Here is a 230686-nt window from a genome sequence, read left to right on the forward strand (position 1 = left end):
GATCAGGCTTTCTAAGGTTTCACCTTTTTCCAGACGCGCGCGGAATTCCGCCGTTTTCGCTTTCAACTCGTCATCAGAGAGCTTCTCCATCGCCGGTTCCATACCGTTGATGACGGCAACAGCTTTACGCATACGGCGCAGGGTACGATCGTTACGACTACCAAAAACTTTAGTTAACAATTTGATTAGCATAATAAATTCTCAAACGCCCCAGTGTGGGCAGATAAATTAAGGTATTGAAAAAGTTAATTTAGCTGAGGCGTTGCGGCCCGGCGCGAATGCCGTGGGCCTGGCTAATCCAGGTTGAAACAGAGAATGAAATCGGTGAAACCAACGCACGCGGCGTTGTCTGACGAACCATGACCGGCGGCTGGCTGTCCTGCGTAAGCAGCGCGTTGAGCGTGTCCAGCAGGGCAAGATGCTGAGCCTGCACCGGCAGCGTCTCTTCCGCAACAGGCATGGCCTGCGGCGCCATCGCGAAGGACAGATGGCGGATAACCGTGCGGATAGCGTGCTGGTGCCAGTAATCGACGGAGAAGTTTGGGCGGCGGTTGGCTTCAAGCCACGCAAGGTTAGTGAAGTTAACCCGCGTGTTGAGATCGTGTTTGGTGGTGGAGGTTTTTGCGGGCGTCGCCGCTTCGGCACTGTTGCTGAGCGCAGGCAAGCCGAAACTCGCCGCGACCATCCCTAATAAGAGATGCGGCCAGAAGTAACGTCTGCCAAATTGTCGCCAGCGCGTCAGTATTCCGCTCACCTGCTCCACCCAATAAGCCAGCCTTGCAGAGGCTGAGTTCAGTTATTCTTTTTAGCGCCCAGATAGTACCACTAAAGCCAATATACATCAGCAGGAATGAGGTGCCGCCGCGGGTAAAAACGGTCAAGAATGCAGCTAACGCACACATTTTCTGCGTAAGACAGACGAGAGATAATGCTGGGGCAAACGAAGAGGGGTAAAAATAAAAACGACTGGTCTTCCTGGTCGGAGAGAGTACCAGGTTAACCAGTCGAGTTTTTTACGAAACGGTTTGAACCGTTACGCCAGAACCATGCTTGGTGCTTTGAAAGCCAGCGGCAGTTCAGCTTCGTCTTCGAAGGTCACATATTCCCAGGCTTCCTGTTTTGCCAGGACGGCCTGCAACAGTTTGTTGTTCAGCGCATGACCGGATTTGAACGCGGTAAATGCACCAATGATGTTGTGACCACACATGAACAGGTCGCCGATAGCATCCAGCATTTTGTGACGAACGAATTCATCTTCGAAACGCAAGCCGTCTTCGTTCAGTACGCGATAATCGTCAACAACGATGGCACAATCGAAGCTGCCGCCCAGGCACAGGCCGCGGGACTGCAGATATTCGATATCACGCATGAAGCCAAATGTACGGGCTCGGCTGATCTGGCGCATAAACGCATCAGCAGAGAAGTTCATCGCATAGCGTTGGGTGCTGGAATCAATCGCCGGATGGTTAAAGTCGATGGTAAAGTCCAACGAGAAACCATTGTACGGTTTGAATTCAGCCCACTTGTCGCCATCTTCGACGCGAACGGTCTCTTTGATGCGTACAAATTTCTTCGCGCAGTTCAGTTCTTCGATGCCGGCATCCAGCAACAGATAGACGAACGGTGCAGCACTGCCATCCATAATCGGGATTTCTGGCGCATCGACTTCAACAATAATGTTGTCGATACCCAGACCCGCCAGGGCGGCGTTCAGGTGCTCTACGGTAGAAATCCGCACGTCATGCTCGTTCACCAGACAAGTACAGAGCATAGTATCACGCACAGATTTGGCATCGGCCGGAAAATCTACCGGTGGATTCAAGTCGGTGCGACGATAGATGACCCCGGTATTGGCCGGCGCAGGGCGTAACGTCAGCGTGACTTTCTTGCCGGTATGTAAACCGACACCAGTCGCCTGAACGATACGTTTAAGTGTCCTTTGTTTGATCATCGTATAATCTCGCCAAATTAACTATCCAACCGAGAGTGTATATCACTAACGGTGGGCCAGTTTAGCACAAAGAGCGCAAATCCCCTAATTCCAGCCAATTCTTAGTCAGCTTGCTTACGCAGGAACGCCGGGATATCCAGATAATCTGGCTCTTTCGCCGTTTGCGGCGTTGGGTCGTTCACCACTTTTGCGGCCGGTTTCTGCTCCTGAGTCAGAGGAGACATACCGTGCTGCTGGTAACGATCCATTACCGGTTGCTGAGTCTGCTTGTTGGTCACCAGGGTGATCTCAGGACGCTTGTCCATACCGATACCGGTCGCAACTACCGTCACACGCAGCTCGTCGTTCATTTCAGGGTCAAGGGAAGTACCGATTACCACGGTAGCGTTGTCAGAGGCGAACGCACGGATAGTGTTACCCACGGTTTCGAACTCATCCAGACGCAGGTCAAAGCCAGCGGTAATGTTGACCAGCACGCCGCGCGCACCAGACAGATCGATATCTTCCAGCAGTGGAGAAGAGATAGCCATTTCAGCCGCTTCTTCTGCACGGTCTTCACCGCTGGCAACGCCAGAGCCCATCATCGCGTAGCCCATTTCGGACATCACGGTGCGAACGTCTGCAAAGTCAACGTTCATTAGGCCAGGACGGGTAATCAGTTCAGCGATACCCTGAACCGCGCCTTTCAGCACGTCGTTTGCTGCACCGAATGCGTCCAGCAGGGAGATACCGCGACCCAGAACTTTCAACAGCTTGTCGTTCGGGATGGTGATCAGCGAGTCCACATGCTTGGACAGCTCGGTGATACCCTGCTCCGCGAAGGCCATACGCTTCTTGCCTTCAAAGTTGAAAGGCTTGGTCACGACAGCAACGGTCAGGATACCTAAATCTTTTGCCACTTCAGCCACAACAGGTGCTGCGCCGGTACCGGTACCGCCACCCATACCTGCTGCGATGAAGACCATGTCCGCACCTTCCAGTGCAGCGCGCAGCGCTTCACGATCTTCTTCAGCCGCATTGCGACCGACTTCCGGGTTAGCCCCTGCACCCAGCCCTTTGGTGATACCACCGCCGATCTGGATAGTCTGGCCTACAGCCGTCTTACGCAGTGCCTGCGCATCGGTGTTAACTGCGAAAAATTCAACACCTTCAATGCGTTCACGCACCATATGCTCTACGGCGTTACCGCCGCCGCCACCGACGCCGATGACTTTAATCACCGCGTCGTTGGTCAGTTCCATAGGTTCAAACATAATTTCTCTCTCCGTTGTGCCTGTCGCCCGAGACCGCTAATTCTCTCCGGTCTCTTAAAAAAATTAAAACTCTTTTCGCAACCAGTTGTTCAGTCGTTTGACCCACGACCCCACTGAGACGCGTTTTTCCACTTCTGCTTCACCACTGAGATGAGATTCCTTCCCGTAGTGGAGCAGGCCCACAGCCGTTGAATAATACGGCTCCTGAGCATAATCCGTTAAACCGGTGATATTCAGCGGCGCACCAATACGCACCTGCGTATGGAATACGCGCTGAGCACAGGCCGCAAGACCTTCAATTTGCGCTGCACCGCCGGTTAATACAATCCCCGCCGCAAGATGATGTTTAACGCCCTGCTGACGAAGCTGTTCCTGTAGCTGTAAAATCTCTTCGTTGACCAGGTTGAGCAGCTCGGTATAGCGCGGCTCAATCACCTCTGCCAACGTCTGGCGCTGCAGGCTACGCGGTGGACGACCACCGACGCTCGGCACTTCAACGCTCTCATCTTTGCCAACGATAGATCCCAGCGCACAGCCGTGTCGCACTTTAATCGCTTCTGCATCGCTCGGCGGCGTACCAAAAGCGTAAGCAATATCGCTGGTCACAACGTTCCCGGCATAAGGGATCACTTTCGTGTGGCGCAACGCACCGCCGGTATACACGGCGATGTCCATTGTACCACCACCAATATCGACCACACAGACACCCAGTTCACGTTCATCTTCGGTCAGTACGGAATAACTTGCCGCCAGACCGGCGAAAATAAGTTGGTCAACTTTCAGGCCACAACGTTCAACGGCTTTTACAATGTTCTTCGCCATATCGTTGTGACATGTGATCAGGTGCACTTTTGCCTGCATACGCACGCCAGAAAGACCGACCGGGTTCTTGATCCCTTCCTGATAGTCAATCGCATATTCCTGCGGAATGACATGCAGCACGCGATGCTCGTCGCGGACACGCACGGATTTCGCCGTGTGCACGACGTTTTCAACGTCTTCCTGCGTCACTTCTTCTTCGGAAATCGGCACCATACCGATTTCGTTCTGGCAGCTAATGTGCTTGCCAGAAAGGGCCAGATAGACAGAAGAAATCTGGCAATCTGCCATCAATTCAGCCTGATCGATGGCGCGCTGAACGCATTTCACCACCGATTCAAGATCGTTTACCCCACCTTTATCCATACCACGGGACGGGCAACTGCCTACGCCAATGATATTGACCATACCGTCGGGCAGAACTTCCCCTACTAAAGCGGCAACCTTCGCGGTGCCAATCTCCAGTCCAACTACCAGTTTTCTGTCCGTCGCCTTGATCATTGTTGTTCTGCCTGTACCTGTGCCTGATTCTGTTGCTGATTAGGTTCCTCGACCGGAGCCGGTACCCAACCGACTGCTGCGCCTGAGTCATAGCGCAAATCAACGTAGCTTATCCGTTTGCCGTCAGTCTGTGCCTGCTGCTGTAAAACCGGGTAAAGTTCGACAAAACGCGCCAGACGCTTCATTGTGTCGCCGCGTCCCAGGTTGAGCTTAATGCCGTTCGTTAACGTCAGCTGCCAGGAACGGCGCGCCGTCATGGCTGCATCTTTTAACGTAAACCTGTCCTTCGCCAGCACCTGACCCATTTCACGAAAACCCTGTAATACTTCGTTTTCGCTACCTTCCGGGCCATACAACATCGGTAAATTTTGCTTGTTGACACGATCGGCCGGGACGCTGAAGGAATTTCCGTCTGCGTCAACCATGTGCTGATCATTCCAACGCGCAATGGGCACATATTCAACCAGATGAATCTTCAATTCATCAGGCCATTGCTTTCTTACGCTCGCCTGTTTTATCCATGGCAGACGTTCTATCTGGCTCTGGATAATATTGACGTCCTGCGTCATAAAGGTTCCAGGCGAGCCCAGCGCCAGTATTGACTGGCGAATATCGTCGTTACGCGTGTAGTGACGCTCACCGGTGACCACCAGCTTAGAAAGCGGCAACCGCTGCGCATCTTCCATCCAGCCCAGGACCATCCAGCCGCTGATAAACACGGTGCACAGCACCCCCAGCAGGAAAATGATGCCTGCAAGACGCGTTCCATTACTGCGGCGTGAAGAGGCGTATTCGTCCTCGTCATCGCGGTTGCGCGTGTTCAATGCAGCCTGAGACATATCAGCCCGCCTGGTCCAGAATGCGTACGACTAACTGCGAGAAACTCATCCCCGCCTGGCGCGCGGCCATCGGCACAAGGCTGTGGCTGGTCATTCCCGGAGAGGTATTCGCTTCCAGCAGATAAAACTGTCCGTCACTGTCCTGCATCACGTCGATGCGTCCCCAGCCCTGACAACCGAGAACATGCCAGGCTTTAAGCACCAGGGACTGTAAATCTGCTTCACGCTCAGCTTCAAGACCACAAGGGCAGAAATATTGCGTCTCATCAGAGAGATACTTCGCCTCATAATCATAGAAGGTTCCGGCCGGTTGGATACGGATTGACGGTAAAATTTCTTCGCCAAGCATCGCGACGGTAAATTCCGGCCCGCTGAGCCATTTTTCAATCAGAACTTCTTCATCATGTTGAAATGCCAGTGCTAAAGCGGACGAAAGATCTTCAGCTTTGTCGACTTTGGACATTCCCACGCTGGAACCTTCCCGGCTGGGCTTTACAATAACCGGTAAGCCCAGTTCAGCAATGCGTGTATTAACGCTATCCGGCAGGCCCAATTCAAATTCGCGACGCGTCAGTGCTACCCATGGCGCAACGGGCAACCCCGCGCCCTGCCACAGAAGCTTGCTGCGCAGTTTATCCATAGAGATAGCGGAGGCCATCACGCCGCTGCCGGTGTACGGCATGCCGATCAAATCCAGAAGCCCCTGCAGGGTGCCGTCTTCACCGCCGCGACCATGCAATGCGATAAAGACTTTATCGAAGCCCATGGCTTTTAATTGCGTCACGTCGACCTCTTTTGGGTCAACCAGGTGCGCATTGACGCCACCTTCGCGCAGGCCCGCCAGCACGGCCGCGCCGGAATTCAGGGAAACCTCGCGCTCGGCGGAGGTGCCGCCAGACAGGACAGCAATCTTATCAGCCATGATGCTCATCCTCCTGGGTTTGCGGCTTCAGTTTGATTTCAGCTAAGGTACGGGCGATTTTGCCGATATTTCCCGCGCCCTGAATCAGAATCAAATCATTACCTGTCAGGACCGGTGCCAGAATTTCCGCCACCTGTGCAGGGTCAGAAACCAGAATAGGGTCAACTTTACCGCGTCCACGGATGGTACGACACAGGGAACGGCTGTCAGCACCCGGAATCGGCGTCTCGCCTGCGGCGTACACGTCCAGCATTAACAGGGTGTCTACCTGTGACAGGACGCTGGCGAAATCGTCGTACAGATCGCGCGTACGCGTGAAGCGGTGCGGCTGGAAGATCATCACCAGATTTTTGTCAGGCCAGCCTGCACGCGCGGCTTTAATGGTGGCGTCCACTTCGGTCGGATGGTGGCCGTAGTCGTCCACCAGCATCGCTGTGCCGGCTTTACCGTTAACGGCGTCCAGCGTGAATTCGCCAAGGAAGTCGAAGCGACGACCGGTGCCCTGGAAGCTTTCCAGCGCGCGCAGAATCGCATCATCATCAATGCCTTCTTCCGTCGCGACGGCCACTGCCGCTGCGGCGTTGAGGGCATTATGGCGCCCTGGCGCATTCAGCGTGACGTGCAGCAGCTCTTTGTCCTGACGCGCCAGGGTGAAATGCCCCTGCGCACCAATCTGTTTGTACTCTTCCACGCGGACGTCAGCGTCTTCGCTGAAGCCGTAAGTGGTGATTTGACGACCCACGCGCGGCAGCAGCTCGCGGATCACCGGATCGTCTACGCACATCACCGCGCGTCCATAGAACGGCAGGTTGTGCAGGAAGTTGATGAAGGTCTGCTTTAAGTTCTCGAAGTCGCCCTGGTAGGTATCCATATGGTCAGCTTCGATGTTAGTGACAATCGCCACCATCGGCTGCAGGTGCAGGAACGACGCGTCGCTCTCATCCGCTTCGGCAATCAGATAACGACTGTGGCCCAGACGCGCATGTACGCCCGCTGCTTTGACCAGACCGCCGTTGACGAACGTCGGGTCGAGACCCGCTTCCGCATAAATACTGGAGACCATCGCCGTGGTCGTGGTTTTACCGTGGGTCCCGGCAATGGCGATGCCGTGACGGAAACGCATCAGTTCCGCCAGCATTTCTGCACGGCGGATCACCGGAATGCGCGCTTCATGCGCGGCAACGATTTCCGGGTTGTCAGAGGAGATAGCGCTCGAGACCACCACCACGCTCGCATCGCGCACGTTTTCCGGGCGATGGTTGAAATAGATAGTCGCCCCAAGCGACGCCAGCTGCTGCGTTACAGGGTTTGGCGCCAGGTCAGACCCGCTGATCTGATAGCCTTCGTTAGCTAACACTTCGGCAATACCGCCCATGCCAGCACCACCGATGCCAACAAAGTGAATGTGCCGGACGCGACGCATCTCGGGCACGATTGAACGCAGTTTTGCCAGTTGTTGTGTATTCATTCTCTAAACGCCATCGACTACTTAAAATTCGTGCAGCGCAACACGCGCTGCGAGGGTTAAGCCTGGGCTGCCAGGCTCACTTCTTTTGCCACCCGTACCGTCGCATCAGGGATAGCGGCCGCGCGCGCGCGTTGCGCCATCTCCAGCAGTGCGTCTCTGTTCCAGCCCGCCAGGGTGGTGGCGACCGCGTCGGCGGTAAATTGTGGCTGTTCAAATATCTTCGCGGCTCCGGCTTTCTCAAGCGGCAGCGCATTCCAGTACTGCTGTCTGTCTTTGTGCTGGAACGGCACAAACAGGGCCGGCAGACCCGCGGCGGCAATCTCGCTCACCGTCAGCGCGCCTGAACGACAAACCACGACATCGGCCCAGGCATACGCTGCCGCCATGTCGTCGATAAACTCTGTAACTTTATGCTGCGGCTGGCCTTCGTCTGCGTAAGCTTGCTCAACGGTCTGCTGAGCGCCTTTTCCGCTCTGGTGCCAGATCGTCACGGTACCCCCCAGCTTTGCGGCAACCTGCGGCATCGTCTGGTTTAAAATGCGTGCGCCCTGAGAGCCGCCGACGACCAGTACACGAACCGGCCCTTCACGGCCCGTCAGGCGAGCATCCGGCAGCGGCAGCGCCAGCACGTCCACACGCACCGGGTTACCCACCACGTCCGCTTTCGGGAACGCGCCGGGAAACGCCTGCATAACTTTGGTAGCGATTTTCGCCAGCCACTTGTTGGTCAGTCCGGCAATACCGTTCTGTTCATGCAGCACAACGGGAATGCCTAACGACCACGCCGCCAGCCCGCCAGGACCCGAGACATAGCCGCCCATGCCCAGCACCACATCGGGCTTAAAGCGCTTCATGATGGTGCGCGCCTGACGCCAGGCGTTAAAAATACGCACCGGTGCCAGCAGCATTGCCTTGAGGCCCTTGCCCCGAAGGCCGGAAATACGAATAAAGTCGATCTCGATACCGTGCTTCGGCACCAGGTCGGCCTCCATGCGGTCTGCGGTTCCCAGCCAGCGTACCTGCCAGCCCTGATCCATTAAATGGTGCGCAACCGCCAGTCCCGGGAACACGTGTCCACCGGTACCGCCTGCCATCACCATTAACCGCTTCGGTTGATTCATCGTGAACCTCGTGTAAACGCCTGGGCTTTTTCCAGACGCGTTTCATAATCTATGCGCAACAAAAACATGATGGCCGTCGACATAATCAACAGACTGGAACCACCATAACTGATCAACGGCAACGTCAGACCTTTGGTCGGCAGCATACCCGCTGCGGCCCCGACGTTAACCAATGCCTGGAAGCTAAACCAGATACCAATTGAGCAGGCTAAGAATCCTGAGAAGCGGTGATCGATCTCCAGCGCTTTCCGGCCGATGGACATGGCGCGGAAAGCGACGAAGAATACCATTAATAGCGCTAATACCACACCGATATAACCCAGTTCTTCCGCAATAATGGAGAAGATGAAGTCAGTATGCGCTTCCGGTAAATACTCCAGTTTCTGTACCGAGTTACCCAGCCCCTGCCCCCAGACTTCACCGCGACCAAAGGCCATCAGCGACTGCGTCAGCTGATAACCGCTGCCGAACGGATCTTCCCACGGGTTCCAGAACGAGGTCACACGTCGAATACGGTAAGGCTCGGCGAGGATAAGCAGCACAACCGCCGAAATACCCATCCCGATGATAGCGATGAACTGCCACAGCTTCGCGCCCGCCAGGAACAGCATGGCCAGAGTAGTAACGAACAGCACGACAACGGTACCGAGGTCAGGCTGCGCCAGCAGTAATACCGCCAGCACCAGAATCACGCCCATCGGTTTTAAGAAGCCGCGCAGGTTGTTACGCACTTCATCAACCTTACGCACCAGGTAGTTAGCCAGGTAGCAGAACAGGGAAAGCTTGGTAAATTCCGCAGGCTGAATGCGCAGAGGGCCAAAGGCGATCCAGCGCGATGCCCCGTTAACAGAGCTCCCCACCACCAGTACGATCAGCAGCATAATAATCGAGGCGATCAGCATCGCCGTACTGTGCCGCTGCCAGAACTCCATCGGCAGACGCAAGGTCACCAGCGCCAGGCAGAACGCCAGGATGATGTAAAGACCATCACGCTTGGCAAACAGGAAAGGATCGTTCGCCAGACGCTGCCCGACGGGCATTGAGGCTGACGTCACCATAATGAAGCCGACCGCCGCCAGCCCCATCGTGAGCCAGAACAGCGTGCGATCGTACATGACCAGGCTGTCGTTATCTTTTTGACGAGAGCCCATCACCCAGCCTTTGAGCGCCGCAAACACCCATGCCAGGATCCCAAATCCTGGCAGGCGCGGCATTTTCAGGCGAGGGAGAGATAAACGCATTAGCCTAACTCCTTCGCCAGGCGGGTAAAGACATCACCACGCTGTTCGAAATTCTTGAATTGATCGAGGCTGGCACAGGCCGGAGAGAGCAGCACCATATCGCCTGGCTTCACGCGAGGAGCAATCAGCCGCATAGCCTGTTCCATGGTTTCGGTTTGCTCGGCAACCTCAGGGCGCAGTTCAGCCAGCTCGCTGCCGTCACGGCCGAAGCAGTACAGGCGGATGTTATCTCCGGCGAGATACGGCTTCAGGGAGGAGAAATCAGCTGATTTACCGTCGCCGCCCAGCAGCAAATGCAGGGTGCCGTCAACGTGCAGACCGTTGAGCGCGGCCTCGGTGCTGCCCACGTTGGTGGCTTTGGAGTCGTTGATCCAGCGCACGCCGTTGTGCTCCAGCGCCAGCTGGAAACGGTGCGCGAGACCAGAAAACGTGGTTAACGCTTTCAGGCTGGAGGAGCGCGGCAGCCCTACTGCATCCGCCAGCGCCAGCGCCGCCAGGGCATTGGTATAGTTGTGCTGACCTGAGAGCTTCATCTCTTTCACGTTCAGCACTTTCTCACCTTTCACGCGCAGCCAGGTTTCGCCCAGCTGACGGTTCAGGTGGTAATCCCCCATCGTGATACCGAAGCTAATACAGCGATCGTCTGCACCGCGTACGGGCATGGTCAGCGCGTCATCGGCGTTTACAACGCATACTTTGGCATTTTCATAAACGCGGAGCTTGGCGGCACGGTACTGCTGTAGACCAAATGGATACCTGTCCATATGATCTTCAGTCACGTTGAGGATCGTCGCAGCCGCAGCATGCAGGCTGGAGGTGGTTTCCAGCTGGAAGCTGGAAAGCTCGAGAACATACAGCTCGCAGCCTTTGTCCAGCAGCATCAGAGCAGGTAAACCAATATTACCGCCAACGCCGACGTTCATTCCCGCCGCTTTCGCCATTTCACCCACCAGGGTGGTGACGGTGCTTTTACCGTTAGAACCGGTAATGGCGATAACGGGTGCCTGCGCTTCGCGGCAGAACAGCTCGATATCGCCGACAATCTCAACGCCCGCATCCGCGGCAGCGCTCAGCGAGGGGTGCGCCAGCGCCATACCCGGGCTGGCGACAATCAGATCGGCTGCCAGCAGCCAGTCATCATTCAGACCACCAAGGTGGCGTTCAACCTGTTCCGGCAGTTTGTCCAGACCCGGCGGAGAGACACGCGTATCCATCACGCGTGGCGTCACGCTGCGTGCGAGGAAAAAGTCCACGCAGGAGAGCCCCGTGAGGCCCAACCCGATGATAACGACTTTTTTGCCCTGGTAATCTGCCATGATTAACGTACCTTCAGCGTTGCCAGGCCAATCAGCACCAGCATCAGCGAAATAATCCAGAAGCGCACAATCACGCGCGGCTCCGGCCAGCCTTTCAGTTCATAGTGGTGGTGAATCGGCGCCATACGGAAGATGCGCTGACCGCGCAGCTTGAAGGAACCGACCTGCAAAATCACCGATAGGGTTTCAACCACAAACACGCCGCCCATGATCACCAGCAGGAACTCCTGACGCAGCAGTACGGCGATAATGCCGAGCGCACCGCCCAAAGCCAGAGAACCGACGTCCCCCATAAAGACCTGCGCCGGATAGGTGTTGAACCACAGGAAGCCCAGCCCCGCGCCGACAATCGCCGTACAGACGATCACCAGTTCACCCGCGTGGCGCAGATAAGGGATGTGCAGGTAATTTGCAAAGTTCATGTTACCGGTCGCCCACGCCACCAGCGCAAAACCGGCAGCCACAAAGACGGTTGGCATAATCGCCAGACCATCCAGACCGTCGGTCAGGTTAACGGCGTTGCCGGTACCGACAATCACAAAGTAGGCCAGCAGGATGTAGAACAGCCCCAGCTGTGGCATTACGTCCTTAAAGAACGGCACGACCAGCTCGGTGGCTGGCGTATCTTTCCCGGCCAGATACAGCGCGAAGGCCACGCCCAGCGCGATCACCGACATCCAGAAATATTTCCAGCGCGCGATCAGGCCCTTAGTATCTTTGCGGACGACTTTGCGGTAATCATCAACAAAACCGATGATCCCGTAACCCACCAGTACCGTCAGAACGCACCAGACGTACGGGTTGGAGGGATACGCCCACAGCAGCACGGAAACGACGATGGCGGTCAGGATCATGATCCCGCCCATCGTCGGCGTGCCGCGCTTGCTGAAGTGCGATTCCGGACCGTCGTTACGCACAACCTGGCCGAAAGAGAGTTTTTGCAGACGGGCAATCATGCGCGGGCCCATCCACAACGAGATGAACAGCGCAGTCAGCAGGCTGACGATGGCGCGAAACGTCAGATACGAAAAGACGTTAAAGCCTGAATAATATTTGACCAAATGTTCGGCCAGCCAAACTAACATGTCCCGTTCTCCTGTAATGCGTGCACAACCTCTTCCATGGCGGCACTACGTGAACCTTTCACTAACACAGTCACAATTTGTTTTTCTGTAATCAACGCCTTAAGGCGCGCTATCAACGCGGTTTTATCAGCAAAATGCTCGCCTACGCCGCTGGCATGGCTAATCGCCTGGCTCAGTTTTCCTGCGCTCAGCACGCAGTCCAGCCCCGCCGCTTTCGCCGCTTCACCGACCTGCGTATGGCAGGCTTCGCTTTCGTCGCCCAGCTCTGCCATATCGCCAACCACCATGATGCGGTAGCCCGGCATTTCAGATAAAACCTGCACCGCCGCCGTCATTGAGCCAACGTTCGCGTTGTAGGAATCATCCAGCAGCAGCTTGTTTTCCGAAAGCTGAATCGGGAAAAGACGTCCCGGCACGGCTTTTAGGTTCGCCAGCCCGGTTTTAATCGCTTCATGCGACGCGCCCACCGCCGTCGACAGCGCCGCCGCCGCAAGCGCATTGGCGATGTTATGGCGACCCGGCAGCGGCAGCAGCACATCAACGCCACCCGTTGGGGTGGTGAGGGTGAACTCCGTACCGTGCGACGTCACGTGGATATTGGTCGCGGTAAAATCACTGTTGGCCGCATTCGGCGAGAAGCGCCAGGTTTTACGTGAACCGATGATGCTTTGCCAGTTCAGCCAGTCGTTGTTATCGGCATTCAGAATGGCGATGCCGTCATCCGGCAGGCCGGTGTAAATCTCACCTTTGGCTTTCGCCACGCCTTCCAGCGAACCAAAACCTTCCAGATGCGCCGCCGCGAGGTTATTAACCAGCGCGGCTTCCGGGCGAGTCAGGCTCACGGTCCAGGCGATTTCGCCCTGGTGGTTTGCCCCTAACTCGATCACCGCAAATTCATGTTCTTTGGTCAGGCGGAGTAATGTCATCGGCACGCCGATGTCATTATTGAGGTTGCCCGCGGTATAAAGCGTATTCCCGCACTGGCTGAGGATCGCCGCCGTCATCTCTTTCACCGACGTCTTGCCTGATGATCCGGTCAAGGCGACAACGCGAGTAGGGACCTGCTGACGAACCCAGGCGGCCAGCTCACCGAACGCAAGACGCGTATCTTTCACCACAATTTGTGGCAGATTGATATCGAGCCTGCGGCTGACGAGCAGCGCACTGGCACCGTTCTCTTTGGCCTGTTCTGCGAAATCATGCGCGTCAAAACGCTCGCCTTTCAGCGCCACAAACAGACAGCCTGCGGTGATTTTGCGGGTGTCCGTCGTTACGGCATCAATGGTCAGGTCTTGCCCGTGCAGGTCGCCCTGCAGAATAGCAGCGGCCTGGCTTAACGTGATGCTAATCATGCCACGACTCCCAGCAGGCGTGCTGCCGTTACGCGGTCCGAGTAGTCCAGACGGCGATTGCCAACGATCTGATAATCTTCATGGCCTTTACCCGCCAGCAGGACAACATCATTCTCCCGCGCCTGCATGATGGTGTTGGTCACGGCTTCCGCACGGCCTTCCACCACGCGAGCACGGCCCGCGTCCAGCATGCCCGCCAGAATGTCATTGATGATGGCGCGCGGCTCTTCGGTACGCGGGTTGTCATCGGTCACAACTGGAATATCTGCGAACTGCTCGGCAATAGCCCCCATCAGCGGGCGTTTGCCTTTATCGCGATCGCCGCCGCAGCCAAACACGCACCAGAGCTTCCCTGTGCAGTGCAGGCGCGCCGCTTCCAGCGCTTTTTCCAGCGCATCCGGCGTGTGGGCATAATCAACCACAACGGTCGGCTTGCCCGGCGCGCTGAACACTTCCATACGGCCGCATACAGGCTGCAGACGCGCTGAGGTTTTCAGCAGTTCAGCCATCGGATAACCCAGCGCCAGCAGCGTTGCCAGGGCCAGCAGCAGGTTGCTGACGTTAAACGCGCCCATCAGGCGGCTTTCAATTTCACCTTCACCCCAGGAAGAGGCAAAGCGGATTGTCGCCCCGCTGTCGTGATAATTCACCTCAACCGCCTTCAGCCAGCGGCCGTGGCAGTTCGGATTGATATGGTCTTCCATCGACACCGCAACCGCATCCGGCAGCTTCGCCAGCCAGCGGCGGCCCACTTCGTCGTCGGCGTTGATGATGGCTTGTCCGTAATGGTGAGTAGAGAACAGCAGCCATTTCGCGGCTTCGTAATGCTCCATATCACCGTGATAATCAAGATGATCGCGGCTCAGGTTGGTAAACACGGAAGCAGCAAATTTCAGCGCCGCGACGCGGTGCTGAACCAGACCGTGCGAAGAGACTTCCATCGCAGCAAAGGTTGCCCCCTGCCCTGCCAGACCGGCAAGCACATGCTGTACGTCTACCGCCGAGCCGGTAGTGTTTTCCGTCGGGCTCACTTTGCCCAGCAGGCCGTTACCCACGGTACCCATCACCGCACCGGTTTCACCCAGCAGCTGGGCCCACTGCGCCATCAGTTGAGTGGTAGTGGTTTTACCGTTGGTACCCGTCACGCCAACCAGACGCAGCTGGTCGGAAGGTTCGTGATAAAAACGTCCCGCCAGCGCGGAAAGACGCTCGTTCAACTGGCTGAGATAGATAACCGGCACACCGTGCATTTCACGGATCTCACCGTCGGTTGCCTCATCTTTCGCCTCAGCAATAATGGCAGCCACACCTTGCGCAATCGCCTGCGGGATATAACGACGCCCGTCCGCCTGATGACCGACCACCGCCACAAAAAGATCGCCAGAAGCAGCCACGCGGCTGTCCAGTACCATCTCTCGCAGTGCTCGCTCCGGTGCATTTGGCACCCACGGAGCGAGAAGGTCGCGCAAATTACGATCTGCCACCTGTACCCTCGCCTTGATTAATTACAAATTCACTTTTTTCGCCCGTCGCCAGCGCATCCGGTTCAATGTTCATGGTGCGTAACACGCCGCCCATGATAGCCCCGAACACAGGCGCGGAGACGGCGCCGCCGTAGTATTTACCCGCCTGTGGATCGTTTATCACGACCACCAGCGCAAAACGCGGATTGCTTGCAGGCGCAACGCCTGCGGTATAGGCAATGTATTTGTTGATATAGCGGCCGTCCGGCCCTACTTTTTTCGCCGTACCGGTCTTGATGGCGATGCGATAACCTTTGATTGCCGCCTTCACGCCGCCGCCGCCTGGCAGCGCTACGCTTTCCATCATATGAACAACAGTACGGACGGTTGATTCCGGGAAGATACGCTCGCCGGGAACCGGTGGATCAACTTTGGTAATCGACAGCGGACGATAAACGCCATAGCTGCCGATCGTTGCGTAGACTCGCGCTAACTGTAACGGTGTCACCATTAGCCCGTAGCCGAAAGAGAAGGTGGCCCTCTCTATGTCAGACCACCGTTGTTTTTGAGGATATAAGCCACTGCGTTCTCCGACCAACCCCAAATTGGTCGCCTTTCCAAGCCCAAAACGTGAGTAAGTCTCTACTAACGCTGAGGACGGCATCGCTAACGCCAGCTTTGAAACACCGACGTTACTCGACTTCTGTAACACCCCGGTCAGGGTCAATTCGCTGTAGCGCGCCACGTCTTTGATTTCGTGGCCGTTAATTCGGTATGGAATGGTATTCAGTACGGTGTTTTCATTGACGATACCGCGCTGAAGTGCAGTCATGACCACCATCGGCTTAACGGTCGAACCCGGTTCGAACACGTCGGTGATGGTACGGTTACGCATAACATCCTTCTGCGTACCGGTGAGATTGTTAGGGTTGTAGGAAGGGCTATTGGCCATCGCCAACACTTCACCCGTGTTGACGTCGACTAACACGGCACTGCCCGATTCCGCTTTGTTGAAGGCCACGGCATTGTTCAGCTCGCGGTAAACCAGCGCCTGTAACCGCTCATCGATACTCAGTGCAAGGTTGTGCGCGGCCTGGCTGTCCGTTGAGGAAATATCCTCGATCACGCGACCATAGCGGTCTTTACGCACAATGCGCTCGCCGGGCTGGCCGGTGAGCCATTTATCAAAGCTTTTTTCAACGCCTTCAATCCCCTGGCTATCGACGTTAGTAAAGCCAATGAGGTGAGCGGTTACTTCGCCGGAAGGATAGTAACGACGAGATTCTTCACGCAGATGGATCCCCGGCAGCTTCAATTTTTTGATGTAGTCCGCCATATCAGGGTTCACCTGACGCGCCAGATAGATAAAACGCCCTCTCGGGTTCGTATTCACGCGTGAAGCTAACTGGTCCAGCGGCATCTTCAGCGCGTCCGCAAGCGCCTTCCAGCGGTTATCAAGCGTGATACCGCCAGCGTCGTGCAGCTCTTTAGGATCGGCCCAGATCGCCTTCACCGGCACGCTCACGGCCAGCGGACGACCCGAACGGTCGGTGATCATCCCGCGGGATGTCGACACTTCCTGGACGCGCAGGGAGCGCATGTCGCCCTGGCGCACCAGCATGTCAGGGGCGACGATTTGCAGCCAGGCCACGCGTCCCAGCAGAAAACCCAGAGCGAGTAAGATGCAGCCGCAAAGCAACGCAAAACGCCAACTGATAAAGTTGGCCTGTTCTTCCTGACGTTTTGGTTTTAGCGTTTTTGCCGCTGCTTTCATGCGTCGCGTTTTCCCTTATTTTTGTACTACGATATTTTCCTGCGAAGGATCAACATGCTGCAGTTGCAGCTTTTCCGTTGCGATCCGTTCAACCCGGCTGTGATCGCCGAGCGCGTTTTCTTCAAGGATCAGATTTCGCCATTCAATATCCAGCGCATCGCGTTCCAGTACCATCTGCTCGCGTTGCGCAGTCAATAAACGTGTATGGTGGGCGGTGGTCACCACCGTAACTGCCGTGACAATGATGCAAATGAACAGACAGAGTGGCAGTTTCCCAAACCGCAAAAGATCGTCGCCGATCACGCCAGGCAAGGCATGGCGCTCGTTGCTTCCTAACGAATCCTTAACTTTGCTTAGGGTCTCTGTCACTCTGCCGATCATGCGTTCGTCCTCTCTGCAACACGCAGCACTGAACTACGGGCGCGTGGATTCTCTGCCACTTCTTCTTCGCCCGGCATCAACTTGCCTAATGCTCGCAACTGACGGCCACCCAGCTTCCTGAGTTGTTCTTCCGTCATCGGCAGCCCCGCTGGCACCTGTGGACCGCGGCTTTGTTCACGCATAAAGCGTTTCACAATACGGTCTTCCAGCGAATGGAAGCTGATGATGGATAACCGCCCACCCGGGGCCAGCACGTCGAGCGAGCTTTTTAGCGCCAGCTCTATTTCCTCCAGTTCACTGTTTACCCAGATGCGAACCGCCTGGAAGGTACGGGTCGCGGGATGTTTGTGCTTATCCTTCACCGGTGTCGCCGCCGCGATCACCTCAGCCAACTCTTTGGTGCGGGTCATTGGCTCAATGCGATTGCGCTCAACGATGGCGCGCGCAATACGTTTGCCAAAGCGCTCTTCGCCGAACGTTTTGATGACCCATGCAATATCAGCTTCGTCAGCGGTCTGTAACCACTCAGCGGCAGACTGACCGCGCGTCGGGTCCATACGCATGTCCAGCGGACCATCACGCATAAAGGAGAAACCACGTTCAGCATCATCAAGTTGGGGTGAAGAGACGCCAAGATCGAGAAGAATCCCGTCGATCTTGCCCGTCAGGCCGCGCTCAGCTACATATTCCGCGAGCGCAGAGAAAGGTCCATGCACGATGGAAAAGCGTGGATCATTGATGGTCTGTGCAACGGCAATAGCCTGCGGATCGCGATCGATTGCCAGCAGACGTCCTTCCTCTCCAAGCTGGGAGAGAATCAAACGCGAGTGACCACCGCGACCAAACGTGCCATCAATGTAGATGCCATCCGGACGAATATTCAGACCGTTAACGGCCTCGTCCAGTAACACCGTTTTATGTTTATAATTTTCCATCATATTTATAGAGACAAGTCCTGCAGCCGTTCCGATAATGTCGCGGAATCAGACTGCTCAGCGTCGATATCTTCCTTGACCTGTTGATACCAGGTCGTTTCATCCCACAGTTCAAACTTGTTGAACTGCCCGACCAGCATCACTTCTTTGGTCAGACCGGCATGTTGCCGCAACACAGGCGCAATCAGTAATCGCCCTGCGTTATCCATCTGACATTCACTGGCATGTCCCAATAACAGCCGCTGCACGCGGCGTTCCTGCGGGTTCATGCTCGACAGTCGCGACAGCTTTTGCTCAATAATTTCCCATTCAGGCAAGGGGTAAAGCAGCAGGCAGGGGGAGTTAATGTCAATGGTGCAAACCATTTGACCCGCAGCGTTCTCAATCAGCTGGTCGCGGTATCGGGTTGGTACCGATAAACGCCCTTTGCTGTCGAGATTGACTAACGTAGCTCCACGGAACATGCCAGTCTCACCCCTCCTCACCACTTTAACCCACAAATTCCCACCTAAAGGAGTTTACGGAGCGAGGGAAAAGCTTGTCAAGCCAGGACTCTCCCTATAAGGACTCGAAAGCCCTCTATTTACAGAGATAAACAGTCCTGGTTAATAACTGCACAACTGGCGAGGCAAAATTAACGTTATGAATATTTGTAAGAAAAAAACCGAATATGCACACTAGCGTTTAAGCTCACTCAATATCATCGCAGATAAATATAAAGTGTCAGTTTGCGACGCGGGCAGCATTTTATGACAGATTCTCAGGGGATAACAGCGCCAGATTCACTCGGGCACCCGGTAAGCGCGGCGGTTGCCACGGAAGCTGACAAAGGAGGAGGAAAAACGTCTGAATATTCATCGGCCGAAGAGGGTTTGTAACAAATTAATACAAAGATAGCTGTTTAAAATCGCCCGGACGTTCTTTAAAGGGCCAATTTAAAAGCCAGAATGAATTAAGAAAATAGGCGATTAGGATCTCTCAAGAATTATCCTAATTTCTCTCCGGGAATTATGCGCACGAATTATCGCAACAAAATGGGGCAGATTTCGCCGCCCCAGTCATTTCATTTTTGGCGGCTTAAAATTCCGCGATGGTAGAGATTACGTTTGATCCGCGTCAGGCCCGGCTTCGGTTTGCGCGGCTCATCCAGGCTTGCCAGCACAATCTCCAGCACGCGTTCAGCCACATCGCGGTGACGCTGTGCTACCGCCAGCACCGGGCACTGGAGGAAGTCGAGCAGCTCGTTATCCCCGAACGTGGCAATCGCCAGATCGGAGGGCAGCTTACCTTCACGGCGTAAGGTCACATCCATGACGCCCTGCAGCAACGCGAACGAGGTGGTGAACAGCGCCTGAGGCATCGGGTGCGTTTCCAGCCATTTTTCGAACAGCTGTGCCGCGGCTTCACGCTCGTAGCTATTGGCATAGAGGTAGTGAACCTCGCGCGGATCGTCTTTCCAGGCGGTTCTGAATCCCTGCTCGCGCAGGAAGCTCACGGAAAGCTCGGGCAACGCGCCAAGATACAGCACTGTCTCAGCGGGAAATGTTCTCAGCTCTGCGGCCAGCATTTCTGCATCATCCTGATCCGCACCCACGACGCTGGTGAAATGCTCGCGATCGAGCGCGCGATCCAGCGCAACGATTGGGAACGGGTCGTTCGCCCAGCGCTGGTAGAACGGATGCTCTGGCGGCAAGGAGGTCGACACGATGATAGCATCCACCTGACGCTGGAGCAGATGCTCAATGCAGCGCATCTCGTTGTCGGGCTGGTCTTCCGAGCAGGCAATCAGCAGTTGATAGCCGCGCTGGCGCGCCTGACGTTCAAGATAGTTGGCGATACGGGTATAGCTGGTGTTTTCCAGGTCAGGGATCACCAGACCAATAGAGCGGGTACGCCCGGCACGCAGACCGGCTGCGACAGCATTCGGATGGTAGTTATGCTCACGAACCACCGCCATAACTTTTTCAACGGTCTTGTCGCTGACACGGTACTGCTTTGCTTTACCGTTAATCACATAGCTGGCCGTTGTTCGTGACACGCCGGCTAGCCGGGCGATTTCATCCAGTTTCACAATTGCCCCTTAAAAAAAGAAAAGAGTCCATGGCCCTGTCAAGGTTATGGTTAAATCTTTTAACATCTAAACGCAGAAAAGCCTTCGCGGCAACCGCTTTTATCTGCGTTGTCGGCTGATTACGCAAAAAAAAGCCCGGCTTTGGTGACCGGGCAGAAAGAGGCGAACCTTTTTGACAACTAACGCATGATTTTCTCGCCGCGTGAAAGACCCACAACACCCGATCTCGCGACCTCGACAATTTTTGCGACGTCCCGCACGGACGTCAGGAAAGCATCCAGCTTGTCGCTTGTCCCGACCAGCTGAACCGTATAAAGAGAAGGCGTGACGTCGATAATCTGTCCGCGGAAAATATCCGCATTGCGTTTGACTTCATCACGCCCGTAGCCACTGGCCTGGATTTTCACCAGCATGACCTCACGTTCAACGTAGGCCCCCTGCCCCAGCTCGCTCACGCGCAGTACATCGACCAGCTTATGCAGCTGTTTTTCAATTTGCTCAAGTACTTTGGCATCGCCGACGGTTTGGATCGTCATGCGCGACAGCGTCGGGTCTTCCGTCGGGGCAACGGTCAGGCTTTCAATGTTATAGCCGCGCTGCGCAAAAAGGCCAATGACGCGCGACAGTGCGCCAGACTCGTTTTCCAGTAAAACAGATAATATCCGGCGCATATCAGGTTCTCTCCGTTTTGCTTAACCACATTTCATCCATACCACCACCACGAATATGCATCGGATAAACGTGCTCGGTTCCATCAACAATCACATCCATAAAGACGAGGCGGTTGTTTTTAACGTGCTCAAGCGCCTGTGCGAGCTTCGTTTCCAGCTCAGCCGGATCGGTCACCCGCATGCCTACGTGGCCATAAGCTTCAGCAAGACGAACAAAATCTGGCAGCGATTTCATGTAGGACTGGGAGTGACGGCCAGAGTAGATCATATCCTGCCACTGCTTGACCATACCGAGATACCCGTTATTCAGGTTCAGCACCAGTACCGGCAGTTCATATTGCAGCGCGGTAGACAGCTCCTGAATATTCATCTGAATACTGCCGTCCCCCGTCACGCAGACGACGGTTTCATTCGGCAGCGCCAGCTTCACGCCCAGCGCGGCAGGCAGACCAAAGCCCATCGTTCCTAAACCACCGGAGTTGATCCAGTGTCGCGGTTTATCAAACGGGTAATACAGCGCGGCAAACATCTGATGCTGCCCCACGTCTGAGGTCACGTACGCCTCACCTTTCGTCAGACGCCACACCGCTTCAATGACCGCCTGCGGCTTAATGTTTTCACTTTGCGTGTCATATTTCAGGCACTGACGCGCGCGCCACTGTTCAATCTGCTGCCACCAGTCGCGGATCTCATCCAGCGGCTGGGTTGCACTCTCCTGGGTCAGCAGATCCAGCATTTGCTCCAGAACCTGACGGGCATCGCCGACGATCGGCACATCAGCCGACACCGTTTTTGAAATTGACGTTGGATCGATATCAATGTGCAGCACGGTGGCGTTCGGACAATACTTCGCCAGGTTGTTGGTGGTGCGATCGTCAAAGCGCACGCCGACGGCAAAGATCACATCGGAATGATGCATTGTCATGTTGGCTTCATAGGTACCGTGCATACCCAGCATCCCCAGCGCCTGACGATGGGTGGCAGGGAACGCCCCCAGCCCCATCAGCGACGACGCAACGGGAAGGTTAAGCTTTTCAATCAGTTCACGAAGCTGGGCTTCACAGGCAGAGTTGATCGCCCCGCCACCGACATAGACCACCGGTTTTTTGGCCGCCAGAAGCGTTTGCAACGCTCGCTTGATCTGACCTTTATGCCCCTGCGTTGTGGGGTTATAAGAGCGCATGCTGACCGATTCCGGCCAGACATAAGGCAGCTTGTTTGCCGGGTTGAGAATATCTTTAGGCAGATCGACCACCACCGGTCCCGGGCGTCCGCTCGCCGCCAGCCAGAAGGCTTTTTTCAGTATGCCGGGAATGTCTTCTGTTTGCTTGACCAGGAAGCTGTGCTTCACAACGGGACGCGAAATCCCGACCATGTCGCACTCCTGAAACGCATCGTAGCCAATCAGTGAGGTTGCCACCTGCCCGGAGAGGATCACCAGCGGAATGGAGTCCATATAGGCCGTCGCAATGCCGGTAATGGCGTTTGTCGCACCGGGGCCGGACGTGACTAATACCACGCCCACTTCACCCGTCGCACGTGCCAGGCCGTCAGCCATGTGTACCGCCGCCTGCTCGTGACGTACCAGAACATGGTCAATGCCCCCAACCGTATGCAGCGCATCATAAATATCGAGAACCGCACCGCCAGGGTAGCCGAACACTTGCTTTACGCCCTGATCGATCAGCGACCGAACGACCATTTCCGCGCCAGACAACATCTCCATGCTTTGCCTCCAGGCATTTTGTTATAGACGGACTGCCGAATTCATTTCCGCACCGTCTTACGATTGGGATAAACCAATCTTATATTTTGCAGAGTGTTCTTTACCTTAACCGCTCGTTATGAGGCAGGCAATTAGCAAACCCGGTGAGATAAACGGTGCGTAAAGCAGAAAAAGCAGCTGTTATCAGAAGATATGGTTAATTCCTCTGAGAATAGAGGATGGGGTGATAAATCATCGCTGAAAACCGCGACAATGCAGGAAATCATCTATTTTTGCGCGCCGGAGAGCAGCTCGAAAAAAAGACTCACAGAACAAAATAGCAATTATCTAAAAAAACTCAGGATAAACCACATAAACCGATGCGATTTATCCTGATGCATTTACCGGCGGCAGATGCCAACCAGCAACTCTTCCATCCACTGATGTCCTTTATCCCGGCCCGCGGCTTCATGCCAGGAAAGATAACAGGTACGGCTATTTAGCTTGAGCGGCAGAGGCAAAATTTGCAGATTTAAAGGGTCAGAAAACTCTTCTGCCAGCCAGCGCGGCGCAATTGCCACCAGCGGTGTCTGGGAAACCACGTTTAATACGCTGACCATGGCCATGCCCTGATAAGCCACGCTCGCCTGTTTATCCGCAGTGTCATACCACGGCAGGCTAAAGGATGCATATCTGTCGAGCGCAACAACGGCGTGCTGCTCGTTATAAACATCGTTTTCTCGCAGCGGGGAATTCAGGCGCGGGTGTTTTTTACTGGCGACCAGAACCATTTCATCTTTAAACAGCGGCACGCAGGAAAATTCCGGACGACGGAACTCTTCATATCCCAGAACGAATTCGATCTCCTGATAGCGTAACTGATGTTCCGTGTTTTGATTCAGAGATGATTTAAAAACAAGATGGATATTTGGTGCAATCTCTTCAACTTTATTATAGATAATTGACGTTAAATAATTATCTAAGGGGCTGCAGACACAAAGATGAAATACGCGCTCGCTGCTTAAAGGTTCAAAGCCCGATCCCGGCAGCTCATTTTGGACCAGTTGCAACGCCTGACGGATGGAGCCGAACAGCTGGAATGCGCGTGCGGTAGGCTGGATCCCCCTCCCGTAACGAACAAATAATTCGTCGTTAAACATGAGCTTAAGTCTGGCAACGGCATTACTCACCGCAGGTTGTGACATCCCCAACGCTTGAGCCGCGCGGGTGATATTCTGTTCCTGCATGACCGCATCAAACACCGTCAGAAGATTCAGATCCACCGTGCGTAACTGCGGTTTAATCCCATCAGTAGCTTGAGACTGTTTAATATTATTTTCTGGCACTTCTGACTCCACTGTCACGCTACACTCCTTTGCCAACGTACTGTAATAATCTCGAAAAATATGATTTATCATGCAAATACGATCAGCGAAAGAGAATTATTTAAAATTCGGAATATATAAAGACTCTATATTAACGAAAATTAATGAGCAAAAATGATATGTTTGACTTTAGGATCTGAATGAAACCATAAACCAAATAAATATACAATTGCCATCAGGTTAATGATGACTTAAGCATTATTAAACTGTTATTGTTATCTCCCTACATTTAGTTAACAACCTGTTATCTCCGTTCGTTTTTTAGCACTCAGAAATAGATTCACTGCATTTATAACTTAATGATATCCAAACTCTTTAAGCACAAAGCATCCTTTTCAAGACATTTCACTCATTTTTAAACAATTATTTTTATTTGTTTCTGCAACTCTTTTTTTAAGTCCAAAATTAGACAATTAGTTTGGTCAGTAAAGCTAAAACCAGCACAATTAGCTAAAGTGAATATCCTGTTGATTCCTTCTGTCGGGCCCGTTTTCATCCTCAGGGGTTGACATGAACAGCCGTATCCAGTACCACTAAAAGCATATTGAATTTAACGGAGCACGATTCATGACACGCACCATTCGTTTCACCGGTCTACTACTACTAAACGCATCCACTGTGCGCGGTAGACTGGCGGGCGAAATTCAGCGTTGAATCGTCACCAGTAAGACTAAAAACCCGCGCCACTGCGCGGGTTTTTTTATGCTCGTAGCAAGGCGCCCTAAGACTGACAAGGACCTAACCCATGAGCCAGCAAGTCATTATTTTCGATACTACTTTACGTGACGGTGAACAGGCATTACAGGCAAGCCTGAGTGTAAAAGAGAAACTGCAGATCGCGCTGGCTCTCGAACGTATGGGTGTCGACGTGATGGAGGTCGGTTTCCCTGTCTCTTCCCCGGGTGATTTCGAATCCGTACAGACCATTGCGCGCACCATTAAAAACAGCCGCGTCTGTGCCCTGGCACGCTGCGTAGAGAAAGACATCGACGTCGCCGCCGAGTCGCTGAAGGTCGCCGAAGCGTTCCGTATCCACACCTTTATTGCCACCTCGCCTATGCACATCGCAACCAAATTGCGCAGCACGCTGGATGAGGTGATTGAGCGCGCGGTCTACATGGTTAAGCGCGCACGCAACTATACCGATGACGTTGAATTCTCCTGTGAAGATGCGGGCCGTACGCCAATCGAAGACCTGGCGCGCGTTGTGGAAGCCGCCATCAACGCGGGCGCGAAAACCATCAACATCCCGGACACCGTCGGCTACACCATGCCGTTTGAGTTCTCCAACATCATCACCGGCCTGTATGACCGCGTGCCAAATATTGATAAAGCAATTATCTCCGTCCACACCCACGATGATTTGGGTCTGGCCGTGGGTAATGCTATCGCCGCCGTCCACGCTGGCGCACGTCAGGTAGAAGGCGCGATGAACGGTATAGGTGAACGCGCGGGTAACTGTTCGCTGGAAGAAGTGATCATGGCGATCAAAGTGCGCAAAGACATCATGGACGTGCACACCCGCATTAATCACAACGAAATCTGGCGCACCAGCCAGACCGTCAGCCAGATTTGCAACATGCCGATTCCGGCCAACAAAGCAATTGTCGGCACCGGTGCCTTCGCGCACTCCTCCGGTATTCACCAGGATGGCGTCCTGAAGAATCGTGAAAACTACGAAATCATGACCCCGGAATCCATCGGCCTGAATCAGGTGCAGTTGAACCTGACCTCCCGTTCCGGCCGCGCCGCGGTTAAACACCGTATGGAAGAGATGGGTTATAAGGACAGTGATTACAACATGGATCAGCTGTACGACGCCTTCCTGAAGCTGGCCGACAAAAAAGGTCAGGTGTTTGACTATGACCTGGAAGCGCTGGCCTTTATTAACAAGCAGCAGGAAGAGCCTGAGCACTTCCGTCTGGATTACTTCAACGTGCAGTCCGGCTCCAGCGACATCGCCACCGCCTCGGTCAAACTGGCCTGCGGTGATGAAATTAAAGCAGAGGCCGCTAACGGTAACGGCCCTGTCGATGCCATCTACCAGGCGATTAATCGCGTCACCGAGTACGACGTTGAGCTGGTGAAGTATGACCTGACGGCCAAGGGCCACGGCAAAGATGCACTGGGTCAGGTCGACATTGTTGTTACCCACAATGGCCGCCGCTTCCACGGCGTGGGCCTGGCGACCGATATCGTTGAATCCTCCGCGAAAGCGATGGTGCATGTTCTGAACAACATCTGGCGCGCCGCCGAAGTCGAAAAAGAGTTGCAACGCAAAGCTCAGAATAAAGAGAACAACAAGGAAACCGTGTAATGTCGAAGAATTACCATATTGCTGTGTTGCCGGGCGACGGTATTGGTCCGGAAGTGATGGCACAGGCGTTGAAAGTACTGGAAGCCGTTCGCGCGCGTTTTGCGATGAAAATCACCACCAGCCACTACGACGTGGGCGGTATTGCGATTGATAACCACGGTACGCCGCTGCCGAAAGCGACCGTGGAAGGCTGCGAAAATGCCGATGCCGTGCTGTTTGGTTCCGTCGGTGGCCCGAAATGGGAACACCTGCCGCCGGCAGAGCAGCCAGAGCGCGGCGCGCTGCTGCCGCTGCGTAAACATTTCAAGCTGTTCAGCAACCTGCGTCCGGCGAAGCTGTATCAGGGTCTGGAAGAGTTCTGCCCGCTGCGCGCGGATATCGCCGCCAACGGTTTCGACATTCTGTGCGTGCGTGAGCTGACCGGCGGGATCTACTTCGGTCAGCCAAAAGGCCGCGAAGGCAGCGGACAACACGAGAAAGCGTTTGACACCGAGGTGTATCACCGTTTCGAAATCGAACGTATCGCCCACATCGCGTTCGAGTCGGCGCGCAAACGCCGCCATAAAGTGACCTCCATTGATAAAGCGAACGTGCTGCAGTCTTCCATTTTGTGGCGCGAGATCGTCAGTGAAGTTGCTAAGCAGTATCCGGACGTCGCGCTGTCGCACATGTACATCGACAACGCGACCATGCAGCTGATTAAAGATCCGTCCCAGTTTGACGTGCTGCTGTGCTCCAACCTGTTCGGCGATATCCTCTCTGACGAGTGCGCGATGATCACCGGCTCGATGGGCATGCTGCCCTCCGCAAGCCTGAATGAAGAAGGCTTTGGACTGTACGAGCCTGCGGGCGGCTCCGCGCCGGATATCGCAGGCAAAAACATTGCCAACCCGATTGCGCAGATCCTCTCCCTGGCCCTGCTGCTGCGCTACAGCCTGGATGCAGGCGAGGCAGCAACCGCAATTGAAAACGCCATTAACCGGGCGTTAGAAGAAGGCGTCCGTACCGGCGATTTGGCACGCGGCACGGCAGCAGTCAGTACCGATGAAATGGGCGACATTATTGCCCGCTATGTCGCTGAAGGGGTGTAATCATGGCTAAGACGTTATATGAAAAGTTGTTTGATGCGCACGTTGTTTACGAGGCGCCAAACGAAACCCCGCTGCTGTACATTGACCGCCACCTGGTGCACGAAGTGACCTCTCCTCAGGCATTTGACGGCCTGCGCGCGCACAAGCGCCCGGTACGTCAGCCGGGTAAAACCTTCGCGACGATGGATCACAACGTATCCACCCAGACCAAAGACATCAATGCCTCGGGTGAGATGGCGCGTATCCAGATGCAGGAGCTGATTAAGAACTGCAATGAATTTGGCGTTGAGCTGTACGACCTCAACCATCCGTACCAGGGCATTGTCCACGTGATGGGGCCTGAGCAAGGGATCACCCTGCCGGGCATGACCATCGTCTGCGGTGACTCCCATACCGCGACCCACGGCGCGTTTGGCGCCCTGGCGTTCGGGATTGGCACTTCCGAAGTGGAACATGTGCTGGCAACGCAGACCCTGAAACAGGGCCGCGCCAAAACCATGAAGATCGAAGTGAAGGGTAAAGCCGCACCGGGTATTACCGCAAAAGACATCGTGCTGGCCATCATCGGTAAAACCGGCAGCGCAGGCGGCACCGGTCATGTTGTTGAGTTCTGCGGGGAGGCCATCCAGGCGCTGAGCATGGAGGGGCGCATGACCCTGTGCAATATGGCCATTGAGATGGGCGCAAAAGCCGGTCTGGTCGCGCCGGACGAAACCACTTTCAACTACGTGAAGGGTCGTCTGCACGCGCCGAAAGGTCAGGATTTTGACGACGCGGTCGCGTACTGGAAAACCCTGAAAACCGACGATGGGGCAACGTTTGATACCGTCGTCACGCTGCAGGCTGAAGAGATTGCCCCGCAGGTGACCTGGGGCACCAACCCGGGTCAGGTCATTTCCGTTAACGACAATATCCCGGACCCGGCATCCTTTACCGATCCGGTCGAGCGCGCCAGTGCCGAAAAAGCGCTGGCCTATATGGGGCTGAAGCCCGGCGTGCCGTTGACCGATGTCACCATTGATAAAGTCTTTATCGGTTCCTGCACCAACTCCCGTATCGAGGATTTGCGTGCCGCCGCCGAGATTGCCAAAGGCCGCAAAGTGGCACCAGGCGTGCAGGCGCTGGTGGTACCTGGCTCCGGTCCGGTGAAAGCCCAGGCGGAAGCCGAAGGTCTGGATAAGATCTTTATCGAAGCGGGCTTCGAGTGGCGCCTGCCCGGCTGCTCCATGTGTCTGGCCATGAACAACGATCGCCTGAATCCGGGCGAGCGCTGCGCCTCCACCAGCAACCGTAACTTTGAAGGCCGTCAGGGCCGCGGTGGGCGCACCCATCTGGTCAGCCCGGCAATGGCCGCCGCTGCGGCAGTCACCGGCCATTTCGCCGATATTCGCAGCCTGAAATAAGGAGACAATCATGGCAGAGAAATTTACCCAACATACGGGCCGTGTTGTCCCGCTGGACGCCGCTAACGTCGACACTGACGCTATTATTCCAAAACAGTTTCTGCAGAAGGTGACACGTACCGGTTTCGGCGCACATCTGTTTAACGACTGGCGTTTCCTGGACGATAAGGGAGAAGTGCCTAATCCGGAATTCGTTCTGAACTTCCCGGAATATAAAGGCGCCTCCATTTTGCTGGCACGCGAAAACTTTGGCTGCGGCTCATCCCGTGAGCACGCGCCGTGGGCGCTCACCGACTACGGCTTCAAAGTGGTCATTGCCCCAAGCTTCGCGGATATTTTTTACGGTAACAGCTTCAATAACCAGCTGCTGCCCGTCACGCTGAGCGATGAACAGGTCGATGAATTGTTCGCGCTGGTTAAGGCGAATCCGGGCATTTCGTTTGAAGTGGATCTGGAAGCGGAAGTGGTGAAAGCCGGTGATAAGACCTACAGCTTCAGCATTGATGCCTTCCGCCGTCACTGCATGCTGAACGGTCTGGACAGCATTGGTTTAACTCTTCAGCACGAAGCGGCGATTGCCACTTACGAAAACAAACAACCCGCATTTATGAAATAATCCTCCGGCCTGCAGTCCATTCTGCAGGCCGCGTTTTATCCCGATATCCGCCTCCTTCTGTAAATACTTCCCAAACCCAGCCAATAATGACGTTATATTTAATGTCAATTTAATGTTTCCTGCGCAGAATAACCGCTCAATCAGCTGGCAGCGGAAATAATCATGGAAAAGAAAAATGGCAATGAGTCTCATATCCGTTCTCGGGAAATACATAAATGCACATTAGTAAGCGTGATAATAAATAGTTTACTCACCGCCTTTCAGATAGTTGCAGGAATATTCTCCGGCTCACAGGGTTTAATTGCTGATGGGATTCATTCTCTTTCCGATTTATCCTCCGACTTTGTCGTTCTGGTTGCGAATAAAAAGAGTCAGAAAGCTTCTGATATCGATCATCATTACGGTCATCTGCGTTTCGAAAACGGTGCAAAGCTCATTATTGGCGCTATTCTGCTGCTTGTGGGGGTCGGGATGCTCTGGTCCGCAGGCAATAAACTGCTTCACCCCGAGACGCATCAGCTGGTGAAAGGGGCCGCGTTGTGGGTGGCGATTCTGGCGCTGGTGGTAAAGGAAAGCTTGTTCAGATACATGTTTGCCACGGGAAAACGTATTCAGTCCTCGCTGCTGATAGCCAATGCCTGGCATGCCCGTTCTGACGCAGCGTCGTCAGTGGTTGTCGCCATCGGCATTGCCGGGAATTTAGTGGGCTTTCACGCGATGGACCTCATTGCGGCCCTGATTGTCGGAGTATTCATCGCCCACATGGGTTACAAATTTTCTGCCGATGCCCTGCACGATCTGATGGACCGTTCGCTTGAGCCCGAGCTGGAGCACGACATCAAAACGTGTCTTCTCGCAACCGAGGGCGTCACCGGACTCCATGATTTAAAAACCCGCAAGATGGGTGATTTAGCTCTTGTCGATGTTCATCTGGAAGTAAACGGCGAATTAAGCGTAAAAGAAGGACATCAGATTGCCGTTAATGCCAGAAATAATGTGATGCAAAAATTCAATGTGCTGAACGTGATGACGCATATTGATCCATCCCACTAATCGAAACGCATAAATACAGTGTGACGCAACCGATCGTTAAGGTTTCGTTAATTAATCTGCGTCACACTGCATCGTATCAGCACTCTCATTATTGAGGTAAAAAGCGATGAACCCAACATTACGCGATACGCTTCCCCATAAAGAAACGCCTTTTCTTCGAATACTGCACATTCTCGTGGCCGTACTGGTCCTGGCCCAGATTATCAATTCTAATTTCACCGAAAGTGAAGCCCTCCACGAATCAGGGCTGAACGGAATCGTCACCTGGATCCATGTTATCTCCGGATTTGGTTTAATTTTTTGTGGGATTGCCATGATGGCATGGATGTTAACCCAGCGCGGATTTAAGTATTACTTCGCCTGGCTGGCGCTGGATTTTCGCGGAATTGTTGGCGATATTCGCACCCTCGCGCAGCGTCAGCTTCCTGACGCGCATGCCGGCGGTATGGCGGCAACGGTGCAAGGTCTGGGCGTGCTGGCGCTGCTGGGCGTTGCACTCTGCGGCGCGGCCTGGTTCGTGCTGAACGCCACGCTCGGGCCGGTTTCGTCCGTCACGGAATCCGTCTTAGATTTGCATAAATTCCTGACGGTCTTTATTGAGACATATTTCTGGGCACACGGCTTCATGGGCCTCGTTCATATGTACCTGACGCTACGCGCGCAGCGTAAATATCAGTATTCAGAATAAAACGGTTCGCAGGGCCCGGCGTTCCCGGGCTCCGTTTCGTTCATCCGATCACACGTCTTTTACGCGGCAGGTCAGCAGGAGCGTCACGACGGATAGCGCCGCAATCATCCAGTAGACAGACGCATGCCCATAGCTTTGCGCCAGCGCCCCCTGAATAACGCCCGCCAGAATCACCCCGGTTGAAATGCTGTTGGTAAAAAGCGTGGTCGCCGAGCCGGCACGACCGGGCATGAGATCCTGAAACCAGAGCATGCCGATCCCGGCAACAATCCCAATAAACACGGCGTTAAACAGCTGCAGCGCCAGCAACGCTTCCCGCGAATGGAAAAGGATCAGCCCCGCGTAGAACAGCACCCCGGCCGCCACGGCGACGATCATCATCCTGCGCTTTCCAAACCGCTTAACGTAGTAACCCGCCAGAATCATTGCCGGGATTTCCAGCCCGGCGGCAGTTCCCATCAAGATCCCCGCAAGCTTGTCCGGAAGGCCCAGATCGCTGCTGATCCACAGCGGCATATCGATGATGTACATGGTGTTGCAGGTCCACATCAGCGTGGAGGCAATAAACAGCATGCGGACGTTTTTGTCCTGCCAGCCGCTCACCTCGGTGACAGGTTTATCCGTCGTCTGTTCGACGCGCGCCACGGACGGCAGCGCGAAGGCAACCAGCACCAGGCTGATGACAAAAATCCCGGCGGCGATGGAAAACATGGTGGTAAAGCCGTAGTTCAAAGCCAGCATGAAGGCCAGCGGCGGGCCAATGACCCACGCAAGCGAAAGCTGGGCGCGCATCACCGAGCTGAACATCACCACTTCACGCGCCGAGTTATCCGCATATTCACGGGCCAGCGCGAACAGCTGCGGCATGGCGGTGTTCGCCAGCGACGCCAGCAGCACGCCGCAGGTAATGAGCGTCAGATAATGACGGTTGAAGGCAAAGAGCAGCGCGTTACCCACGGCCATGGCGCAGCAAAAGAGGATCAGCCTGCGGCGATCGCCCTGGCTGTCCGATCGTTTCGCCAGCGCGAGGCTGACCAGGATCCCGGCAATGGCGTTGACGGTATAAAACAGGCCGACCCAAAACGGCTGCGCCCCCACCTCGCGGCTGAGAAACAGGCTCAGCGTCGGCGCCTGCAGCGCCCCCGCCACGCCCATCATAAAGGCCACCAGCATAAAAGCGGCATACACGCCGTTCAGGCGTCGCCCCATCGTCATCAACCACAGCATGCGCAAGTCCTTGTGAAAGCGAATCGAAATTGGGTGAATAGTAAACGAAAAAAGCCAGCAAAAACATTTTGCTGGCGGGTGATAAGCACCAATACTCAGTCACACATGATCGAGGCGAGTTAGCGGGAAGAGGTCGGGGCTGTAACGTCCCACTGCATCAATTCTTCTAACGTTTTCAGCCGTTGCTCTGCACACCGGCGGGCCAGCCAGGACGATCCCTTTGTCGCTGAAAAGTACTGCTGATAAAACTGACGTGCGGTAGACCTCTTCATAATTTACCTCCTCGCTTCATCGAGGAGAATTATTGGCCTAATATAGGGATAAATAAATTGCTGGTTTTTTGTCAGGAGTTCCCCTTTTATGCCTTCCGGTCGTCTGCAACAACAGTTTATCCGCCTCTGGCAGTGCTGCGAGGGGCAATCGCAGGAGACCACGCTCAACGAGCTGGCTGACCTGCTTAGCTGCTCCCGCCGCCATATGCGCACGCTGCTCAACACCATGCAGCAGCAGGGTTGGTTAAGCTGGGAAGCGGAGGCGGGACGCGGCAAACGCTCGCGGCTGACTTTCCTCTATACCGGGCTGGCGCTGCAGCAGCAGCGTGCGGAAGACCTGCTGGAGCAGGACCGCATCGATCAGCTGGTACAGCTGGTGGGCGACAAAGCCGCCGTGCGCCAGATGCTGGTTTCCCATCTCGGGCGCAGCTTTCGTCAGGGCCGACACATTCTGCGGGTGCTCTACTACCGTCCGATGAAAAATCTTTTGCCCGGCACGGCTTTACGCCGCTCAGAAACTCATATGGCCCGGCAAATCTTCAGCGGCCTGACGCGCATAAATGAGGAAAACGGGGAACTGGAAGCGGATATCGCGCACCACTGGCAGCAGCTTTCCCCGCGCCACTGGCGCTTCTTCTTACGCCCCGGCATCCACTTTCACCACGGCCGCGAGCTGGAAATGCACGACGTCATCGCCTCTCTGGAACGTGCCCGCAAGCTCCCGCTCTACTCGCATATCTCCCGCGTCCACTCGCCCACGGCCTGGACCCTGGATATTGAGCTGTCGCAGCAGGATAAATGGCTTCCCTGGCTGCTGGGCTACGTGCCGTCGATGATTTTGCCCGGCGAGTGGGAATCAATGAACAACTTTGCCAGCCTGCCGATTGGCACCGGGCCCTATTCCGTGTCCCGCAATAACAGCCATCAGCTGAAAATCCGCGCGTTCGATGACTACTTTGGCTATCGGGCGCTGATCGACGAAGTGAACGTCTGGGTATTACCGGATCTCAATGAAGACCTGAGCTGCGGGCTAACGCTTGAAGGCCCCACCACGGGAGAAAAGGCCGTGGAGAGTCGCCTCGAGGAGGGATGTTACTATCTCCTGTTTGACCGCCGCACCCACCGTGGGGCAAACCAGGCCGTTCGCAAGTGGATCAGCCACGTTTTGTCCCCTTCCAATCTGATTTACCATGCGGAAGAGCAGTACCAGACATACTGGTTCCCGGCGTACGGCCTGCTGCCGCGCTGGCACCACGCCCGCCCGGTGCACTGCGACAAACCCGCAGGGCTGGAGTCCATCACCCTGACCTACTACCGCGAGCACGTGGAGCATCGTTTTATCGCCAGAATCATGACCCGGCTGCTGGCAGCCAAGGGGGTCAGGTTAGAGGTCAGGGAAGTGGACTATGACGAATGGCATCAGGGGGAGATCACCAGTGATATCTGGCTCAACAGCGCCAACTTTACCCTGCCGCTCGATTTTTCCCTTTTCTCGCATCTGTATGAAGTCCCGCTGATCCAGCACTGCATCGACCGTGACTGGCAGCAGGACGCCGCCCTGTGGCGCGCGGGCGAAATGAATCTTGCAGCGTGGTGCCAGCAGCTGATGGCCGAGCAGGCGATCGTACCGCTGATCCATCACTGGCTGATGATCCAGGGCCAGCGCAGCATGCGCGGCCTGCGGATGAATACCCTGGGCTGGTTTGATTTTAAATCCGCCTGGTTTGCGCCGCCGGAGCCATAACGCTTTCGTAATATTCACCAAATCATTACAATAGCGCCGTTCTCAACGGGGTGCTGCATCACAGATGTGCGCTGAGATAATACCCGTCGAACCTGATCCGGATAACGCCGGCGAAGGGATTTGAGGCTGTCGCTCAAAATCCTTTGCCACTCAACTTTGAGGTGCAAAGTGTTAAAAAAAGTTCTTCCCCTGCTGGCGCTGTTTGCGCTGCCTGCTTTTGCCAAGCCCGTCCTGACGGTCTACACCTATGACTCCTTCTCTGCCGACTGGGGCCCTGGCCCTGTGGTCAAAAAAGCCTTCGAAGCGGACTGTAACTGCGAGCTGAAGTTCGTGGCGCTGGAAGATGGCGTTTCTCTGCTCAACCGTCTGCGCATGGAAGGGAAAAACAGCAAGGCCGACGTGGTGCTCGGGCTGGATAACAACCTGCTGGAAGCCGCCTCGCAAACCAAACTGTTTGCCAAAAGCGGCGTAGCGGCAGATGCCGTTAACGTGCCGGGCGGCTGGAAAAACGACACCTTTGTGCCGTTCGACTACGGCTACTTTGCTTTTGTTTACGACAAAAATAAGCTGAAAAACCCGCCGAAGAGCCTGAAAGAGCTGGTCGAAAGTGACCAGAAATGGCGCGTGATTTATGAAGATCCGCGCACCAGCACGCCGGGCCTGGGCCTGCTGCTGTGGATGCAAAAGGTCTACGGGGATAAAGCGCCGGAAGCGTGGCAGAAACTAGCCGCCAAAACCGTCACCGTGACCAAGGGCTGGAGCGAAGCCTATGGCCTGTTCCTGAAAGGTGAAAGCGACCTGGTGCTGAGCTATACCACCTCTCCGGCCTACCACATTATCGCCGAGAAGAAAGATAACTATGCTGCGGCTAATTTTGCTGAAGGGCACTATCTGCAGGTGGAAGTCGCCGCGCGTACCGCCGCCAGCAAACAGCCGGAGCTGGCCGAGAAGTTCCTGAAGTTTATGGTTTCACCGGGGTTCCAGAATGCCATCCCGGCTGGTAACTGGATGTATCCGGTCACTAACGTTACCCTGCCCGCAGGTTTCGAGCAGTTGACCAAACCAAACACCTCGCTGGAGTTTTCGCCGCAGCAGGTCGCCGCGCAGCGTGCAGCATGGGTAAGTGAATGGCAACGCGCCGTCAGCCGTTGATTCCCGGCTGGTTACTTCCCGGGCTGCTCGCCGCCACAGTGATGGTGGTGGTCAGCCTGGGGGCTTTTCTTGCACTGTGGTTCAACGCGCCAGAGAGCGACCTGCTCGCCCTCTGGCACGACAGCTACCTCTGGCACGTTATCCGGTTCTCCTTCTGGCAGGCGTCTCTCTCAGCCCTGCTGTCGGTGCTCCCGGCTATTTTTCTTGCGCGCGCCCTGTATCGGCGGCGTTTTCCCGGCAGGCTGGCACTGCTGCGCCTGTGCGCCATGACGCTGATCCTGCCCGTGCTGGTGGCGGTATTTGGTATTCTGAGCGTTTACGGTCGCCAGGGCTGGCTGGCTTCGCTGTGCGGCCAGCTTGGTCTGGAATGGTCATTCTCTCCTTACGGCCTGCGGGGCATTCTGCTGGCGCACGTGTTTTTCAATATGCCGATGGCAACGCGCCTCTTTTTGCAGGCGCTGGAGAATATTCCCGGCGAACAGCGCCAGATTGCTGCCCAGCTCGGCATGCGCGGCGTGTCGTTCTTCCGCTTTGTCGAATGGCCGTGGCTGCGCCGCCAGATCCCGCCCGTCGCGGCGTTAATCTTCATGCTCTGCTTTGCCAGCTTTGCCACCGTGCTGTCGCTCGGCGGCGGGCCGCAGGCCACCACCATTGAGCTGGCGATTTACCAGGCGCTGAGTTACGACTACGATCCCGGTCGCGCCGCGCTGCTGGCGATGGTGCAGATGGCGTGCTGCCTTGTGCTGGTGCTGTTGAGCCAGCGGCTGAGTAAAGCCATTCCCCCTGGCAGCAATCAAATAACCGGCTGGCGCGATCCGCAGGACAGCCTGCACAGTCGCGTCACCGATTTTATCCTGATCGCGCTGGCGCTTCTGCTACTGCTGCCGCCGCTGATGGCCGTTATCGTTGACGGACTGAACCTCAATCTCATCTCCGTCCTGCAACAGCCCGTCCTCTGGCAGGCGACCTGGACCTCGCTGCGTATCGCGCTGGCGGCAGGGTTACTGTGCGTCATGCTGACCATGATGCTGCTGTGGAGCAGCCGCGAACTCTACGCGCGGCAGGCCCAAAAGGCCGGACAGGCGCTGGAGCTGACGGGCATGCTGATTCTGGCGATGCCGGGCATCGTGCTGGCGACGGGCTTCTTTTTACTGTTCAACAGCACCGTCGGCCTGCCGGAAAGGGCCGATGGCATCGTGATTTTCACCAACGCCCTGATGGCCATTCCCTACGCGCTCAAAGTGCTGGAAAATCCGATGCGCGACGTCAACAGCCGCTACGGTTTGCTGTGCCAGTCGCTGGGCATGCAGGGCTGGCAGCGGCTGAAGGTGGTCGAGCTCCGCGCGCTAAAACGCCCGCTGGCGCAGGCGCTGGCGTTTGCCTGCGTGTTGTCGATTGGGGATTTTGGCGTGGTGGCTCTCTTTGGCAATGACGATTTCCGCACGCTGCCATACTGGCTCTATCAGCAGATCGGCTCTTATCGCAGTCAGGACGGCGCGGTCACCGCGCTGTTACTGCTGCTGCTGTGCTTTGCCTTATTTACCGTTATCGAAAAACTTCCGGGGCGTGATGTTAAAACTGACTGATGTAACCTGGCTTTACCAGCATCTGCCGATGCGCTTCACGCTCTCCGTGCGTCAGGGGGAGACGATCGCCGTACTTGGCCCAAGCGGCGCGGGAAAAAGCACGCTGCTTAATCTGATTGCGGGTTTTCTGCAGCCGGCAAGCGGCGCGATCGTCATTAACAATCAAGACCATACCCACACGCCGCCCGCAAAACGTCCTGTCTCAATGCTGTTTCAGGAAAACAACCTGTTTACCCACCTGACGGTGCGGCAAAACATCGCGCTGGGAATGCATCCGGGACTCAGGCTGAACGATGCCCAGCGCCAGAAGCTGGAGATCATTGCCGCCCAGATGGGGATCAACGAGTTCATCGACAGGCTGCCGGGCGAGCTTTCCGGCGGTCAGCGTCAGCGCGTAGCGCTGGCGCGATGTCTGGTGCGCGAGCAGCCGATCCTGCTGCTGGATGAGCCGTTCTCGGCGCTCGATCCCGCACTGCGCCAGGAGATGCTGGCGCTGGTGCAGGACGTCTGCCAGCGCCAGCAGCTGACGATGCTGATGGTGTCGCACAGTATTGAGGATGCCGCACGGATTGCGCCGCGATCGGTGGTGATTGCCGAAGGGCGTATTTTGTGGGATGGAAAAACAGAAGAACTGTTGAGTGGTAAGGCGGGGGCGTCTTCACTGTTGGGAATTCGTGCCGTCAGATGCCCTCACCCTGGCCCTCTCCCACGGGGAGAGGGGAAAAGTCCTTAACGGCTCACCACTTTTAATAAAATCTCGCCGTACACCGGCATCAGCGGGTGACGAATCAGCGCGACCAGGGCGACCACGGCCACACCCAGCGTCAGCGGGGCCAGCCACAAAAGGCGAGAGCGCGGAAGATAGCGTGTCAGGCGATCGACGCTGGCTTTCCCGCTGCGCCACAGCCGCCAGCAGAGCCATGCCGCCAGCCACAACAGCACAGCCGTGCCCAGCAGCAGCCACTTAAACTCACCGCTTTGCATACCGTCAGGAATATCGATGGCAGCGCCCGCGAGGATCCCCGGCAGGAAGTAGAACGGCGGCCAGAAGACGCAGCCGATAATGTTCGGCACCACGAATTTCGCGACAGGCAGATCCAGCATCCCCGCCACCATCGGCACCAGCGGACGCGTTGGCCCGACAAAGCGGCCGACGAGGATGGTGAACATGCTGTGCTGATGCAGCGCATGCTCGGTTTTATCCAGCAGGGCTTTGTTCTTTTTCATGAACGACCAGCGGTGCAGCGGTTTCTTAAAGCGCCAGCCCAGCCAGAAGGAGATCCAGTCGCCGAGCAGGCAGCCGATAATCCCGGCCAGCCACGCCTGCCAGAAATTAACCTCGCCGCTGCCAATCAGCGCCCCAAGCCCTGCCATCATCACGGTGCCGGGCAGGATCAGCCCAACCAGCGCCAGCGATTCCAGAAACGCCACCAGCGCCACGGCGATGAGCGAGTACATAACGGACTGGGTAATAAAGTGTTCCAGCAATGCCTGCATAACTATTCCGGTCAGAAAACGAATCAGCGATTCTGCTTAGCGCCCCGCACCGCGTCAAGGCAACAATTGTCTGAATAGTTTACAGGTTGCTTTCTGCATTCACCTGTTTGTTTATCTTTTTTTACCGTTTATTCACATCCCGCACGGAATTCGCTCGGGCTGGCTCCGGTACATTTTTTAAATACCCGGGAGAAATAGAGCTGATCCTCAAAGCCCACGTTACGCCCCACGGTGGCGATCGGCATCCGGGTGGTGCTGAGCAGCAGCTTCGCCTGGCTGATGCGCTGATCCTCGCGCCAGCTCAATACGCTGACGCCCAGCTGCTGGCGGAACAGATGCGACAGCCGCGACGGCGACAGGCAGACGTGCTGAGCAACACTGGCGATATCAAACTGGCTATCGGCCAGGTGGTCGCTGATGTACTGGCAGGCGTCGCGAACGCGGTTGTCCAGCGGGGGGTTAAGCGACTCGTTAATCGCCTCCATCCGTCGCAGCAGCAGCTGTTCAAGCAGGTTAATCGCCAGCAGTTCAGCGTAGCGACCACCGGCCTGTCCCGCCTCGATAATTTGCGCAAAAAGCTCGCGAAACTGCGCCAGATGAACCTCATCCGGGCGATAAAAACCGGTGTGCGCAAAAATAGCTGGCCAGGAAAGCCACTCCTGCCAGTAGGCGCGCGGACGGAAATAGACCCACTGGTGATACCACTCTTTGGCATCGGGATGACGGCCATAGTGGTGGATCTCCCCCGGCGGGAACAGCAGGATATCGCCGGGGCGGCAGACAAACTGCTGGTCACCGTTCTTGATGATCCCTTCCCCCCGCACGGTCAGATTGAGGATATACCCTTTCATGCCGAGCGGTCGGTCGACGTAAAAGTCGAGGTATCCCTCAGCCTCGATAGGGGTCAGTCCCGCCACAAGGTGCGCGTTAAACGAGTATCCCGGCAGCAGGGGATCGTTTTGCGTTTCGGCCATAGATTCAGTTCTCCCAAGGGTCCTGAAGGAAACCAATTGTCCATATCATTAAAAGCAGCTTAAAAATGGCCCGCGAAAAGATCCAAAAAGCATCACGCCGCTTTTACGTCCGCCATGTTTCAGCCTTTCCCCCTGATTTCTCCGCCAGAGCAGGCAGATAACCAGTAACAAAAGTGTCTATAAGTGCGGCAGAAATGTCCACATTGAATATTTGCACGGCGTCACACTTTCCGTTGTAACAGCAATTTAGTCCATAAGATTAGCGGATCCTGCCTGACGACTTTTTTCCCCAGTCTCTAATGTTCTTCCATACCTGTTTTTTCGATGGAGCAACACCATGGCAATTGCGATTGGCCTCGATTTTGGCAGCGATTCGGTTCGCGCGCTGACAGTGGACTGTACGTCCGGCCAGGAGATAGCAACCAGCGTTGAGTGGTACCCGCGCTGGCAAGAGGGGCGCTACTGCGATGCGCCTAACAACCAGTTCCGTCACCACCCGCGTGACTATATCGAGTCGATGGAAGCGGCGATCAAAACCGTCCTGGCCGAACTGACCGACGCCCAGCGGGCTGAGATTGTCGGGATTGGCGTCGACAGCACCGGCTCCACGCCTGCCCCTGTGGATGCCGAAGGCCGCGTGCTGGCGCTGCGCCCGGAGTTCGCCGACAACCCGAACGCCATGTTCGTGCTGTGGAAAGACCACACCGCCGTGGAAGAGGCCGAAGCCATTACGCGCCTGTGCCACCAGCCGGGCAAAACAGACTACTCGCGCTACATCGGCGGGATTTATTCCAGCGAATGGTTCTGGGCCAAGATCCTCCACGTCACCCGTGCCGACGCCTCCGTCGCACAGGCTGCGGCGTCATGGGTTGAGCTGTGCGACTGGGTGCCTGCCCTGCTCTCCGGCACCACCCGCCCGCAGGATATCCGCCGCAGCCGCTGCAGCGCCGGGCATAAATCCCTGTGGCACGAAAGCTGGGGCGGCCTGCCTCCGGCCGCGTTCTTCGATGAGCTAGACCCGATCCTCAACAAGAGCCTGACGTACCCGCTGTTTACCGACACCTTCACCGCCGATATTCCCGTCGGCACCCTCTGCGAAGAGTGGGCGACGCGCCTCGGCCTGCCGCAGAACGTGGCCATCTCCGGCGGCGCCTTTGACTGCCATATGGGCGCCGTGGGTGCGGGCGCACAGCCAAACACGCTGGTCAAAGTCATCGGGACCTCCACCTGCGACATCCTGACGGCGGATAAAGCCACCGTCGGCGACCGCGCGGTGAAAGGCATCTGCGGTCAGGTTGACGGCAGCGTGGTGCCGGACTTTATCGGCCTCGAAGCCGGTCAGTCCGCGTTTGGCGATATCTACGCCTGGTTTGGTCGCGTGCTCGGCTGGCCGCTGGACCAGTTGGCGGCGGCGCATCCTGAACTGAAAACCCAGATAGCCGACAGCAAAAAGCAGCTTCTGCCACAGCTCACCGAAGCCTGGGCAAAAAATCCGTCTCTCGATCACCTCCCGGTGGTGCTGGACTGGTTTAACGGCCGCCGCACGCCGTTTGCCAACCAGCGTCTGAAAGGGGTGATTACCGATCTCAACCTGGCGACCGACGCCCCTGCGCTGTTCGGCGGTCTGATTGCCGCAACGGCCTTCGGTGCCCGCGCCATTATGGAGTGCTTCACCGGACAGGGCATCGACGTGAACAACGTGATGGCGCTGGGCGGCATCGCCCGTAAAAACCCGGTGATCATGCAGGCCTGCTGCGACGTGCTGAACCGTCCGCTGCAGATTGTGGCCTCCGATCAGTGCTGCGCGCTGGGCGCGGCGATTTTCGCTGCCGTGGCCGCAGGCGTCCATGCCGACATCCCGACCGCGCAGCAGCATATGGCGAGCGCCGTCGAAAACACGCTTCAGCCGCGTGCCCAGCAGGCGCAACGCTTTGAACAGCTTTATCAGCGCTACCAGCAATGGGCAAAAAGCGCCGAACTTCACTATCTCCCTGTCGCCGCCCCGGCCAAAAGCACCGCGGACACTACGGCAACCCTGACCCATTAAGGACACGATGATGACCATTTTTAATAACTATGAAGTGTGGTTTGTGATTGGCAGCCAGCATCTTTACGGACCGGAAGCGCTGCAGCAGGTGACGAAACACGCGGAGCACGTGGTTAACGCGCTGAACGCGGAAGCTAAACTGCCGTGCAAACTGGTGCTGAAACCGCTGGGCACAACGCCGGACGAAATCACCCACATCTGCCGCGACGCCAACTACGACGATAAATGCGCCGGCCTGGTGGTGTGGCTGCATACCTTCTCGCCGGCCAAAATGTGGATCAACGGTCTGTCTATCCTCAACAAACCGCTGCTGCAGTTCCATACCCAGTTCAACGCCTCCCTGCCGTGGGACAGCATCGATATGGACTTTATGAACCTGAACCAGACCGCGCACGGCGGCCGCGAGTTCGGCTTCATCGGCGCGCGTATGCGTCAGCAGCACGCGGTGGTCACCGGCCACTGGCAGGATGGCAAGGCTCAACAACGTATCGGCTCATGGATGCGTCAGGCGGTCTCTAAGCAGGACACCCGCCATCTGAAAGTGGTGCGTTTCGGTGACAACATGCGTGAAGTGGCGGTCACGGACGGCGATAAAGTGGCCGCGCAGATCAAGTTCGGCTTCTCCGTTAATACCTGGGCCGTGGGCGACCTGGTGCAGGTGGTGAATGAAATCAGCGACGGCGACGTGAGCGCGCTGGTGGACGAGTACGAAAGCAGCTACCGCCTGACGCCTGCGGCACAAATCAACGGCGACAAGCGCCAGAACGTGCTGGACGCGGCGCGCATCGAGTTGGGCATGAAGCGCTTCCTGGAACAGGGCGGCTTCCACGCCTTTACGACGACCTTTGAAGACCTCCACGGCCTGAAACAGCTGCCGGGTCTGGCGGTTCAACGTCTGATGCAGCAGGGCTACGGCTTTGCGGGCGAAGGCGACTGGAAAACTGCCGCTCTGCTTCGCATCATGAAGGTGATGTCAACCGGTCTGCAGGGCGGCACCTCCTTCATGGAGGACTACACCTACCACTTCGAAAACGGCAACGATCTGGTGCTCGGCTCGCACATGCTGGAAGTGTGCCCGACGATCGCCGTGGAAGAGAAACCGATCCTCGACGTGCAGTACCTCGGCATCGGCGGCAAAGCCGATCCGGCGCGTCTGATCTTCAACACCCGTACGGGCCCGGCGATCAACGCCAGCCTGATCGACCTCGGCGATCGTTTCCGTCTGCTGGTGAACTGCGTCGATGCGGTTGAAACGCCGCACTCCCTGCCGAAACTGCCGGTCGCCAACGCCCTGTGGAAAGCACAGCCTGACCTGCCAACCGCCTCAGAGGCCTGGATCCTGGCCGGCGGCGCGCACCACACGGTGTTCAGCCACGCGCTGGATCTAAACGACATGCGTCAGTTCGCCGAGCTGCACGACATCGAGCTGACCGTGATTGATAACGATACCCGCCTGCCCGCCTTCAAAGACGCGCTGCGCTGGAACGAAGTCTATTACGGTTCAAAACGCTAAGCCCTGAATGCCCGGTGGCGCTGCGTTTACCGGGTCTACGGTTCCGTAGGCCGGATATGCGAAGCGCCATCCGGCAGGAGATAACTATGTTAGACGATCTCAAACGTCAGGTGCTCGAAGCCAACCTGGCGCTGCCGAAACATAATCTGGTCACCCTGACCTGGGGCAACGTCAGCGCCGTTGACCGCGAAAAAGGCGTGTTCGTGATTAAGCCTTCCGGCGTGGATTACACGGTGATGACCGCGGACGATATGGTCGTTGTCAGCCTCGAGACCGGCGAAGTGGTCGAAGGTAAGAAAAAACCGTCCTCCGATACGCCGACTCACCGCCTGCTGTACCGGTCATTCCCGACCATCGGCGGCATCGTGCATACCCATTCGCGCCACGCCACCATCTGGGCGCAGGCGGGCCAGTCCATCCCGGCGACCGGCACCACCCACGCGGACTACTTTTACGGCACCATTCCCTGCACGCGTCTGATGACCGATGCGGAGATCGGCGGTGAGTACGAGTGGGAAACGGGGAACGTGATTGTCGAAACCTTTGAGAAACAGGGGATCGACGCGGCGCAAATGCCCGGCGTGCTGGTGCACTCCCACGGCCCGTTCGCCTGGGGTAAAAATGCGGAAGACGCGGTACATAATGCGATCGTGCTCGAAGAGGTCGCCTATATGGGGATCTTCTGTCGCCAGCTGGCGCCGCAGCTCCCGGACATGCAGCAAACCCTGCTGGATAAGCATTACCTGCGCAAGCACGGCGCGAAGGCCTATTACGGGCAGTAAACTGTATATATACCCAGCATAAAATATTCAACCAGGCTATAATCAAGCCTGGTTTTATTTTATGGGATAACGGCGTGGCGCAGGCGCAAGAAGGCTTTTTACTGACCCGACACTGGCGGGATACCCCTCAGGGCACCGAGGTTGCGTTCTGGCTGGCAACCGATAGCGGCCCGCTGCACGTTACGCTGCCCCCGCAGGAATCCGTGGCCTTTATTCCTGAAGCCCACGTCGAGAAGGTGAAACAGCTGCTGCGCGGCGAAAACGGCTGGCGCATTACCCCGCTTGAACTGAAGGATTTCCACCGCCAGCCGGTTTACGGCCTCTACTGTCGCGCCCATCGCCAGCTGATGCGCTATGAAAAGCTGCTCCGCGAGGCGGGCGTGACGCTCTACGAGGCCGATATTCGCCCACCGGAACGCTTTCTGATGGAGCGGTTCATTACCGCCCCCGTCTGGGTTGATGGCATCGAACAAAACGGCGGCGTCGTTAACGCGCGCCTGAAGCCTAACCCACACTATCGCCCACCGCTGAAGTGGGTATCGCTGGATATCGAAACCACCCGCCACGGCGAACTGTACTGCATCGGTCTGGAAGGCTGCGGCGATCGGGTTGTCTATATGCTCGGGCCGCCGAATGGCGATGCGTCCGCGCTGGATTTCCGGCTTGAGTACGTCAACAGCCGCCCGCAGCTGCTGGAGAAGCTTAACCAGTGGTTTGCCGACAACGACCCCGACGTTCTGATCGGCTGGAACGTGGTGCAGTTTGACCTGCGCGTCCTGCAAAAACACGCCGAGCGCTACCGCATCCCGCTGATGCTGGGGCGCGGAAACAGCGAGCTGGAATGGCGCGAACACGGTTTTAAGAACGGTGTTTTCTTCGCGCAGGCTAACGGTCGCCTGATTATCGACGGCATCGAGGCGCTTAAGTCCGCCTTCTGGAACTTCTCTTCATTCTCCCTGGAAGCGGTCGCGCAGGAGCTGCTTGGCGAGGGTAAAGCCATCGACAACCCCTGGGACAGAATGGACGAGATCGACCGGCGCTTTAATGAAGATAAACCGGCGCTTGCCACCTATAACCTGAAAGACTGCGAGCTGGTCACGCAGATTTTCCACAAAACCGAGATCATGCCGTTCCTGCTGGAGCGCGCGACGGTGAACGGCCTTGCCGCCGACAGGCACGGTGGCTCGGTTGCCGCCTTTAGCCACCTCTATTTTCCACGGATGCACCGGGCGGGATACGTCGCCCCTAACCTCGGAGACGTGCCGCCGCAGGCAAGCCCCGGCGGATACGTCATGGACTCCCGACCAGGATTGTATGACTCCGTTCTGGTCCTGGATTACAAAAGCCTGTACCCGTCGATTATCCGCACCTTCCTCATCGATCCCGTCGGGCTGGTTGAGGGCATGGCCCAGCCGGATGATGAGCACAGCACCGAAGGTTTCCTCGGCGCACGCTTCTCGCGGGAAAAACACTGTCTGCCTGAAATCGTGGGAAACATCTGGCACGGCCGCGATGAGGCCAAGCGCCACGGCAACAAGCCCCTTTCTCAGGCGCTAAAAATCATCATGAACGCCTTTTACGGCGTGCTGGGCACCAGCGCCTGCCGCTTCTTTGACCCGCGTCTGGCCTCCTCGATCACCATGCGCGGGCACGAGATTATGCGCCAGACCAAAGCGCTGATTGAGTCCAGGGGCTATGACGTCATCTACGGCGACACCGACTCCACCTTTGTGTGGCTTAAGGGCGCGCACTCTGAAAACGACGCCGCGCAAATCGGCAAAGCGCTCGTCGCCTTCGTGAACGACTGGTGGCAGGAACATTTGCAGAAAGAGCGGTTAACCAGCGCGCTGGAGCTGGAATTTGAAACCCATTTCGCCCGCTTTTTAATGCCGACCATTCGCGGTACCGATCAGGGCAGCAAGAAGCGTTACGCCGGGCTGATTCAGGAAGGCGACGCGCAGCGGATGGTTTTTAAAGGGCTGGAAACGGTGCGTACCGACTGGACGCCGCTGGCGCAGCAGTTCCAGCAGACGCTCTATCTGCGGGTGTTTCGCAATGAGCCGTATCAGGACTACGTGCGCGAGACGATAGCCAGCCTGATGGCGGGTGAACTTGACGCGCAGCTGGTGTACCGCAAGCGCCTGCGCCGCCCGCTGGCGGAGTACCAGCGTAACGTTCCTCCGCACGTACGCGCCGCGCGTCTGGCGGATGAAGAAAACGTACGCCGTGGCCGCGCGCCGCAGTATCAAAACCGGGGGACCATTAAATACGTCTGGACCATTAGCGGCCCGGAACCCGTGGATTATCAACATTCTCCTCTGGATTACGAACACTATCTGACGCGTCAGCTTCAGCCGGTTGCCGACGGAATTTTGCCCTTCATCGACGATGATTTTGCTACACTAGTGACAGGGCAACTTGGCCTATTTTGACGCGTGACGAAATGGCTGCCATCCAGTACCATAGCGCCCTTTCCATTCCCGGACCCATTTTTCGATGACCGTCTTTTTTGACGGTAGTCGAACTATTGCCTGCAATTAAAGATTAGAGCCGAACAACTATGCCTTTTACACTTGGTCAACGCTGGATCAGCGATACAGAAAGCGAACTTGGATTAGGAACCGTCGTAGCAATCGATACGCGTATGGTTACCCTCCTCTTCCCTGCCACCGGTGAAAACCGTCTGTACGCTCGCAATGACTCCCCTGTAACCCGCGTGATGTTTAATCCGGGTGACACCGTGACCAGCCATGACGGCTGGCAGCTCAAGATTGAAGACGTAAAAGAAGAGAATGGACTGCTCGCCTACATCGGGACTCGTCTGGACACCGACGAGACCAATGTCGTCCTGCGCGAAGTGCTGCTCGACAGCAAACTGGTGTTCAGTAAGCCGCAGGACCGCCTGTTTGCCGGGCAAATCGACCGTATGGATCGCTTCTCCCTGCGCTATCGCGCGCGTAAGTTCCAGAGTGAACAGTACCGCATGCCGTGGAGCGGCCTGCGCGGCCAGCGCACCAGCCTGATCCCCCACCAGCTGAACATCGCCCACGACGTGGGCCGTCGCCACGCGCCGCGCGTGCTGCTGGCAGATGAAGTGGGTCTGGGTAAAACCATCGAAGCGGGCATGATCCTGCATCAACAGCTGCTTTCCGGCGCTGCAGAGCGCGTGCTGATCGTGGTGCCAGAAACCCTGCAGCACCAGTGGCTGGTTGAAATGCTGCGCCGCTTTAACCTGCGTTTCTCTCTGTTCGATGACGAACGCTATGCCGAAGCGCAGCACGACGCCGACAACCCGTTTGAAACCGAACAGCTGGTCATTTGCTCCCTGGACTTCGTGCGCCGCAGCAAGCAGCGTCTTGAGCACCTGTGCGATGCCGAGTGGGACATTATGGTCGTTGACGAAGCGCACCATCTGGTCTGGAGCGAAGACGCGCCGAGCCGCGAATACATGGCTATTGAGCAGCTTGCCGAGCGCGTGCCTGGCGTCCTGCTGCTGACCGCAACGCCGGAGCAGCTGGGTCTGGAAAGCCACTTCGCCCGCTTGCGTCTGCTCGATCCAAACCGTTTCCACGACTTTGCGCAGTTCGTGGAAGAACAGAATAACTACCGTCCGGTCGCGGATGCCGTCGCCATGCTGCTGGCGGGCAAACGTCTTTCTGATGACGAACTCAACACCCTGAGCGATCTGATTGGCGAGCAGGACATCGAGCCGCTTTTGCAGGCTGCGAACAGCGAGAGCGACAACGCGGAATCCGCGCGTAAAGAGCTGATCGACATGCTGATGGACCGCCACGGCACCAGCCGCGTGCTGTTCCGAAATACCCGTAACGGCGTCAAAGGCTTCCCGAAACGCGAGCTGCATACGATTAAGCTGCCGCTGCCGACGCAGTATCAAACGGCGATTAAAGTCTCCGGCATTATGGGGGCGCGCAAAACCCAGGAAGAGCGCGCCCGCGACATGCTTTATCCGGAACAAATCTACCAGGAGTTTGAAGGCGATACCGGCACCTGGTGGAACTTCGATCCGCGCGTGGAGTGGCTGATGGGCTACCTGACCGCGCACCGCTCCCAGAAAGTGCTGGTGATCTGCGCCAAAGCGGCCACCGCGCTGCAGCTGGAGCAGGTCCTGCGCGAGCGCGAAGGTATTCGTGCCGCCGTGTTCCACGAAGGCATGTCCATCGTCGAGCGCGACCGCGCCGCGGCGTGGTTCGGGAAGAGGACAGCGGTGCACAGGTTCTGCTGTGCTCGGAAATCGGCTCTGAAGGCCGTAACTTCCAGTTCGCCAGCAACCTGGTGATGTTCGATCTGCCGTTTAACCCGGATCTGCTTGAGCAGCGTATCGGCCGTCTGGATCGTATCGGCCAAGCGCATGATATTCAGATCCACGTGCCGTATCTCGAAAAAACCGCGCAGTCCGTGCTGGTACGCTGGTTCCACGAAGGTCTGGACGCGTTTGAACATACCTGCCCAACGGGCCGCACCATTTACGATCAAGTGCATGGCGATCTGATCGGCTACCTGGCCGCGCCGGAAAACGCGGAAGGGTTTGATGAGCTGATCAAGTCATGCCGTGAGAAGCACGATGCGCTGAAAGCACAGCTGGAGCAGGGCCGCGACCGCCTGCTGGAGATCCACTCCAACGGCGGTGAAAAAGCGCAGGCGCTTGCCGAGAGCATTGAAGAGCAAGATGATGACACCAGCCTGATCAGCTTCTCCATGAACCTGTTCGACATCGTCGGCATCAACCAGGACGACCGCGGCGAGAACCTGATTGTCCTGACCCCGTCCGATCACATGCTGGTTCCGGATTTCCCGGGCCTGCCGGAAGATGGCTGTATCATCACCTTTGAGCGTGACGTGGCGCTGTCCCGCGAAGACGCCCAGTTTATCACCTGGGAACACCCGCTGATCCGCAACGGGCTGGACCTGATCCTCTCCGGCGATACCGGCAGCAGTACCATCTCCCTGTTGAAAAACAAGGCGCTGCCGGTGGGCACCCTGCTGGTGGAGCTGATCTACGTTGTGGAAGCGCAGGCGCCGAAACAGCTGCAGCTCACCCGCTTCCTGCCGCCAACGCCCGTCCGCCTGCTGCTGGACAAAAACGGCACTAACCTGGCGGGACAGGTTGAATTCGAGAGTTTCAACCGACAGCTGAGCGCGGTAAACCGCCATACGGGCAGCAAGCTGGTGAACGCGGTACAGCAGGATGTGCACGCTATTCTGCAACTGGGCGAAACCCAGATTGAAAAAGCGGCCAGAGCGCTGATTGACGCCGCGCGCAGCGAAGCAGACGAGAAACTGTCTGCGGAGCTGTCCCGTCTGGAAGCGTTAAAAGCCGTCAACCCGAACATCCGTGACGACGAGCTGGCGGCGATTGAAAGCAACCGTCAGCAGGTGCTGGAAAGCCTGAATCAGGCTGGCTGGCGTCTGGATGCCCTGCGTCTTATCGTTGTGTCGCATCAGTAAACGGAGCGCAAGATGGTGATGGAGCCTTACAATCCGCCGCAGGATCCCTGGCTGGTCATTCTGTATCAGGATGAACACATTATGGTGGTCAACAAGCCCAGCGGCCTGTTGTCCGTGCCGGGGCGTCTGGACGAGCACAAAGACAGCGTGATGACGCGCATTCAGCGCGATTATCCGCAGGCGGAGTCCGTCCATCGCCTGGATATGGCCACCAGCGGCGTGATTGTGGTGGCGCTGAATAAAGCGGCGGAACGCGAGTTAAAGCGCCAGTTCCGCGAGCGCGAGCCGAAAAAGCAGTATGTCGCCCGCGTCTGGGGCCACCCCGCGCAGGCGGAAGGGCTGGTGGATTTACCGCTGATCTGCGACTGGCCGAACCGGCCAAAGCAGAAGGTGTGTTATGAAACCGGCAAGGCCGCGCAGACCGAGTATGAAGTGCTGGAGTACGCGCCGGATAATACCGCGCGCGTCCTGCTTAAGCCGATTACCGGACGTTCACACCAGCTGCGCGTGCATATGCTCGCCCTGGGTCATCCGATTCTGGGCGACCGCTTCTACGCGCCGCCTGAAGCGCTGGCCTTAGCGCCACGTCTGCAGCTGCACGCCCAGACGCTCACCATCACCCATCCGGCCTTCGGTAACGCGATGACGTTTAAAGCCCCGGTGGACTTCTAAAAAAAAAGCCCGACACCGTCGGGCTTTTTCTTATTTGAAACCTTTCTTCTCTTTAATGAGCTCGTACGCCTTCTGGATTTCCTGCGCTTTTTGCTTCGCCATCTCCATCATTTCTGGCGGCAGGCCTTTCGCGACCAGCTTGTCCGGATGATGCTCGCTCATGAGCTTACGATAGGCACGTTTAATCGTGGTCTGATCGTCAGAGGGCTTAACGCCAAGCACGTTGCAGGCGTCTTCCAGCGTCGGACCACGCTGCGCCTGCTGCCAGGCACCGCCGGACGACTGCTGGTGATAGCCGCCGCCAAACTGCGCCCCGCCCTGCATCATGCGCAGGAACTGGTCGAACTGCATGCGGGAGATGCCCAGCTCTTCCGCAATGACGTACAGCACGTCACGTTCATTAGGGTGAAGCGAACCGTCGGCGAAGGCCGCCTGGATTTGAATTTCCAGAAACATCCGAATTAAATCAAAACGTCCGAAGCAGATGCTGCGGAACTGACGCATTTTTTCGCGAAGCGGATAATTATCCGATTTACCGATGCGAAACGCATTTTGCGCAGCCACACGAGATTCACCGTGCAGATTCATGCGATCCATAAAAACGCTGGCAATCTGAATATCGGCTTCTGTGACACGCCCTTTGGATTTGGTTAAGTGCCCCATCACCTCAAAGGTGGTGGAGAAAAAGAGTGACTGACGCTCGCGCTGATTGGCAAACCAGGCCATTTTGCGGCTGCGCGCCTTATCAAACATATGGCCGATAATAAGCCCAAGCACAATCCCCCAGAACCCGGCACCCATGATGATGGCGAACGCAACGCCGATTATTTTACCCCAATACTGCATATACTCCCCGGATAGTCATATTCCTGGCCGACGCAACGTCATCATCACTGTGTTCAAGTCACGGTCAATTGAAGGACATCGCCTATAATTTGCTTTATCATACTCGTCATTCGATAGCGAGCCTAACACTCTGGCACGCAAACGGGCAGGATTAACGCTGGTACTGCGCAGATGAGTAAGATAGTCTCTGAGCGTTTGTAAGCCGTAGCCACTGATGACGGAACAATAAAATACAACGTATGAAAAAACGTATCCCCACCCTCCTGGCCACAATGATTGGCTCCGCCCTGTACAGTCAACAGGGGCTGGCGGCCGATCTCGCCTCGCAGTGTATGCTTGGCGTCCCAAGTTATAATCGCCCACTGGTGAGTGGCGATACAAATAGCTTGCCGGTAACCATTACTGCCGACAGTTCGAAAGGGACTTACCCTGACAATGCCACGTTTACGGGCAATGTAGATATTAACCAGGGCAATAGCCGCCTGCAGGCAGACGAAGTGCAGCTGCACCAGAAGCAGCCGGAAGGTGCGGCTGAGCCGGTACGAACGGTGGATGCGCTGGGTAATGTGCACTATGACGACAATCAGGTCATCCTGAAAGGTCCGAAAGCCTGGTCAAACCTGAACACCAAAGATACTAACGTCTGGAAAGGTGATTACCAGATGGTGGGTCGCCAGGGGCGCGGTGACGCTGACCTGATGAAACAGCGCGGTGAAAACCGCTATACGATCCTGGAAAACGGTACGTTCACGTCATGTCTGCCGGGTTCAAATACCTGGAGCGTGGTCGGGAGCGAGGTTATCCATGACCGCGAAGAACAGGTCGCAGAGATCTGGAACGCTCGCTTTAAGCTGGGCCCTGTTCCCATATTCTACAGCCCTTATCTGCAGCTTCCCGTCGGTGACAAGCGTCGCTCCGGTTTCCTGATCCCGAATGCCAAATACAGCACGTCGAACTACTTTGAGTTCTACCTGCCGTATTACTGGAACATCGCGCCAAACATGGATGCGACGATCACGCCGCACTATATCCACAAGCGCGGCAACATCATGTGGGAGAACGAGTTCCGCTATCTGACCCACGCCGGTGCGGGTCTGATGGAGCTGGATTATCTGCCGTCGGATAAAGTCTTCCAGGACGAGCATCCGACCGAAGGCGACAAGCACCGCTGGTTATTCTACTGGCAGCATGCCGGGGTGATGGATCAGGTATGGCGTTTCAACGTCAACTACACCAAGGTCAGTGACCCGTACTACTTCAATGATTTCTCATCCAAATACGGTTCGAGTACCGACGGTTATGCCACGCAGATCTTCAGCGTTGGCTACGCGGTTCAAAACTTCGATGCGACGGTCACTAACAAGCAGTTCCAGGTGTTCTCCAACCAGACGGCGAGTACCTATGGCGCCGAGCCGCAGCTGGACGTTAACTGGTACCAGAATGACGTGGGTCCGTTCGACACCCGTATTTATGGTCAGGCCGTGCATTTTGTAAATACCAGTTCCAGTATGCCGGAAGCCACCCGAGTTCACCTGGAGCCCGTCATCAACTTGCCATGGTCGAATGACTGGGCAAGCCTGAACACGGAAGCCAAGCTGATGGCGACACACTATCAGCAAAAAAATATTGATGATTACAATACCAGCAACAACGCCCATCTTGAGGAATCCGTAAACCGTACGCTTCCGCAGTTCAAAATGGACGGTAAACTGATCTTCGAACGCGATATGGGGCTTCTGGCGGACGGCTATACCCAGACGCTGGAGCCACGTATGCAGTACCTGTACGTGCCTTATCGCGACCAGAGCAACATCAATAACTACGATTCTTCTTTACTGCAATCTGACTACAGCGGCCTGTTCCGCGACCGTACTTACGGCGGTCTTGACCGCATTGCGTCCGCTAACCAGTTAACGACCGGCGTCACAACACGTGTTTATGATGATGCTGCCGTTGAACGTTTTAACGTTTCTGTTGGTCAAATCTACTATTTCACCGAGTCTCGCACGGGCGATGACAATATTAAGTGGGAGAAAGATAACAAGACAGGTTCCCTGATTTGGGCTGGTGACACCTACTGGCGTATGACCGATCGTTGGGGTCTTCGCGGTGGCGTGCAATATGACACCCGTCTGGACAATATCGCCAACAGTACGGCGGCCATTGAGTATCGCCGGGATGAAGATCGTATGGTGCAGTTGACCTATCGTTATGCCAGCCCGGAATATATTCAGGCGACGTTACCAAACTATGGTACTGCGGAGCAGTATAAAGACGGTATTTCGCAAGTGGGTGGCGCAGCGAGTTGGCCAATCGCCGACCGCTGGTCAATCGTAGGCGCATACTACTTCGACACTAACGCCAATAAACCTGCTGACCAGATGGTGGGTCTGCAATATAACTCCTGCTGTTACGCGCTGCGTGTCGGCTACGAACGCAAGCTTAACGGCTGGAACAGTGAAAACAATCAGAGCAAATACGATAACGTGATTGGCTTTAACTTCGAGTTACGCGGCCTGAGTTCCAACTACGGTCTGGGTACGCAGAAAATGCTGCGCTCGAATATTCTGCCGTACAGTAGCGCCTTGTAATGTGCTTGATTTGCAACGTAATCCGCTTTGCGGTTAATTGAAATGGAAAAAGTATGAAGAACTGGAAAACGCTGCTGCTCGGTGTCGCTATGGTTGCGAATACCAGCTTCGCGGCCCCCCAGGTTGTTGATAAAGTCGCTGCTGTGGTTAACAACGGCGTCGTGCTTGAAAGTGACGTTGACGGTCTGATGAAATCGGTGAAGCTCAATTCGGGCGAAGCCGGTCAACAGCTTCCGGATGACGCCACGCTGCGCCACCAGATCCTGGAGCGTCTGATCATGGATCAGATCGTTCTGCAGATGGGGCAGAAAATGGGTGTGAAGGTCACTGACGAGCAGCTCGATCAGGCGATCGCTAACATCGCGAAGCAGAACAATATGTCTTTAGACCAGATGCGCAGCCGCCTGGCCTATGACGGCATCAGCTACGCCACCTACCGTAACCAGATCCGTAAAGAGATGCTGATTTCGGAAGTGCGTAACAACGAAGTGCGTCGCCGCGTTACCATCCTGCCTCAGGAAGTGGACGCGCTGGCAAAACAGGTGGGTAACCAGAACGATGCGAGCACAGAGCTGAACCTGAGCCACATTCTGATCCCACTGCCAGAGAACCCAACGTCCGATCAGGCTGCGGAAGCCGAAAGCCAGGCGCGTTCTATTGTTGAACAGGCGCGTAACGGCGGCGACTTTGGCAAGCTGGCAATTACCTACTCCGCTGACCAACAGGCGCTGAAAGGCGGCCAGATGGGCTGGGGACGTATTCAGGAGCTGCCATCGATCTTTGCCCAGGCGCTGAGCACGGCGAAGAAAGGGGATATCGTCGGTCCTATCCGTTCAGGCGTGGGCTTCCACATTCTGAAGGTGAACGATCTGCGCGGCCAGAGCCAAAATATCTCCGTCACCGAAGTTCACGCTCGCCACATTCTTCTGAAACCGTCACCGATCATGACTGACGATCAGGCGCGTGTGAAGCTGGAACAGATCGCAGCAGACATTAAGAGCGGTAAAACCTCATTTGCGAAGGCAGCAAAAGAGTTCTCTCAGGATCCAGGCTCTGCTAACCAGGGCGGCGATCTGGGCTGGGCGGCTGCGGATATTTACGATCCTGCATTCCGCGATGCGTTGATGAAGCTGAACAAAGGCCAGATCAGCGCGCCGGTCCACTCTTCATTCGGCTGGCATCTGATCGAGCTGATGGACACCCGTAACGTTGATAAAACGGATGCGGCACAGAAAGACAGAGCCTACCGTATGCTGTTTAACCGTAAGTTCTCTGAAGAAGCAGCAACCTGGATGCAGGAACAACGCGCCAGCGCTTACGTGAAAGTTCTGAGCAACTAATGAAACAGCATCGTGTTGTTATCACGCCCGGCGAACCCGCCGGGATTGGGCCTGACCTCGTTGTCCAGCTCGCCCAGCGCAGCTGGCCGGTAGAACTGGTTGTCTGCGCCGATGCAACACTGTTACAAGACCGGGCAACGCTGCTCGGTCTGCCTTTAACGCTCATTCCTTACGTTGAAGGCCAACAGCCTGCACCCCAGCAAGCCGGTACGCTCACTCTCCTTTCAGTTCCCCTTCGTACGCCGGTCATCCCGGGCCAGCTCAGCACGGAAAACGGTCACTATGTCGTTGAAACCCTGGCGCGCGCCTGCGACGGTTGTCTGAAGGGCGAATTTGCCGCCCTGATCACCGGCCCCGTCCACAAAGGCGTTATCAACGAAGCGGGTATACCGTTTACCGGGCATACGGAGTTCTTCGAAGAGCGCTCGCACAGCCCGAAAGTGGTGATGATGCTGGCGACGGAGGAAATGCGCGTTGCGCTGGTGACCACCCATCTGCCGATCAAGGCCATTCCTGATGCGATCACCCCTGAACTCCTGCGCGAGATCATCGGGATTTTGCACCACGATCTGCAGACAAAGTTTGGGATCCCGCAGCCGCACGTGCTGGTCTGCGGCCTGAATCCGCACGCCGGAGAAGGCGGGCATATGGGCACCGAAGAGATCGACACCATTATTCCGGTGCTCAACGAAATGCGGGCGAAGGGGATGAACCTCAGCGGGCCGCTGCCTGCGGATACCCTTTTCCAGCCTAAATACCTGGATAATGCCGACGCCGTGCTCGCGATGTACCACGATCAGGGTCTGCCCGTGCTAAAATACCAGGGCTTTGGCCGCGGGGTGAATATCACCCTCGGTTTACCCTTTATTCGAACGTCCGTTGACCACGGTACTGCGCTGGATCTGGCAGGCCAGGGGAAAGCGGATGTCGGCAGTTTTATTACGGCGCTTAATCTCGCCATCAAAATGATTGTTAATACTCAATGACTAATCGAGTCCACCAGGGCCACTTAGCCCGTAAACGTTTCGGGCAAAACTTCCTTAACGATCAGTTCGTGATCGAAAGCATTGTCTCGGCTATTAATCCGCAAAAAGGTCAGGCGATGGTCGAAATCGGCCCGGGCCTTGCCGCGCTGACCGAGCCGGTAGGCGAACGCCTCGACGAGCTGACCGTCATCGAACTGGACCGCGATCTGGCCGCACGCCTGCAAACGCACCCGTTCCTCGGGCCGAAGCTGACCATCTATCAGCAGGACGCCATGACCATGAACTTTGGCGAACTGTCCGAAAAAATGGGTCAGCCGCTGCGCGTCTTCGGCAACCTGCCGTACAACATCTCCACGCCGCTCATGTTCCACCTCTTTAGCTATACTGATGCCATTGCCGACATGCACTTCATGTTGCAAAAAGAGGTTGTTAACCGTCTGGTTGCAGGCCCGAACAGTAAAGCGTATGGTCGTTTAAGCGTGATGGCACAGTATTACTGCAACGTGATCCCGGTACTCGAAGTACCGCCGTCAGCGTTCACACCACCACCGAAAGTGGATTCAGCGGTTGTGCGCCTCGTCCCGCACAAGACGAAACCGTATCCGGTTAAAGATCTGCGCGTACTGAGCCGCATTACCACAGAAGCCTTTAACCAGCGCCGTAAAACGATCCGTAACAGCCTGAGCAATTCGTTTACCGTTGAGGTGTTAGCCGAGCTGGGGATCGACCCGGCAATGCGTGCGGAGAACATTTCCGTAGAGCAGTACTGCAAGCTGGCTAATTACATCAGCGATAATGCGCCGCCGAAGGAGAGTTAAGCCATGATTGATTCGCCCCGCGTATGTGTCCATGTACAAAGCGTCTATGTTGAATCACAGTCCTCACCGGACGAAGAACGTTTTGTCTTCGCTTACACCGTGACCATTCGCAATCTGGGGCGGATGCCCGTGCAGCTGCGCGGGCGCTACTGGCTTATCACTAACGGCAATGGCCGCGAAATCGAAGTTCAGGGCGAAGGTGTGGTTGGTGAACAGCCCCACATCGCCCCTGGCGAAGAGTACCAGTACACCAGCGGCGCGGTGATTGAAACGCCGATGGGTACCATGCAAGGCCATTATGAAATGGTCGACGTCGATGGCAATGATTTCCGCGTTGCCATTCCTGTGTTCCGTCTCGCCGTAACCACACTCATTCATTAATCTAATGTCTACATATCTGATTGGCGACGTTCACGGTTGCTACGATGAACTGATCGCATTATTAAAACAGGTCGACTTTACGCCAGGACAGGACACGCTCTGGCTGACGGGCGATTTAGTCGCGCGTGGCCCCGGCTCCCTTGAAGTATTACGTTTCGTCAAATCGCTGGGAGATAGCGTGCGCATGGTGCTGGGTAATCACGACCTGCATCTGCTGGCGGTTTTCGCCGGGATCAGCCGCAACAAGCCTAAAGATCGCCTCACCCCACTGCTGGATGCACCGGACGCGGACGATCTGATTAACTGGCTGCGTCGTCAGCCCCTGCTGCAGATCGACGAAGAGAAAAAGCTGGTCATGGCGCATGCCGGGATCACGCCACAATGGGATCTTGAGACGGCGAAAACCTGCGCGCGTGACGTTGAGGCAGTGCTGGCGAGCGACTCGTATCCTTTCTTCCTCGATGCCATGTACGGCGATATGCCGAACCACTGGAGCGAGGAACTTAGCGGTCTGGCACGACTGCGCTTTATCACCAACGCGTTCACCCGCATGCGTTTCTGCTTCCCGAACGGACAGCTAGACATGTATTCCAAAGAGACGCCGGAAAGCGCGCCCGCCCCGCTGAAACCGTGGTTTGCCATTCCGGGACCGGTGACAAGCGAGTACAGCGTGGTCTTTGGTCACTGGGCTGCGCTGGAAGGAAAAGGAACACCGGAAGGGATTTACGGTCTGGATACCGGATGCTGCTGGGGCGGAGAGTTAACCTGCTTACGCTGGGAAGATAAAGCTTACTTTGTGCAGCCGTCCAACCGACAGCTGGACTTAGGAGAAAGTGAGGCCGTTGCCTCCTGATACGTTATTCCCTCTCCCGGCCGGGAGAGGGAAAATCACTTAACGACGTTCCAGAATCTCGAAGCAGTAGCTGTGGGAGTTCTGTGCATCCGCGTCGTGGAATTCGCTGAATACGGATTCCCACTCGTCAGGATCGTAGTCCGGGAAATGGGTATCCCCTTCCACTTCTGCATCAATGTGGGTCAGATACAGCTTCTGCGCTTTTGGCAGGAACTGTTCGTACACGCGCCCACCGCCAATCACCATGATCTCTTCGGCATTGCCGCATGCAGCAATCGCCTCGTCTACTGATTTTACCCATTCGACGCGATCGTCAGTGCCCGGCTGGCTGCTGATAACGATATTCTTACGGCCCGGCAATGGACGACCAATCGACTCCCAGGTCAGGCGGCCCATCACTACCGGCTTGTTTAACGTAGTACGTTTAAACCATGCGAGATCGGCAGGCAGGTTCCACGGCATGGCATTTTCCATACCGATAACGCGGTCCACCGCCAGCGCTGCAATCAGACTGATCATTGAAAATTTCCCGGATGCAAAAAATTGCCGCCACTATACGGAAAGCTTAATCTTTCGTCGACTGGCGGCAGGGTAAAGATAGAGAAATTTTTTAATATTGCTGGCAACTCCACTTCACGCGGAAGGTTTACTCTCGGGCTCGTCAGCCGGATCGCCGGTATGCTTGCCCTCTTCCGTGCCCTGCCAGCCATGGCGCTGGATCAGCGACAGGTGGTTACGGTCCTCGTTAATGATTTCCGTCAGCATCGCGCTGGTGCGTTTAAACACCGCCGCGCGCTCGGTGGCCGTACTGCCGGCCATCGCCGCCATCTCTTCAACCATCTCGGTATTAAAGCGGCGGAACAGGTCCGCGCGCTCGCGCGCTTCATAAGCGCCGAGCCCCAGGTTTTCCAGCGCCATGCGGCCAGACTTCAGCGCACCTTCGAAGGTTTCACGCTCTGGCGCCTCTACGCCCGTCTGCCGCAGCCGGATGTAGTGATCCACATCGCGCGCGCGGGAAATAATGGTCAGCGCCGGGAAATGTTCTTTTACCAGCTCCACCATCTGCATGCTGGTTTCCGGATCGTCAATGGCGTTAATCAATACCTCGGCTTTTGCCGCCCCGGCGGATTCCAGCAGATCGACGCGGGTCGCATCCCCGTAAAACACCTTCATATCGAATTTACGCAGGGTATCGACATGGTCGGGATCGTGATCGAGGATGACCATTTTCACTCCGCTCGACAGCAGTAAACGCCCCACGATCTGCCCGTAGCGGCCAAATCCGGCGATGATGACGCGCGGCTGCTCCTCGTCAATCTCATCGGCTTCGCGCTCCTGCTCGCTGTCCGATTTTTCCAGGCGCGTCAGCACCACCAGCAGCACAGGCGTCGCCGCCATCGACAGTGCTACCGCCAGCGTCAGCGCTTTCGCCCACTCGGGATCGAGCACGTTTGCCATCTGCGCGGCGCCAAAGACCACGAACGCAAATTCACTCCCCTGCCCCAGCAGCACGGCGAACCAGCGGCGCTGCCTGCCCGGCACGTTCAATGGGCGAGCAATCAGCCACAGCATCACCATTTTAATGACCAGGAAGCCGACGAGCAGGATGACGATCCGCAGCGGGTGCGTCACCAGCGTGCCAAAGTCGACGGACATCCCGACGCCGATGAAAAACAGCCCCAGCAGCAACCCTTTGAACGGCTCGATATCGCTTTCCAGCGCGTGACGGTATTCAGAGCTCGCCAGCAGAACGCCTGCGAGGAACGCCCCCATCGCCATCGACAGCCCGGCCTCTTCCAGCAGCAGACCAAAGCCGAACACCAGGAACAGCGCCACGGCGCTGAACACTTCGCGCAGGCCAGAGCGGGCAACAAACCTCAGCAGCGGGCGGGTCACGTAGCGGCCAAGCAGCACCACCAGCGCCAGCGCGCCCGCCACCTTCAGCGCCGACAGCGCGAAAGCGCCCAGCGTGGTAGAGGAACCGCTGGCCGCCAGCAGCGGGATCATCGCCACCAGCGGGATAGCGGCAATGTCCTGGAACAGCAGCACCGAGAACGCGCTGCGTCCCATCTGGGATACCGTCAGATTTCGCTCGTTCATCGCCTGCATGGCAATGGCCGTTGAGGAGAGCGCCAGCGTCATGCCGATGAGCTCTGCTACTTTCCAGTCCATGCCCAACAGGATACAGAACCCGCCCAGCAGCAGGCCGCAGGCCACCATCTGCAGCGCCCCACCGCCAAATACCGAGGCGCGAAGCTTCCACAGCCGCTGCGGATCGAGTTCCAGACCAATCACAAAGAGCATCAGCACCACGCCAATTTCAGCGAAATGCAGTATCGCTTCGGCATCGGTGACTAAACGAAAGCCCCACGGCCCAATGACGCAGCCCGCAATCAGGTAGCCGAGAACAGAGCCCAGCCCCAGGCGTACCGCCACGGGCACAATCAGCGCCGCCGCGCCGAGGTAAATCAGCGCCTGTATCAGCGTATGGCTATCCATGGTGCGCCTCCTGCCACTCAAGTAAGCGTTGTTTATAATGGCGAGCCTGCGCCTGCAGCGTTTCATCGTCGCAAACAAACGTGCAGTGCATCGCAAACGGCGGGAGCCAGTTCAAACCGCAATAGAGCGCAGTCGCCTGCAGCGGCTGCGCCAGAACGTCAAAACCCGGGAAGGAACCAATATCAAAATGGCTTTCCCCGCCGCCGGTGGTGACTGCCCACATCAGGCTTTTCCCTTTTAGCGCATTGCCGTTGTGGCCATACGCCCAGCCGTGGGAGAAGACTTTATCAATCCACAGCTTCAGGAGCGGGGGCGTGCTGTACCACTGCATGGGATGCTGCCAGATAATCAGATCGGCACGGGAAAGCGCCTCCTGTTCGGCGGCGATATCGATATTAAAATCGGGATAGAGTTGATAGAGGGAACGTATCTCTACGTTATCAAGCGTCCTTACCTGCTCAAGCATCCGCTTATTCGCATGCGAGTGCTGCGGATAAGGATGGGCATAAATTATCAGAATCATTGATTAGCCTGTTGTTACTGCTTTCTTTTAACAAAAGAGTGTAGTCAGTAATTCAACAGGCTAATAGTGAATATTATTGACGGGCTTACGTCAGAATTCTGAATTAGTTATCCAGCTCGCCCATGGATTTCACCTGGTCACGGTTGATCTGCTCGGTTTGACCGGTTTCGGCGTTTTTATACGACACCAGACCGGTATCGTCATCCACCTGCGGCTTGCCGTCGGTGACAATGGTTTTGCCATCGGTGGTTTTTACGGCCTGATTAGACGAACAGCCCGCAACGGTAAACATTGTCGTGGCAGCCAGAACGGAAGCGATCAGTAATTTATTTTGCATGGTGTTTTCCCCTGCTCTCAGTTGAATTTCGTTATCGACCTAACCATTTTAGGCTAACTGACTGAAAGCGGATGAAAAACCAGAAGGTTCTGAAGATGGGGATAATGCCCGGCAACCGAACGGCACCGGGCATTTTGACTTACTTGCTAATCTGCGCGTGCATTTCCTGCACTGAAATCACCTTCTCGGTGGCATCCGCGTTCAGCGCCATGGCCGTTGCGAAACCGCCGTTCAGGGTGGTGTCGTAGTGCACTTTGTACTGCAGCGCGCTGCGGCGAATCAGCTTGGAGTCTTCAATCGCCTGGCGGCCTGCGGTGGTGTTGATGATGTAGGTGTATTCGCCATTCTTGATACGATCCTGAATGTGCGGACGACCTTCGTGCACCTTGTTCACCAGACGCGGGTTGATGCCGGCTTCGCCCAGCACAATCGCAGTACCGTGGGTTGCGTCCAGCTCGAAGCCCTGTTTCAGCAGCTTGGCGGCCAGGTCAACTACGCGCTCTTTGTCGCCTTCGCGAACGGAGAGCAGCGCACGGCCTGATTTTCTCATGGTGGAGCTACTGCCCAGCTGCGCCTTCGCGAACGCTTCTGCGAAGGTGCGGCCCACGCCCATCACTTCCCCGGTAGAGCGCATTTCTGGCCCTAACAGCGGGTCAACGCCCGGGAATTTGTTGAACGGCAGCACCACTTCTTTCACCGAGTAGTACGGTGGAATGATCTCTTTGGTCACGCCCTGCTGCGCCAGCGTCTGGCCCGCCATCACGCGCGCCGCCACTTTCGCCAGCGGTACGCCGGTGGCTTTGGAGACGAACGGTACGGTACGTGCCGCACGCGGGTTCACTTCAATCAGGTAGACTTCGTTGTCTTTCACCGCGAACTGGACGTTCATCAGGCCGCGAACCTGCAGCTCGAAGGCCAGCTTCTGCACCTGCTGGCGCATCACGTCCTGAATCTCCTGGCTAAGCGTATAGGCAGGCAGAGAACAGGCGGAGTCGCCGGAGTGCACGCCTGCCTGCTCAATGTGCTCCATGATGCCGCCAATCAGCACCATTTCGCCGTCGCAGATGGCGTCCACGTCCACTTCCACCGCATCGTCGAGGAAGCGGTCGAGCAGCACTGGCGCATCGTTCGACACGCTTACCGCGGTCTGGAAGTAGCGGCGCAGGTCGGCTTCGTCATAAACGATTTCCATCGCGCGGCCGCCCAGCACGTAGGAAGGACGCACCACCAGCGGGTAGCCAATCTCTTTCGCCTTCTCAACGGCCATTTCGATGGCGGTGACGGTGGCGTTCGCCGGCTGTTTCAGCTTCAGACGGTCAACCGCCTGCTGGAAACGCTCGCGGTCTTCCGCACGGTCAATCGCATCCGGACTGGTGCCGATAACCGGCACGCCTGCTGCTTCCAGCGCGCGCGCCAGCTTCAGCGGGGTCTGGCCGCCGTACTGCACGATAACGCCTTTTGGCTTCTCGATGCGCACGATTTCCAGCACGTCTTCCAGCGTCACCGGCTCGAAGTAAAGGCGGTCAGAGGTGTCGTAGTCGGTAGAGACGGTTTCCGGGTTACAGTTGACCATGATGGTCTCGTAACCGTCTTCGCGCAGCGCCAGCGAGGCGTGTACGCAGCAGTAGTCGAACTCGATGCCCTGGCCGATACGGTTTGGACCGCCGCCCAGCACCATAATCTTGTCGCGGTCGACGGACGGGTTCGCTTCGCACTCGTCTTCATAGGTGGAGTACATGTAGGCGGTGTCGGTCGAGAATTCAGCCGCACAGGTGTCTACGCGCTTGTAGACCGGGTGCAGGTCGTACTGGTCGCGCAGCTTGCGGATTTCCGCTTCGCGCACGCCCGCCAGCTTAGCCAGACGCGCGTCGGCGAAGCCTTTACGCTTCAGCACGCGCAGGAAGTCAGCGTCCAGGCCGGTGATGCCCAGCTCAGCGACCTGTTCTTCCAGACGCACCAGCTCTTCAATCTGCACCAGGAACCAGCGGTCGATGTTGGTCAGGTTGAACACGCCGTCGACGGACAGGCCCGCACGGAAGGCATCGGCGATATACCAGATACGCTCTGCGCCAGCGTCTTTCAGCTCGCGGCGAATTTTGGTCAGCGCTTCCGGGTCGTCCAGGCTCACTTTCGGGTCGAAGCCGGTCGCGCCCACTTCGAGGCCGCGCAGCGCTTTCTGCAGGGATTCCTGCTGCGTGCGGCCAATCGCCATCACTTCACCGACAGATTTCATCTGGGTGGTCAGACGGTCGTTCGCGCCTGCGAATTTCTCGAAGTTGAAGCGTGGAATTTTGGTGACAACGTAGTCGATGGACGGCTCGAAGGACGCAGGCGTGCGGCCACCGGTGATGTCGTTCATCAGCTCGTCGAGGGTGTAACCCACCGCCAGCTTCGCCGCCACTTTCGCAATCGGGAAGCCGGTCGCTTTAGAGGCCAGCGCGGAGGAACGGGACACGCGCGGGTTCATTTCGATAACAATCAGACGGCCAGTTTTCGGGTTCACCGAGAACTGCACGTTAGAACCGCCGGTTTCCACGCCGATTTCACGCAGTACCGCCATCGAGGCGTTACGCATGATTTGATACTCTTTGTCGGTCAGGGTCTGGGCTGGCGCAACGGTGATGGAGTCGCCGGTGTGGATACCCATCGCATCGAAGTTTTCGATGGAGCAGACGATGATGCAGTTGTCGTTTTTATCACGCACCACCTCCATCTCGTACTCTTTCCAGCCAATCAGCGATTCATCAATCAGCAGCTCTTTGGTTGGGGAGAGATCCAGACCGCGCTCGCAAATCTCTTCGAACTCTTCGCGGTTGTAGGCGATGCCGCCGCCGGTGCCGCCCATAGTGAACGATGGACGGATGATGCACGGATAGCCCACGTCAGCCGCGACGGCCAGCGCTTCTTCCATATTGTGTGCGATACCGGAACGCGCGGTGTCGAGGCCGATTTTCTTCATCGCCACGTCGAAGCGGCGACGGTCTTCTGCTTTATCAATCGCGTCGGCGGTCGCACCAATCATGGTCACGCCGAACTCTTCCAGCACGCCCTGACGCTCCAGCTCCAGCGCACAGTTCAGCGCCGTCTGGCCGCCCATGGTTGGCAGCACCGCGTCCGGACGCTCTTTCTCGATGATTTTACGCACCACTTCCCAGTGAATCGGCTCGATGTAGGTTGCATCGGCCATTTCCGGGTCGGTCATGATGGTTGCCGGGTTAGAGTTTACCAGGATTACGCGGTAACCCTCTTCACGCAGGGCTTTACACGCCTGCGCGCCGGAGTAGTCGAATTCGCAGGCCTGGCCGATGACGATCGGGCCAGCGCCAAGGATCAGGATGCTTTTTATGTCTGTACGTTTTGGCATTGTCTTCTCGGCTCCTGATTATTTAGCGGTCTTACGGTATTGCTCGATAAGTTCGATGAAGTGATCGAACAGCGGCGCGGCGTCGTGTGGGCCCGGGCTGGCTTCCGGGTGACCCTGGAAGCTGAATGCTGGCTTATCGGTACGGTGGATACCCTGCAGGGTGCCATCGAACAGCGACTTATGGGTCACGCGCAGGTTAGCCGGCATCGAGGCTTCATCGACGGCAAAGCCGTGGTTCTGCGCGGTGATCATCACCGTGTTGTTATCGATGTCTTTCACCGGGTGGTTACCACCGTGGTGGCCGAACTTCATCTTAACGGTGTTCGCACCGCTCGCCAGCGCCAGCAGCTGATGGCCAAGGCAGATGCCGAATACCGGGATGTCGGTTTCCAGGAAGGACTTGATGGCGGCGATGGCGTAATCGCACGGCGCCGGGTCACCAGGGCCGTTGGACAGGAAAATACCGTCCGGATTCATCTTCAGCACGTCTTCGGCAGACGTTTGTGCCGGAACCACCGTCAGGCGGCAGCCGCGGTCAACCAGCATGCGCAGGATGTTGCGCTTGGCGCCGAAATCGTAGGCCACCACGTGGAACGGCAGCTCGCTCTCTTTTTTCGCTTCCGGCAGGTCGCCTTCCAGCGTCCAGCTACCCTGAGTCCAGCTGTAGGCTTCAGCAGTCGTCACTTCTTTCGCCAGGTCCATGCCGTTCAGGCCCGGGAAGGCTTTCGCTTTTTCCAGCGCCAGCGTCGCATCGAGGTTATCACCCGCGATGATGCAGCCGTTCTGTGCACCCTTCTCGCGCAGCAGACGCGTTAACTTACGGGTATCGATATCGGCAATCGCCACGATGTTATGGCGCTTCAGATAAGAAGAGAGGTCTTCGGTATTGCGGAAGTTGCTGGCAATCAGCGGCAGGTCGCGGATGACCAGGCCTTGCGCATGTACCTGAGAAGATTCTTCGTCAGCCGCATTGGTGCCGACATTGCCGATATGAGGATAAGTAAGAGTAACGATTTGGCGAGAATAGGAAGGATCAGTGAGGATTTCTTGATAACCGGTCATTGAAGTATTGAAAACGACTTCCCCAACCGCCGAACCCGTTGCCCCTATGGCCCGACCGATAAACTGGGTTCCGTCTTCCAGAACCAATAGCGCTGACTTAATCAAAACACCCTCCAGAGAATATTCACTCACTTTATTTGCATATTAATTCATAGCATGTCATGGATCAATGCAAATGTGTTGCCAGCGGATTTTTGGCAAACGGCGGCATTCTGGGGATTTGGTGGGTAAAAGTCAACTTAAAACGGATATTTTGTTTACTCTTTTGCAAGTCTGACGAGTGGAATGCGGCTTAAGCGACAAAAAGATCAGGTAAATCACTGCGGAAAACGCTTGCGCGCCTGGTTTAATGAAAAGTGAGCTAGCGCAGCACCATAAAGTAGACCAAATGGTCAAAATTTACATTTCAGTAACGTTAAAACGCTATAAGAGATAGATATTTAGAGCGTTAGGAAAAAATACACCATGAAACAGATAAAATAAAAGGGCAATAAAATATTGCCCTATGCAATCAAACAATTACGACTGCAATAACCACATCACGATGGGTAATAATGCTTACAAATTGTTGAGATCGAGCACGTCTCGCATATCAAAAAGGCCATCTTTCTTGTTTTTAAGCCACAAAGCGGAACGTACCGCACCGTTGGCGAACGTCATTCGGCTGGAGGCTTTATGCGTAATTTCGACGCGCTCACCAATATCGGCGAACATCGCCGTGTGTTCGCCGACGATGTCACCTGCTCGCACGGTTGCAAAACCAATGGTGCCCGGCACGCGTTCGCCGGTGTAACCTTCGCGGGTGTAAACCGCGCAGTCTTTTAAATCTTTATCAAGTGCATGAGCAATCGCTTCGCCCATCGCCAGCGCCGTACCTGATGGCGCATCAACTTTGTAACGGTGGTGAGCTTCTACGATCTCAATATCGGTATAGTTGCCCATCACCTTCGCGGCCTTCTCCAGCAGCTTCAGCATGACGTTAACGCCCACGCTGAAGTTTGCGGCGAAGACAATCGCAATCTCTTTTGATGCATCCTGGATAGCCTGCTTACCCGCATCGTCAAAACCGGTGGTGCCGATCACCATCCCCTTGCCGTGCTGGCGACAAAACGCCAGATGCGCGAGCGTCCCTTCCGGGCGGGTAAAATCGATGAATACATCGAAGTCCTCTTTTACCGCCTCCAGGCTGCTTTGTACGGTAACGCCCGTGTGGCCTGCGCCCGCCAGCTCACCGGCATCGGTCCCCAGAAGTGAAGAACCTTCACGCTCCAGAGCCGCGCCAAGCGCGACGCCATCCATCTGAAGTGCCGCCTGAATAAGCTGACGGCCCATACGTCCACCCGCGCCCGCAATGGCGACACGGATCTGTGCATCATGCATAGTTATTCTCTTACGTTAAAATGATGTAAACCGTTTTCAGATTAACCAGCCTTGAGAAGCACTGCCAACTGAAAACACCGATAATTAGAATTTAACGTGAAACCGACTTAAATATCAGTAAAAGACATGATTTTGTCGTCACGATAAAGTAACGGGTAAAAAAAAGGCCAGCACAGGAGGTGCTGGCCTTTCATCAGAAAAAGGTCTATTCGACTTCGCGGGCGTCGATGCGCAGTTCTTTCGGGACTTCAAAAACGATGTTCTCTTCACGTCCTTCCAGCGGCACCGCTTCGCCGCCACCCAGCTCCTGCAGACGGGAAATGACGTTCTGTACCAGAATATCTGGCGCAGACGCCCCGGCCGTCACGCCGACACAGGCCGCGTGCTTAACCCACGCTTCCTGAATATCCGACGCGTCATCAATCAGGAAAGCCATTTTCCCCATACGCTGCGCCAGTTCGGCCAGACGGTTGGAGTTAGACGAGTTTTTGGAGCCGACCACCAGCACCACATCCGCCTGTTCAGCCAGTGCGCGCACTGCTTCCTGACGGTTAGTGGTCGCGTAGCAGATATCATCCTTACGCGGACCGACGATTTTCGGGAAGCGCTGACGCAGGGCGTCAATCACGTCTGAGGTATCGTCTACGGAGAGCGTCGTCTGGGTCATAAACGACAGACGGGATTCATTTTTCACGTTCAGCGTAAAGACATCGTCCGGCGACTCAACCAGATACATCCCCCCTTCCGGGTTGCTGTACTGGCCCATGGTGCCTTCGACTTCCGGGTGACCGGCATGGCCAATCAGAATCGACTCTTCACCGCGGCGGCTGGCGCGCGCCACTTCCATATGCACTTTTGTCACCAGCGGACAGGTGGCATCGAAGACGGTCAGGTCGCGGCTTTTCGCTTCGTTACGTACCGCCTGAGAGACGCCGTGCGCGGAGAAGATCAGGATCGCACCGTCCGGCACTTCGCTGATCTGCTCAATGAAGATGGCGCCGCGCTCGCGCAGGCTGTCGACCACGTAGCGGTTGTGCACCACTTCGTGACGCACATAAATCGGCGCGCCGTAAATCTCCAGCGCGTTTTCAACAATGCTGATAGCGCGGTCTACACCGGCGCAGAAGCCGCGCGGGTTAGCCAACAGGATCTGCATTTCAGGCCTCCAGTGCAGGATCGATTTCCAGCACTTCAACATCAAAATGAACGGTACGCCCGGCAAGCGGATGGTTGAAGTCAACGGTAATAGAGTCGCCGTTGATTTCGCGGATCACGCCAGGCATTTCGCTGCCGTCCATAGCGGTAAAGAGCATAATCGCCCCGATTTCCGGTTCACCCGCGTCCATAAACTCGCGGCGCGAGAAATACTGGATCAGGTCCGGACTCGGCACGCCAAACGCGGCATCCGGCTCCAGCGAAAAGGCTTTTTTCTCACCCTCTTTCAGGCCCAGAAGCTGCTGCTCAAGACCTTCAGACAGGGAGGTATCGCCAAGACGAAACAGGGCCGGTTTGCCGTTATTGCGGGTGGATTCGGCCGTGGAGCCGTCATCCAGCTTCAGCGTGAAGTGAACGAGAACCGCGCTGTTGCTCTGTACGGATTTAGACATGCAAATTGCTCGCTTGTTTTGCCCGGTAGCATTACGCCACCGGGCGAGTGTGTTACGCCTGCTCTTTCGCAGCCGGTTTAGGCAAAAAGCCTTCCAGCACGATTAACGCCGCACCGATACAAATTGCCGTATCGGCCAGGTTAAAGGTCGCGAAGTGCCAGTCGCCGACGTAGAAGTCGATCATATCGACCACAAAGCCGTGCCACAGGCGGTCAAACAGGTTGCCCAGGGCGCCGCCAATGATCAGCGCGTAGGCAATGTTATTCAGCTTTTGCGTGGCCTTCGAGCGGTACATCAGCACCGCGAGGATCACGCAGATACCGAGAGCGATACCCGCAAAGAACCAGCGCTGCCAGCCACCGCTGTCGGCAAGGAAACTAAACGCTGCGCCGTAGTTACGCGCGTAGTGCAGATTAAGCGACGGGAACAGCGGAACCGTCTCCCCCAGAGTAAAGTTCTGGAGGATCAGGAACTTGCTGCCCAGATCGATAATCAGCACCACAACAACCAGCCACAGCCAGCGCAGTCCTGTTGAACAGAGAGTTTTACTCATCAGGCAAACTTACGTTTTTCGCCGTCACCGGCGACGTTGCTTACACAGCGTCCGCAGATGTCTGCGTGTTCCGCCACCTGGCCAACATCGGTGGTGTAATGCCAGCAACGCGGGCATTTCTCACCGTCGGCTTTGCTCAGCGCGACTTTCAGTCCTTTGAGCAGTTCGCTCTGCTGAGCATCAGCAGAAGCATCGGCATAATCCGCAACTTTCGCACCGGAGGTCAACAGGACAAATCGTAATTCATCGCCCAGCGCCGTCAGCTTCGCCGCCAGCTCCGGTTCGGCGTACAGCGTGACTGCCGCTTCCAGAGAGCCGCCGACTTTCTTGTCTGCACGCGCCTGCTCGATAACCTTATTCACTTCGCCACGCACTTTCAGCAGTTCGTCCCAGAAGGCATCGTTCATTGCTTCGGTGCTGGAGAGATCGAACAGGCCTTCGTACCACTCGCCGGTGAAGACATACTTCTCACGGTCGCCCGGCAGATAGCCCCAGATTTCGTCCGCGGTGAAGGACATGATCGGTGCCATCCAGCGCACCAGCGCTTCTGCGATGTGGAACAACGCGGTCTGGCAGCTACGACGCGCCACGCTGTCCGCCTTCGCGGTGTACTGGCGGTCTTTGATGATGTCGAGGTAGAACGAGCCCATCTCGATGGAGCAGAAGCGCATCAGGCGCTGCACCACTTCGTGGAAGTCGTAAGACTCATAGGCTTTCAGGATATCTTCCTGCGCCGCTTTCGCGCAGCCTACCGCCCAGCGATCCAGCACCACCATCTCTTCCGGTTTCACCATGTCTTTTGCCGGATCGAACCCGTTCAGGTTCGCCAGCAGGAAGCGCGCGGTGTTACGGATACGACGATAGCTGTCGGCGGCACGCTTCAGGATCTCGTCAGACACCGCCATTTCGCCGGTGTAATCGGTAGAGGCCACCCACAGACGCAGAATGTCTGCGCCCAGCTTGTTCATCACATCCTGCGGAGAAACGGTGTTACCGATAGATTTGGACATCTTACGGCCCTGACCATCCACGGTGAAGCCGTGAGTCAGTACCTGACGGTAAGGCGCTTTCCCCTTCATAGCGGTGGAGATCATCAGAGATGACATGAACCAGCCGCGGTGTTGGTCAGACCCTTCCAGATACATATCGGCAGCGTGACCGGCAAATTCCGGACGCACGTCAACCACGGAGGAGTGGGTAGACCCGGAGTCGAACCACACGTCCAGGGTATCCGGCACTTTCTCGTAGTTGTCTGCGTCAGCGCCCAGGATGTCGCGGGAGTCGAGATCCCACCACGCCTGAATGCCGTCAACTTCGACGCGCTTCGCCACTTCTTCCATCAGTTCCAGGGTGTTCGGGTGCAGCTCCTGCGTCTCTTTATGTACGAACAGAGACATCGGCACGCCCCAGGTACGCTGACGGGAGATACACCAGTCAGGACGGTTAGCCACCATGGATTCGATACGCGCCTGGCCCCAATCAGGGATCCACTGCACGCCTTTGATCTCTTTCAGAGACTGCTCGCGCAGGCCTTTCTGATCCATGCTGACGAACCACTGCGGGGTCGCACGGAAGATGATCGGGGTCTTGTGACGCCAGCAGCACGGATAGCTGTGCTGCATTTTTTCAACGTGCAGCAGCGCGCCGCTGGTGCGCAGCATGTCGACGATGATGTCGTTCGCTTTGAAGACGTTGATACCGTCCAGCGCCGGGTAAGTGCCAGGCAGGTAAGATCCGTCCGGGCCAACCGGGTTAGCGATTTCCAGACCGTACTTCAGGCTGATGTTGTAGTCGTCAGGACCGTGGCCACCGGCGGTATGTACCGCACCGGTACCCGCTTCCAGCGTCACGTGGTCGCCCAGGATCGCCGGAACGTCGAAGTCCAGGAATGGGTGCTTGAAGCGCATCAGCTCCAGCGCGTCGCCTTTCACGGTGCCCAGCACGGTGTAGTCGCTGATATGCGCGCGCTTCAGCACGCTCTCAACCAGATCTTTCGCCAGGATAACCGCCTGACCGTCAATCTGCACCAGCGCGTATTCGAACTCACCGGACAGGGAGATCGCGCGGTTGGCTGGCAGGGTCCACGGGGTGGTGGTCCAGATAACCAAAGAGATCGGGCCGTTTACCGAGGAGACGCCAAATTTAGCTTTCACCGCATCCTGATCGACGGCATGGAACGCCACGTCGATAGATGGAGAGGTTTTGTCGTAATACTCAACTTCCGCTTCTGCCAGCGCAGAGCGGCAGTCCACGCACCAGTGCACCGGCTTAGCGCCTTTGTGCAGGTGGCCGTTACCGATGATTTTACCCAGCGCACGGATGATGTTGGCTTCAGTTTTGAAGTCCATGGTCAGGTACGGGTGCGACCAGTCGCCCAGCACGCCCAGACGGATGAAGTCAGCGCGCTGACCGTCAACCTGCGTGGCTGCGTATTCGCGGCACTTCGCACGGAACTCGGCGGCGGTGAACTTCTCACCCGGCTTGCCAAACTCTTGCTCTACCTTCAGCTCGATCGGCAGACCATGGCAGTCCCAGCCCGGAACGTAAGGCGAGTCATATCCCGTGAGGCCTTTGGACTTCACGATAATGTCTTTCAGAATCTTGTTAACCGAGTGACCAATATGAATGCTGCCATTCGCATATGGAGGGCCATCATGCAGAATGAAGGTTTTTTTGCCTTTTTTGGCTGCACGAATGATGCCGTACAGGTCATCATCGGTCCAACGCGCCAGCATTCCCGGTTCGCGCTTGGCGAGATCGCCGCGCATCGGGAACCCTGTTTCCGGCAAATTCAGGGTTGATTTATAGTCACTCATCAGATTCTCGGTTCCGTATTTATCACGTAGGCAGTTAAGCCGGGTTCAAAGCCCAAAAAACTCGCGGGCCGTCAATTCATCTCGCGCAATTTGCGCTTTTAGTTCATCCAGCGAACCAAATCGCTGCTCGTTGCGTATTTTTTTACGCAGTATCACATCTATATGGCGACCATAAAGGTCCATTACAACGTCCAGCAGGTGCACTTCTAACTGTTGACGCACACCGGCGACGGTCGGACGCGTGCCAATGTTGGCGACGCCGAAGAACGGCTTATCGCCCAATCCTGCTACTTCCACCGCATACACCCCTTTAACCGGGGAAACCTGACGACGCAGCGGTATATTCGCCGTCGGGAAGCCTATCGTGCGGCCCAGCGCATCGCCATGGACCACGCGGCCAGAGATGGTGAACGGATGCCCCAGCAGGGTTTCTGCCGTGTCCAGGTCATCATTAGCCAGCGCCTGACGCACCGCCGTGCTGCTGACGCGCACGCCGCCTTCGCAGAAGGTCATCGCGCTGGTGACGTCAAATCCATACTCCAGACCAGCCTTCTGTAATAGCAAGAAATCGCCCTGACGACCAGCGCCAAAGCGGAAATCATCACCCACGGCGAGAAACTGTACGCCAAGACGCTTAACCAGCAGGTCGCTGACGAAATTTTGTGCTGTCAGCGCGGCAAAGCGACGATCGAAACGTAAACACAATACATAGTCCACGCCGGACTCCGCCAGATAGCGCAATTTCTCGCGCAGGCGAGTGAGTCGGGCGGGAGATTTATCGCCCGCGAACAGCTCCAGCGGCTGCGGCTCGAAAATCATCACTACAACGGGCAGGCCACGGGCCTCCCCTTCTTTACGCAATCCCTGCAACAGCGCCTGATGACCACGATGCACGCCGTCGAAATTACCAATAGTCAGCACGCACCCGTTTGGCGCGCTGCTGAGATTATGTATGCCGCGTATCAGCTTCATGTCTGGCTCAAAACAGTGAAAATCGCCAAAGTATACCTTGTACAGCGGTTAAGGTTAACCGGCGATTGTTCGCGCAAAACAGAAAGCCGTAATGATTTCATCAGGCTGACCTTTCGCAGCGAAAAAATCTGCTCCTGAACTGCGATTTTTATGCCGAAAGGCTGTATTCAGGGAAGACAAGCTGGTAGAATCCTGCGCCATCACTACGTAACGTAGCGTCGCTAATTAACGGCGCTTATTTGCACAAATCCATTGACAAAAGAAGGCAAAGAGGGCATATTCCTCGGCCTTTGAATTGTCCACATAGAACATATTTGGGAGTTGGACTTGGCTAATATCAAATCAGCTAAGAAACGTGCCGTTCAGTCTGAAAAGGCTCGTAAGCACAACGCAAGCCGTCGCTCTATGATGCGTACTTTCATCAAGAAAGTATACGCAGCAATCGAAGCAGGCGACAAAGCTGCAGCGCAGAACGCATTTAACGAAATGCAACCAATCGTGGATCGTCAGGCTGCTAAAGGTCTGATCCACAAAAACAAAGCAGCGCGTCATAAAGCAAACCTGACCGCGCAGATCAACAAACTGGCTTAATCGCTACTTGTTGTTGCTTGTTTAAAGAACCCGCTTAACGCGGGTTTTTTTATGCCTTCAGATTGCCGGTGGCGTAAACAGCGCCGCGTAGTCACGATTGCAGATCCGCTGCACCGCCGGGTGCTGAATCATTCTTTCGGCAAATATGGCGTGATACTCCTCCATCACGTTATCCACTCTGCCTATCTCCGTAATCTTGTCGTCTGAATAGAGATCGTGCGCGTACAGCGTCGGCGCAACGAAGATCGCATTATGCGCTTCGCCAAAGGCTTTCATCAGCGCCGCATCGTCGAACTCTCCGAGGATTTCTACCTTCAGCCCCTGCGAGTTAAACCAGTTCAGCAGCTTGCGTCCGAGCATGGAACGTCGCCCAGGTACCAGCAGGCGGCGCTCTTCAAGGCACGCGGGAAACGGTTTCTCCGGCGGCGGATTAATGCACCAGAAGCTCACGCCGCATTCGCCAATCTTCACCGAGAACAGCCCTTCCTGCTGGGTGGAGTCAATCGGGCAGTCCGAGATAATCATGTCCAGCTTGTGCTGGCTCAGCTGTTCCAGCAGCATCTCGTGGGTGGATTCAAAGCAGCGCAGGTGGATTTGCTCATCTTCGACTACCGCCGCATCCAGCACGCCGCTCACCAGTCGCTTGGACAGCGCATCCGCCACGCCCACGTCAAAGAGCAGGTTCGACTCTTTGCGGTAGTTGACGATATCCAGCATCTCCTGGCTCAGGGTGAACATTTTGTCCGCATAGCGGAACACCAGTTCACCCAGTTCGCTGGGTTCAATCCCACGCCCTTTACGCTTGAACAGTTTGCCCTGCAGGCGCTCTTCCAGGGCCTTGATCTGCCCGGTGATGGTTTGCGGCGTCAGGTAGAGCGCCTCTGCCGCCCCCACCACCGAGCCCTGTTTGTAAACGTGCCAGAAGTAGTACAGATGGTTGTAATTTAAATGAGACATCGCGTCTTCTCTCCCTGAGTGTGTATCGGGAGGAGGATCGCCTCCTCCCGGTGTTCCGCTATGCCTGGACGGCCTGTCCGGACAACTTCACCTTCAACAAGGTATAACCGATTACCGCGGCCAGTAATGACCCGATGAGAATGCCGAGTTTAGCCCAGACGATAAGCTCAGGCGCATGCGCACCAAACGCCAGCGTCGAGATAAAGATCGACATCGTAAACCCGATTCCACACAGCACGCCGACGGCCATAATTTGACCAAAGGTTGTGCCGTGCGGCAATGACGCCAGCTTCAGCTTCGTCGCCAGCCAGCAGAAGAGGCTAATGCCCAACGGCTTCCCAATAAACAGCCCGGCAATGATGCCCAGCGGCAGCACGGACGTCAGCCCGTCCAGCGTCACGCCGCCGAGGGAAACGCCCGCGTTGGCAAACGCAAACAGCGGCAGGATCATAAAGGCAACCCACGGGTGCAGCACGTGCTCCAGCTGTTTGGCTGGCGACTTGCCGTCCTGCGGTTTGAGCGGCACGAAGAAGCCCACAATCACGCCTGCCAGCGTGGCGTGCACCCCGGATTTCAGCACCGCCGTCCACAGCACCATTCCGACCAGGATATAGATACCGATGCGGCGAACATTGAAGATGTTCAGCAGCGCCAGCACCGCAATCGCCCCGGCGGCGACGCTCAGGGACAGGATCGACAGATCGCTGGTGTAGAACAGCGCGATAATCACAATGGCGCCCAGGTCATCGATGATCGCCAGCGCCATCAGGAAGATTTTCAAGGCCACCGGCACGCGGCTACCGAGCAAGGCTAAGACACCGAGCGCAAAGGCGATATCCGTCGCGGCCGGGATCGCCCAGCCGTCACGTGCAACAGGATCCTGCCAGGTGAACGCCAGGAAGAGCAACGCCGGAACGACCATTCCGCCGATGGCTGCGATCACAGGAAACGCCGCGCGCTGGCGGCTGGCGAGCGAGCCAAGAACCAGCTCACGCTTAACCTCAAGCCCCACCAGCAGGAAGAACACCGCCATCAGCGCATCGTTGATCCACAGCAGCATGTTCTTGTTAATTTCCAGCGCCCCGACCTTTAGCTCAACGGGCGTTTCCAGAAATGCATGGTAGAGTTCCTGCGTGATGCCAAGGTTAGCCAGCACCATCGCTGCCGCTGCGGCAATAATCAGGATCACGCCACCGGACGCCTCACTGCTAAAGAAACGGTGTAGTAATTTCATTTAAGTTCTCTCTTTTACAACAATACCTCGATAAAACCATAATACCAAGCCAAATAGATCGGCAAAAACAGATTAATGTTGAGTATAGACTCAGTTTAACCGAGCTATACACGCCAATAAAAAAGCCCGGAATCGCTTCCGGGCTTTTCGAAGATGAAAACCAGCTAACGAATTTAGCGGGTCAAATCATCGAAGAATTTTTTGACGCCATCGAAGAAGCTTTTGGAACGCGGGCTGTTTTTCTCACCCGTCGGGCCGCCAAAGCTCTCCTGCAGTTCTTTCAGCAGCTGTTTCTGCTTGTCGTTCAGGCCAACCGGCGTTTCGACGACAACGCGGCACAGCAGGTCGCCCTGGGCACCACCGCGAACGGATTTAACGCCTTTCCCGCGCATGCGGAACAGCTTGCCAGTCTGGGTTTCCCCAGGCACTTTCAGGTTCACGCGACCGTCCAGCGTAGGCACTTCGATTTCACCACCGAGTGCCGCCATCGCGAAGTTGATCGGCACTTCGCAGTACAGGTTATTACCTTCACGCTCAAAGATGGCGTGCTGTTTCACCTGCACCTGAACGTACAGATCGCCTGCCGGTGCGCCGTGCTCGCCTGCTTCGCCCTCGCCTGCCAGACGGATGCGGTCGCCCGTATCGACGCCAGCCGGGATCTTAACGGACAAAGTTTTGGTTTTCTCAACGCGACCGTGCCCGTGGCATTTGGTGCATGGATCTTTGATCAGCGTGCCGCGACCGTGACAGTGAGGACAGGCCTGCTGTACCGCGAAGAAGCCCTGACGCATCTGTACCTGACCAGAGCCGTGACAGGTTGGACAGGTCTGAGGCTGCGTACCCGCTTTCGCGCCGCTGCCGTGGCAAACGTCACACTCTTCCAGCGTAGGGATACGGATCTCTTTGGTTACGCCGCGAACGGCCTCTTCCAGCGTCAGCTCCATGTTGTAGCGCAGGTCAGCGCCGCGCGCCGCGCGCTGACGACCACGACCGCCGCCGAAGATGTCGCCAAATACATCGCCAAAGATATCGCTGAAGTCAGCGCCGCCGCCAAAGCCGCCGCCACCGAATCCACCGCCGCCCATGCCGCCCTGTTCAAAGGCTGCGTGACCGTACTGGTCATAGGCCGCACGTTTTTGTGCATCGGTCAGGACTTCGTAGGCTTCTTTGATCTCTTTAAATTTGGCTTCAGCCTCTTTGTCACCCTGGTTACGGTCCGGGTGGAATTTCATGGCCAGGCGCTTATACGCCTTTTTGATTTCACGCTCTTCCGCAGTTTTCGGAACGCCTAAAATCTCGTAATAGTCTTGCTTTGCCATTGGTTTTTTTAAGCCCCTTAACATGCGAGCACGGGCGTGGAGAATTCTCCTACGCCCGTGCCGATTAATTACCCTGCATCAGGGCGATTATTTTTTATCTTTAACTTCTTCGAACTCAGCGTCGACAACGTCGTCGTCTTTCGCGTTGTTCGCTGAAGCGTCAGCGCCCGCCTGCTGTTGAGCGTGCTGCTGCTGAGCGATTTCCATCAGCTTCTGAGAAGCCTGCGCTAGTTCCTGCATCTTCGCTTCGATGTCCGCTTTGTCTTCACCTTTCAGTGAGGATTCCAGCGCACTCAGTGCAGCTTCGATAGCAGTCTTGTCTTCCGCTGGCAGTTTATCGCCTGCTTCTTCAACCTGCTTACGGGTGCTGTGCAGCAGATGGTCACCCTGGTTGCGAGTCTGAACCAGCTCTTCGAACTTACGGTCGGATTCCGCGTTAGCTTCGGCATCGCGAACCATTTTTTCAATTTCCGCTTCGTTCAGGCCAGAAGATGCCTTGATGGTGATCTTCTGCTCTTTACCGCTGTTTTTGTCTTTCGCAGACACGTGCAGGATACCGTCAGCATCGATGTCGAAGGTCACTTCGATCTGCGGCATGCCGCGCGGTGCCGGGTTGATACCGTCCAGGTTGAACTGACCCAGAGATTTGTTATCCGCCGCACGCTTACGCTCACCCTGAATCACATGGATGGTTACCGCAGACTGGTTGTCTTCAGCGGTAGAGAACACCTGGCTGTGTTTCGTTGGGATGGTGGTGTTTTTGTTGATGAGCGCAGTCATCACACCGCCCATGGTTTCGATACCCAGAGACAGCGGGGTAACGTCCAGCAGCAGTACGTCTTTAACTTCACCGGTCAGTACGCCACCCTGAACCGCAGCGCCGATTGCGACCGCTTCGTCCGGGTTAACGTCTTTACGTGGCTCTTTACCAAAGAACTCAGCCACTTTCTTCTGAACCATTGGCATACGGGTCTGACCACCGACCAGGATAACGTCCTGGATATCGGATACGGACAGGCCAGCGTCCTGCAGAGCAACTTTCAGCGGCTCGATAGAACGGTTCACCAGGTCTTCTACCAGGCTTTCCAGTTTCGCACGGGTCACTTTGATGTTCATGTGTTTAGGACCGGTCGCGTCTGCAGTGATGTACGGCAGGTTCACGTCGGTCTGCTGAGCGGAAGACAGCTCGATCTTCGCTTTCTCAGCGGCTTCTTTCAGGCGCTGCATCGCCAGCGGGTCGTTACGCAGGTCAATGCCCTGATCTTTCTTAAACTCGTCAACGAGGTAGTTGATCAGACGGGTATCGAAGTCTTCACCACCCAGGTGGGTATCACCGTTGGTTGCCAGAACTTCGAAGGTTTTTTCGCCGTCAACTTCGTCGATTTCGATAATAGAGATATCGAAGGTACCACCACCCAGGTCGTAAACCGCGATAGTACGGTTGCCAACTTCTTTATCCAGACCGTAAGCCAGTGCAGCAGCGGTTGGTTCGTTGATGATACGTTTTACTTCCAGACCTGCGATACGGCCAGCATCTTTAGTTGCCTGACGCTGAGCATCGTTGAAGTAGGCAGGTACGGTGATAACAGCTTCAGTTACCGGTTCACCCAGGTAATCTTCAGCGGTTTTCTTCATTTTTTTCAGCACTTCAGCAGAAATCTGCGGTGGTGCAGTTTTAGCGCCTTTCACATCAAGCCATGCATCGCCGTTATCTGCCGCGATGATTTTGTAAGGCATGATGGAAACGTCACGCTGAACTTCTTCGTCCTGGAAGCGGCGACCAATCAGGCGTTTAATCGCAAACAGGGTGTTTTGCGGGTTTGTCACTGCCTGACGTTTAGCCGGCTGACCAACCAGAGTTTCACCATCCTGGGTATAAGCAATGATAGAAGGCGTGGTGCGATCGCCCTCGGCGTTCTCCAGCACGCGTGCAGTAGTGCCATCCATAATCGCTACACAAGAGTTGGTAGTACCCAGGTCGATACCAATAATTTTACCCATCTAAACGTCTCCACTAAAAATTCAGTCAACATGTGGTTGTGTACCTGTAATAAGGGCAGAACGTGCTTTTTCAACTGCCCAGATTTGATTTTTTTCAGGTCCACACACTGCGGTTGACTACAAGATGGGGTCGCGACGGCATCCATCAAGGGGCAAGCATAAAAAAAATTTTAATTTCACCCTGATGAGATCATAGACGCCATCGATTGCGCCCATTATGATGCCGCGCCCAGTCAGGGAGTACTGACGCGGGTTTAACCATTTCACCATATTAATGATGATTTTTTTGAGGACTTATGGGCAACACTAAGTTGGCTAATCCGGCTCCGCTGGGCCTGATGGGTTTTGGCATGACCACTATCCTGCTGAACCTGCACAATATCGGGATGTTCCCGATGGATGGCATCATCCTGGCGATGGGCATTTTTTACGGCGGTATCGCGCAAATCTTCGCGGGCCTGCTGGAATATAAGAAAGGCAATACCTTCGGCTTAACCGCCTTCACCTCTTACGGTTCTTTCTGGCTGACCCTGGTTGCCATTCTGCTGCTGCCTAAAATGGGCATGGCAGACGCGGCAAACGCCCACTTCCTGGGCGTTTACCTGGGCCTGTGGGGCGTCTTCACCCTGTTCATGTTCTTCGGTACCCTGAAAGGTAACCGCATGCTGCAGTTCGTTTTCCTGAGCCTGACCGTGCTGTTCGCCCTGCTGGCGATTGGTCACCTGGTGGATAACGAAGGCATCGTTCATGTTGCAGGCTGGATTGGTCTGGTTTGCGGCGCAAGCGCTATCTACCTCGCAATGGGTGAAGTGCTGAACGAGCAGTTTGACCGCACCATTCTACCGATTGGTGAAAAACACTGATCCCTCTGTCGTGCCCGCCTCGCGGGCACGACATCCCCCCGCCTGACGCAGCCAAAATCCTAATACCAGCCCCATCAGCGAGAGCGCGAGTACATACCAGGCTGGCGCCATCGGCGACACGCCCATCAGCACGGTAACCGCAATCGGCGTCAGCCCGCCGAAAATGGCATACGACACGTTATAGGAAAATGAGATCCCGGTGAAGCGTACCTCCGGCGGGAACGCGCGGACCATCACGTACGGTACCGCCCCGACAACGCCCACGCACAGCCCTACCACGCCGTACAGCAGAAACAGCTGTTCAGGATGGCTGCACGCCAGATGGTAAAACGCCCAGCTTGATGCGGCCAGTAACAGGCTGCCGACGATAAAGGTAACGCTGGCGCCGAAACGATCTGCCGCCAGCCCGGCGGCGAGACAGCCAAAGCAGAGCATGATTGTCGCGATACTGTTCGCCTGTAGCGTCACGGCAGGGGCGAAGCCGTACTGCTTTTGCAGCCACACCGGGGACATCAATATCACCACCACAATGCCCGCCGAGAGCAGCCAGGTGAGCAGCATCGACACCACCACCGCTTTTTTATGGCGTACCACGACCGCCTTCACCGGCAGCTCCTGCGCCAGCGCTTTGCGCTGCTGCATCTCGAGGAAAATCGGCGTCTCCTGCAGCCAGCGGCGCAGGTACATCGCGACCAGACCAAACGCCCCGCCCAGCAGGAACGGAATACGCCAGCCCCAGTCGTGCACGGCCTGCTGCGTCATGCTGGTGTTTACAATTGTCGCGACGACGGAACCGAGCAAAATCCCTACCGTTAACCCCGCGGTTAATGTTCCGCAGGCGATACCAATGCGGCGCGCCGGAACATGCTCCGCGACAAACACCCATGCGCCCGGCACTTCGCCGCCAATCGCCGCGCCCTGAAGGACGCGCATCAGCAACAGCAGCAACGGAGCAAGAATGCCCATCGAGGCATAGGTGGGCAGCAGACCAATAGCCAGCGTCGGCACGGCCATCAGCAGGATGCTGAGGGTAAACATCTTCTTACGCCCGACCAGATCGCCAAAGTGGGCCATGATAATGCCGCCCAGCGGACGCGCCAGATACCCGGCGGCAAAAATGCCGAAGGTTTGCACCTGACGCAGCCATTCCGGGATATCCGCCGGGAAGAAGAGTTCTCCCACCACGGCGGCGAAGAAGACGAAGATGATAAAGTCGTAAAACTCCAGCGCGCCGCCTAAGGCCGCGAGCGTGAGGGTTTTGTAGTCCTGTCGATTCAGAGGTCGGGTGTTATGTGACATAGCGAACCATTGTGCGTGTGTTGTGGATTTATTTTTACAGCAATCGTAAAGAAAAAATTACTATACCGTAAAAGCTTTACCACGCTATCGCCGCTTCAGCTAATGTCACATATTGATTAATTTCAGGATATTATTTCGCGACGTGCGTTTTTCGGGCGAAAAGCTGCTACCACTTTCTCATCAGTTTCCACATACGGACCGTCAAGCAGCTGTATACAATACGGTACACTTGCAAAGATACCGTGCACGAGGACGCTGCCATCTTCCGCCTTCAGCCCTTCCAGCGTCTCTTTGATCGACTTCGGCTGGCCCGGCAGGTTCAGGATCAACGCCTGCTTGCGGATCACCCCCACCTGTCGGGAAAGAATGGCCGTCGGAACAAAGTGTAGACTTATCTGGCGCATCTGTTCGCCGAAGCCCGGCATTTCACGATCGGCAATCGCCAGCGTTGCGTCCGGCGTCACGTCGCGGCGCGCGGGGCCGGTTCCGCCCGTCGTCAGAACAAGGTGGCAGCTCATCTCATCCACCAGCTCGCAGAGCGTCTGCTCGATGATCGGCTGTTCGTCAGGGATCAGGCGGGTCTGAATGTCAAAGGGGGTGGTCAGCGCGCTGCCAAGCCACTCTTCCAGAGCGGGGATGCCTTTATCCTGGTAAACACCGCTGGAGGCGCGGTCAGAAATCGACACTAAGCCGATGCGTAAGGTATTCATATCCATTCCATTCAAAGAGTACTGATTAAAGGGAATGATACACGCAGAGAGGAAATTCAGACAGAGGCGGGGGTAAGACGCGTGACCGGAAGCCCGGTCACGCAGAATGATTACAGCAGGTCGCCGATCATTTTTTCCAGTTTACCCTGGTCAACAGCAAACTTACGGATACCGTCCGCCAGTTTGTCTACAGCCATTGGATCCTGATTGTGCTGCCACAGGAACTCGGATTCAGTGATGCGCTCTGGGCGTGCTTTCACTTCACCGGTGTAGGACAGTTTACGCTCCAGGGTACCTTCGCTTTCAGCCAGCTCTTTCAGCAGTGCAGGCGCGATAGTCAGGCGGTCACAGCCAGCCAGCTCGATGATTTCACCGACGTTACGGAAGCTTGCGCCCATAACCACAGTCTCATAGCCGTGCTGTTTGTAGTATTCGTAGATTTCAGTAACAGAAACCACGCCTGGATCTTCAGCCGGCGCGTACTCTTTCTTATCGGTGTTGGCTTTGTACCAGTCCAGAATACGGCCCACGAACGGAGAAATCAGGTATACGCCTGCTTCTGCACATGCGCGCGCCTGCGCGAAGGAGAACAGCAGGGTCAGGTTACAGTTGATACCGTCTTTTTCCAGCTGCTCTGCCGCGCGGATACCCTGCCAGGTAGAAGCCAGTTTGATCAGGATACGGTCGTTGCTGATGCCAGCGTCGTTGTACATTTTGATCAGACGTTTCGCTTTCGCGATAGACGCTTCGGTGTCGTAGGAGAGACGTGCATCCACTTCGGTAGAGATACGGCCAGGAACCAGTTTCAGGATTTCCAGACCGATGTTCACTGCCAGTTTGTCGGTGGCATCTACAACCTGCTGCGCGCGGTCGTTGCTCTGTGCTTTCGCCCAGGTCACTGCGTCGTCAATCAGTTTGCGATACTCAGGGATCTGTGCGGCGTTAAGGATCAGAGAAGGGTTAGTTGTGGCATCCTGCGGCTGGTACAGCTTCATTGCCGCGATATCTCCGGTGTCAGCTACGACAGTGGTGAACTGACGAAGGGAGGTCAATTTATCCGTCATGATAGTGTTTCTCTTTTAACGTGCCCTGGATAATTCACGCTACCGACAGCATGCCTGCAGCGGAAAAATGACAGGTTTACTTGTTAGGGGGATGTAACCGGTCTGCCCTGATGATAACACGACGGAGGGGTAGCGCAACCGCAGACAGTGCGCTTAGGCAGAGTATGGTAAACTGGGAAGATTAACAGGCTGCTAAGCAACAGCATGCCCAATCAGTGGTAGCGCTTACATATTCACATTGGCATCAACAAGAGGGACGTTAATGCCTGATTTCTTTTTCTTTATTAACGAAGTCCTGTGGGGTTCGATAATGATTTACCTGCTTCTGGGAGCAGGTATTTGGTTCACGCTACGCAGTGGGTTTATCCAGTTTCGTTATATTCGCAAGTTTGGCAGAAGTCTGAAAAACAGCGTTACGCCCCAGCCGGGCGGATTAACGTCGTTCCAGGCACTCTGTACCAGCCTGGCTGCACGTCTCGGCAGCGGAAATCTGGCGGGCGTTGCGTTGGCCATCAGCGCCGGTGGGCCAGGCGCGGTCTTCTGGATGTGGGTGACGGCACTACTCGGGATGGCCACCTCCTTCGCCGAAAGTTCGCTCGCCCAGCTTTATAAAGAGAAAGATAAAAACGGCCAGTTTCGCGGCGGTCCTGCCTGGTACATGGCGCGTGGCTTAGGGATGCGCTGGATGGGCGTTCTGTTCTCGCTTTTTTTATTGCTCGCGTACGGCCTTATTTTTAATACCGTCCAAGCAAATTCTGTCGCCAATGCCCTGCGCTATGCCTTCTCCTGCCCGGAGTGGATCGCCGGTATCGTGTTAGCCCTCGTCGTTTTGCTCACCATTTCAGCCGGTCTCAGGGGCATCGCCCGCCTGATGCAGTGGCTGGTTCCCGTTATGGCGCTGCTTTGGGTTGCCGCGAGCCTGTTCGTCGCCGCACTGCATATCGACCAGGTGCCGGGCGTGATTGCGACCATCGTCAAAAGCGCGTTTGGCTGGCGCGAAGTGGCCTCCGGGGCGCTGGGCTACACCTTTAGCCAGGCGCTGATGGCGGGTTTTCAGCGGGGCATGTTCTCCAATGAAGCCGGAATGGGGTCAACCCCCAACGCGGCCGCTGCCGCCTCTTCCTGGCCGCCGCACCCGGCCGCACAGGGCATTGTGCAGATGATTGGCGTCTTTACCGATACCATTATTATCTGCTCCGCCAGCGCCATGATTTTGCTGCTGGCAGGCCCCGTCCCGCATTCTTCTGGTACCGCCGGGATACAGCTTCTCCAGCAGGCGCTGGTGAACCTGACAGGCGGCTGGGGAGCAGGGTTTGTCTCGCTCATTCTGGTGTTGTTTGCCTTCAGTTCGATTGTGGTGAATTACCTCTACGCCGAAAATAACCTTATTTTCCTGAAGCTCGACTCCCGCGCCGCAATCGGAACCCTGCGTCTCGCGGTTATACTGATGATCATCGCTGGCTCCTTCCTCAGTATGCCGCTGGTCTGGCAGCTGGCCGATATCATTATGGCGCTAATGGCGATCACGAACCTCACTGCTATCCTGCTGCTCTCACCCGTTGTGACCCTGATTGCCAGAGACTATCTGCGTCAGCGCAAACTCGGCGTTCCGCCGGTATTTGATCCCGCCCGCTATCCCGACGTTAAGGCGCAGCTTGCCCCAGGCACGTGGGATGATTTGCCGCGGCAATAACAGCTATCGATCAATTCAGGGCGATTTTTTGCTAAAGTCGCTCTAAATTTCCTGCAAGGACTGGATATGCTGATTCTGATTTCACCTGCAAAAACGCTCGACTACCAGAGCCCGCTCGCCACCGAGCGCTATACCCAGCCTGAACTGCTGGACTACTCGCAACAGCTGATCCGCGAAGCGCGTAGGCTCTCTGCGCCGCAAATCGCCTCGCTGATGAGCATCAGCGACAAGCTGGCCGATCTTAACGCGACCCGCTTTCACGAGTGGCACCCGGATTTCACCCCGGCGAACGCTCGCCAGGCAATTCTGGCGTTTAAAGGTGATGTCTACACCGGCCTGCAGGCGGAAGATTTTAGCGAAGCCGATTTCGATTTTGCCCAGCAGCATCTGCGCATGCTGTCGGGCCTGTATGGCATACTGCGCCCGCTGGATCTGATGCAGCCGTATCGTCTGGAGATGGGGATTCGCCTGGAAAATGCCAAAGGCAAAGATCTGTACCATTTCTGGGGCGATATCATTACCGACAAACTGAACGCGGCGCTGCATGCCCAGGGCGATAACGTGGTGATAAACCTGGCATCCGATGAATACTACAAGTCGGTGAAGCCGAAAAAGCTGGATGCGGAGATTATCAAGCCGGTATTCCTCGACGAGAAAAACGGCAAGTTCAAGGTGATCAGCTTTTACGCCAAGAAAGCGCGCGGCCTGATGAGCCGCTACATCATCCAGAACCGCCTGACGAAGCCGGAGCAGCTGACCGCCTTTAACAGCGAAGGCTATTTCTTTGACGAGTCGTCGTCGGGGAAAGGCGAGCTGGTGTTTAAGCGCCACGAGCAGTAAAAACAAACCCCGCCAGCTGGCGGGGTTTTGCATTAATGGTGTTTCCAGTCCGGGCCGCGATCGTCGCGGTGGTCATCGTGGTGATGGTCATCGTGACGATCGTCGTGTTTACGATGCTCATCATGTGGACGCCAGTGGTTATCACGCCAGTCATAATGCGCCTTCCACCAGTCATGGTCGCGCCAGCGGCCGCCGTCCCAGTAATGCCCGTTGTTATCCTGGTCGCCAATCTGCAGTTTTACCGCAGGTACGAGAGTAATTTCAGATGCCTGAACCGCCATGGGGGCGGCCAGCACCAGTGAAAGCGCGATGAGTGCAGGTTTCAGTGTAGACACAGGTGACTCCTTATTCTTCTTGCCCAACGTGGGCCGATGTAAGGAGAGTACGCGAGGGGAACGGGGGATGTTATTCTCTGCAATCCTAAACGCTAAGTGACCGCATTTATTGGGAATTTCTGCTTTTTTCCTGCTTTTTTCCTCCTTAATTTCTCCATAAAAAAGCCGGGTGGCGGCTTCGCCTTACCCGGCCTACGATTAGGTCATCGTGGTCGTTGTAGGCCCGGTAAGGCGTAGCCGCCACCGGGCAACACATTCACGCACGCGTCATCATCAGCTTACGCAGCGCGGCAAAATCTGCGGGTAGCTCATGTGACAGCAGCGGCAGGTCGGCGCGCTCGGCCAGCTCTTTCGGCAGCGGCAGCGTTTCGCCCAGGATCGCTTCTACGCTCTCTTTGAACTTTGCCGGATGCGCGGTGCCCAGGAACAGGCCATATTCACCCGGGTTAAGCTGGTCGCGCAGCGCGCGGTAGGCAATCGCCGCGTGCGGTTCAGAGGTATACCCCACCGCTTTCATCTCGCGCATCGTCTCTTTGGTGGTTTCATCCGTCACTGCAGCGTAGCCCAGATCGCCCAGACGCCAGATCTTACGGCGGAACAGCTCTTCCACACGCGGCCAGTTGTTCGGCTGTGACACATCCATCGCGTTGGAGAGCGTCGCCTGCGTGGCGTTCGGCGCCCACTTCCCGTCTTTCAGGAAGCGCGGCACGGTGTCGTTGGCGTTGGTCGCGGCGATAAAGCGTTTCACCGGCAGACCCAGGGATTTCGCCAGCAGACCCGCCGTCAGGTCACCGAAGTTACCGCTCGGCACGGAGATCACCAGCTGGTTGCGCGCTTCCTGCGGCAGCTGCGCCACCGCTTCGAAGTAGTAGCAGATCTGCGCCAGCAGACGGCTGATGTTGATGGAGTTGGCGGAGTTCAGACCCAGGGCCACCTTCAGCTCTTCGTCGTCGAAGGCCTGCTTGACCAGCGCCTGGCAAGCATCGAAATCGCCGTCGATCGCCACGGTTTCAATGTTGCCGCCGAGCGTACAGAACAGTTTTTCCTGCAGCGGGCTGATTTTGCCTTTCGGATAGAGGATCACCACGCGGACGTTTTTCAGGCCGTAGAACGCATGCGCCACCGCCGCACCGGTATCCCCGGAGGTCGCGGTCAGAATGGTCACCGGTTTGTCGCCGCTGATGTGGGTCAGCATCTGGGCCATAAAGCGGCCGCCGAAGTCTTTAAACGCCAGAGTCGGGCCGTGGAACAGCTCCAGGCAGCCAACGTCAGGCTCAACCTGCTTCACCGGCGCCGGGAAAGCGAACGCCGCACGCACGCGCTCTTCCAGCAGCTCCTGCGGAATTTCGTCGCCGATAAACGCAGACAGAATTTTGGTGCTGCGGGTGACGAAGTCCTGTTTCAGCAGCTCGTCGATGTCGGTCAGCTGGAATTCCGGCAGGTCATGCGGGAAGAACAGCCCCTGGTTTTTGCCCAGCCCCTGAGTTACCGCCTGCGCGAAGCTGACCTGCTCGTTATGATCTTTAAGGTTATAGAGTTTCATTAATTATCCCAGTACTCGTGCGCCAGCCGTGTCCAGACGGCAAATATGAACAAAGCCTTCCTGATTTTGCAGGTAGTGTTTAGAGAGCCAGTCCGCCACGCGCTGCGCGGTGTCAGGCTTGTCGCACAGGGCGAACAGCGTCGGGCCGGAGCCGGAGATGCCGCACGCCTGCGCGCCGATATCCATCGATGCCTGTCGCGCCTCGTTAAAGCCAGGCAACAGCTTCGTGCGGTACGGCTCGGCAATGACGTCCTTCATCAGCTTCGCCGCCAGCTGCGGCTGACGGGTGTAGCAGGCATGAATAAAGCCCGCCAGATGACGCCCGTGGGCGATACAGTCCTGACGACGATACTGCGCAGGCAGGATCGCACGCGCTTCCGCGGTAGAGACCTTAATGCCCGGATAGGCCAGCACCCACAGCCACTCATCAAACCCTGGCACCTGCTGGCTGATGATGCCATTTTCTTCGATCATCAGCTGCATGCCGCCAAGGAAGCACGGCGCCACGTTGTCATAGTGAATGCTGCCGGAGATGCGCCCTTCCAGCTCGCCCATCAATCCCAGCAGGCGGTTGTTGTTCAGCGGCTTGCCGCAGTGCTCGTTCATCGCCACCAGCGCGGCGACCACCGAACAGGCGCTGGAACCCAGTCCCGAGCCAATCGGCATGCTTTTTTCCAGCGTCATGGCGACCGGCACGTTTTTGCCGATCTCCTGACAGAAGCGTTCCCAGCACTGATAGACGATATTCTCGCGCGGGTCGGACGGCAGTTTGCTGGCGAAGCGGCCCACGTTATTCAGGCTGAAGCTGTCTGCCGCTTCCACCGTAACCGTATCGCCCAGCAGCGAACCATCCACCGGCGTCACCGCCGCACCCAGCACGTCAAATCCGACGCTCATATTCGCGCTGGAAGCCGGGGCATAAACTTTGACCATGTTAAACTCCTAACTTCCATGACAGGGTACGCAGCAGATCGGCAAACACACCCGCCGCCGTAACATCGTTCCCTGCGCCATAGCCGCGAAGCACCAGCGGCAGTGGCTGATAATAGTGGCTGTAAAACGCGAGGGCGTTTTCGCCGTTTTTGACTTTGTACAGCGGGTCGTTGCCATCCACTTCGGCAATCTTCACCCGGCACACGCCATCTTCTTCAATGTTGCCAACATAGCGCAATACCTTACCTTCATCACGGGCTTTCGCAACGCGAGCGGCAAAAGCATCGTCAAGCTGCGGCAAATTTGCCATAAATGCAGCGACATCACCGCTGCTGTCAAATTCTGCCGGCAGCACGGGTTCAATCACGATATCGGAAAGCTCAAGCTCACGGCCCGTTTCACGGGCGAGGATCAATAACTTACGCGCCACGTCCATACCGGAAAGGTCGTCACGCGGGTCCGGCTCGGTATAGCCCAGCTCGCGCGCGGCGCGGGTGGCTTCCGACAGGCTCATCCCTTCATCCAGCTTGCCGAAGATAAACGACAGCGAGCCGGAGAGAATGCCGGAGAAACGCTGCAGTTCGTCGCCCGCGTTGAGCAGGTTTTGCAGGTTCTCGATAACCGGCAGCCCCGCGCCCACGTTGGTGTCGTACAGGAACTTGCGGCGCGACTTGCTCGCCGCCAGACGCAGCTGGTGATAGTAATCCATCGACGAGGTGTTGGCCTTTTTGTTCGGCGTCACCACGTGGAAACCTTCGCGCAGGAAGTCGGCGTACTGGTCGGCCACCGCCTGGTTAGAGGTACAGTCGACGATCACCGGGTTAAGCAGATGGTACTCTTTCACCAGGCGGATCAGGCGGCCCAGGTTGAACGGCTCTTTCGCCTCGTTCATCTCGGCCTGCCAGTTTTCAAGGTTAAGGCCATGAACGTTGGTGAGTAGCGCTCTGGAGTTGGCAATCCCGCAGACGCGCAGATCGATATGTTTCTTCTTCAGCCACTCCTGCTGACGCTTCACCTGCTCCAGCAGCGCGCCGCCCACCCCGCCGACGCCAATCAGGAACAGCTCGATAACCTGATCGGTGTTGAACAGCATCTGGTGAACCACGCGTACGCCGGTGGTGGCGTCATCGTTGTCCACGACAACAGAAATTGAACGCTCTGACGAGCCCTGGGCAATCGCCACGATATTGATATTGGCACGCGCCAGCGCGGCAAAGAACTTGGCGGAGATACCGCGCAGCGTGCGCATGCCGTCGCCGACCACGGAGATGATCGCCAGGCGTTCCTGAATGGCGAGCGGCTCCAGCAGCTCTTCTTTCAGCTCCAGATAGAACTCTTCCTCCAGCGCGCGGCGGGCGCGCAGGCAGTCGGCCTGCGGCACGCAGAAGCTGATGCTGTATTCGGAAGAAGACTGGGTAATCAGCACCACCGAGATACCGTTGCGGGACATAGCAGCAAAGACGCGCGCCGCCATGCCGACCATCCCCTTCATCCCCGGACCGGAGACGCTGAACATCGCCATGTTGTTGAGGTTGGAGATGCCTTTGACCGGCAAACCGTCCTCATCGGTACTCGCGCCAATCAGCGTACCCGGCGCCTGCGGGTTACCGGTGTTTTTAATCAGGCAAGGGATCTGGAACTGGGCAATCGGGGAGATGGTACGCGGGTGAAGCACTTTGGCGCCGAAGTAGGAAAGCTCCATCGCCTCCTGGTACGACATCGACTTCAGCAGTCTGGCATCGGGTACCTGGCGCGGGTCGCAGGTATAAACGCCGTCGACGTCAGTCCATATCTCACAACAGTCAGCGCGTAAACAGGCGGCCAGCACGGCGGCGGAGTAATCGGAGCCGTTACGGCCCAGCACCACCAGCTCGCCCTTCTCGTTACCGGCGGTGAAGCCTGCCATCAGGATCATATGGTCAGAAGGAATTTTGCTGGCGGCGATACGGCGGGTTGATTCGGCAATATCAACGGTGGATTCGAGGTAGTGGCCCACCGCCAGCAGTTTTTCAACCGGATCGATTACGGTCACGCTATGGCCGCGCGCTTCCAGCACGCCGGCCATGATAGCGATAGAGAGTTTTTCGCCCCGGCAGATCAGCGCCGCGTTGACGCCGTCCGGGCACTGTCCGAGAAGGCTGATGCCGTGCAGGACATGTTTGATTTGCGCGAATTCCTGCTCAACGAAGGACTTCAGCTGAGCGTGCGGGAAGCCAGGCAGCGCCTCTGCCAGCCCTTGCAGCAAGTCAGCGAAGATACGTTCTGCGTCGCTGATGTTCGGGAGTGCATCCTGGCCACCGATGGTTTTTTCAATCATCGCCACCAGATGGTTCGTGATTTTTGCCGGGGCAGAGAGCACGGTAGCAACCTGCCCCTGCCTGGCGTTGCTTTCCAGGATATCGGCAACACGCAGAAAACGTTCTGCATTTGCCACTGATGTACCGCCGAACTTCAACACTCGCATGGTTCTACCTCGTTTCCTTTAGCCGAAAAAAAAGCCCGCACTGTCTAGGTGCGGGCTTTTTTTTGTTTTTCCTGTACGCGTCAGCCCGCATCGTTACCTGTGGTAATGATGATGGTTGTAGTAATGGTGGTGATGCTGATGCGTTTCATGGATGTTGTGTACTCTGTCATTATTATCTGTCTGTCCTGTATTCTTTTAGGGTTAAAGGATCGGGCACCTTAAGTCAACGAATTTTTAATTTGATCACAATTCGGGAGACTCTCACCTCCCGCTGTTTGCAGATTTATTTTCATCCGATTCGCCCAGATGCAACCCATCAGGACAGACTTATTCGCCATATTAAAAACTTATGACAGGATTTTACTCCGCCAATTTTTTTTCAATATCGTGCAGCAAACGGTGCAGCATTGCGGTGTCACGCTGCTCAAGACGGCCCAAACGCTGCTGCAGCCAGTCAGCCATTTTCTGATCGTCCGCTACCCCCAGCAGAGACAAGAGGTGCTCAACGCGAGCGCGCAGCGCAGCCAGCTGATTTTCATTTGCCCCTTCTGCCGGAGGTTGGGGGATTTGTATTAGGGAGGCTAATTGATAGCAGTAGACCATGACCGACTGGCCTAAATTCAGGGAGGGGTAATCGGCGACCATCGGCGCACCGGTAAGAACGTCCGCCAGCTCCAGCTCTTCGTTGGTTAATCCGGAATCCTCGCGACCAAACACCAGCGCGGCCTTCTCCAGCCACTGGCTTTTCTCGCTCAGCATCGGCACCAGCTCCGCTGGCGTGGCATAGTAATGGAACTTCGCACGGCTGCGCGCGGTGGTCGCGACGGTAAACGAAATGTCGTGCAGCGCATCAGCAAGCGTAGCGTAAGTGGTTATATTATCTAGGATATCGCCCGATCCGTGCGCAACCCAACGCGCCGCAGGCTCCAGGTGGGCAGTGCTGTCCACGATACGTAAATCGGTGAACCCCATAGTCTTCATGGCACGCGCGGCAGCGCCTATATTTTCGGCTCTGGCTGGGGCAACCAGTACAATCGACAGATGCATTTATGCTCTCTTTTTAATCAGTTAGCGGGTAAAAATGTGATGCACTTCAACATATTACGCAGCACGAATTTACAAAATTGCAACACAAATCACCGAAATAGCGTTTCATAATAAATTAAAAACGCTAAACTATTCCTTGTCTGAACAATCAGTTAGAATGTTAACAGAACACTATTATCCCTATGTTTTATAATGATAATAGCAACATGAATACCCTATTCTGATTGGATTCGCTTCGTTTATAAATCAATGTCCGCAACTAGTTGGTTTATTGAAAAATTGTGACAAAGGCTAGCATTCCGCTACGATGATTTCATCAAACTGTTAACGTGCTACAATTGAACTTGATATATGTCAACGAAGCGTAGTTTTATTGGGTGTCTGGTGTCACTTAGCCTGTTATGTTGCTGTTAAAATGGTTAGGATGACAGCCGTTTTTGACACTGTCGGGTCCAAAGGGAAAGTACCCAAGACCAAGCTAATGATGTTGTTGACGTTGATGGAAAGTGCATCAAGAACGCAATTACGTACTTTAGTCACGTTAAGCCGATCATGTTAATTTGCGACATGCATCAGGCAGGTCAGGGACTTTTGTACTTCCTGTTTCGATTTAGTTGGCAATTTAGGTAGCAAACATGCAGACCCCGCACATTCTTATCGTTGAAGACGAGTTGGTAACACGCAACACGTTAAAGAGCATTTTCGAAGCAGAAGGCTACGATGTCTTTGAAGCGACCGATGGCGCAGAGATGCATCAGATCCTTTCTGAAAATGATATCAACCTGGTGATCATGGATATTAACCTGCCGGGCAAAAACGGTCTTCTTCTGGCGCGCGAACTGCGCGAGCAGGCGAACGTCGCGTTAATGTTCCTGACGGGCCGTGATAACGAAGTTGATAAAATTCTTGGCCTGGAAATCGGTGCGGATGACTACATCACCAAGCCGTTCAATCCTCGCGAGTTAACCATTCGTGCACGCAACCTGCTGTCCCGCACCATGAACCTGGGTACGGTCAGCGAAGAGCGTCGTAGCGTAGACAGCTACAAATTCAACGGCTGGGAACTTGATATCAATAGCCGTTCGCTGATTAGCCCGAACGGTGAGCAGTATAAACTGCCGCGCAGTGAATTCCGCGCGATGCTGCACTTCTGCGAAAACCCGGGCAAAATTCAGTCCCGTGCAGAGCTGCTGAAGAAAATGACCGGCCGTGAGCTGAAACCGCACGACCGTACCGTAGACGTGACCATTCGTCGTATTCGTAAGCATTTCGAATCTACGCCAGATACGCCGGAAATCATCGCCACGATCCACGGCGAAGGGTATCGTTTCTGTGGCGATCTGCAGGAGTAATCCCGCAGTTAACGCATTAAAAAACGGCGCATTTGCGCCGTTTTTTTTTATTTCCAGATCCGCATCGTATCGTCATCCGGTGCTGCGGGTGGCTCAGGTCGCTTCGGCTGAGAGAGCGAGTACCAGTCGAAATGCCGGGTCAGGTACATCACGGCGAAAAGCGCCAGCGCGAGAACCGCTGACCCCAGCAGCAGCGCGCTGTCCTCCGATCGCAGCAGGAACCACATCACAACATCCAGCCCGAGCAGCGCCAGCACAAACAGCCCGCTGCGCTTCCAGCTTTTCAGCACGGCCTGCAGGTACATTCCGTTCATCGCTGCGCCAACCAGGCTTGCAACAACCCAGGCTGGCGTAAAACCGACGTGTTCAGACAGCGCCAGCAGCACCAGATAGAACAGGACCAGCGACAGCCCCACCAGCAGATACTGCATCGGGTGAAGGCGTAATCCGGTTAAGGTTTCGAAGACGAAGAAGGCCATAAACGTCAGCGCAATCAGCAAAATGGCGTACTTGATCGCACGGTCAGTCAGCTGATACTGATCGGCGGGCGTGGCTACCGTGACGCTAAAGGCCGGGAGTGCCTCCCACTCCGGCGACTCCTTGTCGTAGAACCAGCTCTCAAGGTTATTCGCAAACCAGCTGCTCTGCCAGTTCGCCTGGAAACCAGACTCACCTATCTGATGCTTAACAGGGAGATAATCGCCCATAAAACCCGGATGCGGCCAGTTGCTGTTGAGCGTCATTTCGCTATTACGCCCTACCGGCACCACCGCAAAACTGCCGGTTCCTGCCAGGCTGAGGGACATCTCAAGCGCAAACGTTTTGGCTTCCAGCGCTTTGTCGGTCAGCGGGATGTGGATCCCAGCAAGCGCCCCGTAGACGCCTGAACCGGGTTCCACGCTTAGCGTCTCACCGTTGATTTTAGAGATACTGACCGTGCCAATACCCCGCGCATCGCCAACGCCCGTCACGATAAACGGCTGCCCTGTCGCGATCGTTTCCCCTTTCAGCTGCTTCAGCTCTTCGGTATTAAACTGCGCTTTTATCTTCAGGTCAGTGTTCCAGATTTGCCCGTCGTAGATGCCAATATTGCGGGACTCCACGCGCTGGTTACCTTCCACAACCAGAGATTCCGGCAGAATGAAATGCATATAGCTTTTCTTGTATTCGACCTTCTTCTCGTCCTCTATCTTGTAAAAGATCTCCGTCATCGGAATCGCAATCATCGGGCCGACCAGCTTTTGCGGCCCGCTGGTACTCTGGCGTAGCGTATTTTCGACATCGTTGCGATAGCTCTCCCGCTCTGATATCAGGTTACTGACCATAAACAGCGGAACTAACAGCAGCAGGATGCACCCCAGCAGGGTGCTTACTTTCCAGAACAGGGGGGATTTCATCATTACGTCTCCTTTGTGATGAGGAGAGCGTAACCAGGCCGTGCGGGGTCAGTTTGAAGTTATGTGAAGGGACGGTGAAGCGTCAGCGTGGCCATCACGCCGCCTTCATCACGATTACGCAATGTAATCTCTCCCTGATGCAGACGCGCCACCTCCTGGACAAACGCCAGCCCGAGTCCGCTGCTCTTCAACCCGTTCTCGCGCGGCAGGGAATAGAAGCGTTCAAAAATACGCTCCAGCGCGTAATCCGGGATCCCGCTTCCGCTGTCGGCGACGAGAATCTGTATCTGCCCCTGCTCTTCCCTGGCCGCCAGTTCAACAGCACCACCCTGCGGCGAAAAATCGATAGCGTTATCCAGCAAGTTACCGAGCGCCTGCTCGAGCAGGTCGGGATCGCCTTCAACATGAAGCGAAGCGGGCTGGAGGGTCAGCCCAATCTCTTTTGCCGCCAGCAGCGCCGAGCGCGCGTCGACAAGACGCGTAAACAGCAGATCGACGCGGACGTTCTGAGGCGTAATCTCGACGCGATTTTCAAGCCGCGCCTGGGTGAGCAGTTTTTCAACCAGCGACTGCATGCGCGCGTTTTGCACCAGAATATTATCGATAAACCGCGCGGCCACCTGCGGCGGCGGCTGCTCGGAGAGAATTTCCGCCGCGCCGCGTATGGCGGCGATGGGGCTTTTCAGCTCGTGGGTCAGCGCATGGACATAGTGTTCAATGTAGTTTTTCCCTTCCAGGCGAATGCGCATATTCTCCAGCGCCTGGGCCAGCTTGTGCAGTTCGCTGCTGCCAGGATTAGGCAGCGGGAGAGGCGTATCCGTGGTCACCGAGTCGGCATAGCGCGATAACGTACTGATAGAACGATTGATCCACCAGGCGACGAGAAGACCGATCAGCAGGGCAATGCCGAGCAGCGCCCCGCCTGCCCACAGGATCCGCCGCTCGCTGCGATGGATAACCGGTGCCATCGCGCTGTTAGGTTTCCCGACCGACAGCACGCCGATAATCTTGCCCTGATCCACAACCGGCGCAGCAACATACATCACCGTGCTCTCCGGATCGTCAGGATGGCTCTGGGTACTGCGCGCGCCGTATTCGCCGCGAAGCGTCAGCCAGACGTCGTTCCAGCGCGAGTAATCTTGCCCCACGGCCAGACCGGCGGAATCAAACACGACGCGACCCTGCGCATCGGTCATGTAGACGTGGTACTCGTTACGCACTTTATGAATCCCGCCGATATTGGCGCGGAAAGGGCGCTGATGAAGCTGAGAAAAGGCCTGCGCCAGTTTACCCTGCTGCGCATGGCCCGAAAGCAAATCATCACGCCCGATTTCAGCCAGCAGGGTCGCGGTATCGATTAACGTGCCCTCGGTTGCCCTGCGCACGCCGGGCTTTACTTCCTGAACAAAGATCGACAGCACAAACCACGCGGCGATGGCCACGATCAGGAAGTACCCCAGCAATAGCCGCATCCCAATGCGCATCAGTAAAGGCCCAGACTGTAGCCCATACCGCGATGGGTGCTGATGGGTGAGAGTTCCTCGTTCACCGCCCGCAGCTTGGCGCGCAGGGTTTTGATGTGGGTGTCCACGGTACGATCGAAGCTGTCGCCGTCTTCACCCCATACCTTGTCCATGAGCTGCTGACGAGAAAAGACCCGCCCGGGGGCCTGCAACAAGGTTTTGAGCAGCAAGAATTCGTAGCGGGTCAGGGGCAGTGCTTCCCCGCACCAGCTAATCCGCGCGGCAGGCTCGTTCAGTTCAAACTGCCCGATACGCAACGTTTCTGATGGTGCGGCGGATTTCTGCATGCGCCGTAAAATCGTCCGCACCCGGGCGCAGACTTCACGAGGGGAGAAAGGTTTCGCAACGTAGTCATCAGCCCCCATTTCCAGGCCAAGCAGCTTGTCTACCTCATCACTGCGCGCCGTCAGAAACAGCACGGGCAGTGAGGGATGCTGCGCCAGCAGCTGGCGACAAAGCTCAAATCCACTGATGTCCGGCAGCCCGACGTCCAGAATGGCGAGCGCCGGAGCCTGCCGCCGCGCCGCCTCCAGCACGGGTAAACCGCGTTCAAACGCCTTTACCGCGAATCCTTCCTGCTGAAGCATGTAGATCAGCGTATCGGCGATACTGGTTTCGTCTTCAACCAGCCAGACCACAGGTTGTTGCATGGTTCATCCCTGAATTAATGCCACGGCATAATCGGCACCGCGCTGATCGCGTTTTTCGGCGAGCCTTCTACCACTTTGTCAGAGTAGGCAAGGTACGCCAGGGTGTTGCGTTTGGCATCATAGAAACGCACCACCTGCAGTTTTTTAAACACTAGCGAGGTCCGTTTCTGGAATACCACGTCGCCCTGCGCTTTGCCGTTTTTAATTTTATCGCTCAACTCAACCGGCCCCACCTGCTGACAGGAAATCGCCGCATCGGAGGTATCTTCCGCCAGCCCCAGCCCGCCTTTGATACCGCCCGTTTTCGCGCGGCTGACGTAGCAGGTAACGTTTTTCACGTCCGGATCGTCAAACGCCTCCACCACAATTTTGTGGTCTGGGCCAAACATTTTGAACACGGTATCGACGGAGCCAATCTGTTCTGCCTGCGCCGCGCGTCCGACCATCAGCATCAGCGCGGTGAAGATCAAAGTCTTGTATTTCATATTGTTACCATTCTTTAAAATTACACTGAGCGATTATTCAACACTTTAGACAAAAATGTAGCAAGATCACAGGATTAGAATATATCTGCCTGTAATGTGCTCTAAAAAGCATGAATGCGCAAAAAAAACACTGAATGCTAAAACATCAAAAAATGCTATTATCCGCTAACCTGTTATCAGGCACCTGCTGTTTTAAGGATGAGGATAGTATATGGATCAGGCTGGAATTATTCGCGACCTGCTCACCTGGCTGGAAGGTCATCTCGACCAGCCTTTGTCACTTGATAATGTGGCGGCTAAAGCAGGCTATTCCAAGTGGCATCTGCAAAGGATGTTCAAGGATGTCACCGGTCATGCTATCGGGGCCTATATTCGCGCACGTCGTTTATCAAAATCTGCGGTGGCTTTGCGCCTGACCGCGCGGCCGATTCTGGATATTGCCCTGCAATATCGTTTCGATTCACAGCAGACCTTCACCCGCGCCTTTAAAAAACAGTTCTCGTTGACGCCAGCGCTTTATCGTCGCTCGCCTGACTGGAGCTCGTTTGGCATGCGTCCGCCGCTGCGTCTGGGTGAGTTCGCGATGCCGAAATATGAAATTGTCGCGCTGCCGGAAACCCATCTGATCGGCACAACCCAGAGCTACTCCTGTTCACTGGAGCAGATTTCTGAGTTCCGTCATCAGATGCGCGTCCAGTTCTGGCGCGACTTCCAGAGCCACGCACCGGCGATCCCGCCGATCCTGTATGGCCTCAACGAAACGCACCCAAGCCAGGAAAAAGACGACGAGCAGGAGGTGTTCTACACCACCGCGCTGACGCCAGAGATGGCGAATGGGTATATTCAGGGTTCGAAGCCTGTCGTGCTGGAAGGCGGCGAATACGTGATGTTCGCCTATGAAGGGCTGGGAACGGGGGTTCAGGAATTTATCCTGACCGTTTACGGAACCTGCATGCCGATGCTGAATCTGAATCGCCGTAAAGGTCAGGACATTGAGCGCTACTACCCGGCGCAGGATGCCAAACCGGAAGAAGGCCCAATCAATCTGCGTATGGAATTCTTGATTCCGATACGTCGTTAACGCTGCAGTTCGTCAAGCGCAGGGGCATCGAGATGCGAAATGTCCCCTGCCATCTCCACTACCCAGCCCGACGCCAGCCACGCGCTTTCCTGATAATCAATTCGGGAAATGGAGCAGTTGCGCAGACGCAAACGGCGCTCAGCGTAAGCCGGTAACCCCAGAATGGTGCTCACCAGGCAACCCAACGCAATCCCGTGACTCACCAGCAGCGGACGGCTTCCCGCCGGAAGCTTCAGGCATTCCGCCAGTGCGGCATGCATGCGTACGCTAAGCTCCTGCATGGATTCGCCTTCAGGAATACGGCCATCTTCGGTACCGTTCACCAGCGTGCGGCGCCAGCCCTCCTCCGCTTCCGTCAGCGTATCGATATGGCGTTTTTCCAGCACGCCCATATCCAGCTCGCGCAGGCGCGGCTCCAGCATGACGTCACAGCCGCAGGCATCTGCAATGATGCGCGCCGTCTGCTGTGTGCGACCAAGATCGCTGGTGATAACGTGCGTAATGCCCAGCGTTCTGGCGCGTTCCGCCACCTGCCACGCTTGCTGCACACCCTTCTCAGTGAGAGGACTGTCTGACTGGCCTTGAATACGTCGCTCGGCGTTCCACTGCGTTTCACCGTGGCGAACAAGGTATACCTGTAACATGCTTTTTTTCCGTTATACTGCGATGAGTTTTTTTTGAATCGAGCTTAATTATGCACCATGTTGTCTCTGCTACCACTAATCCTGCCAAAATTCAGGCAATTCTAAGGGCATTTGACGAGATCTTCGGCGCAGGATCCTGCCATATTGAGGCCATCGGCGTCGAGAGCGGCGTTCCTGAACAGCCGTTTGGCAGCGAGGAAACGCGCGCTGGCGCACGAAATCGCGTGGCAAACGCTAAGGCCGCGGCCCCGAATGCCGACTTTTGGGTAGCGATTGAAGCAGGTATCGACGAAGGCGCAACCTTTAGCTGGGTGGTCATCGAAAGCCGCGAGCAGCGCGGTGAAGCGCGTTCGGCCACCCTGCCGCTGCCGGAGATCATTCTGGAAAAAGTCCGTGCGGGTGAAGCGCTCGGGCCGGTGATGTCGCAGTACACCGGCATCGATGAGATTGGTCGTAAAGAAGGGGCGATTGGCGTCTTTACCGCAGGCGCGCTGACGCGTTCTGGCGTTTACCACCAGGCGGTGATTCTGGCGTTAAGCCCGTTCCATAACGCGATTTATCGGTAAGTTTGTAGGCCGGATAAGGCGTAGCCGTCATCCGGCGTTTTTCAGCAATACCGCTTCCAGCCACTGGCGCAGCTCAACCGGTGCCGACTTCAGGCTGTTCGAGCCGCGGGTGATCGTTGCGATACCCGCGCCGAGCTCGTTTTTCAGCTCGCGCTGGCTCATCTCGCCGCGCAGCAGCTCTTCAATGATCCGCACGCGCGTGCCCAGCGCCTCACGCTCGTCCGGCGTGAGCATCAGCTGCATAAGGGGCAAGTGCAAATCCTGCTCGTATGACTGACGCAGCAGCTCCACAAAACGAAGCCACTCCTGATGACGTTGTTCGGCCATTGCCGAGGAATACGGGGAATGCTGGGTCATGTTATGCTGCCTCTTGTACTCATTAGCGAGTACAGCATAACACAACCCACGCCGATCAGTAACGTCTCTGCCACTCGGCATCGCTCATCAGGGTATCTTTCTGACCCATGAAGTAGCGATAGTAGGCGTCATAGGCCAGCACGTTCTTCACGTAGCCGCGCGTTTCTGAGAACGGGATGCTCTCGACAAACGCTACCGCGTCGATGCGTCCGGCGCTGTTGCCGAGCCAGGTGCGCACGCGTCCAGGCCCCGCGTTATACGCCGCCGAAGAGAAGATGCGGTTATTGCCGAACTGCTGATACACGTACTGGAGATAGCTGGTACCGATGTTGATATTGGTATCCGGATCCAGGAGCTGTGACGGGCTGCTGTACCCCGGAATATTAAACATCTTCACCGTGTGCGTCGCCGTGCCCGGCATAATCTGCATCAGGCCGCTGGCGCCCACCGGGGAGCGGACTTTCGGGTTCCACGCGCTCTCCTGGCGGGCAATCGCCATCGCGTAGCTTTGCGGGATATCTTTGCCGCTGGTATAGCGATCGAAAAGATCTTTGTACGCCAGCGGGAAACGCTCTTCCAGATGATCCCAGAGCTTACCGGCGATCGTCGCCTGCACGCTGAGATCCCACCAGTGATTATCAAACGCATAGCGGGCGAGCTGGGCTTTCTCATCGGTGGTGCGGCTGGTCACCAGATTCGCCCACTCGCTGCGCGCGGTGTTATCCATATTCCAGTACATCAGCTCGCGAACGCGCGCCATTTCTGGCCCCTGCGTCAGCGCCGGGTTCGCGTTAGCAGGCGCTTTATCTATACGGAAGGTGTACTCCTCGCCCAGACGCTGCGCGGCGGCCATCGGGTAAAACCCGCGCTGCTGCATCAGCGTATGGAGGATCTCTTTGGCTTCATCATCACGGCCGCGCTCCATCAGCAGATCGGCCTGCCAGTAGCGCCATTCGTCTTTCTCTTTGGCCTCCATTGGCAAACGCGCGAGCCAGGTATTGAGCCCGCGACGATCGCCCGTGCCCAGCGCCATGCGCACGCGGCGTTCCACCAGCGACGTAGAATTCGAACGCATAATGGCATCGTCACGCCAGCGCGCCTGTTCATCGGTCACATCGGTGCCCATCAGTCGCCACGCCACAATGTCGCGCAGCTCCTGGGTTTGCTCCTTATTGAGCTGCTGTGCCTGCACCAGCTGCGGGATCATTAGCCGCGCGTTTTCGACATCGTCACGCGCCACGCTGGCAAAGGCCACCGCCGCCATCTGGCGGGTAAAATCGGTCGCGCCCGTACTGCGGGCAAAGGTCAGCACGCTGTTCGGATCGTTTGCCAGCGAGATAACCGCCGTGGAGATCGTCTGGTAATCGGACGGCATCTGCCCCGCCAGCGTGGTCACCAGACGCGTGTTACCGGCTTTCATCGCCAGACGGATGCGCTCAAGGTAAGACAGCGGATCCTGCTTGCCGGAAGCACGCCACGCGCTAAACAGGGAATCACAGGCGTTCGGCTGGTTTTTTCCGGTCAGCCAGAGCTCTTTCGCTCCGGCCCAGGCCTCTTCCTGCTGGCCGGTCGCCCATTTTGCGTAGTAATAGTTACACTGGGCTTCGGTGGCGTTCGGCTTCTCAGGGCTAAACGCCAGCAGGCCGCGCCAGTCCTCGCGACGCGCCAGCTCATTCACAAAACGAGACTGGAGATTTCGGGCTGGCGGCAGGGTTGGGTTCGCCTGAATGAAGTTATTCACGGTGACGGTGGGTTGGTTCATCAGATCGTCGGTTATCTGGCGATACTCCAGATACGGATACAGCGGATAATCCTTTAGCGTCGGCATCAGCGCCTGCACGGTATCCATCTGCTTGTTGTCCCACGCCTGTTTAATCTGGGCGTAGCGGTTACGTTGTTCATCCAGTGAATCGGCATGCACCGCCTGGCTTACCGCCATTACGCATACGCTGGCAGCCAGCAGACGCCAGACCACCCGTTTGGCTTTTTCCACAAGCTCTTCCTCATTGTTTTTTCGTCAATTGCAGCGTCTTGCCACGTCAAAGTCTAATTAACTTATGCTAACCAGGCATCCTTCAACGCGCCACGTCATGGACACTTTTTTACCTTTCTTGCGCGTTTTAACACTCCCGACGTTCCTGGCTGGGATTAGGACGTGAAAAAGGCTACACTTCGAGGCTGAAATTCCTTCTCATTACGATAAAAGAGGCGAAGTCCAACGTGGCTCAATTCGTTTATACCATGCATCGTGTCGGCAAAGTTGTCCCGCCGAAACGTCATATTCTTAAAAATATCTCGCTGAGCTTCTTCCCGGGCGCAAAAATCGGTGTTCTGGGTCTCAACGGTGCCGGTAAGTCCACCCTGCTGCGCATCATGGCCGGGATTGATACAGACATCGAAGGTGAAGCCCGTCCGCAGCCTGGCATCAAGATTGGTTACCTGCCGCAGGAACCTCAGCTGAACCCGGAACACACCGTTCGCGAATCCGTTGAAGAAGCGGTTTCCGAAGTGGTTAACGCGCTGAAAGGTCTGGATGAAGTGTATGCCAAATACGCCGAGCCGGATGCGGACTTCGACAAACTGGCCGCGCAGCAGGGCAAGTATGAAGAGATCATCCAGGCGCACGACGGTCACAACCTGAACGTGCAGCTGGAGCGCGCGGCTGATGCCCTGCGTCTGCCGGACTGGGATGCGAAAATCGCTAACCTCTCCGGTGGTGAACGCCGCCGCGTGGCGCTGTGCCGCCTGCTGCTGGAAAAACCAGACATGCTGCTTCTCGACGAACCGACTAACCACCTGGATGCGGAATCCGTGGCGTGGCTGGAGCGCTTCCTGCACGACTTCGAAGGCACCGTTGTGGCGATTACCCACGACCGTTACTTCCTCGACAACGTCGCTGGCTGGATCCTGGAGCTGGACCGCGGCGAAGGTATTCCGTGGGAAGGCAACTACTCCTCATGGCTGGAGCAGAAAGATCAGCGTCTGGCGCAGGAAGCTTCTCAGGAAGCGGCGCGTCGTAAGTCTATCGAGAAAGAGCTGGAGTGGGTTCGTCAGGGCGCGAAAGGCCGTCAGTCTAAGGGCAAAGCCCGTCTGGCACGCTTTGAAGAGCTTAACAATACCGAATACCAGAAACGTAACGAAACCAACGAACTGTTTATTCCACCTGGAGCACGTCTGGGGGATAAAGTGGTTGAAGTTACCAACCTGCGTAAGTCCTACGGCGACCGTCTGCTGATCGACGACCTGACCTTCTCCGTACCGAAAGGCGCTATCGTTGGCATCATCGGTCCGAACGGCGCGGGTAAATCGACACTGTTCCGCATGATGTCCGGTCAGGAACAGCCTGACAGCGGCTCTATCACCCTGGGTGAAACCGTGAAGCTGGCCTCCGTTGACCAGTTCCGTGACGCGATGGATAACAGCAAAACCGTGTGGGAAGAAGTGTCCGGCGGTCTGGATATCATGCGTATCGGCAACACCGAGATGCCAAGCCGCGCCTATGTTGGCCGCTTTAACTTCAAAGGCACCGACCAGGGCAAACGCGTGGGCGAACTGTCCGGCGGCGAGCGCGGTCGTCTGCACCTGGCGAAGCTGCTGCAGGTGGGCGGCAACGTTCTGCTGCTCGATGAACCAACAAACGACCTGGACATTGAAACCCTGCGCGCGCTGGAAAACGCCCTGCTGGAGTTCCCGGGCTGCGCGATGGTTATCTCGCACGACCGCTGGTTCCTGGACCGTATCGCGACCCACATCCTGGACTATCAGGACGAAGGAAAGGTGGAGTTCTTCGAAGGTAACTTCACCGAATACGAAGAGTACAAGAAACGCACGCTGGGCGCCGACGCGCTGGAGCCGAAGCGTATTAAGTACAAGCGTATTGCGAAATAAAAGCAAAACGGCAACTTCGGTTGCCGTTTTTTATGTTTGTACCCTCTCCCCGTGGGAGAGGGCCAGGGTGAGGGCATCAGGCCGCACAGTTTGTAGGCCGGGTAAGCGTGAGCGCCACCCGGCTTTTTTATTTGCCCACGTAATACCGCTTCACCTCGTCAAACTGCATCGCAAAGTCGATATAGCTCATCAGCGCAGGCGAATTCAGCTTGCGGCTCGGGTAGGCCAGCCACAGATCGTTACCTTCAACATTCCACTCCGGCAGCACCTGAACCAGAGCACCTTTTTCAATTTTATCTTCCAGCAGAAACGCGGGTAAGAGCGTGATCCCCGCACCGGCAATCGCACACTCGCGGGCGTATACCAGATTATCGGTCATGTGCACGTTATCCGGCAGGTAGCGGTAATCCTCGCTCTCGCTTCGCAGAAGCCACTCCGACCACGCCCGGTGCGTAATGCAGCGGTGATCCACTAGCTGACGGGGATGCGTCAGCGGCTCCCGACGCGCCAGATACCCCGGCGAGGCCAGCATGTAGCGCGGGCAGTGCCCGATCATCCGGCCAATCAGGGAGGAGTCCTGCGGCTTACCGGTACGCAGCGCTACGTCAAACCCGGCCTCGACCAGATCCACCACGTCATCAGAAATCGACACATCCAGCGAAACGTCAGGATAGCGAATCTGGAACTCGGCGTTCATATGCGCCAGCAGCGTCGCCCCTATCCCCGCCGGACAGGTGATGCGCAGCCGCCCGCTCGGGTTTTCGCGCAGGCGCTGAATGGCGTACTCTGCCCGCTCGCTGGCTGCCAGCATCTCGCGACAGTGCACCAGATAGTGCTCACCCGCAAACGTCAGGCTGATCCTGCGCGTGGTGCGGTTGAGCAAGCGGATCCCCACCTGCTGCTCCAGCTGGCTAATTCGCTGGCTAACACTCGATTTCGGCAGTTCGGCTTTCTGGGCCGCCGCGGTAAAGCTGCCCATCTCCGCCACCAGCGCGAACAGCGCCATATCCTGCAGCTGTTTAAACATGATTGTTCATCCTGTACGAACGCTGAGTTCTTGATTGTCCATCTTATCATGCAGCTGACCACTTAATAGACTAGCCTCAACAAAACGCATGCCATTGAGGAGCACACCATGTCTGTTAAAGCCATTGCCGTTAACCCAGAAAATCCGTCCACCTTCATTGAAATCACCCCGCCGATGCCGCAGCCCGGCGAGCACGATCTGCTGGTAGAGGTGAAGGCCGTCTCCATTAACCCGGTCGATACCAAAGTCCACGCGGGCATTGCTAAAAACGGGCTGAACGCGCCGCGCGTGCTCGGCTGGGATGCCAGCGGGATCGTCAAAGCCGTTGGGGCTGGCGTGACCGGATTCAAACCGGGGGATGAAGTGTGGTACGCGGGCGACATCACCCGCCCGGGCAGCAATACCACGCACCAGCTGATTGATGCGCGCATTGTCGGGCACAAGCCTGCCAGCCTCGGCTGGGCGGCTGCCGCCGCACTGCCATTAACCGCTCTCACCGCGTGGGAAGGTCTATTTGAACGGCTGAACATTCAGGATGCCGGGGCGGATAAATCGCTGCTGATCATCGGCGGCGCGGGCGGCGTGGGATCGCTGGCGATCCCATTTGCGAAGCACAACAGCAAGGTGAAAATCATCGCAACCGCTTCGCGAGAAGATTCTGCCCAGTGGTGTAGCGATCGCGGGGCTGACGTAGTCGTCAACTACCGCGATCTGAAAGGCGAGCTGGCGAAACACGGGCTCACCTTTGTGGATTACATCTTCATCCTCAACGACACCGACGGGCACTGGGATGCGGTCAGCGAACTGATTGCGCCGCAGGGGCATATCTGCTCCATCGTTGAGAATGAACGTCCGCTGAACCAGGACAAGCTGAAGTCCAAATCCGCCGCCCTGCACTGGGAGTTTATGTATACCCGCAGCATGTACCAGACCGCGGATATGGCGCGTCAGGGTGAGATCCTCAATGAGGTGGCAAAGCTGGTGGATAACGGCGTGGTGGAAAGTTCGCTCAGCGAAACGCTGCACGGGCTGAGCGTGGAAAGCATTACCGAGGCGCACCGTAAAGTGCTGGAGGGGCATATGCGGGGGAAAGTGGTGGTTGAGTTCTGAGTGGGTTGATGCCCTCACCCCGGCCCTCTCCCAAAGGGAGAGGGAGGTTAAAGTCCCCTCTCCCCTGTGGGGAGAGGGTTAGGGGTAAGTTTTTTACCCCTGCTCCCCCATCATCTCCTTCACCAGCTCGACGCAGCGCAGGAAGCGGGAGTCATAGTCCGACTCTTCCACATGCACAAACTCAACGTTGTTTTCGTTGAGCATCTCCACCAGCATGGTCTGAAACTCTCGCCTGTCTACGGAGCTGCCGAGGCTGCGCATGCCGTCAGCGACCCACGGGGTGTTGTTCTCCAGCAGGATCACCAGGTCAAAGCGGTATTCGTCAATCAGCGCCTGCACGAACGGGTGCTCGCGCCCTTCGTATTTTTTACAGAACGCCTGCGTGGTGACGAAGTCGGTATCGATAAACGCCACTTTATTGGCGTATTTCACCGCAAAATCAATGTACTGGGCGTGTCCGAGCGCAATTTTGTCATAGTCGGAATACTGCAGTGCCATCTCGTCGCCGCCGAGGTGCGAGAAGACATAATCGCGGCCATACTCCCACGCGCTGGTGGTGTTGAAGATGTTCGCCAGCTTGTTGACCAGCGTCGATTTACCACTCGACTCGCCGCCCAGAATAGCTACCGTACGCACGAAGAACGGCTTCACTTCGGTCGGAATGTAATCCCAGTAGCGGAACGGGTTTTCGCGGATCTGCGCCCCGCTGATGTTCATAAAGGTGCGTTTCGGATCGATCAGCACCGTCTCGATGCCCAGATGCTCGCGGAACTGCGGCGCGTCGGACTCTTCAGAGGTGTAGATCCAGTTAGGCGCAATGCCCTTCTCTTCCATAAACGCTTTGATGCCGTTGCTCCACACGTCCCAGCCGTGCGGATACGGCTCCATACCCTCTTCGTTAAAGGCATGAATACGAATATTTTTCTGATACTTAAAAGTCTGGAGCAGCCAGCGCAGGCGGTCCGGCACGGTCGGCTGCTGCGACATGGCGCTGTCTTCAAACAGCTGACGATCGCGGGTTTCGTCGTAGCCCATGATGATGTGCAGCTCGTCAACCTGGCTACAGGCGCGCTGGATCAGATAGATATGCCCGGTATGGAGCGGGTAAAACTTGCCGAACACCACGCCGATGTTCTTTTGCATACGCGGGAATTCCAGCCCCAGAAAGCGGTGCAGCGCTTCCAGCTTCTGCGCGCTGGGGCTTTTGATTTTGGCGTTCAGCAGCTGGCTCAGGTAGCCTTTGGTCATGCCGCTGGCGTCCGCCACCTGCTGCAGCGTGCAGCCCTTCTGGCGGATTGCGGTCTTGATGTAGTCAAATGATGACATAAATTACGGTGCCTCCTGCAAAATCAAATTTACGTAATTATAAGTCGTCAAAGACATTTAACGCATCTGCGAGTTTCTTCATGCCAAATACCTGCATCCCTTCCGGGATTTTTTTCGGCACGTTGGCGGCGGGCACGATCGCCCTGCGGAAGCCGTGTTTTGCCGCCTCGGAGATACGCTCCTGACCGCTGGGCACCGGACGGATCTCCCCGGCGAGGCCTACTTCGCCAAACACTACCAGATCCTGCGGCAGCGGCCTGTCGCGCAGGCTGGAGACCATCGCCAGCAGCAGCGCCAGGTCTGCGCTGGTCTCAGTGACTTTGACGCCGCCGACCACGTTAACGAAGACGTCCTGATCCGCCATCTGCAGCCCGCCGTGACGGTGCAGCACCGCCAGCAGGATCGCCAGACGGTTCTGTTCCAGACCGACAGCCACGCGCCGCGGGTTGCCCATCATCGACACGTCCACCAGCGCCTGAATTTCGACAAGCAGCGGGCGCGTCCCTTCCCACAGCACCATCACCGAGCTGCCGGAGGTGATCTCATCGCCGCGGCTCAGGAAGATAGCCGACGGGTTGCTGACTTCGCGCAGCCCCTGTTCGGTCATGGCAAACACGCCCAGTTCGTTCACCGCCCCAAAGCGGTTCTTGTGGCTGCGCAGGGTACGGAAGCGAGAATCCGCGTCGCCGTCGAGCATTACGGAGCAGTCGATACAGTGTTCAAGCACCTTCGGTCCGGCCAGCGAGCCGTCTTTGGTGACGTGGCCGACCATCACAATCGCCACGCCGCGCGTTTTGGCAAAGCGCGTCAGGTAAGCCGCGGTTTCACGCACCTGCGCGACGCTGCCCGGCGAGGACTGAATGTCCGCCATGTGCATCACCTGAATGGAGTCGATCACCATCAGCTTCGGCTGCTCTTCTTCGGCAATCATGCAGATCTGCTCGATGCTGGTTTCGGAGAGCATGTTCAGGTTGCCGGTCGGCAGGCCCAGGCGGTGCGCGCGCATCGCCACCTGCTGAAGAGACTCTTCGCCCGTGACGTACAGGGTTTTCATCTGTTCGGCGAGCTTGCAGAGCGTTTGCAGCAGCAGGGTCGATTTACCCGCCCCCGGGTTACCGCCGATCAGGATCGCACTGCCCGGCACCACGCCGCCGCCGAGCACGCGGTCAAACTCTTTGAACCCGGTGGAGAAGCGCGGCAGCTCTTCGAGGCTGATGTCTGAAAGTTTTTGCACCTTCGCCACGCCCGCGTTACCGGCGTAGCCGCTCAGGCGCTCGTTGCGGGCCACGCTCGGCGAAGCCGCCACACCACGCACTTCGGTGATGGTGTTCCAGGCATGACAGGCGCTGCATTGCCCCTGCCAGCGCGGATAATCCGCACCACATTCATTACAGACAAATGCGCGTTTTGGAGCTTTCGCCACGGTTTACCTCGTTATTTCTGTGCGGCCTGCGTGCCGGGTGGCGCTTACGCTTACCCGGCATACAAAGCAGACCGTTATTTCTGATTAATGCTGCCGGAGAGAATGCAGAACACCCCCATCAGGTCAGCGTGACGGATAGTGACTTCCGTCTTTTCATTCACTTTTGGCTTGGCGTGGTAGGCAATGCCCAGCCCGGCGGCTTTGATCATCGGCAGGTCGTTCGCGCCATCGCCGATGGCGACGGTCTGGACAACCGGAATTTCATATTTTTCCGCCAGACGCGTCAGCGTATTGGCTTTGTACTGGGCATCTACGATATCGCCGATCACCTGGCCGGTCAGCTTGCCGTCCATGATCTCCAGCTCATTGGCCACCACGGTGGTCAGATGCAGTTTTTCCCGCAGGTAATCCGCGAAGAAGGTGAAGCCACCGGAAGCAATCGCCACTTTCCAGCCGAGGGACTGCAGCTTCAGCACCAGCTGCGTCAGCCCTGGCATCAGCGGCAGCACGTCGCGCACCTGACGCAGAATGTTGGCATCGGCCCCTTTCAGGGTCGCCACGCGCTGGCGCAGGCTGGCGGTGAAGTCCAGCTCGCCGCGCATCGCACGTTCAGTGACTTCCGCCACCAGCTCGCCGCTGCCCGCCAGCTTCGCAATCTCGTCAATACACTCGATCTGAATGGCGGTTGAGTCCATGTCCATGACCAGCAGGCCAGGGGTTTTCAGGTGCGGGATTTTACCCAGCGGCGCGACGTCCAGCCCTGCGTCATGCGCCAGACGCGTTGCGCGCTGCGTCAGGGAACCCGCCAGGCGAATTACCTGGTAGTCTTCCACGCACCAGGCGGCGACGATGACCATCGCCGCACCCAGCTTGCTTTGATACTGGGTCAGGCGTTGCTTATCCAGACCGCGTCCGTAGAGGAGCCAGCCGCTACGACCGGCGTGGTAATCCAGAGGCATCACCTCATCGCCACTTAAAGAGAGCGGCAATCCTGGCCATAAAGAGACATCCGTTGGCAGGTCACACCAGGTAATGTTCGGCATTAAAGCTCCTGTAATTTCGTTCGCGCCGGAAGGTTGCAGAGGGAAAATAACGCATGAGGCTACCCTGTAACCATCACTTCTGGCAACATTAAGCCGTAAATTTTCAGCAGGTGGAATATGGCTCGCGCAAAACTGAAATTCCGGCTCCATCGCGCCGTGATTGTCCTTTCCTGTCTCGCACTATTAGTGGTGCTGATGCAAGGGGCATCGTGGTTTAGCCAGAACCATCAACGGCAACGCAACCCGCAGTTTGAAGAGCTGGCCCGCACGCTGGCACGCCAGGTGACGCTCAACGTCGCGCCGTCCATGCGTACCGAAACCCCGGACGAGAAGCGGATAGGCCAGGTTTTACGCCTGCTCACGGAGAACAGCCGCATTCTTGATGCCGGCGTCTATGATGAGCAAGGCAACCTGATTGCCCGCGCGGGCGAGCACGTCGACGTGCGCGACAGGCTGGCGCTGGACGGGAAAAAAGCCGGGGGCTATTTTAACCAGCAGATCGTCGAACCTATTCAGGGGAAGAATGGCCCACTGGGCTATCTGCGCCTGACCCTCGATACCCACACCCTGCCCACTGAAGCCAAACAGGTCGATAATACCACCAATATTCTGCGCCTGATGCTGCTGCTTTCACTCGCCATCGGCGTTGTGCTGGCGCGCACCCTGCTTCGGGGCAAGCGCTCGCGCTGGCAGCAATCCCCGTTCCTGCTGACCGCCAGTAAATCCGTCCCCGAAGACGAAGAGAGCGAGAAGAAAGAATAGTGATAAAGTAGGCGAACGATTCGGAAAAGGAACTTTGCCATGACGACGTTACGCCTGCTTGTCTCTGACTCTTACGATCCCTGGTTTAATCTCGCGGTAGAAGAGTGCATCTTCCGCCAGATGCCCGCCACCCAGCGCGTACTGTTTCTCTGGCGTAACGCCGATACGGTGGTCATTGGCCGCGCGCAAAACCCGTGGAAAGAGTGCAACACCCGGCGTATGGAAGAGGATAACGTCCGCCTGGCGCGCCGCAGCAGCGGCGGCGGCGCGGTGTTTCACGATCTGGGCAATACCTGCTTCACCTTTATGGCGGGTAAACCGGAGTACGATAAAACCATCTCAACCTGCATCGTCCTCAACGCGCTCAATTCACTCGGCGTGACGGCGGAAGCGTCCGGGCGTAACGATCTGGTGGTGAAAACCCCCGAGGGCGACCGGAAGGTCTCCGGCTCCGCCTACCGCGAAACGATGGATCGCGGCTTCCACCACGGCACCCTGTTGCTGAACGCCGATCTGAGCCGTCTGGCGAACTACCTGAATCCGGATAAGAAAAAGCTCCAGGCCAAAGGAATTACCTCCGTGCGCGGTCGCGTGGCGAATCTGGTAGAACTGCTGCCGGGGATTACGCACGAACAGATTTGCGATGCCATCCGTGACGCGTTCTTTGAGCATTACGGCGAGCGAGTGGAAGCAGAAGTCATCTCCCCTGAAAAAATCCCGGACCTGCCCAACTTCGCCGACACCTTCGCCCGCCAGAGCAGTTGGGAGTGGAACTTCGGTCAGGCTCCTGCGTTTTCACATCTGCTGGACGAGCGTTTTACCTGGGGCGGCGTGGAGCTGCATTTTGACGTGGAGAAAGGCCATATCACCCGCACACAGGTGTTTACCGATAGCCTGAACCCGGCACCCTTAGAGGCGCTGTCGGCACGTTTGCAGGGCTGTTTGTACAGGGCTGATATGCTGCAGCAGGAATGCGACGCGTTGATTGGGGATTTCCCGGAGCAGGAAAAAGAGCTGCGTGAGCTGTCGGCGTGGATTGCACAAGCGGTGCGCTAGGTGCGGTCTGGTGCCCTCACCCCGGCCCTCTCCCACAGGGAGAGGGAGGGAAGAGACAGAATTACTCTTTATCGCCCAACAGAACGGATTCCAGCGCGATTTTGATCATGTCGTTGAAGGTAGTCTGACGCTCGGCAGCGGTGGTCTGCTCGTGGGTACGGATGTGGTCAGACACGGTGCAGATGGTCAGCGCTTTCGCACCAAACTCAGCCGCGACGCCGTAGATACCCGCCGCTTCCATTTCCACGCCCAGAATGCCGTATTTCTCCATCACGTCGAACATCTCGCCGCCGTCCGGGGCATAGAACAGGTCAGCAGAGAAGATGTTACCCACGCGCGCTTCAACGCCCAGCGCTTTTGCCGCGTCAACCGCGTCACGCACCATGCCGAAGTCAGCAATCGCCGCGAAGTCATGGTCTTTAAAACGCATGCGGTTAACTTTGGAATCGGTGCAGGCGCCCATACCGATAACGATGTCGCGCAGCTTAACGTCCATGCGCACCGCGCCGCAGGAGCCCACGCGAATGATTTTCTTCACGCCGAAGTCGGTGATCAGCTCTTTGGTGTAGATAGAGCAGGATGGGATACCCATACCGTGACCCATCACGGAGATTTTGCGGCCTTTATAGGTACCGGTGAAGCCCAGCATGCCGCGAACGTTATTCACTTCACGCACGTCTTCCAGGAAAGTTTCTGCAATGTGCTTCGCGCGCAGCGGGTCGCCCGGCATCAATACGACGTCAGCGAAATCACCCATTTCTGCATTAATGTGAGGAGTTGCCATCTTCAGTTCCTTTTACATTGTTTATTCTTTTCACCCTCTCCCTGTGGGAGAGGGCCGGGGTGAGGGCATCAGACCGCACCCAACTTGATTCAGAACATGGCCTTGCCATATTCCATGTCAGACGTACCAAAGTATTTCGCGATAGTCTGGCCGATGTCCGCGAAGGTTTCACGGTGACCGAGCGAGCCCGGCTTCACTTTCGGGCCGTACACCAGCACCGGAATGTGCTCACGGGTGTGGTCGGTACCGGTCCAGGTTGGGTCACAGCCGTGGTCCGCGGTCAGGATCAGAATGTCATCTTCACCCACCAGCTCCATCAGCTCCGGCAGACGGCGGTCGAACAGCTCAAGACCTGCTGCATAGCCCGCTACGTCGCGACGGTGGCCCCAGGAGGAGTCGAAGTCCACGAAGTTGGTGAAGACGATGGTCTTGTCGCCCGCTTCTTTCATCTCTTTGATGGTGGCATCAAACAGCGCATCCAGACCGGTGGCTTTCACTTTTTTGGTGATGCCGCAGTTGGCGTAGATATCCGCGATTTTACCCACGGAAACCACGTGGCCGTCTTTCTCTTCAACCAGCTTCTGCAGTACGGTCGGTGCCGGTGGCTCAACGGCCAGGTCATGACGGTTACCGGTACGCTGGAAGTTACCCGCTTTGTCGCCGATAAACGGACGCGCGATCACGCGGCCAATGTTGTAGCCGCCTTCGGTCAGCTCTTCACGGGCGATTTCGCACAGCTCGTAGAGTTTATCCAGGCCAAACGTCTCTTCGTGGCAGGCAATCTGGAACACGGAGTCAGCAGAGGTGTAGAAAATCGGCTTGCCGGTTTTCATGTGCTCTTCGCCGAGCTCATCCAGAATCACGGTACCGGAAGAGTGGCAGTTACCGAGGTAACCCGGCAGGTTGGCGCGCTTCACCAGCTTATCGAGCAGCTCCTGCGGGAAGCTGTTCTCGTGATCGGAGAAATAACCCCAGTCGAACAGCACCGGCACACCGGCGATTTCCCAGTGGCCAGACGGGGTGTCTTTACCGGAGGAGAGTTCGTGAGCCCAGCCGTAGGCGCCCACGACTTCCGCGTTGCCGTCCATACCGGCTGCGATTTTACCGGTAGAACCTTCATGCGCTTTCACCAGACCGAGGCGGGTCAGGTTGGGTAGAGTCAGAGGGCCTTTACGACCGTTGTCCGCTTCGCCTTTCGCACAGGCTTCCGCGATGTGACCCATGGTATCGGAACCCACGTCACCAAAACGTTCTGCATCTTCGGTTGCGCCGATGCCGAATGAGTCCAGCACCATAATAAATGCACGTTTCATAATTGTTCTCCGTACGTAGTGCTTAAAAATGATTGATCAGATCAGTATACCGCTATTCGGTGATACGGCGATAGACAGTCGGTGTGGTTTCCGGCGCTTTATCGTCAAGCGTAATAGCCGCTTTCACCGCTTTAGCCGCTTCCTGCCAGCTGGCTTCGTCTTTGGCGTGGATCACCGCCAGCGGACGCTGGCCGTCAACGCTGTCGCCCAGACGGGCCATATCGGTAAAGCCGACGCTGTAATCAATGGTGTCCGATGCCTGACGGCGACCGCCGCCCATCGAGACCACCGCCATACCCAGCGCACGGGTGTCCATCGCAGAGACAAACCCTTCGCTATCGGCATACACCGCTTTGCTGAGCGTCGCGGTTGGCAGGTATTTCGCGTAGTTTTCGACGAAATCGGTCGGGCCTTTCTGCGCCGCAACCATGCGGCCAAAGATCTCCGCCGCTTTGCCGTTGTCCAGCACCGCCTGCAGTTTCGCGCGCGCTTCCGCATCGTCTTTGGCCAGCTTGCCGGAGATTAACATCTCAACACACAGCGCCATGGTCACGTCAAACAGACGCGGGTTACGGTATTCACCGGTGAGGAACTGTACCGCCTCACGCACTTCAACCGCGTTACCGGCGCTGGAGGCCAGCACCTGGTTCATGTCGGTGAGCAGCGCGGTGGTGCGCACGCCCGCGCCGTTGGAGACGCCAACGATCGCTTCGGCAAGCGCAGCAGAAAGTTCATAGGTCGGCATAAAGGCGCCGCTGCCGACCTTCACGTCCATCACCAGCGCGTCCAGCCCTTCTGCCAGTTTCTTCGCCAGGATAGAGGCGGTGATCAGCGGGATGGAGTCAACGGTCGCGGTGATGTCGCGGGTCGCGTAGAAACGCTTGTCTGCCGGAGCAAGAGAGCTGGTCTGGCCGATAATCGCCACACCAACGTCTTTAATAATGTCGCGGAAGCGGTTGTCGTCCGGGAAGATATCGAAGCCCGGAATGGCTTCCAGTTTGTCGAGGGTACCGCCGGTGTGGCCCAGGCCGCGCCCGGAGATCATCGGGATGTAACCGCCACAGGCTGCAACCATTGGGCCGAGCATCAGAGACGTCACGTCGCCCACGCCGCCGGTGGAGTGTTTATCCACGATCGGGCCGTTAAGATTAAGGCTTTTCCAGTCCAGAACGGTTCCTGAATCTCGCATCGCCATGGTCAGCGACACGCGCTCAGGCATCGACATATCGTGGAAGAAAATGGTCATCGCCAGAGCCGCAATCTGCCCTTCTGAGACGGTGTTATCACGAATGCCGTTGATGAAGAAGCGGATCTCTTCATCGCTTAATGCATGACCATCACGTTTTTTACGAATAATTTCTTGTGCGAGAAACACGGTAACCTCCATGCGGAATCGGGGGAGTTGTGGCGGGTGGCGTTACGCTTACCCGCCCTACGATCCTGTCGGCCGGATGAACAAAGCGTCATCCGGCATAGTCTGGCAATCAGTAGCTGCTTGCGCTCTTACCGTCGCCGTGACCCAGCGCTTTCAGCAGGCTGGCCAGCAGGCTGGACGCACCGAAGCGGTAGTGACGGGAATCGGCCCAGTCGGCGCCAAACAGCTCGTCGGCAATCGCCAGGAACTGCTGCGCGTCTTCAGCAGTACGCACGCCGCCCGCAGGTTTGAAACCAACGGTTTTGGACACACCCATGTCGCGGATCACTTCCATCATGATGCGCGCGCTTTCCGGGGTTGCATTCACCGGCACTTTACCGGTAGAGGTTTTAATAAAATCTGCACCGGCCTTGATGGAGATTTCAGACGCTTTACGAATCAGCGCCTCTTCTTTCAGCTCGCCGGTTTCGATGATCACTTTCAGCAGCACGTTTGCCGCCGCGCACGCGTCTTTACAGGCTTTCACCAGGTCAAAACCGACCTGCTCGTTGCCGGCGATCAGCGCGCGGTACGGGAACACCACGTCAACTTCGTCTGCGCCGTAGGCAATCGCCGCGCGGGTTTCCGCCAGCGCAATTTCGATATCATCGTTGCCATGCGGGAAGTTAGTTACGGTTGCAATGCGCACGTCCGGCGTGCCCTGCTCTTTCAGCGTCTTACGGGCAATCGGGATAAAGCGCGGGTAGATACAGATGGCTGCAGTGTTACCCACCGGCGTTTTCGCCTGATGGCACAGGGCGATGACTTTTTCATTGGTATCGTCATCGTTCAGGGTGGTCAGGTCCATCAGCTTCAACGCGCGCAGGCTGCTTGCAGTTAAATCGGTCATAACATTCTCCAACGGCAGTGCCGTATAAATTTTACCTTGCGGGTCTGTGAGTATTCTAACATTCACCCGCATCCACACTTCGACATTCATCACAGTTAATGAAAACTGCATACAAATTTGCATTACTGTAATGAGATCTTCTTCAAACTTTAGCGCGTAAATTGCCGACTAAAGCAGCGATACCCTCTGTCGGATCAAAAGCCCCGACAGGCTGGCTTCCTACAATCCGTTCATCATCCGCAGAACACTCAAGGAAGCGAATATGCCCCACTCCAGCCCCGACGCCCTGCAACAACGTTGCCAGCACATTGTGACAAGCCCGGTGTTAACCCCGGAACAAAAACGTCATTTTCTGGCGCTGGAAGCGGAAAACAACCTGCCTTACCCGGCACTTCCTGAAGCCGCACGAGCCGCGCTGGAAGAAGGGTTTATCTGCGACATGTTCGAAGGCCACGCGCCTTACAAACCCCGTTACGTTCTGCCGGATTACGCAAAATTTCTGGCTAACGGTTCAGAATGGCTGGAACTGGAAGGGGCAAAAGATCTCGACGACGCCCTCTCGCTGTTAACCATCCTCTACCATCATGTTCCGTCCGTCACATCGATGCCGGTCTATCTCGGTCAGCTTGATGCGATATTAACTCCATATGTTAGAATTCTAACACAAGAAGAGATCGATAGCCGAATAAAACGTTTCTGGCGCTATCTCGACCGTACGCTGCCGGATGCGTTTATGCACGCCAATATCGGCCCGGCGGATACGCCCGTCACGCGCGCCATTCTGCGTGCCGATGCAGAGCTGAAGCAGGTCGCGCCGAACCTGACCTTTATCTACGATCCCGATATCACCCCGGACGATTTGCTGCTTGAGGTGGCAAAAAACATATGTGAATGCAGCAAACCGCATATTTCTAATGGCCCGATGAATGATAAAATTTTCACAAAAGGCCGTTACGGCGTGGTGAGTTGTTACAACTCCCTGCCGCTTGCAGGCGGCGGCAGCACCCTGGTGCGCCTTAACCTCAAAGCCATTGCTGAACGCAGCACATCCATTGAAAACTTCTTCACCCGCACGCTCCCGCACTACTGCCAGCAGCAAATTGCCATCATCGATGCGCGCTGCGATTTTCTGTACGGGCAATCTGGCTTCTTTGAGAATAGCTTCCTGGTCAAAGAGGGGCTGATTGATGCGGATCGGTTTGTATCCATGTTTGGCATGTACGGCCTGGCGGAAGCGGTGAATACGCTCTGTGAAAAGGAGGGCATTGAAGGCCGTTACGGAAAAGACGAGCAGGCCAACGCGCTGGGCTATCGCATCAGCGAACAGCTTGCGGCGTTTGTGGAAAACACGCCGGTGAAGCACGGCTGGAAGCATCGCGCGATGCTGCACGTGCAGTCGGGGATCAGCTCCGACTCCGGCACCACGCCGGGCGCGCGCCTGCCCTACGGCGATGAGCCGGATCCTGTCAGCCATCTGCTGGCCGTTGCGCCGCATCACAAACACTATCACTCCGGAATCAGCGATATTCTCACCCTGGAGGAGACGGTAAAACGCAATCCTCAGGCGGTGGTTCAGCTTTGCCTGGGCGCGTTCAGGGCGGGAATGCGGGAATTTACCGCCAACGTAGCGGGTAACGATCTGGTCCGCGTGACCGGCTATATGGTTCGCTTGTCGGATCTGGAGAAATACCGGGAAGCCGGATCGCGCACCAATACTACCTGGCTGGGGGAAGAAGCCGCACGCAATACCCGTATTCTGGAACGACAGCCGCGCGTGGTTAGCCATGAACAGCAGATGCGCTTTAGTTAGTCAGGTCATTCCTTTTTCCTGCGTGGACGGGCCGGGCAGCCGCCTGGCCCTGTTCCTGCAGGGCTGCAACCTGCGCTGCAAAACCTGCCACAACCCGTGGACGATCGGCCGCTGCAACGACTGCGGGGACTGTGTGCCCCACTGCCCGCACGACGCGCTGACCATTCAGGCCGGACGCGTCTGGTGGCAGGAGAGTGACTGCCAGCAGTGCGACACCTGCCTGCACCTGTGCCAGCAGCAGGCAACGCCTATGGCGCACCGCTTCAGCGTGGAAGAGATCCTCACCCAGGTCCGCAAATCCGCACCGTTTATCGAAGGGATCACCGTGAGCGGTGGTGAAGCCACAACGCAATTGCCGTTTTTGATCGCCCTGTTCAACGCGATCAAAGCCGATCCCGCCCTGCGTCACCTCACCTGTCTGGTAGACAGCAACGGTCTGTTAAGCGAAACCGGCTGGCAAAAGCTGCTGCCGGTACTGGATGGCGCGATGCTGGATCTGAAGGCGTGGGGGAACGAGCATCACCGCTTCCTGACCGGGCGCGAAAACCCGCAGATTAAGCAGAACATCCGCTGGCTGGCAGATCGCCGCCGTTTGACGGAACTCCGCTTATTGGTCATCCCAGAGCAATGTGATTACCTGGAACATCTCAAACCGCTAACGACCTTTATCCACGGGCTTGGGAATGTGCCGGTGCGCATCAACGCATTTCATGCGCATGGCGTTTACGGTGAGGCGGCGTCGTGGCGCAGCGCCACGCCCGAGGACGTTGAACCGCTGGCGCGGGCGCTGGAAAAACAGAAGATAACGGTGCTCCGTCCGGCGCTTTACCTATAGCGTGATGCCAAATACCGAACGGGTATTTTCCAGCAGCGCATCGGCAATCACCTCTTCAGGCTCTTTTCGCAGTTCACACAGGGTGGTGAACACGCGCGCCGCCTGTTCCGGGCGATTCGGCTGACCCTGAAAACCATTCAGCGGCATATCCGGCGCGTCGGTTTCCAGCAGAAGCGCCGACAGCGGCAGCTGTGCCATTACGTCCCTGGTTTTACTGGCGCGCGGATAGGTGATGGTGCCACCGACGCCGATTTTATAGCCCAGCTCAATAAAACGCTGCGCCTGCTGCAGGCTGCCGGAAAAACCGTGCACTACGCCCCTGCGAGGCAGATCGATGCGTTTCAGGTGCATCGCCAGCTTATCGTGCGTGCGTCTTGAATGGAGGATCACCGGCAGATCGTGGCGCTTCGCCAGCCTGAGCTGCGCGTCGAGGATCGTCTGCTGGCGCTCAAACTGAGGATCCTCACGATAAAGATCGAGGCCGATCTCACCGATGGCGACAAGTTTGTCTCCTGCGGTCTGCAGGAGCTCATCAAGCCTCTCAATGTGCTCATCAAGGTGTCGCTCAATCACGATCGGATGCAGGCCGAGCGCGGCATAGAGCGCGGGGTACCGCATGGAAAGATCCATCACCCGGGAAAAATAGGCCGCTTCCACTGACGGCATAATGATGGCCTGAACGCCTGCCTCGGCAGCTTTGGCAATGCTGTGCGCTTCATCCCCCGTAAACGGCGGGAAATCAAAGTGGCAGTGGGTATCGACAAAGCGGAGCGTCACGCCAGATCCTCGTTATCCAGTAAAGCGTCATTCGCCTGCGGAATATCCACCAGCGGCATCGTCAGGGCGTCGTTGGCGACAATGGCAGGCGGCATAATAATGCGTTTATGGCGATGAAGCGGCGGTTGCTCCGCCAGCATTTTGCCTACCGTCGCCAGGAAATAGCGCCCGCACAGCCGCCCCGTTTTGTAATCCATGCGCAGCGCAGGGACGCGACTGCCCAGGGCCATGCTCAGCAGCGGCTTAGGTGGATAGATTTCAAAAATACGCAGTTTGCCCGGCGGTTTTTCAATGAAGCGCTGCATCGCGCCGTAGGTGGTTTCATGCTGCTTCGCGATGTTCACCAGCGGCTGCAGGCTGCTGTCGCCCAACCAGCGCTCCATCCGTTTAAACCACTGCGGCGTGTAATACATTTGCGACGGTACGGTTCGGATCACCACAATGGTTTTCGCCCCGCGCCGGGCGGCTTCCTGAACCGGCACCGCGTCACTGATCCCACCGTCCAGATAGCTAATGCCGTCCAGCAGGGCTCCCGTACGATAAAAGCCGGGGATCGCGCTGGAGGCACGGATGATGTCCAGCCAGTTTTCCTTCTGAGGAGAAAAATAGCCCGGCGAATAGTCATCGCCCCGGCTGGCGCACATCCAGAACTCTTTGCCGCTATCAAACAGACGGGCAGCGGTATCCATGGCCAGCGGCATCTGGCTGGAGGTCGCTTCCAGTAGCCAGTCGAGATCGATCAGGTTGCCGCCGCGCACAAAGCGCACCGGATTAAAAAATTCTTTTGCCGTGGTGTAGCGCATGATGACCTTTCGCGCGTAGCCAGGTTGATTACAAACATAGGCAGAGAGGTTCTGCGCCCCGGCAGACGTGCCGAAGTAAAGGTCAAACGGGTTGAACTGCGCGCGCATAAATTCATCCAGCACGCCGGCGGTGAAAATGCCGCGCTGCCCTCCCCCCTCGCAAACCAGCGCGAGTTGACCTGCGCGAAACGGTTTTAACGTCAGCGGCGCAATATTGCCGAGCGTAACGGGAATTCGTTGCCCCACCTCTGCTTTCCTGTTTTGATTATTTTATAACACCACAGTAACGCACCCGACCTGTTCCGCAAATAAGAAAAAGCCAGTCACAGTGACTGGCTTTATTTTGTTGAAGGAATATTGCGTTTGCTACGGACGTCTACGACCCGTAAACAGGCTGACCAGGAACAGAATAATACCCACAACGAAGACAATTTTAGCTGCCCATGCCGCTGTACCTGCCAGTCCACCAAAGCCCAATGCGGCGGCAATTAACGCGATAACCAGAAATATAATGCCCCAACGAAACATAAGCTTCTCCTTTACCATAGTTAATGTCGGCCGCTAAACGTGAGCGCTCAGGTCACTCACCGGCGTTTTTCCAGAGTCGTTCTTATTTCGCCCGCAGGTGTTAGCCAGACGGGCGAATGGTCCAGATTTACTTCGTTTTCAGATCGTTTTTAACGCTTTTCACACCGTCAATCGCTTTCGCGATGGACTCGGCGCGTTCACTTTGCGCCTGCGAATCTACCGTACCGGAAAGCTGAACCACACCATCGGTGGTTTCTACTTTCACCTTACGGGACGGCACGATGTCATCCGCTAAAAGTTTAGCTTTGATTTCGCTGGTAGTAGCGGCATCACCGGCATAACCTTTCACCGACGCGTTTTTACCGTCACGTACGTGCAGCTTATCGCTGACGGAGGCAACACCTTCGACGCCCTTCGCGACTTTCACCGCCTGCTCGGCCTGAGCCTGGCTTTCCACGAAGCCGCTCAGCGTGACCACTTTCTTGTCGGTCTTAACGGAAATATCGGTACTTTTGATGGATTCATCATCCACCAGTGCGGCTTTCACTTTTGCTGTGATTGAGCTGTCATCCATGAAGTTGCCGACTTTATTCATAGAGCTATCGATTTTTTGCCCTGCGGTATCGGCAGTGGACTGTGCTTTATCCATGGTGGTGCTTTCCGCCAGGGCGGAACCGCTCACCAGAACGCTACCCAGGGTTACAGCCAGCAGAGTTTTCGAAATCTTCAGTCTTGTCATATTCATCGATCTATTCCTGTGTTGACCCGTTATTCGGGCTACATACTTCCTTAGTAGTTTTATATATTGCGAATAAACACGCGGGCAAAATGGACAACCTAAAGTCATGCATTGAACAGTTAATTTATCCACGCCCGGTGTTAAACACTGAGTTAAATATAGATCACTCTCACAGAGCCGCTTTCAGAATTGAGTAAAAAACGCGCGAATAGCGTGAAATTGCGTTGAATTAAGAACATTCCGCAAGGGATTAATAAGACAGGAATTAAAGAAGAGCACGGCGGCAGCCGTGCTCTGAGAGGGGATTAGTGCTCGCGGGTTTTACGGAACTGAACGTCAGGATAACGTTCCTGCGTCAGGTTCAGGTTCACCATGGTTGGTGCGATATAGGTCAGGTTATCGCCGCCATCCAGCGCCAGCTGAATTTCGTTCTTACGCTTAAATTCTTCGAATTTCTTCACGTCAGAACACTCAACCCAGCGCGCGGTCGCGACGTTCACGGACTCGTAAATCGCTTCCACGTTGTACTCGCTCTTCAGACGCGCAACAACCACGTCGAACTGCAGCACGCCGACCGCACCCACGATCAGATCGTTGTTCGCGATTGGGCGGAACACCTGCACGGCGCCCTCCTCGGAGAGCTGAACCAGGCCTTTCAGCAGCTGTTTCTGCTTCAGCGGATCGCGCAGACGAATACGACGGAACAGCTCCGGTGCGAAGTTCGGAATACCGGTGAACTTCATCATTTCACCCTGGGTGAAGGTATCGCCGATCTGAATAGTGCCGTGGTTGTGCAGACCGATGATGTCGCCCGGATACGCCTCTTCAACGTGCGAACGGTCGCCCGCCATAAAGGTCAGCGCGTCGGAGATCACCACGTCTTTACCGGTACGCACCTGGCGCAGCTTCATGCCCTTTTCATACTTACCGGACACCACGCGCATAAAGGCCACGCGATCGCGGTGTTTCGGGTCCATGTTGGCCTGAATTTTGAACACGAAGCCGGTGAATTTCTCTTCCTGCGCTTCCACTTCACGGGTGTCGGTTTTACGCGGCATCGGGCGCGGCGCCCACTCCACCAGACCGTCCAGCATGTGGTCAACGCCGAAGTTACCCAGCGCGGTACCGAAGAAGACCGGGGTGATTTCACCGCTCAGGAACAGCTCTTTGTCGAACTCGTGAGACGCACCTTTGACCAGCTCCAGTTCGTCGCGCAGCTGCGCGGCCAGCTCTTCGCCGACTGCCACGTCCAGCTCAGGGTTATCCAGACCTTTCACCACGCGAACGTCCTGAATGGTGTGGCCTTTACCGGTCTGATACAGATAGGTTTCGTCTTTATAGAGGTGATACACCCCTTTGAACAGCTTACCGCAGCCAATTGGCCAGGTGATGGGCGCACAGGCGATTTTCAGCTCGCTTTCCACTTCGTCCATCACTTCCATCGGGTCACGGATGTCACGGTCGAGTTTGTTCATAAAGGTGAGGATCGGCGTATCGCGCAGACGGGTAACTTCCATCAGCTTACGGGTCCGGTCTTCTACACCTTTCGCGGCGTCGATCACCATCAGACAGCAGTCCACCGCCGTCAGGGTACGGTAGGTATCTTCGGAGAAGTCTTCGTGGCCCGGGGTATCCAGCAGGTTCACCAGGCAGTCGTGATACGGGAACTGCATCACGGAGGTGGTAATCGAAATACCACGCTGCTTTTCCATCTCCATCCAGTCAGATTTTGCATGCTGGCTGGAGCCACGGCCTTTAACGGTACCCGCAGTCTGGATCGCCTGTCCGAACAGCAACACCTTCTCGGTGATGGTCGTTTTACCGGCATCCGGGTGGGAGATAATGGCAAAAGTGCGGCGCTTGGCCACCTCTTGCAGATAAGGAGACAACGTCATAATTAAATCTTCTTTTATAAGCGCGGCAGCACGCCACGCATCATGGAATACAAAATTGCGGCTATTTTACCCATCAATGGGGGGCAGGCAATCATTGTTTACACAGGAGTTGCTCCAGTTCGTTCAACGACGTTACGGTCCAGGTCGGCTCGATGCCTTCAGGCTTCACGCGGCCATGCGCGTTGAGCCAGACGGTCGACAGACCGGCATTCATTCCGCCCAGGATATCTGACTCTGCCGTATCACCCACCATCAGGACGCGATCGCGGTCAGGATTACCTGCCTGCGACAGCGCATAATCGAAAATACGCGGATCCGGTTTAGGTACGCCCACCTCTTCGGAGATCACCAGCGCGTCGAAATGATCGCGCAGGCCGGTGCGCTCGAGGCGGATCTGCTGCAGGGCGGTAAAACCGTTGGTGATGATCCCCAGTTTCACCTTGCCTTTCAACGCATTCAGCAGGGAAACCGCACCCGGCAGTGGCGCACAGATATCGGCCATCGCGTTCAGGAACGCCTCGTTCAGCGTCCCCGGACTGACCTTTAAGCGTTCCGCCCAGACGTCAAAACGCTGGTGCTGAAGCTGTAACGCGGTGATGGCACCGTTCTGGTAATCCACCCACAGCGGCTTGTTTACCGCCTGATAGTCCTGAAAATCTTCAGCGGTGAAGGTCACGCTATAGTCGAGAAACATCCGCTGCAGGCCGCCGAACGAATCGAACGTAAACAGCGTTTCGTCGGCATCAAAGAAAATCCAGTCCCATTTCATCGTTACAACCTTATTTTTTATTATCCAATCGGCAGAGCCATTATGATGGCGTCTTCGCGTCCCTCTGCGGTGGGGTAGTAGTTACGGCGGATTGTCGCCTCGTTAAAGCCTAAGCTTTCATAGAGCGCGATGGCGGCGACATTCGACGCGCGCACCTCCAGCCACAGGGTGAAAACGTCACGGGTTTCGAGCTCGCGAATGAGGTGCTCGAGCAGTTCTCTTCCCAGCCCACGGCGCTGGAACGCGGGATCAACCGCAATATTAAACAGCGTCGCTTCATCAAGAACAACCTGCGTGATCGCGAAGGCGGCCATGGTGCCGTCAACGTCCAGACGGAAGTTCAGATACCGTTCGCCCTGATTGCTGGCGAAGGTTTTTTCGCTCCACGGAAAGGCGTGGGCGCGTGTTTCAATCGCAAACGCTGTGGTCAGGTCAGGCGTCGTGAGGGAAGAAATCGTGTTCATATTCGCAGATTTGTTGCCATAGCGCGCTGCGCGCTTTTGGGTTGGCTTTCAGTTCGTCCAGCGCTGGCGTGCAGATCTGGCTCCCCTGGAGGGGGATCTCGTTTGTCTCTCCGATACGCCAGCTGTTACAGCGGCTATCAGGAGGAAGCATCGCGACATGCTCTGGCGTCAGCTGTAAAACCTGGTCGGCCGTCATCTTCAGGCTGCGAAGGACATCATCGATCAGGGGTTCATTCAGGGCAGGCAGTTCTTCCGCCACCATCACCAGGCGTACGTGCGCAGGGATGGAAATGGCGATTTCGCCCTGCAACGCCGTCGGGCGACGCAAAGCCCACTGGGTAATGCCCAGCTGCTGCAACTGCCAGTCTCGTCGGGATGTCATAGGGAAAACTCCTGTCTCTCAGGCGCGCAAATATAGCAAATGTGTCGAAAGTGCGCCATCTACCTACTATAATCCCCGCCTGAGTTTATTGAGGAACAATTCATGTCTGCATTTACCCCGGCAAGTGAAGTCTTGCTGCGTCACAGTGATGATTTCGAAGAAAGCCGTATTCTGTTTGCCGGAGATATGCAGGATGACCTGCCTGCGCGTTTCGACTGTGCTGAAAGCCGTGCCCACACCCAATACTACCACCACTGGCAGGTGCTGAGCCGCCAGATGGGCGAGCGCGCGCGCTTTAGCCTGGTGGCGGAGCAGAGCGATATCGCCGACTGCGATACGCTGATCTACTACTGGCCGAAGAACAAGCCGGAAGCCCAGTTCCAGCTGATGAACCTGCTCTCCCTGCTGCCGGTCGGCTGCGATATTTTCGTGGTGGGTGAGAACCGCAGCGGCGTGCGTAGCGCTGAACAGATGCTGGAAGGCTACGCGCCGCTGAACAAAGTCGACAGCGCACGCCGCTGTGGTCTGTACCATGGCCGTCTGGAAAAACAGACAACGTTTGATCCACAGGCTTACTGGGACGAGTACCAGCTCGACGGCCTGACCATCAAAACCCTGCCGGGCGTGTTCAGCCGTGACGCGCTGGATACGGGCAGCAAGCTGCTGCTCTCCACCCTGACGCCGCACACCAAAGGCAAAGTGCTGGACGTGGGCTGCGGCGCGGGCGTGCTCTCTACCGTGCTTGCCAGCCATTCACCAAAAGTGCGCTTAACCCTGTGTGACGTGAGCGCCCGGCGGTAGAAGCCAGCCGCGCAACGCTTGCCGCAAACGGCATTGAAGGCGAGGTGATTGCCAGCAACGTCTTCTCCGACGTCACCGGTCGCTTCGACATGATTATTTCCAACCCGCCGTTCCACGATGGTATGGAGACCAGCCTTGAAGCGGCACAAACGCTGATCCGTGGCGCAACCCGTCACCTTAACAGCGGCGGCGAGCTGCGTATTGTTGCGAACGCCTTCCTGGCGTACCCGAAAGTGCTGGACGAAACCTTCGGCTTCCACGAAGTGATCGCCCAGACCGGCCGCTTTAAGGTCTACCGTACCGTAATGACGCGTCAGGCCAAAAAGTAATCTCCACTCCAGCAGGCCGGATAAGCGCAAGCGCCATCCGGCTCCGCATGGCACCTGCATCGGCCATTTTTGCAGCAATCAAGGCGTCGCGCGCACTTTTCTGTTGACGTAAAGCTGAAAACATCTAGAATGCGCCTCCGTGGTTACGATACTTTTACAGTATCGATGGTATGCGAAGGTGGCGGAATTGGTAGACGCGCTAGCTTCAGGTGTTAGTGTCCTTACGGATGTGGGGGTTCGAGTCCCCCCCCTCGCACCATAAATCACAATGATATTGCTCGCACTGGGCGAAGGTGGCGGAATTGGTAGACGCGCTAGCTTCAGGTGTTAGTGTCCTTACGGATGTGGGGGTTCGAGTCCCCCCCCTCGCACCAACGAGGCGATATCAACAATAGTAAGATGACTGTGCGAAGGTGGCGGAATTGGTAGACGCGCTAGCTTCAGGTGTTAGTGTCCTTAGGATGTGGGGGTTCGAGTCCCCCCCTCGCACCAATTATCTTACATCCCTTCTGAAGTTCCTCTTGTTTTCCCTGTTATTTCAAACTCATCAATATCACCAGAATTCCACTGACCAGTGCTACGCATGATGGCAGTAAAACAAAGTGGCGCAGCTGTTTATGCCAGATCATGCCTGACGTGACTAACAGGCCTGACACAATGATCGCCTTCCAGGTATCAAGGGAGAGATCGGCAAACATCAACCCGCCGAGAATGGCTCCCGGTAGCAATACCCCCCAACCACTTCCAAGCGCCCTGTTCAACATGCTCTGCCCTCTCACAACGATAATGATAACCAATATCATATGACACGCATTATCATTTGTCAGCTGAATGAATCAAAATCCATCGACCTTTACCTTTCCCGTAATGACAGGAATTGCCTAAGGTGATAAATTGCACACCTGTTAACAACATCTAAAGATTTTCTGATAATTACTCTTTGAGTTTTTTGCATGTTTTATTGCGAAACGGCACCTACTTATTTGTTTTAATTAAATTTTAATAAAAACGCACGACTATGACATCACAATCCTGGCGGTCTTTGGTTCACAGAAAATATCAATTGTCGTTACGTTTATTTTTATTTCTGAACGCAACCTCGGCAGTGTTCTCGGTAACAAATCCGCTCAATTCTGTACGCCTGTTATCTGCCCCACTTATTGCTATTTTCTCCATCAGCACCGGTCTGTTCGTCTGGCACTGGAGAAAGCGCGCGCGGAAGATAAATATTCCCGTTGTTTCAGGGATCTTCGGTATTTTGTGGGCCTGGCAAATTGTGTCTAAATTCGCCTTAATTACCCACGACCACGCGACGTATTTGTTAATCGCCCTATTAACGGTACTTTTTATCGGAACCCTGGCATTCGCCAGTAATATCAAAGCATTTACGCTGCACTCATTGCCCACCTTTATTGTCTGCCTGTGGCTAAGCGATCACGATATATGGCTAAGAATGACCTATTCTTTCGCACTTCCTGTGGTGGCAATTGCCATTCATAACATTTTGCAAACGCGTAACGATCGTTTCGCTCAGGAATTGCTCTCTCGCCTGTTGGAAGAGCGAGAAACCCTTACCGATCTCAGCATGATGGACCCGCTTACCGGGCTCTATAATCGTCGCGGCCTGCAAAGCCGTCTGGAGAACCTGCCGACGGTAGAAAATGGCGAGCACTTTGTTCTGCTGATGGATATCGACCACTTTAAAGCCTACAACGATCATTATGGCCATATGATGGGCGACCAGGCGCTTAAGCGCGTCTCTGCGGCAATCCGCGACGCCGTGCGTTCTCGCGATATTGTGGCGCGTTTTGGCGGAGAAGAGTTTATGGTGCTGCTGACCAATATTTCACTCGAACATGCTCGCCAGACGGCCGAGCGGATCCGTCAGAAAGTCTACGATTTGAAAATCCCGCATCTGTTTAATGAGAGTGTCGCGACAAACGTCACCATCAGCATTGGTATTGCCATTTTCGAGGATGAAGACGTGGAAGGCGCGCTGGAAAAAGCGGACAAAGCCCTCTACGAAGCAAAGCATATGGGGCGCAATAACATTCTGTTGAGTGAAGAGCTGCAGACGGCATAAACATCACGGCGGTGTCACCCGGACAAAAGTCTTGCCATTGGTATGAGCAATAGTTAGGATTGGCAATCATTATCATTTAGATTTCTATCTATACTATGGCTACGCAAACCGCACACATCGTCGAACCCCTCCTCTGGCGAGCGCCCCTCACCAGCGGGAATGTTTCGCTTGCGGATGCCATACGGGATAAGATTGCGGAGACGCGAGCCCACCTGCTGGACTTTATCCGGCTTGATGAAGCGCACCCGAACCACGCCATGACGCTCTCAGAGTGGCGTCAACCGACAAAACTGCAGTCGCTGCTGGCCACCTATTCCGACCATATCTATCGCAATCAGCCCACCCTTACGCGGGAAAATAAACCGCTGCTCTCTCTCTGGGCGCAGTGGTATATCGGGCTGATGGTGCCACCCCTCATGCTGGCGCTATTAACCCAGAAGAGCATGCTGGAACTCTCGCCGGATAATTTCCACGTCGAGTTTCACGAAACCGGGCGCGCAGCCTGTTTCTGGATTGCTCTCCACGAAGACCAGAACGGGGAACGCCTGACGGCTCAGGAGCGCATGGAGCAGCTTATCACCCAGGCCCTGATCCCAGTGGTGGAAGCGCTTGAAGCGACGGGAGAGATTAACGCGAAGCTTATCTGGAGCAATACGGGCTATTTAATCCACTGGTATTTAACGGAAATGAAGCCTCTGCTTGGTGATGAGAACGTTGATGCCCTGCGTCAGTCCTGTTTCTTTGCAAAACAGCTTTCCGATGGCCGCGACAACCCGTTATTCCGTACCGTCGTGCTCCGTGATGGGCTTCTGGTTCGCCGCACCTGCTGCCAGCGCTATCGCCTGCCGGACGTTAAGCAGTGCGGGGATTGCACGCTGAAATAATCGGCCACGGCCTGATGCCCTCACCCTGCCCCTCTCCCACAGGGAGAGGGAACAAACACTAAAAACGGCAACCTGAGTTGCCGTTTTGCTTTTACCTAAGCCACCTGCTGATTGTCCTCTTCCGCGTTACGCTGCGCTTCTTCCGCTTCCTGCTCCAGCAGCTGTTTCTCGTAAACTTTGAAGAACGGGAAGTAGATGATTGCCGATACGCAGGCCAGAACCACAACCAGAATAGCCGCGCGGAAATCCCAGCCCAGAGCCCACGCTGCGCCTATTGGCGCCGGTGCCGTCCAGGGGACCACTGAGATGACGCGGCCAATCAGGTCAAACGTCATCGCCGCCCAGGCCAGCACGGCATTTACCATCGGTGCCAGCAGGAATGGAATAAAGAACACCGGGTTCATCACGATTGGCGTACCGAAAATGACGGGTTCATTGATGTTAAAGAAGCTGGGTACCACGCTCAAACGCCCGATAGAGCGTAAATGCGCTGAACGGCTACGCAAATAGCAAATCACCAAGCCCATCGTGGCTCCCGACCCGCCAATCACGATAAAGAACGTCCAGAACGCCTCCATAAAAATATGCGGCAGAGGCTGGCTGGCGGCCAGCGCGGTCTGGTTCGCACCCAGGTTGGTCAGCCAGAACATCTGCAGCATCCCGGAGACGATGGCGGCGCCGTGGATCCCGGCGAACCACAGCAGATGGCCAATCAACACGGCCAGCAGGATCGCAGGCAGGGAATCCGCTGCGGAAACCAGAGGTTTAAAGACCGACATAATGGCCTGCGGGATCAGCATGCCGAACTGAGACTGAATGAGCAGGCTCAGAGGATAAAGCGTCAACACCACCACCAGCACCGGGATGAGCAGATCAAAAGAGTTTTTGATCATCGGAGGTACCTGGTCTGGCAGGCGAATACCGATGTTATGCGCCTTGAGGAAACGCATCATCTCAACGCAGTAGATCGCCACCAGAATCGCAGTAAAAATGCCCGTCCCACCCAGGCTGTCGACTGGCAGCGTGCCTTTGGTTTTCGGTGCCGCGACCAGCAGAAACGCCATCAGCGACAGCATGGCACACATAAACGGGTCTAACTGGTGCGATTTGACATAGTGTTTGCCAAGGTTGTAGGCAATGGCCGCACAAATATAAATGGACATAATGCCCATCGTCATATCAAAAGGCGTCAGAATCTGGCCTTCAAACTGCTTCGCCATATCCAGCCAGGCTCGGGCGAAACCCCAGGTGGTATCCGGCGAAAACGGCGGGTATGCGAACACTAACAAAAATGAACCCACAATCATAAATGGCATCGCGGAGATAAACCCATCACGGATAGCCATGACATGACGCTGGGAAGAGATCCGCCCGGCAATCGGGCTCACGTAATTTTCAACAAAACGGAATATCAGGTTAAACGCAGCATGGTTGGCAGACATGGCAGATCTCCTGTCAGACGTTTGTTACGGGCACATTTGCGCCGCACATTGTTCCATAAATCACCTTCACAACCTTGCTGGCTTGTGGACCAGGGGTACTGCTCAGACGGAATGGTTTCATAATTTGCTCTTATTATTGGGTACAGGGGACGTTACGTACTCAGTATTAATCGACGCATCACGCTCTGCAACCGGTTACTGTAACCGGTTTCCGTGATTGTGAAGAGGATCCAGAAATCAGCCGTTCGGGATATTTGTTACCGAAGAGATATTTACAGAGCATAAATTCTTATGACAGATTACGCAGGATATTTGTCAGGAGGAAACAATGAGTTTGCAGTCTGTACAGCAGTTTTTTGCCGACAACGCGCCGGATATAGACGTTATTGAACTTAGTCAGAGTACCGCTACCGTTGCGTTGGCTGCTGCCGCCCATCGCGTTGAACCGGGACAAATCGCCAAAACCTTGTCATTAAAAGTGAAAAATGAGGTGATTCTGGTGGTAGCGAAAGGTGATGCACGCCTGGATAACAAAAAGCTGAAAGACACGTTTGGTGCAAAAGCGCGCATGCTCAGCAGTGATGAAGTGGTGACCATCACCGGTCACCCCGTTGGCGGCGTATGCCCGTTCGGCCTGGAAAACCCGCTCGCGGTTTACTGCGATATCTCGCTAAAGCAGTACGCCGAAGTCCTGCCCGCAGCAGGCGCAATTCATAGTGCCGTGCGTATTTCACCTGACAGAATGGCAGAGCTGACCTCCGCAAAATGGGTTGATGTTTGCATCTGATTGTTGCGCCAGAGCCTGTCTGGCGCGCAACGGGCAGGTTATAAAAAGGTCGGCTTACTGAGTGCCGAACTTTGCGGTTCGCTTGCCGGAAGGTGGGTAATAATATCCGCCGCATCGAGTAACCCTACGTCAGAGGGTAATGACTCCAAATTATTGATAGTGTTTTATGTTCAGATAATGCCCGATGACTTTATCATGCAGCTCCACCGATTTTGAGAACGACAGCGACTTCCGTCCCAGCCGTGCCAGGTGCTGCCTCAGATTCAGGTTATGCCGCTCAATTCGCTGCGTATATCGCTTGCTGATTACGTGCAGCTTTCCCTTCAGGCGGGATTCATACAGCGGCCAGCCATCCGTCATCCATATCACCACGTCAAAGGGTGACAGCAGGCTCATAAGACGCCCCAGCGTCGCCATAGTGCGTTCACCGAATACGTGCGCAACAACCGTCTTCCGGAGCCTGTCATACGCGTAAAACAGCCAGCGCTGGCGCGATTTAGCCCCGACGTAGCCCCACTGTTCGTCCATTTCCGCGCAGACGATGACGTCACTGCCCGGCTGTATGCGCGAGGTTACCGACTGCGGCCTGAGTTTTTTAAGTGACGTAAAATCGTGTTGAGGCCAACGCCCATAATGCGGGCGGTTGCCCGGCATCCAACGCCATTCATGGCCATATCAATGATTTTCTGGTGCGTACCGGGTTGAGAGGCGGTGTATGTGAACTGTAACTGCCATGTTTTACGGCAGTGAGAGCAGAGATAGCGCTGATGTCCGGCAGTACTTTTACCGTTACGCACCACCCCGTCAGTAGCTGAACAGGAGGGACAGCTGATAGAAACAGAAGCCACTGGAGCACCTCAAAAACACCATCATACACTAAATCAGTAAGTTGGCAGCATCACCTGCAGTGTCATTAAAATAACTACAATATAAAATTAGAATAACTAAATATAAATAACTTATATTTTAATATTAATAATTCACCAAAATGATGAATTAATCCCACCCCCTTCCGCACTTAAGGGCAGCAACTGTTTGCATAAACCTTGATCTGGCCCACAGCAAGAGGCACTGCACTTTGTGCTAAAAGTAATCGCTATGGGCCAACCGGCAACTTTCGACCTTCTTCAGGACAATACATGCAGGCAGATCGGTCAACGCAGCGTGCTATCACGCGGCTATGTATTCAGTGCGGTCTTTTTCTGCTCCAGCACGGTGCGGAAAGCGCGCTGGTTGAGGAGCTTTCCACCCGGCTGGGACTGGCGCTGGGTATGGATAGCGTTGAAAGCGCTATTTCATCCAACGCCATCGTGCTGACCACGATCAAAGACGGTCAGTGCCTGACCTCCACCCGCAAAAACCATGACCGCGGCATTAACATGCACGTCGTGACCGAAGTGCAGCACATCGTCATCCTTGCTGAACATAAGCTTCTCGATCTTCGGGAGATTGAAAAACGGTTCAGCCAAATTAAGCCATTACGTTATCCGCGCTGGCTTGTCGTGGTGATGGTAGGGCTGTCTTGCGCCTGCTTTTGTAAGCTCAATAAAGGCGGCTGGGACGGCGCGATCGTCACCTTTTTCGCCAGCAGTATCGCCATGTATGTTCGCCAGCTGCTGACGCACAGACAGCTGCATCCGCAAATTAACTTCTGCATTACCGCGTTTGTCGCCACCACGGTTTCCGGCCTGCTGCTGCGCCTGCCGCAGTTTGCCACTACCCCGACGATTGCCATGGCCGCCAGCGTGCTTCTGCTGGTTCCGGGCTTTCCGTTGATCAACGCCGTTGCCGACATGTTTAAAGGACACATCAATACCGGTCTGGCACGCTGGGCTATTGCCAGCCTGCTGACGCTGGCGACCTGCATCGGCGTAGTAATGGCCTTGACACTCTGGGGGTTACGCGGATGGGCGTGATAGATTTTCTGCTGGCGCTGGCACAGGACATGCTTCTGGCCGCCATTCCTGCCGTCGGCTTTGCGATGGTGTTTAACGTTCCGCAACGCGCTCTGCGGTGGTGTGCGCTGCTGGGCGCGATTGGTCATGGCTCGCGAATGGTAATGATGACCGCAGGATTTAACATCGAATGGTCGACATTTATGGCCTCCATGCTGGTTGGCAGTATCGGCATTCAGTGGTCACGCTGGTATCTGGCGCATCCCAAGGTGTTCACTGTCGCCGCCGTGATCCCCATGTTCCCGGGCATATCTGCGTATACGGCGATGATTTCCGCGGTGAAAATCAGCCATTTTGGCTACACCGAGCCGCAGATGATCCTCCTCCTGAGCAACTTTCTTAAGGCCTCGTCCATCGTCGGCGCGCTCTCCATTGGGCTGTCGATCCCCGGGCTGTGGCTGTACCGCAAACGCCCACGCGTTTGATATTTGTGTTATTTCGCTGCCATGGAGATAATCCTTCTGGTCCGTTTGGTGAAAATAAGGAAAGGATGTGGCTAACCCTGGCAGCGAATACCCCGAGCACAGCGAAGAATCCAGCCTGAAAGAGAAAATTTTTCAGAGCGCCATCGCGCTTTTTGCCGAGTATGGATTGAACGGTGCCCGCATGGAGCAGATCGCGGAAAAAGCGGGCACCACCAAACGCATGGTGGTTTACCATTTTAAAAATAAAGAGAATCTCTATCTCCTGGTTCTGGAACATGTTTACACCCAGATTCGCGCCAGTGAAAAAGCGCTAAGCCTGGCGGGAATGCCCCCCGTCGAAGCGCTGGTCAACCTGGTTGAAGCCACCTTTGACTATCATGCCGACCACCCGGACTACATCCGGATTATCTGCATGGAAAACATGCAGCGGGGCCGCTTTATGCAGCAGTCGAGCTATCTTCGCCAGGTCAACCGTAGCGCGCTTGACCTGCTGGAGGAGATCCTGCGGCGGGGCAAAGAAAAACAGCTCTTCAGCCAGACGGTTGACGCCCGCGATCTTCACCGCCTGATAAGCAGCTTCAGCTTTCACTACGTTGCCAACAGTTACACCTTCACACTCCTGTTTGAAGACGGGGCGGACGATCAGGCTCAGCGCCAGCACTACCGCAAAATGGCCGTTCAGGTGGCGCTCCGCTACACCTGCCCATAAAATTGCTTGCAATTAAATCGCACACTACTTATATTCATCTCATGAACGCGAAAACGAATGACGCAACCGCTGCGCTCAAGCTGGATAACCAGCTCTGCTTTGCCCTCTATTCGGCAAATCTGGCGCTTAACAAGCTGTACCGGCAACTGCTGGCACCGCTGAACCTGACTTACCCGCAATATCTGGTAATGCTGGTGCTGTGGGAGCAGGATGACGTCACGGTGTCGGACATCGGCGAACGCCTGTTTCTGGATTCTGCGACCCTGACGCCGCTTTTAAAACGGCTGGAAAGCGGTGGGTTAATCAACCGTCACCGTTCACGCAAAGACGAACGTCAGGTCGCCGTCACCCTGAGTGAAGCGGGACGTGAACTTCAGCAGCAGGCATTGGGTATTCCCCATGCGGTGGGTTGCGCAGCGCAGTGTGATACCGACACTTTGCTGGCGCTTAAACAGCAGCTCGAACTTTTGCGACAACAGCTACACCGCGCGTAAAGCTATACTTTACGCGTGATTATTATCCATATATATCGCACGCTATTTAATAGCACACATTAAAGCAAGATGAGGAACCTGCCATGTCTTTAGAAAAAGTTGTTTATACCGCCAAAGCAAAAGCAACCGGTGGCCGTGACGGTCGCGCGACCTCTTCCGATGGCGTACTGGACGTAAAACTGGGCGTGCCGAAAGAGATGGGCGGCATGGGCGGAGAAGTGACGAACCCTGAACAGCTGTTTGCTGCGGGCTACTCTGCCTGCTTCCTGGGCGCGATGAAGTTCGTGGCCGCACGCGATAAATTTACCCTGCCAAAAGATGCCTTTATTGAAGGCGAAGTGGGTATTGGACCGCTGCCAACCGGTTTTGGTATCGAAGCAAAACTGAACATCCACGTTGAGGGAATGGATCCCGCGGAAGCTAAAAAGCTGGTCGATGCGGCGCACATTGTTTGCCCGTACTCTAACGCGACCCGCAGCAACATCGACGTGACCCTGAATATCATCGCGTGATAAATGCCTGATGGCGCTGCGCTTATCAGGTCTATGACTGTAGCCCCGGTAAGCGCAGCGCCACCGGGGAAATCCCCTCCTTCCCTTTCCTCTCTCTGTGCTACCATAAGCCCATATCACGCCCGTAGTAATCAGTAGAGTAAGCGTTATGTCCTCCAGAATTCTGACCACCAGCATTGCTGGCATTGATGCCTTTATGCGCGACCCACGCGGTGTGTTGACCCATGCCGAAGGCGGCACGGTTGCGGTTTTTGCCGACAACGCTCCGGCGTTCTACGCAATCACACCGGAACGCCTGGCGCAGCTTCTGGAGATTGAAGCGCAACTGTCACGCCCGGCGAGCGATATCACGCTGGACAACCAGTTCTTTGATGAACCGGTTAACGTCCCCGTGACAGTTCCGATGGGAAAATTTGCCCTGTACGCGGGCTGGCAGCCGGATGTGGATTTTCAGCGGCAGGCCGCGCTCTGGGGCATTGCGCTAACACAGCCGGCCACCGCGGAAGAGCTCGCCGCGTTTACCGCCTGGTGGCAGGCGGAAGGTAAAGTCTTCACCCATATTCAGTGGCAGCAAAAGCTCGCGCGTCATCTTCAAATTACCCGCGCCGGCAACAACGGCCAGCCTAAACGCGATATCAACGCGTTTTCCGAACCGGATAAACAGATCCCCAGCGGATTCCGAGGTGCGAAATGAAGAACGTCGGCGACCTGATGAAACGTCTGCAAAAAATGATGCCTGCCAACGTGAAGCCCGCGTTCACCACGGGTGAAGAGCTGCTGGCGTGGCAAAAAGAGCAAGGTGAGATCCGCGCCGCCGCGCTCGCCCGGGAAAATCGGGCGATGAAAATGCAGCGCACCTTTAACCGTTCCGGTATCCGTCCCCTGCACCAGAACTGCTCGTTCGATAACTATAAAATCGAGACCAGCGGGCAGATGCACGCCCTTGCCGCCGCGCGTCAGTACGTGGATGAATTCGACGGCAATATCGCCAGCTTCATCTTTAGCGGCAAGCCGGGCACCGGAAAAAACCACCTTGCAGCCGCTATCTGCAACGAGCTGCTTCTGCGGGGTAAATCGGTTCTCATCATCACCGTGGCCGATATCATGTCTGCGATGAAAGACACGTTCAGCAACCGCGAAACCAGCGAAGAGCAATTGCTCAACGATCTGAGCAATGTCGATTTACTGGTCATCGACGAGATTGGCGTTCAGACAGAATCCCGCTATGAAAAAGTGATCATCAACCAGATTGTCGACCGCCGCTCCTCGTCCAAGCGCCCCACCGGCATGCTGACGAACCACAATATCGACGAGATGACCCGCTTACTGGGTGAACGCGTTATGGATCGCATGAAGCTGGGTAATAGTCTCTATGTCATCTTCGACTGGGAAAGTTACCGCAGCCGCGTTACCGGCAAAGAGTATTAAGACAGTTCCAGGAATCGCCGCCAGGGCATAGGTATATACTGGAACCCCTTCGGCCCAAAACGGACCTTTTTGAGAGAGCCATGATGAAAAAACAGATTCTAATCAGCACCTTTTTAGGCGCGCTGCTGGTGACCGGCGCGGCGCAAGCGGCGTCCTGGCAAGAGTCCCTGTCAAGCGCGGCAAATGAGCTGACCAAAGAGAGCAGCAGCTCTCAGGGTGGACTCTCCGCCTCTTCCCTCACCAGCCTGCTGGGCAATAGCTCTCAAAGCCTCAGCGCGGGCACGATGAATAACGCGGCGGGGATTCTGGAATATTGCGCGAAGCAAAAGCTGGCCTCCGTGACCGACGCGCAAAACGTGAAAAACCAGGTGCTGGGTAAACTGGGTCTGGATACTCAGGAGCAGAAAGCGGACACCAACTATATGGACGGCATCCAGGGCCTGCTTAACGCGCAAAACGGGCAGCAGCTAAACCTGAGCACCCTTGGCAACTCTTCTCTGGCAAAACAGGTGAAAACCAAAGCCTGCGATCTGGTGCTGAAACAAGGCGTTAATTTCATCTCCTGATCCATCCCATTTTCTGCCACAACACGCCGCGTTTAATGCGATAGTCTTGCAACGCGGCGCTAAACGAGCGTTTTTCCTACCTGCCACCGTCTCAGCGTCCGTTTGTCAGGATGCGACCTTCTTCATAAAAACGATTTTCTAAACCAAATCCTAACAACAGCACACTTTCGTGACACTAAAATTGCAGCTTAACGACATCGCAATTACATTGTATGACCCAAAAAATAAACAGTTAGCCAGCGAAGCACCTGGCGTCATGAGGATATGCTGTTGTCAGAATTCATGTCTCTTATCCTTTTTCTGGCTTCTGTCGGCGTTTACGCCTGGAAAGCCGGCCGTCACACCTGGTGGTTTATCGCCACGCTGGTGGTGCTCGGCATTTTTATTATTTTAAACATTACCTTATACGCCAGCGACTACTTTACCGGTGACGGTATTAACGATGCGGTGCTCTACACGCTGACGAACAGCCTGACGGGCGCGGGTGTGGGCAAGTACATTCTTCCGGGGCTCGGCCTTATCGTCGCGCTGGTGACGATTTTTGGCGCGCTGGCCTGGGTGTTGCGTCGACGTCGCCATCACCCGCACCATCATGGCTATAGCCTGCTGGCGTTGTTCCTGGCGCTGGCCTCCGTCGACGCCAGCCCGGCGTTCCATCAGATCACCGAGCTGGTAAAATCCCAGTCGCGCGACGGCGATCCTGATTTCGTGGCTTACTATAAAGAACCGTCGAAAAGGATCGCCAACCCGAAGCTCAATCTGGTCTACATCTACGGCGAAAGCCTGGAGCGCACGTACTTTGATAACGATGCGTTCCCTGACCTGACGCCGGACCTGGGCGCGCTGAAAAATGAAGGTCTCGATTTCAGCCACACCATGCAGCTGCCCGGCACGGATTATACGATTGCCGGAATGGTTGCCTCCCAGTGCGGTATCCCGCTGTTCGCGCCTTTTGAAGGTAACGCCTCAGCCTCGATGTCGACGTTCTTCCCACAGAATATTTGCCTCGGCGATATCCTGAAAAACTCCGGCTACGAAAACTATTTTGTGCAGGGGGCAAACCTGCGCTTTGCCGGAAAAGACGTGTTCCTGAAATCCCACGGTTTTGACCACCTGTATGGCTCAGAAGAGTTAAAAACGACAGTTGCCGATCCGAGCTATCGTAACGACTGGGGCTTCTATGACGATACGGTTCTCGACGAAACCTGGAAGAAATTCGAGGAGCTTTCCCGCGCAGGCAAGCGTTTCTCCCTCTTTGCGCTGACGGTGGATACCCACCATCCGGACGGGTTCGTCTCGCGCAGCTGCAAACGCAAAAGCTATGACGTGGACGGCAAAAACAACAAGTCGTTCAGCGCCGTGACCTGCAGTCAGGAGCACATTGCCGCGCTGGTCGAGAAAATCAAATCCTCGCCCTGGTTTAAAAACACCGTCATCGTCGTTTCGTCTGACCATCTGGCGATGAAAAACAGCGCCTGGGATCAGCTCAACAAGCAGGACCGCAGCAACCTGTTCTTTGTCCTGCGCGGCGACCAGCCGCAGCAGGAGGTAATTGCCACCAAACGCAACTCCATGGATAACGGCGCAACCGTGCTGGACATTCTGGGCGGCGACAACTTTATTGGCCTGGGCCGCAGCACGCTGTCGGGACAATCCCTGTCGGAAGTGTTCCTCAACATGAAGGATAAAATCCTCGCCTGGAAGCCAGACATTATCCGCCTGTGGAATTTCCCGAAAGAGATGAAGGACTTCACCGTCGATCGGGATAAAAACACGATTGCCTTCTCGGGCAGCAGCTTCCGTCTGCCGCTGCTGGTGCGCGTGTCGGAGGGGCGCGTCGAGCCGCTGCCGGAAAGCGAATATTCCGCACCGCTGCGCTATCAGCTGGCCGATTTTGCTCCGCGCGATAATTTTGTCTGGGTCGACCGGTGCTACAAAATGGGCCAGCTCTGGTCGCAGCCGCTGGCGCTTTCTACCGACTGGTGCGTCTCTCAGGGCCAGCTCGGCGGGGAGCAAACCGTGCAGCACGTTGATAAAGCCCAGTGGAAAGGCAAAACCGCGTTCAACGATACGGTGATTGATACCGCGCGCTATCAGCACAACATCGACATGCTGAAAGTCAGCGATAACGATATTCGCTACAAAGCGGACAGCTTTATCTTTAACGTGGCCGGCGCGCCCGAGGAAGTGAAGCAGTTTAGCGGCATCTCGCGTCCGGAGTCCTGGGGGCGCTGGTCCAACGCGCAGCTGGGCAACGAGGTGAAAATTGAGTACGCCCATCCCCTGCCGGAACAGTTCGACCTGGTGATCACCGCCAGAGCGTATGGCCCCAACGCTAACAAGCCCGTCCCCGTGCGCGTGGGCGATCGGGAGCAGACGCTGACGCTTGGGAACGACGTTAGCACGCAGACGCTGCATTTTGAGAATCCTTCGCGCAGCAATACCCTGGTGATCGTGCCGCCGGACCCGCAGTCCACGAACGAGGGGAATATCCTTGGGCACTCACCGCGCGAGCTCGGGATCGGCATGGTTGAAATCAAAATCGTCAGCAAAGCAGGTTAACACGCGTCGCGCCCGGCGTGCTGCCGGGCGCTTATGAAAATAAATAATTCTATATTATGCTTATAAATTAGATAAAAACACTTTATATAAGCCATTTTTATCTATAAATATCCCGCCAAAATACAAATCCATAAAATGTGCGACTCCTGAAATCACAACGGAGCGTTACGCACTTTTATCATGCTAACCGGCTATAAGTTCGAATCCATCCGGGCACTGCGCAGTGAAAATGTGATTGCCTGGGAGGTATTGTCTACGGCAAAGCCCCACGTCAATCTTGAAGATTACTTTGGCTCGATGCCCGCGACGCAGCGTAAAGCGCACTTCTTTGCGCAGCTTCGTCATGCCATGTTTTGCAAGGATGGGGACAAGTATTATCTCAATGCGACATCGGATTTACTGCTGGAAACAGACTTCCTCGACAGGCTAAAAGAAGAGACACCCTGCCCGGAGAGACTTGCTATCGAGGTCACCGATCTCCATACGATGGTCCAGCTCGAGGATACGCAAAGCCAGGCACTGCGGAAATGCATCGCGACGCTCCATCAGTGGGGGATAGAAGTGTGGGCAGACGATGTCTGCGAAGACCTTCTTCCCGATCTTCTGACCAGCCAGATCCGCTTCTGCGGCATCAAAATTGACAAACATACCTTCTGGAACGGGCGGATCGAGCAGGCAAAGTTTCTGCATCTCACCCGCCAGTGCAAGCGCGTCGCCAGCAAGGTGCTGATCGAAGGCATCGAAACCGCGGGTGATTTCGCGCTGGCCCGCGCCAGCGCGGCCGATTACGGCCAGGGCTATCTGTGGGGTAGAAAATGACCCCTTTCATTCCGAATGCTGGTTATCAGGTTATCGTTCTGAGCAGGAATACGTTTTTATGGCTTGGCCTCACTTCGATGATCTCGACGGCCGTTACCCCTCGCCCGGAGATGTATTGGATCCATGACGTTAATCCTGAAGGGCTTTTGCACCTGCAGGAACGGCTGCTCAATACACACACTGGAGAGAACTGGCTGGTATTTACGGATGCCGCGCGGGTCTGCGACGTTCACGCCTGCCTGCGCAACGAGCGGGTCCGAGTGGTCGCGGACAACCTCTCGTTTGCGCAGCTAAGCCACTGTTTTAGCGACACGACATTCGCCATCGAAAACGCCGCCACGCTCTCGCATCAGGAGAGGCGGGTTTGCATGTTGCTCCATAAAGGATTCAGTCCGGTTCGCATCGCAAAAATCATGAATAAGTCCCCTAAAACGATCTACACCCACAAGCGTAACGCGATGAACAAATTTTGTTGTCACAGCCTGGCGGAATTCCATCGAAAACTCTGCCTGCTGGACGCTCAGTCATTCGCTTTGTAATTGCACTGTTACTCACGTCAGGAAATAAGATCATGAAAATTATTCCCACCCTTGTATGTTGTTCCGTTCTCCTGCTTCCTGCTGCTGCGATCGCCGCAGACAGTACCGCAAGCGCGACGATGCACGTATCACTTGAGGTCGTGAAGTCGTGCACCCTTAAAGCAAACGACCTCAACTTCTCGCGTCACGGCTCCGATGAGTCGAGCGAAATCCAGGCCAAAACGCAGGTCGATATCGTCTGTACCAACGGCACGCCTTTCACCCTCACGGCCACCAGCAACGACGGCGAAAACGGTACCTTCTGGCTGAAGCCGGAAAACGGCGAAACGGGCGCGCAGAAGATTGCGTGGAAACTCTTTGCCGACGAAGGCAAACAGACGCAAATCACCGGCACGAATGGCCTGGACGATACCGGCAACGGTGCGGAACAGGAGGAAACGCTGTATGGCGTGATTGACGCCGGGGCGCTGACAACCGCCCAGGCAGGTACCTACAGCGACGATATCACGTTAAAACTGGAGTACTGATCGTGCGTCGCTACCTTCCCTGCTTCATTCTGTGGCTCATGATGCTGGCGCTGCTGTCGCGCTACGCGCTGGCCGCCACGCTTCAGGTAGCCCCGGTAACGCTCGACCTGCAGAGCAATCAGCGGGCAGCGGCGGTCTATCTCACTAACAGTGGGAAAGCGGCCATCCATGCGCAGATTCGGGTGTACGAATGGACGCAAAAAAACGGTAAAGATGTTCTGGTGGCCACCGGGGAGGTGGTCAGCAGCCCGGCGATGACATCACTGGCGCCGGGCCAGCAGCAGCTGGTGCGCATTATCGTCATGCAGCCTGGCATCCGTGCACAGGAGCAAAGTTACCGGCTGGTCATCGACGAACTGCCGGACGCCACGTCCCGTGCCGCCAATCCCAACGCGGTTCACTTCCTGCTGCGCTACTCGATTCCGGTGTTTATTGCCGGGAACCAGAACGCGCCAGCCAGCCACGATGCACTGAGCTGCGAGCAGGCAGAAATGCCGGCCACCCTCCGCTGCTTTAACGCCGGAAATCGCCACATCCGCCTGAGCCACCTTGAAGCCCTGACGGCCGATGGGCAGGTTGTAGGCTCGATTAAAGGCCTGGCGGGCTATGTGCTCCCGGGACAAACCGCCCTTTTACCGCTTAAGCAGGCTTCACGACACGCGCTCAGCACGCTGCGCGTCTATCTCAATGATGACCACCATGCCAGCCAGATACCCCTGCGCCCGCTCGCTTCTCGCGCTCCTGTTTTGGCTACCGCTCATGCTGTCAGCCCGGGCTGAACCCGCCGACACCGTACAATGGCTGGCCATTACCGTGAACCACGCCCCGCGAGGCGAGCTCTGGGCCTGCCGGGTGGTGGATAATGCGCTATGGATAAGCCGCAGCGACATGAAAAAGCTGGGGCTTCACGCCCCGGACGATCGCGCCGGGTGGGTTGAGCTGACCTCCCTGCCGGGCCTGAAGGTCAATGTCGACGTGCTGTCCCAGCAGGTGTCGATTACCGCAGAGGCAGAGGCGTTCGAGGGCCAGCAGCATCTGACCGTCTCAAAGCCCACACCGCTTTACCGCTATCCTGATGCGCAGCCCGTCAGCGCGTATACGCTCGGATACTCGCTCTACGCCAGCGATGCGCAGGGGAAGCGCCAGCTTAACGCCCAGACCATGCTGACCGCGTCCGGAGGGTTACCCGGAACGTTCAGCAGCAGTTTTTCAAGCCATGCAGGGGAGGAAAACAGCGCCGGTCGGCCTGCCCACACCCGTCTTGAAACCCGCTGGCAGTGGGATAATACCGACTCGCTGACCACGCTGGCGCTGGGCGACAGCATCACCACCGGCACCCGCTGGAGCCGGCAGGTACGCTTTGGCGGTCTGCACTGGGCACGTAATTTTGAGATCAATCCCCAGCTCAATACCGAACCGCGCAGCCGCTACAGCGACACGGCCGTGCTGCCTTCCACGGTCGATCTGTATATCGACGGCCTTAAGCAGAGCAGCCAGCGCGTCACGCCGGGAGACTTTCTGCTGGATACCCTGCCCTCCTTCACCGGCAGCGGGCAGGCGGAGGTGGTCATTACCGATATCAACGGTCAGCGTCGCGCCGTACAGCTCGATCTCTACGGCGCGCCGGGCATGCTGGCGGAAGGGCTCAGCAGCGGCTCGCTGGACATCGGCTGGATGCGGGAAAACTACGCCCAGCACTCCGACGACTATGCCGCTTCGCCTCTGCTGGACGCGGGCTGGCGCTATGGGGTGAATAATCACCTGACGCTGGCGCTGCATACGGAACAGCAGCGCAGGCTGCGCAACGTGGGCACGGGCGCTGACTGGCTGGTCTCTCCCGCCGTAGGGGTGGTCAGCCAGCACGTTGCCGTGAGCGACAGCCCTTACGGTCAGGGCGTTCAGTGGGGCGTCGGCTGGCAGTGGAACGGGAGAGGAACGGGCATTTCTGCCAGCACCGTCCGCACCGGGGCGGGATTCGCCGACAACGCCCGTATGAGCGGTGCCGCGCCCGTCAGACGCAGCGACAGCGTTTGGGTAAGCCAGTCCGTCCCCCACTTCGGAACCGTGGGCGCAGGCTGGGTACAGCAGAACATTCAGGGCAATACACAGCGTTACCTCAACGCCTCCTGGTCGCTGTCGCTGCCAGCACACATCTCCACCACGCTGAGCTATACCCGCTCGTTTACGGATTCGTCGAGTCACGTTCAGCTGCTGCTTTCCGTCCCATTGGGTCGCGAGGACACGCTCTCCGTTCAGGCCAGCCGGGATAAACCGCGCATGGATTACCGCCACCAGCCGGACGATGAGGCCGGCGGCTGGTCATGGGAGCTGGGCCAGGGGTTTGGCGAACGACGTGAAAGATATGCGGACGTAGGCTATCTGGGCCGAGCGGGCGAATGGCACGTTGGGCTGCAGCAAGGTGCTAACCAGGGCAACCAGTACGCCTCAGCCGAAGGCAGCCTGACGCTGCTGGACGGCAGCCTGCACGCGCTGCGCTATATCCAGCAGGGCATGGCGCTGGTGTCAACGCACGGCATTGGGCACGTACCGGTGATGCTGGAAAACCGCCCGGCCGGTGAAACGGATGAGGACGGTTATCTCCTGCTGACCGACCTGCCGCGTTACCACAACAGCAAAATCAGCATTAACCCGCTCGATCTGCCCGCCGATGTGATCGCTCCCGTCACCGACATGCATGCCAGACCGGGCAACAGCAGCGCGGTAAAAGTCGATTTTAACGTCCATCACGCCGTCACGGTTCAGGCCCGTCTGGTCGACAGCCGCCGCAGGCCGCTCCCGCTGGGCAGCGTCGTGTCAACGCCGCAGGGTGCGACCATCGTAGGACGCGACGGCTTTATCTGGCTTGAAGATCCGCCCCTGCCGGGTGAACTGGTGGTGAAGACCGGTGAGGGGGAGTGCCGGGTCACGCTTTCGGAGCCGCGTACCGCGTCATCTATACAGAATATCGGAGAACAACTGTGTCATTAAGAGCGCCGTTATTATTGCTGCTCGTCCTGTCCGTGAAGGCGATGGCGGCAGCCTGCTGGATAACCTCCACGCCCGCCATTAACTTTGGCAACGTCGTAGCGGGCAACACAACCTCCGTCAACACCGAGGTAAAATTTAGCTGCCAGGCCGACAACGAGGGCAGGACGGAATATATCAACGTCTGCCTGAGCAGCGTAGACGCCCCGCCCTTTGAGATGATCTCGCCGGGGGACCAGGAGGGGAAACAGTACACTCTCCTCTTCCGCCTGCTTAATGGCGCAGCGCGTTCTCAGGAGCTGGGGCCTGCCAGCAGCGGGAACCTGATTCAGCAGACTCTGGCCGCGGAAAGCAATGCCAACGTCAGCGGTACCTTTCCGCTTATCGCCACCATTCCGGCAGGGCAAAGCCAGCTTCCGGCCTACCACTATTACAACTACAACATGAATCTGCGCATCGCCTGGCACAGCGCCGTGCGTCAGGATGCGCTGCAAAACTGCTCGGACGGTTCAGCAGAGGGGGAGCAGGTGCAGGGCGGCACCAACGCGCAGGCCGAAATCAGCCAGGGATGCTACATCGAGCGCGTAACTCCGCTTAACTTCGGCACCCTGACCAGCACCGCTACCCTGCGCCCGACGCGTTCCACCGCCACCCTCACCACGCGCTGTCCGGCCGGAACCGCGTTCACCCTTGCCATGGGCAAAGGCAACCATGCCAGCGGTAATCAGCGGCAGCTCTGCAATAGCAAGGGTCAGTGCCTGCGCTACGGGCTCTGGCAGGATGAGGCGGCCACGCAACGCTGGGGGGATCAAAGCAGCGGCGATGCGCTGCAGGTCACCAATCCCGCAGGCGGCACCCAGAACTACACCGTTTACGGCGAAGTCCCGGCACAGCCGCTAACCGGTACCGGGGAATTTATTGATGACGTGATTATCACGCTGACTTATTAAACCACCCAAAATCCTGTCTGGATCAATGTTATCGGTAACAGTGGCGTTAAAATAGCCAGCAGTGCTGCCCCGAAGGCGTAAGCCTTCTCTTTTTATTCGTTATCTCTGTTTTTATTACAACAACTTATGAAATACCTGCTTGCTGACGCCATCGTCTATAACGACGAGGACGGTTCTGTTTCTCTTATCAATGCGCCGGATGAAGATGCGCACCTCCTCACCTGTACGGCGAATACCATCCTGAGGCTGCTGGTTCAGCATCATGGGAACGTGGTCGAACGGGAAACCTTTCTTCAGGAAGTCTGGGATCGGCGAGGGCTCCAGGGGTCTAACAACTCTTTAAACCAGTACATCAGCATTCTGCGCAAGATGCTGGCGACTCTGCTTCCCGACGAGCTCTTTATCGTTACCGTACCGAAAACTGGCTTTATGCTCAGCGCAGACGTCACGGTCACCCCGCTTGAGGAGGCCCCATCGACCGCCGAAACGGCGCAGGCTGCATGGCGCGTTCGCCCGGAATGGCTGTTCTGCGGCGCGCTCACGCTGGTCGTCGTTGCGCTATGCATCTGGATCGCGCTCATTAAGCCAGAAAACTCGCAGCGGGAGATCCATCTGCTGACGCATATCGGCACCTGTCCGGTCTACACCTTTACGCCGCTGGCGGATGTGTTCCATGAGAAGGCGATTGGGCTGGCGCAGACTCTTCAGCAGGACGGCCATCTTCCGTGCCTGAAAAATTCGATTTTCTACATGCACATTCAGAGAACGCTTTTCTACGGCCACGAAGGGCGGCTGGTGCTCTCCCAGTGTTCCCTCACGCGGGGTAAAGCCAGCGCCTGTCGTACGCTTTACTATTACGAGTGGTGATATGAAACACAAAAAAGTTTGGCTAATCCTGATCCTCAACCTGCTGCTGCTGGGCGCCGCGCTGGCCTGGTACTTCCACACGCCCCCGCTCTCGGTAGCCTGCGATGGAAACCTGACCTTCTCCGACAGGCGCGACAACCACGATTTCACCTTTGACGGCGAGATCATTATGCGTTTTCATCCCGACAAAACGGGGTATATCACGCTAAACGGCAGTGTGGTGAATGCCCCGCGCAGCTGGGAGGTTTCCCGCCAGGAGATGTTTAAATGGCGTCACGTGGAGGGCGAGCTGTATGAAATTGTCATTCAAAAAGTGGAGCGTTTTAGCCACGATGCCATGCCGCCCGGGGTCTTTGAAAAGTACGTCGCGGGCCTGACGCTGGGCAATAAAAGGCTTCTGACGATAGAGCGCACGCCGGAAGACGCGCTGGTGATCAGCAATTTTTACTCGCCGGTGCTGATCTGCTCGGAATAATGTCGACGGGTCAGGCTATACTTCCCGCCATGAATATTCGCATTCGCCCCACTACCCCTCACGACATTATCGCCCTGCCCGCTATTGAACGCGCGGCGGGCGAGCGCTTTCGTGAAAGCCCGGATCTCGCCTGGCTTGCCGACGGCGAGGTCATTTCCGCTGAGCAGCACCTTGAGTATGCCGAACGTGGGCTAAGCTAGCTGGCTTTGGCGAACGACAAGCCCGTCGGATTTATCCTTGCCGAGGCCCATCCTTCATCACTGTTTGTTGTCGAACTCTCGGTTGATCTGGAGTGGCAGGGAAAAGGGATCGGCAGGCAGCTCATCGCCTGCGTGGCAGACCATGCCCGTAAAAGAGGGCTGACAGCGCTGACGTTGACGACGTTCAGGGACGTACCGTGGAACGCGCCGTTCTATGCAAAGCTGGGGTTTGAAAAAATGAAGACGCTGACGCCTGAACTGCGTCAGAAAAGGGAAGAAGAGACAGCGCACGGTTTCGCATATGAAACGCGCTGCGCCATGCGCCTGCCTCTGTAATATCGCCCGGTGGCACTGCGCCTTACCGGGCCTACAAAACCCTGAACCGTAGGCCGGATAAGGCGCAGCCGCCACCCGGCACAACGCACCGGGTTAGAACGTTTCCCAGTTATCGCCTGAATCGGCAGTCGCGGTTTTACGCGCCATCACCGGCGTGGAAACCGCTTTAGCCGCAGCGAATTCGTGCGCTTTCATCTGTTCCTGCTGAATGCGGAACACCGCCACGGCCTGAGTCAGACGGCTCGCCTGCTCTTCAAGGGCGGCGGCCGCTGCGGCAGATTCCTCAACCAGCGAGGCGTTCTGCTGGGTCACGCGATCCATCTCGGCTACCGCCAGACCCACCTGGTCGATACCGCGGCTCTGCTCGTCAGACGCAGAGGCGATTTCCCCCATGATGTCCGTTACGCGGGTCACCGCGTTCACGATCTCACCCATGGTTTCACCGGCGCTTTCTACCAGCGTTGAACCTACTTCCACGCGGCCCACGGAGTCTTCAATCAGGCTCTTGATCTCGCGTGCTGCCTGGGCGCTGCGCTGGGCCAGGTTACGTACTTCACCTGCCACCACCGCAAAACCACGACCCTGCTCGCCCGCACGCGCCGCTTCTACCGCCGCGTTCAGTGCCAGAATGTTGGTCTGGAAGGCAATGCCGTCGATCACGCTGATAATGTCGGCAATTTTCTGCGAACTGCCCGCGATATCACGCATGGTCTGCACCACGTTATCCACCACTTTGCCGCCTTTCTGCGCGGTTTCAGAGGCGCTCAGGGCAAGATGGCTCGCCTGACGGGCGTTTTCGGCGTTCTGCTTAACGGTCGCCGTCAGCTGCTCCATGCTGGCAGCGGTCTCTTCCAGAGAAGCGGCCTGCTGTTCAGTACGGGAAGAGAGGTCGTTATTGCCCATCGCAATTTCGCTCGCGCCGCTGTAGATAGCGTTCGCGCCGTTACGCACGTCGCCGACGGTACGCACCAGCTCACCCTGCATATGACGCAGCGAGTCGGCCAGTTCACCCATCTCGTTGGTGCCCTGAACCTCAATGCGCTTCACCAGGTCGCCGCTGGCGATATGGCGAATGTTGTCGATCAGACGATTCAGCGGAGAGATCAGCGTCTGCTTGATGTTGAGCCAGACGGCCACGATCACCACCAGCACGGCAATCAGGACGCTGATCAGCACCCAGATAGCCTGGCTGAAGGAGCTGTTGCTGTCTTCGACCGCCGTCTGGTACAGCTTGTCATTCTGCTGCAGGTAGCTCACATACTGCTTCTCAAAACCGTCCTGATAACTCTGGGTCGGCTGGTCGAAGAAGGCGTTGATTTTGCCGGCACCCAGCAGCTGAATCAGCTCCGCCAGCGCGCCGTGGTAAATATCATAGTTACGCTTGATCTCCATGGCATCCGCATCGCTTTGACGCGGATCGCGCGGCAGGGCTTCGTAGGCAGCCCAGTTTTTTTCCGCCTGTTTCAGAGACGTAGACGCGATTTGCATCAAATCGTTAACGGTCGCGCCGCTGCCGATATTGCTCTGATCCATCATGTAGCGGATACCCGCACGGTTCAGGGTATTACGGGTTTGCAGCAACGCTACCCAGCTGGCGTTCAGCGTGGATTGTTGCTGGCGAATGGTTTGCAGGACGGTGAAATTCTCTTTGTCATTCTTAAGGGCATTAAAGAAAAGACCACCGGACGTGAGTTGTAAAAGGCCAAATATCGCTAAAACCAGCATTAAGCTGGTGACAATCTTGATACGGTTTAACATGTTTTCTCTTTCCTCAGACAGATACAGAATTTTCGGCCTGGAAAGGGAAAACTTTACGAAAATCATCCTGGAATTTGTGGTTTTTACTCTTCTTCCCGCGCTGCGTTATGCCGGTTTCCGAGTTCAATAAACTCTTCCAGCAGCGCCGTCAGCTGTTTCATCTTCTCCGGCGTGTATTCCGCCTCGATCTGCTGATACGTCTCTTCGACCTGCGCCTGGGCGTGTTCATACAGCGCATTCCCCTCTTTGGTCAGCGACACGTACAGCTTGCGCTGGTCGTTCACCGGCTTTAAGCGCAGCACCAGGCCGTCGCGCTCCATCCGCGTCAGAATGCCCGTCAGGCTCGGGCGCAGGATGCAGGTGCGAAACGCCAGATCGTGAAAATCCATCGACGGATGTTCAGCCAGCACGCGCACAATGCGCCACTGCTGCTCGGTCAGGTTATGGCGCTTCACGATCGGGCGGAAGTACGACATCGCCGCTTCCCGCGCCTGCAGCAGCGCGATGGTTAATGAGTCATGCATAGGCTCTCCCTTCACATCATTAACAAGTAAACAATCACTAAAAGATGCTTTTATAAACAACACGTTTTCCGTCAAAAAGTCTAACAGAAACCATTTATTTTTATTAACCGTCTGATTTAAATATAAATAAAAACCAATATGTAAATTTATTGTTATTCATATCACAAATTTTTCACTTCTGATTGCGAAATAAACAGCAAAAGCATAAAACCAGATCATTAACATATTAATGAAATCATAACCCGGACCGCCGGGATGAGGAGTATGTGAATGAAAGGTACCGTTTTTGCCGTCGCCCTCAACCATCAAAGCCAGCGTGAATCCTGGCGCGAGGCGTTTGAAAAAGCCCCCTACAGCACGCCGCCGAAAACAGCGGTGTGGTTTATCAAACCGCACAACACGGTGATTCGCGCGGGCGAGCCGATCCCCTTCCCGCAGGGGGAAACGGTACTAAGCGGCGCGACGGTGGCGCTGGTCGTGGGCAAAACCGCCAGCAGGGTGCGCGTGGAGGACGCCGCGGAGCACATCGCGGGATACGCGCTCGCTAACGAGGTGAGCCTGCCGGAAGAGAGCTTCTACCGCCCGGCCATCAAGGCCAAATGCCGGGACGGATTTTGCCCGCTGGGCGAGCTGGTCGCCGTTGATAGCGTGGACAACCTGACCATCATTACCGAGATCAACGGCCGCGAAGCGGACCACTGGAACACGGCCGATCTTCAGCGCAGCGCTGCCGAACTGCTGAGCGCCCTGAGCGAGTTCGCTACCCTCAATCCCGGCGATGCGATCCTGCTCGGCACCCCGCAAAGCCGCGTGGAGATCCGCCCGGGCGATCGCGTGCGTATTCTGGCAGAAGGCTTTCCGCCGCTGGAAAACCCGGTGGTGGATGAGCGCAACGTCACTATTGCCCACAGCACGCCGCCGCACGCCACGCTGTTTGCCCTCGGTCTGAACTATGCCGATCACGCCAGCGAGCTGGACTTCAAGCCGCCCACCGAGCCGCTGGTATTTATCAAAGCGCCAAACACCTTCAACGGCGACAACCAGACGTCGGTGCGCCCGAACAATATCGAATACATGCACTACGAGGCGGAGCTGGTGGTGGTCATCGGTAAAACCGCGCGTAAGGTCAGCGAAGCCGAGGCGATGGACTACGTGGCGGGCTATACGGTCTGCAACGACTACGCCATCCGCGACTACCTGGAAAACTACTACCGCCCGAACCTGCGGGTAAAAAGCCGCGACGGGCTGACGCCCATTTCCCCCCACATCGTGCCAAAAGAAGCCATTCCCGACCCGCACAACCTCGCCCTGCGCACCTTCGTCAACGACGAACTGCGCCAGGAAGGTACCACGGCGGATCTGATCTTCAGCATTCCGTTCCTGATTGCGTACCTGAGCGATTTTATGACCCTGCAGCCGGGTGACATGATTGCCACCGGCACGCCGAAGGGGCTGTCCGACGTGGTGCCGGGCGATGAGGTGGTGGTGGAAGTGGAGGGCGTGGGACGCCTGGTGAACCGAATTGTCAGCGAGGAGACTGCAAAATGAAAAAGATTAACCACTGGATCAACGGTAAAAACGTCGCGGGAAGCGAGTACTTTCACACCACCAACCCGGCTTCCGGCGAGGTATTAGCGGAAGTCGCCTCCGGCAGTGAAGCTGAAATTCACCAGGCCGTCGCCGCCGCCAAAGAGGCGTTCCCGAAGTGGGCCAACCTGCCGATGAAGGAGCGCGCGCGCCTGATGCGTCGTCTGGGCGATCTGATCGACCAGAACGTGCCCGAGATCGCCGCCATGGAAACCGCCGACACCGGCCTGCCGATCCACCAGACTAAAAACGTGCTCATTCCGCGCGCCTCGCACAACTTCGAGTTCTTCGCCGAGGTGTGCCAGCAGATGAACGGCAAAACCTACCCGGTCGACGACAAGATGCTCAACTACACCCTGGTGCAGCCGGTAGGCGTCTGCGCGCTGGTGTCGCCGTGGAACGTGCCGTTTATGACCGCTACCTGGAAGGTCGCGCCGTGCCTGGCACTCGGAAACACCGCGGTGCTAAAAATGTCTGAACTCTCTCCGCTGACCGCCGACCGTCTGGGCGAGCTGGCGCTGGAGGCGGGCATTCCGGCGGGCGTGCTCAACGTGGTGCAGGGCTACGGCGCGACGGCAGGCGACGCGCTAGTGCGCCATCACGACGTGCGCGCCGTCTCCTTCACCGGCGGCACCGCCACAGGGCGCAACATCATGAAAAACGCCGGGCTGAAGAAATACTCCATGGAGCTGGGCGGCAAATCCCCGGTGCTGATTTTTGAAGATGCCGACATCGAGCGCGCGCTGGACGCCGCCCTGTTCACCATCTTCTCGATCAACGGCGAGCGCTGTACCGCGGGCTCGCGCATCTTCATCCAGCAGAGCATCTACCCGGAATTCGTGAAGCGCTTTGCCGAACGCGCCAACCGCCTGCGCGTTGGGGATCCAAACGATCCGAACACCCAGATCGGCGCGCTCATCAGCCAGCAGCACTGGGAGAAGGTCTCCGGCTACATCCGCCTCGGCATTGAAGAGGGGGCAACCCTGCTGGCGGGCGGCCCGGACAAACCGGCCGACCTGCCTGCGCACCTGAAGGGCGGCAACTTCCTGCGACCAACCGTGCTGGCGGACGTCGACAACCGTATGCGCGTGGCGCAGGAGGAGATCTTCGGGCCGGTGGCCTGCCTGCTGCCGTTCAAGGACGAAGCGGAAGGCCTGCGCCTGGCCAACGACGTGGAGTACGGCCTGGCGTCGTACATCTGGACCCAGGACGTCAGCAAGGTGCTGCGCCTGGCGCGCAATATCGAAGCGGGCATGGTGTTCGTGAACACCCAGAACGTGCGCGACCTGCGCCAGCCGTTTGGCGGCGTGAAGGCCTCCGGCACCGGCCGCGAGGGCGGCGAGTACAGCTTTGAAGTGTTCGCGGAGATGAAGAACGTCTGCATCTCCATGGGCGACCATCCGATTCCAAAGTGGGGGATCTGACCATGGGTAAATTAGCGTTAGCGGCAAAAATCACCCACGTTCCGTCGATGTACCTCTCCGAGCTGCCGGGGAAAAACCACGGCTGCCGCCAGTCGGCCATCGACGGGCATAAAGAGATCGGCAAGCGCTGCCGCGAGCTGGGCGTGGACACCATCATCGTGTTCGATACCCACTGGCTGGTGAACAGCGCGTACCACATCAACTGTGCGGACCATTTTGCGGGCGTCTACACCAGCAACGAGCTGCCGCACTTTATCCGCGACATGACCTACGACTACGACGGCAACCCGGCGCTCGGCCAGCTGATCGCCGACGAGGCGGTGAAGCTCGGCGTGCGCGCCAAAGCGCACAACATCCCGAGCCTCAAGCTGGAGTACGGCACGCTGGTGCCGATGCGCTACATGAACGCGGATAAACATTTCAAAGTAGTCTCCATCTCGGCGTTCTGCACGGTACACGACTTTGCCGACAGCCGCAGGCTGGGCGAGGCCATCGTCAGCGCCATCGAAAAATACGACGGCACCGTGGCGGTGCTCGCCAGCGGCTCGCTGTCGCACCGCTTTATCGACGACCAGCGCGCGGAGGAAGGGATGAACAGCTACACCCGCGAGTTTGACCGCCAGATGGACGAGCGCGTGGTGAAGCTGTGGCGCGAGGGGCAGTTCAAAGAGTTTTGCAGCATGCTGCCGGAGTACGCCGACTACTGCTACGGCGAGGGCAACATGCACGACACGGTGATGCTGCTGGGCATGCTCGGCTGGGACAAATACGACGGCAAGGTGGAGTTCCTCACCGAGCTGTTCGCCAGCTCCGGCACCGGCCAGGTTAACGCCGTTTTCCCGCTGCCCGCGTAAGGAGCCACCATGCCGCACTTTATTGCTGAATGTACCGACAACATCCGCGAGCAGGCCGACCTGCCGGGGCTGTTCGCCAAAGTCAACGAGGCGCTCGCCGCCACGGGCATCTTCCCCATCGGCGGTATCCGCAGCCGCGCCCACTGGCTGGATACCTGGCAGATGGCCGACGGCAGGCACGACTACGCCTTTGTGCATATGACGCTAAAGATTGGTGCCGGGCGCAGCCTGGAGAGCCGCCAGCAGGTGGGCGAGATGCTGTTTGCGTTGATTAAAGATCATTTCGCAGCGCTGATGGCCGACCGCTATCTGGCGCTGTCGTTCGAGCTCGACGAGCTGCATCCGACGCTCAATTACAAACAGAACAACGTGCACGCGTTGTTTAAGTAAAACCGGCACGGCCAGCCTCCCTCTCCCACGGGGAGAGGGAGAAAAACATAAAACAGGATATCGCCATGCTCGACAAACATACCCATACCATGATCGCCCATCGCCTGCATCAGGCGGAACAATCCCGGGAGCAGATCCGTGCGATCTCCCTTGAGTACCCGGAGATCACCATTGAAGACGCCTACGCCGTCCAGCGCGAATGGGTCAGCCTGAAAATCGCCGAAGGCCGCGTGCTGAAGGGCCACAAGATCGGCCTCACCTCCAAAGCGATGCAGGCCAGCTCGCAGATTAGCGAGCCGGACTATGGCGCGCTGCTGGACGACATGTTTTTCCACGACGGCAGCGACATTCCCGTCGATCGCTTTATCGTTCCGCGCATCGAAGTGGAGCTGGCCTTCGTGCTGGCAAAACCGCTGCGCGGCCCGAACTGCACGATCTTCGACGTCTACAACGCTACGGACTACGTCATCCCCGCGCTGGAGCTGATCGACGCCCGCTGCCACAACGTTGACCCGGAGACCCAGCGCCCGCGCAAGGTGTTCGACACCATCTCCGATAACGCCGCCAACGCGGGGGTGATCCTCGGCGGCCGCCCGATTAAGCCCGACGCGCTGGATCTGCGCTGGATCTCCGCCCTGCTCTACCGCAACGGCGTGATTGAAGAGACCGGCGTTGCCGCAGGCGTGCTTAACCACCCGGCGAACGGCGTGGCGTGGCTGGCGAACAAGCTGGCGCCGTACGACGTGCAGCTTGAGCCGGGGCAAATCATCCTCGGCGGCTCGTTTACCCGCCCGGTGCCCGCCAGCAGAGGCGACACCTTCCACGTCGACTACGGCAGCATGGGCTCCATCAGCTGCCGCTTTGTTTAGGAGAGGACCATGCAAAACGCATTCAAGGCGGCGCTGAAAGCGGGACGCCCGCAAATCGGCTTATGGCTGGGGCTCACCAGCAGCTACAGCGCCGAGCTGCTGGCCGGGGCAGGCTTCGACTGGCTGCTGATCGACGGCGAGCACGCGCCGAACAGCGTGCAAACCGTGTTAACCCAATTACAGGCCATCGCGCCTTATCCCAGCCAGCCGGTGGTGCGCCCGTCGTGGAACGACCCGGTGCAGATCAAGCAGCTGCTGGACGTGGGCACGCAAACCCTGCTGGTGCCGATGGTGCAAAACGCCGATGAAGCGCGGCTGGCGGTACGTGCCACCCGCTACCCGCCCGCGGGCATTCGCGGCGTCGGCAGCGCCCTGGCGCGCGCCTCGCGCTGGAACCGGATTCCGGACTACCTGCAGCAGGCCAACGACGCCATGTGCGTGCTGGTGCAGATCGAAACCCGCGAGGCGCTGAAAAACCTGCCGCAGATCCTGGATGTGGAAGGCGTCGACGGCGTGTTTATCGGCCCGGCGGATCTGAGCGCCGACATGGGCTTTGCCGGCAACCCGCAGCACCCGGAGGTGCAGGCCGCCATCGAGCAGGCGATCGCGCAGATCCTTAGCGCCGGCAAAGCGCCCGGCATCCTGATGGCGAACGAGCCGCTGGCAAAACGCTACCTTGAACTCGGCGCGCTGTTTGTCGCCGTCGGCGTCGACACCACCCTGCTCGCCCGCGGCGCCGAAGCGCTGGCGGCACGCTTTATCGAACAACCGGTTACGTCAGTTAATAACAATAAATCCGTCTACTAAACGTAAGATCTGGAGCGCACCATGACGACCTCTACCCTGCAAACCCATGATAATAAAGCTGTTGAACATCGCGTCATTAACAAGCTGTTTCGACGCCTGATCGTCTTTCTCTTCATCCTGTTTGTCTTTTCGTTTCTCGATCGCATCAACATCGGCTTTGCCGGACTGACGATGGGCAAAGATCTGGGCCTTACGTCGACCATGTTTGGCCTCGCCGCGACGCTGTTTTACGTCACCTACGTGCTGTGCGGGATCCCGAGCAACATCATGCTGGCGAAGATCGGCGCGCGGCGCTGGATCGCCGGGATCATGGTGGTGTGGGGCATCGCCTCCACCTGTACCATGTTCGCCACCAGCCCGCACACGCTCTATGTTTTACGCATGCTGGTGGGCATTGCCGAAGCGGGCTTCCTGCCGGGGATCCTGGTCTACCTCACCTGGTGGTTCCCGGCCTATCACCGCGCCCGCGCCAACGCGCTGTTTATGATCGCCATGCCGGTGACCATGATGCTCGGCTCGATCCTCTCCGGGTACATTCTGGCGATGGACGGGCTGTGGAACCTGAAGGGCTGGCAGTGGCTGTTCCTGCTGGAGGGGCTGCCGTCGGTGGTGCTCGGCGTGGTGACCTGGTTTTACCTCAACGACACGCCGGATCAGGCCACCTGGCTGGACGACGACGAAAAGCAGGCGCTGAAAACGATGATCGCCCGCGAGCAGGAGGTCGCCATTGCCCAATCCGTCACGCCGCGATCGACGCTGCGCGAGGTGCTGACCCCGGCGGTGCTGCTCTACACGCTGGCCTACTTCTGCCTGACCAACACGCTCAGCGCCATCAACATCTGGACGCCGCAGATCCTGCAAAGCTTTAACACGGGGAGCAGCAATATCGTCATCGGCCTGCTGGCGGCGATCCCGCAGTTTTGCACCATCCTCGGGATGATCTGGTGGAGCCGCCGCTCCGACAGGCTGAAAGAGCGAAAAAAGCACACCATCCTGCCGTACCTGTTCGCCGCGGCGGGATGGATGCTGGCCTCGGCCACCGATCACAGCCTGATCCAGCTGCTTGGCATCATTATGGCCTCAACCGGATCCTTTACCGCCATGGCCATATTCTGGACCACGCCGGATCGGGTGATTAGCCTGCAGTCCCGCGCGGTGGCGCTGGCGGTGATCAACGCCATCGGCAACGTCGGATCTGCCGTCAGCCCATTGCTGATTGGGATCCTGCGCGACGCGACCGGCAGCTTTAGCTCCGGACTGTGGTTCGTGGCCGGGCTGCTGGTGGTCGGTGCGCTGGTGCTGACGCGCATTCCGATGACGCAGCGGGATCAACAGAGGAACGATCATGTGCCAGAGCCCTATCGCCAACATTGATATCAGCAAGGAGTACGACGAAAGTCTGGGCACCGACGACGTGCACTACCAGTCGTTCGCCCGCATGGCGGCCTTTTTTGGCCGCGACATGCAGGCGCACCGTCACGACCAGTATTTTCAGATGCACTTTCTTGATACCGGGCAGATTGAGCTCCAGCTCGACGATCACCGCTACTCGGTGCAGGCCCCGCTGTTCGTCCTCACGCCGCCGTCGGTGCCGCACGCGTTTATCACCGAATCCGACAGCGACGGACACGTGCTGACGGTGCGCGAGGATCTGATCTGGCCGCTGCTGGAGGTGCTCTACCCCGGCACGCGGGAAGCGTTTGGCCTGCCGGGGATCTGCCTCTCGCTGGCCGACAGGCCGGACGAGCTGGCGGCGCTGAAGCACTACTGGCAGCTGATTGCCCGGGAATCGACGGAACAGCTGCCGGGGCGCGAACATACTCTGGTCCTGCTGGCGCAGGCGGTCTTCACCCTGCTGCTGCGCAACGCGAAGCTCGACGATCACGCTTCGGGCGGCATGCGCGGCGAGCTGAAGCTGTTCCAGCGCTTTACCCAGCTGATTGACGTTCATTACCATGAGCACTGGACGGTGCCGGAATACGCCAGCGAGCTGCACCTCACCGAATCCCGCCTGACCGATATCTGCCGCCGCTTCGCCAACCGCCCGCCGAAGCGGCTGATCTTCGACCGGCAGCTTCGCGAAGCGAGGCGGCTGCTGCTCTTCTCCGACAGCGCGGTCAGCGAGATTGCCTGGCAGCTGGGGTTTAAGGACCCGGCCTATTTTGCCCGTTTTTTTAACCGCTTAGTGGGGTGCTCGCCGAGCGCGTATCGGGCGCAGAAAGTACCGGTGTCGCCTGTTCCCCTCACCCCTGCCCTCTCCCAAAGGGAGAGGGAGTAACCGTCCCCTCTCCCTTTGGGAGAGGGTTAGGGTGAGGGAAATCACACTCTGCGATCTCTCGCGAAAAGTACCCGCCGTTGTCCCAATCGTCCCTTCACGTTACGCCCCTCTCAGGCTTCAATTAAACAACAAAAACAAAACATAAATTTAACAACCCTATTCCGATACGAGGTCCCTATGAAGCCTGAAGATTTCCGCGCTGATGCCAAACGTCCGTTAACCGGTGAAGAGTATTTAAAAAGCCTGCAGGACGGCCGTGAGATTTATATCTACGGCGAGCGCGTCAAAGACGTCACCACCCATCCGGCGTTTCGCAACGCGGCGGCCTCCATCGCGCAGATGTACGACGCGCTGCACAAGCCGGACATGCAGGACACCCTCTGCTGGGGCACCGACACCGGCAGCGGCGGCTATACCCACAAGTTCTTCCGCGTGGCGAAAAGCGCCGACGACCTGCGCCAGCAGCGCGACGCCATCGCCGAGTGGTCGCGTCTGAGCTACGGCTGGATGGGCCGCACGCCGGACTACAAGGCCGCGTTCGGTTGCGCGCTCGGCGCCAACCCGGCCTTCTACGGCCAGTTCGAACAGAACGCCCGCAGCTGGTACACGCGCATTCAGGAAACCGGCCTGTACTTCAACCACGCCATCGTTAACCCGCCGATCGACCGCCACAAGCCGGCTGACGAGGTGAAAGACGTCTACATCAAGCTGGAGAAAGAGACCGACGCGGGGATCATCGTCAGCGGCGCGAAAGTGGTGGCAACCAACTCGGCGCTGACCCACTACAACATGATCGGCTTCGGCTCCGCGCAGGTGATGGGCAAAAACCCGGACTTCGCGCTGATGTTCGTCGCGCCGATGGATGCCGAAGGCGTGAAGCTGATCTCCCGCGCCTCTTACGAGATGGTGGCAGGCGCAACCGGATCCCCTTACGACTACCCGCTCTCCAGCCGCTTCGACGAGAACGACGCGATCCTGGTGATGGATCACGTGCTGATCCCGTGGGAAAACGTGCTGATCTACCGCGATTTCGATCGCTGCCGTCGCTGGACGATGGAAGGCGGCTTTGCGCGGATGTACCCGCTGCAGGCCTGCGTGCGCCTGGCGGTGAAGCTCGACTTCATCACCGCCCTGCTGAAAAAATCCCTGGAGTGCACCGGTACCCTGGAGTTCCGCGGCGTGCAGGCGGATCTCGGCGAAGTGGTGGCCTGGCGCAACATGTTCTGGGCGCTGAGCGACTCCATGTGTTCCGAAGCCACCCCGTGGGTCAACGGCGCGTATCTACCGGATCACGCCGCGCTGCAAACCTATCGCGTGATGGCGCCGATGGCCTACGCGAAGATCAAGAATATCATCGAGCGTAACGTGACGTCCGGTCTGATCTACCTGCCTTCCAGCGCCCGGGATCTGAACAACCCGCAGATCGACCAGTATCTGGCGAAATACGTGCGCGGCTCCAACGGCATGGATCACGTCGAACGCATCAAGATTTTGAAGCTGATGTGGGACGCCATCGGCAGCGAGTTTGGCGGCCGTCACGAGCTGTACGAAATCAACTACTCCGGCAGCCAGGATGAGATCCGCCTGCAGTGTCTGCGCCAGGCGCAAAGCTCCGGCAACATGGACAAGATGATGGCGATGGTCGACCGCTGCATGTCCGAGTACGACCAGCACGGCTGGACGGTGCCGCACCTGCACAATAACAGCGATATCAACATGCTCGACAAGCTGCTGAAATAGCGCAGCGGGAGGTTGCAATGCATTCAGATGAACAACGCCTGCGTTTTCGCGACGCAATGAGCAGCCTGTCGGCGGCGGTCAATGTGGTCACCACCGAGGGCGAGGCGGGCCGCTGCGGCATTACCGCTACAGCCGTCTGTTCGGTGACTGACACCCCGCCGTCGGTTATGGTGTGCATCAACGCCAACAGCGCCATGAACCCGGTATTTCAGGGAAACGGCAGGCTGTGCGTTAACGTACTGAACCACGAGCAGGAGATCATGGCTCGCCATTTCGCCGGGATGACCGGTATGACGATGGAGGAGCGCTTTGCCCTCTCCTGCTGGCAGAAAGGTCCGCTGGCGCAGCCGGTGCTCAAGGGCGCACTCGCCAGCCTGGAGGGCGAGATTAGCCAGGTGCAAACCATCGGCACGCATCTTGTCTACCTTGTTGAAATTAAAAATATCATTCTGAGCGACGCGGGACACGGTCTGATCTACTTCAAGCGCCGCTTCCACCCGGTCATGCTGGAGGCGGAAGCCGCCGTGTGATCCCCCCCTCGCGCTGGCCTTTTTCTTCGGCCAGCGCCGCTTTCTACAAAAACTCCTAAGGTTTCCGCTAAATCACGCCGTTATATAACCATAAGAGAAATTTTCTGTGACTGAATACTGACACCCTTTGTCAGTGCATCCGCATCATTCAGCGCATACCTAAATATACAGGATGACCTTATGGCTAAAACGACGCGGAGCCGCTCGGCTGAACGTCTGGTCGATATTCTGGTTGAGCTACATTTAAACGGTGTGGTAAACCGCAGTGCGCTAATGGAAAAATTTAAAATTACCGAGCGTACCGTCTACCGGGATTTAAATGCGCTCTCCCCCATTGTTGAACATACCGGTAACGGGCTATATCGACTGATCCATTCTGCACAATCGCCCGGCGGACAAGGCTTACATCACACCCTTGCTAACTTCCTGAATGCTGACAGCTTTTTCCCTGAAAGAAATACGGAATTCTGGCAGAAGCTCGAAACGCGCGTTGACGAAAACCATATTCTTATTCTTGCGAATGAAGCAGAACACACGGTAGAACGTGATATTCGCCGTTATTTAACGAAAATCGAGAAATCGATTAAAAACCATAATGTTTGTCAGATCGTTTATAAGGGAAAAAACCGTCTGATTAATCCCTATAAACTCATTAACAAAAAAAATATATGGTATTTACAAGCCACCGAAAATAGCCGCCTGAAATCCTTCTCATTGAGCCAGATTAGCTGGTTTGATATTCAGAAAACGACCTTTACGCCCGAAGAAAATGTCCTTGAGCTGCTGGAGAAAAGCCTCGATCCTTGGGTGTCCGAAAATACTTTCGCAGTGAAAATATTTATCAAAGATAATATTTCACATTACTTCCTGCGCCGCGATCTTCTGCCGGAACAGGAGCTGCTGGAGGAGCAACAGGGCGGCGTCACGCTGCGCTGCCAGGCGGCGCACGAGAACCAGATCCTGCCGCTGCTGTTCTACTGGCTGCCCCACATTCAGATTCTGGAACCGAACTGGCTGAAGGAAAAACTGATTAGAACGCTGGAGAACTATCTGGCCGTGGAGCGTAACCCGAATAATCAAGTGATCTCAATCACATAATTTCGCCCCCTGGCGGCGAGCCGGAACCGCTCGTCGCCCCCTTTGACCGCTCACCCGGCACTTTCAACCACTCATTCATTTACCGTCCTTTACACGCGCGAGGATCTGGCACGATCGCTCCAGCATTAATCAATACCTCCTCACAACGAACCCTGACCCTTTTTTCTTTACATAAAAAACCAGGTCTTACTATGGATACTAAAAAACTACTGAAGCACGTGCCCTGGGCCTTACTCGGGATCCTCGGCGCTTTCTGTCTGGCGGTTGTCGCATTACGCCGGGGCGAACACGTAAGCGCCCTGTGGATCGTGGTCGCGTCGGTTTCCGTCTATCTTGTTGCTTATCGCTACTACAGCTTGTACATCGCGCAGAAGGTCATGAAGCTCGACCCGACGCGCGCCACCCCGGCGGTCATTAACAATGACGGCCTGAACTACGTGCCAACCAACCGCTACGTGCTGTTTGGTCACCACTTTGCCGCTATCGCCGGTGCAGGCCCGCTGGTGGGCCCGGTGCTGGCCGCGCAGATGGGCTACCTGCCGGGAACCCTGTGGCTGCTCGCCGGCGTAGTGCTGGCGGGTGCGGTGCAGGACTTTATGGTGCTGTTTATCTCTTCTCGCCGTAACGGCGCCTCTCTGGGTGAGATGGTCAAAGAAGAGATGGGCCGCGTGCCGGGGACCATCGCCCTGTTCGGCTGCTTCCTGATTATGATCATCATCCTCGCGGTGCTGGCCCTGATCGTGGTGAAAGCGCTGGCCGAAAGCCCGTGGGGTGTCTTCACCGTCTGCTCAACCGTGCCGATTGCGCTGTTCATGGGTATCTACATGCGCTTCCTGAGACCGGGACGCGTGGGTGAAGTGTCGGTGATTGGTATCGTGCTGCTGGTGGCCTCTATCTACTTCGGCGGCGTGATTGCGCACGACCCGTACTGGGGCCCGGCGCTGACCTTCAAGGACACCACCATTACCTTCGCGCTGATTGGCTATGCGTTTATCTCCGCGCTGCTGCCGGTCTGGCTGATTCTGGCCCCGCGTGACTACCTGGCGACCTTCCTCAAAATTGGCGTTATCGTCGGTCTGGCTATCGGTATCCTGGTGATTAACCCGGACCTGAAAATGCCTGCGGTAACGCAGTACATCGACGGCACCGGCCCGCTGTGGAAAGGCGCCCTGTTCCCGTTCCTGTTCATCACCATCGCCTGCGGTGCGGTCTCCGGTTTCCACGCCCTGATTGCGTCCGGTACCACGCCTAAGCTGCTGGCGAACGAGAAAGATGCGCGTCTGATCGGCTACGGCGCGATGCTGATGGAGTCCTTCGTGGCGATCATGGCGCTGGTTGCCGCGTCTATCATCGAACCGGGTCTCTACTTCGCGATGAACACCCCGCCTGCGGGCCTCGGCATTACCATGCCAAACCTGCACGAGATGGGCGGCGATAACGCGGCGCTGATTATGGCGCAGCTGAAGGACGCTAGCGCACACGCTGCGGCGACCGTCAGCTCCTGGGGCTTCGTGATTTCGCCTGAGCAGATCATGCAGACCGCGAAAGACATCGGCGAACCGTCCGTGCTGAACCGCGCAGGCGGTGCACCGACGCTGGCCGTCGGTATCGCACACGTGTTCCACAAAGTGCTGCCGTGGGCGGACATGGGCTTCTGGTACCACTTCGGTATTCTGTTCGAAGCGCTGTTCATCCTGACCGCGCTGGACGCCGGTACCCGTGCGGGCCGCTTCATGCTGCAGGACCTGCTCGGTAACTTCGTGCCGTTCCTGAAGAAAACTGACTCTCTGGTGGCGGGCATTCTGGGTACTGCGGGCTGCGTCGGCCTGTGGGGCTACCTGCTGTATCAGGGCGTTGTCGACCCGCTCGGCGGCGTGAAGAGCCTGTGGCCGCTGTTCGGTATCTCTAACCAGATGCTCGCAGCCGTTGCTCTGGTGCTCGGTACCGTGGTCCTCGTGAAGATGAAGCGCACCAAATACATCTGGGTAACGGTTGTTCCTGCGCTGTGGCTGCTGCTCTGCACCACCTGGGCGCTTGGCCTGAAGCTGTTCAGCGCCAACCCGCAGCTGGAAGGCTTCTTCTTCATGGCTAACCAGTACAAAGAGAAGATTGCCGCAGGCGGCGCGGATCTCACCGCTCAGCAGATTGCCAACATGAACCATATCGTGGTGAACAACTACACCAACGCGGGTCTGAGCATTCTGTTCCTGGTGGTGGTGTACAGCATCATCTTCTACGGCATCAAAACCTGGCTGAACGTGCGCAACGCCGACGGCCGTACGGATAAAGAAACCCCGTACGTGCCGGTGCCGGAAGGCGGCGTGAAGACCTCTTCACACCATTAATCCGCAATCCTCCCCCTCTCCCTTTGGGAGAGGGCTGGGGTGAGGGGAACATAAGCCCAGCGGACTCACATCGCCGGGCTTTTTCTGTCTGGAACCCACAATGTTTGGTAACTTAGGCGAAGCAAAAAAATACCTCGGTCAGGCGGCGAAAATGCTGATTGGCATTCCGGACTATGACAACTACGTTGAGCATATGAAGACCAACCATCCGGATAAGCCGTACATGACCTACACCGAATTCTTCCGCGAGCGTCAGGAAGCGCGCTACGGCGGAAGTGGAGAAGGCGGCGTCCGCTGCTGCTAAAGGAGAGACCATGACCCCGATTGCCGTTACCCTGCTGACCGGTTTTCTCGGCGCCGGTAAAACCACCCTGCTGCGCCACATCCTGAATGAACAGCACGGCTTCAAAATCGCCGTCATCGAAAACGAATTCGGTGAGGTCTCGGTAGACGATCAGCTGATTGGCGATCGCGCCACCCAGATCAAAACCCTCACCAACGGCTGCATCTGCTGCACCCGCTCTAACGAATTAGAAGACGCCCTGCTGGACCTGCTCGACAGCCGCGACCGCGGCGAGATCGACTTTGACCGTCTGGTGATCGAGTGCACCGGCATGGCCGACCCCGGCCCGATTATTCAGACCTTTTTCTCGCACGAGATCCTCTGCCAGCGCTACCTGCTGGACGGCGTAATTGCCCTGGTCGATGCGGTTCACGCCGACGATCAGATGAACCAGTTCACCATCGCCCAGTCTCAGGTGGGCTACGCCGACCGCATCCTGCTGACCAAAACCGACGTGGCGGGCGAAAGCGAAAAACTGCGCGAGCGCCTGACGCGCATTAACTCCCGCGCGCCGATTTACACGGTGGCGCACGGCGACATCGATCTGTCTCAGCTGTTCAACACCAACGGCTTTATGCTGGAAGAGAACGTCACCGCAAAACCGCGCTTCCACTTTATGGGAGATAAGCAAAACGACGTGGCGTCGATTGTGGTCGAGCTGGACTATCCGGTGGACATCAGCGAGGTTTCGCGCGTGATGGAGAACCTGCTGCTGTCGTTTGCCGACAAGCTGCTGCGCTACAAAGGGATGCTGTGGATTGACGGCGAGCCGAACCGTCTGCTGTTCCAGGGCGTACAGCGCCTGTACAGCGCAGACTGGGACAGACCCTGGGGCGATGAAGCGCCGCGCAGCGTGATGGTGTTTATCGGTATCCAACTCCCGGAAGAAGAAATTCGGGCGGCGTTTGCGGGGCTGAAGAAATAACCGCTATGCATCTCCTCTCCCCTATGGGGCTGAGGGATCCCCGGTATTTTTTTAACCTGAAGCGATGAATGTTGCTTCAGAAAAATTAGTGGCTCACAGCGATGCCCTGGTCCGGCTGTAAATCGCCGAGGCGTTTCCGTAAGGCCGGGGCGAGGCGCAGGGATGCGCCGAGAGGGCGTGGCCTGCAGGGATGCAGGCTCATGCCCGACCCGATAGCCTGAAGGAATAAGCTGAGGGTACCGCGAAGCGGCGATTTACCGCCGGGAGCCCGGGTCGCCAGGGTGGTGGCGATTAAGCCACCCTGGCACGTTCACAGGTCATGCCGTTACAGAGTAGCGAGGAACATAGAGTGAACGGAATAACCTCCACAGCCGTATGTTCCCCCTCACCCCAGCCCTCTCCCTAAAGGGAGAGGGAGCCGTCTGTGCAGGCATTATCTTGTGGGGATACCCCAGCCTTTAGCAAGAAGGGTAAACTTATTTCACCGCTTCCGGCAGCGTTATAATCCACAGCTCGCTGTCCGACTCCGGCTTCTTTAGCGGCTTCACGCTGAGCGTGGTTTCCACCGGTTTATTATCCAGCGTCAGCTTGCCTTCCGCGTTCACCCGATAATCCTTGAGCTTCTTGCCCTCGACCGGGTTTTGCATCGCCACCTTCACGCCAAAGTCGTTATCGTTCGCCACCGCAAGCGTTTTGCTGTCGATCAGCGCCAGCCCTTCGGCCTTCTCCTGCTGCCAGCCCAGCGCGCGCAGATCCACGACCTGCGTTTTAGCCGCAAGCGTTATGCCGCGCTGCGCCAGGGTTTTCTCATCATCAAACTCCGGGTACTCGCCCGGCTTGTCAAAGGCGGTCAGGTCGCTCGCCTTGCTGAGATCCACCTTGTAAATCAGGTTACGCATGCCGTCGTTTTTATCGCTTCCCTGCTCAATCAACAGGATGTGCTGGTCATCGAGCGCCACGATGTCGCCGATTTTGGCGTCGCTGTTTTTGTCATAAGCCGCGCTGTCGATCGGGTAACCGTACATCGCCGTTTTCCCGGTCGCCGGGTCAAAGCTCACCAGACGCGTAAACAGCGCCTGCTTTTTGCTCTTACCGTCGATATCAAGCGTGCTTTGCACGGCAGCGATAATACGCCCGTCCGGCATCCGGGTCAGGCCTTCAAAGCCCCGATTCGCCTGACGCCATTTGATAATGTTTGGCAGGCCGCCCGCGATGGATTTCTCCCCTTCCGCAGCCTGCGGCCCGTGGATCGCCAGGATCTTCCCTTTGCTGTCGACGTTAATCAGGAACGGGCCATACTCGTCGCACAGCCAGTAGCCGCCTTTCCCGTCCGGCGTGATGCCTTCCGTGTCCAGCCCGCGGTTGTCACCCTTCAGGATCTTGAGGGTGTCGCTGAACGCCACTTCATTGGTGGAACCAATCACGCCGCTTTGCAGCGGCAGACCGTTAATCTCGCCTTTATCATCATGCAGCGGGCGGGCATCGACAGCCTCCGCTTTGCCGTTCTGAACGCGGATGGTCATCAGCATCGGCGCAAAATCTGGCGTGACAAATATTTTGGCTTCGTTTTTACCCATTTTTGGCGAATCGGCGTTTGGACCGCGATCGGTCACGGTCGCAAAGGTCAGGGCGTCGCCCTGCTTGCCCGTAAACATCAGGCCGGAGCCAATGCCCACGGGGAGTCCGTTCGGAAACGCGCTGGCAAACGCGCCGCTGTAGCTCACGTGGGAGCCTTCAGGGAAGCTGACGACATAGCGCTCAGCAGTAGGCTGCGCCGCCAGGCCAGAGAAAGAGAGCGCACAGCCGATAAGTACAGGAATAATTTTTCTTTTCATATTGTTAGCATCCAGTTAGTGAAGCCAACAACGTAAAGAATAAACGTGTCAGAAAAATGACATGGAAGGGAAACCGGCCTGCACGATTGAACGTATATTCATCGCTCGAAATGTAAGGCTTTGTTGTTTTGTGTGACAGGAGAAACATTTTTGGAAATTATTAGAAACCCAATTAATTCATCTCAAATCACTATCCCCGCCTCGTTCAGTTTATGTTTAGTCAAAAAACTAAACGGTTCCTAAACGCTAAAAACATCCCCTGTTGACACCCCGACAATCAAACATCATTGCAACAACTTCAATAAAAAAGTTAACAATATCAGTATAAAACCGCGATTTATATCACATTTGCAGTCATTAACATCGCTTGTTAAGGTGCGCCCAGATGAATTTAATGACGAGGCATAAAACATGAAAAAACTGAATATCCTTCTTCTTTCTGCTCTGGCTGCCGTATCGGGTTCCGCACTGGCGATGGGCGGCACCGTTGAGCAGGGTAAAAACTTTACCAACCTCAATCTGGAAATGGGTAAATCCTCATCCGGTGTTTATCTCGAAAGTAACTGGCTCAAAAACACCGATGACGGTACCCAGACCGGCGGCGTGGGCGCAGGCTACAACCTGGGTCTTGGCCCGGTGATGCTGAATGCGGGCGCAAAAGCCATCTACCTCGGCCCGAAAAAAGGCGATAACGGCGTGGCGTTCCCGATTGGCGGCGGCGTAAACGTTGCGTTGACCGACAGCATCCACGTGTACGGTGAAGGCTATGTGGCACCAGAAGGCCTGAACAACAGCGTGAAAAACTACGTCGAAGCCAACGGCGGCGTAAGCTGGACGCCAATTACGCCAGTGACCCTGAAAGTGGGCTACCGCCACGTGAGCGTGGACGGCAAAGACGGTCGTCCCGGCCACACGCTGATTGACGGCGCATATGTAGGCGGTGGAGTCACCTTCTGATGAAACACCGCATTACCGCGCTTTGCGTTCTGAGCCTCACGCTGATGCTCACCGGCTGCGTCCAGTACAAATGGGTGAAACCGGGCGTCAGCGATGCGGAAATGAATAAAAAGCTCACGGAATGCGAAGCGCAGGCGCTGATCGATCTGCCCCCGGATAACGTCGTGACCGGATCCAGCTCGGAAAAAACGGACAAAAAGAACAAGAAAAAGGATATTTCCACGAGCTACACGGTTGAAGACGCGAACGAATATCGCCGGGATACGTTAGTTGACAGCTGCATGTTCAAAAGCGGCTGGGACAAGATCGAAGTGCAATAATCCCTTAAAAAAAACCTGCCGGCTGGCAGGTTTTTTATTATCTCTTACTTACTTACGCACCACCACCAGCTTCTGGTTCACAAACTCTTTGATCCCCAGATCCGACAGCTCGCGCCCGTAGCCGGAGCGCTTCACGCCGCCAAACGGCAGCTCTGCTGCGGTATCGGTGAGCCAGTTGATGTACACCATCCCGGTCTCAATCCGCGACGCCATTTTCTTCGCGCGCTCGATATTCTGACTAAATACCGCCCCGCCCAGGCCGTAGTGGGAGTCGTTCGCCAGCGCGACCGCCTCGTCGTCGCTTTTCACCACGTAAATCTGCGCCACCGGGCCGAAGAACTCCTCGAAGTACGCCGGGTTGTCGCGGGAGATATTCGTCAGGATCGTCGGTTCGAAGAAACTCCCGTCCCGCTGTACCGGTTTGCCGCCGTAGTGCAGCGTGGCACCGTTTTTCACCGCCTCGTTAACCTGTTTGGTCAGCGTTTCGAGCGCATCTTTAGACGACAGCGGCCCCAGCGTGGTGCTTTCGTCCAGCGGATCGCCAATCTTCACCTGCTTAAACGCCTCGGTGAATTTGCTCAGGAAGGCATCCGCAATCTTTTCATGCAGGATAAAGCGCTTCGCCGCGGTGCAGACCTGCCCGGCGTTGTTGAGCCGCGCGTTAACGCCAATTTTCACGGCCTTCTCAAGGTCTGCATCGTCCAGCACCACGAACACGTCGTTACCGCCCAGCTCCAGCGTAGATTTCTTGATGTGCTTCGCCGCCTGCGCGGCCACCACGCTGCCCGCCTTTTCGGAGCCGGTTAATGCGGCACCCTGCACGCGATCGTCGGCAATGATGTTCGCCACCTGCTCGGACGAAATAAACAGGTTGGTCCACGCCCCTTCCGGCGCGCCCGCCTCGCGCACAAGGTGCGCAAAGGTCTCGGCGCAGTGCGGCACGATGCTGGCATGCTTGGCGATGACGGGGTTCCCCGCCGCCAGGTTCGGCGCCAGCACGCGCATCAGCTGGTAATAGGGGAAATTCCACGGCTCAACGGCCATCAGCACGCCAATGGGGTGATGCTCCACCCAGGCTTCACCGAGTTCTGAATCATATTTCACCGGGGCCAGGAACCGCTGCGCGTTGTCGGCGTAGTAGCGGGCGATCTGCGCGCACAGCTTCACCTCGCCGCGGCTCTGTTCGATGAGCTTACCCATCTCCTGGCTGGCGATTTTGGCCAGATCCTCCACGCGCTCGTCGATCAGATCGGCAAGCTTATGCAGCACCGGCAGGCGCTGGCTGATGTCGCCTTTCGCCCAGTCCGAATGGTAAAGCGCATCGGCCGCCCTGAGCGCCGCTTCGATATCCGCGTCGGTATGCGAGGGGTATTCTTTGATGAGCTGGTTAGTGGCAGGATTTACTGTTTTATAAGCCATGTCGAATCTCCTTGTTTTACCGCTTAGGGTATTAAGGGTAGTCAACATGACTGGCTATGGACGTAAAGTTGGGTATATCCGGAAGGTTCTTAATGAAGCGCTGCCAGAGGGTTCGCTGACGTGGTATAAAAAACATTCAGAAGGAGCGCCCATGACCGATACCCGACATATCCGCCAGACTTTTCACCGCGCCTCAGGCCTTGAGCTGCGCAGCACCTGGCAGAGTACGCAGGCGTACAAACGCCACAGTCACCCTCATCTCTCCATCGGCGCGATTGTGGAGGGTCAGACCTGCTGCGTGTGTTTTGACAGAGAGTACATCCTTAATCCCGGGGACCTCATCGTGATCCCGGCCTGTGCGCCGCACAGCTGCAACCCCGTCGCCGGGCAACCGCGCAGCTACCATATGCTCTACATCGACACCGGGCTTCCGCTGGCGCTACAGGTGATTCGTAGCCCAACCCTGTTTGCTCATTACCTGGACGTTGTCGAGACCCTGTCTCCGGCATCACTGGAGACGCTGCTTTCTGCCCTTCCCCGCGCAGCGGATAACGCTGACGCGATTCGCGGAACCAGCAAGCAGATTCAGCAGGCGTTTCTTTCCGATCTCACCAGCCCGCCTTCCCTCGACGAGCTTGCCCAACGCTTCTCGCTGCGCAAGGAGACGCTGATTCGCACCTTCAGGCAGGACACCGGCCTGACGCCGGGCAGCTTTCTCAATATCTCCCGCGTGGAGTACGCCAAGGCGCGTCTGCGCGCCGGGGATGATATTGCCGACGTCGGCTACCAGAGCGGTTTTGCCGACCAGAGCCATTTTCATAAGACCTTCGTCAGCTATACCGCCGCCACGCCGCGCCAGTACGCCACCGGCCGATCAATATCAGACAATAAATAGGTTCTGCAGCACCGTACTCTGACCTCGGATTGTTAACCGAGGTCGCTATGGAACTGTTCTTCCCTTCCGCTTTTCTCGCCCTGGCGCTGGCGCATTTTGTTGCCCTGCTAAGCCCGGGCCCGGATTTCTTCCTGCTGGTGGGCTACGCCGCGCGCTATCGGCTGCGGGGTAGCGCCGGGCTGTGCCTCGGCATCGCCGCGGGTAACGCGCTGTACATCCTGCTGGTGATTATCGGCTGGAGCGCGCTGCGCCAGTTTACGTGGCTGTTTACGCTTATCGAGCTTTGCGGGGCGCTGTACCTGCTGTGGCTCGGATCGCATCTGATTCGCAGCCGCCAGCAGGCGCGGGCGCTGAATGAAACCCACCAGCGCTTCCCGTCGCTGCAAAAGCAGATCCTGCTGGGACTCGGTTCGGCGCTGTTAAACCCGAAGAACGCGCTGTTCTATCTGGCGCTGATGACGGCGCTGCTGGGGCCGGACGTGACGCTGCTTCAGCAGGCGACCTGCGGCGTCTGGATGGTAATGGTGGTGCTGGTGTGGGATCTGGCGCTGGTGTCGCTGATGGGGTTGACCGTGGTTCAACAGAAGCTCAGCCGTTCGCTGTGGTGGATTGAGCGCACGGCGGGGGTGGTACTGATGGGGTTTGGGGGATGGGTGCTGTGGCGGTTTTTGCACATTCCCCCCGCTTGCCTCTATCCTTAACCCATGGAAAAAATAGCTGAACTCAAACGCGCCAAGCTGCTGGCGCTGTCGCTGCTGCTGGTTGCCGCCGCGACGTTTATCACCACCCTGTTCCTGCCGCAGACCTTCTGGGTGCGCGGCGTGAAGGCCATTGCCGAGGCGGCGATGGTCGGCGCGCTGGCAGACTGGTTTGCCGTGGTTGCGCTGTTCCGTCGGGTGCCGATTCCCTTTATCTCGCGCCATACGGCGATTATCCCGCGCAATAAAGACCGAATTGGCGACAATCTCGGCCAGTTTGTGCAGGAGAAGTTTCTTGATACCCAGTCGCTGGTCGCATTGATTCGCCGCTATGAACCCGCCCAGATGATCGGCGCCTGGTTCAGCAAACCGGACAACGCCCAGCGCGTCGGGCTGCACTTGATGCAGGTGATGAGCGGTTTTCTCGAACTGACCGATGACGGACGCATTCAGCGCCTACTGAAACGGGCGGTGCATAAGGCCATCGACAAGGTCGATTTCACCGAAACCAGCGCCGTGATGCTGGAGAGCATGACCAAAAACAACCGCCACCAGGTGCTGCTGGATGCGATCATCAATCGTCTGATTACCCTGATTCAGCGGGAGAGCACGCGGGACTTTATTGCCGATCAGATTGTCCACTGGCTGAAGACCGAACACCCGCGCAAGGCAATGGTGCTGCCCACCGAGTGGCTGGGCGATCAAAGCGCGGAGATGGTGTCGAACGCGGTGAACGCGCTGCTGGACGATATCAGCCACGACCGCACGCACCAGATCCGCCAGGCGTTCGACCGCGCCACGCTGAAGCTTATCGACAACCTGAAAAACGATCCGGAGATGGCGGCGAAAGCCGACAACATCAAGCACTACCTGAAAAACGATGAGGCGTTTAACCGCTATCTGGGAGAGATGTGGGCCGACCTGCGCCAGTGGCTGAAAGCGGATATGCAAAGCGAGGATTCGCGGGTGAAGCAACGCATCGCCAACGCCGGGCTGTGGTTTGGCGAAACGCTTTCTAATGACGCCAGCCTGCGTGCGTCGCTGAACGAGCATCTGGAGCAGGCCGCGCACCGCCTCGCGCCGGATTTCGCGGCGTTTCTGACTCGCCACATCAGCGACACGGTCAAAAGCTGGGACGCCAAAGACATGTCCCGCCAGATTGAGCTTAACATCGGTAAAGACCTGCAGTTCATCCGCGTCAACGGCACGCTGGTTGGCGGGACGATTGGCCTGATCCTGTTTTTACTCTCGCAATTGCCTGCCGTGCTGGGGCATTAATCTACTTTGGGCGGCGCGATGACGTAGCGCGTCGCCTCGAAGCGGTTGAGGATAAGGTGCACCAGGAAAACCATCGTCAGCGTTGCGACCAGCGAAAAGGTGACGGAGGTGATGCGGTACAGATCGCTGAACACCAGGTCAGTGTCCGGGTGCATGTTCTGCCCGAACATAATGCCGATGGTCGTGATGCTGGAAAATCCCACGCCCGCGCCCACCTTTTCCATCACGTGCAGGCGCGCGCCAAACGCCAGCCCGAGGCCGATCAGCGGCATCATCAATAGCATATGGCTGCTGTGATCGTAGAGGATTAGCTGCACCACCAGAATGTAGAGACAGCCCAGCACCACGCCGACCACGCGCCAGATCGAGCTCATCACCGAACCGCGGTAGTGCATCGGGAACAGGATCAAAATCCCCGCCATCAGCGCCGAAAGCGAATCGCTTAAGTCGCTAATCTGAAACACCACGAATATCAGCGTCGCGACGGTGCCGGAGAGCAGCGACTCGTGGCGCACGCGGGCATCGTCTTTCTCAATCAGCGGCGGCGGCCTGCGGGGCTCAACGTCCGGCAGGAGGTAGTTCATCAGCGCGCTCAGGCACACCGCCATCACGCTCGCTTCGATGTTGGAAAACAGCAGCGTGTGCCAGCTGGTCGTGGGGTAGCTCATAAAGTTGAGCATCACGCTCTGGCACACCACGCCCATTGAGCCAAACAGGAACAGCGGCCCCTTGCTCATAAAACGAAAACGCATCACGTACAGGGCAAACACCACCAGCGTCATGATGGCCGGCCATTGCGACAAATAGCCGATGATGAGAACCATTTCAACGCAGTTTAGCGCGGCGCTGAAGATAAACTGCTTTGCCACGTGGCGGTTAAACACCGGCACCAGCGACAGAAGCATGATCGGATAGACCACGAAAAATACGCCGTAGCTGGTGTTGTAAAAGCTGGAGATGCTCAGCGCAATCATCCCGGCAAAGACGATGCGCAGGGTCTGGCGAAAGTCGTTTGCCGTATAGACGATGTTGCCGTGCGGGGTAAATACCCGCGCCAGGGTGCTAATAGACATCGAACTAATAAACATAGTGAAGCAGGCTCACCAGGTGGATCTGCATCCCTGAGAAGAAGCGCGCAAACGGCCCCTCGCTATTGTAGAGCTGCACGGTGGCGCGCGCGCCGGTCGGCAGATGCTTCGGCAATTCTTCGTCCAGCGCGACGTGAATACGCATGCGTTGGGCATCGCGCACCCAGCGGTTGGAGGTTTCCGGTTCGGACAGCTGACCGTTCACGGCCTCCTGACCCGCCAGTATCCCCGCGTCGCTGCTGGTCACGTGGGCGCGGAAAACGTGCCCCGGGAAGGCGTCGAACACCACGGCGGCGTCGGTGCCCTGATGGGTGTGGCGCAGGCTCTTCTCGCGGAAATCGGCGACGATATCGGTCTGGTTGTTCACCAGCACCAGCGCGGCTGAACCCGAGGAAGCGTAAAAGCCCGGGCTTAACTGCAGGTTACTGACCGTGCCGTCCGCCTGGGCATAGACCTTCGTCCAGCCGAGGTTAAGTTCCGCCTCATCCAGCGCGTTACGGTATTTTTGCAGCGTCACGTTGCGATGCTCGTCCCGCTCGCCGCGCTGAATGCGCAGGTTATGGATATTGGCCTGAATGGAGCTGACGGACTGCTCGCTGCTCTGCCAGGTGGTGCGAACCTTATCCAGATCCGCCTGCGAGACGTTCTGCAGGGTGCTCAGCTTCTGGTAGCGATCGAAGGTCACTTTATCGTTACGCGCGGTCAGCACGGCGGTTTTCAGGCTGGCCTGCGCGGCGGCGATCTGCGCATCCAGCTGTTCGTTGGACAGGCGTGCCTGCTCAAGCGCGATTTGCGCCGCTTCCACTTTATTGCGAAACGGCGTGTCGTCGAGCTCAAACAGCAGATCGCCTTTTTTCACCTGGCTGTTGTTGTGGACATGTACCGCCGCCACGTAGCCGGAGACGCGCGGAGAAACCGGCGTCACCACGCGCATCACGGTGGAGTCCGGCGTCAGCGGGATCCAGATATCCGCGACGATAAAGTAGACAAACATCAGCAGGAAAGAGGCAATACTCACCCTTACCCAGCGGGCAAACTTTTGTTCAGGGGTCATTATTTTTCGGTCTTGTTATCTTCTTCGCGGATAGTCCGCAAATTGCAGGCGAATTGATTCAGGGTGGCGCTGAAAATGTCGATATGTTCCGGCGCGATGTTTTGCGATACGCGCGCCTGATAGGTCTCAATCACCTGAGTGAGCCTTTTTAATATGGCTTTTCCCGCAGGCGTCAGCGTCAGAAGCCGGATGCGCTTGTCATAAGGCGATACAGAGCGCAGCAGGTAACCCTGCTTTTCCAGCTGTGTCAGGGTGCGCATCAGCGGCGGCAGTTCAATGCCCTGCACCTCCGCCAGCTCACTCACGGAGACGTTATCCCCGAGCTGATGAAGCTGCATCATCACCGTCCAGCTCGACTGGGTTAACCCGGTATCGAGAATGGCGTCGTCGATTACCGCACGCCACTGGCGCACGATCATCGCCATCCGCATGCCCATCGGCCTGCGGCTAAACAGTTCTTCTTCGCTCATGGGGAAACCTCTCGTCACACGCTGCCACGATAATAGTTATCAGGGTAAGTATCAAGAAACGAGAGGCGAAAGAGCAGGAATTGCGAAACGACGTCTCTCTTTCCCCCTGGGAGAGGGTCGGGGTGAGGGCACTAGCCCGCAGCAGAGTTTAGCTGCTAAAAAATCTCTGAACGGCACTTTTCCCCGACGCCGTCACCACCACCTCCCTGTATCCCGCCACCCGCTGGATCCACCCTTTGCTTTCCAGATGAATCAGCAGCGCCGCGCCCGCCTCACCGCCAAGATGAAACCGCCGCTCGCTCCAGTCCAGACAGGCGCAGCAGGCTTTGCGGCGCGGGTGAGCGCTTAACGAAACGCCGAGCTTCAGAAACTGCTCGCGGCCATACAGCGTGAGCGCTGAACCGTCAGCCTCCAGCCAGCCTTCCGCCTGCATAAAATCGTAGATTAGCACCGCAACCGTTCCGGCAAGATGGTCGTAGCAGGTTCGGGCCTCGCGCATGGCCTTCGGTGCGGTCGTTTCCGGCGGGGTAATGCGGCTCCAGGAGAGCCCCATCATCTGCTCCACCAGTTCCGCCACGTCGTGCCCCGCCAGACGATAATAGCGGTGCCGCCCCTGCGACAGACAGGCGATCAGTTGCCCTTCCACCAGCCGGGCGAGATGCCCGCTGGCGGTCGAAGGCGCAACGTCTGCCGCCGCGCTCAGCTCGGTGGCGGTCCACGCCCGCCCGTCCATCAGCGCGCACAGCATCTTTACGCGCGACGGATCGGCCATTGCGGCAGCCACCGCGGCAATGGCCTGTTCCAGCGCCGCGCTGTTATCAGGAGGTAGGCTCGTTTTTAACATATGTTGCCCAGGGTTCAGTGATCTCTGCGGCCAGCTTATCATCATCCGTCAGCAGAATAAGGTGATTCGCATGGTCGCTGTACTGGGTAAGGATAGACACGCCGCGTGCCGCCAGCGCCGCCGCGATTTCACCCAGCTCGCCGGGGCGCTCCTGCCTGAGTTTCCGGATCACCGGCTTACGCACCGCCTGCACGGTAAACCCGGCGTCGAGTAGCACGCGTCGCGCTTTTTCCCCGTCTTCCACCAGAAAATGGGCATCGGTACCAAATACGCCGCCGCCCTCCAGCCCCACGCCGTTGCGCCCCAGCAGCTGTCCAAAGCGCGCCAGCTCGCCGGGCCTGTCGCTAAAAATCACATGAACGTCATACATCCGCGTGCCCTCCGGTTTCGGAACTGTACTCCCGCACCAGCTGCGCCACCCGAATGCGGTAGTACGCGAAAATCGACTCCCGCCCTTCGGCCTGCGCGGCCTGATGGAAAACGTTCTGCTTCCAGCGGCGGACGGCCTCTTCATCCCGCCACCAGGAAAGCGACAGGATTTTGCCGTCGGTCGTCAGGCTCTGGAACCGTTCGATATCAATAAAACCGTCGATATCCGCCAGCAAAGGTTTGAGTTCGGCAGCGAGCTGCAGGTAGCGCGCCTGATGGGCGGGCGCGGCTTTGGCTTCGAAAATGACTGCAATCATGATGGTCTCTCCGTAGTGATGTTGGGGAGAGAATGCAGGATGGAAAAGCGCAATGCTTCGGTAAGGAGCGAAGTATTGTGCCGGATGGCGCTGCGCTTATCCGGCCTAAGGTGTCAGGTTGGTCCGGCAAGCGCAGCGCCACCGGGCAGGTTTTAACCCAGAATCGACCTCGGCTCCATAAATGCCCTAATTCCCCACTCGCCCATCTCGCGCCCCACGCCGGAATGCTTAAACCCGCCGAACGGCGCTTTCGGCTCATGGGCAAGGGTGTTCACCAGCACGCGACCGGAAACAATCTGCTGCGCCACGCGTCGCGCGCGGTTCGCATCGCCTCCCAGCACCATCGCGCTCAGTCCGTATTCTGTGTCATTGGCAATGGCGACAGCCTCAGCCTCGTCACGATAGGGGATCGCGCACAGCACCGGGCCGAAAATCTCGTCACGGGCGACCGTCATCTGGTTGTTCACGTCGGCAAACAGCGTCGGGCGCACAAACCAGCCGTCTCGCATGCCGTCCGGTCTCCCTTCACCACCCGCCAGCAGGCGCGCACCCTCTTCGATTCCTTTACGGATATAGCCCTGCACCCGCAGCCACTGCTTTTCGCTGACCATCGGGCCGACGTCCGTCGCGCTATCGCGCGGATCGCCCGATTTCACCGCCGCCACGGCCTGCGCCAGCGCGGCTTCGATCTCCGCCTTGCGCGCCTGCGGCACCAGAATGCGCGTTCCGGCCACGCATGCCTGCCCGCTGTTCATAAATCCGGCCTGAATCACCAGCGGGATCGCCTGCGCCAGATCCACATCATCCAGCAGGATCGTCGGCGATTTGCCGCCTAACTCCAGGGTCACGCGCTTAAAGCTCTCCGCCGCGTTGCGCAGGATCGCCTTGCCGGTATTCGTCGAGCCGGTAAACGAGATTTTTGCCACGTCGGGATGGCGGCTGATGGTTTCACCGACGGTTTCGCCGCGCCCGGTGACGATGTTAAACACCCCCGGCGGCAGCGCGGCATCGCGCAGCGCTTCGGTGACAATCCGGGTTTGCAGGGCGCTCATTTCGCTCGGCTTGATGACTGCCGTACAGCCCGCAGCCAGCGCGGCCGCCAGCTTGCCGCAGATAAACCCCGCGTCGCTGTTCCACGGCGTGATAAGCCCGGCCACCCCAAGCGGCGTCATCTGCACCGTCGCTGCGCCTGCGGGGATGACAAATTCAAACGCCTCCAGCGCCTCAATGGCCTGAGCAATCACCTCCGCCGGATAGCTGGCCATCCACGCCGAGCGCGAGGCGGGCGCGCCGTACTCTTCAATAACCGCTTCCAGCAGATCGTCGTGGCGAGCGGCCACGGCGGCGTGCATGCGTTTTAGCGCCGCGATGCGTTCCTGCTTTGTGGTCTGCGACCACGCCGGAAACGCCGCTTTCGCCGCCGCAACGGCGCGCTCTGCGTCAACCTCATCCGCCAGACGAACCTGGCCGATGACCTTCGCCGTCGCCGGGTTGTACAAATCAAACCACTCGGTGCCGTGCGGGGTAACAAATTCGCCGTTAATAAAGATCTGTTCGATGGTGTGCATATAAACCTCCTCAGGCTGTGTGAGCACAGTCTGGCACGGCTTCTCCATTGCGATAATCCACGCTATGCTGCAAGGGTTGTTTCGATTTTCAGGATAATCTATGCATCGTTCAGGTCTGACAGAGCTGGAAGTGGTGATGGCTGTCGTGCGGCGCGGCAACTTTCGCGCCGCGGCGCACGAGCTGGGCATGTCCGCCACGGCGGTCAGCAACGCCATCGCCGGGCTGGAGAGCCGCCTTGATACCCGCCTCTTTAACCGCACCACCCGCAGCGTGGCGCTCACCGACGCCGGACAGCGCTACGTGGCGCGTATCGGCCCGGCCCTGCAGGAGATCCGTCTCGCCAGCGAGGAGATCCACAGCGACACCGGGGAGCCCGCCGGCACGCTGCGTCTGAACGTGCCGAACCATATCGGCGCCCTGTTTCTGGACCAGCTGCTGATCGACTTTATGATCCGCTACCCGAAGATGCGCGTAGAGACCGTCAGCGAAGCGCGAATGATCGACATCGTCGCGGAAGGCTATGACGCGGGGATCCGCCTTGAGGAGTCCGTGCCGCAGGACATGATCGCCGTGCCGCTGACCGGGGAGATCCGCCAGCTGGTTACCGCCACGCCGGACTATTTTGCACGTCACGGCATTCCGCAGACGCCGGACGATCTGCTTTCGCATCAGGGGATCGGCATGCGCATGGCCCACGGCGGGATCTACCGCTGGGAGCTGGCGCGTCGGGGGGAAACGTACGCCCTTGCCGTGCCGCCGCGCTTTGCGACGTCCGATCTTTTTGCCTCGATCCGCGCCGTAAAAGCGGGATTAGGGCTGGGATTTTTGCCGGAACTGTATATCCGGGAAGAGCTTGAGCGGGGAGAACTGGTGAGCGTCCTAAACGACTGGGCGCAGCCCTTTGCCGGGCTGCGCCTGTATTACCCCGGCCATCGCCACGTTCCGCCAGGGCTACGGGCGCTGGTGGCGATGATCCGCGAGCGCGGGATTATTCCAGGTTAGCCTTATTCAGCCCGTAAGCCGCGTCCAGCGAGCCGGGCGCCATGCGGGAGGTGATCCCCAGACGGTTCCAGGCGTTGATCGCCACAATGGCGAAGTTCAGCTCTGAAATCTCCACGTCCGAGAAGTGCTCCGACACGCTGCGGTACAGCGCGTCGCTCACGCCGTGAACGCCAATCTGGGTCAGCGCTTCGGTGAAGGCCAGCGCGGCTTTCTCGCGGGCGCTGAACAGCGGGGACTCGCGCCAGGCCGCCAGATGGTACAGGCGCAGCTCGCGCTCGCCGGCGATTTTGGCCTCTTTCGAGTGCATATCCAGGCAGAAGGTACAGCCGTTCAGCTGCGACACGCGAATGTCGATCAGGTGCTTCAACGTCGGGTCGATGGAGGTTTTTGCCACTTCCATGCTCAGGGCGGAAAGGGCGTTGGCGAGGGCAGGTGTAACTTTATGGTGGTTAACGCGAGTGCTCATTGTCTTTCCTCTTTTTGTGCGGCATGTGTCATGCGATGCGGTAAATCTACGCCGTTCATGACATAGTAAAAAGATACAAAAAGCGTGAAACGAGGTAGGACATGAAGCCGGGCTATCACGAGATTTATTCCCGCTATCGCGACAATATCACGCGCGGCGTGCTGAAGCCGGGCGATAAGGTGCCCGCCATCCGCATGCTGGCGGAAGAGCTGAAGGTGGCGCGTAAAACCGTCGAAACGGCGTACGCCATTCTGACGGGGGAAGGGTATCTGGTGAGCCAGGGCGCGCGCGGCACGCGGGTCAACCCGGATCTGCTGTTGCCGGATAAGAGTGCCCCTGCGGAACAGCCTACCGGTGCGCTTCCGGCATCGCTCATCAGCCAGCGCGAGCGGGCGGGGTTTCTGCGCCCCGGCATCCCGGCCCTCGACAGCTTTCCGTATAAAAAATGGCTGCTGCTGGCGGGCCATGCGACGCGCGCCATGCGTCAGGAGGAGATGCTCAACCCACCGGTGCTGGGCTGGTACCCGCTGCGCCAGGCCATCGCCAGCTATCTCAATATCTCACGCGGGCTGTCCTGCAGCGCCGAACAGGTGCTGATCACCAGCGGCTACAGCGGCAGCCTGCGGCTGATCCTCGACACCCTTGCCAGCCGCAGCGACAAGGTGGTGTTTGAAGATCCGGGCTATTTCATGGGCCAGCAGCTGCTCAAGCGGATCGTGCCGCGCCTGCACACGGTGCCGGTCGACCGTTCAGGTATCGACACGGAATACCTGCTCCGTCACCATCGCGACGCCCGTTTTGCCATCGTCACCCCGTCGCACCAGAGCCCGCTGGTGGTCACCCTCTCGCTGCCGCGCAAGCAGCAGCTGCTCGACTGGGCCAGCCAGAACGAGGCGTGGATCATTGAAGACGATTACGACGGGGAGTTTCACTACACCCGCAAAGTGCTGCCGTCGCTGAAAAGTCTCGACCAGCATGACCGGGTGATTTTTATGGGCACCTTCAGTAAAACCATCATGCCGTCGCTGCGCATGGGCTACGTGGTAATGCCCGCCAGCACCGTCGGGGCCTTTACCGACTGCGCGGACATTACCACCAGCGGCCAGCCGGTGCTGACGCAAAAGATCCTCACCGCGTTTCTCAACGAAGGGCATTTTTTCCGTCACCTGAAAAAGATGCGCGCGCTGTATCAGACCCGCCGCGACTGGATGATTGCCGCCCTGCGCGAGGTGTATGGCGATCTGTTTTTCACCGAGCAAAACGACGGCGGGATGCATATCGTGGCGTTTCTGACCAGAGGAAGCGGTGACCGGGAAGTGGCGCGCTGCTGGCAGGAACAGCAGCTGCAGGTGAATGCGCTTTCAGAGTGGTATCGCGGGTCGGGTAAACGCTACGGGCTGGTGATGGGCTATAACAACGTGCGGTCGTATCAGGAGGCGCTGGATTTACTGGAAAGGCCGAAGCGGCAGACGCTTGCGCTGTTGAGCTGAAATCGCCGGGTGGCGGCTACGCCTTACCCGGCCTACTCGATCCCGTAGGCCCGGTAAGCGTAGCGCCACCGGGCAATCCTATGCTCACACATCATACCGCGACAGCCCAACGTCCTTGAGCTGCTCGTCGCTCATCTGGCTCAGGATGCGGCGGGTACGGTTGATGCGATACCAGTTGCAGATCGTTTTGCCGATCCAGACAAACACAACGAACGGACGTTTTGAACGATTCTCATAGAATTCCATGATGCTCTCCTCACTGTACCAGTGGGGTTATCATCCTGGAAATCGGCCTGTGCAATACAGATGCAAAAACACCTTTTGTTTAACATACAGATCCGCTAAAACAGTATCTGCATGCCAATTTTTACGGCAATCTGTACTGGTTTTACAATCTGTATGGTGAAAACAAAGGATACAGCATGACGCGCTATCAACATCTCGCCAACCTTCTGGCAGAACGCATTGAACAAGGGCTGTATCGCAGCGGCGAACGTCTGCCGTCGGTGCGCACGCTGAGCCAGGAGCACGGCGTGAGCATCAGCACCATACAGCAGGCCTATCAGATCCTCGAAAACCTCCAGCTGATCACCCCTCAGCCGCGCTCCGGCTATTTTGTCTCGCAGCGCAAGGCCCAGCCGCCGGTTCCGGCCATGACGCGACCGGTGCAGCGCCCCGTGGACGTCACCCAGTGGGATGAGGTGATGATGCTGCTGGACGCCCGCGCCGACAAAGAGATGATCTCCTTTGGCGGCGGCTCGCCGGATATTAACCAGCCGAGCCTGAAGCCCCTGTGGCGCGAGATGAGCCGCATCGCGCAGCATAATCCGGGCGAAATGCTGAGCTATGACGTGCTTGACGGGCGCCTGGAGCTGCGCGAGCAGATCGCCCGCCTGATGCTGGACGGCGGCTCGACCGTGGCGGCGAACGAGATTGTCATCACCAACGGCTGCCACGGCGCGCTGTCGATCGCCCTGCTCTCGGTGTGCAAGCCGGGAGATATCGTGGCGGTAGAATCGCCGTCGTTTCACGGCACCATGCAGATGCTGCGCGGGTTTGACATCAAGGCGATTGAAATTCCCACCGATCCCGAGACCGGGATCAGCATCGAGGCGTTAGAGCTGGCGCTGGAGCAGTGGCCGATCAAGGCGGTGATCCTGGTGCCCAACTGCAATAACCCGCTCGGGTTTATCATGCCGGAAGCGCGAAAAAAGCAGGTGTTAGCCCTGGCCCAGCGGCACGATATCGTGATCGTGGAGGATGACATTTACGGCGAGCTGGCGGCGGAGTACCCGCGTCCGCGCACCATTCATTCGATGGATATCGACGGCCGCGTGATCCTCTGCAGTTCGTTTACCAAAACCGTGGCGCCGGGCCTGCGCGTCGGCTGGATTGTGCCGGGGCGCTATTACGACCGGGTGATGCACATGAAATACGCCGCGGGCGGGTTTAACGTGCCGGGCACGCAGATGGCGGTGGCGGCGTTTATTCGCGACGGCCATTACCATCGCCACGTGCGCCGTATGCGTCAGATTTATCAGCAGAATATGGAAACCTACACCTGCTGGGTGCGGCAGTATTTTCCGGCAGAGATTTGCGTCACGCGCCCGCAGGGCAGCTTCCTGCTGTGGATTGAGCTGCCGGAGAAGGTCGACATGGTGTGCGTCAGCAAGCAGCTGTGTCGGCTGAAGATCCAGGCCGCGGCCGGATCGCTGTTTTCCGCCTCCGGGAAGTACCGCAACTGTCTGCGGATCAACGTGGCGCTTCCGCCGACGGAGAAGAATCGCGAGGCGTTGAAGAAGATGGGTGAAGCGATTGTTATTGCGATGGAGGAGGGCTAGTGCGGCCTGATGCCCTCACCCCGGCCCTCTCCCACAGGGAGAGGGAGAAAACCGTGCCGCACTATTCGTCGAAGTACCAGTATCCCTGGTTAATCAGCCCGGTAAGCTCTTCAACAAACGCCGGGTTATTCAGCGCATCGCCCAGCTCGGCCTGACCGAGTTCGGTGTAGCGGCACAGCGCATCCGCCGCCTTCGCGTCTACCGTCTCCAGCTGTTCGCTGTTGATAAAGAAGCTGCCGTTGACGTTCAGCACGCGCAGGCCGCTCAGGCGGGACAGCGTTTCGCCGCCCTGCAGCGCGTCCAGCACCTCTTCCGGCGCGTACGGCGGCTCGGCGGCGGCGATATCCAGCTCGTGGCGCGGCGTCGAGACAAAGCTGCCGAACCATTTTGTGAAATCATCCGGCTTGCTAATCATGTCGAACATCATCTGGCGAATGCGATCGAGTTCGTACTGCTCCACGCGGCCCGGATGTTCGCGACAGGTCAGATCCGGATCGCTGTAGTGCTCGCCGCCCAGATCGTTTTCCAGCGCGTAATCGGCGAAGCTGCTGATCAGATCGCGACCGTTCGGCCCGCGGAAGCCGACGGAGTAGTTGAGCGCGGTCTCATGGGTAAAGCCGTCGTGCGGGAATCCAGGCGGGATGTAGAGGATATCGCCCGGTGCCAGATCTTCGTCGATGATCGGCTCGAACGGATCGACGTGCAGCAGCGCCGGATGCGGGCAGAACTGACGCATCGGCAGCTTGTCGCCCACGCGCCAGCGGCGGCTGCCCATCCCCTGAATGATAAACACGTCGTACTGATCGATATGCGGACCCACGCCGCCGCCCGGCACGGAGAAGGAGATCATCAGGTCGTCCAGACGCCAGTCCGGCAGGACGCGGAACGGACGCACCAGCTCCGCGGCAGGCATATGCCAGTGGTTCACCGCCTGCGCCAGCAGCGACCAGCCGGTTTCGCCCAGATCGTCAAAGTGCTCAAACGGACCATTGCTGGCCTGCCATTTGCCGTTGAAATGGCTCACCAGACGGCTATCGACTTCCGGCTCCATCGCCAGCCCTGCCAGCTCGTCCGGGGTAATCGGGTCGACAAAATTCGGGAAGGCATTTTTCAGCACTACGGGTTGTTTTTGCCAGTATTTCTCAAGAAATTCCGGCCAATTCAGGTTCAGTTGATACGCCATGGGTAGCACCAGTGAGAGGGGAAACAGGCGCGATTATAGGCAAGAAGGCGGAGGGGGAACTTGTCATGGGTCAAACGAGGGCGTGTAGGTCGGGTAAGGCGAAGCCGCCACCCGACTCAAACACGCCGCGAAAACTTAATCCAGCTTCAGCTCGTCATAATGGGTAATCAGTTTACCCACGATGCCGTAGTCCAGCGCTTCTGCCGGAGACATCCAGAAGTTGCGATCGGTGTCTTTTTTCACTTTTTCCAGCGGCTGGCCGGTGGCGTCGGCGATCAGCTTGTTCACGCGATCCAGCATGCGGATGATCTCGCGCGCTTCGATCTCAATATCCGTCGCCTGACCGCGCACGCCGCCCAGCGGCTGGTGGATCATAAAGCGGGTATTTGGCAGCGAGTAGCGGTGCTCTTTTTTCGCCGCCAGGAAGATGGTGATCCCGGCGCTCGCCACCCAGCCGGTGCCGATGACGTGCACTTCCGGGCGGATGAATTTGATGAAGTCGTGGATGGTATCGCCCGCTTCCACGTGGCCGCCCTGGCTGTTGATGTACAGCTTGATCGGATCGTTGCTGACGCTTTGCAGCAGGATCATCTGGGTGATAACCTTCTGCGCCAGCTCCTGGTTGATCTCACCGGAGATCACAATCGAACGGGACTCCAGCAGTTTTTGCTGCAGAGCGCCCGCGCCGTTTGACCCTTCCGCCTTTTCCTTGTCGCTTTCTTTCAGTGTGTAGTGCATTGTTATTTCCTCAGCTTGTAGCGCTCAAAACCAGAGTGTAGCCTGTTTTACCGGTGAAAGTCCTCACAGACAAATAACGAGGGAGCTTATGAATATTGCCCATGTCGCACTCTGGACCCGCAGCCTGAACGCCCAGGTTCAGTTCTGGGAAACGGTTTTTAATGGCCGCAGTAACGAACGCTACGTCAGTAAAAACCGTCCCGGTTTCGAATCACACTTTATTACGCTGGATGACGGGCCGACCATCGAGCTGATGACGCTGCCGGATCTGCCCGACGCCCCTGCGCACCCGGAGTTTATCGGCTGGGCGCATATCGCCATCAACGTCGGCAGCAAAGCGCAGGTCGACAGGATGGCCGAGCGGGCGCAGGCAAACGGCACGCTGCTCAGCGCCCCGCGCATGACCGGGGACGGCTTCTATGAAGCGGTAATTGCGGATCCGGACGGCAACCGCATCGAGCTTGTGGGTGCATAAAATCAGCGTTTCGTCGCTTAGCCGCCCCGGTCACGTATAGCTATACTTCATCTTCATACGGTTATCATATTGTTAAATGATAATGATAGTTAATGTGTTAAGATGAAAGTCAGCATAAACAGTCCCTTACGTAACCGGCGGGATTGTTTGCATCCTCGACATGTAAATCAGCACCGGGGCGGTGAATGGAACACATTGTGTATGTGGTTGATGACGATGACGCGGTCAGACAGTCCGTGATCGGGCTGCTGGATTCGGCGGACCTGAACGCCGTCGGCTTTTCATCGGCAGAAGCGTTTCTTCAACACCGCTTTGAAGAGCTCCCGTCGTGCGTGGTCCTCGATATGCAAATGCCCGCCATCTCGGGCTTTGAGGTGGCTGACGCCCTAAAGGACAGCGGGCGCGAGATCCCGATTATCTTTCTTACCGGCCACGGCACTATCCCGATGTCGGTGCGCGCCATTAAAGGCGGCGCGTACGAATTTCTCACCAAGCCCGTCGAATCCACCGCGCTTATCGACGCCATCGAGTCCGCGCTTGAGCTGGCGGAACACAACGCCGTGCGCAATAAAGAGCACTACGCCCTGAAGCAGCGCCACATGTCCCTCACCCCGCGCGAACACGAGGTGCTGACGCTGGCGATAAGCGGCATGCTGAACAAGCAGATTGCCGCCGAGCTGGGCGTCAGCGAGATCACGGTGAAGGTGCACCGTCGCCGCGTGATGGAGAAAATGCAGGTGCGCTCCGTGGCGGAGCTGGTCAGGGCCGTTGAGCGCCTGACCAATAGCCAGCCCGCGGAGTAACCTTTACCCTTCCTGCGCCGCCAGCGGCAGCGCAAACGCAAACACCGTGCCGTACGGCTCCCGGCGGCGCGCGCTCAGCTTCCCGCAGTGGCGCTCGATGATGCTGGCGCTGATGGTCAGCCCCATCCCCATCCCCTGCGCCTTGGTGGAGTAGAACGAGTCAAAAATCTGCTCCAGCCGCTCGGGCTCAATGCCGCTCCCGGTATCGGCGATCTCGACGACCACTCTCCCGTCCGCGTTGGCGGTGCTGAGGGTAATGGTTGTGGCGCGATCCTTCACCTCTGCCATTGCCTCTACCGCATTCATCACCAGGTTCAACAGCACCTGCTGGATCTGCACGCTATCGCCGGTGATAAAGCTGTCCTGCGCCTTTAACAGATAATCAACGCTAATGTGTCTCTGCTCCAGCTCGCTGCGCGAGAGCGTGATGATATGGTGGATCAGGTAGTGCATGTCGATGCGCGAGAAGGTGGGATCCTGCTTGCGCGTCAGGGACTGAATGCTGCGAATGATCTCCCCCGCCCGCGCGCCTTCCGCGGCGATCTCCTCCAGCCCTTCGCGCACTTTATCCAGCCGGGCGGGCTCGCGGTTGAGCCAGCGGAGGCTCGCCCCGGCGTTCGAGACGATCGACATCAGCGGCTGGTTGATCTCGTGGGCGATGGAGGAGGTCAGCTGCCCGACGGTGGTGGCCCGGGAGACCCGCGCCAGATCCGCCTGCGCGACCCGCATGGCATCCTCCGCGGCGCGCTGGCTGGTGATATCGGTGATGATGCCGTAATACTCGTTCACCTCGCTGCCCACGCCCACAGGATCGCCAATCCCGAGGATGTAGCGGGTTGAGCCGTCGGTACGCTTAACCCGAAACTCCGCGCGCATGGAGAGCCCGTCGCGCACGCTCTCGGTGACGATGGCGCTGATGCGGGCGTAATCGTCCTCATGAACGAAGGTCAAAAACTCCGCCATGGAGATCATCTTTTGCCGCTCGGGCAGGCCGAGAATGCGGGCGTACTCTTCCGAGACAAACATCAGATCCTGCTCCAGCTCCCAGCGCCAGCTGCCGGTGTGGCTGATCTGCTCGCCCAGCATCAGCGAGGTCTGGCTGGATCGCAGCTCTTTCTCCACCCTTCGGCGCTGGATGTTCTCCGCCAGCAGCTCGGCATACAGCCGCGCCGTCTCCAGGGATACCGCGGCCTGTGCGCCCAGCAGGCTCACCACGCGCGAGTGCTCGGCGGTGAAGACCTCCGGCATCAGGCGGTTTTCCAGGTACAGCACGCCCACCAGCCGCGCCTGTTTGAACATCGGGACGCACATGACCGCCGCCCCCGAGGTCACCAGATAGGGATCCTGACTGAAGGGATGGAACTCCTCCGGCCTGCCGGTGCGGATCTCCTGCCCGGTGCGGATCACCGCTGCCAGCACCGACAGCGGCAGGTCGGTCGCCGTCGGCACGTCTTTCAGGATCCGCACCCGCACGCCCTCGGTGCTGGTCCAGGCGCTGGCCTCGATCTCCGGGATGAGGCTCTCGCTCACGCGCAGCAGCAGGCCGCGCTGCGCCCCGGCGCGTTCGAGCAGGATGGTCATCAGGTTTTCGATTAAGCGCTCAAGGTTAATCTCTTCCGACAGCGCGCGGGAGGCTTTGATGACGCTTTGCAGATCGCGGATGGTCTCGTTCTGGGCGAATGCCACCGTGTCGTAGGCGCTGGCCTGCCCGGAGGCCAGCAGGTGCGGGAAATCCTGCTCCAGCTGGCGCACCTTGGCCTGCGCCCCCGCGCGGCCCCAGGCGGCAATCGAGCCGCGGAAGTGCGCGTCCGAGGCGGTCGGGTAGCCGCAGGCCAGCGCAAAGCGCCCCGCCAGCTCGTGGGCCAGAGCGTTGATCGGGTTAAAGCCGCCCTCGCGGGAGAGCCGGACCGCCTTCTCATACTGCTCGAGCGCAATGCTGTTCATCCCGTCCAGACGCACGATTTCGGCGTAGATCAGCGCCTCTTTATCCGCGAACGTACCGGGATTAACGCGCGCCCAGAGGGCGATTTTGTCGTAGTGAGCGTGAATGCTGCGGCGGTGATTCGCCGAGAAGGTCTCCGGCGTCAGCTGACGCGACAGCGCCAGGGCGCTGTAGAGATGGTAATCCAGCAGATGGATGTGGCCCGGCGCAGACCACGCGTACCATCCCGCCATCTCTAGATCCGCCTGCGCGTCGGCATATTCGCCGCAGGTAAAGTGCGCCATGCCGCGATACAGCCAGTACCAGAACAGCATGGTGGAGTTCTTCTCCGGCGCCTGCTCCGGCGACGCGGGAAGCAGCGCCTCCGGCAGCACCTGCGACGCGGTCCAGGTGCCGATGACCGGCGTACGCAGAAACTCAACGTAGCCGCGCTGGACCATCAAAATGGTTTCCACGTCCTGGAAGTGGGTTTTACGCACGAACGCCAGGCCGCGATCGATGCTGGTCAGCACCCCGTCCAGGTGATCGCCCCGCGAGAGGAAGTTAATCACCTGGTGGCAGGCCGCAAAGCAGGCCATCGTCATATCCCCGTGGGTCACCGCCGAGGTAAAGCAGGCCTTCGCGCACTCGATGGTAAACGATAAAGGCTGGGTCCAGACGCTGAGCTGGTCGAGCGGCAGAAGGGTTTTGGCTTCAAAGGCGTCGTAGCCGTGGCGATTCACCAGCTCGCGGGCCAGGGTGCCGTACTGAAACCCGAGGCGGTATTCGGCGTAGCGGTGGCCAATCAGCACGCCAAACCAGGCCATCGCCGTGGTGGAGGCGCCGGTAATGCCGTGATCGAGGGTCAGGTGCATCATACGGCAGAGCAGCAAAAAGTGCAGGCGCGGGCAGATGAAGCTGGCGCAGATGCTGGCGCTGTAGAGCAGGTTCATCACCGCTTCGGTTTCCGGGTTATCCATCCGCGACAGCTGGGCATAGCGGCTTTGCGGCGCGTCGGCCGTGCGGTTGCAAAACAGCGCCCAGGCCTCGTCGCAGTCGGCATCTTCCGGATAGCGGCTAATCTGGATCCCAAAAATCCCCAGCCAGCAGAGCGCCGCCTCCAGCGCCAGACGGCTGTCCGACTGGCGAATGTACACCTCCACCAGCAGATTGGCCGCCAGCGCCTTTTCGGTCAGCCCGCCGGGGCAGCCGAGAATGGCGTCACACAGCTCGCGGGTGCGCTCCAGATGCCCCAGCGCAAACTCGCAGCCCGCCTCTTCGATGTCGAGCATAAAGTCCGACACCGTCCCGGCGTTGCCCAGCGCTCTGGCGGTCTGGATATAGCCGAGCGCCGAAAGGTAATCTCCCGAACGCTTCGCGCGCCGCGCGGCCAGCAGGCTCAGCTCGCGGAACATCTCCCGCTGCGGCGCGGGCTGGATGCTGTCCAGCGCAGCCGTGACGTGGTGAACGGCACGGAACAGCAGCTCGTTCCCCGCCGCCTGACGCGCGGCGTCGGCCAGCAGGCTGGCGGTGGTCAGGTGAATATGGCTTCTCTCATGCCGTTCCAGCAGCGCAAAGGCCGCCTCCTGCACCCGGTCGTGGGTGAAGGCGTACTTTTTTTCCGTCAGCACGATGAGCTGGGCCATCACCGCCGGGTGCAGCGCATAGCGCATTTCCGCCATCGACATGCTGACCACGCGGCAGATCATCTCCATCTCGCCCGTGCCGCCGAGGCAGGCGATGCTGCCCAGCAGGCGGCGCGTCTCGTCGGGCAGCTCTTCAAGCTGCTCCAGCACCAGGGTGACGAGGTTTTCGGTGTAATGCCTGGCGCGGATCGCCTGCAGATCGTAGTGCCACTTGTCCTGATATTTGTTGTGCACCACCAGGCCGTCATCAACGATGCGGCGGAAAAACTCGTGCACAAAGAGCGGGTTGCCGCCCGTCTTCTCGTGGATCAGCGTGGCGAGATCGGTCGTCGCCGCGCTGCGGGTGCGAAATACCGTCGCCAGCCAGCGCGCCACCGCTTTCACGGAAAGCGCCTGCGGGACAATCTCACTCGCGTTTTGCGCCGCCTCCGGCAGGCCTGCCAGCAGCGCCTGCAGGGCGGCGTCGGGCACGGCGCTAATATCCCGGTGGGCCGCCACCACCAGCAGGGGAACAGCGCCGCAGTTCATCAGCAGATATTTGAGCGTATGCAGGCTGGCGGCGTCGCTCCACTGGAGATCGTCGAGCACCAGCACCAGCGGGCAGCCCTGCGAGGCAAAGGTTTTTACCAGCGCCAGCACCATATGGCTGAAGCGCGCCCGGGCATCAATAGAAAACGTATCCGCCGAGAAGCGCGGCTTGCTTTCCAGCAGCAGGCCCAGCTCGGGCACCAGGCTGACGGCCAGCGCCTCGTGCCCCTCCAGGGCGCGAGACAGGCGGATTTTCCACTTCGCCACGTCCTCTGCGGGCAGCCCCAGCAGGTGCAGCGTCAGGGTGCGGAACGCGGAGCTTAATACGCCATAGGGCAGCGACGGAGAAAACTGGTCGACTTTGCCCACCGCCAGCAGCACCGTACGCTGCTGCAGCGTTTTAAGCGCCGTCGCGATAATTGAGGACTTGCCGATCCCCGACGGCCCGCCGATCGTCACCAGCTCCGGCACCAGGCTCTGCCCCACCCGCTCAAACGCGGCCACGACGTCGTTCGCCTGCGGATGCGTCGCGAACAGGGAGTCCGCCAGATGGATCGCCGGGGTGCGGTCCTGCTGGCCGGGGGTAAAGGCGACGATCTCGCCCTCGCAGGTCAGCGTCGCCTGGCAGCGGCGAAGGTCGGCAATCAGCCCGTCGACCGTCTGGTAGCGGTTATCGGGATGCTTTTCCAGCAGCTTCAGGATGATGGTCGACAGCATTCCCGGCACGTCCGGGCGGATCGCGTCCGGGGCCAGCGGCGCCGAGGCAATATGGTAGTGCGCCCAGTTGTCCCGATCGTTCTCCCCCAGCTCAAACGGCAGGCGTCCGGTCAGGAGCTCATACAGCACCATGCCGAGGCTGTAGAGATCGCTGCGGCCGTCGACGGGGCGCTGGGTGCGGGTGGTGTGCTCCGGCGACATATACGCGGGCGTACCGCCTGAAACGGCAAGCCGGGTCTGGGTGACGGCATCGGAGAGACTGCTGGAAAGGCCAAAGCTGCCCAGACGGCAGGTGGCATCGTGATGAACAAAAATACTGCCGGGCTTGATATCGCCGTGGATCAGGTTTTGCAGGTGCATCTGGCGCAGGGGAACGCAGATCTGGATCGCCATCTCGAGAAAGCGCGTGATGCCCGAGATCGCCCTGCCCGCGCGCCGCGCCAGCAGCTCAAACGAAAACGGGGCGTACACCAGCGCGAAGCGCCCCCGGTACTGGGTGGAGGCAACGGCGCGGATGGCCCAGCAGTCCTGCAGCACGTCGCGCAGCGCAAACTCGTTTTTGAGCAGCCGGGTGGCCCGCTCTTCCTCTTCGTCGCTCACCGCGGTGGCGATAATGAACGAGCCGCCGGAATGGGGATGTCGCGCGTGCATCCAGGCGATTCCGCCCTCCTGTGCCAGCACGGTAAAAATCACATCCTCTTTAAGGACAAAAACCCGCCCCTGGTGAAGATTCCCCTGGGCGGGCCAGAATGCAGGCTGCTCGTGTTCGTTCATCCGCGATCCTTATTGTCGGCGGGCCATCTCCCGCTGAATATGATCCAGCAGAATATCGATGTTAATGGGCTTACGCAAAAATGCAGCGGCGCCCAGATTAAGAGCGTACCGCTGCATATTTTCATCAGCATGACCGGAGATAAAGATCACGGGCGGCGGCGGTACGGCCAGCAGCCGGAGCCTCTCAAACAGCTCCAGGCCGCTCATGCCCCGCAGCTTGATATCGGCAATCACCAGCGCCGCGCCGGACAGGGCGAGCGGATGGCTCAGAAATACCTCTGCCGAATCAAACGTATCGGCGGCATAGCCTTCCGACTCCAGGAGATTACTCAGCCCGCTGCGGACGGAACGTTCGTCATCAATGATGGCAATGCGCCACGGCAGCGTCATGCTGTCTTTCCTCTGGTAAATCATTAAACGTCGCGATCGTCCTTCGCGGGCGCAGGAGGCGCCGTGCCGCTGATTTTCGGCACGCATTCGTGACGAAACCAGGCGAGGGTAAGCGGTTCGCGACTCAGTAAACGCCGTCCCACCGGGATGAGCTGTTCGCCCACCAGCATGCCAAACAGGCCAAGCAGGGCGACAACCGGCGGCGCCGGGGAATGCACGTCGAGCAGGGCGTAAATTACCCCAGCAACCACGCCGCACACCAGCGAAATTATCCATGCTTTCATGACGACGCTCCCGTCTGCGATTTGGCCTGCGGAACGGTCACCGGAGGCGGCGGCGCGCCGTCGCGGGATAACAGATGGCGCGTCGCCTGTTCACCCGCCAGCATCCCCAGCAGGCCAATCAGCGCCAGCGCGGGCGGCGCGGGGGAGCGTACCTTCAGCACGGCATACATCAGGCCAATCAACACGCCTGCCGCAAGGGATATCAGCCCAGTACTCATTGTGAACTCCAGAGAAAGAGGCAGCGGCGAGCCGGATGAGGGACCAGCCCGCCAGCGGAACTTAGCGAGCCGGGACCGGCGCTAAGGTGCGGTGCTCGCTCTTCTGGCGAGACGGCGCTTTGTGCACCATGGTGTAGGCGTAATCGACGCCCATGCCGTACGCGCCGGAATGCTCGCGCACGATATCCATCACCGCGGTGTAGGTCTCTTTACGCGCCCAGTCGCGCTGCCACTCCAGCATCACCTGCTGCCAGGTCACCGGGATCACGCCCGCCTGGATCATGCGCTGCATCGCGTAGTCGTGGGCTTCTTTGGAGGTGCCGCCGGACGCGTCCGCCACCATGTAAATTTCGTAGTCGCCTTCCTGCATCGCGCACAGGGCAAAGCTGTTGTTGCACACTTCGGTCCACAGACCGGCAACCACCACCTTCTTCTTGCCGTTGGCCTGCAGCGCGTCGCGCACCTTCTGGTCGTCCCAGGAGTTCATGGAGGTACGCTCCAGAATGTCCTGGCCCGGGAACACGTCCAGCAGCTCCGGATAGGTGTTACCGGAGAAGCTTTCGGTCTCAACGGTGGTGATGATGGTCGGGATGTTGAACACCTTAGCCGCTTTCGCCAGCGCCACGGTGTTGTTTTTCAGCACCTGACGGTCAATAGACTGCACGCCAAACGCCATCTGAGGCTGGTGATCGATAAAGATGATCTGACAGTTCGCAGGGGTTAACACTTCGAGCTTTGAAGAGGTCATAGCATTTTCCAGTGGTTAAGGGTGAAATCGCCGCGAGCGCCGCGACGATAAAGTCACCCTCATCCTGCGGTTTTCCGTCCCTGCGTGTAATTATCTCTTCGTATAGTTAACCTTAGGTATAGTTATACTTTGGTATACCTATCCTATTGTATAACTGGATCTTTGCCGAAACCGGTTCCCATAATCCTGACCATTCCCCTCTCAGTCAGGAGCAGTTTATGGTTACCCTCGGTAAAGCCGATCTCATTCTGGTTAACGGCCAGTTTCACACCGTCGATCGCGAGAACCCCGTCGCGGAAGCCGTTGCCGTGCGCGACGGAAAATTTCTGGAAGTGGGCACCGTCGCGGAGGTGATGCAACACCACTGCGAAGGCACCAAAGTAGTCGACTTAAAAGGCCACACCGCCATCCCCGGCCTGAACGACTCGCACCTGCACCTGATCCGCGGCGGGCTGAACTACAACCTCGAGCTGCGCTGGGAAGGCGTGCCGTCGCTGGCCGACGCCCTACGGATGCTGAAAGAGCAGGCCCTGCGCACGCCGTCGCCCCAGTGGGTGCGCGTGGTGGGCGGCTGGACCGAGTTCCAGTTTGCCGAGCGCCGCATGCCAACCCTGGACGAAATCAACGACGCCGCGCCTGACACCCCGGTCTTCATCCTGCACCTGTATGACCGCGCCCTGCTCAACCGCGCCGCGCTGAAGGTGGTCGGCTACACCAAAGACACGCCAAACCCGCCGGGCGGGGAGATCCAGCGTGACGCCAACGGCAACCCGACCGGGATGCTGATTGCCCGTCCGAACGCCATGATCCTCTACGCCACGCTGGCCAAAGGGCCGAAGCTGCCGCTGGAGCAGCAGGTCAACTCCACGCGCCAGTTCATGCGCGAGCTGAACCGCCTGGGGCTGACCAGCGCCATTGACGCGGGCGGCGGCTTCCAGAACTACCCGGAAGATTACGAGGTGATTGCCGAGCTGCACGAGAAAAAGCAGATGACCATCCGCATCGCCTACAACCTGTTTACCCAGCGTCCGGGCCACGAGCTGGAAGACTTTGAAAAATGGACCGACATGCTCACGCCGGGCCAGGGCAGCGACTTCTTCCGCCACAACGGCGCGGGCGAGATGCTGGTCTTCTCCGCCGCCGATTTTGAAGATTTCCTCGAGCCGCGCCCTGACCTCGCGCCGGGCATGGAGGACGAGCTGGAGCGCGTGGTGCGCCATCTGGTGGAGCACCGCTGGCCGTTCCGCCTGCACGCCACCTACAACGAATCCATCAGCCGCATGCTGGACGTCTTCGAGAAGGTGAACCGCGACATTCCGTTCAACGGCCTGCACTGGTTCTTCGACCATGCGGAAACCGTTACCCAGGCCAACATCGACCGCATCAAAGCGCTCGGCGGCGGCATTGCCGTCCAGCACCGCATGGCCTTCCAGGGGGAATACTTTGCCGAGCGCTACGGCATCGAAGCTACCCGCCACACGCCGCCGGTGGCGAAAATGCTCGAGACCGGCGTGCCGGTGGGCTTAGGGACGGACGCCACCCGCGTGGCGAGCTACAACCCGTGGACCGCGCTCTACTGGCTGGTCTCCGGCCGCACCGTCGGCGGGATGCAGATGTACGACCACAGCGCCCGTCTGGACCGCGATACCGCCCTGATGCTCTGGACCCAGGGCAGCGCGTGGTTCTCCAGCGAGCAGAACCAGAAGGGGCAGATTAAGGTCGGTCAGCTCGCCGATCTGGCGGTGCTGAGCAAAGACTACTTCCGCGTGCCGGAAGAGGAGATCAAGGGCATCGAGTCCGTCCTGACCGTGGTCAACGGCGACATCGTTTACGCCGCAGGCAGCTTTGGCCCGCTCGCGCCGCCTGCCATTCCGGTCCTGCCCGAGTGGTCCCCGGTGGTGAAGGTGCCGGGCCACTACCGCAGCGCGCCGCCGCAGGCCGCCCGCGTCGGGATGAGCGCCGTCCACCACTGCAGCGGGCCGTGCGGGGTTCACAGCCACCAGCATGATTTCGCCCGCACGTCAGAGATGCCGGTGTCCGACGATAACGCTTTCTGGGGGGCGCTGGGCTGCAGCTGCTTTGCATTCTGATGAAAAACACCTTTGCTCCGCCCCGGGTCGACCTGGGGCTGTTTTTCCTGCGCCTCACCGGCAGCCTGCTGCTGCTGTACGTGCACGGCCTGCCGAAGGTGCTGCACTTCAGCGAAGAGCTGACGCGCATTGAAGATCCGTTCGGCTTCGGGCCTTACGCCAGCCTGATCCCGGCGATTGTCGCCGAGGTGATCTGCCCGCTGTTTATCATTGCGGGCGTGTACACCCGTCTGGCGTGCCTGCCGATTATCGCCGTGCTGCTGGTGGCGATGCTGGCGGTCCACCCGAACTGGTCGATTGCCGAAGGGCAGTTTGGCTGGTTGCTGCTGATTATCTTCACCACCCTCGCCCTCACCGGGCCGGGCCAGTGGCGGCTGCAGCGTAAGGCAGCGGAGAGGTTCGCATGACCCAGGTTAACGACGTTCGCGACGCACACGTCGAGACGACGCCCGCATCGACGGTTTCTCCCTGGCAGCCGCTGAGCCAGCCGGTGTTCCGCATGCTGTGGATCGCCACGGTGGTCTCTAACGTCGGCTCATGGATGAGCGACGTCGGCATCAACTGGAGCATGCTGACCCTGAGCGCCGACCCGCTGGATATCGCGCTGGTACAGGCGGCCAGTAGCCTGCCGATGTTCCTCTTCGCCCTGCCGTCCGGGGTGATGGCGGACATCGTCGACCGACGTAAATACCTGCTCTTCTCCCAGCTGTGGGTGTTCATCGCCGCCGCCGGGCTGACGGTGCTCTCCTTCACCGGACACGTCACCCCCACCGTTCTGCTGGTGGCGACGTTTCTTCTGAGCGTGGGAGCGGCGATGAGCTCGCCGCCGTTCCAGGCCGTGGTGCCCGATCTGGTGAGCAAGCCGGAGCTGGGCGCCGCCGTGTCGCTGAACTCGCTCGGGGTGAACATCAGCCGGGCGATTGGCCCGGCGCTGGGCGGTTTTCTGCTCTCGCTCGCCGGGCCGTGGATGGTGTTTGCCCTGAACGCGCTGTCCGTGGTGGGCGTGGCGTGGGTGCTGTGGCGCTGGCGTCCGGCGCCGTCCATTCAGCGTCTGCCGCCGGAGCACTTCTTCTCGGCGGTGCGATCCGGGATTCGCTACGTGCACGCCGCGCCGGTGCTGCGCAACGTGCTGGTGCGCACCGTGGCCTTCTTCGTTTTCGGCAGCGCGGGCTGGGCCCTGCTGCCTCTGGTGGCGCGCCGCGAGCTGGGCCTAGGCCCGGCGGGCTACGGCGTGATGCTGGCGTGCATTGGCCTGGGGGCGATTGCCGGGGCGATCCTGCTGCCGCGCCTGCGCCAGCGGCTGAACGCCGATCGCCTGATGGTGGCCGCCAGCCTGACCTTTGCCCTCACCATGCTGGCGCTGGCGTTCGTGCGCCACGTCTGGCTGCTGAATCTGTTTGAGTTTTTCACCGGCTTCGCGTGGATTGCGGTGCTCTCCACCCTTAATCTCGGCGCGCAGCGCAGCGCCGCCCGCTGGGTGAAGGCCCGCGCGCTGGCGGTTTACCTGACGGTGTTCTTCGGCTCGATGACCGCGGGCAGCGCCATCTGGGGGCAGATCGCTTCCCGCTTCGGCACCCCGACCTCGCTGGTTGTCGCCACGCTGGGGATGGTGCTGGCAAGCGCCACCGTGTTCCGCTGGAAGCTGGGGAAAGATCCGGATCTGAACCTCGACCTCAGCGGCCAGCCGCTGGACGGCGTGGAGATTGACCTGCCGAACGAGCGCGGCCCGGTGCTGGTATCGCACGAGTACATCATCGACCCGCAGAACACGAAGGCCTTTCTGGAGGTGGTCCACGAGCTGCGTCGGGTGCGCCGCCGCGCCGGGGCGATGAGCTGGGCGGTATACGAGGATATCGAACGTCCCGGCCTGTTTATCGAGACCTTCCTGATGGGCTCCTGGATTGAGCATCTGCGCCAGCAGGAGCGCCACACCATGAATGACCTCCTGCTGCAGAGCCGCGTTCTGGCTTTTCATCAGGGCACAACATCACCGGCTATTCGCTACCTGGTCGCGCCGGTATAACCATAATCATCACCTGCACAGGAACACACTATGGCAACGTTTAAGGCAAAAGACGGCACGCAGATTTACTACAAGGACGGCGGCGCGGGCAAACCGGTTCTCTTCAGCCACGGCTGGCCGCTGGACGGCGACATGTGGGACAGCCAGCTTAACTACCTGGCGGAGCGCGGCTTCCGCGCCATCGCCTTTGACCGTCGCGGCTTTGGCCGCTCCGATCAGCCGTGGAACGGCTACGACTACGACACCTTTGCGTCCGATATCAACGACCTGATCGTCACCCTGGACCTGCAGGACGTGACGCTGGTGGGCTTCTCCATGGGCGGCGGCGACGTGACCCGTTACATCAACAACTACGGCAGCGCGCGCGTGGCCGGTCTGGCGCTGCTGGGCGCGGTGACGCCAATCTTCGGCAAATCCGACTCCTTCCCGCAGGGCGTGGATCAGAGCGTGTTCGACGGCATTCGCGACGGACTGCGTAAAGATCGCGCCCAGTTCATCAGCGACTTCGCCACCCCGTTCTACGGCATCAACGCCGGGCAGACCGTTTCCGCCGGTGCCCTGACCCAGACGCTGAACATCGCCCTGCTGGCGTCGCTGAAGGGCACCATCGACTGCGTGACCGCGTTCGGCGAAACCGACTTCCGCCCGGATATGGCGAAAATCGACGTGCCGACGCTGGTGATCCACGGCAGCAACGACCAGATCGTGCCGTTTGAAAGTACCGGCAAGCTGGCGGCGGAGATGATCAAAAACGCCACGCTGAAGGTGTACGACAACGCGCCGCACGGCTTCGCGCTGACCCACCAGGACCAGCTCAACGAAGACCTGCTGGCGTTTGTGAAGTCGCTGTAAGTTCCCGGGGCTGACGCCAGAAGGCGTCAGCCTGAATATGCACTTCCGGACATACCAAATTTGAGCGTAGAACTCCCTCTCCCTTGTGACTAGTATTCCTTCATTTCAAAGGGAGACTACATAAGATGAATATCCAGTTTCATAAGCGGCTAACTCGAAAGTTTATCATCGCTATTTTAACATCCTCTTCATTTGTCACAGCCTGTACATTTAGCGTTATATGGTTCTATCTTGCGAATATTGACCGGCTTGATATTTTATATGATGCATTGAGCGTGAGTAGTGCAGTAGGAATAATATTTGGGTTTACCCTTGTCTCACTACTTGGCTTCAGCCTTGTCATTTTTATCTCATCTTTCCTTGCTTACTTAATTTACACCGCACATGAGAAAGAGTTTGTTAAATACGAAGGTTTGACACATAGCTTTACCTCAGTCTGTTTTGGTAATAGCGTTGTGATGTGCGTTGTGCTTATCGGAGCGTTCTGCTTACAATTTTTTCTGCATGTAAATGGTTTTATCGTTCTTGCCTTAGCGATAGCAATAATACTGGCCGCATCGTATGGCTTATGCTACAAGCTTATGTTCAACGTTCAGTCATATAAGGATGTTGATGATACGCGTGATGTAAAATATTTGCAGAAAAACGCCGTCAGGAACTGGCTGCCTCTGTTATTGATTGCCCCTGCTTTTACACAAATCTTCCCACTCATTTTTATCGCGGGTCAGCTAGATTTTAACGAAGAAAGTAATACGTTCTTACAGGTGGTGATGCTGCCAACTTACTGATTTAGTGTATGATGGTGTTTTTGAGGTGCTCCAGTGGCTTCTGTTTCTATCAGCTGTCCCTCCTGTTCAGCTACTGACGGGGTGGTGCGTAACGGTAAAAGTACTGCCGGACATCAGCGCTATCTCTGCTCTCACTGCCGTAAAACATGGCAGTTACAGTTCACATACACCGCCTCTCAACCCGGTACGCACCAGAAAATCATTGATATGGCCATGAATGGCGTTGGATGCCGGGCAACCGCCCGCATTATGGGCGTTGGCCTCAACACGATTTTACGTCACTTAAAAAACTCAGGCCGCAGTCGGTAACCTCGCGCATACAGCCGGGCAGTGACGTCATCGTCTGCGCGGAAATGGACGAACAGTGGGGCTACGTCGGGGCTAAATCGCGCCAGCGCTGGCTGTTTTACGCGTATGACAGGCTCCGGAAGACGGTTGTTGCGCACGTATTCGGTGAACGCACTATGGCGACGCTGGGGCGTCTTATGAGCCTGCTGTCACCCTTTGACGTGGTGATATGGATGACGGATGGCTGGCCGCTGTATGAATCCCGCCTGAAGGGAAAGCTGCACGTAATCAGCAAGCGATATACGCAGCGAATTGAGCGGCATAACCTGAATCTGAGGCAGCACCTGGCACGGCTGGGACGGAAGTCGCTGTCGTTCTCAAAATCGGTGGAGCTGCATGATAAAGTCATCGGGCATTATCTGAACATAAAACACTATCAATAATTTGGAGTCATTACCCGGATTTTGGATGCAAAAAACCCCAAGCAGTTACCCCGCCCAGGGCTGAAAAGTTCAGAAGGTTTTCTCCCCTTCATACTTACCATAGTACACTATTTCACTAACGTTTGTCAATACCCAAACGGTGATTTCGTGAAATATTTTTGTTAACTTTCAACGCGTTGCATTCTTGCTTTGCGATTAGTGCTCTTTATATCAGAAATAGATAGTTGCTGTCAATCACAATCTGTGGTAGAATTTGGCGACAGAGAAGACATCCCTGCCTTCCATTCACGAACACCATCTCGCCATTTCTTGAGAAAAAAAGTGAAAAATGGCGATTTTCACCCTATTTTTTCCTTTAAATACAGATACCTACAAAATCCGCTATAATAGTAGAGAGATTCTCCCTCTGCACTGAAGTGCATCAGCACGAGACAATCAGTGATGATTGGATTGGGATGTTTGCACGTATGGTAATGTCATAGCTACCTTGCACCAGATAAACAGACAGCCTAAGGATTTAGGGTGGTTGTTTGGTTGGTGGTTAATCAAGATCAGTGGATGACATTAAGCAGGAATGCCATAGGATCATTGTGGAGTGTTGTTAATGGCGGCGTAGTCGCTGGATGGCATTAAGCAAAGTTTGGGCGGTAGTAGTGACCTGCCCCCACGATTAGATACAACACTCAGTTAGTAACGTCGGAATCTTCATTCTCAGAATGACCCTTTCTCCAGCCCGCTGCAAATTCAGACGGTGTCTGATAATTCAGCGTGGAGTGCGGGCGGCATTCGTTATAATCCTGCCGCCAGTCATTAATAATTTTCCTGGCATGAACGATATCGCTGAACCAGTGCTCATTCAAACATTCATCGCGAAATCGTCCGTTAAAGCTCTCAATAAATCCGTTCTGCGTTGGCTTGCCCGGCTGGATTAAGCGCAACTCAACACCATGCTCAAAGGCCCATTGATCCAGTGCACGGCAAGTGAACTCCGGCCCCTGGTCAGTTCTTATCGTCGCCGGATAGCCTCGAAACAGTGCAATGCTGTCCAGAATACGCGTGACCTGAACGCCTGAAATCCCAAAGGCAACAGTGACCGTCAGGCATTCCTTTGTGAAATCATCGACGCAGGTAAGACACTTGATCCTGCGACCGGTGGAAAGTGCGTCCATGACGAAATCCATCGACCAGGTCAGATTGGGCGCCGCCGGACGGAGCAGCGGCAGACGTTCTGTTGCCAGCCCTTTACGACGTCTTCTGCGTTTTACGCCCAGGCCACTGAGGTGATAAAGCCGGTACACGCGCTTATGATTAACATGAAGCCCTTCACGGCGCAGCAACTGCCAAATACGACGGTAGCCAAAACGCCTGCGCTCCAGTGCCAGCTCAGTGATGCGCCCTGATAAATGCGCATCAGCAGCCGGACGGTGAGCCTCATAGCGGCAGGTCGACAGGGATAAACCTGTAAGCCTGCAGGCACGACGTTGCGACAGACCGGTCGCATCACACATCAACATCACGGCTTCCCGCTTCTGGTCTGTCGTCAGTACTTTCGCCCAAGAGCCACCTGAAGCGCCTCTTTATCCAGCATGGCTTCGGCAAGCAGCTTCTTGAGTCTGGCGTTCTCTTCCTCAAGCGACTTCAGGCGCTTAACTTCAGGCACCTCCATACCGCCATACTTCTTACGCCAGGTGTAAAACGTGGCATCGGAAATGGCATGCTTGCGGCAGAGTTCACGGGCGGGTACCCCAGCTTCGGCTTCGCGGAGAATACTGATGATCTGTTCGTCGGAAAAACGCTTCTTCATGGGGATGTCCTCATGTGGCTTATGAAGACATTACTAACATCGGGGTGTACTAATCAACGGGGAGCAGGTCACAAAACCACTAAAAACTTCCTGTACATCAGCTCGCTGTTGCTCTGTTCTAGGGAAGGTGCGAATAAGCGGGGAAATTCTTCTCGGCTGACTCAGTCATTTCATTTCTTCATGTTTGAGCCGATTTTTTCTCCCGTAAATGCCTTGAATCAGCCTATTTAGACCGTTTCTTCGCCATTTAAGGTGTTATCCCCAGTTTTTAGTGAGATCTCTCCCACTGACGTATCATTTGGTCCGCCCGAAACAGGTTGGCCAGCGTGAATAACATCGCCAGTTGGTTATCGTTTTTCAGCAACCCCTTGTATCTGGCTTTCACGAAGCCGAACTGTCGCTTGATGATGCGAAATGGGTGCTCCACCTTGGCCCGGATGCTGGCTTTCATGTATTCGATGTTGATGGCCGTTTTGTTCTTGCGTGGATGCTGTTTCAAGGTTCTTACCTTGCCGGGGCGCTCGGCGATCAGCCAGTCCACATCCACCTCGGCCAGCTCCTCGCGCTGTGGCGCCCCTTGGTAGCCGGCATCGGCTGAGACAAATTGCTCCTCTCCATGCAGCAGATTACCCAGCTGATTGAGGTCATGCTCGTTGGCCGCGGTGGTGACTAGGCTGTGGGTCAGGCCACTCTTGGCATCGACACCAATGTGGGCCTTCATGCCAAAGTGCCACTGATTGCCTTTCTTGGTCTGATGCATCTCCGGATCGCGTTGCTGCTCTTTGTTCTTGGTCGAGCTGGGTGCCTCAATGATGGTGGCATCGACCAAGGTGCCTTGAGTCATCATGACGCCTGCTTCGGCCAGCCAGCGATTGATGGTCTTGAACAATTGGCGGGCCAGTTGATGCTGCTCCAGCAGGTGGCGGAAATTCATGATGGTGGTGCGGTCCGGCAAGGCGCTATCCAGGGATAACCGGGCAAACAGACGCATGGAGGCGATTTCGTACAGAGCATCTTCCATCGCGCCATCGCTCAGGTTGTACCAATGCTGCATGCAGTGAATGCGTAGCATGGTTTCCAGCGGATAAGGTCGCCGGCCATTACCAGCCTTGGGGTAAAACGGCTCGATGACTTCCACCATGTTTTGCCATGGCAGAATCTGCTCCATGCGGGACAAGAAAATCTCTTTTCTGGTCTGACGGCGCTTACTGCTGAATTCACTGTCGGCGAAGGTAAGTTGATGACTCATGATGAACCCTGTTCCATGGCTCCAGATGACAAACATGATCTCATATCAGGGACTTGTTCGCACCTTCCCTAGTTAATGTACCCAAGAATGGTGGATTACCAATTACATAGACTTCATCTTCTAGGGAAGGTGCGAATAAGCGGGGAAATTCTTCTCGGCTGACTCAGTCATTTCATTTCTTCATGTTTGAGCCGATTTTTTCTCCCGTAAATGCCTTGAATCAGCCTATTTAGACCGTTTCTTCGCCATTTAAGGTGTTATCCCCAGTTTTTAGTGAGATCTCTCCCACTGACGTATCATTTGGTCCGCCCGAAACAGGTTGGCCAGCGTGAATAACATCGCCAGTTGGTTATCGTTTTTCAGCAACCCCTTGTATCTGGCTTTCACGAAGCCGAACTGTCGCTTGATGATGCGAAATGGGTGCTCCACCTTGGCCCGGATGCTGGCTTTCATGTATTCGATGTTGATGGCCGTTTTGTTCTTGCGTGGATGCTGTTTCAAGGTTCTTACCTTGCCGGGGCGCTCGGCGATCAGCCAGTCCACATCCACCTCGGCCAGCTCCTCGCGCTGTGGCGCCCCTTGGTAGCCGGCATCGGCTGAGACAAATTGCTCCTCTCCATGCAGCAGATTACCCAGCTGATTGAGGTCATGCTCGTTGGCCGCGGTGGTGACTAGGCTGTGGGTCAGGCCACTCTTGGCATCGACACCAATGTGGGCCTTCATGCCAAAGTGCCACTGATTGCCTTTCTTGGTCTGATGCATCTCCGGATCGCGTTGCTGCTCTTTGTTCTTGGTCGAGCTGGGTGCCTCAATGATGGTGGCATCGACCAAGGTGCCTTGAGTCATCATGACGCCTGCTTCGGCCAGCCAGCGATTGATGGTCTTGAACAATTGGCGGGCCAGTTGATGCTGCTCCAGCAGGTGGCGGAAATTCATGATGGTGGTGCGGTCCGGCAAGGCGCTATCCAGGGATAACCGGGCAAACAGACGCATGGAGGCGATTTCGTACAGAGCATCTTCCATCGCGCCATCGCTCAGGTTGTACCAATGCTGCATGCAGTGAATGCGTAGCATGGTTTCCAGCGGATAAGGTCGCCGGCCATTACCAGCCTTGGGGTAAAACGGCTCGATGACTTCCACCATGTTTTGCCATGGCAGAATCTGCTCCATGCGGGACAAGAAAATCTCTTTTCTGGTCTGACGGCGCTTACTGCTGAATTCACTGTCGGCGAAGGTAAGTTGATGACTCATGATGAACCCTGTTCCATGGCTCCAGATGACAAACATGATCTCATATCAGGGACTTGTTCGCACCTTCCCTAGGCCTTTAGGGCACACACTATGCCAATCTAATCGCAAGCTATTCCCGCTACAGATATTTCCACTTTCACGTAAAGGTAATGCTGGTGGAGCGAAACCGAATGCTTGTTCCCACTGGCTGTTTAACTGGTGTTCTGCAAGCCAAAGAGATAAGCGTGCAATTTCGCATGCGAAATCATCAATTTCGATACCATAAAACTGTGAGAGATGTAATCCACTCATTGAAAACCCTTGAGGCTCTAGTTCTTTTAAGGCCTCAATGACTTTCATTTCCAGCTTGCGCAATTCTTTATAAGATACGATTAGAAAATTTCCCGACCCACAGGCAGGATCAAATATCTTTATCTCAGACAGACGAACCAGCAGAGCCTTTAAACCTTTAGCGCTACGGCGTTGTTTATCTAGTTCGGCTTCTAACGGCTCAAGGAATAAAGGCTTTATCACCTTCATGATATTGCTATATGAAGTATAATGCTGTCCCAAGCGACTACGTTGTTCTACATCAATTACTGCCTGGAACATACTGCCAAAGATATCAGGATTTATTTCACTCCAGTCCATCGTGCCACATTCAAGCAGTATTTTACGGCCCTTTTTGCCTAGTTCTGGAATAGGCTCGTCAGTGGAAAAAAGCCCACCATTTACATAAGGAAATGCCGCTAAATGAGTAGGTATCTTTTGTCGTTGCTGGCTAGCTGGAGCCGCGTTAAGGACGGTGAATAATTGATACAGGAAGGTATCGAGATCGCTACCATCTTCCTCGGTGTAACTTTTGATGGCAGAGGTGAACTGAGCTGGTTCAAATATACCTGTATCTTCGGCAAACAGACAGAATAACAAACGTGTCAGGAAGACGTTAAGAGCATGAATATCTTCTGGTTTACTGAGATCATTGTGGACACGAATGAGATCAAACAGCTTGCCCATCTTCTCTGCAGCTTTAACATCTGCGGGGTTCTCACTACTTATAATTGCCTTTTCTAAACCAGCTAAAGGTAAGAAAAAGCCATAGTTGCTATAAAGTTCATCTAGCTCAATATCGAGTCTCTCTTTACTACAGGTATCCCACGCTAAAAATCTAACATAATCAGTAACTAATACAAAACGTATCTTGTTTTTCGCTATGACTGGATCAACGATACGTAACTCAAAAGCCTCATCAAGGTCTTCTTTGTCATTGACACTTTGAAAATAGAGTTTATTTTTCAAACCAACATGACCAGTTTCCTTGGCAACATTACGGCTACTGCCTTGTCGAACCTGTGTGATCGTTGCTTTAGGGAAGTCAAAGGCTGCCATAAATCCATAAATGAACTCATCCCGGTCTAGTTCACGGGTAAGTTGCTCGAGTTGTTCAAATATTTTTGCCTGATTAACGGCCATCAGTAATCCTTAAGGGTATGTCAGCTTTTTAGTAACAATTGTAATGGGTTAAAAAAATCCAGAAGGTCTAAACCTTAAAGGTGCTCAACCTTTTAAGGCAGCATATTAACCTCAGCGATGCCAACCCTTAGCGATGAACAAGCTCCGTAGCGCGGATATAATTTGTCCGCTGAGGTGAAGTAAACTCTTTTCATGCTTATTTAAATTTCAAGCCTGACTGAACGGGTTGGCATAACACTCGATTGATAAGGGCATCTGTAGATGTGCTTTCGTACCTGTCTGCCAAAACATGGCGTAGTTTCATCAATCGAGCATTAGCTGTTCCAACCAAAGAACCAAAAGTCGTAGCGCGAACTCTCCCATACGGATTGCGTTCTCCATCACCAACAACTTTCTCACGGGCAACACCAGCCGCTACCTTTTGCCCAACGACCCAAGCGTTAATAAATGGTGTTCCTGTTATCAAACCTGATGCAGCAATGTCCTGTACATAGCCATCAGCTTGATTCACCTCTTTTCTTGTGAGCTCAAATCCGCCTTTCTTCAGTTCAATTACCAAAACCTGTTGCATTTGAACTAAAGACACATCTACTGGATCAAATGACTCGATGCCAGTCATTTGCCACGTTGTTTTTTCAGGTAAAATGACAATATCAGGACGATTGCGCTCGTTTATAAATTGAGCATCAGGGCTTTTGAAGAGCTCGCGTGCTACGGAATGTAATGTCATATTCGAGCAATATTCTTGCGATTCGAATTCAGGACCAAACAACCAACGAGAACGCAAAATCAACGGATGTAGGGTGTGTAACTCATCCGTTTCAGGATCATCAGCCAAACGCTGAATTGTTTCTACCACGCTGAGTCGACTGTCAATTTCATCAAGGACCCGCAAGGCGTCCTTGACTGTCCATTCAGCCAATAACCTATCTAAACCCTCTATATCGTCGTGCTGCAAAGTAGCAAGCTTTTCCAGTAATGCGGCTCCACTTTTGGTCTTTTCAAGATGAATAAGCGCCTTAACTGCTGTGGCAAGAAATTCTGGGGAGACAGTCGGATGCTCTTGGGCAACCGCTGTAGTGAATTCAGCCACACCCAAACGGGCCCCCTGGCCCAAGGTTGCTAACTCTGAGCGGTTTTGCATCAGAGCGTCCTCTGATGTAACTTCAATAAATTCTACAGCAAGCCTTTGTGCAACCTCACGAATATGCTCAGCTGTAGCCTGATATAATTCATTTACGGCATCAGTGGCACGAAATGCTGTCCAGTCTTGTTCAACATCAGATTCGAAACCTTCTGTGTCAACGATTACCTTGTAACGCCGGGCAAAGCGAGTACGTCCATCGAAATTGGCTATATGTCCAACCGCCCATGACGGGGTTCCAACTAATCTGTGTTGTACCCAAAATGCGATTCCTTGGTGCAAAGAAGAATGATTCAAACGAGTTGAGTCGATGACAACAACTTTGGCATGACGTCCAGCACTGAGGTACAGTGTTTCTTCACTTATTCGCCCATTAATCTCAGTAAAGGGGCGCGACTTGCCATTAACGCGCACCTCGAACTCAGGATCATGGATGAAGCGGGCGGATAATACTGTGAGTATTTCATCGGCATCGGGCAGCTTGCGTGTTACCTGTACCTGCAACCGTGTACCGCAGCCTATGTGTTTCTCCTCAGTCTCACTTCGGCACACAAAAGGGCTTGAACCAGCTCCGGTGCCAACAATGAAGGTTGCCAAAATACCATCGCGCCAGGTTTTCACTTCGTATTCGTCAGCAAAACAAAGCAAGCCATGGCGACCAATATCATTGCGACCATAAGCCTTTCGCGGGCGGGCCGTTCGTTCGGCAGGAAACTCTACGTTGAAACCTTGATACTTCTCGCGGGTGTAGCGCAAAGTCATCCAGCGCTTTTTAAATTGCTCCGGTGTCATACCATGACCATCGTCTGTCACAGTTAATAATCCACCAATTTCGGTAGGTAAAACCAAGTCCACTCGTGACGCTCCTGCATCCCAGGCGTTGGCAACTAACTCTGTTAAAGCGACCTGCGGAACATGTGCTACCTGTCCAAGCTCCCGTAGCAGGTAATCGTCCTCAAAAAGTGAGTTCTGTAGTGGTTGCTCAGACATGGGCGGCCTCATATAAACGATTCGGTGACCAAATTAATTCTACTAATCCCGCAATCAGTTTCCGGCGTACCTGTTGTTCCGCTTTATCGAATACCTCAGCGAATTTGAAAGGCAGCTCATATTTGATAGAAAACTGCTGAAACTGTGGCTGATGTTCGTAAACACTGGAGTCCAAACTTGCGGCAAAGAAGTTCTGTTTGGCATAGTGCACCCGCTTCAGGGGAAACGGTTTGTCCTGCAGGCTCCGGTTAACATCTGCTGGTAAGAGTAAAAGTGACGCAACATGATTGCGCCAATCTTGAAATTCCTGCTCAGTACTGAACTGATCTTTCACGATTTCGTAATCATCAGCCCAGATATGTTCGATGTCGAATGGGTTCTTGAGAGTACGGTCCACCAATCGATCAAATGTCTCAGTACGCCCTGCGCCGATCTCAGTTGCTTCTGTCAGTCGTGCTAGCAAATGATAGATATAACGGCGACTGAATTGATTGAGCCCTAAACCATCAATACCCGCTCGTCCTTTTACTGCATAGCCGGAGAACGTAACATCATCATCTGCCAACTTCTTCTGGAGGATAGCTACCAACTCCGATAGCGGTTTACGCCTGATCTCCCGGCACAATAACCACATAGCGTAAGACACACTTGAGTATCCAACCCGGACATAATTCACTACTCGACGCATCAACCAGATGTCCAAATAAGTAGCTGTGACCGCCAGTTTGCGGTCCACTGTCTCATCGTCGTCAGTTTCTATCAACGATGCCAGGAGCACCGTATTCTGCCAAGTAAAATCATTGTGAGCGTTGTAGTAGACCGCTCGTAACTTCGGAGTGTAATGCTTACTGCTGTTTAGGATACGTCGGTACGCTTTGGCAAAAAATGGAAAGCTTACAGCCATCATATTCTGATTTTCCTGAGCTTTCCCCAAACCCAGGCGAGAGTTGTTTTCTCGTACCCAGCGGTGAAAGACTGAACCGATCAACTCCCAATCTTTATCGACCGCTCCCGCCTTACGTTCACGGATGCTTTCTGCGTACTGTGCTCGTAACCACGCCTTAATACAGTTGGCATCTCGCTCCGGTTCGTGCTCCCCTCCCCAGGAGATCAATTCCAGGACTTGCTGTTTCCAGATTTGATTGGCCTGTAGTCGCGCATCCTGCTCTTTAATCGGAGCCAATAAATATGCCTTCAACATATCTACCGGACTAAGCGGCTTACCCCGATCATTCATCGTTTCAAAAATGGCGTAAGCATAACTGTCGTTATCAGTGGCAATCTCTATCAAACCTACCCGTGTCAACAACCAGTAGATGAAATGCGGCAATGCATTTCCAATCTCTGCCATCAAGTCGTTTGCTTCAATATCGCTATAACGGGCGTACATGGTTTGTATGGATTCATCCTTACCATCCGGATTGAACGCTTCCCCCTTGAATAGGGCATTGATAACAGGAAGTCGCTCAGAGATGTCGAGGTTGAACTTGGGGTTACCGAGGTTGTCACTGAAAATAAGTGGGGCTAAGGTTTGGGCTACCGGCAGCCTCTGTTCCTCAGCAGATCGGTACAGGCAAATCAGCAACAATGTCAAAGAGGTGACTCGCTGCTGGCCATCGATCAAGTAATTTTTGTTGTTGCGTTTGCTGACAATGATAGAGCCAAGAAAATACTCTCCATAATTACTTATAGCGCTGGTTTCATCACCCTGCTTGTAGTAGTTATAGAATTTTCCCTGAAGATCAGACAGTAGCTCGTCAATGTTCTCCTTCTCCCACTTGTACTCACGCTGATACTCATCGATAGAAAAGGATTGGCTTTGCAGCAACTGCTGTACGTTACGGTAGTGGGGGGTGATTGTGCTCATATCAGACGAAACCGTACTAATGATTAATAGCTGTATTATGCCCTGCTCGTGGAGCCGTGTCTTTGACCCTTGTTCAAAATCAGTGCGTTGCAAAATCTGTAGTGGCACAGCTGAGTCAATAACTTGCAAAAACCAAAATTAGCAAAAAAATAAGGCATGCCTGAGGCGCGCCTTATAGAAACCCTTTTAATCAGCCCTTATTCAACTTAGCAAAGTCAAACGGGCTAACCCCCTTCTCACGATTGGCATCCAGATAATCCGCCCACCACTGCACCATCAGTCTACGCTCCCCCAAGTGCTCGGCCTTATGAATATAAGCCGCACGCACAGAGTTACGCTCCTGATGACTCATCTGCCGCTCTACCGCATCCTTCGACCATAACCCCGATTCAATCAATGAACTACATGCCATGGTTCTAAAGCCATGCCCACAAACTTCAACTTTCGTATCGTAGCCCATCACCCGCAGCGCCTTGTTCACCGTGTTCTCACTCATGGGTTTACGTGGATCATGATCGCCAACGAAGATCAGCTCTCGATTTCCACTCATGCTTTTGATCTGTTCCAGAATGGTCAGAGCCTGGCGGGATAAAGGAACAAGATGAGGGGTCCGCATTTTCGATCCTCGATGTGAATGCTTCACACCTTCCAATGGCTCGCGTTCTCCGGGAATCGTCCACATTGCAGTGTCAAAATCGACTTCTGACCAGCGTGCAAAACGCAGTTCACTAGATCGAATAAAGACCAACAACGTCAGCTCCACAGCTAAGCGTGTTAATGGTCTGCCGGTATATGTGTCGATACGATGAAGCAGTTCAGGAATGCGATTAAGTTCTAATGCAGCACGGTGCTGTCTTTTTGCTGTGGCAACCGCTCCAGCGATCTCTTGTGCAGGGTTGTAATCGATTAAACCGCTCTGCACTGCAAACCGCATAATTGCTGTCGTTCGTTGTTGTAGACGCGCCGCCACTTCAAGACGTCCAGACATCTCTACGGCTTTGATGGGAATAAGTAAATCTCTGGTTTTTAACTCAGCGATATTCCGCTTACCAATCGCATCGAACAGATTATCTTCCAGACTTTTAAGAACACGGCCACTATGCGATTCAGACCACTTTTGATTGCTGGCGTGCCAGTCTCTGGCAACAGATTCAAAAGTGATGACCTCTTTAGCCTGTTCCTCTTTCACTGCTCGCTTATGCTCACGAGGATCGACACCGGCAGCAACAAGCCTCCTGGCCTCTTCCCTCTTTTGACGAGCATCAGCTAGGGATGTTTCGGGGTAAACCCCAAAAGCCATCAGGTGTTGCTTACCACCGAAGCGGAAACGAAAGCGCCAGTATTTGGAGCCGTTAGGGTGTATCAGTAAAAACATGCCGTCGCCATCGACGAGCGAGTATTCCTTTGCCTCAGGTTTTGCAGAACGCACCTTGGTATCAGTCAGGGCCATGATGGTATTCCTTCCATATGCTGCCGTGAGTATATAAGCATTATCGAACCAGCATATATACTAGGTTCTATACTCACAAGCATGTTGATGTGGGGTAACTTAGATTGACGTCGGTTGACTGAAAAGCGGGGCAGAGCCTTGCGGGTACTGGATTTCAGGCACAAAAAAAGACGTCCGTTGACGTCTATTGATGTTCCGATGGTGCCGAAGGCCGGACTCGAACCGGCACGTATTTCTACGGTTGATTTTGAATCAACTGCGTCTACCGATTTCGCCACTTCGGCACTGAAGGGGATGCGGAAACGTTGTGGATTATACCTGTCGCGCGCCGCCATGCAAGCGACGACGCGCTAAACCCGCGCTAAGTGCCCAAAAAACCAGCGCCCTTCATCACTCCAGCTCGGACACCGCCAGACGAATCACACCCGCCGCCTTCTGCTCCGGCAGCGCCAGCACCTTCGCCCACATATCTTGCACCATATCGCAGGAGAGCTTCTCTTTGCCCGCCGCCTTCTCCGGCATCTGCAGCAGCTGGATGTCCTCACCGTACTTATCGGCAAGCGCCTTCATAATCGGCCGCACGTCTTCGACAGCAGCCTCGCGTTCGGCCTAGGTCACGGTGTGGCGGTTTTTGCCGTAGGCCGCGCGCATCATGTCGGCGTCGGCCTGCATGCGCCGCGCCATCAGGTCTTTATCCAGCATGCGCATCGGGTTCACGCCGCCCTTCACCGTCGGGTAGAGGAAGCGGAAGCAGGCGTCGTCGCTCACCTTCTGGATGGCGGCGGTCTGCTCCATGTTGATGGTCATGTAGTTCACCACGCTGGCGTCCGGGGCGTTCTGCAGGCGCGACATCTGCAGATGCAGGATCTGCGGCTGGATGGTGTCGATAATCTGCTGCTCCGGCTCGCCCGCTTTTTGCAGGGCGGCCATCTGGTCGAGGATGCGCTGATGCAGCGCGGGCTCCTGCTCCTTAATCACCTGCCAGGCGGGCATCGCGTTGAGGGCGGAATCCATCTGCCGTTCCGGAGCGCGCTGCCTGTCGAAGAACACCCAGAACGCCACGGCGGCGGCCACCACAACAACCATCACGGTACGGGTCCACGTTTTATTCATCTCGCATCCTTATCCTTTCGCTATGCCGGTTTACACCGGCACGCCGCTGTGGAAGCGAAACTCGTGGTCCGGTGTCGAGATAAGTGTGGCTTCAATTTCGCCAAAATGCTGTATGCGCGGTGAGATATCGTCGTCGCTCACCTGCTGGGCCAGCGTCAGGTAGTCCTGATAATGGCGCGCTTCCGAGCGCAGCAGCGAGAGATAGAACTTCTGCAGTTCGTCGTCGAGGAACGGGGCCAGCGCGGCGAAGCGTTCGCAGGAGCGGGCTTCGATGTACGCGCCGCAGATGAGCTTGTCGATCAGCGTTAGCGGTTCGTGGGTGCGCACTTCCTTCAGCATCCCTTTGGCGTAGCGGCTGGCGGTGATTTTGACGTACGGAATGTTGCGGGCCAGCATCGCCTCGCGCACCTGCCAGAAGTGGTGCAGCTCCTCTTTAATCAGCAGCACCATGCTGTCGATGAGCGCCTGGCCCCACGGATCGTCGGTTTTGGGCATCACGCTTTTGCCAATCTGCCTGTGCAGGGAGATGAAGTCCGGTTCCGGGCCGTCGCGGAAGGTGAACTGCTCGTAGGGTTTGAGCCAGTCGAGCAGCGCGTCGGCACCGCTTTCGTCGGCGACGTATTTACGCACCAGCAGCAGCGCGGTCTGGGCGGCCTTGAGCTCGCACACCATGTGGTCGGTGAGCAGCAGCGGCAGGTTCGCCGGGTCGCGGGCTTTATCAATCCATGCTTGCGGGGTCGGGCACTGGAGGAAGTTAAGTACGGGGGCGAGTATCTGCGGGTAATCCATGGTTCTGCCTTGAAAAAGCGGTGGCGCATGCCACCGCCTGAAACGCTTAGTGACGCACGCCGTCGTCGTCTTCGTCGACGTAATCTTCGTCGTCGCCTTCTTCGCCGTCTTCACCGTTCGGATCTTCGAAGTAGGTTCCCCAGCCGTCGTATTCCACTTCAAACTTCTCGGCCAGGTTCATCAGCTGCTCTACCTGCGCGTCGATCAGCTCCGCCTTCAGCGCACCTTCGCTCAGGATGTCGCAGCAGATGACGGTGTCGCCCTCTTCCACTTCCAGCTCTTCCGGCTCGGTCACTTCGTAACCCAGCTTGAAAGCTTCCACGGCCAGCTTTTCCAGCGCGTCGAAATCATCCGCAGAGAAATGGTGCTCGATGGTGTACAGCGCGTCCGGATCGCTACCGTCTTCCAGCAGTTCTTCAATAATCAGACGCGTCTCTTCGCGTTGCTCTTCCAGGTGTTCCGGGTTTGCCATGGCTCAATCCTCTTTAAAGTGCGGCAGATACTTCTATTTTCACACACGGACGAGTTTGCCTCCACCTTTGTAAGAAAGAATTGTGAAACGGGGTTGCAAATGAATAATTACACATATAAAGTGAATTTTAATTCAATAAGTGGCGTTCGCCATGCGAGGATAAAATGTCCGATTTATATAAGAAACACTTTCTGAAACTGCTCGACTTTACCCCTGCACAGTTCACCTCTCTGCTGACCCTTGCCGCACAGCTCAAAGCCGATAAAAAAAATGGCAAGGAAGTACAGAAGCTTACCGGTAAAAACATCGCGCTCATCTTCGAAAAAGACTCGACCCGTACACGTTGCTCTTTCGAAGTTGCCGCATTTGACCAGGGCGCGCGCGTCACCTATTTAGGGCCGAGCGGCAGCCAGATTGGGCATAAAGAGTCAATTAAGGACACCGCGCGGGTTCTCGGGCGGATGTACGACGGCATTCAGTATCGCGGCCACGGCCAGGAAGTGGTCGAAACGCTGGCGCAGTATGCGGGCGTGCCGGTGTGGAACGGGCTGACCAACGAGTTCCACCCGACCCAGCTGCTGGCGGACCTGCTGACCATGCAGGAGCACCTGCCGGGCAAGGCGTTTAACGAGATGACGCTGGTCTACGCGGGCGACGCGCGCAACAACATGGGCAACTCGATGCTGGAAGCGGCGGCGCTGACCGGGCTGGATCTGCGTCTGGTGGCCCCGAAGGCCTGCTGGCCGGAAGAGAGCCTGGTGGCGGAGTGCAGCGCGCTGGCGGAGAAGCACGGCGGGAAGATCACCCTGACGGAAGACGTGGCGGCGGGCGTGAAGGGCGCGGACTTTATCTATACCGACGTGTGGGTGTCGATGGGCGAAGCCAAAGAGAAGTGGGCGGAGCGGATCGCGCTGCTGCGCGGGTATCAGGTGAACGCGCAGATGATGGCGCTGACCGGCAACCCTAACGTGAAGTTCCTGCACTGTCTGCCGGCGTTCCATGACGACCAGACCACGCTCGGCAAGCAGATGGCGAAAGAGTTCGATCTGCACGGCGGGATGGAAGTGACGGACGAGGTGTTTGAGTCGGCGGCGAGCATCGTGTTCGACCAGGCGGAAAACCGGATGCATACGATTAAGGCGGTGATGGTGGCGACGCTTGGGGAGTGATTTAGTCCTCTGCGCGCGGGTGCCCTCACCCCGGCCCTCTCCCACGGGGAGAGGGAGAAAACACTAAAAAACGACAACAAGATTGTCGTTTTTGCTTTTACCTCCATTTCATTGATTTTTCACCCCGAAAAAGGTACGTTTTCGCCTTAATTCCAGCGTGGACATGCCAGCATTATGCCGATTATTCAGTCTGTTGAACGTGCGTTGCAGATCCTCGACCTGTTCAACGAGCAGGCCACCGAGCTTAAGATCACCGACATCAGCAAACTGATGGGGCTGAGCAAGAGTACTCTCCACTCGCTGCTGAAAACCCTGCAGCTTCACGGCTATATCGATCAGAACCTGGAAAACGGTAAATATCGCCTCGGCATGAAGCTGGTCGAGCGCGGCCATTTTGTCGTGGGCTCCATCGATATTCGCCAGAAGGCAAAAGGCTGGCTGACGGAGCTGTCCCGGCAGACCGGGCAGACCACCCATCTGGGGATCCTGGACGGGCGTGAAGGGGTCTATATCGAGAAGATTGAAGGCAAGCTGGCCGCCATCGCCTATTCGCGCATCGGCCGCCGCCTGCCGGTTCACGCCACCGCCATCGGCAAGGTGTTGATTGCCTGGCTGGGCGAGACCGAGCTGAACGCCCTGCTGGAGGGCTATCAGTACACTACCTTTACGCCCGCCACCCTCGCGTCTCGCGAAGCCTTAATGAGCGCCCTGACGCAGACCCGCGAGCAGGGCTACGCCCTGGACAGCGAAGAGAACGAGCAGGGCGTGCGCTGTGTGGCGGTGCCGGTGTGGAACCACGAGTCCCGCGTCATCGCCGCACTGAGCCTCTCGACGCTGACCTCCCGCGTGGACGATGCGGAGCTGGCTAATTTCCGCGAGCAGCTTCAGCAGGCCGGGCTCGCGCTCTCTCGTGCGCTGGGCTACCCGGCCTGAGCCGTTAGGCCGGCTCGTAGGTGAAGTAGTCGAAGTCCGCGTAGCAGCCGTCGCCGCTGATGTCCTCGCAGTGCAGCCCCACAAACGCGCCGGTGAAGAAGCCGCGCCCGCCGATGTAGTCGTCCGACAGCTTCCACGCCTCATAGGTGACCGGCACGGCGTGCCACGTCTCGCCGTCGAAGGAGTAGCTGTAGCGGTAGACCAGCGTATCCACATCCACCCGCAGCCAGATGTTCTCCGCACTCTCCGGCACCGGAATCGGCTGCTCGTGCAGCGGCCATGACGGCACGTTGTGGTCGAGCTGGATAACCTTAATGGTTCTCCCCTGCCCCTCCTCATAGTCCACAAAGCAGTAGCTCCAGTTTTTGCTGTTGTAGTAGCAGGTCAGCCCCGCGCTCTGCTGGAAGTGAACCGGCGAGAACTGCATCCGCGTTTCTGAACGGAAAGCGAAGTGCTGCCAGCGGCGTGCCACGGTCGACTGGGTAAAAGTCGAGTTGAGCGAGTCGTTGCCGTAGAGCCGTAAATAGCCGGGGCGCGCGGTGAGCGAACCGAGGGTGTCGTCGAACGGAATGCGCAGGGTCTGCAGCTCCGGGTCAAGCGAACTGGTGTCGAAATCGTCCCGCCAGCTGCTCTGAACGGCAGCGGGCTGCTCGGCCACCTGCGGGCCTTTCACGGTCAGCTGCGCGTGCTTGCCGCCTTCCACGTACGGCCAGCCGTCGCGCCATTCAATGCGGGCGATGCCGGTCTCTCGCCCCAGCGGGCAGTAGCCGCGTCCGCCGGAGGCCAGCAGCGGCACGCCGGGCAGGCGCAGCGGGCGGCTGGTGAGGTAGGCCATGTACCATTCCCCCGTATGCGTCTGCAGCAGCGAGCCGTGGCCGCTCTTCTGCAGCGGGTTCTCCGGCAGGTGCCAGCTGGTCATCATCGTCACGTCCGGGTGCAGCTCGTACGGCCCGTCGATGTTTTTTGAACGCAGCACCACGACGGCGTGCTCGTAGCTGGTGCCGCCCTCGGCGACCATCAGGTAGTACCATCCCGCGTGGCGATAGAGGTGCGCGCCTTCGGTGTAGCAGAGCGGCGTGCCGGTAAACAGCGTTTTGCGCTCGGGCGAGAGCGTGCCGGTCTGCGGGTCAAACTCCTGCATCACGATGGTGTTGTGCGGGTTGCTGTGGTGGCGCGGCCCCCAAGGGCGGTAAATATAGTATTTTCGGCCATCGTCGTCATGGAACAGGGACGGGTCAAACCCGCCGTTGCCCATCGGGATCGGCTCGCTCCACGGCCCCTCGATGGACGGCGCGGTGACGAGGTAGTTGCGGCCGTTTTTCCACGGCGAGTCGACAATCTTCACGTCAGTGTAGAGCAGCCAGAATTTACCGTCGGCATAGCTCAGGCACGGCGCCCAGATGCCGCCGGAGTCCGGGTTGCCCTTCATGTCGAGCATCGACACGCGGTCCAGCGGGGTGCTGACCAGCGACCAGTTTTTCAGGTCGCGGGAGTGGTAGATGCGCACGCCCGGGAACCACTCGAAGGTCGAGGTGGCGATGTAGTAGTCCTCGCCCTGGCGGCACAGGGACGGGTCCGGGTTGAAGCCGGTGAGTATCGGGTTAGTGATTTCCATATTGCCTCCGGTTAATGGGATGCGGCTGTCGCGGCGTCGGGAACGGCATCGCCCTGCGCCGCGCGGTGTTTGATCAGCTGCTGGCTGATGGCCTCCACGCGGGCGTCGGTGAGCTTGTAGAGCGACAGCATGATGAACATGCCCGCGTAGAGCACCACCGGCACCACGCAGAATAGAATTTTGATGGTGGTGAGCACCTCAACCGGCTGCACGCTGCTGCTGGCGGAGTAGTTGACGTACGCCAGGATCCAGCCCACCACCGCCCCGCCAATCGCCAGGCCAATCTTCAGGCTAAACAGGTAGGTGGAAAACACCAGCCCGTCGAGGCGGCGACCGCTGCGGCTCTCCTCGTAATCCACCACGTCAGAGGCCATCAGCCACTGCAGCGGCGTGGTGGTGTTGAAGACGAACAGGAAGAGGATGTTGAGGGCAAAAATCAGCGCGATGTGCTCCGCCGGGGTGACGAAAATCAGCAGGCTGATCAGCGAGTAGGCGACGATGATCCACTTGAAGGCGGTGACGCGGTCGAAGCGGCCCAGCAGGCGGGAGGAGCAGAGCGAGCCGAACATGGTGGCGAGGCTGCCGTAGAGTAAGAACTGGGTCGCCATCTCCGGGTGATCCATCACGTATTTCACGAAGTAGAGCGTCGCCCCGCCGCGCACCACGTTGGAGCAGGTCGCCATCATCTTGAACGCGCACATGATGCGCCACTGGCCGTTGCCCAGTAGCAGCCTGAGATCTTTCGCCACCGACGAACCCGGCTGAACCTCAAAGGTGTAGCGCTCTTTAGTCGTGAAGAAGCAGACGTAGAGCAGCACCACGCCGCTCAGCCCCAGCACGCACATGGCGCCAAAATAGCCCACCTGCTCGTCTCCTTTGCCGATGATGCTTACCAGCGGCAGCGCGATGCCGCTGATGGCGAGCGAGCCCGCCGCCGCCAGGAAGAAGCGCCAGGACTGCAGGGCGTGACGCTCTTTCGGGTCGGCGGTGATGACGCCCGGCATGGCGCAGTACGGCACGTTAACGAAGGTGTAGACCAGGGTCAGGAGAATGTAGGTCACGCAGGCGTAGATGATCTTGCCCTGCGCGGAGAAGTCCGGTGTGTAGAAGGTCAGCACGCAGACGATGCCGAACGGGATGGCGCCCCACAGCAGGAACGGGCGGAACTGGCCGTGCCGCGTGCGGGTGCGGTCTACCAGCAGCCCCATCAGCGGGTCGGTGACGGCGTCGAGCACGCGGGAGACCAAAAACAGCGTGCCCATAATCCCCGCCGACAGGCCGAAGACGTCGGTGTAGAAATAGGCCAGCAGGAACATCGTGGCCTGCCAGACGAAGCCGCAGGCGGTGTCACCCAGCCCGTAGCCAATTTTGTCTTTCATGGTTAATTGCGTCATCAGAATTACACCCTTATGTAGTGTGCTGAATTACAACATCGTGTTAATGGAGTGTAATGAGCTGTTCAATTAACCAGCAATGGTCATATCTTATTTCCGAATTACGTTATTTTGCTTTTGTGACGCCGACGATATATCTCAACTACTTGTTTATATTGATAAATAAAAAAATGGCAAAGCCGTCCGCGGAATATTTCCCGCAGACGGTTTTATCTTAGAAAATAATTAAATGCCGAGTGCTTTTTTACCGGCGTTAAGGTGATGCTGCCAACTTACTGATTTAGTGTATGATGGTGTTTTTGAGGTGCTCCAGTGGCTTCTGTTTCTATCAGCTGTCCCTCCTGTTCAGCTACTGACGGGGTGGTGCGTAACGGTAAAAGTACTGCCGGACATCAGCGCTATCTCTGCTCTCACTGCCGTAAAACATGGCAGTTACAGTTCACATACACCGCCTCTCAACCCGGTACGCACCAGAAAATCATTGATATGGCCATGAATGGCGTTGGATGCCGGGCAACCGCCCGCATTATGGGCGTTGGCCTCAACACGATTTTACGTCACTTAAAAAACTCAGGCCGCAGTCGGTAACCTCGCGCATACAGCCGGGCAGTGACGTCATCGTCTGCGCGGAAATGGACGAACAGTGGGGCTACGTCGGGGCTAAATCGCGCCAGCGCTGGCTGTTTTACGCGTATGACAGGCTCCGGAAGACGGTTGTTGCGCACGTATTCGGTGAACGCACTATGGCGACGCTGGGGCGTCTTATGAGCCTGCTGTCACCCTTTGACGTGGTGATATGGATGACGGATGGCTGGCCGCTGTATGAATCCCGCCTGAAGGGAAAGCTGCACGTAATCAGCAAGCGATATACGCAGCGAATTGAGCGGCATAACCTGAATCTGAGGCAGCACCTGGCACGGCTGGGACGGAAGTCGCTGTCGTTCTCAAAATCGGTGGAGCTGCATGATAAAGTCATCGGGCATTATCTGAACATAAAACACTATCAATAATTTGGAGTCATTACCCGGCGTTAATTACCTCAATAATTTTATCGGTGTCATAAATACAGCCTTTCCAGGTGCCGCCGCTCACCGACTGCAGTGCCGCCCACAGCCGGGTGTCGTCCGGCAAAAAGTCGTGGGCGTGCAGGTCCGGGTGCGTCTGCCGCCGCGCCAGCTCGCGCGCGCCCTCCTCCGGCGTCAGCGGGTTGTCCGCCGTGCCGATAAAGTTCACGCTGCCTGTTAACGTCAGGCGGTCCACCGCTATCTCAATGATGTCGTTATCGCGCAGCTTGCCAATCGGCCCGCCCGCCAGCGCCTCCGGCGACACGTGGCCGAAGCAGGCGCCCGTCGACACGCCGGAGAAGCGCGCATCGGTGATTAACGACACCGTCTTGCCCCACGAGATATGCTTCAGCGCGGAGGTGAGCTGGTAGGTCTCTTCCATGCCGGTGCCGGACGGCCCGCCGCCGATCAGCACCATGATATCGCCCTGTTCGATCTCTTCCCGCTTGATAGCCTTAATCGCCTGCGCTTCCGAGACAAACACCCGCACCCGGCCGGTGTGGCGGTACACGCCATCTTCGCCCACCACCGACGGGTCGATCGCCGTGGCCTTGATCACCGAACCTTCCGGCGCGATGTTGCCCGTCGGGAAGCAGACCGTCGAGGTCAGCCCTTTCGCCTTTGCCTTCTCCGGCGGCAGGATCACGTCATTCGGATCCACGCCGTCCTGCTCGCGCAGGCACTGGCGGAAGCGCGCCCGGCGCTCGGACGCCTGCCACCAGTCGAGGTTCTCGCCCACCGTCTGGCCGGTGACGGTCATGGCGTCCAGGTGCAGCAGGCCGAGATCGCGCAGGTGGAGCATCACCTCCGGCACGCCGCCCGCGAGGAACGCGCGCACGGTCGGGTGGTAGTCCGGGCCGTTGGGCAGCACGCTCACCAGGCGCGGCACCCTGCGGTTGACGCGCGTCCAGTGCTCAACGTCCGGGATCGTGCAGCCCGCCGCGTGGGCGATGGCCGGAATGTGCAGCAGTAAATTGGTGGAGCCGCCGAACGCCGCGTGGATCACCATCGCGTTTTCGATGGCTTTGTCGGTGAGGATATCGCGCGTGGTGATGCTGCGGTTATCCAGCTCGCTCACCGCGCGCGCCGACTGGCGGGCGATCTCCAGCCACACCGCCTGCCCGGACGGTGCCAGCGCGGAGTGCGGCAGCGCCAGGCCCAGCGCCTCCGCGACCACCTGCGAGGTGCCCGCCGTGCCGAGGAACTGACACCCGCCGCCCGGCGTCGCGCAGGCGCGGCAGCCCAGCTCGGCGGCCTCCTGCAGGGAGAGTTCGTGATTGGCGAAGCGCGCGCCGATGGTCTGCACCTTGCCCGCGTCCTCCCCGACGGTCGGCGGCAGCGTCGCCCCGCCCGGCACCAGAATGGTCGGCAGATTGTGCATCGCGGCCAGCGCAATCATGGTGGCGGGCAGCCCTTTATCGCAGGTTGCCACGCCGATCACCGCCCGGCGCGTCGGCAGGGAGCGGATCAGGCGGCGAAACACGATCGCCGCGTCGTTGCGGTACGGAAGGGAATCGAACATGCCGTGCGTGCCCTGCGAGCGCCCGTCGCACGGATCGCTGACGAAGGCTGCAAACGGGATCCCGCCGCTGCGGGTGATCTCCTTCGCCGCAGCCTGCATCTGCATGCCGATCTCCCAGTGCCCGGTGTGGTAGCCCAGCGCGATTGGGCGTCCGTCTCCGGCGCGGATGCCGCCCTGGGTGCCGATGATCAGCACCTCTTTGCCGGTCAGCCTGTTGGCGTCCCAGCCCATCCCGGCGTTCTGCGTCATGCCGAACAGGTTGCCGCTGGGGGATTCCATCAGCATCTGCGGGGTCAGCGGCAGCGCGCCCTGCGGCCCCGCCGCGTGGGTGATCACCGCATAAAACGCGTCGTCCTGTGGGGTGAAAATTTTCTCAATGGTCATCGTTATCGTCCGGCTCAGCAGAGCTTGAGCTGTTGCAGCAGGGTTTTCAGCTGCGCCCTGCGCGGCTCGTCCAGCGGCGAGGCGGGCGGCAGCACGTGCGTGGAAATCGGGCGGCCGCAGAGCACAATCGCCTCTTTAATCACGTTCACAAACGGCGTATCCAGCTGATACATTTGCGGAATTTGCAGTAAGGTTTGATGATACTCAGCCGCTTTCGCCACGTCCCCGTCGCGCCAGGCTTTCAGAAGATTCACCGAAACCTGCGGTGCAAAGTTACCGCTCGCCGAGATCGCCCCGTCGCCGCCGAGCAGCAGAGTATTAAAGAGGTGATCGTCGTAGCCGCAGAGCACCGTGAAGCGCGGATGGGCGCCTTTGACGATATGGATCATGCTGCGCAGGTGGGCGACGGAGTCGATGGTGTCTTTGATGCCGATAATATTGCTGCGCGAGTCGGCAAGGGTTTTTACCAGCGCCGGAGTCAGATCCTGCCCGGTCAGCGCCGGGAAGTTATAGAGCATCACCGGCAGCGTGACGCTGTCGGCCACCTGCTCGAAATAGCGGATCAGGTTCGCTTCCGACACTTTCCAGTAGTAGGGGTTAATCACCACGATGCCGTCCGCGCCCGCCTGCTGCGCGTGCTGGCTCAGCTCAATGGTTTCCCGGGCGTTGGTGCCGCCGGTGCCGATCAGGACCGGCACGCGACGATCGACATGATCGATAGCAAAGCGGGCAATGGTTTTACGCTCTTCGGCGCTCAGCTGGGAGAACTCGCCGCCGCTGCCCAGGAAGAACAGGCCGTCAACGCCTGCTTTTATGAGATCGTCGATTAGCGCGGCGGTACCCGGCTTATCGAACTGGCCGTCGGCGGTAAAAATGGTGGAGACAGGGGGAATGATTCCCGTGAACAACCCGGACTGTTGCATGAGATCTCCTTGCTGAATCATTTTGTTCTACATTATAGAACAGCGTTCATTAATTTAACGATCATACTATGACGCAGAAAAAGCGCAGGTAAATGGGAAGGGAAGAGGGAGTGCGGGAAATTTAAGCTGGATCACATTATGCATGGGTGCGGTCTGGTGCCCTCACCCCTGCCCTCTCCCACAGGGAGAGGGAGTAAACCCGTTTAGCCGATCAGCATCTTCACCACTATCTTACGCACCTGTGCAGGCGTCCCAACCGCGCACAGCGGCTTATGCACTTCGCCCGGCCAGAACACCACAAAATCCCCTTCGCTCAGCACCACGGTTTTCTCCTGCTCGCCTTCCGGCAGGAACGCGATGTCTTTGTCCGCCAGCCAGTCGGTGTCCGGCGCGCCGTGCGGCAATGTGCTGAAGGTCATCCCTTCCTGTCCTTTCATCACCATCTGGATATCAAGGTAGCGCGCATGGTACTCGGCGCGGCGCTCGGCGAACGGCTGGGTCATGTCTTCAGAGACCAGATAAAAGAGGCTGTTGCCGTTGATGTCGTGCTTGCCGAGCGGCGTGGCGTCGGTGACGTGGGCTTTAACGTGCTCAATCGCCTGGCGCAACTCGTCAGGCAGCCAGGACTGCAGATGGTGGATGTTGCCGATAATCATGTGAAATCCCTCTATGTAAAACAACGTTTCATTTTTATCTTTTATACGAGAGTTAAGACTGCCATACCAGCCCTTTTTCGAAGAGGTTTGCGCGAGCGCATGTTTATCGGGAAAGGTGTTAACCCACTGTTAATCCTGCCCAGGCAATTATGCAGGGGTTATGCATAACCTCGATCCGCGCTTATCGCATGGCTGTTCTAACCTCTTGATCATGCTCTCTAATTAACAAAACCCGTTGCCGCCTCACACTTTACTGTTTTGATCATTTGCTCTAAAAAACCATAATTATTTATTGATTTTCCTTAAGTCAAAAATAGTTAATTACGTTAATTGCATAGCCATTCCTTCGAATGATTTTTATCATTTAAAATCAGCCACATAACAATTTATTTCAAAAGATTAAAATCTACAAAATAATAACAACATCAAATAATGCCACCGGATCCTGCTTAGCTATTCACCCCTTAATAATATGAAATTAATCATTATCTGATGCGAATCATGCAAATGAAAACAAACCGCTAAATATCCGGTTTCGCGTGAGCAATATCACAATACCGATTATTTAACTGCCTAGTATGAATCACGAAATCAATTGAGCTTAGCCGCCATGCAATTAAACACATCACATGGCGCATGCCCTTTTTATTCTGAAAAACAGTTAAAGGAATAATTATGGAAAAGCATTACGTCGGTTCTGAAATTGGTCAATTGCGTAGCGTTATGCTGCACCGCCCAAATTTAAGTCTGAAACGTTTAACGCCATCAAACTGTCAGGAGCTGCTTTTCGATGACGTGCTCTCGGTTGAGCGGGCGGGTGAGGAGCATGACATCTTCGCCAACACGCTGCGCGAGCAGGGTGTGGAAGTCCTGCTGTTGACCGACCTTCTGACACAAACCCTTGATATTGCAGAGGCGAAAGCCTGGCTGCTGGATACCCAAATCTCCGACTATCGCCTCGGCCCAACCTTTGCCGGCGACGTGCGCGGCTGGCTGGCGGATATGCCGCACCGGGAACTGGCGCGCAGACTGAGCGGCGGATTAACCTACGGCGAAATTCCGGCGGCGATTAAAAATATGGTGGTGGATACCCACACGGCGAATGATTTTATTATGAAGCCGCTGCCGAACCATTTATTTACCCGCGACACCTCGTGCTGGATTTATAACGGCGTCTCTATTAACCCCATGGCGAAACCGGCCCGTCAGCGTGAAACCAATAACCTGCGGGCAATATATCGCTGGCACCCGGCGTTTGCCGACGGCGATTTTATTAAGTATTTCGGCGACGAGAATATTAATTACGACCACGCCACGTTAGAAGGCGGCGACGTACTGGTGATTGGCCGCGGGGCGGTATTGATCGGCATGTCCGAGCGCACGACGCCGCAGGGCGTGGAGTTCCTCGACAACAGCCTGTTCAAACACCGCCAGGCCGAGCGCGTGATCGCCGTTGAGCTGCCAAAACACCGCTCCTGCATGCACCTCGACACCGTCATGACCCACATCGACGTGGACACCTTCTCCGTCTACCCGGAAGTGGTGCGCAAGGACGCCCAGTGCTGGACGCTCACCCCGGACGGACGCGGCGGCCTGCTGCGCACCCAGGAAACCGACCTGCTCCACGCCATCGAGAAAGCGCTCGGCATTAACCAGGTGCGCCTGATCACCACCGGCGGCGACGCTTTTGAAGCGGAACGCGAGCAGTGGAACGACGCCAACAACGTGCTGACCATCCGCCCGGGCGTAGTGATCGGCTACGAGCGCAACGTCTGGACCAACGAGAAGTACGACAAAGCGGGCATCACCGTGCTGCCCATCCCTGGCGACGAACTCGGACGCGGCCGCGGCGGCGCGCGCTGCATGAGCTGCCCGCTTGAACGCGACGGAATTTAAAGGAGCCATCATGGAACGAAAACCCACTCTGGTTGTGGCCCTGGGCGGCAACGCGCTGCTCAAGCGCGGCGAGCCGCTGGAAGCCGAAATCCAGCGCCAGAACATCGAGCAGGCCGCCCGCACCATCGCCGGGCTGACGGAACAGTGGCGCGTGGTGCTGGTGCACGGCAACGGGCCGCAGGTCGGGCTGCTGGCGCTGCAGAACAGCGCCTACGACAAAGTCACGCCCTACCCGCTGGACGTTCTCGGCGCCGAAAGCCAGGGAATGATCGGCTACATGCTCCAGCAGGCGCTGAAAAACAATCTGCCGCAGCGCGAGGTGAGCGTCCTGCTCACGCAGGTGGAAGTGGACGCTGCTGACCCGGCCTTCAGCAACCCGACCAAATACATCGGCCCGGTGTACAGCGAAGCCCAGGCGAAAGCGCTCGCCGCGGAAAAAGGCTGGGTGTTCAGGGCCGACGGGAGCTACGTCCGCCGCGTGGTGCCGTCGCCGCAGCCGAAACGCATCGTCGAGAGCGACGCCATCACGGCGCTGATCCAGCGCGATCACCTGGTGATCTGCAACGGCGGCGGCGGCGTACCGGTAGTGGAGAACGCCAACGGCTATCGCGGCATTGAGGCGGTGATCGACAAAGACCTCTCCGCCGCCCTGCTGGCGCGCCAGATCGAGGCCGACGCCCTGCTGATCCTGACCGATGCCGACGCGGTGTACCTCGACTGGGGCAAGCCGACCCAGCGCCCGCTGGCACAGGTGACGCCGGAGCTGCTCAGAGGCATGCAGTTCGATGCCGGATCGATGGGCCCGAAAGTGGCCGCCTGCCGCGAGTTTGTTGAAGCCTGCAACGGCATGGCCGGGATCGGCGCGCTGGCCGACGGCGCGGAGATCCTGGCGGGCGAGAAAGGCACGTTGATTCGTAACTGAGTCGTTTTCCCCTCACCCTAACCCTCTCCCGGAGGGAGAGGGAATGTAATCCCCCTCTCCCCGTGGGAGAGGGCCGGAGTGAGGGCATCAGACAGCTAAATTTTTAAAAGGATTTCCCACATGACCATCAATCTGAAAAACCGCAACTTCCTGAAACTGCTGGACTATACTCCGGCGGAGATCCAGTACCTGATCGACCTCGCCATCGAGCTGAAGGCCGCCAAAAAAGCCGGACGTGAAAAGCAAACCCTGGTCGGGAAAAACATCGCCCTGATCTTTGAAAAAACCTCCACCCGCACCCGCTGCGCCTTCGAAGTGGGCGCGTTCGACCAGGGCGCGCAGGTGACCTACCTCGGCCCAAGCGGCTCGCAGATCGGCCATAAAGAGTCGATGAAGGACACCGCCCGCGTGCTGGGCCGCATGTATGACGGTATCGAATACCGCGGCTACGGCCAGGTCATCGTCGAAGAGCTGGGCGAGTACGCGGGCGTGCCGGTGTGGAACGGCCTGACCGACGAGTTCCACCCAACGCAGATCCTCGCCGACCTGATGACCATGCTGGAGCACGCGCCGGGCAAAACCCTGCCGGAGCTGAGCTTCGCCTATCTCGGCGACGCGCGTAACAACATGGGCAACTCGCTGATGGTCGGGGCGGCCAAGATGGGGATGGATATCCGCCTCGTCGCGCCGAAATCCTTCTGGCCGGAAGCCGGGCTGGTTGAGCAGTGCCGCGCCATAGCCAAAGAGACGGGCGCGCGCATCACCCTCACCGACGACGTGGAAGAAGGCGTGCGGGGGACCGATTTCCTCTACACCGACGTGTGGGTCTCCATGGGCGAGCCGAAGGAAGCCTGGGCCGAGCGCGTCAGCCTGATGAAGCCGTATCAAATCAACGCGGACGTGATGAAAGCCACCGGCAACCCTAACGTCAAGTTCATGCACTGCCTGCCGGCGTTCCACAACGAGCACACCAAAGTGGGCCGCGAGATCGAGATGGCGTACGGCCTGAAGGGGCTGGAGGTGACGGAAGAGGTCTTCGAATCACCGAACTCCATCGTCTTCGACGAAGCAGAGAACCGCATGCACACCATTAAAGCGGTCATGGTGGCGACACTCGGCGACTAATCACCGCCCGGCGCGCCGCGGGGTGCGCCGGGTTTAAGGAGAACATCATGGGCAAGTTTAAGTTTCCTTCCGCTTACACCATTCTCTTTTTCCTGATTGCCGTTGTGGCGGCGCTGAGCTGGGTTGTCCCCGCCGGTCAGTACCAGATGGCGATGAACGAAACCCTCGGTAAAGAAGTCCCGATTGCCGGAACGTACGCGCACGTGGCGGCACATCCGCAGGGGCTGGTTTCCGTCCTGATGGCGCCCATCGCCGGGCTGTACGATCCGGTCTCCGGCCAGGCCGGGGCGATCGACGTCGCGCTGTTTATCCTGATCATCGGCGGTTTTCTCGGGATCGTCACCAAAACTGGGGCGATTGACGCAGGGATCGAGCGCGTCACCACCCGGCTGCGCGGGCGCGAGGAGTGGATGATCCCGATCCTGATGGCGCTGTTTGCCGCGGGCGGCACGATTTACGGCATGGCCGAAGAGTCGCTGCCGTTCTACACCCTGCTGGTGCCGGTGATGCTGGCCGCCCGGTTCGATCCGGTTGTCGCCGCCTCTACCGTGCTGCTCGGGGCGGGGATCGGCACGCTCGGCTCCACCATTAACCCGTTCGCCACGGTGATCGCCGCCAACGCTGCCGGGATCCCCTTTACTAACGGCATTGCCCTGCGCGTGGCGCTGCTGGTCATCGGCTGGATCATCTGCGTGGCGTGGGTGATGCGTTACGCCCGTAAGGTGCGCCAGGATCCGTCGCTGTCGATCGTCGCAGACAAACAGGAAGAGAACCGCGCCCACTTCCTCGGCGACAAGGGCGAACAGTCGCTGGAATTCACCCCGGTGCGCAAAATCATCCTGGTGATTTTCGCCCTCGCCTTCGCGGTGATGATCTACGGCGTGGCGGTGCTGGGCTGGTGGATGGCGGAGATCTCGGCGGTGTTTCTCGCCAGCGCGATTATCGTCGGCCTGATTGCCCGCATGAGCGAAGAGGAGCTGACGTCGACGTTTATCAACGGCGCGCGAGATTTGCTGGGCGTCGCGCTGATTATCGGCATCGCGCGCGGTATCGTAGTCATCATGGATAAGGGCATGATTACCCACACCATTTTGCACAGCGCGGAAGGGCTGGTCAGCGGGTTGTCCACGGTAGCGTTTATCAACGTGATGTACTGGCTGGAGGTCGTGCTGTCGTTTCTTGTGCCTTCTTCATCCGGCCTGGCCGTTCTGACGATGCCGATCATGGCGCCGCTTGCCGATTTCGCTAACGTCAACCGCGACCTGGTGGTGACGGCTTACCAGTCGGCCTCCGGCATCGTTAACCTCGTCACGCCCACTTCTGCCGTCGTGATGGGCGGGCTGGCTATCGCCCGCGTGCCCTACGTGCGTTATCTGAAATGGGTGGCGCCGCTGCTGGGCATTTTAACGGTGGTGATTATGGTGGCGTTAAGTCTGGGTGCCTTGTTGTGATTTGCCGGATGGCGCTGCGCTTATCCGGCCTACGGATCGGTGCGGTGCCACCGGTTATTTCAGGAACTGATATGGGAACTATGATGGATTACGAAGAGTACTCTCCCAAAGAGCAACTACAGCTGACGGTCTGCCAGCGCCTGATCGCAGAAAAGAGCTATCTCTCTCAGGAGGAGATCCGCCGGGATTTGCAGGAGCGTGGTTTTGAGACCATCAGCCAGTCCACCGTTTCACGTCTGCTTAAATTGCTCGGTGTCATAAAAATTCGAAATGCCAAAGGGCTAAAGATTTATTCGCTGAATCCCCAGCTGCGCCCTGCCCCCGACGCCGCGCGTACCGTGTCCGAAATGGTGGTCAGCGTCGAGCACAATAGCGAGTTTATCCTTGTTCATACCGTCGCCGGATATGGCCGCGCGGTGGCGCGTATTCTGGATTATCACCAGCTACCGGAAATTTTAGGCGTGGTAGCCGGCAGCAGTATCGTCTGGGTCGCTCCCCGGGTCGTGAAGCGCACCGCACTGGTGCATAAGCAAATTAATTATTTACTCAGAACGCATTAATATTCACAAAGAACCGTTTGCATTGAGTAAAGCGTGCATTAAATCGCTTGATCAGAAAAGCGAGCTGCGTATAATGCCCGACAATTTGCCGGGAGGAAGCATGGTCAAGCGTGTACGACATAACGTCTTACCGCGTCTGAAATCAGACGCTGGCCTGCCGTTTTTCTTCCCGTTGCTAAACCTATTCCCAGAGCCCCTCATTTGAGGGGCTTTTTTTTGCCCGGCGTCAGGAGATAAACATGAATCCGCTTTATCAAAAACACATCATTTCCATAAACGACCTCAGCCGCGAAGAGCTGGAACTGGTTCTGGAAACCGCGGCAAAACTGAAGGCCAATCCGCAACCGGAGCTGCTGAAGCACAAGGTGATTGCGAGCTGCTTCTTCGAAGCCTCGACCCGCACCCGCCTCTCCTTTGAAACCTCCATGCACCGCCTGGGCGCGAGCGTGGTGGGCTTCTCGGACAGCAGCAACACGTCGCTGGGTAAAAAAGGCGAAACCCTGGCGGATACCATTTCAGTGATTAGCACCTACGTCGACGCGATTGTGATGCGTCACCCGCAGGAGGGCGCGGCGCGTCTGGCGACCGAGTTTTCCGGCGGCATTCCGGTGCTGAACGCCGGTGACGGTGCCAACCAGCACCCGACGCAGACCCTGCTGGATCTGTTCACCATTCAGGAGACGCAGGGCAAGCTCGAGAACCTGAATATCGCCATGGTCGGCGACCTGAAATATGGCCGCACCGTCCACTCCCTGACCCAGGCGCTGGCGAAATTTAACGGCAACCGCTTCTTCTTCATCGCGCCTGACGCGCTGGCAATGCCGCAGTACATTCTCGACATGCTGGATGAGAAAGGCATTCAGTGGAGCCTGCACGCCAGCATCGAAGAGGTGATGAGCCACGTGGATATTCTCTACATGACCCGCGTGCAGAAAGAGCGTCTGGACCCGTCCGAATACGCCAACGTGAAGGCGCAGTTCGTGCTGCGCGCCAGCGACCTTGAGGGCGCACGCGACAACATGAAGGTGCTGCATCCGCTGCCGCGCATCGATGAGATCACCACAGACGTGGATAAGACGCCGCACGCCTGGTACTTCCAGCAGGCCGGAAACGGCATCTTCGCCCGCCAGGCGTTACTGGCACTGGTTCTGAATCGCGAATTGGCACTGTAAGGGGAAACGACCATGACACACGATAACAAACTCCAGGTTGAAGCCATCAAGCGTGGCACCGTGATTGACCACATCCCTGCGCAGGTGGGCTTTAAGCTGCTGACGCTGTTCAAACTGACCGAAA

The 230686-nt window shown here is 57.0% G+C and carries 210 protein-coding genes, 4 tRNA genes, 7 pseudogenes, 1 riboswitch and 1 other annotated feature (2 of these 223 cut by a window edge); of the genes and pseudogenes, 103 read left to right on the plus strand and 118 right to left on the minus strand.

What is annotated here, in order from left to right; genetic code table 11:
• The 22 genes from secA to leuO form a co-directional block, all read right to left on the minus strand.
• On the minus strand, positions 1-192 hold the 5' portion of the coding sequence (gene secA / locus ACJ69_RS13535; RefSeq protein ID WP_023310402.1) for a preprotein translocase subunit SecA. Its footprint begins 2514 nt before the window's first position; only the first 192 of its 2706 coding nucleotides appear in the window; it begins with the start codon at positions 190-192; the stop codon falls past the left edge of the window.
• A 58-nt stretch (positions 193-250) separates the two neighbouring features.
• Positions 251-754 (minus strand): secA translation cis-regulator SecM, encoded by a 504-nt coding sequence (gene secM / locus ACJ69_RS13540; RefSeq protein ID WP_167347078.1) that lies wholly within the window; start codon positions 752-754, stop codon positions 251-253.
• Positions 755-1033: 279 nt separating this feature from the next.
• Positions 1034-1951: a UDP-3-O-acyl-N-acetylglucosamine deacetylase gene (gene lpxC / locus ACJ69_RS13545; protein ID WP_008501977.1), complete on the minus strand. Its 918-nt coding sequence runs from the start codon at positions 1949-1951 to the stop codon at positions 1034-1036.
• A 101-nt stretch (positions 1952-2052) separates the two neighbouring features.
• Positions 2053-3204 (minus strand): cell division protein FtsZ, encoded by a 1152-nt coding sequence (gene ftsZ / locus ACJ69_RS13550; RefSeq protein ID WP_008501978.1) that lies wholly within the window; start codon positions 3202-3204, stop codon positions 2053-2055.
• 63 nt (positions 3205-3267) lie between these two features.
• Positions 3268-4524, minus strand: coding sequence for a cell division protein FtsA (gene ftsA, locus ACJ69_RS13555; RefSeq protein WP_023334508.1), 1257 nt, complete (start codon positions 4522-4524; stop codon positions 3268-3270).
• On the minus strand, positions 4521-5363 hold the full coding sequence (gene ftsQ, locus ACJ69_RS13560) for a cell division protein FtsQ (RefSeq protein ID WP_023310399.1): 843 nt from the start codon (positions 5361-5363) through the stop codon (positions 4521-4523). Before ftsQ ends, ftsA begins: the two co-directional genes overlap by 4 nt.
• 1 nt (position 5364) lies before the next feature.
• Positions 5365-6285, minus strand: a complete 921-nt coding sequence (locus ACJ69_RS13565) for a D-alanine--D-alanine ligase (RefSeq protein WP_029741229.1) — start codon at positions 6283-6285, stop codon at positions 5365-5367.
• A complete protein-coding gene (gene murC, locus ACJ69_RS13570) occupies positions 6278-7753 on the minus strand; it encodes a UDP-N-acetylmuramate--L-alanine ligase (RefSeq protein WP_059347183.1) in 1476 nt (491 codons plus the stop codon). The genes ACJ69_RS13565 and murC overlap by 8 nt, the downstream gene beginning before the upstream one ends.
• A 56-nt stretch (positions 7754-7809) precedes the next feature.
• A complete protein-coding gene (gene murG, locus ACJ69_RS13575; protein ID WP_059347184.1) occupies positions 7810-8874 on the minus strand; it encodes an undecaprenyldiphospho-muramoylpentapeptide beta-N-acetylglucosaminyltransferase in 1065 nt (354 codons plus the stop codon).
• The gene (gene ftsW / locus ACJ69_RS13580; RefSeq protein ID WP_023310395.1) at positions 8871-10115 is read right to left on the minus strand and encodes a cell division protein FtsW; all 1245 of its coding nucleotides are present in this window, start codon (positions 10113-10115) and stop codon (positions 8871-8873) included. The genes murG and ftsW overlap by 4 nt, the downstream gene beginning before the upstream one ends.
• Positions 10115-11431, minus strand: coding sequence for a UDP-N-acetylmuramoyl-L-alanine--D-glutamate ligase (gene murD / locus ACJ69_RS13585; protein ID WP_059347185.1), 1317 nt, complete (start codon positions 11429-11431; stop codon positions 10115-10117). The genes ftsW and murD overlap by 1 nt, the downstream gene beginning before the upstream one ends.
• Positions 11432-11433: 2 nt before the next feature.
• The gene (gene mraY, locus ACJ69_RS13590; protein WP_008501985.1) at positions 11434-12516 is read right to left on the minus strand and encodes a phospho-N-acetylmuramoyl-pentapeptide-transferase; all 1083 of its coding nucleotides are present in this window, start codon (positions 12514-12516) and stop codon (positions 11434-11436) included.
• Complete coding sequence (gene murF, locus ACJ69_RS13595) at positions 12510-13868, minus strand: UDP-N-acetylmuramoyl-tripeptide--D-alanyl-D-alanine ligase (protein WP_054829516.1); 1359 nt, start codon at positions 13866-13868, stop codon at positions 12510-12512. The genes mraY and murF overlap by 7 nt, the downstream gene beginning before the upstream one ends.
• Complete coding sequence (gene murE / locus ACJ69_RS13600) at positions 13865-15352, minus strand: UDP-N-acetylmuramoyl-L-alanyl-D-glutamate--2,6-diaminopimelate ligase (RefSeq protein WP_023334501.1); 1488 nt, start codon at positions 15350-15352, stop codon at positions 13865-13867. The genes murF and murE overlap by 4 nt, the downstream gene beginning before the upstream one ends.
• Positions 15339-17105: a peptidoglycan glycosyltransferase FtsI gene (locus ACJ69_RS13605; RefSeq protein WP_029741225.1), complete on the minus strand. Its 1767-nt coding sequence runs from the start codon at positions 17103-17105 to the stop codon at positions 15339-15341. The genes murE and ACJ69_RS13605 overlap by 14 nt, the downstream gene beginning before the upstream one ends.
• 15 nt (positions 17106-17120) lie before the next feature.
• A complete protein-coding gene (gene ftsL / locus ACJ69_RS13610; RefSeq protein WP_008501989.1) occupies positions 17121-17486 on the minus strand; it encodes a cell division protein FtsL in 366 nt (121 codons plus the stop codon).
• Positions 17483-18424, minus strand: a complete 942-nt coding sequence (gene rsmH, locus ACJ69_RS13615; RefSeq protein WP_023310390.1) for a 16S rRNA (cytosine(1402)-N(4))-methyltransferase RsmH — start codon at positions 18422-18424, stop codon at positions 17483-17485. Before rsmH ends, ftsL begins: the two co-directional genes overlap by 4 nt.
• A 2-nt stretch (positions 18425-18426) precedes the next feature.
• Positions 18427-18885, minus strand: a complete 459-nt coding sequence (gene mraZ / locus ACJ69_RS13620; RefSeq protein WP_021240528.1) for a division/cell wall cluster transcriptional repressor MraZ — start codon at positions 18883-18885, stop codon at positions 18427-18429.
• Between the two features lie 599 nt (positions 18886-19484).
• Positions 19485-20492 carry a catabolite repressor/activator gene (cra, locus tag ACJ69_RS13625; protein WP_008501993.1) on the minus strand — a complete coding sequence of 336 codons (1008 nt, stop codon included), beginning with the start codon at positions 20490-20492 and terminating at the stop codon, positions 19485-19487.
• Positions 20493-20671: 179 nt separating this feature from the next.
• On the minus strand, positions 20672-21163 hold the full coding sequence (gene ilvN, locus ACJ69_RS13630) for an acetolactate synthase small subunit (RefSeq protein ID WP_054829515.1): 492 nt from the start codon (positions 21161-21163) through the stop codon (positions 20672-20674).
• A 1-nt stretch (position 21164) separates the two neighbouring features.
• On the minus strand, positions 21165-22889 hold the full coding sequence (ilvI, locus tag ACJ69_RS13635) for an acetolactate synthase 3 large subunit (RefSeq protein ID WP_029741224.1): 1725 nt from the start codon (positions 22887-22889) through the stop codon (positions 21165-21167).
• A 380-nt stretch (positions 22890-23269) separates the two neighbouring features.
• Complete coding sequence (leuO, locus tag ACJ69_RS13640; RefSeq protein WP_054829521.1) at positions 23270-24214, minus strand: transcriptional regulator LeuO; 945 nt, start codon at positions 24212-24214, stop codon at positions 23270-23272.
• Between the two features lie 606 nt (positions 24215-24820).
• On the opposite strand from leuO, the gene leuL reads away from it, so the two are divergent.
• The 7 genes from leuL to ACJ69_RS13670 all read left to right on the plus strand — a co-directional run bounded on the left by leuL (position 24821) and on the right by ACJ69_RS13670 (position 31421).
• Positions 24821-24907, plus strand: coding sequence for a leu operon leader peptide (gene leuL / locus ACJ69_RS25990; protein ID WP_071786497.1), 87 nt, complete (start codon positions 24821-24823; stop codon positions 24905-24907).
• A gap of 91 nt (positions 24908-24998) precedes the next feature.
• On the plus strand, positions 24999-26570 hold the full coding sequence (gene leuA / locus ACJ69_RS13645) for a 2-isopropylmalate synthase (RefSeq protein ID WP_029741222.1): 1572 nt from the start codon (positions 24999-25001) through the stop codon (positions 26568-26570).
• A complete protein-coding gene (gene leuB / locus ACJ69_RS13650) occupies positions 26570-27661 on the plus strand; it encodes a 3-isopropylmalate dehydrogenase (RefSeq protein ID WP_047060144.1) in 1092 nt (363 codons plus the stop codon). Before leuA ends, leuB begins: the two co-directional genes overlap by 1 nt.
• Positions 27662-27663: 2 nt before the next feature.
• A complete protein-coding gene (gene leuC / locus ACJ69_RS13655; RefSeq protein WP_059347187.1) occupies positions 27664-29064 on the plus strand; it encodes a 3-isopropylmalate dehydratase large subunit in 1401 nt (466 codons plus the stop codon).
• 10 nt (positions 29065-29074) lie between these two features.
• Entirely contained in the window at positions 29075-29680 is a 606-nt protein-coding gene (gene leuD, locus ACJ69_RS13660; RefSeq protein ID WP_029741219.1) for a 3-isopropylmalate dehydratase small subunit, read from the plus strand.
• Between the two features lie 162 nt (positions 29681-29842).
• Entirely contained in the window at positions 29843-30733 is an 891-nt protein-coding gene (locus tag ACJ69_RS13665; protein ID WP_054829514.1) for a cation diffusion facilitator family transporter, read from the plus strand.
• A 106-nt stretch (positions 30734-30839) separates the two neighbouring features.
• Positions 30840-31421: a cytochrome b/b6 domain-containing protein gene (locus tag ACJ69_RS13670; protein WP_059347188.1), complete on the plus strand. Its 582-nt coding sequence runs from the start codon at positions 30840-30842 to the stop codon at positions 31419-31421.
• 48 nt (positions 31422-31469) lie between these two features.
• Here ACJ69_RS13670 and ACJ69_RS13675 read toward each other — a convergent pair whose 3' ends face one another.
• Entirely contained in the window at positions 31470-32648 is a 1179-nt protein-coding gene (locus ACJ69_RS13675) for a sugar efflux transporter (RefSeq protein ID WP_029741216.1), read from the minus strand.
• A 119-nt stretch (positions 32649-32767) separates the two neighbouring features.
• Positions 32768-32920 (minus strand): glucose uptake inhibitor SgrT, encoded by a 153-nt coding sequence (gene sgrT, locus ACJ69_RS13680; RefSeq protein WP_032665133.1) that lies wholly within the window; start codon positions 32918-32920, stop codon positions 32768-32770.
• Positions 32921-33008: 88 nt separating this feature from the next.
• On the opposite strand from sgrT, the gene sgrR reads away from it, so the two are divergent.
• The 4 genes from sgrR (at position 33009) to thiQ (ending at position 38135) form a co-directional block, all read left to right on the plus strand.
• On the plus strand, positions 33009-34664 hold the full coding sequence (gene sgrR / locus ACJ69_RS13685) for an HTH-type transcriptional regulator SgrR (RefSeq protein WP_059347189.1): 1656 nt from the start codon (positions 33009-33011) through the stop codon (positions 34662-34664).
• Positions 34665-34700: 36 nt separating this feature from the next.
• A riboswitch (TPP riboswitch) is annotated at positions 34701-34801 on the plus strand.
• Positions 34802-34832: 31 nt separating this feature from the next.
• A complete protein-coding gene (thiB, locus tag ACJ69_RS13690; protein ID WP_029740884.1) occupies positions 34833-35816 on the plus strand; it encodes a thiamine ABC transporter substrate binding subunit in 984 nt (327 codons plus the stop codon).
• Positions 35792-37402, plus strand: a complete 1611-nt coding sequence (thiP, locus tag ACJ69_RS13695; RefSeq protein WP_059347190.1) for a thiamine/thiamine pyrophosphate ABC transporter permease ThiP — start codon at positions 35792-35794, stop codon at positions 37400-37402. Before thiB ends, thiP begins: the two co-directional genes overlap by 25 nt.
• Positions 37386-38135, plus strand: coding sequence for a thiamine ABC transporter ATP-binding protein ThiQ (thiQ, locus tag ACJ69_RS13700; protein WP_054829513.1), 750 nt, complete (start codon positions 37386-37388; stop codon positions 38133-38135). Before thiP ends, thiQ begins: the two co-directional genes overlap by 17 nt.
• Here the strand turns inward: thiQ and ACJ69_RS13705 are convergent.
• Together ACJ69_RS13705 and araC are read right to left on the minus strand one after the other, a co-directional pair.
• A complete protein-coding gene (locus ACJ69_RS13705; RefSeq protein WP_047060155.1) occupies positions 38132-38899 on the minus strand; it encodes a DedA family protein in 768 nt (255 codons plus the stop codon). The two genes, thiQ and ACJ69_RS13705, sit on opposite strands and share 4 nt — an antisense overlap.
• 128 nt (positions 38900-39027) lie before the next feature.
• A complete protein-coding gene (gene araC, locus ACJ69_RS13710; RefSeq protein WP_023310373.1) occupies positions 39028-39873 on the minus strand; it encodes an arabinose operon transcriptional regulator AraC in 846 nt (281 codons plus the stop codon).
• A gap of 337 nt (positions 39874-40210) precedes the next feature.
• On the opposite strand from araC, the gene araB reads away from it, so the two are divergent.
• The 6 genes and pseudogenes from araB to rluA all read left to right on the plus strand — a co-directional run bounded on the left by araB (position 40211) and on the right by rluA (position 50353).
• The gene (gene araB / locus ACJ69_RS13715; protein WP_054829512.1) at positions 40211-41920 is read left to right on the plus strand and encodes a ribulokinase; all 1710 of its coding nucleotides are present in this window, start codon (positions 40211-40213) and stop codon (positions 41918-41920) included.
• Between the two features lie 10 nt (positions 41921-41930).
• Positions 41931-43433, plus strand: a complete 1503-nt coding sequence (gene araA, locus ACJ69_RS13720; protein WP_023310371.1) for an L-arabinose isomerase — start codon at positions 41931-41933, stop codon at positions 43431-43433.
• A gap of 86 nt (positions 43434-43519) precedes the next feature.
• Positions 43520-44215 (plus strand): L-ribulose-5-phosphate 4-epimerase, encoded by a 696-nt coding sequence (gene araD, locus ACJ69_RS13725; RefSeq protein WP_032660728.1) that lies wholly within the window; start codon positions 43520-43522, stop codon positions 44213-44215.
• Positions 44216-44289: 74 nt separating this feature from the next.
• Positions 44290-46647 carry a DNA polymerase II gene (polB, locus tag ACJ69_RS13730; RefSeq protein ID WP_059347191.1) on the plus strand — a complete coding sequence of 786 codons (2358 nt, stop codon included), beginning with the start codon at positions 44290-44292 and terminating at the stop codon, positions 46645-46647.
• Positions 46648-46775: 128 nt separating this feature from the next.
• Positions 46776-49681, plus strand: a pseudogene (gene rapA / locus ACJ69_RS13735) (RNA polymerase-associated protein RapA).
• A gap of 12 nt (positions 49682-49693) precedes the next feature.
• Positions 49694-50353 (plus strand): bifunctional tRNA pseudouridine(32) synthase/23S rRNA pseudouridine(746) synthase RluA, encoded by a 660-nt coding sequence (gene rluA / locus ACJ69_RS13740; protein WP_008502014.1) that lies wholly within the window; start codon positions 49694-49696, stop codon positions 50351-50353.
• Positions 50354-50383: 30 nt separating this feature from the next.
• Here the strand turns inward: rluA and djlA are convergent, their stop codons facing one another.
• On the minus strand, positions 50384-51199 hold the full coding sequence (gene djlA, locus ACJ69_RS13745) for a co-chaperone DjlA (RefSeq protein WP_047646618.1): 816 nt from the start codon (positions 51197-51199) through the stop codon (positions 50384-50386).
• Positions 51200-51438: 239 nt separating this feature from the next.
• Between djlA and lptD the strand changes: the two genes are divergently transcribed.
• The 6 genes from lptD to apaH are packed head-to-tail and all read left to right on the plus strand — an operon-like array spanning position 51439 to position 58168.
• Positions 51439-53790 (plus strand): LPS assembly protein LptD, encoded by a 2352-nt coding sequence (gene lptD / locus ACJ69_RS13750; RefSeq protein WP_059347192.1) that lies wholly within the window; start codon positions 51439-51441, stop codon positions 53788-53790.
• A gap of 53 nt (positions 53791-53843) precedes the next feature.
• A complete protein-coding gene (surA, locus tag ACJ69_RS13755) occupies positions 53844-55130 on the plus strand; it encodes a peptidylprolyl isomerase SurA (RefSeq protein WP_023310364.1) in 1287 nt (428 codons plus the stop codon).
• Positions 55130-56116: a 4-hydroxythreonine-4-phosphate dehydrogenase PdxA gene (pdxA, locus tag ACJ69_RS13760; RefSeq protein ID WP_029740873.1), complete on the plus strand. Its 987-nt coding sequence runs from the start codon at positions 55130-55132 to the stop codon at positions 56114-56116. Before surA ends, pdxA begins: the two co-directional genes overlap by 1 nt.
• Positions 56113-56934, plus strand: a complete 822-nt coding sequence (gene rsmA / locus ACJ69_RS13765; protein ID WP_023310362.1) for a 16S rRNA (adenine(1518)-N(6)/adenine(1519)-N(6))-dimethyltransferase RsmA — start codon at positions 56113-56115, stop codon at positions 56932-56934. Before pdxA ends, rsmA begins: the two co-directional genes overlap by 4 nt.
• A gap of 3 nt (positions 56935-56937) precedes the next feature.
• The gene (apaG, locus tag ACJ69_RS13770; RefSeq protein ID WP_023310361.1) at positions 56938-57315 is read left to right on the plus strand and encodes a Co2+/Mg2+ efflux protein ApaG; all 378 of its coding nucleotides are present in this window, start codon (positions 56938-56940) and stop codon (positions 57313-57315) included.
• 4 nt (positions 57316-57319) lie between these two features.
• A complete protein-coding gene (gene apaH / locus ACJ69_RS13775) occupies positions 57320-58168 on the plus strand; it encodes a bis(5'-nucleosyl)-tetraphosphatase (symmetrical) ApaH (RefSeq protein ID WP_047646615.1) in 849 nt (282 codons plus the stop codon).
• A gap of 39 nt (positions 58169-58207) precedes the next feature.
• Here the strand turns inward: apaH and folA are convergent, their stop codons facing one another.
• From folA to ACJ69_RS25760, 13 genes and pseudogenes are all read right to left on the minus strand, one after another.
• On the minus strand, positions 58208-58687 hold the full coding sequence (gene folA / locus ACJ69_RS13780) for a type 3 dihydrofolate reductase (RefSeq protein ID WP_008502023.1): 480 nt from the start codon (positions 58685-58687) through the stop codon (positions 58208-58210).
• 114 nt (positions 58688-58801) lie between these two features.
• Entirely contained in the window at positions 58802-60667 is a 1866-nt protein-coding gene (kefC, locus tag ACJ69_RS13785) for a glutathione-regulated potassium-efflux system protein KefC (RefSeq protein WP_059347193.1), read from the minus strand.
• The gene (kefF, locus tag ACJ69_RS13790) at positions 60660-61190 is read right to left on the minus strand and encodes a glutathione-regulated potassium-efflux system oxidoreductase KefF (protein WP_024907429.1); all 531 of its coding nucleotides are present in this window, start codon (positions 61188-61190) and stop codon (positions 60660-60662) included. Before kefF ends, kefC begins: the two co-directional genes overlap by 8 nt.
• Before the next feature lie 103 nt (positions 61191-61293).
• Complete coding sequence (locus tag ACJ69_RS13795) at positions 61294-61527, minus strand: YgdI/YgdR family lipoprotein (protein WP_023310357.1); 234 nt, start codon at positions 61525-61527, stop codon at positions 61294-61296.
• Between the two features lie 139 nt (positions 61528-61666).
• Positions 61667-64891, minus strand: coding sequence for a carbamoyl-phosphate synthase large subunit (carB, locus tag ACJ69_RS13800; protein WP_023310356.1), 3225 nt, complete (start codon positions 64889-64891; stop codon positions 61667-61669).
• An 18-nt stretch (positions 64892-64909) separates the two neighbouring features.
• Positions 64910-66058 (minus strand): glutamine-hydrolyzing carbamoyl-phosphate synthase small subunit, encoded by a 1149-nt coding sequence (gene carA / locus ACJ69_RS13805; RefSeq protein WP_010427050.1) that lies wholly within the window; start codon positions 66056-66058, stop codon positions 64910-64912.
• Between the two features lie 453 nt (positions 66059-66511).
• Entirely contained in the window at positions 66512-67333 is an 822-nt protein-coding gene (gene dapB / locus ACJ69_RS13810; RefSeq protein ID WP_029740868.1) for a 4-hydroxy-tetrahydrodipicolinate reductase, read from the minus strand.
• A gap of 205 nt (positions 67334-67538) precedes the next feature.
• On the minus strand, positions 67539-68489 hold the full coding sequence (gene ispH / locus ACJ69_RS13815; protein ID WP_059347194.1) for a 4-hydroxy-3-methylbut-2-enyl diphosphate reductase: 951 nt from the start codon (positions 68487-68489) through the stop codon (positions 67539-67541).
• A gap of 1 nt (position 68490) precedes the next feature.
• Entirely contained in the window at positions 68491-68940 is a 450-nt protein-coding gene (gene fkpB, locus ACJ69_RS13820) for an FKBP-type peptidyl-prolyl cis-trans isomerase (protein ID WP_003856450.1), read from the minus strand.
• Positions 68941-68992: 52 nt separating this feature from the next.
• The gene (lspA, locus tag ACJ69_RS13825) at positions 68993-69493 is read right to left on the minus strand and encodes a signal peptidase II (RefSeq protein ID WP_029740867.1); all 501 of its coding nucleotides are present in this window, start codon (positions 69491-69493) and stop codon (positions 68993-68995) included.
• Positions 69493-72309 (minus strand): isoleucine--tRNA ligase, encoded by a 2817-nt coding sequence (gene ileS, locus ACJ69_RS13830; protein WP_032660749.1) that lies wholly within the window; start codon positions 72307-72309, stop codon positions 69493-69495. Before ileS ends, lspA begins: the two co-directional genes overlap by 1 nt.
• 45 nt (positions 72310-72354) lie before the next feature.
• On the minus strand, positions 72355-73281 hold the full coding sequence (gene ribF, locus ACJ69_RS13835; protein WP_029740865.1) for a bifunctional riboflavin kinase/FAD synthetase: 927 nt from the start codon (positions 73279-73281) through the stop codon (positions 72355-72357).
• Between the two features lie 7 nt (positions 73282-73288).
• Positions 73289-73507, minus strand: a pseudogene (locus tag ACJ69_RS25760) (DUF2575 domain-containing protein).
• A gap of 101 nt (positions 73508-73608) precedes the next feature.
• On the opposite strand from ACJ69_RS25760, the gene rpsT reads away from it, so the two are divergent.
• On the plus strand, positions 73609-73872 hold the full coding sequence (gene rpsT / locus ACJ69_RS13840) for a 30S ribosomal protein S20 (protein ID WP_003856458.1): 264 nt from the start codon (positions 73609-73611) through the stop codon (positions 73870-73872).
• Between the two features lie 57 nt (positions 73873-73929).
• On the opposite strand, the gene nhaR is transcribed toward rpsT, so the two are convergent.
• The 4 genes from nhaR to dnaK form a co-directional block, all read right to left on the minus strand.
• A complete protein-coding gene (gene nhaR, locus ACJ69_RS13845; RefSeq protein WP_029740864.1) occupies positions 73930-74829 on the minus strand; it encodes a transcriptional activator NhaR in 900 nt (299 codons plus the stop codon).
• A 58-nt stretch (positions 74830-74887) separates the two neighbouring features.
• Entirely contained in the window at positions 74888-76063 is a 1176-nt protein-coding gene (gene nhaA / locus ACJ69_RS13850; protein WP_029740863.1) for a Na+/H+ antiporter NhaA, read from the minus strand.
• A gap of 173 nt (positions 76064-76236) precedes the next feature.
• Positions 76237-77382, minus strand: coding sequence for a molecular chaperone DnaJ (gene dnaJ, locus ACJ69_RS13855; RefSeq protein ID WP_023310347.1), 1146 nt, complete (start codon positions 77380-77382; stop codon positions 76237-76239).
• 87 nt (positions 77383-77469) lie between these two features.
• Positions 77470-79383 (minus strand): molecular chaperone DnaK, encoded by a 1914-nt coding sequence (gene dnaK, locus ACJ69_RS13860; RefSeq protein WP_024907421.1) that lies wholly within the window; start codon positions 79381-79383, stop codon positions 77470-77472.
• A 296-nt stretch (positions 79384-79679) separates the two neighbouring features.
• Here dnaK and satP point away from each other — a divergent pair, with 296 nt between their 5' ends.
• The gene (gene satP, locus ACJ69_RS13870) at positions 79680-80246 is read left to right on the plus strand and encodes an acetate uptake transporter (RefSeq protein ID WP_023334461.1); all 567 of its coding nucleotides are present in this window, start codon (positions 79680-79682) and stop codon (positions 80244-80246) included.
• On the opposite strand, the gene ACJ69_RS13875 is transcribed toward satP, so the two are convergent.
• The 3 genes from ACJ69_RS13875 to tal form a co-directional block, all read right to left on the minus strand.
• A complete protein-coding gene (locus ACJ69_RS13875; RefSeq protein WP_059347195.1) occupies positions 80223-81545 on the minus strand; it encodes an MFS transporter in 1323 nt (440 codons plus the stop codon). The two genes, satP and ACJ69_RS13875, sit on opposite strands and share 24 nt — an antisense overlap.
• Positions 81546-81667: 122 nt before the next feature.
• Positions 81668-82255: a molybdopterin adenylyltransferase gene (mog, locus tag ACJ69_RS13880; protein WP_029740861.1), complete on the minus strand. Its 588-nt coding sequence runs from the start codon at positions 82253-82255 to the stop codon at positions 81668-81670.
• Positions 82256-82365: 110 nt separating this feature from the next.
• Positions 82366-83319 carry a transaldolase gene (gene tal / locus ACJ69_RS13885; protein WP_023334458.1) on the minus strand — a complete coding sequence of 318 codons (954 nt, stop codon included), beginning with the start codon at positions 83317-83319 and terminating at the stop codon, positions 82366-82368.
• A gap of 262 nt (positions 83320-83581) precedes the next feature.
• Here tal and ACJ69_RS13890 point away from each other — a divergent pair, with 262 nt between their 5' ends.
• Positions 83582-85012 (plus strand): alanine/glycine:cation symporter family protein, encoded by a 1431-nt coding sequence (locus ACJ69_RS13890; protein ID WP_029740860.1) that lies wholly within the window; start codon positions 83582-83584, stop codon positions 85010-85012.
• A 66-nt stretch (positions 85013-85078) separates the two neighbouring features.
• Entirely contained in the window at positions 85079-85852 is a 774-nt protein-coding gene (gene yaaA, locus ACJ69_RS13895; RefSeq protein WP_054829511.1) for a peroxide stress protein YaaA, read from the plus strand.
• A 32-nt stretch (positions 85853-85884) separates the two neighbouring features.
• On the opposite strand, the gene ACJ69_RS13900 is transcribed toward yaaA, so the two are convergent.
• From ACJ69_RS13900 to yjjY, 7 genes are all read right to left on the minus strand, one after another.
• Complete coding sequence (locus ACJ69_RS13900; protein WP_023310339.1) at positions 85885-86187, minus strand: DUF2502 domain-containing protein; 303 nt, start codon at positions 86185-86187, stop codon at positions 85885-85887.
• Positions 86188-86443: 256 nt separating this feature from the next.
• Positions 86444-87730, minus strand: a complete 1287-nt coding sequence (gene thrC / locus ACJ69_RS13905) for a threonine synthase (protein WP_029740857.1) — start codon at positions 87728-87730, stop codon at positions 86444-86446.
• Positions 87731-87733: 3 nt separating this feature from the next.
• A complete protein-coding gene (thrB, locus tag ACJ69_RS13910) occupies positions 87734-88663 on the minus strand; it encodes a homoserine kinase (protein WP_023310337.1) in 930 nt (309 codons plus the stop codon).
• Position 88664: 1 nt separating this feature from the next.
• Entirely contained in the window at positions 88665-91127 is a 2463-nt protein-coding gene (thrA, locus tag ACJ69_RS13915; RefSeq protein WP_029740856.1) for a bifunctional aspartate kinase/homoserine dehydrogenase I, read from the minus strand.
• Between the two features lie 24 nt (positions 91128-91151).
• Positions 91152-91269, minus strand: a sequence feature (Thr leader region).
• Complete coding sequence (gene thrL / locus ACJ69_RS24265) at positions 91208-91276, minus strand: thr operon leader peptide (RefSeq protein ID WP_015572623.1); 69 nt, start codon at positions 91274-91276, stop codon at positions 91208-91210. (Overlaps the previous feature by 62 nt.)
• A gap of 211 nt (positions 91277-91487) precedes the next feature.
• Positions 91488-92174, minus strand: coding sequence for a tRNA/rRNA methyltransferase (locus ACJ69_RS13920; RefSeq protein WP_054829510.1), 687 nt, complete (start codon positions 92172-92174; stop codon positions 91488-91490).
• A gap of 399 nt (positions 92175-92573) precedes the next feature.
• Positions 92574-92714, minus strand: a complete 141-nt coding sequence (gene yjjY / locus ACJ69_RS25320; protein ID WP_085928893.1) for a YjjY family protein — start codon at positions 92712-92714, stop codon at positions 92574-92576.
• Between the two features lie 95 nt (positions 92715-92809).
• On the opposite strand from yjjY, the gene arcA (ACJ69_RS13925) reads away from it, so the two are divergent.
• Entirely contained in the window at positions 92810-93526 is a 717-nt protein-coding gene (gene arcA, locus ACJ69_RS13925; RefSeq protein ID WP_003856501.1) for a two-component system response regulator ArcA, read from the plus strand.
• A 47-nt stretch (positions 93527-93573) separates the two neighbouring features.
• Here the strand turns inward: arcA (ACJ69_RS13925) and creD are convergent, their stop codons facing one another.
• The 4 genes from creD to creA are packed head-to-tail and all read right to left on the minus strand — an operon-like array spanning position 93574 to position 97581.
• Positions 93574-94926, minus strand: coding sequence for a cell envelope integrity protein CreD (gene creD / locus ACJ69_RS13930; RefSeq protein ID WP_059347196.1), 1353 nt, complete (start codon positions 94924-94926; stop codon positions 93574-93576).
• Positions 94927-94982: 56 nt separating this feature from the next.
• On the minus strand, positions 94983-96407 hold the full coding sequence (creC, locus tag ACJ69_RS13935; protein ID WP_059347197.1) for a two-component system sensor histidine kinase CreC: 1425 nt from the start codon (positions 96405-96407) through the stop codon (positions 94983-94985).
• Positions 96407-97096, minus strand: a complete 690-nt coding sequence (creB, locus tag ACJ69_RS13940) for a two-component system response regulator CreB (protein WP_059347198.1) — start codon at positions 97094-97096, stop codon at positions 96407-96409. Before creB ends, creC begins: the two co-directional genes overlap by 1 nt.
• A 14-nt stretch (positions 97097-97110) precedes the next feature.
• A complete protein-coding gene (gene creA / locus ACJ69_RS13945) occupies positions 97111-97581 on the minus strand; it encodes a protein CreA (protein ID WP_032642647.1) in 471 nt (156 codons plus the stop codon).
• A 211-nt stretch (positions 97582-97792) separates the two neighbouring features.
• Between creA and robA the strand changes: the two genes are divergently transcribed.
• Complete coding sequence (gene robA / locus ACJ69_RS13950; protein WP_059347199.1) at positions 97793-98662, plus strand: MDR efflux pump AcrAB transcriptional activator RobA; 870 nt, start codon at positions 97793-97795, stop codon at positions 98660-98662.
• On the opposite strand, the gene gpmB is transcribed toward robA, so the two are convergent.
• Complete coding sequence (gene gpmB / locus ACJ69_RS13955) at positions 98659-99306, minus strand: 2,3-diphosphoglycerate-dependent phosphoglycerate mutase GpmB (RefSeq protein ID WP_023310332.1); 648 nt, start codon at positions 99304-99306, stop codon at positions 98659-98661. The genes robA and gpmB overlap by 4 nt on opposite strands.
• Before the next feature lie 50 nt (positions 99307-99356).
• Here gpmB and yjjX point away from each other — a divergent pair, with 50 nt between their 5' ends.
• Entirely contained in the window at positions 99357-99872 is a 516-nt protein-coding gene (yjjX, locus tag ACJ69_RS13960; protein ID WP_023334447.1) for an inosine/xanthosine triphosphatase, read from the plus strand.
• 27 nt (positions 99873-99899) lie between these two features.
• Here the strand turns inward: yjjX and trpR are convergent, their stop codons facing one another.
• Together trpR and sltY are read right to left on the minus strand one after the other, a co-directional pair.
• The gene (gene trpR / locus ACJ69_RS13965; RefSeq protein ID WP_010427104.1) at positions 99900-100229 is read right to left on the minus strand and encodes a trp operon repressor; all 330 of its coding nucleotides are present in this window, start codon (positions 100227-100229) and stop codon (positions 99900-99902) included.
• 55 nt (positions 100230-100284) lie between these two features.
• Entirely contained in the window at positions 100285-102222 is a 1938-nt protein-coding gene (gene sltY / locus ACJ69_RS13970) for a murein transglycosylase (RefSeq protein WP_059347200.1), read from the minus strand.
• 227 nt (positions 102223-102449) lie between these two features.
• Here sltY and ettA point away from each other — a divergent pair, with 227 nt between their 5' ends.
• Positions 102450-104117, plus strand: coding sequence for an energy-dependent translational throttle protein EttA (gene ettA, locus ACJ69_RS13975; protein WP_006810191.1), 1668 nt, complete (start codon positions 102450-102452; stop codon positions 104115-104117).
• A 127-nt stretch (positions 104118-104244) separates the two neighbouring features.
• Here ettA and ACJ69_RS13980 read toward each other — a convergent pair whose 3' ends face one another.
• Positions 104245-105144 (minus strand): LysR family transcriptional regulator, encoded by a 900-nt coding sequence (locus ACJ69_RS13980; RefSeq protein ID WP_054829509.1) that lies wholly within the window; start codon positions 105142-105144, stop codon positions 104245-104247.
• A gap of 108 nt (positions 105145-105252) precedes the next feature.
• Here ACJ69_RS13980 and ACJ69_RS13985 point away from each other — a divergent pair, with 108 nt between their 5' ends.
• A complete protein-coding gene (locus ACJ69_RS13985; protein ID WP_054829508.1) occupies positions 105253-106254 on the plus strand; it encodes a zinc-binding alcohol dehydrogenase family protein in 1002 nt (333 codons plus the stop codon).
• Positions 106255-106347: 93 nt separating this feature from the next.
• On the opposite strand, the gene nadR is transcribed toward ACJ69_RS13985, so the two are convergent.
• The 3 genes from nadR to serB form a co-directional block, all read right to left on the minus strand.
• Positions 106348-107580 (minus strand): multifunctional transcriptional regulator/nicotinamide-nucleotide adenylyltransferase/ribosylnicotinamide kinase NadR, encoded by a 1233-nt coding sequence (gene nadR / locus ACJ69_RS13990; RefSeq protein ID WP_015572616.1) that lies wholly within the window; start codon positions 107578-107580, stop codon positions 106348-106350.
• 37 nt (positions 107581-107617) lie between these two features.
• On the minus strand, positions 107618-109003 hold the full coding sequence (radA, locus tag ACJ69_RS13995; protein WP_054829507.1) for a DNA repair protein RadA: 1386 nt from the start codon (positions 109001-109003) through the stop codon (positions 107618-107620).
• 74 nt (positions 109004-109077) lie between these two features.
• Positions 109078-110046 carry a phosphoserine phosphatase gene (serB, locus tag ACJ69_RS14000; RefSeq protein WP_023310325.1) on the minus strand — a complete coding sequence of 323 codons (969 nt, stop codon included), beginning with the start codon at positions 110044-110046 and terminating at the stop codon, positions 109078-109080.
• A gap of 117 nt (positions 110047-110163) precedes the next feature.
• Here serB and ACJ69_RS14005 point away from each other — a divergent pair, with 117 nt between their 5' ends.
• The gene (locus ACJ69_RS14005; RefSeq protein WP_029740846.1) at positions 110164-110808 is read left to right on the plus strand and encodes a YtjB family periplasmic protein; all 645 of its coding nucleotides are present in this window, start codon (positions 110164-110166) and stop codon (positions 110806-110808) included.
• A gap of 39 nt (positions 110809-110847) precedes the next feature.
• Complete coding sequence (gene lplA / locus ACJ69_RS14010; RefSeq protein ID WP_059347201.1) at positions 110848-111864, plus strand: lipoate--protein ligase LplA; 1017 nt, start codon at positions 110848-110850, stop codon at positions 111862-111864.
• Between the two features lie 61 nt (positions 111865-111925).
• Here the strand turns inward: lplA and deoD are convergent, their stop codons facing one another.
• The 4 genes from deoD to deoC form a co-directional block, all read right to left on the minus strand.
• Positions 111926-112648: a purine-nucleoside phosphorylase gene (gene deoD / locus ACJ69_RS14015; RefSeq protein WP_010427122.1), complete on the minus strand. Its 723-nt coding sequence runs from the start codon at positions 112646-112648 to the stop codon at positions 111926-111928.
• An 89-nt stretch (positions 112649-112737) separates the two neighbouring features.
• Positions 112738-113961 (minus strand): phosphopentomutase, encoded by a 1224-nt coding sequence (gene deoB / locus ACJ69_RS14020; RefSeq protein WP_047646597.1) that lies wholly within the window; start codon positions 113959-113961, stop codon positions 112738-112740.
• 52 nt (positions 113962-114013) lie between these two features.
• The gene (gene deoA / locus ACJ69_RS14025; RefSeq protein WP_047646671.1) at positions 114014-115336 is read right to left on the minus strand and encodes a thymidine phosphorylase; all 1323 of its coding nucleotides are present in this window, start codon (positions 115334-115336) and stop codon (positions 114014-114016) included.
• A gap of 109 nt (positions 115337-115445) precedes the next feature.
• Positions 115446-116225: a deoxyribose-phosphate aldolase gene (gene deoC / locus ACJ69_RS14030; RefSeq protein ID WP_023310320.1), complete on the minus strand. Its 780-nt coding sequence runs from the start codon at positions 116223-116225 to the stop codon at positions 115446-115448.
• Between the two features lie 262 nt (positions 116226-116487).
• Between deoC and ACJ69_RS14035 the strand changes: the two genes are divergently transcribed.
• Together ACJ69_RS14035 and ACJ69_RS14040 are read left to right on the plus strand one after the other, a co-directional pair.
• Positions 116488-118035, plus strand: a complete 1548-nt coding sequence (locus ACJ69_RS14035) for a YjjI family glycine radical enzyme (protein ID WP_059347202.1) — start codon at positions 116488-116490, stop codon at positions 118033-118035.
• Complete coding sequence (locus ACJ69_RS14040) at positions 118010-118870, plus strand: YjjW family glycine radical enzyme activase (RefSeq protein ID WP_054829506.1); 861 nt, start codon at positions 118010-118012, stop codon at positions 118868-118870. Before ACJ69_RS14035 ends, ACJ69_RS14040 begins: the two co-directional genes overlap by 26 nt.
• Here the strand turns inward: ACJ69_RS14040 and ACJ69_RS14045 are convergent.
• The 8 genes from ACJ69_RS14045 to ACJ69_RS14080 form a co-directional block, all read right to left on the minus strand.
• A complete protein-coding gene (locus tag ACJ69_RS14045; protein ID WP_059347203.1) occupies positions 118865-119647 on the minus strand; it encodes a TatD family hydrolase in 783 nt (260 codons plus the stop codon). The genes ACJ69_RS14040 and ACJ69_RS14045 overlap by 6 nt on opposite strands.
• Positions 119644-120696 carry a patatin-like phospholipase family protein gene (locus ACJ69_RS14050; RefSeq protein ID WP_029740013.1) on the minus strand — a complete coding sequence of 351 codons (1053 nt, stop codon included), beginning with the start codon at positions 120694-120696 and terminating at the stop codon, positions 119644-119646. Before ACJ69_RS14050 ends, ACJ69_RS14045 begins: the two co-directional genes overlap by 4 nt.
• A gap of 120 nt (positions 120697-120816) precedes the next feature.
• Positions 120817-120978, minus strand: a complete 162-nt coding sequence (locus ACJ69_RS14055; RefSeq protein WP_003856556.1) for a DUF1328 domain-containing protein — start codon at positions 120976-120978, stop codon at positions 120817-120819.
• 127 nt (positions 120979-121105) lie between these two features.
• The gene (gene osmY / locus ACJ69_RS14060) at positions 121106-121723 is read right to left on the minus strand and encodes a molecular chaperone OsmY (protein WP_032660819.1); all 618 of its coding nucleotides are present in this window, start codon (positions 121721-121723) and stop codon (positions 121106-121108) included.
• A 299-nt stretch (positions 121724-122022) separates the two neighbouring features.
• Positions 122023-123612, minus strand: coding sequence for a peptide chain release factor 3 (gene prfC, locus ACJ69_RS14065; protein WP_059347204.1), 1590 nt, complete (start codon positions 123610-123612; stop codon positions 122023-122025).
• 91 nt (positions 123613-123703) lie between these two features.
• Positions 123704-124381, minus strand: coding sequence for a pyrimidine 5'-nucleotidase (gene yjjG / locus ACJ69_RS14070; RefSeq protein ID WP_032660825.1), 678 nt, complete (start codon positions 124379-124381; stop codon positions 123704-123706).
• Positions 124382-124401: 20 nt separating this feature from the next.
• Positions 124402-124845, minus strand: a complete 444-nt coding sequence (gene rimI / locus ACJ69_RS14075; RefSeq protein ID WP_047742882.1) for a ribosomal protein S18-alanine N-acetyltransferase — start codon at positions 124843-124845, stop codon at positions 124402-124404.
• Complete coding sequence (locus ACJ69_RS14080; RefSeq protein ID WP_059347205.1) at positions 124814-125227, minus strand: DNA polymerase III subunit psi; 414 nt, start codon at positions 125225-125227, stop codon at positions 124814-124816. The genes rimI and ACJ69_RS14080 overlap by 32 nt, the downstream gene beginning before the upstream one ends.
• A 102-nt stretch (positions 125228-125329) precedes the next feature.
• Between ACJ69_RS14080 and rsmC the strand changes: the two are divergent.
• From rsmC to ACJ69_RS14100, 4 genes and pseudogenes are all read left to right on the plus strand, one after another.
• Positions 125330-126357, plus strand: a pseudogene (gene rsmC, locus ACJ69_RS14085) (16S rRNA (guanine(1207)-N(2))-methyltransferase RsmC).
• 172 nt (positions 126358-126529) lie between these two features.
• A tRNA-Leu gene (locus ACJ69_RS14090) sits at positions 126530-126616 on the plus strand.
• A gap of 28 nt (positions 126617-126644) precedes the next feature.
• A tRNA-Leu gene (locus ACJ69_RS14095) sits at positions 126645-126731 on the plus strand.
• Positions 126732-126764: 33 nt separating this feature from the next.
• Positions 126765-126849, plus strand: a tRNA-Leu gene (locus ACJ69_RS14100).
• A gap of 41 nt (positions 126850-126890) precedes the next feature.
• Here the strand turns inward: ACJ69_RS14100 and ACJ69_RS14105 are convergent.
• Positions 126891-127160, minus strand: coding sequence for a DUF1435 domain-containing protein (locus tag ACJ69_RS14105; protein ID WP_047646590.1), 270 nt, complete (start codon positions 127158-127160; stop codon positions 126891-126893).
• 215 nt (positions 127161-127375) lie between these two features.
• Between ACJ69_RS14105 and ACJ69_RS14110 the strand changes: the two genes are divergently transcribed.
• Positions 127376-128440, plus strand: coding sequence for a GGDEF domain-containing protein (locus ACJ69_RS14110; protein WP_029740020.1), 1065 nt, complete (start codon positions 127376-127378; stop codon positions 128438-128440).
• A gap of 95 nt (positions 128441-128535) precedes the next feature.
• Positions 128536-129324, plus strand: a complete 789-nt coding sequence (gene fhuF, locus ACJ69_RS14115) for a siderophore-iron reductase FhuF (RefSeq protein WP_059347206.1) — start codon at positions 128536-128538, stop codon at positions 129322-129324.
• Between the two features lie 95 nt (positions 129325-129419).
• Here fhuF and ACJ69_RS14120 read toward each other — a convergent pair whose 3' ends face one another.
• Positions 129420-130766: a PTS sugar transporter subunit IIC gene (locus ACJ69_RS14120; RefSeq protein ID WP_023310306.1), complete on the minus strand. Its 1347-nt coding sequence runs from the start codon at positions 130764-130766 to the stop codon at positions 129420-129422.
• A 328-nt stretch (positions 130767-131094) separates the two neighbouring features.
• Between ACJ69_RS14120 and ACJ69_RS14125 the strand changes: the two genes are divergently transcribed.
• Entirely contained in the window at positions 131095-131553 is a 459-nt protein-coding gene (locus ACJ69_RS14125) for a YbaK/EbsC family protein (RefSeq protein WP_008502085.1), read from the plus strand.
• 38 nt (positions 131554-131591) lie between these two features.
• Here ACJ69_RS14125 and ACJ69_RS25765 read toward each other — a convergent pair.
• A pseudogene (locus tag ACJ69_RS25765) lies at positions 131592-131687 on the minus strand (DNA-binding transcriptional activator BglJ); the annotation flags it as partial.
• Between the two features lie 16 nt (positions 131688-131703).
• Positions 131704-132401 (minus strand): IS1-like element IS1A family transposase gene (locus tag ACJ69_RS14130; protein WP_103215986.1). Its coding sequence is split into 2 segments (ribosomal slippage): positions 131704-132152 and positions 132152-132401, totalling 699 coding nucleotides; the frame shifts between segments, so codons are not numbered across the junction.
• A 291-nt stretch (positions 132402-132692) separates the two neighbouring features.
• Between ACJ69_RS14130 and ACJ69_RS14135 the strand changes: the two genes are divergently transcribed.
• The 18 genes and pseudogenes from ACJ69_RS14135 to ACJ69_RS14220 all read left to right on the plus strand — a co-directional run bounded on the left by ACJ69_RS14135 (position 132693) and on the right by ACJ69_RS14220 (position 147902).
• Positions 132693-133469, plus strand: a complete 777-nt coding sequence (locus tag ACJ69_RS14135; protein ID WP_054830226.1) for a threonine/serine exporter family protein — start codon at positions 132693-132695, stop codon at positions 133467-133469.
• Positions 133460-133933: a threonine/serine exporter gene (locus ACJ69_RS14140; RefSeq protein WP_023310302.1), complete on the plus strand. Its 474-nt coding sequence runs from the start codon at positions 133460-133462 to the stop codon at positions 133931-133933. Before ACJ69_RS14135 ends, ACJ69_RS14140 begins: the two co-directional genes overlap by 10 nt.
• A 67-nt stretch (positions 133934-134000) precedes the next feature.
• On the plus strand, positions 134001-134642 hold the full coding sequence (locus ACJ69_RS14145; protein WP_054830227.1) for a TetR family transcriptional regulator: 642 nt from the start codon (positions 134001-134003) through the stop codon (positions 134640-134642).
• 41 nt (positions 134643-134683) lie between these two features.
• The gene (locus ACJ69_RS14150) at positions 134684-135136 is read left to right on the plus strand and encodes a MarR family winged helix-turn-helix transcriptional regulator (protein ID WP_033146484.1); all 453 of its coding nucleotides are present in this window, start codon (positions 134684-134686) and stop codon (positions 135134-135136) included.
• Between the two features lie 83 nt (positions 135137-135219).
• Positions 135220-135648 carry an organic hydroperoxide resistance protein gene (locus tag ACJ69_RS14155; RefSeq protein WP_059347207.1) on the plus strand — a complete coding sequence of 143 codons (429 nt, stop codon included), beginning with the start codon at positions 135220-135222 and terminating at the stop codon, positions 135646-135648.
• A gap of 148 nt (positions 135649-135796) precedes the next feature.
• Complete coding sequence (dnaT, locus tag ACJ69_RS14160) at positions 135797-136342, plus strand: primosomal protein DnaT (protein ID WP_054830228.1); 546 nt, start codon at positions 135797-135799, stop codon at positions 136340-136342.
• Positions 136339-137076: a DNA replication protein DnaC gene (gene dnaC, locus ACJ69_RS14165; RefSeq protein ID WP_045888125.1), complete on the plus strand. Its 738-nt coding sequence runs from the start codon at positions 136339-136341 to the stop codon at positions 137074-137076. Before dnaT ends, dnaC begins: the two co-directional genes overlap by 4 nt.
• A gap of 83 nt (positions 137077-137159) precedes the next feature.
• Positions 137160-137642: a DUF2501 domain-containing protein gene (locus tag ACJ69_RS14170; protein WP_073001066.1), complete on the plus strand. Its 483-nt coding sequence runs from the start codon at positions 137160-137162 to the stop codon at positions 137640-137642.
• A 270-nt stretch (positions 137643-137912) separates the two neighbouring features.
• On the plus strand, positions 137913-140204 hold the full coding sequence (gene opgB / locus ACJ69_RS14175; protein ID WP_059347836.1) for a phosphatidylglycerol--membrane-oligosaccharide glycerophosphotransferase: 2292 nt from the start codon (positions 137913-137915) through the stop codon (positions 140202-140204).
• Between the two features lie 180 nt (positions 140205-140384).
• On the plus strand, positions 140385-141023 hold the full coding sequence (locus ACJ69_RS14180) for an EAL domain-containing protein (RefSeq protein ID WP_029741337.1): 639 nt from the start codon (positions 140385-140387) through the stop codon (positions 141021-141023).
• Positions 141020-141562: a helix-turn-helix transcriptional regulator gene (locus ACJ69_RS14185; protein WP_059347208.1), complete on the plus strand. Its 543-nt coding sequence runs from the start codon at positions 141020-141022 to the stop codon at positions 141560-141562. The genes ACJ69_RS14180 and ACJ69_RS14185 overlap by 4 nt, the downstream gene beginning before the upstream one ends.
• 32 nt (positions 141563-141594) lie before the next feature.
• On the plus strand, positions 141595-142089 hold the full coding sequence (locus tag ACJ69_RS14190) for a Csu type fimbrial protein (protein ID WP_029741339.1): 495 nt from the start codon (positions 141595-141597) through the stop codon (positions 142087-142089).
• A gap of 2 nt (positions 142090-142091) precedes the next feature.
• Positions 142092-142868, plus strand: a complete 777-nt coding sequence (locus ACJ69_RS14195; RefSeq protein WP_059347209.1) for a fimbrial biogenesis chaperone — start codon at positions 142092-142094, stop codon at positions 142866-142868.
• Positions 142789-145077, plus strand: coding sequence for a fimbria/pilus outer membrane usher protein (locus tag ACJ69_RS14200; protein ID WP_232248550.1), 2289 nt, complete (start codon positions 142789-142791; stop codon positions 145075-145077). The genes ACJ69_RS14195 and ACJ69_RS14200 overlap by 80 nt, the downstream gene beginning before the upstream one ends.
• Positions 145068-146024 carry a Csu type fimbrial protein gene (locus tag ACJ69_RS14205; protein WP_059347211.1) on the plus strand — a complete coding sequence of 319 codons (957 nt, stop codon included), beginning with the start codon at positions 145068-145070 and terminating at the stop codon, positions 146022-146024. The genes ACJ69_RS14200 and ACJ69_RS14205 overlap by 10 nt, the downstream gene beginning before the upstream one ends.
• A 126-nt stretch (positions 146025-146150) precedes the next feature.
• The gene (locus ACJ69_RS14210; RefSeq protein ID WP_059347212.1) at positions 146151-146891 is read left to right on the plus strand and encodes a winged helix-turn-helix domain-containing protein; all 741 of its coding nucleotides are present in this window, start codon (positions 146151-146153) and stop codon (positions 146889-146891) included.
• Position 146892: 1 nt separating this feature from the next.
• Positions 146893-147366 (plus strand): hypothetical protein, encoded by a 474-nt coding sequence (locus tag ACJ69_RS14215; protein ID WP_059347213.1) that lies wholly within the window; start codon positions 146893-146895, stop codon positions 147364-147366.
• Between the two features lie 29 nt (positions 147367-147395).
• Positions 147396-147902: pseudogene (locus ACJ69_RS14220) on the plus strand (GNAT family N-acetyltransferase).
• Positions 147903-147995: 93 nt separating this feature from the next.
• Here the strand turns inward: ACJ69_RS14220 and tsr are convergent.
• Together tsr and hpaR are read right to left on the minus strand one after the other, a co-directional pair.
• The gene (gene tsr / locus ACJ69_RS14225) at positions 147996-149660 is read right to left on the minus strand and encodes a methyl-accepting chemotaxis protein (protein ID WP_054830231.1); all 1665 of its coding nucleotides are present in this window, start codon (positions 149658-149660) and stop codon (positions 147996-147998) included.
• Positions 149661-149743: 83 nt separating this feature from the next.
• The gene (gene hpaR / locus ACJ69_RS14230; protein WP_054830230.1) at positions 149744-150184 is read right to left on the minus strand and encodes a homoprotocatechuate degradation operon regulator HpaR; all 441 of its coding nucleotides are present in this window, start codon (positions 150182-150184) and stop codon (positions 149744-149746) included.
• A 270-nt stretch (positions 150185-150454) separates the two neighbouring features.
• On the opposite strand from hpaR, the gene hpaG reads away from it, so the two are divergent.
• From hpaG to yjiA, 14 genes are all read left to right on the plus strand, one after another.
• Positions 150455-151732 carry a 4-hydroxyphenylacetate degradation bifunctional isomerase/decarboxylase gene (hpaG, locus tag ACJ69_RS14235; RefSeq protein WP_059347214.1) on the plus strand — a complete coding sequence of 426 codons (1278 nt, stop codon included), beginning with the start codon at positions 150455-150457 and terminating at the stop codon, positions 151730-151732.
• A complete protein-coding gene (gene hpaE, locus ACJ69_RS14240; protein WP_059347215.1) occupies positions 151729-153195 on the plus strand; it encodes a 5-carboxymethyl-2-hydroxymuconate semialdehyde dehydrogenase in 1467 nt (488 codons plus the stop codon). Before hpaG ends, hpaE begins: the two co-directional genes overlap by 4 nt.
• Positions 153196-153197: 2 nt before the next feature.
• Positions 153198-154049 carry a 3,4-dihydroxyphenylacetate 2,3-dioxygenase gene (hpaD, locus tag ACJ69_RS14245; RefSeq protein ID WP_048978973.1) on the plus strand — a complete coding sequence of 284 codons (852 nt, stop codon included), beginning with the start codon at positions 153198-153200 and terminating at the stop codon, positions 154047-154049.
• Positions 154050-154058: 9 nt separating this feature from the next.
• The gene (locus ACJ69_RS14250; RefSeq protein ID WP_059347216.1) at positions 154059-154439 is read left to right on the plus strand and encodes a 5-carboxymethyl-2-hydroxymuconate Delta-isomerase; all 381 of its coding nucleotides are present in this window, start codon (positions 154059-154061) and stop codon (positions 154437-154439) included.
• A 65-nt stretch (positions 154440-154504) separates the two neighbouring features.
• The gene (gene hpaH, locus ACJ69_RS14255; protein ID WP_059347217.1) at positions 154505-155308 is read left to right on the plus strand and encodes a 2-oxo-hept-4-ene-1,7-dioate hydratase; all 804 of its coding nucleotides are present in this window, start codon (positions 154505-154507) and stop codon (positions 155306-155308) included.
• Positions 155309-155317: 9 nt separating this feature from the next.
• Positions 155318-156115: a 4-hydroxy-2-oxoheptanedioate aldolase gene (gene hpaI, locus ACJ69_RS14260; RefSeq protein WP_059347218.1), complete on the plus strand. Its 798-nt coding sequence runs from the start codon at positions 155318-155320 to the stop codon at positions 156113-156115.
• A gap of 21 nt (positions 156116-156136) precedes the next feature.
• Positions 156137-157489 (plus strand): 4-hydroxyphenylacetate permease, encoded by a 1353-nt coding sequence (gene hpaX, locus ACJ69_RS14265; RefSeq protein WP_059347219.1) that lies wholly within the window; start codon positions 156137-156139, stop codon positions 157487-157489.
• The gene (gene hpaA, locus ACJ69_RS14270) at positions 157461-158393 is read left to right on the plus strand and encodes a 4-hydroxyphenylacetate catabolism regulatory protein HpaA (protein ID WP_059347220.1); all 933 of its coding nucleotides are present in this window, start codon (positions 157461-157463) and stop codon (positions 158391-158393) included. Before hpaX ends, hpaA begins: the two co-directional genes overlap by 29 nt.
• A 177-nt stretch (positions 158394-158570) precedes the next feature.
• Positions 158571-160133 (plus strand): 4-hydroxyphenylacetate 3-monooxygenase, oxygenase component, encoded by a 1563-nt coding sequence (gene hpaB / locus ACJ69_RS14275; RefSeq protein ID WP_059347221.1) that lies wholly within the window; start codon positions 158571-158573, stop codon positions 160131-160133.
• Positions 160134-160150: 17 nt separating this feature from the next.
• On the plus strand, positions 160151-160663 hold the full coding sequence (locus tag ACJ69_RS14280) for a 4-hydroxyphenylacetate 3-monooxygenase reductase subunit (protein ID WP_059347222.1): 513 nt from the start codon (positions 160151-160153) through the stop codon (positions 160661-160663).
• A 180-nt stretch (positions 160664-160843) separates the two neighbouring features.
• Complete coding sequence (locus tag ACJ69_RS14285) at positions 160844-161761, plus strand: helix-turn-helix transcriptional regulator (protein WP_059347223.1); 918 nt, start codon at positions 160844-160846, stop codon at positions 161759-161761.
• 191 nt (positions 161762-161952) lie between these two features.
• A complete protein-coding gene (locus ACJ69_RS14290; protein WP_023334384.1) occupies positions 161953-164106 on the plus strand; it encodes a carbon starvation CstA family protein in 2154 nt (717 codons plus the stop codon).
• A 100-nt stretch (positions 164107-164206) separates the two neighbouring features.
• On the plus strand, positions 164207-164410 hold the full coding sequence (locus tag ACJ69_RS14295) for a YbdD/YjiX family protein (RefSeq protein ID WP_003856610.1): 204 nt from the start codon (positions 164207-164209) through the stop codon (positions 164408-164410).
• 10 nt (positions 164411-164420) lie between these two features.
• Positions 164421-165374 carry a GTPase gene (gene yjiA / locus ACJ69_RS14300; RefSeq protein ID WP_054830196.1) on the plus strand — a complete coding sequence of 318 codons (954 nt, stop codon included), beginning with the start codon at positions 164421-164423 and terminating at the stop codon, positions 165372-165374.
• A gap of 476 nt (positions 165375-165850) precedes the next feature.
• Here the strand turns inward: yjiA and ACJ69_RS14305 are convergent, their stop codons facing one another.
• Positions 165851-167209 (minus strand): esterase-like activity of phytase family protein, encoded by a 1359-nt coding sequence (locus ACJ69_RS14305; protein ID WP_059347224.1) that lies wholly within the window; start codon positions 167207-167209, stop codon positions 165851-165853.
• A gap of 411 nt (positions 167210-167620) precedes the next feature.
• Here ACJ69_RS14305 and ACJ69_RS14310 point away from each other — a divergent pair, with 411 nt between their 5' ends.
• Together ACJ69_RS14310 and ACJ69_RS14315 are read left to right on the plus strand one after the other, a co-directional pair.
• Positions 167621-168166 carry a YfaZ family outer membrane protein gene (locus ACJ69_RS14310; RefSeq protein WP_023310269.1) on the plus strand — a complete coding sequence of 182 codons (546 nt, stop codon included), beginning with the start codon at positions 167621-167623 and terminating at the stop codon, positions 168164-168166.
• Positions 168166-168486 (plus strand): hypothetical protein, encoded by a 321-nt coding sequence (locus ACJ69_RS14315; protein ID WP_028015390.1) that lies wholly within the window; start codon positions 168166-168168, stop codon positions 168484-168486. The genes ACJ69_RS14310 and ACJ69_RS14315 overlap by 1 nt, the downstream gene beginning before the upstream one ends.
• A 48-nt stretch (positions 168487-168534) precedes the next feature.
• Here ACJ69_RS14315 and ACJ69_RS14320 read toward each other — a convergent pair whose 3' ends face one another.
• On the minus strand, positions 168535-169905 hold the full coding sequence (locus tag ACJ69_RS14320) for an NAD-dependent succinate-semialdehyde dehydrogenase (protein WP_059347225.1): 1371 nt from the start codon (positions 169903-169905) through the stop codon (positions 168535-168537).
• A gap of 151 nt (positions 169906-170056) precedes the next feature.
• Between ACJ69_RS14320 and ACJ69_RS14325 the strand changes: the two genes are divergently transcribed.
• From ACJ69_RS14325 to ACJ69_RS14335, 3 genes are read left to right on the plus strand one after another with little or no spacing between them, the layout of a single operon-like run.
• A complete protein-coding gene (locus ACJ69_RS14325) occupies positions 170057-170800 on the plus strand; it encodes a helix-turn-helix domain-containing protein (RefSeq protein WP_059347226.1) in 744 nt (247 codons plus the stop codon).
• A gap of 47 nt (positions 170801-170847) precedes the next feature.
• Positions 170848-171501, plus strand: a complete 654-nt coding sequence (locus tag ACJ69_RS14330) for a LysE family translocator (RefSeq protein WP_054830193.1) — start codon at positions 170848-170850, stop codon at positions 171499-171501.
• A gap of 3 nt (positions 171502-171504) precedes the next feature.
• A complete protein-coding gene (locus tag ACJ69_RS14335) occupies positions 171505-172776 on the plus strand; it encodes a DUF445 domain-containing protein (protein WP_059347227.1) in 1272 nt (423 codons plus the stop codon).
• Here ACJ69_RS14335 and ACJ69_RS14340 read toward each other — a convergent pair.
• The 7 genes from ACJ69_RS14340 to ACJ69_RS14370 form a co-directional block, all read right to left on the minus strand.
• A complete protein-coding gene (locus tag ACJ69_RS14340) occupies positions 172773-173849 on the minus strand; it encodes a DUF2955 domain-containing protein (protein WP_059347837.1) in 1077 nt (358 codons plus the stop codon). The genes ACJ69_RS14335 and ACJ69_RS14340 overlap by 4 nt on opposite strands.
• A 4-nt stretch (positions 173850-173853) precedes the next feature.
• Positions 173854-174921, minus strand: coding sequence for an HlyD family secretion protein (locus ACJ69_RS14345; RefSeq protein WP_155616781.1), 1068 nt, complete (start codon positions 174919-174921; stop codon positions 173854-173856).
• On the minus strand, positions 174918-175388 hold the full coding sequence (locus ACJ69_RS14350) for a MarR family winged helix-turn-helix transcriptional regulator (protein WP_047646559.1): 471 nt from the start codon (positions 175386-175388) through the stop codon (positions 174918-174920). The genes ACJ69_RS14345 and ACJ69_RS14350 overlap by 4 nt, the downstream gene beginning before the upstream one ends.
• 148 nt (positions 175389-175536) lie before the next feature.
• Positions 175537-176232 (minus strand): ArsR/SmtB family transcription factor, encoded by a 696-nt coding sequence (locus ACJ69_RS14355; protein ID WP_059347229.1) that lies wholly within the window; start codon positions 176230-176232, stop codon positions 175537-175539.
• Entirely contained in the window at positions 176207-176602 is a 396-nt protein-coding gene (locus ACJ69_RS14360; protein ID WP_047646557.1) for an amino acid-binding protein, read from the minus strand. Before ACJ69_RS14360 ends, ACJ69_RS14355 begins: the two co-directional genes overlap by 26 nt.
• Entirely contained in the window at positions 176595-176918 is a 324-nt protein-coding gene (locus tag ACJ69_RS14365) for an antibiotic biosynthesis monooxygenase family protein (protein ID WP_033144543.1), read from the minus strand. The genes ACJ69_RS14360 and ACJ69_RS14365 overlap by 8 nt, the downstream gene beginning before the upstream one ends.
• Before the next feature lie 152 nt (positions 176919-177070).
• On the minus strand, positions 177071-178486 hold the full coding sequence (locus tag ACJ69_RS14370) for an aldehyde dehydrogenase family protein (protein WP_054830192.1): 1416 nt from the start codon (positions 178484-178486) through the stop codon (positions 177071-177073).
• Between the two features lie 100 nt (positions 178487-178586).
• Between ACJ69_RS14370 and ACJ69_RS14375 the strand changes: the two genes are divergently transcribed.
• On the plus strand, positions 178587-179489 hold the full coding sequence (locus ACJ69_RS14375) for a LysR family transcriptional regulator (protein ID WP_059347230.1): 903 nt from the start codon (positions 178587-178589) through the stop codon (positions 179487-179489).
• Here the strand turns inward: ACJ69_RS14375 and ACJ69_RS14380 are convergent.
• The gene (locus ACJ69_RS14380) at positions 179476-179955 is read right to left on the minus strand and encodes a carboxymuconolactone decarboxylase family protein (protein WP_054830342.1); all 480 of its coding nucleotides are present in this window, start codon (positions 179953-179955) and stop codon (positions 179476-179478) included. The genes ACJ69_RS14375 and ACJ69_RS14380 overlap by 14 nt on opposite strands.
• Positions 179956-180056: 101 nt before the next feature.
• On the opposite strand from ACJ69_RS14380, the gene pdxR reads away from it, so the two are divergent.
• Positions 180057-181445: a MocR-like pyridoxine biosynthesis transcription factor PdxR gene (gene pdxR, locus ACJ69_RS14385; RefSeq protein ID WP_059347231.1), complete on the plus strand. Its 1389-nt coding sequence runs from the start codon at positions 180057-180059 to the stop codon at positions 181443-181445.
• Between the two features lie 84 nt (positions 181446-181529).
• Here the strand turns inward: pdxR and ACJ69_RS14390 are convergent, their stop codons facing one another.
• The gene (locus tag ACJ69_RS14390) at positions 181530-181691 is read right to left on the minus strand and encodes a DUF1127 domain-containing protein (protein ID WP_023334364.1); all 162 of its coding nucleotides are present in this window, start codon (positions 181689-181691) and stop codon (positions 181530-181532) included.
• A 176-nt stretch (positions 181692-181867) separates the two neighbouring features.
• On the opposite strand from ACJ69_RS14390, the gene ACJ69_RS14395 reads away from it, so the two are divergent.
• Positions 181868-183286: an aminotransferase-like domain-containing protein gene (locus ACJ69_RS14395; protein ID WP_047646554.1), complete on the plus strand. Its 1419-nt coding sequence runs from the start codon at positions 181868-181870 to the stop codon at positions 183284-183286.
• 61 nt (positions 183287-183347) lie between these two features.
• Here the strand turns inward: ACJ69_RS14395 and ACJ69_RS14400 are convergent, their stop codons facing one another.
• On the minus strand, positions 183348-184469 hold the full coding sequence (locus tag ACJ69_RS14400) for a ribosomal protein uL16 3-hydroxylase (RefSeq protein ID WP_054830341.1): 1122 nt from the start codon (positions 184467-184469) through the stop codon (positions 183348-183350).
• Positions 184470-184604: 135 nt separating this feature from the next.
• Positions 184605-185207 (minus strand): ATP-dependent Clp protease proteolytic subunit, encoded by a 603-nt coding sequence (locus tag ACJ69_RS14405; protein WP_024909504.1) that lies wholly within the window; start codon positions 185205-185207, stop codon positions 184605-184607.
• A gap of 88 nt (positions 185208-185295) precedes the next feature.
• Between ACJ69_RS14405 and ACJ69_RS14410 the strand changes: the two genes are divergently transcribed.
• Together ACJ69_RS14410 and ACJ69_RS14415 are read left to right on the plus strand one after the other, a co-directional pair.
• On the plus strand, positions 185296-185682 hold the full coding sequence (locus tag ACJ69_RS14410) for a VOC family protein (protein ID WP_054830340.1): 387 nt from the start codon (positions 185296-185298) through the stop codon (positions 185680-185682).
• A gap of 185 nt (positions 185683-185867) precedes the next feature.
• On the plus strand, positions 185868-186485 hold the full coding sequence (locus ACJ69_RS14415) for a response regulator transcription factor (RefSeq protein WP_054830339.1): 618 nt from the start codon (positions 185868-185870) through the stop codon (positions 186483-186485).
• A gap of 3 nt (positions 186486-186488) precedes the next feature.
• On the opposite strand, the gene ACJ69_RS14420 is transcribed toward ACJ69_RS14415, so the two are convergent.
• The 5 genes from ACJ69_RS14420 to ACJ69_RS14440 all read right to left on the minus strand — a co-directional run bounded on the left by ACJ69_RS14420 (position 186489) and on the right by ACJ69_RS14440 (position 193711).
• Positions 186489-192071 carry an ATP-binding protein gene (locus ACJ69_RS14420; protein WP_059347232.1) on the minus strand — a complete coding sequence of 1861 codons (5583 nt, stop codon included), beginning with the start codon at positions 192069-192071 and terminating at the stop codon, positions 186489-186491.
• 9 nt (positions 192072-192080) lie between these two features.
• On the minus strand, positions 192081-192461 hold the full coding sequence (locus ACJ69_RS14425) for a response regulator (RefSeq protein ID WP_054830396.1): 381 nt from the start codon (positions 192459-192461) through the stop codon (positions 192081-192083).
• Between the two features lie 23 nt (positions 192462-192484).
• The gene (locus tag ACJ69_RS14430; protein ID WP_010427264.1) at positions 192485-192745 is read right to left on the minus strand and encodes a XapX domain-containing protein; all 261 of its coding nucleotides are present in this window, start codon (positions 192743-192745) and stop codon (positions 192485-192487) included.
• Positions 192742-192963 carry a DUF1427 family protein gene (locus tag ACJ69_RS14435; RefSeq protein ID WP_029739325.1) on the minus strand — a complete coding sequence of 74 codons (222 nt, stop codon included), beginning with the start codon at positions 192961-192963 and terminating at the stop codon, positions 192742-192744. Before ACJ69_RS14435 ends, ACJ69_RS14430 begins: the two co-directional genes overlap by 4 nt.
• 61 nt (positions 192964-193024) lie before the next feature.
• Positions 193025-193711: a hydrolase gene (locus ACJ69_RS14440; protein ID WP_059347233.1), complete on the minus strand. Its 687-nt coding sequence runs from the start codon at positions 193709-193711 to the stop codon at positions 193025-193027.
• A 218-nt stretch (positions 193712-193929) separates the two neighbouring features.
• Between ACJ69_RS14440 and ACJ69_RS14445 the strand changes: the two genes are divergently transcribed.
• The 6 genes from ACJ69_RS14445 (at position 193930) to ACJ69_RS14470 (ending at position 200195) form a co-directional block, all read left to right on the plus strand.
• Positions 193930-195801, plus strand: a complete 1872-nt coding sequence (locus ACJ69_RS14445; protein ID WP_059347234.1) for an amidohydrolase — start codon at positions 193930-193932, stop codon at positions 195799-195801.
• On the plus strand, positions 195801-196208 hold the full coding sequence (locus ACJ69_RS14450) for a DoxX family protein (protein WP_032642739.1): 408 nt from the start codon (positions 195801-195803) through the stop codon (positions 196206-196208). The genes ACJ69_RS14445 and ACJ69_RS14450 overlap by 1 nt, the downstream gene beginning before the upstream one ends.
• Positions 196205-197824 (plus strand): MFS transporter, encoded by a 1620-nt coding sequence (locus tag ACJ69_RS14455; RefSeq protein ID WP_059347235.1) that lies wholly within the window; start codon positions 196205-196207, stop codon positions 197822-197824. Before ACJ69_RS14450 ends, ACJ69_RS14455 begins: the two co-directional genes overlap by 4 nt.
• A 30-nt stretch (positions 197825-197854) precedes the next feature.
• A complete protein-coding gene (locus tag ACJ69_RS14460; protein ID WP_059347236.1) occupies positions 197855-198676 on the plus strand; it encodes an alpha/beta fold hydrolase in 822 nt (273 codons plus the stop codon).
• Positions 198677-198801: 125 nt separating this feature from the next.
• Entirely contained in the window at positions 198802-199464 is a 663-nt protein-coding gene (locus ACJ69_RS14465; RefSeq protein WP_059347237.1) for a hypothetical protein, read from the plus strand.
• Between the two features lie 33 nt (positions 199465-199497).
• A protein-coding gene (locus ACJ69_RS14470; RefSeq protein WP_103215986.1) for an IS1-like element IS1A family transposase occupies positions 199498-200195 on the plus strand; the annotation gives its coding sequence in 2 pieces (ribosomal slippage) (positions 199498-199747 and positions 199747-200195; 699 coding nt in all).
• A gap of 683 nt (positions 200196-200878) precedes the next feature.
• Here the strand turns inward: ACJ69_RS14470 and ACJ69_RS14475 are convergent.
• The 11 genes and pseudogenes from ACJ69_RS14475 to rraB form a co-directional block, all read right to left on the minus strand.
• Positions 200879-201999, minus strand: a protein-coding gene (locus tag ACJ69_RS14475) for an IS3-like element ISSen4 family transposase (RefSeq protein WP_087451024.1) whose coding sequence is annotated in 2 segments (ribosomal slippage) — positions 200879-201741 and positions 201741-201999 — 1122 coding nt in all. Because the reading frame shifts where the segments join, the coding sequence is not laid out codon by codon here.
• Positions 202000-202267: 268 nt separating this feature from the next.
• Entirely contained in the window at positions 202268-203248 is a 981-nt protein-coding gene (locus tag ACJ69_RS14485; protein WP_000019402.1) for an IS5-like element IS5 family transposase, read from the minus strand.
• Between the two features lie 270 nt (positions 203249-203518).
• Positions 203519-204499, minus strand: coding sequence for an IS5-like element IS5 family transposase (locus tag ACJ69_RS14490; protein ID WP_000019402.1), 981 nt, complete (start codon positions 204497-204499; stop codon positions 203519-203521).
• A gap of 45 nt (positions 204500-204544) precedes the next feature.
• Complete coding sequence (locus tag ACJ69_RS14495) at positions 204545-205951, minus strand: DNA methyltransferase (RefSeq protein ID WP_208599966.1); 1407 nt, start codon at positions 205949-205951, stop codon at positions 204545-204547.
• A 196-nt stretch (positions 205952-206147) separates the two neighbouring features.
• The gene (locus ACJ69_RS24300; protein WP_071886574.1) at positions 206148-208085 is read right to left on the minus strand and encodes an ATP-binding protein; all 1938 of its coding nucleotides are present in this window, start codon (positions 208083-208085) and stop codon (positions 206148-206150) included.
• Positions 208078-209988, minus strand: coding sequence for a DUF262 domain-containing protein (locus ACJ69_RS14510; protein WP_059347839.1), 1911 nt, complete (start codon positions 209986-209988; stop codon positions 208078-208080). Before ACJ69_RS14510 ends, ACJ69_RS24300 begins: the two co-directional genes overlap by 8 nt.
• A 154-nt stretch (positions 209989-210142) precedes the next feature.
• A complete protein-coding gene (locus ACJ69_RS14515) occupies positions 210143-211402 on the minus strand; it encodes a tyrosine-type recombinase/integrase (protein ID WP_054830327.1) in 1260 nt (419 codons plus the stop codon).
• Between the two features lie 199 nt (positions 211403-211601).
• Positions 211602-211686: transfer RNA gene (locus ACJ69_RS14520), tRNA-Leu, on the minus strand.
• Positions 211687-211792: 106 nt separating this feature from the next.
• A pseudogene (locus ACJ69_RS14525) lies at positions 211793-212515 on the minus strand (topoisomerase II).
• Positions 212516-212545: 30 nt separating this feature from the next.
• On the minus strand, positions 212546-213304 hold the full coding sequence (gene miaE, locus ACJ69_RS14530; protein ID WP_059347238.1) for a tRNA isopentenyl-2-thiomethyl-A-37 hydroxylase MiaE: 759 nt from the start codon (positions 213302-213304) through the stop codon (positions 212546-212548).
• Positions 213305-213350: 46 nt separating this feature from the next.
• Entirely contained in the window at positions 213351-213776 is a 426-nt protein-coding gene (rraB, locus tag ACJ69_RS14535) for a ribonuclease E inhibitor RraB (RefSeq protein WP_029739283.1), read from the minus strand.
• Positions 213777-213875: 99 nt separating this feature from the next.
• Between rraB and argL the strand changes: the two genes are divergently transcribed.
• The 3 genes from argL to xynR all read left to right on the plus strand — a co-directional run bounded on the left by argL (position 213876) and on the right by xynR (position 215878).
• Complete coding sequence (argL, locus tag ACJ69_RS25770; protein WP_218728367.1) at positions 213876-213971, plus strand: putative translational regulatory protein ArgL; 96 nt, start codon at positions 213876-213878, stop codon at positions 213969-213971.
• Entirely contained in the window at positions 213941-214945 is a 1005-nt protein-coding gene (gene argF / locus ACJ69_RS14540) for an ornithine carbamoyltransferase (RefSeq protein ID WP_023299201.1), read from the plus strand. Before argL ends, argF (ACJ69_RS14540) begins: the two co-directional genes overlap by 31 nt.
• 174 nt (positions 214946-215119) lie before the next feature.
• On the plus strand, positions 215120-215878 hold the full coding sequence (xynR, locus tag ACJ69_RS14545; protein WP_059347239.1) for a DNA-binding transcriptional repressor XynR: 759 nt from the start codon (positions 215120-215122) through the stop codon (positions 215876-215878).
• A gap of 4 nt (positions 215879-215882) precedes the next feature.
• Here xynR and ACJ69_RS14550 read toward each other — a convergent pair whose 3' ends face one another.
• Both ACJ69_RS14550 and ACJ69_RS14555 read right to left on the minus strand, forming a co-directional pair.
• Positions 215883-217493 (minus strand): glycoside hydrolase family 43 protein, encoded by a 1611-nt coding sequence (locus ACJ69_RS14550; protein WP_059347240.1) that lies wholly within the window; start codon positions 217491-217493, stop codon positions 215883-215885.
• Between the two features lie 11 nt (positions 217494-217504).
• Positions 217505-218887 carry an MFS transporter gene (locus ACJ69_RS14555; RefSeq protein WP_059347241.1) on the minus strand — a complete coding sequence of 461 codons (1383 nt, stop codon included), beginning with the start codon at positions 218885-218887 and terminating at the stop codon, positions 217505-217507.
• A gap of 312 nt (positions 218888-219199) precedes the next feature.
• Here ACJ69_RS14555 and ACJ69_RS14560 point away from each other — a divergent pair.
• Positions 219200-219897, plus strand: a protein-coding gene (locus tag ACJ69_RS14560) for an IS1-like element IS1A family transposase (protein ID WP_103215986.1) whose coding sequence is annotated in 2 segments (ribosomal slippage) — positions 219200-219449 and positions 219449-219897 — 699 coding nt in all. Because the reading frame shifts where the segments join, the coding sequence is not laid out codon by codon here.
• Between the two features lie 10 nt (positions 219898-219907).
• On the opposite strand, the gene yagF is transcribed toward ACJ69_RS14560, so the two are convergent.
• The 3 genes from yagF to ACJ69_RS14575 all read right to left on the minus strand — a co-directional run bounded on the left by yagF (position 219908) and on the right by ACJ69_RS14575 (position 223436).
• Positions 219908-221857, minus strand: a complete 1950-nt coding sequence (gene yagF / locus ACJ69_RS14565) for a xylonate dehydratase YagF (protein ID WP_059347242.1) — start codon at positions 221855-221857, stop codon at positions 219908-219910.
• Positions 221858-221871: 14 nt separating this feature from the next.
• Complete coding sequence (gene yagE, locus ACJ69_RS14570; protein ID WP_059347243.1) at positions 221872-222780, minus strand: 2-keto-3-deoxygluconate aldolase; 909 nt, start codon at positions 222778-222780, stop codon at positions 221872-221874.
• A gap of 203 nt (positions 222781-222983) precedes the next feature.
• The gene (locus ACJ69_RS14575) at positions 222984-223436 is read right to left on the minus strand and encodes a YhcH/YjgK/YiaL family protein (protein ID WP_054829934.1); all 453 of its coding nucleotides are present in this window, start codon (positions 223434-223436) and stop codon (positions 222984-222986) included.
• A 675-nt stretch (positions 223437-224111) separates the two neighbouring features.
• On the opposite strand from ACJ69_RS14575, the gene arcA (ACJ69_RS14580) reads away from it, so the two are divergent.
• The 5 genes from arcA (ACJ69_RS14580) to ACJ69_RS14600 all read left to right on the plus strand — a co-directional run bounded on the left by arcA (ACJ69_RS14580) (position 224112) and on the right by ACJ69_RS14600 (position 229390).
• Positions 224112-225332: an arginine deiminase gene (gene arcA / locus ACJ69_RS14580; protein WP_059347244.1), complete on the plus strand. Its 1221-nt coding sequence runs from the start codon at positions 224112-224114 to the stop codon at positions 225330-225332.
• Positions 225333-225342: 10 nt separating this feature from the next.
• The gene (gene arcC, locus ACJ69_RS14585) at positions 225343-226254 is read left to right on the plus strand and encodes a carbamate kinase (protein WP_059347245.1); all 912 of its coding nucleotides are present in this window, start codon (positions 225343-225345) and stop codon (positions 226252-226254) included.
• A gap of 120 nt (positions 226255-226374) precedes the next feature.
• Entirely contained in the window at positions 226375-227379 is a 1005-nt protein-coding gene (argF, locus tag ACJ69_RS14590) for an ornithine carbamoyltransferase (RefSeq protein ID WP_059347246.1), read from the plus strand.
• A 47-nt stretch (positions 227380-227426) separates the two neighbouring features.
• The gene (locus ACJ69_RS14595) at positions 227427-228830 is read left to right on the plus strand and encodes a YfcC family protein (protein ID WP_029739273.1); all 1404 of its coding nucleotides are present in this window, start codon (positions 227427-227429) and stop codon (positions 228828-228830) included.
• Between the two features lie 80 nt (positions 228831-228910).
• Complete coding sequence (locus ACJ69_RS14600; RefSeq protein ID WP_029739272.1) at positions 228911-229390, plus strand: arginine repressor; 480 nt, start codon at positions 228911-228913, stop codon at positions 229388-229390.
• 3 nt (positions 229391-229393) lie between these two features.
• On the opposite strand, the pseudogene ACJ69_RS25325 reads toward ACJ69_RS14600, so the two are convergent.
• Positions 229394-229511: pseudogene (locus ACJ69_RS25325) on the minus strand (hypothetical protein).
• Here ACJ69_RS25325 and ACJ69_RS24310 point away from each other — a divergent pair.
• The 3 genes in view from ACJ69_RS24310 to pyrI are tightly spaced (at most 34 nt apart) and all read left to right on the plus strand, a layout consistent with a single transcriptional unit that may run on beyond the window.
• A complete protein-coding gene (locus ACJ69_RS24310; RefSeq protein WP_022646880.1) occupies positions 229491-229595 on the plus strand; it encodes a pyrBI operon leader peptide in 105 nt (34 codons plus the stop codon). The pseudogene ACJ69_RS25325 and the gene ACJ69_RS24310 overlap by 21 nt on opposite strands.
• A gap of 34 nt (positions 229596-229629) precedes the next feature.
• Entirely contained in the window at positions 229630-230562 is a 933-nt protein-coding gene (gene pyrB / locus ACJ69_RS14605) for an aspartate carbamoyltransferase (RefSeq protein WP_023310198.1), read from the plus strand.
• A gap of 12 nt (positions 230563-230574) precedes the next feature.
• Positions 230575-230686, plus strand: the 5' portion of a protein-coding gene (gene pyrI / locus ACJ69_RS14610; protein WP_023310197.1) for an aspartate carbamoyltransferase regulatory subunit. It continues 350 nt past the right edge of the window; 112 of the gene's 462 nt are visible here — the first part of the coding sequence; the start codon lies at positions 230575-230577; its stop codon lies beyond the right edge, outside the window.

The organism is Enterobacter asburiae, from assembly GCF_001521715.1.
Lineage (GTDB): Bacteria > Pseudomonadota > Gammaproteobacteria > Enterobacterales > Enterobacteriaceae > Enterobacter > Enterobacter asburiae.

Excerpts from the sequence above, each read along its gene's own strand:
- lspA (WP_029740867.1), bottom strand. The coding sequence starts at position 69,493 with ATGAGTAAAACTCTCTGTTCAACAGGACTGCGCTGGCTGTGGCTGGTT.
- hpaR (WP_054830230.1), bottom strand. The coding sequence starts at position 150,184 with ATGCATGACTCATTAACCATCGCGCTGCTGCAGGCGCGGGAAGCGGCG.
- ACJ69_RS14430 (WP_010427264.1), bottom strand. The coding sequence starts at position 192,745 with ATGAAAGCATGGATAATTTCGCTGGTGTGCGGCGTGGTTGCTGGGGTA.
- serB (WP_023310325.1), bottom strand. The coding sequence starts at position 110,046 with ATGCCGAACATTACCTGGTGTGACCTGCCAACGGATGTCTCTTTATGG.
- rluA (WP_008502014.1), top strand. The coding sequence starts at position 49,694 with ATGGTGATGGAGCCTTACAATCCGCCGCAGGATCCCTGGCTGGTCATT.
- ACJ69_RS14310 (WP_023310269.1), top strand. The coding sequence starts at position 167,621 with ATGAAAAAACTGAATATCCTTCTTCTTTCTGCTCTGGCTGCCGTATCG.
- yjjX (WP_023334447.1), top strand. The coding sequence starts at position 99,357 with ATGCACCATGTTGTCTCTGCTACCACTAATCCTGCCAAAATTCAGGCA.
- hpaA (WP_059347220.1), top strand. The coding sequence starts at position 157,461 with ATGTGCCAGAGCCCTATCGCCAACATTGATATCAGCAAGGAGTACGAC.
- sgrT (WP_032665133.1), bottom strand. The coding sequence starts at position 32,920 with ATGAAGAGGTCTACCGCACGTCAGTTTTATCAGCAGTACTTTTCAGCG.
- rimI (WP_047742882.1), bottom strand. The coding sequence starts at position 124,845 with ATGAACACGATTTCTTCCCTCACGACGCCTGACCTGACCACAGCGTTT.
- ilvN (WP_054829515.1), bottom strand. The coding sequence starts at position 21,163 with ATGCGCCGGATATTATCTGTTTTACTGGAAAACGAGTCTGGCGCACTG.
- ACJ69_RS24300 (WP_071886574.1), bottom strand. The coding sequence starts at position 208,085 with ATGTCTGAGCAACCACTACAGAACTCACTTTTTGAGGACGATTACCTG.
- ACJ69_RS14395 (WP_047646554.1), top strand. The coding sequence starts at position 181,868 with ATGACGCGCTATCAACATCTCGCCAACCTTCTGGCAGAACGCATTGAA.
- carB (WP_023310356.1), bottom strand. The coding sequence starts at position 64,891 with ATGCCAAAACGTACAGACATAAAAAGCATCCTGATCCTTGGCGCTGGC.
- ACJ69_RS14350 (WP_047646559.1), bottom strand. The coding sequence starts at position 175,388 with ATGAGCGAAGAAGAACTGTTTAGCCGCAGGCCGATGGGCATGCGGATG.
- trpR (WP_010427104.1), bottom strand. The coding sequence starts at position 100,229 with ATGACCCAGCATTCCCCGTATTCCTCGGCAATGGCCGAACAACGTCAT.
- ACJ69_RS13665 (WP_054829514.1), top strand. The coding sequence starts at position 29,843 with ATGGAAAAGAAAAATGGCAATGAGTCTCATATCCGTTCTCGGGAAATA.
- robA (WP_059347199.1), top strand. The coding sequence starts at position 97,793 with ATGGATCAGGCTGGAATTATTCGCGACCTGCTCACCTGGCTGGAAGGT.
- yjjG (WP_032660825.1), bottom strand. The coding sequence starts at position 124,381 with ATGAAATGGGACTGGATTTTCTTTGATGCCGACGAAACGCTGTTTACG.
- ACJ69_RS13605 (WP_029741225.1), bottom strand. The coding sequence starts at position 17,105 with ATGAAAGCAGCGGCAAAAACGCTAAAACCAAAACGTCAGGAAGAACAG.
- ACJ69_RS13705 (WP_047060155.1), bottom strand. The coding sequence starts at position 38,899 with ATGCAGGCATTGCTGGAACACTTTATTACCCAGTCCGTTATGTACTCG.
- dnaJ (WP_023310347.1), bottom strand. The coding sequence starts at position 77,382 with ATGGCAAAGCAAGACTATTACGAGATTTTAGGCGTTCCGAAAACTGCG.
- tal (WP_023334458.1), bottom strand. The coding sequence starts at position 83,319 with ATGACGGATAAATTGACCTCCCTTCGTCAGTTCACCACTGTCGTAGCT.
- leuB (WP_047060144.1), top strand. The coding sequence starts at position 26,570 with ATGTCGAAGAATTACCATATTGCTGTGTTGCCGGGCGACGGTATTGGT.
- mraY (WP_008501985.1), bottom strand. The coding sequence starts at position 12,516 with ATGTTAGTTTGGCTGGCCGAACATTTGGTCAAATATTATTCAGGCTTT.
- ACJ69_RS14455 (WP_059347235.1), top strand. The coding sequence starts at position 196,205 with ATGACCCAGGTTAACGACGTTCGCGACGCACACGTCGAGACGACGCCC.
- ilvI (WP_029741224.1), bottom strand. The coding sequence starts at position 22,889 with ATGGAGATGTTGTCTGGCGCGGAAATGGTCGTTCGGTCGCTGATCGAT.
- ACJ69_RS14340 (WP_059347837.1), bottom strand. The coding sequence starts at position 173,849 with ATGTCTATTAGCACCCTGGCGCGGGTATTTACCCCGCACGGCAACATC.
- ACJ69_RS14215 (WP_059347213.1), top strand. The coding sequence starts at position 146,893 with ATGAAACACAAAAAAGTTTGGCTAATCCTGATCCTCAACCTGCTGCTG.
- ACJ69_RS14005 (WP_029740846.1), top strand. The coding sequence starts at position 110,164 with ATGGCTCGCGCAAAACTGAAATTCCGGCTCCATCGCGCCGTGATTGTC.
- ACJ69_RS14450 (WP_032642739.1), top strand. The coding sequence starts at position 195,801 with ATGAAAAACACCTTTGCTCCGCCCCGGGTCGACCTGGGGCTGTTTTTC.
- araB (WP_054829512.1), top strand. The coding sequence starts at position 40,211 with ATGGCAATTGCGATTGGCCTCGATTTTGGCAGCGATTCGGTTCGCGCG.
- ACJ69_RS14420 (WP_059347232.1), bottom strand. The coding sequence starts at position 192,071 with ATGAACGAACACGAGCAGCCTGCATTCTGGCCCGCCCAGGGGAATCTT.
- ACJ69_RS14135 (WP_054830226.1), top strand. The coding sequence starts at position 132,693 with ATGCAGGCAGATCGGTCAACGCAGCGTGCTATCACGCGGCTATGTATT.
- ACJ69_RS14440 (WP_059347233.1), bottom strand. The coding sequence starts at position 193,711 with ATGACCTCTTCAAAGCTCGAAGTGTTAACCCCTGCGAACTGTCAGATC.
- mraZ (WP_021240528.1), bottom strand. The coding sequence starts at position 18,885 with ATGTTCCGTGGAGCTACGTTAGTCAATCTCGACAGCAAAGGGCGTTTA.
- apaG (WP_023310361.1), top strand. The coding sequence starts at position 56,938 with ATGATTGATTCGCCCCGCGTATGTGTCCATGTACAAAGCGTCTATGTT.
- ACJ69_RS13985 (WP_054829508.1), top strand. The coding sequence starts at position 105,253 with ATGTCTGTTAAAGCCATTGCCGTTAACCCAGAAAATCCGTCCACCTTC.
- ftsW (WP_023310395.1), bottom strand. The coding sequence starts at position 10,115 with ATGCGTTTATCTCTCCCTCGCCTGAAAATGCCGCGCCTGCCAGGATTT.
- prfC (WP_059347204.1), bottom strand. The coding sequence starts at position 123,612 with ATGACGTTGTCTCCTTATCTGCAAGAGGTGGCCAAGCGCCGCACTTTT.
- ACJ69_RS14285 (WP_059347223.1), top strand. The coding sequence starts at position 160,844 with ATGGCTAAAACGACGCGGAGCCGCTCGGCTGAACGTCTGGTCGATATT.
- ispH (WP_059347194.1), bottom strand. The coding sequence starts at position 68,489 with ATGCAGATCCTGTTGGCTAACCCGCGCGGCTTCTGCGCCGGTGTAGAC.
- djlA (WP_047646618.1), bottom strand. The coding sequence starts at position 51,199 with ATGCAGTATTGGGGTAAAATAATCGGCGTTGCGTTCGCCATCATCATG.
- leuA (WP_029741222.1), top strand. The coding sequence starts at position 24,999 with ATGAGCCAGCAAGTCATTATTTTCGATACTACTTTACGTGACGGTGAA.
- ACJ69_RS14330 (WP_054830193.1), top strand. The coding sequence starts at position 170,848 with ATGGAACTGTTCTTCCCTTCCGCTTTTCTCGCCCTGGCGCTGGCGCAT.
- thiQ (WP_054829513.1), top strand. The coding sequence starts at position 37,386 with ATGTTAAAACTGACTGATGTAACCTGGCTTTACCAGCATCTGCCGATG.
- rsmA (WP_023310362.1), top strand. The coding sequence starts at position 56,113 with ATGACTAATCGAGTCCACCAGGGCCACTTAGCCCGTAAACGTTTCGGG.
- ACJ69_RS14140 (WP_023310302.1), top strand. The coding sequence starts at position 133,460 with ATGGGCGTGATAGATTTTCTGCTGGCGCTGGCACAGGACATGCTTCTG.
- ACJ69_RS13980 (WP_054829509.1), bottom strand. The coding sequence starts at position 105,144 with ATGTTTAAACAGCTGCAGGATATGGCGCTGTTCGCGCTGGTGGCGGAG.
- ribF (WP_029740865.1), bottom strand. The coding sequence starts at position 73,281 with ATGAAGCTGATACGCGGCATACATAATCTCAGCAGCGCGCCAAACGGG.
- ACJ69_RS13795 (WP_023310357.1), bottom strand. The coding sequence starts at position 61,527 with ATGCAAAATAAATTACTGATCGCTTCCGTTCTGGCTGCCACGACAATG.
- folA (WP_008502023.1), bottom strand. The coding sequence starts at position 58,687 with ATGATCAGTCTGATTGCAGCGCTGGCGGTGGACCGCGTTATCGGTATG.
- ACJ69_RS14575 (WP_054829934.1), bottom strand. The coding sequence starts at position 223,436 with ATGATTATCGGCAACATCCACCATCTGCAGTCCTGGCTGCCTGACGAG.
- ACJ69_RS13920 (WP_054829510.1), bottom strand. The coding sequence starts at position 92,174 with ATGCATCTGTCGATTGTACTGGTTGCCCCAGCCAGAGCCGAAAATATA.
- osmY (WP_032660819.1), bottom strand. The coding sequence starts at position 121,723 with ATGAATATGACAAGACTGAAGATTTCGAAAACTCTGCTGGCTGTAACC.
- murC (WP_059347183.1), bottom strand. The coding sequence starts at position 7,753 with ATGAATACACAACAACTGGCAAAACTGCGTTCAATCGTGCCCGAGATG.
- hpaG (WP_059347214.1), top strand. The coding sequence starts at position 150,455 with ATGAAAGGTACCGTTTTTGCCGTCGCCCTCAACCATCAAAGCCAGCGT.
- ftsZ (WP_008501978.1), bottom strand. The coding sequence starts at position 3,204 with ATGTTTGAACCTATGGAACTGACCAACGACGCGGTGATTAAAGTCATC.
- creD (WP_059347196.1), bottom strand. The coding sequence starts at position 94,926 with ATGATGAAATCCCCCCTGTTCTGGAAAGTAAGCACCCTGCTGGGGTGC.
- ACJ69_RS14305 (WP_059347224.1), bottom strand. The coding sequence starts at position 167,209 with ATGAAAAGAAAAATTATTCCTGTACTTATCGGCTGTGCGCTCTCTTTC.
- ACJ69_RS14360 (WP_047646557.1), bottom strand. The coding sequence starts at position 176,602 with ATGTATGACGTTCATGTGATTTTTAGCGACAGGCCCGGCGAGCTGGCG.
- ACJ69_RS14370 (WP_054830192.1), bottom strand. The coding sequence starts at position 178,486 with ATGCACACCATCGAACAGATCTTTATTAACGGCGAATTTGTTACCCCG.
- tsr (WP_054830231.1), bottom strand. The coding sequence starts at position 149,660 with ATGTTAAACCGTATCAAGATTGTCACCAGCTTAATGCTGGTTTTAGCG.
- hpaI (WP_059347218.1), top strand. The coding sequence starts at position 155,318 with ATGCAAAACGCATTCAAGGCGGCGCTGAAAGCGGGACGCCCGCAAATC.
- kefF (WP_024907429.1), bottom strand. The coding sequence starts at position 61,190 with ATGATTCTGATAATTTATGCCCATCCTTATCCGCAGCACTCGCATGCG.
- ACJ69_RS14190 (WP_029741339.1), top strand. The coding sequence starts at position 141,595 with ATGAAAATTATTCCCACCCTTGTATGTTGTTCCGTTCTCCTGCTTCCT.
- ACJ69_RS24310 (WP_022646880.1), top strand. The coding sequence starts at position 229,491 with ATGGTCAAGCGTGTACGACATAACGTCTTACCGCGTCTGAAATCAGAC.
- ACJ69_RS14555 (WP_059347241.1), bottom strand. The coding sequence starts at position 218,887 with ATGACGCAATTAACCATGAAAGACAAAATTGGCTACGGGCTGGGTGAC.
- ACJ69_RS14200 (WP_232248550.1), top strand. The coding sequence starts at position 142,789 with ATGCCAGCCAGATACCCCTGCGCCCGCTCGCTTCTCGCGCTCCTGTTT.
- ACJ69_RS14460 (WP_059347236.1), top strand. The coding sequence starts at position 197,855 with ATGGCAACGTTTAAGGCAAAAGACGGCACGCAGATTTACTACAAGGAC.
- ACJ69_RS14080 (WP_059347205.1), bottom strand. The coding sequence starts at position 125,227 with ATGACATCCCGACGAGACTGGCAGTTGCAGCAGCTGGGCATTACCCAG.
- leuD (WP_029741219.1), top strand. The coding sequence starts at position 29,075 with ATGGCAGAGAAATTTACCCAACATACGGGCCGTGTTGTCCCGCTGGAC.
- ACJ69_RS14250 (WP_059347216.1), top strand. The coding sequence starts at position 154,059 with ATGCCGCACTTTATTGCTGAATGTACCGACAACATCCGCGAGCAGGCC.
- pyrB (WP_023310198.1), top strand. The coding sequence starts at position 229,630 with ATGAATCCGCTTTATCAAAAACACATCATTTCCATAAACGACCTCAGC.
- ACJ69_RS14600 (WP_029739272.1), top strand. The coding sequence starts at position 228,911 with ATGATGGATTACGAAGAGTACTCTCCCAAAGAGCAACTACAGCTGACG.
- ACJ69_RS13890 (WP_029740860.1), top strand. The coding sequence starts at position 83,582 with ATGCCTGATTTCTTTTTCTTTATTAACGAAGTCCTGTGGGGTTCGATA.
- creB (WP_059347198.1), bottom strand. The coding sequence starts at position 97,096 with ATGCAACAACCTGTGGTCTGGCTGGTTGAAGACGAAACCAGTATCGCC.
- ACJ69_RS14390 (WP_023334364.1), bottom strand. The coding sequence starts at position 181,691 with ATGGAATTCTATGAGAATCGTTCAAAACGTCCGTTCGTTGTGTTTGTC.
- ftsQ (WP_023310399.1), bottom strand. The coding sequence starts at position 5,363 with ATGTCTCAGGCTGCATTGAACACGCGCAACCGCGATGACGAGGACGAA.
- leuC (WP_059347187.1), top strand. The coding sequence starts at position 27,664 with ATGGCTAAGACGTTATATGAAAAGTTGTTTGATGCGCACGTTGTTTAC.
- ACJ69_RS14035 (WP_059347202.1), top strand. The coding sequence starts at position 116,488 with ATGCCCCACTCCAGCCCCGACGCCCTGCAACAACGTTGCCAGCACATT.
- deoB (WP_047646597.1), bottom strand. The coding sequence starts at position 113,961 with ATGAAACGTGCATTTATTATGGTGCTGGACTCATTCGGCATCGGCGCA.
- dnaK (WP_024907421.1), bottom strand. The coding sequence starts at position 79,383 with ATGGGTAAAATTATTGGTATCGACCTGGGTACTACCAACTCTTGTGTA.
- satP (WP_023334461.1), top strand. The coding sequence starts at position 79,680 with ATGGGCAACACTAAGTTGGCTAATCCGGCTCCGCTGGGCCTGATGGGT.
- ACJ69_RS13675 (WP_029741216.1), bottom strand. The coding sequence starts at position 32,648 with ATGCTGTGGTTGATGACGATGGGGCGACGCCTGAACGGCGTGTATGCC.
- ACJ69_RS14335 (WP_059347227.1), top strand. The coding sequence starts at position 171,505 with ATGGAAAAAATAGCTGAACTCAAACGCGCCAAGCTGCTGGCGCTGTCG.
- murD (WP_059347185.1), bottom strand. The coding sequence starts at position 11,431 with ATGGCAGATTACCAGGGCAAAAAAGTCGTTATCATCGGGTTGGGCCTC.
- apaH (WP_047646615.1), top strand. The coding sequence starts at position 57,320 with ATGTCTACATATCTGATTGGCGACGTTCACGGTTGCTACGATGAACTG.
- nhaR (WP_029740864.1), bottom strand. The coding sequence starts at position 74,829 with ATGTCTCATTTAAATTACAACCATCTGTACTACTTCTGGCACGTTTAC.
- ACJ69_RS14170 (WP_073001066.1), top strand. The coding sequence starts at position 137,160 with ATGAAAAAACAGATTCTAATCAGCACCTTTTTAGGCGCGCTGCTGGTG.
- fkpB (WP_003856450.1), bottom strand. The coding sequence starts at position 68,940 with ATGTCTAAATCCGTACAGAGCAACAGCGCGGTTCTCGTTCACTTCACG.
- lptD (WP_059347192.1), top strand. The coding sequence starts at position 51,439 with ATGAAAAAACGTATCCCCACCCTCCTGGCCACAATGATTGGCTCCGCC.
- ACJ69_RS14425 (WP_054830396.1), bottom strand. The coding sequence starts at position 192,461 with ATGACGCTGCCGTGGCGCATTGCCATCATTGATGACGAACGTTCCGTC.
- deoD (WP_010427122.1), bottom strand. The coding sequence starts at position 112,648 with ATGGCAACTCCTCACATTAATGCAGAAATGGGTGATTTCGCTGACGTC.
- arcA (WP_059347244.1), top strand. The coding sequence starts at position 224,112 with ATGGAAAAGCATTACGTCGGTTCTGAAATTGGTCAATTGCGTAGCGTT.
- ACJ69_RS14380 (WP_054830342.1), bottom strand. The coding sequence starts at position 179,955 with ATGAGCACTCGCGTTAACCACCATAAAGTTACACCTGCCCTCGCCAAC.
- argF (WP_023299201.1), top strand. The coding sequence starts at position 213,941 with ATGTCCGATTTATATAAGAAACACTTTCTGAAACTGCTCGACTTTACC.
- yjiA (WP_054830196.1), top strand. The coding sequence starts at position 164,421 with ATGACCCCGATTGCCGTTACCCTGCTGACCGGTTTTCTCGGCGCCGGT.
- ACJ69_RS14125 (WP_008502085.1), top strand. The coding sequence starts at position 131,095 with ATGAGTTTGCAGTCTGTACAGCAGTTTTTTGCCGACAACGCGCCGGAT.
- mog (WP_029740861.1), bottom strand. The coding sequence starts at position 82,255 with ATGAATACCTTACGCATCGGCTTAGTGTCGATTTCTGACCGCGCCTCC.
- ACJ69_RS14595 (WP_029739273.1), top strand. The coding sequence starts at position 227,427 with ATGGGCAAGTTTAAGTTTCCTTCCGCTTACACCATTCTCTTTTTCCTG.
- kefC (WP_059347193.1), bottom strand. The coding sequence starts at position 60,667 with ATGGATAGCCATACGCTGATACAGGCGCTGATTTACCTCGGCGCGGCG.
- pdxA (WP_029740873.1), top strand. The coding sequence starts at position 55,130 with ATGAAACAGCATCGTGTTGTTATCACGCCCGGCGAACCCGCCGGGATT.
- nadR (WP_015572616.1), bottom strand. The coding sequence starts at position 107,580 with ATGTCATCATTTGACTACATCAAGACCGCAATCCGCCAGAAGGGCTGC.
- ACJ69_RS14485 (WP_000019402.1), bottom strand. The coding sequence starts at position 203,248 with ATGAGTCATCAACTTACCTTCGCCGACAGTGAATTCAGCAGTAAGCGC.
- creC (WP_059347197.1), bottom strand. The coding sequence starts at position 96,407 with ATGCGCATTGGGATGCGGCTATTGCTGGGGTACTTCCTGATCGTGGCC.
- araA (WP_023310371.1), top strand. The coding sequence starts at position 41,931 with ATGACCATTTTTAATAACTATGAAGTGTGGTTTGTGATTGGCAGCCAG.
- araC (WP_023310373.1), bottom strand. The coding sequence starts at position 39,873 with ATGGCCGAAACGCAAAACGATCCCCTGCTGCCGGGATACTCGTTTAAC.
- ACJ69_RS14055 (WP_003856556.1), bottom strand. The coding sequence starts at position 120,978 with ATGTTTCGTTGGGGCATTATATTTCTGGTTATCGCGTTAATTGCCGCC.
- dnaT (WP_054830228.1), top strand. The coding sequence starts at position 135,797 with ATGTCCTCCAGAATTCTGACCACCAGCATTGCTGGCATTGATGCCTTT.
- argF (WP_059347246.1), top strand. The coding sequence starts at position 226,375 with ATGACCATCAATCTGAAAAACCGCAACTTCCTGAAACTGCTGGACTAT.
- xynR (WP_059347239.1), top strand. The coding sequence starts at position 215,120 with ATGCCGATTATTCAGTCTGTTGAACGTGCGTTGCAGATCCTCGACCTG.
- ACJ69_RS14465 (WP_059347237.1), top strand. The coding sequence starts at position 198,802 with ATGAATATCCAGTTTCATAAGCGGCTAACTCGAAAGTTTATCATCGCT.
- hpaH (WP_059347217.1), top strand. The coding sequence starts at position 154,505 with ATGCTCGACAAACATACCCATACCATGATCGCCCATCGCCTGCATCAG.
- creA (WP_032642647.1), bottom strand. The coding sequence starts at position 97,581 with ATGAAATACAAGACTTTGATCTTCACCGCGCTGATGCTGATGGTCGGA.
- ACJ69_RS14185 (WP_059347208.1), top strand. The coding sequence starts at position 141,020 with ATGACCCCTTTCATTCCGAATGCTGGTTATCAGGTTATCGTTCTGAGC.
- ACJ69_RS14410 (WP_054830340.1), top strand. The coding sequence starts at position 185,296 with ATGAATATTGCCCATGTCGCACTCTGGACCCGCAGCCTGAACGCCCAG.
- lplA (WP_059347201.1), top strand. The coding sequence starts at position 110,848 with ATGACGACGTTACGCCTGCTTGTCTCTGACTCTTACGATCCCTGGTTT.
- gpmB (WP_023310332.1), bottom strand. The coding sequence starts at position 99,306 with ATGTTACAGGTATACCTTGTTCGCCACGGTGAAACGCAGTGGAACGCC.
- deoC (WP_023310320.1), bottom strand. The coding sequence starts at position 116,225 with ATGACCGATTTAACTGCAAGCAGCCTGCGCGCGTTGAAGCTGATGGAC.
- ACJ69_RS14290 (WP_023334384.1), top strand. The coding sequence starts at position 161,953 with ATGGATACTAAAAAACTACTGAAGCACGTGCCCTGGGCCTTACTCGGG.
- ftsL (WP_008501989.1), bottom strand. The coding sequence starts at position 17,486 with ATGATCGGCAGAGTGACAGAGACCCTAAGCAAAGTTAAGGATTCGTTA.
- ACJ69_RS14445 (WP_059347234.1), top strand. The coding sequence starts at position 193,930 with ATGGTTACCCTCGGTAAAGCCGATCTCATTCTGGTTAACGGCCAGTTT.
- miaE (WP_059347238.1), bottom strand. The coding sequence starts at position 213,304 with ATGGATTACCCGCAGATACTCGCCCCCGTACTTAACTTCCTCCAGTGC.
- sgrR (WP_059347189.1), top strand. The coding sequence starts at position 33,009 with ATGCCTTCCGGTCGTCTGCAACAACAGTTTATCCGCCTCTGGCAGTGC.
- ACJ69_RS14405 (WP_024909504.1), bottom strand. The coding sequence starts at position 185,207 with ATGCACTACACACTGAAAGAAAGCGACAAGGAAAAGGCGGAAGGGTCA.
- ACJ69_RS14550 (WP_059347240.1), bottom strand. The coding sequence starts at position 217,493 with ATGGAAATCACTAACCCGATACTCACCGGCTTCAACCCGGACCCGTCC.
- hpaB (WP_059347221.1), top strand. The coding sequence starts at position 158,571 with ATGAAGCCTGAAGATTTCCGCGCTGATGCCAAACGTCCGTTAACCGGT.
- hpaE (WP_059347215.1), top strand. The coding sequence starts at position 151,729 with ATGAAAAAGATTAACCACTGGATCAACGGTAAAAACGTCGCGGGAAGC.
- araD (WP_032660728.1), top strand. The coding sequence starts at position 43,520 with ATGTTAGACGATCTCAAACGTCAGGTGCTCGAAGCCAACCTGGCGCTG.
- fhuF (WP_059347206.1), top strand. The coding sequence starts at position 128,536 with ATGGCTACGCAAACCGCACACATCGTCGAACCCCTCCTCTGGCGAGCG.
- thrA (WP_029740856.1), bottom strand. The coding sequence starts at position 91,127 with ATGCGAGTGTTGAAGTTCGGCGGTACATCAGTGGCAAATGCAGAACGT.
- leuL (WP_071786497.1), top strand. The coding sequence starts at position 24,821 with ATGACACGCACCATTCGTTTCACCGGTCTACTACTACTAAACGCATCC.
- rraB (WP_029739283.1), bottom strand. The coding sequence starts at position 213,776 with ATGGCAAACCCGGAACACCTGGAAGAGCAACGCGAAGAGACGCGTCTG.
- ftsA (WP_023334508.1), bottom strand. The coding sequence starts at position 4,524 with ATGATCAAGGCGACGGACAGAAAACTGGTAGTTGGACTGGAGATTGGC.
- pdxR (WP_059347231.1), top strand. The coding sequence starts at position 180,057 with ATGAAGCCGGGCTATCACGAGATTTATTCCCGCTATCGCGACAATATC.
- ACJ69_RS14315 (WP_028015390.1), top strand. The coding sequence starts at position 168,166 with ATGAAACACCGCATTACCGCGCTTTGCGTTCTGAGCCTCACGCTGATG.
- ileS (WP_032660749.1), bottom strand. The coding sequence starts at position 72,309 with ATGAGTGACTATAAATCAACCCTGAATTTGCCGGAAACAGGGTTCCCG.
- ACJ69_RS14110 (WP_029740020.1), top strand. The coding sequence starts at position 127,376 with ATGACATCACAATCCTGGCGGTCTTTGGTTCACAGAAAATATCAATTG.
- dapB (WP_029740868.1), bottom strand. The coding sequence starts at position 67,333 with ATGCATGATGCACAGATCCGTGTCGCCATTGCGGGCGCGGGTGGACGT.
- thiP (WP_059347190.1), top strand. The coding sequence starts at position 35,792 with ATGGCAACGCGCCGTCAGCCGTTGATTCCCGGCTGGTTACTTCCCGGG.
- ACJ69_RS14320 (WP_059347225.1), bottom strand. The coding sequence starts at position 169,905 with ATGGCTTATAAAACAGTAAATCCTGCCACTAACCAGCTCATCAAAGAA.
- murG (WP_059347184.1), bottom strand. The coding sequence starts at position 8,874 with ATGAATCAACCGAAGCGGTTAATGGTGATGGCAGGCGGTACCGGTGGA.
- ACJ69_RS13875 (WP_059347195.1), bottom strand. The coding sequence starts at position 81,545 with ATGTCACATAACACCCGACCTCTGAATCGACAGGACTACAAAACCCTC.
- ACJ69_RS14280 (WP_059347222.1), top strand. The coding sequence starts at position 160,151 with ATGCATTCAGATGAACAACGCCTGCGTTTTCGCGACGCAATGAGCAGC.
- ACJ69_RS14040 (WP_054829506.1), top strand. The coding sequence starts at position 118,010 with ATGAACAGCAGATGCGCTTTAGTTAGTCAGGTCATTCCTTTTTCCTGC.
- murF (WP_054829516.1), bottom strand. The coding sequence starts at position 13,868 with ATGATTAGCATCACGTTAAGCCAGGCCGCTGCTATTCTGCAGGGCGAC.
- ACJ69_RS14495 (WP_208599966.1), bottom strand. The coding sequence starts at position 205,951 with ATGGCCGTTAATCAGGCAAAAATATTTGAACAACTCGAGCAACTTACC.
- ACJ69_RS14180 (WP_029741337.1), top strand. The coding sequence starts at position 140,385 with ATGCTAACCGGCTATAAGTTCGAATCCATCCGGGCACTGCGCAGTGAA.
- ACJ69_RS14295 (WP_003856610.1), top strand. The coding sequence starts at position 164,207 with ATGTTTGGTAACTTAGGCGAAGCAAAAAAATACCTCGGTCAGGCGGCG.
- hpaD (WP_048978973.1), top strand. The coding sequence starts at position 153,198 with ATGGGTAAATTAGCGTTAGCGGCAAAAATCACCCACGTTCCGTCGATG.
- ACJ69_RS14375 (WP_059347230.1), top strand. The coding sequence starts at position 178,587 with ATGCATCGTTCAGGTCTGACAGAGCTGGAAGTGGTGATGGCTGTCGTG.
- ACJ69_RS13670 (WP_059347188.1), top strand. The coding sequence starts at position 30,840 with ATGAACCCAACATTACGCGATACGCTTCCCCATAAAGAAACGCCTTTT.
- ACJ69_RS14355 (WP_059347229.1), bottom strand. The coding sequence starts at position 176,232 with ATGTTAAAAACGAGCCTACCTCCTGATAACAGCGCGGCGCTGGAACAG.
- argL (WP_218728367.1), top strand. The coding sequence starts at position 213,876 with ATGAATAATTACACATATAAAGTGAATTTTAATTCAATAAGTGGCGTT.
- rsmH (WP_023310390.1), bottom strand. The coding sequence starts at position 18,424 with ATGATGGAAAATTATAAACATAAAACGGTGTTACTGGACGAGGCCGTT.
- surA (WP_023310364.1), top strand. The coding sequence starts at position 53,844 with ATGAAGAACTGGAAAACGCTGCTGCTCGGTGTCGCTATGGTTGCGAAT.
- yagE (WP_059347243.1), bottom strand. The coding sequence starts at position 222,780 with ATGCAACAGTCCGGGTTGTTCACGGGAATCATTCCCCCTGTCTCCACC.
- nhaA (WP_029740863.1), bottom strand. The coding sequence starts at position 76,063 with ATGAAATTACTACACCGTTTCTTTAGCAGTGAGGCGTCCGGTGGCGTG.
- ACJ69_RS14515 (WP_054830327.1), bottom strand. The coding sequence starts at position 211,402 with ATGGCCCTGACTGATACCAAGGTGCGTTCTGCAAAACCTGAGGCAAAG.
- yaaA (WP_054829511.1), top strand. The coding sequence starts at position 85,079 with ATGCTGATTCTGATTTCACCTGCAAAAACGCTCGACTACCAGAGCCCG.
- hpaX (WP_059347219.1), top strand. The coding sequence starts at position 156,137 with ATGACGACCTCTACCCTGCAAACCCATGATAATAAAGCTGTTGAACAT.
- lpxC (WP_008501977.1), bottom strand. The coding sequence starts at position 1,951 with ATGATCAAACAAAGGACACTTAAACGTATCGTTCAGGCGACTGGTGTC.
- ACJ69_RS14210 (WP_059347212.1), top strand. The coding sequence starts at position 146,151 with ATGAAATACCTGCTTGCTGACGCCATCGTCTATAACGACGAGGACGGT.
- ACJ69_RS14435 (WP_029739325.1), bottom strand. The coding sequence starts at position 192,963 with ATGAGTACTGGGCTGATATCCCTTGCGGCAGGCGTGTTGATTGGCCTG.
- ACJ69_RS14105 (WP_047646590.1), bottom strand. The coding sequence starts at position 127,160 with ATGATATTGGTTATCATTATCGTTGTGAGAGGGCAGAGCATGTTGAAC.
- ACJ69_RS14415 (WP_054830339.1), top strand. The coding sequence starts at position 185,868 with ATGGAACACATTGTGTATGTGGTTGATGACGATGACGCGGTCAGACAG.
- arcC (WP_059347245.1), top strand. The coding sequence starts at position 225,343 with ATGGAACGAAAACCCACTCTGGTTGTGGCCCTGGGCGGCAACGCGCTG.
- thrB (WP_023310337.1), bottom strand. The coding sequence starts at position 88,663 with ATGGTCAAAGTTTATGCCCCGGCTTCCAGCGCGAATATGAGCGTCGGA.
- ACJ69_RS14120 (WP_023310306.1), bottom strand. The coding sequence starts at position 130,766 with ATGTCTGCCAACCATGCTGCGTTTAACCTGATATTCCGTTTTGTTGAA.
- dnaC (WP_045888125.1), top strand. The coding sequence starts at position 136,339 with ATGAAGAACGTCGGCGACCTGATGAAACGTCTGCAAAAAATGATGCCT.
- ACJ69_RS14325 (WP_059347226.1), top strand. The coding sequence starts at position 170,057 with ATGACCGATACCCGACATATCCGCCAGACTTTTCACCGCGCCTCAGGC.
- thrC (WP_029740857.1), bottom strand. The coding sequence starts at position 87,730 with ATGAAACTCTATAACCTTAAAGATCATAACGAGCAGGTCAGCTTCGCG.
- ACJ69_RS14365 (WP_033144543.1), bottom strand. The coding sequence starts at position 176,918 with ATGATTGCAGTCATTTTCGAAGCCAAAGCCGCGCCCGCCCATCAGGCG.
- yagF (WP_059347242.1), bottom strand. The coding sequence starts at position 221,857 with ATGACCATTGAGAAAATTTTCACCCCACAGGACGACGCGTTTTATGCG.
- arcA (WP_003856501.1), top strand. The coding sequence starts at position 92,810 with ATGCAGACCCCGCACATTCTTATCGTTGAAGACGAGTTGGTAACACGC.
- ACJ69_RS14400 (WP_054830341.1), bottom strand. The coding sequence starts at position 184,469 with ATGGCGTATCAACTGAACCTGAATTGGCCGGAATTTCTTGAGAAATAC.
- ACJ69_RS14150 (WP_033146484.1), top strand. The coding sequence starts at position 134,684 with ATGAACGCGAAAACGAATGACGCAACCGCTGCGCTCAAGCTGGATAAC.
- ACJ69_RS14155 (WP_059347207.1), top strand. The coding sequence starts at position 135,220 with ATGTCTTTAGAAAAAGTTGTTTATACCGCCAAAGCAAAAGCAACCGGT.
- ACJ69_RS13565 (WP_029741229.1), bottom strand. The coding sequence starts at position 6,285 with ATGGCTGATAAGATTGCTGTCCTGTCTGGCGGCACCTCCGCCGAGCGC.
- ACJ69_RS14490 (WP_000019402.1), bottom strand. The coding sequence starts at position 204,499 with ATGAGTCATCAACTTACCTTCGCCGACAGTGAATTCAGCAGTAAGCGC.